Annotated in this window: 207 protein-coding genes, 1 tRNA gene, 6 pseudogenes and 1 riboswitch (1 of these 215 cut by a window edge); of the genes and pseudogenes, 101 read left to right on the top strand and 113 right to left on the bottom strand. The window is 61.1% G+C overall.

All coding sequences use genetic code 11. The features are described 5' to 3' along the window. The first annotated feature begins 24 nt into the window (after positions 1 to 24). Together uvrA and LXM96_RS06710 are read left to right on the top strand one after the other, a co-directional pair. Positions 25 to 2946 carry an excinuclease ABC subunit UvrA gene (uvrA, locus tag LXM96_RS06715; RefSeq protein WP_239997601.1) on the top strand — a complete coding sequence of 974 codons (2922 nt, stop codon included), beginning with the start codon at positions 25 to 27 and terminating at the stop codon, positions 2944 to 2946. 18 nt (positions 2947 to 2964) lie between these two features. Beyond that, positions 2965 to 3771: a DUF72 domain-containing protein gene (locus LXM96_RS06710; protein WP_239997600.1), complete on the top strand. Its 807-nt coding sequence runs from the start codon at positions 2965 to 2967 to the stop codon at positions 3769 to 3771. Here the strand turns inward: LXM96_RS06710 and LXM96_RS06705 are convergent, their stop codons facing one another. After that, entirely contained in the window at positions 3772 to 5250 is a 1479-nt protein-coding gene (locus LXM96_RS06705; RefSeq protein WP_394801908.1) for an NAD(P)H-hydrate dehydratase, read from the bottom strand. A gap of 322 nt (positions 5251 to 5572) precedes the next feature. On the opposite strand from LXM96_RS06705, the gene LXM96_RS06700 reads away from it, so the two are divergent. The 3 genes from LXM96_RS06700 (at position 5573) to hspQ (ending at position 7905) form a co-directional block, all read left to right on the top strand. Continuing rightward, positions 5573 to 5911, top strand: coding sequence for a P-II family nitrogen regulator (locus LXM96_RS06700; protein ID WP_239997598.1), 339 nt, complete (start codon positions 5573 to 5575; stop codon positions 5909 to 5911). Between the two features lie 57 nt (positions 5912 to 5968). Next, a complete protein-coding gene (glnA, locus tag LXM96_RS06695; RefSeq protein WP_239997597.1) occupies positions 5969 to 7378 on the top strand; it encodes a type I glutamate--ammonia ligase in 1410 nt (469 codons plus the stop codon). 197 nt (positions 7379 to 7575) lie between these two features. Beyond that, positions 7576 to 7905, top strand: a complete 330-nt coding sequence (hspQ, locus tag LXM96_RS06690) for a heat shock protein HspQ (protein WP_239997596.1) — start codon at positions 7576 to 7578, stop codon at positions 7903 to 7905. Between the two features lie 66 nt (positions 7906 to 7971). Here hspQ and LXM96_RS06685 read toward each other — a convergent pair whose 3' ends face one another. Both LXM96_RS06685 and LXM96_RS06680 read right to left on the bottom strand, forming a co-directional pair. Further along, positions 7972 to 8619, bottom strand: coding sequence for an invasion associated locus B family protein (locus LXM96_RS06685; RefSeq protein ID WP_239997595.1), 648 nt, complete (start codon positions 8617 to 8619; stop codon positions 7972 to 7974). 124 nt (positions 8620 to 8743) lie between these two features. Further along, entirely contained in the window at positions 8744 to 8902 is a 159-nt protein-coding gene (locus tag LXM96_RS06680; RefSeq protein ID WP_239997594.1) for a hypothetical protein, read from the bottom strand. On the opposite strand from LXM96_RS06680, the gene LXM96_RS06675 reads away from it, so the two are divergent. From LXM96_RS06675 to LXM96_RS06665, 3 genes are read left to right on the top strand one after another with little or no spacing between them, the layout of a single operon-like run. Next, positions 8901 to 10709, top strand: coding sequence for an extracellular solute-binding protein (locus LXM96_RS06675; protein WP_239997593.1), 1809 nt, complete (start codon positions 8901 to 8903; stop codon positions 10707 to 10709). The genes LXM96_RS06680 and LXM96_RS06675 overlap by 2 nt on opposite strands. A gap of 43 nt (positions 10710 to 10752) precedes the next feature. Continuing rightward, complete coding sequence (locus LXM96_RS06670; RefSeq protein ID WP_239997592.1) at positions 10753 to 11424, top strand: DsbA family oxidoreductase; 672 nt, start codon at positions 10753 to 10755, stop codon at positions 11422 to 11424. Positions 11425 to 11440: 16 nt separating this feature from the next. Further along, positions 11441 to 12379 (top strand): DMT family transporter, encoded by a 939-nt coding sequence (locus tag LXM96_RS06665; RefSeq protein WP_239997591.1) that lies wholly within the window; start codon positions 11441 to 11443, stop codon positions 12377 to 12379. On the opposite strand, the gene mfd is transcribed toward LXM96_RS06665, so the two are convergent. Further along, on the bottom strand, positions 12380 to 15892 hold the full coding sequence (gene mfd, locus LXM96_RS06660) for a transcription-repair coupling factor (RefSeq protein WP_239997590.1): 3513 nt from the start codon (positions 15890 to 15892) through the stop codon (positions 12380 to 12382). Beyond that, on the bottom strand, positions 15889 to 16218 hold the full coding sequence (locus tag LXM96_RS06655) for an FAD assembly factor SdhE (RefSeq protein ID WP_239997589.1): 330 nt from the start codon (positions 16216 to 16218) through the stop codon (positions 15889 to 15891). The genes mfd and LXM96_RS06655 overlap by 4 nt, the downstream gene beginning before the upstream one ends. Before the next feature lie 93 nt (positions 16219 to 16311). On the opposite strand from LXM96_RS06655, the gene recG reads away from it, so the two are divergent. Beyond that, entirely contained in the window at positions 16312 to 18417 is a 2106-nt protein-coding gene (gene recG / locus LXM96_RS06650) for an ATP-dependent DNA helicase RecG (protein ID WP_239997588.1), read from the top strand. On the opposite strand, the gene LXM96_RS06645 is transcribed toward recG, so the two are convergent. The 8 genes from LXM96_RS06645 to pcsA form a co-directional block, all read right to left on the bottom strand. Then, entirely contained in the window at positions 18395 to 19096 is a 702-nt protein-coding gene (locus LXM96_RS06645) for a DUF502 domain-containing protein (RefSeq protein ID WP_239997587.1), read from the bottom strand. The genes recG and LXM96_RS06645 overlap by 23 nt on opposite strands. A gap of 102 nt (positions 19097 to 19198) precedes the next feature. Beyond that, entirely contained in the window at positions 19199 to 21028 is a 1830-nt protein-coding gene (glmS, locus tag LXM96_RS06640) for a glutamine--fructose-6-phosphate transaminase (isomerizing) (protein WP_239997586.1), read from the bottom strand. Between the two features lie 108 nt (positions 21029 to 21136). After that, on the bottom strand, positions 21137 to 22498 hold the full coding sequence (gene glmU, locus LXM96_RS06635; protein ID WP_239997585.1) for a bifunctional UDP-N-acetylglucosamine diphosphorylase/glucosamine-1-phosphate N-acetyltransferase GlmU: 1362 nt from the start codon (positions 22496 to 22498) through the stop codon (positions 21137 to 21139). A 127-nt stretch (positions 22499 to 22625) separates the two neighbouring features. Next, entirely contained in the window at positions 22626 to 23699 is a 1074-nt protein-coding gene (locus LXM96_RS06630) for a BMP family ABC transporter substrate-binding protein (protein WP_239997584.1), read from the bottom strand. 42 nt (positions 23700 to 23741) lie between these two features. Next, complete coding sequence (locus LXM96_RS06625; RefSeq protein WP_239997583.1) at positions 23742 to 24656, bottom strand: ABC transporter permease; 915 nt, start codon at positions 24654 to 24656, stop codon at positions 23742 to 23744. Beyond that, the gene (locus tag LXM96_RS06620; protein WP_239997582.1) at positions 24649 to 25740 is read right to left on the bottom strand and encodes an ABC transporter permease; all 1092 of its coding nucleotides are present in this window, start codon (positions 25738 to 25740) and stop codon (positions 24649 to 24651) included. The genes LXM96_RS06625 and LXM96_RS06620 overlap by 8 nt, the downstream gene beginning before the upstream one ends. Beyond that, a complete protein-coding gene (locus LXM96_RS06615; protein ID WP_239997581.1) occupies positions 25730 to 27301 on the bottom strand; it encodes an ABC transporter ATP-binding protein in 1572 nt (523 codons plus the stop codon). The genes LXM96_RS06620 and LXM96_RS06615 overlap by 11 nt, the downstream gene beginning before the upstream one ends. A 153-nt stretch (positions 27302 to 27454) precedes the next feature. Continuing rightward, positions 27455 to 28189 (bottom strand): phosphatidylcholine synthase, encoded by a 735-nt coding sequence (gene pcsA, locus LXM96_RS06610; RefSeq protein ID WP_239997580.1) that lies wholly within the window; start codon positions 28187 to 28189, stop codon positions 27455 to 27457. 179 nt (positions 28190 to 28368) lie between these two features. Here pcsA and LXM96_RS06605 point away from each other — a divergent pair, with 179 nt between their 5' ends. Continuing rightward, a complete protein-coding gene (locus tag LXM96_RS06605; protein ID WP_239997579.1) occupies positions 28369 to 29571 on the top strand; it encodes a UbiH/UbiF family hydroxylase in 1203 nt (400 codons plus the stop codon). Here LXM96_RS06605 and LXM96_RS06600 read toward each other — a convergent pair. Both LXM96_RS06600 and LXM96_RS06595 read right to left on the bottom strand, forming a co-directional pair. After that, the gene (locus LXM96_RS06600) at positions 29548 to 30510 is read right to left on the bottom strand and encodes an AEC family transporter (RefSeq protein ID WP_239997578.1); all 963 of its coding nucleotides are present in this window, start codon (positions 30508 to 30510) and stop codon (positions 29548 to 29550) included. The two genes, LXM96_RS06605 and LXM96_RS06600, sit on opposite strands and share 24 nt — an antisense overlap. A gap of 41 nt (positions 30511 to 30551) precedes the next feature. After that, positions 30552 to 31301, bottom strand: a complete 750-nt coding sequence (locus tag LXM96_RS06595; protein WP_239997577.1) for a cytochrome c biogenesis CcdA family protein — start codon at positions 31299 to 31301, stop codon at positions 30552 to 30554. 196 nt (positions 31302 to 31497) lie between these two features. On the opposite strand from LXM96_RS06595, the gene LXM96_RS06590 reads away from it, so the two are divergent. Next, positions 31498 to 31573 (top strand) — tRNA-Lys (locus LXM96_RS06590). 213 nt (positions 31574 to 31786) lie between these two features. Here the strand turns inward: LXM96_RS06590 and phoB are convergent. The 12 genes and pseudogenes from phoB to LXM96_RS06530 form a co-directional block, all read right to left on the bottom strand. Further along, entirely contained in the window at positions 31787 to 32473 is a 687-nt protein-coding gene (gene phoB, locus LXM96_RS06585) for a phosphate regulon transcriptional regulator PhoB (RefSeq protein WP_239997576.1), read from the bottom strand. 20 nt (positions 32474 to 32493) lie between these two features. Next, positions 32494 to 33213, bottom strand: coding sequence for a phosphate signaling complex protein PhoU (gene phoU / locus LXM96_RS06580; protein ID WP_239997575.1), 720 nt, complete (start codon positions 33211 to 33213; stop codon positions 32494 to 32496). A 44-nt stretch (positions 33214 to 33257) separates the two neighbouring features. Then, a complete protein-coding gene (pstB, locus tag LXM96_RS06575) occupies positions 33258 to 34073 on the bottom strand; it encodes a phosphate ABC transporter ATP-binding protein PstB (protein ID WP_239997574.1) in 816 nt (271 codons plus the stop codon). 13 nt (positions 34074 to 34086) lie between these two features. Beyond that, positions 34087 to 35421: a phosphate ABC transporter permease PstA gene (pstA, locus tag LXM96_RS06570; protein ID WP_239997573.1), complete on the bottom strand. Its 1335-nt coding sequence runs from the start codon at positions 35419 to 35421 to the stop codon at positions 34087 to 34089. Further along, positions 35418 to 36878: a phosphate ABC transporter permease subunit PstC gene (pstC, locus tag LXM96_RS06565; protein WP_239997572.1), complete on the bottom strand. Its 1461-nt coding sequence runs from the start codon at positions 36876 to 36878 to the stop codon at positions 35418 to 35420. Before pstC ends, pstA begins: the two co-directional genes overlap by 4 nt. Before the next feature lie 70 nt (positions 36879 to 36948). Continuing rightward, positions 36949 to 37989, bottom strand: a complete 1041-nt coding sequence (locus LXM96_RS06560) for a substrate-binding domain-containing protein (RefSeq protein ID WP_239997571.1) — start codon at positions 37987 to 37989, stop codon at positions 36949 to 36951. Between the two features lie 1312 nt (positions 37990 to 39301). Continuing rightward, positions 39302 to 40921 (bottom strand): annotated as a pseudogene (locus LXM96_RS06555) (acyl-CoA synthetase); the annotation flags it as partial. A 20-nt stretch (positions 40922 to 40941) separates the two neighbouring features. Beyond that, positions 40942 to 42111: an acetyl-CoA acetyltransferase gene (locus tag LXM96_RS06550; protein ID WP_239997570.1), complete on the bottom strand. Its 1170-nt coding sequence runs from the start codon at positions 42109 to 42111 to the stop codon at positions 40942 to 40944. Then, positions 42108 to 43004, bottom strand: coding sequence for an IclR family transcriptional regulator (locus tag LXM96_RS06545; protein ID WP_239997569.1), 897 nt, complete (start codon positions 43002 to 43004; stop codon positions 42108 to 42110). Before LXM96_RS06545 ends, LXM96_RS06550 begins: the two co-directional genes overlap by 4 nt. A gap of 18 nt (positions 43005 to 43022) precedes the next feature. Further along, complete coding sequence (locus LXM96_RS06540) at positions 43023 to 44042, bottom strand: TRAP transporter substrate-binding protein (protein WP_239997568.1); 1020 nt, start codon at positions 44040 to 44042, stop codon at positions 43023 to 43025. Positions 44043 to 44087: 45 nt separating this feature from the next. Beyond that, positions 44088 to 45968 (bottom strand): TRAP transporter large permease subunit, encoded by a 1881-nt coding sequence (locus LXM96_RS06535; protein ID WP_394801896.1) that lies wholly within the window; start codon positions 45966 to 45968, stop codon positions 44088 to 44090. 270 nt (positions 45969 to 46238) lie between these two features. After that, positions 46239 to 47045 carry an SDR family NAD(P)-dependent oxidoreductase gene (locus LXM96_RS06530; RefSeq protein ID WP_239997567.1) on the bottom strand — a complete coding sequence of 269 codons (807 nt, stop codon included), beginning with the start codon at positions 47043 to 47045 and terminating at the stop codon, positions 46239 to 46241. Between the two features lie 250 nt (positions 47046 to 47295). On the opposite strand from LXM96_RS06530, the gene LXM96_RS06525 reads away from it, so the two are divergent. From LXM96_RS06525 to LXM96_RS06505, 5 genes and pseudogenes are all read left to right on the top strand, one after another. Further along, complete coding sequence (locus tag LXM96_RS06525) at positions 47296 to 47499, top strand: cold-shock protein (protein ID WP_239997566.1); 204 nt, start codon at positions 47296 to 47298, stop codon at positions 47497 to 47499. Between the two features lie 259 nt (positions 47500 to 47758). Next, a pseudogene (locus LXM96_RS06520) lies at positions 47759 to 47951 on the top strand ((R)-mandelonitrile lyase); the annotation flags it as partial. A 60-nt stretch (positions 47952 to 48011) separates the two neighbouring features. Then, positions 48012 to 48203: a hypothetical protein gene (locus LXM96_RS06515; RefSeq protein WP_239997565.1), complete on the top strand. Its 192-nt coding sequence runs from the start codon at positions 48012 to 48014 to the stop codon at positions 48201 to 48203. A 22-nt stretch (positions 48204 to 48225) separates the two neighbouring features. Then, positions 48226 to 48684, top strand: coding sequence for an AAC(3)-I family aminoglycoside N-acetyltransferase (locus tag LXM96_RS06510; RefSeq protein WP_239997564.1), 459 nt, complete (start codon positions 48226 to 48228; stop codon positions 48682 to 48684). Positions 48685 to 48969: 285 nt separating this feature from the next. Then, positions 48970 to 49281, top strand: coding sequence for a hypothetical protein (locus tag LXM96_RS06505; RefSeq protein ID WP_239997800.1), 312 nt, complete (start codon positions 48970 to 48972; stop codon positions 49279 to 49281). Positions 49282 to 49613: 332 nt separating this feature from the next. Here the strand turns inward: LXM96_RS06505 and LXM96_RS06500 are convergent, their stop codons facing one another. Then, complete coding sequence (locus tag LXM96_RS06500; RefSeq protein WP_239997563.1) at positions 49614 to 50006, bottom strand: DUF1236 domain-containing protein; 393 nt, start codon at positions 50004 to 50006, stop codon at positions 49614 to 49616. An 834-nt stretch (positions 50007 to 50840) separates the two neighbouring features. After that, on the bottom strand, positions 50841 to 51983 hold the full coding sequence (locus tag LXM96_RS06495) for a Gfo/Idh/MocA family protein (RefSeq protein WP_239997562.1): 1143 nt from the start codon (positions 51981 to 51983) through the stop codon (positions 50841 to 50843). 374 nt (positions 51984 to 52357) lie between these two features. On the opposite strand from LXM96_RS06495, the gene LXM96_RS06490 reads away from it, so the two are divergent. The 9 genes from LXM96_RS06490 to iolB all read left to right on the top strand — a co-directional run bounded on the left by LXM96_RS06490 (position 52358) and on the right by iolB (position 62760). Further along, positions 52358 to 53302 (top strand): sugar ABC transporter substrate-binding protein, encoded by a 945-nt coding sequence (locus LXM96_RS06490; RefSeq protein WP_239997561.1) that lies wholly within the window; start codon positions 52358 to 52360, stop codon positions 53300 to 53302. Between the two features lie 93 nt (positions 53303 to 53395). After that, the gene (locus LXM96_RS06485; RefSeq protein ID WP_239997560.1) at positions 53396 to 54472 is read left to right on the top strand and encodes an ABC transporter permease; all 1077 of its coding nucleotides are present in this window, start codon (positions 53396 to 53398) and stop codon (positions 54470 to 54472) included. A gap of 11 nt (positions 54473 to 54483) precedes the next feature. Further along, entirely contained in the window at positions 54484 to 55263 is a 780-nt protein-coding gene (locus tag LXM96_RS06480; RefSeq protein WP_239997559.1) for an ATP-binding cassette domain-containing protein, read from the top strand. 29 nt (positions 55264 to 55292) lie between these two features. Beyond that, positions 55293 to 56279, top strand: coding sequence for an inositol 2-dehydrogenase (gene iolG, locus LXM96_RS06475; protein WP_239997558.1), 987 nt, complete (start codon positions 55293 to 55295; stop codon positions 56277 to 56279). A 7-nt stretch (positions 56280 to 56286) separates the two neighbouring features. Beyond that, positions 56287 to 57114: a MurR/RpiR family transcriptional regulator gene (locus LXM96_RS06470; protein WP_239997557.1), complete on the top strand. Its 828-nt coding sequence runs from the start codon at positions 56287 to 56289 to the stop codon at positions 57112 to 57114. A gap of 23 nt (positions 57115 to 57137) precedes the next feature. Further along, a complete protein-coding gene (locus tag LXM96_RS06465; protein WP_239997556.1) occupies positions 57138 to 59093 on the top strand; it encodes a bifunctional 5-dehydro-2-deoxygluconokinase/5-dehydro-2-deoxyphosphogluconate aldolase in 1956 nt (651 codons plus the stop codon). Beyond that, positions 59090 to 60922: a 3D-(3,5/4)-trihydroxycyclohexane-1,2-dione acylhydrolase (decyclizing) gene (gene iolD / locus LXM96_RS06460; RefSeq protein ID WP_239997555.1), complete on the top strand. Its 1833-nt coding sequence runs from the start codon at positions 59090 to 59092 to the stop codon at positions 60920 to 60922. Before LXM96_RS06465 ends, iolD begins: the two co-directional genes overlap by 4 nt. A gap of 65 nt (positions 60923 to 60987) precedes the next feature. After that, entirely contained in the window at positions 60988 to 61893 is a 906-nt protein-coding gene (gene iolE, locus LXM96_RS06455) for a myo-inosose-2 dehydratase (protein ID WP_239997554.1), read from the top strand. Positions 61894 to 61941: 48 nt separating this feature from the next. Beyond that, positions 61942 to 62760 carry a 5-deoxy-glucuronate isomerase gene (gene iolB, locus LXM96_RS06450; RefSeq protein WP_239997553.1) on the top strand — a complete coding sequence of 273 codons (819 nt, stop codon included), beginning with the start codon at positions 61942 to 61944 and terminating at the stop codon, positions 62758 to 62760. A gap of 179 nt (positions 62761 to 62939) precedes the next feature. On the opposite strand, the gene LXM96_RS06445 is transcribed toward iolB, so the two are convergent. Further along, positions 62940 to 63482: a Pycsar system effector family protein gene (locus LXM96_RS06445; RefSeq protein ID WP_239997552.1), complete on the bottom strand. Its 543-nt coding sequence runs from the start codon at positions 63480 to 63482 to the stop codon at positions 62940 to 62942. A 134-nt stretch (positions 63483 to 63616) separates the two neighbouring features. On the opposite strand from LXM96_RS06445, the gene LXM96_RS06440 reads away from it, so the two are divergent. Further along, positions 63617 to 67252: a FecR domain-containing protein gene (locus tag LXM96_RS06440; RefSeq protein ID WP_239997551.1), complete on the top strand. Its 3636-nt coding sequence runs from the start codon at positions 63617 to 63619 to the stop codon at positions 67250 to 67252. 25 nt (positions 67253 to 67277) lie between these two features. Next, positions 67278 to 69068 (top strand): adenylate/guanylate cyclase domain-containing protein, encoded by a 1791-nt coding sequence (locus tag LXM96_RS06435; RefSeq protein WP_239997550.1) that lies wholly within the window; start codon positions 67278 to 67280, stop codon positions 69066 to 69068. A 114-nt stretch (positions 69069 to 69182) separates the two neighbouring features. Here LXM96_RS06435 and LXM96_RS06430 read toward each other — a convergent pair whose 3' ends face one another. Then, on the bottom strand, positions 69183 to 69356 hold the full coding sequence (locus LXM96_RS06430) for a hypothetical protein (RefSeq protein WP_239997549.1): 174 nt from the start codon (positions 69354 to 69356) through the stop codon (positions 69183 to 69185). Between the two features lie 274 nt (positions 69357 to 69630). Between LXM96_RS06430 and LXM96_RS06425 the strand changes: the two genes are divergently transcribed. Continuing rightward, a complete protein-coding gene (locus LXM96_RS06425; protein ID WP_239997548.1) occupies positions 69631 to 69804 on the top strand; it encodes a hypothetical protein in 174 nt (57 codons plus the stop codon). Between the two features lie 73 nt (positions 69805 to 69877). Here the strand turns inward: LXM96_RS06425 and LXM96_RS06420 are convergent, their stop codons facing one another. Continuing rightward, positions 69878 to 70663, bottom strand: coding sequence for a rhomboid family intramembrane serine protease (locus LXM96_RS06420; protein ID WP_394801907.1), 786 nt, complete (start codon positions 70661 to 70663; stop codon positions 69878 to 69880). Between the two features lie 197 nt (positions 70664 to 70860). Between LXM96_RS06420 and LXM96_RS06415 the strand changes: the two genes are divergently transcribed. The 4 genes from LXM96_RS06415 to LXM96_RS06400 all read left to right on the top strand — a co-directional run bounded on the left by LXM96_RS06415 (position 70861) and on the right by LXM96_RS06400 (position 74807). After that, entirely contained in the window at positions 70861 to 71472 is a 612-nt protein-coding gene (locus tag LXM96_RS06415) for a PilZ domain-containing protein (protein WP_239997547.1), read from the top strand. A gap of 555 nt (positions 71473 to 72027) precedes the next feature. Further along, positions 72028 to 72591 carry a transglutaminase-like cysteine peptidase gene (locus LXM96_RS06410; protein WP_239997798.1) on the top strand — a complete coding sequence of 188 codons (564 nt, stop codon included), beginning with the start codon at positions 72028 to 72030 and terminating at the stop codon, positions 72589 to 72591. 377 nt (positions 72592 to 72968) lie between these two features. Continuing rightward, on the top strand, positions 72969 to 74405 hold the full coding sequence (locus LXM96_RS06405) for an SPOR domain-containing protein (RefSeq protein WP_394801895.1): 1437 nt from the start codon (positions 72969 to 72971) through the stop codon (positions 74403 to 74405). Between the two features lie 126 nt (positions 74406 to 74531). Next, the gene (locus LXM96_RS06400) at positions 74532 to 74807 is read left to right on the top strand and encodes a hypothetical protein (RefSeq protein ID WP_239997546.1); all 276 of its coding nucleotides are present in this window, start codon (positions 74532 to 74534) and stop codon (positions 74805 to 74807) included. 7 nt (positions 74808 to 74814) lie between these two features. Here the strand turns inward: LXM96_RS06400 and LXM96_RS06395 are convergent, their stop codons facing one another. Together LXM96_RS06395 and LXM96_RS06390 are read right to left on the bottom strand one after the other, a co-directional pair. Further along, a complete protein-coding gene (locus tag LXM96_RS06395) occupies positions 74815 to 75252 on the bottom strand; it encodes a DUF1489 family protein (RefSeq protein ID WP_239997545.1) in 438 nt (145 codons plus the stop codon). Between the two features lie 65 nt (positions 75253 to 75317). Next, on the bottom strand, positions 75318 to 76721 hold the full coding sequence (locus LXM96_RS06390) for an L-serine ammonia-lyase (protein WP_239997544.1): 1404 nt from the start codon (positions 76719 to 76721) through the stop codon (positions 75318 to 75320). 558 nt (positions 76722 to 77279) lie between these two features. On the opposite strand from LXM96_RS06390, the gene LXM96_RS06385 reads away from it, so the two are divergent. Both LXM96_RS06385 and LXM96_RS06380 read left to right on the top strand, forming a co-directional pair. After that, positions 77280 to 77978, top strand: a complete 699-nt coding sequence (locus LXM96_RS06385; RefSeq protein ID WP_239997543.1) for a DUF599 domain-containing protein — start codon at positions 77280 to 77282, stop codon at positions 77976 to 77978. 25 nt (positions 77979 to 78003) lie between these two features. After that, a complete protein-coding gene (locus LXM96_RS06380) occupies positions 78004 to 78993 on the top strand; it encodes a heparan-alpha-glucosaminide N-acetyltransferase (RefSeq protein WP_239997542.1) in 990 nt (329 codons plus the stop codon). 8 nt (positions 78994 to 79001) lie between these two features. Here LXM96_RS06380 and LXM96_RS06375 read toward each other — a convergent pair whose 3' ends face one another. Both LXM96_RS06375 and mgtE read right to left on the bottom strand, forming a co-directional pair. Further along, positions 79002 to 79394, bottom strand: coding sequence for a MerR family transcriptional regulator (locus tag LXM96_RS06375; protein ID WP_239997541.1), 393 nt, complete (start codon positions 79392 to 79394; stop codon positions 79002 to 79004). Between the two features lie 60 nt (positions 79395 to 79454). Beyond that, a complete protein-coding gene (gene mgtE, locus LXM96_RS06370) occupies positions 79455 to 80870 on the bottom strand; it encodes a magnesium transporter (protein ID WP_239997540.1) in 1416 nt (471 codons plus the stop codon). Between the two features lie 206 nt (positions 80871 to 81076). Between mgtE and LXM96_RS06365 the strand changes: the two genes are divergently transcribed. After that, the gene (locus tag LXM96_RS06365) at positions 81077 to 81568 is read left to right on the top strand and encodes a peptide deformylase (RefSeq protein ID WP_239997539.1); all 492 of its coding nucleotides are present in this window, start codon (positions 81077 to 81079) and stop codon (positions 81566 to 81568) included. Between the two features lie 63 nt (positions 81569 to 81631). Next, positions 81632 to 82129, top strand: coding sequence for a BON domain-containing protein (locus LXM96_RS06360; protein WP_239997538.1), 498 nt, complete (start codon positions 81632 to 81634; stop codon positions 82127 to 82129). A 51-nt stretch (positions 82130 to 82180) separates the two neighbouring features. On the opposite strand, the gene LXM96_RS06355 is transcribed toward LXM96_RS06360, so the two are convergent. Genes LXM96_RS06355 through LXM96_RS06330 form a run of 6 tightly spaced genes read right to left on the bottom strand, consistent with a single transcriptional unit; the run spans position 82181 to position 87542 of the window. Next, a complete protein-coding gene (locus tag LXM96_RS06355; RefSeq protein WP_239997537.1) occupies positions 82181 to 83815 on the bottom strand; it encodes an NTP transferase domain-containing protein in 1635 nt (544 codons plus the stop codon). 2 nt (positions 83816 to 83817) lie between these two features. Then, positions 83818 to 84513 carry an XdhC family protein gene (locus LXM96_RS06350; protein WP_239997536.1) on the bottom strand — a complete coding sequence of 232 codons (696 nt, stop codon included), beginning with the start codon at positions 84511 to 84513 and terminating at the stop codon, positions 83818 to 83820. Next, positions 84513 to 84839 (bottom strand): XdhC family protein, encoded by a 327-nt coding sequence (locus tag LXM96_RS06345; RefSeq protein WP_239997535.1) that lies wholly within the window; start codon positions 84837 to 84839, stop codon positions 84513 to 84515. The genes LXM96_RS06350 and LXM96_RS06345 overlap by 1 nt, the downstream gene beginning before the upstream one ends. Further along, on the bottom strand, positions 84836 to 86095 hold the full coding sequence (locus LXM96_RS06340; RefSeq protein ID WP_239997534.1) for a vWA domain-containing protein: 1260 nt from the start codon (positions 86093 to 86095) through the stop codon (positions 84836 to 84838). The genes LXM96_RS06345 and LXM96_RS06340 overlap by 4 nt, the downstream gene beginning before the upstream one ends. Before the next feature lie 3 nt (positions 86096 to 86098). After that, entirely contained in the window at positions 86099 to 87028 is a 930-nt protein-coding gene (locus tag LXM96_RS06335; protein WP_239997533.1) for an AAA family ATPase, read from the bottom strand. A 19-nt stretch (positions 87029 to 87047) separates the two neighbouring features. Further along, positions 87048 to 87542, bottom strand: coding sequence for a flavin reductase (locus tag LXM96_RS06330; protein WP_239997532.1), 495 nt, complete (start codon positions 87540 to 87542; stop codon positions 87048 to 87050). 169 nt (positions 87543 to 87711) lie between these two features. Between LXM96_RS06330 and LXM96_RS06325 the strand changes: the two genes are divergently transcribed. The 3 genes from LXM96_RS06325 to purB all read left to right on the top strand — a co-directional run bounded on the left by LXM96_RS06325 (position 87712) and on the right by purB (position 90891). Further along, on the top strand, positions 87712 to 88785 hold the full coding sequence (locus LXM96_RS06325; RefSeq protein ID WP_239997531.1) for a branched-chain amino acid ABC transporter substrate-binding protein: 1074 nt from the start codon (positions 87712 to 87714) through the stop codon (positions 88783 to 88785). Between the two features lie 56 nt (positions 88786 to 88841). Beyond that, the gene (gene rpe, locus LXM96_RS06320) at positions 88842 to 89528 is read left to right on the top strand and encodes a ribulose-phosphate 3-epimerase (protein WP_239997530.1); all 687 of its coding nucleotides are present in this window, start codon (positions 88842 to 88844) and stop codon (positions 89526 to 89528) included. A gap of 61 nt (positions 89529 to 89589) precedes the next feature. Continuing rightward, positions 89590 to 90891: an adenylosuccinate lyase gene (purB, locus tag LXM96_RS06315; protein WP_239997529.1), complete on the top strand. Its 1302-nt coding sequence runs from the start codon at positions 89590 to 89592 to the stop codon at positions 90889 to 90891. Between the two features lie 70 nt (positions 90892 to 90961). Here the strand turns inward: purB and LXM96_RS06310 are convergent, their stop codons facing one another. Continuing rightward, positions 90962 to 91753 (bottom strand): DUF2189 domain-containing protein, encoded by a 792-nt coding sequence (locus LXM96_RS06310; RefSeq protein ID WP_239997528.1) that lies wholly within the window; start codon positions 91751 to 91753, stop codon positions 90962 to 90964. Between the two features lie 225 nt (positions 91754 to 91978). Here LXM96_RS06310 and LXM96_RS06305 point away from each other — a divergent pair, with 225 nt between their 5' ends. Continuing rightward, the gene (locus LXM96_RS06305; protein WP_239997527.1) at positions 91979 to 92533 is read left to right on the top strand and encodes an RBBP9/YdeN family alpha/beta hydrolase; all 555 of its coding nucleotides are present in this window, start codon (positions 91979 to 91981) and stop codon (positions 92531 to 92533) included. A 66-nt stretch (positions 92534 to 92599) separates the two neighbouring features. Here LXM96_RS06305 and LXM96_RS06300 read toward each other — a convergent pair whose 3' ends face one another. After that, the gene (locus LXM96_RS06300; RefSeq protein WP_239997796.1) at positions 92600 to 92911 is read right to left on the bottom strand and encodes a DUF1476 domain-containing protein; all 312 of its coding nucleotides are present in this window, start codon (positions 92909 to 92911) and stop codon (positions 92600 to 92602) included. A 330-nt stretch (positions 92912 to 93241) separates the two neighbouring features. On the opposite strand from LXM96_RS06300, the gene purC reads away from it, so the two are divergent. The 9 genes from purC (at position 93242) to LXM96_RS06255 (ending at position 100327) form a co-directional block, all read left to right on the top strand. After that, the gene (purC, locus tag LXM96_RS06295; RefSeq protein ID WP_239997526.1) at positions 93242 to 94006 is read left to right on the top strand and encodes a phosphoribosylaminoimidazolesuccinocarboxamide synthase; all 765 of its coding nucleotides are present in this window, start codon (positions 93242 to 93244) and stop codon (positions 94004 to 94006) included. A 16-nt stretch (positions 94007 to 94022) separates the two neighbouring features. Continuing rightward, positions 94023 to 94265, top strand: coding sequence for a phosphoribosylformylglycinamidine synthase subunit PurS (gene purS, locus LXM96_RS06290; protein ID WP_239997525.1), 243 nt, complete (start codon positions 94023 to 94025; stop codon positions 94263 to 94265). 18 nt (positions 94266 to 94283) lie between these two features. Next, entirely contained in the window at positions 94284 to 94541 is a 258-nt protein-coding gene (locus LXM96_RS06285) for a hypothetical protein (protein WP_239997524.1), read from the top strand. Continuing rightward, positions 94538 to 95209 carry a phosphoribosylformylglycinamidine synthase subunit PurQ gene (purQ, locus tag LXM96_RS06280; RefSeq protein WP_239997523.1) on the top strand — a complete coding sequence of 224 codons (672 nt, stop codon included), beginning with the start codon at positions 94538 to 94540 and terminating at the stop codon, positions 95207 to 95209. Before LXM96_RS06285 ends, purQ begins: the two co-directional genes overlap by 4 nt. A gap of 53 nt (positions 95210 to 95262) precedes the next feature. Then, positions 95263 to 95658 carry a hypothetical protein gene (locus LXM96_RS06275; protein ID WP_239997522.1) on the top strand — a complete coding sequence of 132 codons (396 nt, stop codon included), beginning with the start codon at positions 95263 to 95265 and terminating at the stop codon, positions 95656 to 95658. A 228-nt stretch (positions 95659 to 95886) separates the two neighbouring features. Beyond that, positions 95887 to 98094 (top strand): phosphoribosylformylglycinamidine synthase subunit PurL, encoded by a 2208-nt coding sequence (gene purL / locus LXM96_RS06270; protein ID WP_239997521.1) that lies wholly within the window; start codon positions 95887 to 95889, stop codon positions 98092 to 98094. Positions 98095 to 98279: 185 nt separating this feature from the next. Continuing rightward, positions 98280 to 98513, top strand: coding sequence for a BolA/IbaG family iron-sulfur metabolism protein (locus LXM96_RS06265; protein WP_239997520.1), 234 nt, complete (start codon positions 98280 to 98282; stop codon positions 98511 to 98513). Positions 98514 to 98663: 150 nt separating this feature from the next. Further along, positions 98664 to 98999, top strand: coding sequence for a Grx4 family monothiol glutaredoxin (gene grxD, locus LXM96_RS06260; RefSeq protein ID WP_239997519.1), 336 nt, complete (start codon positions 98664 to 98666; stop codon positions 98997 to 98999). An 80-nt stretch (positions 99000 to 99079) separates the two neighbouring features. Beyond that, on the top strand, positions 99080 to 100327 hold the full coding sequence (locus tag LXM96_RS06255; RefSeq protein WP_394801894.1) for a multidrug effflux MFS transporter: 1248 nt from the start codon (positions 99080 to 99082) through the stop codon (positions 100325 to 100327). A gap of 42 nt (positions 100328 to 100369) precedes the next feature. Here LXM96_RS06255 and LXM96_RS06250 read toward each other — a convergent pair whose 3' ends face one another. From LXM96_RS06250 to recA, 4 genes are all read right to left on the bottom strand, one after another. Next, a complete protein-coding gene (locus LXM96_RS06250; protein WP_239997518.1) occupies positions 100370 to 101194 on the bottom strand; it encodes an inositol monophosphatase family protein in 825 nt (274 codons plus the stop codon). Between the two features lie 22 nt (positions 101195 to 101216). Next, positions 101217 to 102089 (bottom strand): tRNA 2-thiocytidine(32) synthetase TtcA, encoded by an 873-nt coding sequence (ttcA, locus tag LXM96_RS06245; RefSeq protein WP_239997517.1) that lies wholly within the window; start codon positions 102087 to 102089, stop codon positions 101217 to 101219. Between the two features lie 33 nt (positions 102090 to 102122). Further along, complete coding sequence (gene alaS, locus LXM96_RS06240) at positions 102123 to 104783, bottom strand: alanine--tRNA ligase (protein ID WP_239997516.1); 2661 nt, start codon at positions 104781 to 104783, stop codon at positions 102123 to 102125. Positions 104784 to 104934: 151 nt separating this feature from the next. Beyond that, positions 104935 to 106020: a recombinase RecA gene (gene recA, locus LXM96_RS06235; protein ID WP_239997515.1), complete on the bottom strand. Its 1086-nt coding sequence runs from the start codon at positions 106018 to 106020 to the stop codon at positions 104935 to 104937. A 242-nt stretch (positions 106021 to 106262) separates the two neighbouring features. On the opposite strand from recA, the gene LXM96_RS06230 reads away from it, so the two are divergent. From LXM96_RS06230 to LXM96_RS06220, 3 genes are read left to right on the top strand one after another with little or no spacing between them, the layout of a single operon-like run. Continuing rightward, the gene (locus LXM96_RS06230; protein ID WP_239997514.1) at positions 106263 to 107207 is read left to right on the top strand and encodes a carbohydrate kinase family protein; all 945 of its coding nucleotides are present in this window, start codon (positions 106263 to 106265) and stop codon (positions 107205 to 107207) included. A 21-nt stretch (positions 107208 to 107228) separates the two neighbouring features. Next, positions 107229 to 108158 carry a pseudouridine-5'-phosphate glycosidase gene (locus LXM96_RS06225; RefSeq protein ID WP_239997513.1) on the top strand — a complete coding sequence of 310 codons (930 nt, stop codon included), beginning with the start codon at positions 107229 to 107231 and terminating at the stop codon, positions 108156 to 108158. Positions 108159 to 108193: 35 nt separating this feature from the next. Beyond that, positions 108194 to 109084: a DMT family transporter gene (locus LXM96_RS06220; protein ID WP_239997512.1), complete on the top strand. Its 891-nt coding sequence runs from the start codon at positions 108194 to 108196 to the stop codon at positions 109082 to 109084. Positions 109085 to 109126: 42 nt separating this feature from the next. On the opposite strand, the gene cckA is transcribed toward LXM96_RS06220, so the two are convergent. Further along, positions 109127 to 111730 carry a cell cycle histidine kinase CckA gene (cckA, locus tag LXM96_RS06215; protein ID WP_239997511.1) on the bottom strand — a complete coding sequence of 868 codons (2604 nt, stop codon included), beginning with the start codon at positions 111728 to 111730 and terminating at the stop codon, positions 109127 to 109129. Positions 111731 to 111963: 233 nt separating this feature from the next. Between cckA and LXM96_RS06210 the strand changes: the two genes are divergently transcribed. Then, positions 111964 to 112923, top strand: coding sequence for a flagellar biosynthetic protein FliO (locus LXM96_RS06210; RefSeq protein ID WP_239997510.1), 960 nt, complete (start codon positions 111964 to 111966; stop codon positions 112921 to 112923). Between the two features lie 53 nt (positions 112924 to 112976). Here the strand turns inward: LXM96_RS06210 and dksA are convergent, their stop codons facing one another. Then, positions 112977 to 113396: an RNA polymerase-binding protein DksA gene (gene dksA, locus LXM96_RS06205; protein WP_239997509.1), complete on the bottom strand. Its 420-nt coding sequence runs from the start codon at positions 113394 to 113396 to the stop codon at positions 112977 to 112979. A 264-nt stretch (positions 113397 to 113660) separates the two neighbouring features. Here dksA and LXM96_RS06200 point away from each other — a divergent pair, with 264 nt between their 5' ends. The 4 genes from LXM96_RS06200 to LXM96_RS06185 all read left to right on the top strand — a co-directional run bounded on the left by LXM96_RS06200 (position 113661) and on the right by LXM96_RS06185 (position 117438). Then, positions 113661 to 114158: a SixA phosphatase family protein gene (locus tag LXM96_RS06200; protein ID WP_394801893.1), complete on the top strand. Its 498-nt coding sequence runs from the start codon at positions 113661 to 113663 to the stop codon at positions 114156 to 114158. Positions 114159 to 114249: 91 nt separating this feature from the next. Then, on the top strand, positions 114250 to 115719 hold the full coding sequence (locus LXM96_RS06195; RefSeq protein WP_239997507.1) for a YcjX family GTP-binding protein: 1470 nt from the start codon (positions 114250 to 114252) through the stop codon (positions 115717 to 115719). After that, on the top strand, positions 115716 to 116801 hold the full coding sequence (locus LXM96_RS06190) for a YcjF family protein (protein WP_239997506.1): 1086 nt from the start codon (positions 115716 to 115718) through the stop codon (positions 116799 to 116801). Before LXM96_RS06195 ends, LXM96_RS06190 begins: the two co-directional genes overlap by 4 nt. Positions 116802 to 116895: 94 nt before the next feature. Continuing rightward, entirely contained in the window at positions 116896 to 117438 is a 543-nt protein-coding gene (locus LXM96_RS06185; protein WP_239997505.1) for a hypothetical protein, read from the top strand. Positions 117439 to 117450: 12 nt separating this feature from the next. Here the strand turns inward: LXM96_RS06185 and folK are convergent, their stop codons facing one another. The 3 genes from folK to folP are packed head-to-tail and all read right to left on the bottom strand — an operon-like array spanning position 117451 to position 119226. Continuing rightward, complete coding sequence (gene folK / locus LXM96_RS06180) at positions 117451 to 117957, bottom strand: 2-amino-4-hydroxy-6-hydroxymethyldihydropteridine diphosphokinase (protein ID WP_239997504.1); 507 nt, start codon at positions 117955 to 117957, stop codon at positions 117451 to 117453. A 1-nt stretch (position 117958) separates the two neighbouring features. Beyond that, positions 117959 to 118327 carry a dihydroneopterin aldolase gene (folB, locus tag LXM96_RS06175; RefSeq protein ID WP_239997503.1) on the bottom strand — a complete coding sequence of 123 codons (369 nt, stop codon included), beginning with the start codon at positions 118325 to 118327 and terminating at the stop codon, positions 117959 to 117961. Beyond that, a complete protein-coding gene (folP, locus tag LXM96_RS06170; protein ID WP_449619156.1) occupies positions 118324 to 119226 on the bottom strand; it encodes a dihydropteroate synthase in 903 nt (300 codons plus the stop codon). Before folP ends, folB begins: the two co-directional genes overlap by 4 nt. Before the next feature lie 77 nt (positions 119227 to 119303). Here folP and LXM96_RS06165 point away from each other — a divergent pair, with 77 nt between their 5' ends. Beyond that, positions 119304 to 119924 (top strand): DUF922 domain-containing Zn-dependent protease, encoded by a 621-nt coding sequence (locus tag LXM96_RS06165; protein ID WP_239997502.1) that lies wholly within the window; start codon positions 119304 to 119306, stop codon positions 119922 to 119924. A gap of 13 nt (positions 119925 to 119937) precedes the next feature. Here the strand turns inward: LXM96_RS06165 and LXM96_RS06160 are convergent, their stop codons facing one another. Continuing rightward, positions 119938 to 120258 carry a 2Fe-2S iron-sulfur cluster-binding protein gene (locus LXM96_RS06160; protein ID WP_239997501.1) on the bottom strand — a complete coding sequence of 107 codons (321 nt, stop codon included), beginning with the start codon at positions 120256 to 120258 and terminating at the stop codon, positions 119938 to 119940. Between the two features lie 106 nt (positions 120259 to 120364). Beyond that, positions 120365 to 120733, bottom strand: coding sequence for an Hpt domain-containing protein (locus tag LXM96_RS06155; protein WP_239997500.1), 369 nt, complete (start codon positions 120731 to 120733; stop codon positions 120365 to 120367). A gap of 456 nt (positions 120734 to 121189) precedes the next feature. Here LXM96_RS06155 and LXM96_RS06150 point away from each other — a divergent pair, with 456 nt between their 5' ends. After that, positions 121190 to 127501 carry an apolipoprotein A-IV repeat region-like domain-containing protein gene (locus LXM96_RS06150; protein ID WP_239997499.1) on the top strand — a complete coding sequence of 2104 codons (6312 nt, stop codon included), beginning with the start codon at positions 121190 to 121192 and terminating at the stop codon, positions 127499 to 127501. A gap of 92 nt (positions 127502 to 127593) precedes the next feature. Here LXM96_RS06150 and LXM96_RS06145 read toward each other — a convergent pair whose 3' ends face one another. The 4 genes from LXM96_RS06145 to LXM96_RS06130 are packed head-to-tail and all read right to left on the bottom strand — an operon-like array spanning position 127594 to position 131563. Continuing rightward, positions 127594 to 128199 carry an ABC-type transport auxiliary lipoprotein family protein gene (locus LXM96_RS06145; protein ID WP_239997498.1) on the bottom strand — a complete coding sequence of 202 codons (606 nt, stop codon included), beginning with the start codon at positions 128197 to 128199 and terminating at the stop codon, positions 127594 to 127596. Positions 128200 to 128221: 22 nt separating this feature from the next. Next, a complete protein-coding gene (locus LXM96_RS06140) occupies positions 128222 to 129592 on the bottom strand; it encodes an MlaD family protein (protein WP_239997497.1) in 1371 nt (456 codons plus the stop codon). A gap of 8 nt (positions 129593 to 129600) precedes the next feature. Next, positions 129601 to 130428, bottom strand: a complete 828-nt coding sequence (locus LXM96_RS06135; RefSeq protein WP_239997496.1) for an ABC transporter ATP-binding protein — start codon at positions 130426 to 130428, stop codon at positions 129601 to 129603. Positions 130429 to 130438: 10 nt separating this feature from the next. Continuing rightward, positions 130439 to 131563, bottom strand: coding sequence for an ABC transporter permease (locus LXM96_RS06130; protein ID WP_239997495.1), 1125 nt, complete (start codon positions 131561 to 131563; stop codon positions 130439 to 130441). Positions 131564 to 131710: 147 nt separating this feature from the next. Between LXM96_RS06130 and dgcA the strand changes: the two genes are divergently transcribed. Beyond that, positions 131711 to 132691: an N-acetyl-D-Glu racemase DgcA gene (dgcA, locus tag LXM96_RS06125; RefSeq protein WP_239997494.1), complete on the top strand. Its 981-nt coding sequence runs from the start codon at positions 131711 to 131713 to the stop codon at positions 132689 to 132691. Here dgcA and LXM96_RS06120 read toward each other — a convergent pair. Beyond that, positions 132643 to 133812 carry an MFS transporter gene (locus tag LXM96_RS06120; RefSeq protein WP_239997493.1) on the bottom strand — a complete coding sequence of 390 codons (1170 nt, stop codon included), beginning with the start codon at positions 133810 to 133812 and terminating at the stop codon, positions 132643 to 132645. The genes dgcA and LXM96_RS06120 overlap by 49 nt on opposite strands. Before the next feature lie 142 nt (positions 133813 to 133954). Next, a complete protein-coding gene (locus LXM96_RS06115; protein WP_239997492.1) occupies positions 133955 to 134758 on the bottom strand; it encodes a UDP-2,3-diacylglucosamine diphosphatase in 804 nt (267 codons plus the stop codon). 215 nt (positions 134759 to 134973) lie between these two features. Between LXM96_RS06115 and LXM96_RS06110 the strand changes: the two genes are divergently transcribed. Further along, complete coding sequence (locus LXM96_RS06110) at positions 134974 to 137277, top strand: NADP-dependent malic enzyme (RefSeq protein WP_239997491.1); 2304 nt, start codon at positions 134974 to 134976, stop codon at positions 137275 to 137277. Positions 137278 to 137349: 72 nt separating this feature from the next. Further along, the gene (locus LXM96_RS06105; protein ID WP_239997490.1) at positions 137350 to 138000 is read left to right on the top strand and encodes a hypothetical protein; all 651 of its coding nucleotides are present in this window, start codon (positions 137350 to 137352) and stop codon (positions 137998 to 138000) included. A gap of 14 nt (positions 138001 to 138014) precedes the next feature. Here LXM96_RS06105 and bluB read toward each other — a convergent pair whose 3' ends face one another. Both bluB and LXM96_RS06095 read right to left on the bottom strand, forming a co-directional pair. Then, positions 138015 to 138707: a 5,6-dimethylbenzimidazole synthase gene (gene bluB, locus LXM96_RS06100; protein WP_239997489.1), complete on the bottom strand. Its 693-nt coding sequence runs from the start codon at positions 138705 to 138707 to the stop codon at positions 138015 to 138017. A gap of 73 nt (positions 138708 to 138780) precedes the next feature. After that, a riboswitch (cobalamin riboswitch) is annotated at positions 138781 to 138965 on the bottom strand. A gap of 25 nt (positions 138966 to 138990) precedes the next feature. After that, positions 138991 to 139827: a TolB family protein gene (locus tag LXM96_RS06095; RefSeq protein ID WP_239997488.1), complete on the bottom strand. Its 837-nt coding sequence runs from the start codon at positions 139825 to 139827 to the stop codon at positions 138991 to 138993. A gap of 168 nt (positions 139828 to 139995) precedes the next feature. Here LXM96_RS06095 and LXM96_RS06090 point away from each other — a divergent pair, with 168 nt between their 5' ends. Next, positions 139996 to 141933: an LTA synthase family protein gene (locus LXM96_RS06090; RefSeq protein ID WP_239997487.1), complete on the top strand. Its 1938-nt coding sequence runs from the start codon at positions 139996 to 139998 to the stop codon at positions 141931 to 141933. Here the strand turns inward: LXM96_RS06090 and LXM96_RS06085 are convergent. Next, complete coding sequence (locus LXM96_RS06085; protein ID WP_239997486.1) at positions 141909 to 142313, bottom strand: GFA family protein; 405 nt, start codon at positions 142311 to 142313, stop codon at positions 141909 to 141911. The genes LXM96_RS06090 and LXM96_RS06085 overlap by 25 nt on opposite strands. A 144-nt stretch (positions 142314 to 142457) precedes the next feature. Then, complete coding sequence (locus tag LXM96_RS06080) at positions 142458 to 143831, bottom strand: class II 3-deoxy-7-phosphoheptulonate synthase (protein WP_239997485.1); 1374 nt, start codon at positions 143829 to 143831, stop codon at positions 142458 to 142460. Between the two features lie 268 nt (positions 143832 to 144099). Here LXM96_RS06080 and LXM96_RS06075 point away from each other — a divergent pair. Further along, positions 144100 to 145358 (top strand): annotated as a pseudogene (locus LXM96_RS06075) (TadE/TadG family type IV pilus assembly protein). 15 nt (positions 145359 to 145373) lie between these two features. Here LXM96_RS06075 and gor read toward each other — a convergent pair. The 3 genes from gor to rpiA all read right to left on the bottom strand — a co-directional run bounded on the left by gor (position 145374) and on the right by rpiA (position 148138). Beyond that, the gene (gene gor, locus LXM96_RS06070) at positions 145374 to 146762 is read right to left on the bottom strand and encodes a glutathione-disulfide reductase (RefSeq protein ID WP_239997484.1); all 1389 of its coding nucleotides are present in this window, start codon (positions 146760 to 146762) and stop codon (positions 145374 to 145376) included. Positions 146763 to 146865: 103 nt separating this feature from the next. Continuing rightward, complete coding sequence (locus tag LXM96_RS06065) at positions 146866 to 147423, bottom strand: DUF2059 domain-containing protein (RefSeq protein WP_239997483.1); 558 nt, start codon at positions 147421 to 147423, stop codon at positions 146866 to 146868. A gap of 19 nt (positions 147424 to 147442) precedes the next feature. Next, positions 147443 to 148138, bottom strand: a complete 696-nt coding sequence (gene rpiA / locus LXM96_RS06060) for a ribose-5-phosphate isomerase RpiA (protein WP_239997482.1) — start codon at positions 148136 to 148138, stop codon at positions 147443 to 147445. A 139-nt stretch (positions 148139 to 148277) separates the two neighbouring features. On the opposite strand from rpiA, the gene LXM96_RS06055 reads away from it, so the two are divergent. Further along, entirely contained in the window at positions 148278 to 148955 is a 678-nt protein-coding gene (locus tag LXM96_RS06055; RefSeq protein ID WP_239997481.1) for an HAD family hydrolase, read from the top strand. 70 nt (positions 148956 to 149025) lie between these two features. Here the strand turns inward: LXM96_RS06055 and LXM96_RS06050 are convergent, their stop codons facing one another. Next, on the bottom strand, positions 149026 to 150903 hold the full coding sequence (locus LXM96_RS06050) for a L,D-transpeptidase family protein (protein WP_394801892.1): 1878 nt from the start codon (positions 150901 to 150903) through the stop codon (positions 149026 to 149028). A 388-nt stretch (positions 150904 to 151291) separates the two neighbouring features. Between LXM96_RS06050 and fumC the strand changes: the two genes are divergently transcribed. Both fumC and LXM96_RS06040 read left to right on the top strand, forming a co-directional pair. After that, positions 151292 to 152683: a class II fumarate hydratase gene (gene fumC / locus LXM96_RS06045; protein WP_239997480.1), complete on the top strand. Its 1392-nt coding sequence runs from the start codon at positions 151292 to 151294 to the stop codon at positions 152681 to 152683. A 228-nt stretch (positions 152684 to 152911) separates the two neighbouring features. Then, entirely contained in the window at positions 152912 to 153982 is a 1071-nt protein-coding gene (locus tag LXM96_RS06040; RefSeq protein WP_239997479.1) for a GGDEF domain-containing protein, read from the top strand. 154 nt (positions 153983 to 154136) lie between these two features. Here LXM96_RS06040 and LXM96_RS06035 read toward each other — a convergent pair whose 3' ends face one another. Further along, on the bottom strand, positions 154137 to 154511 hold the full coding sequence (locus LXM96_RS06035) for a gamma-butyrobetaine hydroxylase-like domain-containing protein (protein WP_239997478.1): 375 nt from the start codon (positions 154509 to 154511) through the stop codon (positions 154137 to 154139). Positions 154512 to 154693: 182 nt separating this feature from the next. Between LXM96_RS06035 and moaA the strand changes: the two genes are divergently transcribed. Both moaA and LXM96_RS06025 read left to right on the top strand, forming a co-directional pair. Further along, complete coding sequence (moaA, locus tag LXM96_RS06030; RefSeq protein WP_239997792.1) at positions 154694 to 155683, top strand: GTP 3',8-cyclase MoaA; 990 nt, start codon at positions 154694 to 154696, stop codon at positions 155681 to 155683. 191 nt (positions 155684 to 155874) lie between these two features. Then, complete coding sequence (locus LXM96_RS06025; protein WP_239997477.1) at positions 155875 to 156153, top strand: hypothetical protein; 279 nt, start codon at positions 155875 to 155877, stop codon at positions 156151 to 156153. Between the two features lie 19 nt (positions 156154 to 156172). Here LXM96_RS06025 and LXM96_RS06020 read toward each other — a convergent pair whose 3' ends face one another. After that, positions 156173 to 158710: a methyl-accepting chemotaxis protein gene (locus LXM96_RS06020; protein ID WP_239997791.1), complete on the bottom strand. Its 2538-nt coding sequence runs from the start codon at positions 158708 to 158710 to the stop codon at positions 156173 to 156175. Positions 158711 to 158973: 263 nt separating this feature from the next. Here LXM96_RS06020 and LXM96_RS06015 point away from each other — a divergent pair, with 263 nt between their 5' ends. From LXM96_RS06015 to mobB, 4 genes are read left to right on the top strand one after another with little or no spacing between them, the layout of a single operon-like run. Then, positions 158974 to 159885 carry a DMT family transporter gene (locus tag LXM96_RS06015; protein ID WP_239997476.1) on the top strand — a complete coding sequence of 304 codons (912 nt, stop codon included), beginning with the start codon at positions 158974 to 158976 and terminating at the stop codon, positions 159883 to 159885. Continuing rightward, positions 159882 to 161138 carry a multidrug effflux MFS transporter gene (locus LXM96_RS06010; protein ID WP_239997475.1) on the top strand — a complete coding sequence of 419 codons (1257 nt, stop codon included), beginning with the start codon at positions 159882 to 159884 and terminating at the stop codon, positions 161136 to 161138. Before LXM96_RS06015 ends, LXM96_RS06010 begins: the two co-directional genes overlap by 4 nt. Further along, the gene (gene mobA / locus LXM96_RS06005; RefSeq protein ID WP_317208198.1) at positions 161135 to 161758 is read left to right on the top strand and encodes a molybdenum cofactor guanylyltransferase MobA; all 624 of its coding nucleotides are present in this window, start codon (positions 161135 to 161137) and stop codon (positions 161756 to 161758) included. Before LXM96_RS06010 ends, mobA begins: the two co-directional genes overlap by 4 nt. After that, entirely contained in the window at positions 161755 to 162270 is a 516-nt protein-coding gene (gene mobB / locus LXM96_RS06000; RefSeq protein ID WP_239997474.1) for a molybdopterin-guanine dinucleotide biosynthesis protein B, read from the top strand. Before mobA ends, mobB begins: the two co-directional genes overlap by 4 nt. A 50-nt stretch (positions 162271 to 162320) precedes the next feature. Here mobB and LXM96_RS05995 read toward each other — a convergent pair whose 3' ends face one another. Then, on the bottom strand, positions 162321 to 164411 hold the full coding sequence (locus LXM96_RS05995; RefSeq protein WP_239997473.1) for an OmpA family protein: 2091 nt from the start codon (positions 164409 to 164411) through the stop codon (positions 162321 to 162323). A gap of 324 nt (positions 164412 to 164735) precedes the next feature. Here LXM96_RS05995 and LXM96_RS05990 point away from each other — a divergent pair, with 324 nt between their 5' ends. From LXM96_RS05990 to LXM96_RS05975, 4 genes are all read left to right on the top strand, one after another. Further along, on the top strand, positions 164736 to 165506 hold the full coding sequence (locus LXM96_RS05990) for an ABC transporter substrate-binding protein (protein WP_239997472.1): 771 nt from the start codon (positions 164736 to 164738) through the stop codon (positions 165504 to 165506). A 111-nt stretch (positions 165507 to 165617) separates the two neighbouring features. Continuing rightward, the gene (locus LXM96_RS05985; protein ID WP_239997471.1) at positions 165618 to 166400 is read left to right on the top strand and encodes an ABC transporter permease; all 783 of its coding nucleotides are present in this window, start codon (positions 165618 to 165620) and stop codon (positions 166398 to 166400) included. After that, positions 166397 to 167227: an ABC transporter permease gene (locus LXM96_RS05980; RefSeq protein WP_239997470.1), complete on the top strand. Its 831-nt coding sequence runs from the start codon at positions 166397 to 166399 to the stop codon at positions 167225 to 167227. The genes LXM96_RS05985 and LXM96_RS05980 overlap by 4 nt, the downstream gene beginning before the upstream one ends. Before the next feature lie 123 nt (positions 167228 to 167350). Further along, on the top strand, positions 167351 to 167617 hold the full coding sequence (locus tag LXM96_RS05975) for an usg protein (RefSeq protein WP_239997469.1): 267 nt from the start codon (positions 167351 to 167353) through the stop codon (positions 167615 to 167617). A 10-nt stretch (positions 167618 to 167627) separates the two neighbouring features. Here LXM96_RS05975 and LXM96_RS05970 read toward each other — a convergent pair whose 3' ends face one another. Then, positions 167628 to 168350, bottom strand: coding sequence for a DUF2270 domain-containing protein (locus tag LXM96_RS05970; protein WP_394801891.1), 723 nt, complete (start codon positions 168348 to 168350; stop codon positions 167628 to 167630). Positions 168351 to 168479: 129 nt separating this feature from the next. Between LXM96_RS05970 and LXM96_RS05965 the strand changes: the two genes are divergently transcribed. From LXM96_RS05965 to LXM96_RS05950, 4 genes are all read left to right on the top strand, one after another. Beyond that, on the top strand, positions 168480 to 169289 hold the full coding sequence (locus LXM96_RS05965; RefSeq protein WP_239997468.1) for a methyltransferase domain-containing protein: 810 nt from the start codon (positions 168480 to 168482) through the stop codon (positions 169287 to 169289). Between the two features lie 22 nt (positions 169290 to 169311). Beyond that, a complete protein-coding gene (locus tag LXM96_RS05960; protein WP_239997467.1) occupies positions 169312 to 169872 on the top strand; it encodes a DinB family protein in 561 nt (186 codons plus the stop codon). 2 nt (positions 169873 to 169874) lie between these two features. Next, positions 169875 to 170285 carry a CopD family protein gene (locus LXM96_RS05955; protein ID WP_239997466.1) on the top strand — a complete coding sequence of 137 codons (411 nt, stop codon included), beginning with the start codon at positions 169875 to 169877 and terminating at the stop codon, positions 170283 to 170285. Between the two features lie 63 nt (positions 170286 to 170348). After that, positions 170349 to 171218, top strand: a complete 870-nt coding sequence (locus LXM96_RS05950) for an NAD(P)-dependent oxidoreductase (RefSeq protein WP_239997465.1) — start codon at positions 170349 to 170351, stop codon at positions 171216 to 171218. 40 nt (positions 171219 to 171258) lie between these two features. Here LXM96_RS05950 and LXM96_RS05945 read toward each other — a convergent pair whose 3' ends face one another. From LXM96_RS05945 to LXM96_RS05935, 3 genes are all read right to left on the bottom strand, one after another. Then, complete coding sequence (locus LXM96_RS05945; RefSeq protein ID WP_239997464.1) at positions 171259 to 171744, bottom strand: Lrp/AsnC family transcriptional regulator; 486 nt, start codon at positions 171742 to 171744, stop codon at positions 171259 to 171261. A 66-nt stretch (positions 171745 to 171810) separates the two neighbouring features. Next, positions 171811 to 172494, bottom strand: coding sequence for a uracil-DNA glycosylase family protein (locus LXM96_RS05940; RefSeq protein WP_239997463.1), 684 nt, complete (start codon positions 172492 to 172494; stop codon positions 171811 to 171813). Further along, on the bottom strand, positions 172467 to 173030 hold the full coding sequence (locus tag LXM96_RS05935) for a thermonuclease family protein (RefSeq protein WP_239997462.1): 564 nt from the start codon (positions 173028 to 173030) through the stop codon (positions 172467 to 172469). Before LXM96_RS05935 ends, LXM96_RS05940 begins: the two co-directional genes overlap by 28 nt. A 121-nt stretch (positions 173031 to 173151) precedes the next feature. Between LXM96_RS05935 and LXM96_RS05930 the strand changes: the two genes are divergently transcribed. Continuing rightward, complete coding sequence (locus tag LXM96_RS05930) at positions 173152 to 174690, top strand: sensor histidine kinase (RefSeq protein WP_239997788.1); 1539 nt, start codon at positions 173152 to 173154, stop codon at positions 174688 to 174690. Here the strand turns inward: LXM96_RS05930 and LXM96_RS05925 are convergent. Together LXM96_RS05925 and cobT are read right to left on the bottom strand one after the other, a co-directional pair. Further along, positions 174687 to 175082 (bottom strand): diacylglycerol kinase, encoded by a 396-nt coding sequence (locus LXM96_RS05925; protein WP_239997787.1) that lies wholly within the window; start codon positions 175080 to 175082, stop codon positions 174687 to 174689. The genes LXM96_RS05930 and LXM96_RS05925 overlap by 4 nt on opposite strands. Then, on the bottom strand, positions 175082 to 176098 hold the full coding sequence (gene cobT, locus LXM96_RS05920) for a nicotinate-nucleotide--dimethylbenzimidazole phosphoribosyltransferase (RefSeq protein ID WP_239997461.1): 1017 nt from the start codon (positions 176096 to 176098) through the stop codon (positions 175082 to 175084). Before cobT ends, LXM96_RS05925 begins: the two co-directional genes overlap by 1 nt. A gap of 92 nt (positions 176099 to 176190) precedes the next feature. On the opposite strand from cobT, the gene cobS reads away from it, so the two are divergent. Genes cobS through LXM96_RS05905 form a run of 3 tightly spaced genes read left to right on the top strand, consistent with a single transcriptional unit; the run spans position 176191 to position 177914 of the window. Continuing rightward, the gene (cobS, locus tag LXM96_RS05915; RefSeq protein WP_239997786.1) at positions 176191 to 176973 is read left to right on the top strand and encodes an adenosylcobinamide-GDP ribazoletransferase; all 783 of its coding nucleotides are present in this window, start codon (positions 176191 to 176193) and stop codon (positions 176971 to 176973) included. A gap of 18 nt (positions 176974 to 176991) precedes the next feature. Then, positions 176992 to 177213 carry a DUF1289 domain-containing protein gene (locus LXM96_RS05910; protein WP_239997785.1) on the top strand — a complete coding sequence of 74 codons (222 nt, stop codon included), beginning with the start codon at positions 176992 to 176994 and terminating at the stop codon, positions 177211 to 177213. Then, on the top strand, positions 177210 to 177914 hold the full coding sequence (locus LXM96_RS05905; RefSeq protein ID WP_239997460.1) for a retropepsin-like aspartic protease family protein: 705 nt from the start codon (positions 177210 to 177212) through the stop codon (positions 177912 to 177914). Before LXM96_RS05910 ends, LXM96_RS05905 begins: the two co-directional genes overlap by 4 nt. Here the strand turns inward: LXM96_RS05905 and LXM96_RS05900 are convergent. The 7 genes and pseudogenes from LXM96_RS05900 to LXM96_RS05870 all read right to left on the bottom strand — a co-directional run bounded on the left by LXM96_RS05900 (position 177904) and on the right by LXM96_RS05870 (position 185088). Continuing rightward, positions 177904 to 178137 carry a hypothetical protein gene (locus tag LXM96_RS05900; protein WP_239997459.1) on the bottom strand — a complete coding sequence of 78 codons (234 nt, stop codon included), beginning with the start codon at positions 178135 to 178137 and terminating at the stop codon, positions 177904 to 177906. The genes LXM96_RS05905 and LXM96_RS05900 overlap by 11 nt on opposite strands. Positions 178138 to 178375: 238 nt before the next feature. After that, entirely contained in the window at positions 178376 to 179137 is a 762-nt protein-coding gene (locus LXM96_RS05895; RefSeq protein WP_239997458.1) for an ABC transporter permease, read from the bottom strand. Next, positions 179134 to 180060 (bottom strand): ABC transporter ATP-binding protein, encoded by a 927-nt coding sequence (locus LXM96_RS05890; RefSeq protein WP_239997457.1) that lies wholly within the window; start codon positions 180058 to 180060, stop codon positions 179134 to 179136. The genes LXM96_RS05895 and LXM96_RS05890 overlap by 4 nt, the downstream gene beginning before the upstream one ends. 112 nt (positions 180061 to 180172) lie before the next feature. Continuing rightward, positions 180173 to 180994 (bottom strand): sulfite exporter TauE/SafE family protein, encoded by an 822-nt coding sequence (locus LXM96_RS05885; RefSeq protein WP_239997784.1) that lies wholly within the window; start codon positions 180992 to 180994, stop codon positions 180173 to 180175. 143 nt (positions 180995 to 181137) lie between these two features. Then, positions 181138 to 182436, bottom strand: a complete 1299-nt coding sequence (locus LXM96_RS05880; RefSeq protein WP_239997456.1) for an extensin-like domain-containing protein — start codon at positions 182434 to 182436, stop codon at positions 181138 to 181140. A gap of 122 nt (positions 182437 to 182558) precedes the next feature. Beyond that, a pseudogene (locus LXM96_RS05875) lies at positions 182559 to 183038 on the bottom strand (NAD(P)H-dependent oxidoreductase); the annotation flags it as partial. A gap of 217 nt (positions 183039 to 183255) precedes the next feature. Beyond that, positions 183256 to 185088, bottom strand: a complete 1833-nt coding sequence (locus LXM96_RS05870) for a methyl-accepting chemotaxis protein (protein ID WP_239997455.1) — start codon at positions 185086 to 185088, stop codon at positions 183256 to 183258. 197 nt (positions 185089 to 185285) lie between these two features. On the opposite strand from LXM96_RS05870, the gene LXM96_RS05865 reads away from it, so the two are divergent. Continuing rightward, positions 185286 to 185678 (top strand): acyl-CoA thioesterase, encoded by a 393-nt coding sequence (locus tag LXM96_RS05865; protein WP_239997454.1) that lies wholly within the window; start codon positions 185286 to 185288, stop codon positions 185676 to 185678. Between the two features lie 185 nt (positions 185679 to 185863). Here the strand turns inward: LXM96_RS05865 and LXM96_RS05860 are convergent. Continuing rightward, positions 185864 to 186166 (bottom strand): annotated as a pseudogene (locus LXM96_RS05860) (GntR family transcriptional regulator); the annotation flags it as partial. Positions 186167 to 186258: 92 nt separating this feature from the next. On the opposite strand from LXM96_RS05860, the pseudogene LXM96_RS05855 reads away from it, so the two are divergent. Beyond that, positions 186259 to 187121, top strand: a pseudogene (locus tag LXM96_RS05855) (DMT family transporter). Between the two features lie 8 nt (positions 187122 to 187129). On the opposite strand, the gene LXM96_RS05850 reads toward LXM96_RS05855, so the two are convergent. After that, on the bottom strand, positions 187130 to 188530 hold the full coding sequence (locus tag LXM96_RS05850; protein WP_239997453.1) for an aldehyde dehydrogenase family protein: 1401 nt from the start codon (positions 188528 to 188530) through the stop codon (positions 187130 to 187132). A gap of 225 nt (positions 188531 to 188755) precedes the next feature. On the opposite strand from LXM96_RS05850, the gene LXM96_RS05845 reads away from it, so the two are divergent. Both LXM96_RS05845 and LXM96_RS05840 read left to right on the top strand, forming a co-directional pair. Beyond that, on the top strand, positions 188756 to 189184 hold the full coding sequence (locus LXM96_RS05845) for an EF-hand domain-containing protein (RefSeq protein WP_239997452.1): 429 nt from the start codon (positions 188756 to 188758) through the stop codon (positions 189182 to 189184). Between the two features lie 110 nt (positions 189185 to 189294). Then, positions 189295 to 189678 carry a hypothetical protein gene (locus tag LXM96_RS05840; protein WP_239997451.1) on the top strand — a complete coding sequence of 128 codons (384 nt, stop codon included), beginning with the start codon at positions 189295 to 189297 and terminating at the stop codon, positions 189676 to 189678. Between the two features lie 259 nt (positions 189679 to 189937). Here LXM96_RS05840 and murI read toward each other — a convergent pair whose 3' ends face one another. The 4 genes from murI to LXM96_RS05820 all read right to left on the bottom strand — a co-directional run bounded on the left by murI (position 189938) and on the right by LXM96_RS05820 (position 193122). Next, the gene (murI, locus tag LXM96_RS05835) at positions 189938 to 190756 is read right to left on the bottom strand and encodes a glutamate racemase (protein ID WP_239997450.1); all 819 of its coding nucleotides are present in this window, start codon (positions 190754 to 190756) and stop codon (positions 189938 to 189940) included. Then, entirely contained in the window at positions 190743 to 191558 is an 816-nt protein-coding gene (locus tag LXM96_RS05830) for an RNA methyltransferase (protein WP_239997449.1), read from the bottom strand. The genes murI and LXM96_RS05830 overlap by 14 nt, the downstream gene beginning before the upstream one ends. A gap of 70 nt (positions 191559 to 191628) precedes the next feature. Next, the gene (locus tag LXM96_RS05825; protein ID WP_239997448.1) at positions 191629 to 192240 is read right to left on the bottom strand and encodes a LysE family translocator; all 612 of its coding nucleotides are present in this window, start codon (positions 192238 to 192240) and stop codon (positions 191629 to 191631) included. 36 nt (positions 192241 to 192276) lie between these two features. Continuing rightward, the gene (locus LXM96_RS05820) at positions 192277 to 193122 is read right to left on the bottom strand and encodes a cell envelope integrity EipB family protein (RefSeq protein WP_239997447.1); all 846 of its coding nucleotides are present in this window, start codon (positions 193120 to 193122) and stop codon (positions 192277 to 192279) included. A 114-nt stretch (positions 193123 to 193236) separates the two neighbouring features. Between LXM96_RS05820 and LXM96_RS05815 the strand changes: the two genes are divergently transcribed. The 4 genes from LXM96_RS05815 to LXM96_RS05800 are packed head-to-tail and all read left to right on the top strand — an operon-like array spanning position 193237 to position 196070. Beyond that, positions 193237 to 193707: a RidA family protein gene (locus LXM96_RS05815; RefSeq protein WP_239997446.1), complete on the top strand. Its 471-nt coding sequence runs from the start codon at positions 193237 to 193239 to the stop codon at positions 193705 to 193707. Beyond that, entirely contained in the window at positions 193704 to 194429 is a 726-nt protein-coding gene (locus LXM96_RS05810) for a glycerophosphodiester phosphodiesterase (protein WP_239997445.1), read from the top strand. Before LXM96_RS05815 ends, LXM96_RS05810 begins: the two co-directional genes overlap by 4 nt. A 1-nt stretch (position 194430) precedes the next feature. Further along, the gene (locus LXM96_RS05805; protein ID WP_239997444.1) at positions 194431 to 195648 is read left to right on the top strand and encodes a GNAT family N-acetyltransferase; all 1218 of its coding nucleotides are present in this window, start codon (positions 194431 to 194433) and stop codon (positions 195646 to 195648) included. After that, positions 195645 to 196070, top strand: a complete 426-nt coding sequence (locus LXM96_RS05800) for an HIT family protein (protein ID WP_239997443.1) — start codon at positions 195645 to 195647, stop codon at positions 196068 to 196070. Before LXM96_RS05805 ends, LXM96_RS05800 begins: the two co-directional genes overlap by 4 nt. Before the next feature lie 55 nt (positions 196071 to 196125). On the opposite strand, the gene LXM96_RS05795 is transcribed toward LXM96_RS05800, so the two are convergent. The 9 genes from LXM96_RS05795 to LXM96_RS05755 form a co-directional block, all read right to left on the bottom strand. Then, positions 196126 to 196983 (bottom strand): urea carboxylase-associated family protein, encoded by an 858-nt coding sequence (locus tag LXM96_RS05795; RefSeq protein ID WP_239997442.1) that lies wholly within the window; start codon positions 196981 to 196983, stop codon positions 196126 to 196128. A 50-nt stretch (positions 196984 to 197033) separates the two neighbouring features. Next, complete coding sequence (locus LXM96_RS05790) at positions 197034 to 197372, bottom strand: AzlD domain-containing protein (protein ID WP_239997441.1); 339 nt, start codon at positions 197370 to 197372, stop codon at positions 197034 to 197036. Continuing rightward, the gene (locus LXM96_RS05785; protein ID WP_239997440.1) at positions 197362 to 198123 is read right to left on the bottom strand and encodes an AzlC family ABC transporter permease; all 762 of its coding nucleotides are present in this window, start codon (positions 198121 to 198123) and stop codon (positions 197362 to 197364) included. Before LXM96_RS05785 ends, LXM96_RS05790 begins: the two co-directional genes overlap by 11 nt. Positions 198124 to 198207: 84 nt before the next feature. Then, positions 198208 to 200727, bottom strand: coding sequence for an ATP-dependent Clp protease ATP-binding subunit ClpA (clpA, locus tag LXM96_RS05780; RefSeq protein WP_239997439.1), 2520 nt, complete (start codon positions 200725 to 200727; stop codon positions 198208 to 198210). A 9-nt stretch (positions 200728 to 200736) separates the two neighbouring features. Further along, positions 200737 to 201090 (bottom strand): ATP-dependent Clp protease adapter ClpS, encoded by a 354-nt coding sequence (gene clpS / locus LXM96_RS05775; RefSeq protein ID WP_239997783.1) that lies wholly within the window; start codon positions 201088 to 201090, stop codon positions 200737 to 200739. Between the two features lie 229 nt (positions 201091 to 201319). Beyond that, positions 201320 to 201679, bottom strand: coding sequence for a phasin family protein (locus LXM96_RS05770; RefSeq protein WP_239997438.1), 360 nt, complete (start codon positions 201677 to 201679; stop codon positions 201320 to 201322). Positions 201680 to 201782: 103 nt separating this feature from the next. Continuing rightward, positions 201783 to 201986 (bottom strand): DUF3126 family protein, encoded by a 204-nt coding sequence (locus LXM96_RS05765; protein WP_239997437.1) that lies wholly within the window; start codon positions 201984 to 201986, stop codon positions 201783 to 201785. Positions 201987 to 202109: 123 nt separating this feature from the next. After that, a complete protein-coding gene (gene cysE, locus LXM96_RS05760; RefSeq protein ID WP_239997436.1) occupies positions 202110 to 202934 on the bottom strand; it encodes a serine O-acetyltransferase in 825 nt (274 codons plus the stop codon). Positions 202935 to 203045: 111 nt separating this feature from the next. Further along, complete coding sequence (locus LXM96_RS05755) at positions 203046 to 203822, bottom strand: alpha/beta fold hydrolase (protein WP_239997435.1); 777 nt, start codon at positions 203820 to 203822, stop codon at positions 203046 to 203048. A gap of 152 nt (positions 203823 to 203974) precedes the next feature. Between LXM96_RS05755 and LXM96_RS05750 the strand changes: the two genes are divergently transcribed. Both LXM96_RS05750 and LXM96_RS05745 read left to right on the top strand, forming a co-directional pair. Further along, positions 203975 to 204220, top strand: coding sequence for a zinc-finger domain-containing protein (locus tag LXM96_RS05750; RefSeq protein ID WP_239997434.1), 246 nt, complete (start codon positions 203975 to 203977; stop codon positions 204218 to 204220). A 20-nt stretch (positions 204221 to 204240) separates the two neighbouring features. Further along, the gene (locus tag LXM96_RS05745) at positions 204241 to 205398 is read left to right on the top strand and encodes an FAD-dependent monooxygenase (protein WP_239997433.1); all 1158 of its coding nucleotides are present in this window, start codon (positions 204241 to 204243) and stop codon (positions 205396 to 205398) included. On the opposite strand, the gene LXM96_RS05740 is transcribed toward LXM96_RS05745, so the two are convergent. Next, positions 205399 to 206589, bottom strand: coding sequence for a cystathionine beta-lyase (locus LXM96_RS05740; RefSeq protein ID WP_239997432.1), 1191 nt, complete (start codon positions 206587 to 206589; stop codon positions 205399 to 205401). It abuts the gene before it with no gap. Between the two features lie 346 nt (positions 206590 to 206935). On the opposite strand from LXM96_RS05740, the gene LXM96_RS05735 reads away from it, so the two are divergent. From LXM96_RS05735 to LXM96_RS05715, 5 genes are all read left to right on the top strand, one after another. Next, on the top strand, positions 206936 to 207958 hold the full coding sequence (locus LXM96_RS05735) for an amino acid ABC transporter substrate-binding protein (protein WP_239997431.1): 1023 nt from the start codon (positions 206936 to 206938) through the stop codon (positions 207956 to 207958). 101 nt (positions 207959 to 208059) lie between these two features. Beyond that, entirely contained in the window at positions 208060 to 209253 is a 1194-nt protein-coding gene (locus tag LXM96_RS05730) for an amino acid ABC transporter permease (RefSeq protein ID WP_239997430.1), read from the top strand. Positions 209254 to 209257: 4 nt separating this feature from the next. Next, positions 209258 to 210412: an amino acid ABC transporter permease gene (locus LXM96_RS05725; protein ID WP_239997429.1), complete on the top strand. Its 1155-nt coding sequence runs from the start codon at positions 209258 to 209260 to the stop codon at positions 210410 to 210412. 17 nt (positions 210413 to 210429) lie between these two features. Continuing rightward, the gene (locus LXM96_RS05720; protein ID WP_239997428.1) at positions 210430 to 211203 is read left to right on the top strand and encodes an amino acid ABC transporter ATP-binding protein; all 774 of its coding nucleotides are present in this window, start codon (positions 210430 to 210432) and stop codon (positions 211201 to 211203) included. A gap of 438 nt (positions 211204 to 211641) precedes the next feature. Next, complete coding sequence (locus tag LXM96_RS05715; RefSeq protein ID WP_239997427.1) at positions 211642 to 211848, top strand: hypothetical protein; 207 nt, start codon at positions 211642 to 211644, stop codon at positions 211846 to 211848. A gap of 203 nt (positions 211849 to 212051) precedes the next feature. Here LXM96_RS05715 and LXM96_RS05710 read toward each other — a convergent pair whose 3' ends face one another. The 8 genes from LXM96_RS05710 to LXM96_RS05675 all read right to left on the bottom strand — a co-directional run bounded on the left by LXM96_RS05710 (position 212052) and on the right by LXM96_RS05675 (position 220674). Beyond that, entirely contained in the window at positions 212052 to 212471 is a 420-nt protein-coding gene (locus tag LXM96_RS05710) for a BA14K family protein (RefSeq protein WP_394801906.1), read from the bottom strand. Between the two features lie 591 nt (positions 212472 to 213062). After that, positions 213063 to 213347, bottom strand: coding sequence for a hypothetical protein (locus LXM96_RS05705; RefSeq protein WP_239997425.1), 285 nt, complete (start codon positions 213345 to 213347; stop codon positions 213063 to 213065). Between the two features lie 31 nt (positions 213348 to 213378). Further along, complete coding sequence (locus LXM96_RS05700) at positions 213379 to 213747, bottom strand: hypothetical protein (RefSeq protein ID WP_239997424.1); 369 nt, start codon at positions 213745 to 213747, stop codon at positions 213379 to 213381. Positions 213748 to 213949: 202 nt separating this feature from the next. Then, complete coding sequence (locus tag LXM96_RS05695) at positions 213950 to 214210, bottom strand: hypothetical protein (protein WP_239997423.1); 261 nt, start codon at positions 214208 to 214210, stop codon at positions 213950 to 213952. Further along, complete coding sequence (locus LXM96_RS05690) at positions 214200 to 214484, bottom strand: hypothetical protein (protein WP_239997422.1); 285 nt, start codon at positions 214482 to 214484, stop codon at positions 214200 to 214202. Before LXM96_RS05690 ends, LXM96_RS05695 begins: the two co-directional genes overlap by 11 nt. Before the next feature lie 2 nt (positions 214485 to 214486). Beyond that, entirely contained in the window at positions 214487 to 215275 is a 789-nt protein-coding gene (locus LXM96_RS05685) for a hypothetical protein (RefSeq protein ID WP_239997421.1), read from the bottom strand. 144 nt (positions 215276 to 215419) lie between these two features. Then, positions 215420 to 218098, bottom strand: coding sequence for a hypothetical protein (locus LXM96_RS05680; RefSeq protein ID WP_239997420.1), 2679 nt, complete (start codon positions 218096 to 218098; stop codon positions 215420 to 215422). Positions 218099 to 218121: 23 nt separating this feature from the next. Beyond that, positions 218122 to 220674, bottom strand: a complete 2553-nt coding sequence (locus LXM96_RS05675) for a hypothetical protein (protein ID WP_239997419.1) — start codon at positions 220672 to 220674, stop codon at positions 218122 to 218124. 62 nt (positions 220675 to 220736) lie between these two features. On the opposite strand from LXM96_RS05675, the gene LXM96_RS05670 reads away from it, so the two are divergent. After that, complete coding sequence (locus LXM96_RS05670) at positions 220737 to 221156, top strand: hypothetical protein (RefSeq protein WP_239997418.1); 420 nt, start codon at positions 220737 to 220739, stop codon at positions 221154 to 221156. Here LXM96_RS05670 and LXM96_RS05665 read toward each other — a convergent pair. The 4 genes in view from LXM96_RS05665 to LXM96_RS05650 are tightly spaced (at most 3 nt apart) and all read right to left on the bottom strand, a layout consistent with a single transcriptional unit that may run on beyond the window. Further along, the gene (locus LXM96_RS05665; protein WP_239997417.1) at positions 221133 to 223109 is read right to left on the bottom strand and encodes a hypothetical protein; all 1977 of its coding nucleotides are present in this window, start codon (positions 223107 to 223109) and stop codon (positions 221133 to 221135) included. The genes LXM96_RS05670 and LXM96_RS05665 overlap by 24 nt on opposite strands. Next, on the bottom strand, positions 223106 to 225928 hold the full coding sequence (locus LXM96_RS05660) for a transglycosylase SLT domain-containing protein (RefSeq protein WP_239997416.1): 2823 nt from the start codon (positions 225926 to 225928) through the stop codon (positions 223106 to 223108). The genes LXM96_RS05665 and LXM96_RS05660 overlap by 4 nt, the downstream gene beginning before the upstream one ends. A gap of 3 nt (positions 225929 to 225931) precedes the next feature. After that, complete coding sequence (locus tag LXM96_RS05655; RefSeq protein WP_239997415.1) at positions 225932 to 226498, bottom strand: hypothetical protein; 567 nt, start codon at positions 226496 to 226498, stop codon at positions 225932 to 225934. Then, positions 226498 to 227835, bottom strand: the 3' portion of a protein-coding gene (locus LXM96_RS05650; protein WP_239997414.1) for a hypothetical protein. Its footprint extends 801 nt past the window's final position; 1338 of the gene's 2139 nt are visible here — the last part of the coding sequence; its start codon lies beyond the right edge, outside the window — the gene reads right to left on this strand; it ends in the stop codon at positions 226498 to 226500. Before LXM96_RS05650 ends, LXM96_RS05655 begins: the two co-directional genes overlap by 1 nt.

The following is a 227835-nucleotide window of genomic DNA, read 5'->3' as shown; positions in this document are numbered from 1 at the left end:
TCGTCCTCCCCATCGAGCAGATTTATGAGCGAACTTAAGACGATCTCCATCCGTGGTGCGCGCGAGCACAACTTGAAGGGTATTGATCTCGATTTGCCGCGCAACTCGCTGATCGTCATGACCGGCCTTTCCGGGTCCGGTAAGTCATCCCTCGCCTTCGATACGATTTACGCCGAGGGCCAGCGCCGCTACGTCGAAAGCCTTTCCGCCTATGCGCGCCAGTTCCTGGAGATGATGCAGAAGCCGGATGTCGACCAGATCGAGGGCCTGTCGCCGGCGATCTCGATCGAGCAAAAGACGACTTCGCGCAATCCGCGCTCGACGGTCGGAACGGTCACCGAAATCTACGACTACATGCGCCTCTTGTTTGCACGGGTGGGTGTGCCCTATTCGCCTGCGACCGGGCTGCCGATCGAAAGCCAGACGGTCAGCCAGATGGTCGATCGCATTCTGGCGTACGAGGAAGGGACGCGTCTCTACATCCTCGCGCCGATGATCCGCGGCCGCAAAGGCGAATATAAAAAAGAACTTGCCGAACTGATGAAGAAGGGCTTCCAGCGCGTCAAGGTGGACGGCCAGTTCTATGAGATCGCCGATGTGCCGGCGCTCGACAAGAAGTACAAGCACGACATCGACGTCGTGGTCGACCGGCTGGTCGTCCGCCCGGATATCGGCGCACGTCTCGCAGACAGCCTCGAGACGTCGCTGAAGCTGGCGGACGGACTGGCGGTGGCGGAGTTTGCCGACAAGCCCCTGCCCGCATCGGAGACTGCCGCCGGCGGCTCGGCCAACAAGTCACTGAACGAGACGCATGAGCGTGTTCTGTTCTCGGAGAAATTCGCCTGCCCGGTCTCCGGCTTTACGATTTCGGAGATCGAACCTCGGCTTTTCTCCTTCAACAATCCCTTCGGCGCCTGCCCGACCTGTGACGGCCTGGGCTTCCAGCAGAAGATCGACGCGGCACTGATCGTGCCGGAACCGAACCGGACGCTGCGGGACGGCGCCATTGCACCATGGGCGAAGTCGGCGTCTCCCTATTACAACCAGACGCTGGAAGGCCTCGGCAAGGTCTACGACTTCAAACTCTCCAGCCGCTGGTCCGAACTTTCGGGCGAAGCACAGGCCGCCATCCTGCACGGCACGGAAGAGAAGGTCGAGTTTCACTACGCCGACGGCGCCCGATCCTACAAGACGAGCAAGACCTTCGAAGGCATCGTGCCGAACCTCGAGCGCCGCTGGAAGGAAACCGACAGCGCCTGGGCCCGCGAGGAGATTGAACGCTACATGTCGGCTGCCCCCTGCCCGGCGTGCAATGGTTTCCGTTTGAAGCCGGAAGCCTTGGCGGTGAAGGTCAACAAGCTGCATATCGGCCAGGTCACCGACATGTCGATCAAGCTTGCCCGCGATTGGTTCGAGGCGCTGCCGGAACAGTTGAACACCAAGCAGAACGAGATCGCGGTGCGCATCCTCAAGGAAATCCGCGAACGGCTCCGCTTCCTCAATGACGTGGGCCTGGACTACCTGTCGCTGTCACGAAATTCCGGCACGCTGTCCGGCGGAGAAAGCCAGCGCATCCGCTTGGCCTCGCAGATCGGCTCGGGCCTTACTGGCGTTCTCTACGTGCTCGATGAACCGTCAATCGGCCTCCACCAGCGAGATAACGCCCGGCTGCTCGACACGCTGAAGCACCTGCGCGACATCGGCAATACGGTGATCGTCGTCGAGCACGACGAAGATGCAATCCTCACCGCCGATTATGTCGTCGATATTGGCCCTGCTGCGGGTATCCACGGCGGTGAAGTCGTCGCCGAAGGTAGCCCGCAGGAGGTCATGGCAAACCCGAGTTCGCTCACTGGGAAGTACCTTTCTGGCGAGTTGGGTGTGACCGTCCCCTCCGACCGGCGCAAGCCGAAAAAGGGCAAGGAGATCAAGGTCGTGGGTGCCCGTGGCAACAATCTGAAGAATGTGACCGCCTCGGTACCGCTTGGCGTCTTCACGGCTGTTACCGGTGTCTCCGGCGGCGGAAAGTCAACGTTCCTGATCGAGACCCTCTACAAGGCGGCTGCACGCCGGGTGATGGGTGCGCGTGAGATCCCGGCCGAGCATGACCGTATCGACGGCTTCGAGCACATCGACAAGGTGATCGACATCGATCAGTCGCCGATCGGTCGGACCCCGCGATCCAACCCGGCGACCTATACCGGCGCCTTCACGCCGATCCGTGACTGGTTTGCCGGCCTGCCGGAAGCCAAGGCGCGCGGATATGCGCCGGGGCGCTTCTCGTTCAACGTCAAGGGCGGCCGCTGCGAAGCCTGCCAAGGCGATGGCGTCATCAAGATCGAGATGCACTTCCTGCCGGACGTTTACGTCACCTGTGACGTCTGCCACGGCAAGCGCTACAACCGCGAAACGCTGGATGTGCAGTTTAAGGGCAAGTCGATCGCCGACGTACTCGATATGACCGTCGAGGAAGGCGTCGAGTTCTTCTCGGCCGTGCCGGCGGTGCGCGACAAGCTGCAGGCGCTGTTCAACGTGGGCCTCGGCTACATAAAGGTTGGCCAGCAGGCAAACACGCTGTCGGGCGGTGAGGCGCAGCGCGTGAAGCTGGCCAAGGAGCTTTCCAAGCGTTCGACAGGTCGAACCCTCTACATCCTCGATGAACCTACGACCGGACTACATTTTCACGATGTCTCCAAACTCCTGGAAATGCTTCATGAATTGGTGGAGCAAGGCAACTCGGTGGTGGTGATCGAGCACAATCTCGAGGTCATCAAGACCGCAGACTGGATCATCGACATCGGACCTGAAGGCGGCACCGGTGGCGGCGAGGTCGTCGCGGTCGGCCCGCCGGAGCAGATTGTCAAGGAGAAGCGCTCTTACACCGGGCAGTTCCTGAAGGAACTGTTGGAACGCCGGCCTGCGCGGACGGTGGAAGCGGCCGAATAGCGGCAATCGGAGGGGTGTATGACCAGTCGCGGCAACATTCGCACGGGGATCGGCGGCTGGACCTTCGAGCCTTGGGAGGGGAGCTTCTATCCGGAGAAGCTCGCGAAGAAGAGGCAGCTGGAATATGCCGCCAGCAAGCTGAAGGTCATCGAGGTCAACGGTACCTACTACGGCTCCCAGAAGCCAGAGACATTCGCCAAATGGGCTTCTGAGGTACCGGAAGGCTTCATCTTTTCGCTGAAGGCGAGCCGGTTCACCACCAACCGAAAGGTGTTAGCCGAAGCCGGCGAGTCGATCGAACGGTTCTTCGCACAGGGACTGACGGAGCTTGGGCCGCATCTCGGGCCTATCCTCTGGCAGTTCGCGCCGACGAAAAAATTCGAGCCGGACGATTTCGAAGCTTTCCTGAAACTTCTACCGAAGACGGTAGAAGGGCTGCCACTGAAGCACGTCGTCGAAGTGCGTCACGACAGCTTCAAGGTAGCGGAGTTCGTCCACTTGCTGGCAAAGCACAACGTCGCTCCGGTCTGCGCCGAACATCATGATTACCCCATGATCGCAGACGTCACGGCAGACTTCGTTTATGCGCGGCTGCAGAAGGGGTCCGACGACGTTGCCACCTGCTATCCCGAAAGTGAGCTACACGCCTGGAAAGGGCGGCTAGAGACCTGGGCCGACGGCGGTTTACCCGAGAACCTCCCGCTGATCGATCCTGACCGGCAGCCTAAGCGCCAGCCGCGCGACGTCTATGCCTTCTTTATCCATGAGGGCAAGGTGAATGCGCCGCAGGGCGCCATGGCCCTGCAGGCAATGATCGACGGCTGATTAGTGCCTGACGTGCGGCGCGATGTGTCGGACGAGCGTCTCCGCGGTCATACCCTCGCCTGCCCTCAATGCTGCTTCTCCGTGGACATATACGCCAGCCGCCGCAGCTTCGAAGGCTGGCGTACCATTGGCCAGGAGCGCGCCGATGATTCCGGCAAGCACGTCCCCGGAACCGGCCGTTGCCAGCCAGGGGGGGGCATTCTCGTTGATGAACGCACGCCCATCCGGAGCGGCAATCACCGTGTCGGCGCCCTTGTAGACAACCACGGCATTGGATGACCTGGCAGCCAAAAGCACCTTCTCCACCTTGCTGAGATCCTCATCCTCCGCAATCGCCGGAAATAGCCGGGCGAACTCGCCTTCATGCGGCGTCAGCACAAGGTGCACATCGCCGCGGTAGGCATCGAAGAGTTGCGGCTGGTGGTTCCTGAATGAAGTTATGCCGTCGGCGTCCAGAACCAGGGGCCGCCCTTCCAGGGCCAGCACGAATTCGCGTGCCTTCTCCCCCACTCCGAAGCCAGGCCCGAGAACGAATGCCGAGAGCTTGGCGTTTGAAAACCATTTCAAGACGTCTGCGCTTGTCTCCATCTCCCTCAGCATCACCGCCGTCAGGTGACCGGCATTGACAAGCATGGCCTCTTTCGGCGATGCGACCGTCACCAGGCCGGCACCCGCGGCAAGGCCTGCTGCGGCGGACAATCTTGCTGCGCCCGTGTGCGACGCTCCGCCGGAAAAGACGGCGAGATGGCCGCGGCGGTACTTGTGGGACTGGGCATCCGGGAGAGCAAGCTGATGCTGCCACAGGATGGGGTGGTTGACTTTGATCTTGCCTGCAGCGGCGCGGATGATGCGGGACGGTATCCCGATATCGACAACCTCGATGTCACCGCATAGTGACCGCCCCGGCATCAGGAGATGCCCCGGCTTTCGCGCCATGAACGTGACGGTGTGTGCGGCTTTGAATGCCTTGCTCAGCGGGATGCCGCGGCGACCGCACAGTCCTGACGGCAGATCAATGGCGATCACCGGCAGTCCTGCGACATCGCTCTGTTCCATCAGCTGCTGCAGTTCAACCGGAACCGACCTTGCCGGACCTGCGCCGAAGACGGCGTCGATGACGGTATCGCCCTCGCACAGCTCCAATTCCGCCAGGGGGTATGGACGAGACTTACCGAGATCGTAGGCAAGACGTGCGTCACCACTGAGCCGCGCCGGATCGCCAAGCGTGAAGATCGCCACGTCGGCGCCGGCCTCGGTTAGCGCCCGCGCTGCCACATACCCATCACCGCCATTGTTGCCTGGGCCGCAAAGCACCACGAAGCGCAGTGTCTTTGGGTAATGCCGAAGCGCAGCGGCTGCAACGGCCTGTCCCGCCTTCTCCATCAAGCCATAGGAATCGATGCCGGACTGAGCCGCGGCACGATCCGCAGCGGCCATCTCTTCAGGCGACAGCAGGAGGGTCTTCAGGTCCATCTTCATTCCGCTATTGAACCCAAAGCCGACGGAATAACAAGCTTCGGCTGCAGCAGCATTGGTGACCGCCAAATGTGCATCTGCATAACTAATTGGCACTTACGCGGGCATAGTCCCTCTTCAAAGCGTGTGCAATTGGATTCGATCAAAGAGAACGCTTAAAAGAATGGCTTTGCAGCCGCTTCCGGGGCACAGTTGATGCGGGCCTTTACGCGCTGGAGGCGAATTTCTGCCCATTATTTGTCAAAGCGGCTTTTCAGACTGGCACGATACCTGCATTAGTATGGCGAGCCGGTTCACGGCTGCGTCAGGGGAGAGATTGTTTCTCATGAAAAAGATCGAAGCCATTATCAAGCCGTTCAAGCTGGATGAGGTGAAGGAAGCCCTCCAGGAGGTTGGCTTGCAGGGCATCACTGTGACGGAGGCGAAGGGCTTCGGGCGCCAGAAGGGCCACACAGAGCTCTATCGTGGTGCGGAATACGTTGTCGACTTCCTGCCCAAAGTGAAGGTCGAAGTGGTTCTCGCCGACGAGAACGTCGACGCTGTCATCGACGCCATCCGCAACGCGGCCCAGACCGGCCGCATCGGTGACGGCAAGATCTTCGTATCGAACGTTGAAGAGGTCATCCGCATTCGTACCGGCGAAACCGGTGTGGACGCGATCTAACGTTACCCGCCGCTCCGCGGCAGGTTCAATTCGTCATCTCATTCAAGGAAGACCTATATGACGACCGCAAGTGAAATCATGAAGCAAATCAAGGAAAACGACGTCAAGTTCGTGGACCTGCGCTTTACGGATCCGAGGGGGAAGCTACAGCATGTGACGATGGACGTCGCAGCCGTCGATGAGGATATGTTCGCCGATGGCGTCATGTTCGACGGCTCCTCCATCGCCGGCTGGAAGGCCATCAATGAATCTGACATGGTTCTGATGCCTGATCCGGCGACCGTCCATATGGACCCTTTCTTTGCACAGTCCACCATGGTGGTCTTCTGCGACATCCTCGACCCGATCTCGGGCGAATCCTACAACCGCGACCCGCGTGGCACGGCCAAGAAGGCCGAAGCTTATCTGAAGGCGTCTGGCATCGGTGATACCGTCTACGTCGGTCCCGAGCCGGAATTTTTCGTCTTCGACGACGTCAAGTACAAGGCCGACCCTTACAATACTGGCTTCAAGCTCGACTCCTCGGAACTGCCGTCGAACGACGATACCGATTACGAGACGGGCAACCTCGGCCACCGTCCGCGCGTCAAGGGCGGCTATTTCCCAGTCCCGCCGGTCGACAGCCTCCAGGACATGCGCTCCGAGATGCTGACGGTGTTGACCGAGATGGGCCTCGTCGTCGAAAAGCACCACCACGAAGTAGCGGCAGCTCAGCACGAGCTTGGCGTCAAGTTCGACACGCTGGTGCGCAACGCCGACAAGATGCAGATCTACAAGTACGTCGTGCATCAGGTGGCCAACGCCTATGGCAAGACGGCGACCTTCATGCCGAAGCCCATCTTCGGCGACAATGGCTCGGGCATGCACGTGCACCAGTCGATCTGGAAGGATGGCAAGCCGACCTTTGCAGGTGACGAATACGCCGGCCTGTCCGAAAGCTGCCTGTTCTATATCGGCGGCATCATCAAACACGCCAAGGCAATCAACGCCTTCACCAACCCCTCGACGAACTCTTACAAGCGTCTCGTCCCCGGCTATGAAGCCCCGGTTCTGCTGGCCTATTCAGCCCGCAACCGCTCGGCTTCCTGCCGCATTCCATTCGGGTCGGGCCCGAAGTCCAAGCGGGTTGAAGTCCGCTTCCCGGATCCGACTGCCAATCCCTATCTCGGCTTCGCAGCCATGCTGATGGCTGGCCTCGACGGGATCAAGAACAAGATCCACCCGGGCAAAGCCATGGACAAGGACCTCTATGATCTTCCGCCGAAGGAACTGAAGAAGATCCCGACGGTCTGCGGATCGTTGCGCGAAGCGTTGGAGAGCCTCGACAAGGATCGCAAGTTCCTCACCGCCGGCGGCGTCTTCGACGACGATCAGATCGATGCCTACATCGAACTGAAGATGACCGAAGTGATGCGTTACGAAATGACGCCGCACCCGGTCGAGTTCGACATGTACTACTCCGCTTAACGGCAGCGGCACCAATCAAAGAAGACGGCGGCTACCTCGGTCCGCCGTTTTCGTTTCTGCGACGCAAAGGGTCGACGATCTCGATCAACACTCGTTCACAAGCGCGATGGCGCAGGAACCTGGTAGGCGCCATCGCATTATGCTCTTGATGTGTCGTGCATTTATTCCCACATCAGGATGCGAAAGGAAGTCGCACCATGAAGCAACGAAACGCAAAGTTCACCATCGGGGAAGTCGTCCGTCACAAGGTCTTCCCGTTCCGTGGAGTCGTGTTCGATGTGGATCCGGAGTTTGCGAACTCTGAGGAGTGGTGGAATGCCATCCCCGCCGAGATCCGTCCGAGCAAGGACCAACCGTTTTACCATCTGCTCGCCGAAAACGATGACACCGAATATGTCGCATACGTTTCAGAGCAGAACCTGGAGCATGACGGCAGCGAAATGCCATTACGCAATCCGCAGGTTTACCAGATCTTCGATACCGGTCCGTCAGGGCGACTGACGCCGAAGATGATCTTAGCCCACTGATACGAAAAAGCGCCGGTGATCACCACCGGCGCTTTTTTTGACGAAGCCGATCTTATCGGCGCGAGGTTACTGGCCCTGCTTGGCAGCGTTTTGCGCGTCTTCGAGCTTCTTGCGCGCTTCTTCGGCCTTCTTTTGCATGCCTTCCTGCAAGCTGCGCTGGCTTTCGGCCAACTGCGACTGCGAGATCGGCTCGCCGTCGAACGCGCCGGTGAAGCCGTTCAGCGAAATCTTGATCGGGTTAGGCGCGCGGCGGAAGTTGATCGATGTGAAGACGACCTCGCCGCCCTTCTTGAGGCTGGCGATCATCGCGTCCGTCAGAGGAGCTTCAGCCGTGCACTTGTCCGGCAGGCATACGGCGTAGTCCAGTTTCTCGCCCTTGCCACCATCGATCTGCATTGTGATGCCCGGCGGGATCAGACGTGCAGTCGGAACGGAGACCTGGAGGATCTTGCGGTTGACCTTGCCTTCGACGGTAATCAGGCCAACGGCGGTAATCAGCTGACCATTCTGTGCAAGGTTCACGTTCTGCACAACGCAGAGATCGCTGTCGTCCTGCTTGGTGCAGGTCTTGAACCAGCCGAGCGGAGGTGCGCCTGGACCGCCAGCTGCCGGAGCGCCCTGCGCAAAGGTTGCGGTCGGCGCAGACGCAGCCGCGAAAGATAGTGTCAGCGCGGACATTGCCGTCCGCAGAGCTTTGTTAGCCTTGAGTTTCATAACGAAATCCGTCTCCTGAAATCCGTTCGGGTACGGCTTCAACCGTCCTCCCTCGGGGTGTCCTACTGCGCTCCACCTGTTGGCGAATTGAGGCAATTGAATGACCCATGTCCTCGCCCACCTGTTACATCGGCAATGCTGCGATATCCAGTCCCGGTTTGACGATTTTTTGATCGAGGCTCAACGACAGCGGCGACTGTACGTAGCTACACCGGTTGGTCAGCGGTTGCGCTTGGGGTAACTTGCGGCGAATCACGTTGATCGAGCCCGAAGGACCGCTCATGCGACGCCTCCTCCCCCTTCTTCTCATGGCGGCTCTGTCGAGTCCCGCTCTCGCCGAACCGCACCACGGAATTGCCATGCACGGCGAGCCTGCGCTGCCGGCAGGCTACGCGCACTTCCCCTATGTGAAGCCGGATGTGAAGAAGGGCGGCAGCGTCCGCTATGGCGTGGTGGGCACCTTCGACAGCCTCAACCCCTTCATCTTGAAGAGCATGCGCACGACAGCCAGAGGTTTGTGGGACCCGCAGTTCGGCCACCTGGTTTTCGAGCCTCTGATGCAACGCTCGGCCGACGAGCCCTTTACGCTCTACGGATTGCTGGCTCAAACCGTGGAGATGGACGAGGAGCGACGCTTCATTCAGTTCAACCTTGATCCGGCGGCGAAGTGGTCGGACGGCATGCCGGTCACCCCTGAAGATGTGATCTTCACGATGGAGTTGCTGCGAGACAAGGGCCGCACACCCTTCAGCGGCCGGCTGACACCTGTCGAGAAGGTGGAGAAGGTGGGCGAGCGCAGCGTCAGGTTCACGTTCAACGAAAAGTCGGACCGCGAATTTCCGCTGATCCTGGCCACCGCCACGCCGATCTTGCCCAAGCACGCCATCGATCCACAGACATTCGACCATTCCTCACTGGCGGTCCCGATCGGATCCGGGCCTTACCTGGTGAAGTCCGTCAGGCCGGGAGAGCGCATCGTGTTCGAGCGTGATCCGAACTATTGGGGCAAGAACATCCCCGCCAAAGTCGGCTTCGACAACTACGACCAGATCTCGGTCGAATACTTCCTGCAAGACAACACCCTTTTCGAAGCCTTCAAAAAGGGCGTGGTAGATATCTACCCGGACGGCAGCCCCACGCATTGGGCAAGGGCCTATGATTTTCCGGATGTCCAGAATGGCGCGGTGGTGAAGGATACATTCCGGCCTGACTTGCCGACGGGCATGCTCGGCTTCGTCTTCAACACTCGACGTCCGATCTTTGAGAACCCGAAGGTGCGCGAGGCACTGGCCCTCGCCTTCGATTTCGAGTGGGCGAACAAGAACCTCTTTGAAGGCGCTTACACCCGGACAGAAAGCTTCTGGCAGGGCTCGTCGCTCTCCTCCCTGGGCAAGGCCGCCGAGGAACGGGAGCTGAAGATCCTCGGAACAGACGAGGATGCGATCGATCCGGCCATTCTCGACGGCAGCTACCATCTTCCGCGAACGGATGCCTCAGGTGGGGACCGAAAGATCCTGCGTCGCGTCGTCGAGCTGATGAAGGAGGGCGGCTATACGATCAGGAACGGCAGGATGTCGAACGAAAACGGCATCCCGCTGCGGTTCGAAATCATGACGCAGACACAGGATCAAGAGAAGCTCGCGATCGCCTATCAACGAACGCTCAGAATGATCGGCGTCGACGTTGCCATTCGCACCGTTGATGATGCGCAATACCAGTCGCGGTCCGGCACCTTCGATTATGACGTGATCGTCAAGTCTTACCCGTCGTCGCTTTCCCCCGGTATCGAGCAGGTCGGACGCTGGGGCTCGATCTCGCGCGACCGCGAAGGCAGCAACAACTTTGCGGGCGTTGCTGATCCAGCAATCGACCGCGCGATCGATGCCATGCTGGCCGCCCGCAGCCGGGAGGACTTCGAGGCGGCGGTGCGTGCTTACGACCGCCTGTTGATCTCGGGCCACTACCTCGTGCCCCTCTACCACGTGCCGGAACAATGGGTGGCGCGGCGCAGTTACATCGGCTATCCAGACAAGACACCTCTTTACGGCTACCAGCTGCCCGTTTGGTTCGACAAGCGGGCGCAGGACTGAACCAGCCAAACAGGCGATTGCCCATCTTAGAAAGGACGCGGCCATGGAGCGCGTAACAATTGACGTCGTGTCCGACGTCGTCTGCCCCTGGTGCTATCTCGGCAAGGCGCGCCTGGAGCTGGCGATTGCAGAGGTCCAGGACGAGGTGGGTGTGGACGTCAACTGGCGGCCCTATCAGCTTGACCCCGATGCAACCAGCGAAGGGAGCGACTACCGCACGCACCTCGTTGCCAAATTCGGGAGTGCCGAGCGGCTGGATCAGATGCAGGACAATTTGCGCGATCAGGGTCAGGAGATCGGGATCAACTATCGGTTCGAGGATATTAAGGTTCGCGCCAATACGCTCGATGCCCACCGCCTGCTGCATTGGGCCCGCATCGAAGGGCAGGACATCCAGGACCGCGTCGCCACCGCGTTGTTCAAGGCACACTTCGAAGAAGGGCTGAATGTTGCCGATCATCAGGTTCTGCTGGCAATTGCGGAGCGATGCGGGCTCGACCCCGCCCTGATCGGCAACCTCCTGGCAACCGACGCCGACAAGGATACTGTGCTGTCCGAGATCGACGCGGCCCAGAAGATGGGCGTCAACGGCGTCCCCTTCCTGATCTTTGACGGCCAACATGCCGTGAGTGGTGCGCAGACTCCGGATGTGCTTGCAAATGCCTTGCGCGACATTGCGCGGATGAAGGCCGAAGCCCGCAAGGGCATGATCTAGGCGGCCAACTCAGCAGATGTCGACCGATCAAACGCTCAAGGGCGTCCTCTTTGCCTTCGCCGCCTTTGCGGCGTTTTCCTTCAGCGACGCCAGCGTCAAGCTGATCGAAGGTGCCCTCAGCCCTTACGAGATGTCGTTCCTTGGCGCCCTTTTCGGCGTCACGGCCCTCCCCTTCGTGATGAAGCGCGGAGACAGCGTGCTGGACATGCTTCGCACCACGAACCGCCCGCTCTGGCTTCTGAGAGCCTTTGCCGCCGCCTTCGGCACGATCGCCAGCGTGACCGCGTTCACCCATCTTTCCATGGCGGAGGCGTTTGCGCTGATCTTCCTGCTTCCCTCATTCGTGACCATCATGTCGGTGGTCTTCCTCAAGGAGGAGGTCGGCATCCGACGCTGGAGTGCCGTCGTGATTGGCTTCATCGGTATCCTGGTTGTCCTGCGGCCGGGATTTCGCGAGCTGTCGATCGGTCATGTGGGTGCTGTCTTCGCAGGATTGAGCGGCGCGATCTCCATCGTCGTCTATCGTGCGGTTGGTCCTCGAGAGAAAAGTATCTCGCTCTACGGTGCCGGCATCATCGGGTCGCTCGTCCTGTGCGGGTTGCTGGCGATCCCTGGTTTCCAGTGGCCGAGCCTCCCGCACTGGCTGATGCTGGCTGGCTACGGGCTGTTGGCGGCGCTGGCAACGATCCTGCTGATGTATGCGACGAGCTATGCTCCGGCAGCCCTCGTCGGTCCGACGCAGTACAGCCAGATGCTGTGGGCCGTGCTCTTCGGCTACCTGATCTTTGGCGATGCGATCGATGTGCCAATGGTCATTGGCATCATCTTGATCATCGGGTCGGGACTGCTGACGCTCGCCCGCGAGCGGGTGCGCGGCGTTCCGCTGCCGCCGGCAGTCGCTGCCGACCCGCAGGCCGGCGCCATGGTGACCGCCGAGACTGATCCGGAACGCTGATTAGCTCGGCTGCTTTGCCAGTTCTGCAAACTGCTTCATCACCTGCGCAGCGACCGTCAACCGCTTTTCCGGCGTCGGGAGGTCGCGGGTCAGGAAGACGCTCTGGTCCGGCCGGATCTTGGCCATCGTGCCCTGCTTGGCAATGTACTGCACCAGCGCCGCCGGATTGGGGAACTGCTTGTCGCGGAAGGTGACAACAATGCCTTTCGGACCCGCATCCAGCTTCTCGACATTGGCGATGCGGCAGAGCGACTTGACGTAGACCACCTTCAGCAGGTTTTGCACCTCGACCGGCAGCGGACCAAAACGATCGATCATCTCGGCGCCCAAGCCGTCGATTTCCGACAGATCCTTGAGTTCGCCCAGACGGCGGTAGAGGCTCATGCGCAGGTGCAGGTCCGGGACATAATCCTCCGGAATCATCACGGTGATGCCGACGGAGATCTGCGGCGACCACCCGGTATCGATTATCTCGTCGTCGCCGCGCACCTCGGCCACCGCCTCCTCCAGCATCTGCTGGTAGAGCTCAAAGCCGACCTCTTTGATGTGCCCGGACTGCTCTTCGCCAAGCAGGTTGCCGGCGCCACGGATGTCGAGGTCGTGGCTCGCAAGCTGGAAGCCCGCGCCCAGCGTGTCGAGCGACTGCAGCACCTTCAGTCGGCGTTCAGCCGACTGCGTCAGCTGCTTGTTGACCGGCAGGGTGAAGAGCGCGAACGCCCGCACCTTGGAGCGTCCGACGCGGCCGCGCAGCTGGTAGAGCTGCGCCAGGCCGAACATGTCGGCCCTGTGCACGATCAGCGTGTTCGCCGTCGGCACGTCGAGGCCCGACTCCACAATGGTCGTCGACAGGAGCACATCATACTTGCCGTCGTAGAAGGCGTTCATGATGTCTTCGAGTTCGCCGGACGCCATCTGGCCGTGCGCGACGGCAACCTTGAGCTCCGGCACGTCCGACTGCAGGAACGCCTGCACATCGGGAAGATCGGCAAGCCGCGGGCAAACATAGAAGCTCTGGCCACCGCGATAGTGCTCGCGCATCAGCGTTTCGCGGATCACCAGCGGATCGAAGGGCGAGATGAAGGTGCGCACCGCCATGCGGTCGACGGGTGGCGTGGTGATCAACGACAGTTCCCGCACACCCGTCATTGCCAGCTGCAACGTCCGCGGGATGGGCGTCGCCGAAAGCGTCAGCACGTGGACGTCGGCCTTCAGCTCCTTGAGGCGCTCCTTGTGCTTCACCCCGAAATGCTGCTCCTCATCGATGATAAGCAGGCTAAGATTGGCAAAGTTGATGCCGCTGCCGAGCAAGGCGTGAGTGCCGACCACGATATCGACCTTGCCTTCGGATAGGTCCTTCTTGACCTGGTTCAGCTCCTTCGCCGGCACCAGACGGGAAGCCTGCGCCACCTTGATCGGCAAACCGCGGAAGCGGTCGCGGAAGGTCTTGAAATGCTGACGCGCAAGGAGGGTCGTCGGCACCACCACGGCGACCTGGCCGCCATTCATGGCCGCGAGAAAGGCCGCGCGGAGGGCCACCTCGGTCTTGCCGAAGCCGACATCGCCACAAACGAGCCGATCCATCGGCTTACCGGCGGAAAGATCGTCGCGCACGGAATCGATCGCATTGGCCTGATCTTCCGTCTCATCATAGGGGAAGCGGGCAGCGAACTCGTCGTACAGGCCGTCGGGTGCGGCCAGAACTGGGGCTCGGCGGGTGATACGGCTCGCGGCGACGCGGATTAAACCCTCGGCCATATCGAGGAGCCGCTTCTTGAGCTTCGCCTTCCGCGCCTGCCAGGCACCACCGCCCAGCTTGTCGAGCGTTGCCTCCGCAGCATCCGACCCGTAGCGCGACAGGAGGTCAATGTTTTCCACCGGCAGGAAGAGCTTTGCCTCGTCGGCATAATGCAGCTCTAGACAAGCCCGCGGCGCACCTGCGGCCTCGATCGTGACGAGGCCCACGAAGCGACCGATGCCGTGCTCGGCGTGGACGACTAGCGAGCCTTCGTCGAGCCCGGAGATCTCCGAAATGAAGTCTGCGCCGCGCTTACGGCGCTTGCCCCGGCGCACCATCCGGTCGCCAAGGATATCCTGTTCACCGATGACGACGATGCCATCGGTCTCAAACCCGCCCTCCAGACTGAGCACGGCCGCCGCCGCCTCACCCTTCTTCAGCTTGTCGAGTTCTGCAAAGTTCTCGATCTGCTTGACGCGTTCGAGCCCTCGCTCCTCGAGCACCTGTAGGAGGCGGTCGAGTGAACCTGCGGACCAGCCGGTAACCAGAACCTTGGCGCCGGAGGCCCGCTTGTCGGCAATATGCTTCACGGCGAGATCAAAAACGTTGACCCGCTCGTCGCGCTCATCCTTTTCCGCTTGCGACTTCGCCCAGCGAGGCCCGATCCGCGCATCCAGTTCAATGACCCGGCGGCTTTCCGTGTCGTGCTCGTTGAAAGGGGTGAGCCGGATGGCTATCGCAGCATCCAGCGCAGAGGCGAAACCCTTCCCGTCAAGATAAAGCTGCCCGGGCGGAACCGGCTTGTAAGGGGCGGCCTGTGCCGAGGCGCCCTTGCCCGTGCTGCCATTGTCGCGCCGGGATTCATAATAGTCGGTGACAAGCTTGGAGCGTTCGGTGGCCGCTTCCCGCGCGGTATGGTCGGTGACGATCCGGAAGCCCTCAAGGTAATCGAAGGCGGTTTCCAGCCGTTCGTAGAAGAGCGGCAGCCAGTGTTCCATACCCGCGTAGCGGCGCCCTTCGGAGACGGCCTGATAAAGCGCATCGTCGCGATTGGCGGCACCGAAAAGCGAAAGATAGTTCTTGCGGAAACGGCTGATCGTGTCTGGCGTCAGCGACACTTCGCTCATCGGATTGAGGTCGAGAGAGCGCGCCTGCCCCGTGGTACGCTGGCTGGCGGGGTCGAAGGTACGAATCGTCTCCAGCGTGTCCCCGAAGAAGTCGAGCCGCACTGGCTCCTCCGTGCCGGGCACGAAGACATCGAGTATGCCGCCCCGGACCGCGAATTCGCCGACTTCACGGACCGTCGGCACGCGCTCGAAGCCGTTGCGTTCCAGACGCGCCGCAATATCGTCCATACGGATCGTCGCACCCGGTCTTGCCGAGAAAGCCAGGCTCTCGATCACCTCGGAGGGCGCGATCTTTTGCAGCATCGCGTTGACGGTGACCAGCACGATGGCCGCATGCGGCTTACGCGCATGGGCAATCAGACCCGACAGCGCGGCAAGTCTCCGCGCAGAGACATCGGCGCTCGGCGAAACGCGGTCGTACGGGAGACAGTCCCAGGCCGGCAATGTCAGTACCGGAATGTCGGGCGCAACGAACCCGAGCATCTGCTCGAGGTCTGTCATTCGTTGTCCGTCGGACATGACATAGGCGACCGGCTGCCCCACCCGTGCCATCTCCGCCAGCAGCAGCGCTTCCATGCCTGGCGGCACATTGCCGATGGTCAGCGGAGCGGTCGCCGCTGCTATTCTCTTTGCATCAAACCCTGGGATCATTCTGACTGCTCTGCCTTCGCCTTCAGGCTCGCCGTGGTGACAGGGCCGAAATCCGGCCGGTAGGCGGAAATGCGAGCGAACAGCTCGGTCTGGAGATGATCGGGGAGCGGCTTTCCCCCGGTGATCCAGGCATGCAGATCGTGGTCGTCCTCTCCCATGATCGCCTCGAACTCGTCGAGCTCGCTATCCGAAAGGCGACTGATTTCATCTTCGGCGAACTGTCCGAAGACGAGGTCCATTTCTCGGATGCCGCGATGCCAGCAGCGGTACAGGATACGGCGGCGGCGAGGTGAAAGATCCGCGCTGGAGCGCGAGAGTCCGGTCATGAAAGAAGTCCTTGTGTAGCGAGGCTCATATAGGACGCAATTTCCGCTTCGTCACCTTGCAAAGCCCGCAATTTCCGTCGCATTTTGCCGGCCATGCGTCCTGCCATTCTCGATCCCCTATTCTCGCCCGTTGCCACCCTTCCGGGCGTCGGTCCGAAACTCGCGGATCTGATTGCCCGCGTGACGGGACGGGAGGATGCTGATGACTGCCGGGTGGTAGACCTGCTCTTCCAGGCGCCGGCGTCCATCATAGATCGCCGCAACCGGCCCGGAATAGCGCTTGCACCTCAGGGCGCCATTGTCACCATCGAGGGACGCGTCGATCGCCATCAACCGCCGCCACGCGGCAAGCCGAACATGCCCTACCGTGTCTTCCTGCACGACGACACCGGCGAACTGGCGCTCACCTTCTTCCGCGTGAAGGGAAATTGGCTGGAAAAAGCTCTGCCGTTGGACGAGACAATCATGGTGAGCGGCAAAGTCGACTGGTTCAACGGCCGCCCTTCCATGGTCCATCCGGATTTCATGGTCAAAGCGTCCGAGGCCGCCGACCTCCCGCTGGTCGAGCCCGTCTATCCCCTCACCTCAGGACTCTCGCCGAAAGTTTTGAGGAAAGCGATTGAGGGCGCTGTTTCCCGACTACAAGAACTGCCGGAATGGGTTGGTCCGACGCTAACGCAGCGGCAGGGATTTGCGTCCGCGGCAGAAAGTTTCCGCAGCCTGCACGATCCGCGCGACGCCGCCGATGTCGATGCGAGGTCACCCGCCCGTCGCCGCTTGGCCTATGATGAATTTCTTGCGGGCCAAGTCTCGTTGGCGCTCGTGCGCCAGCGCCTGCGCAAAGTGCCCGGCCGCCCGGTTCGCCCCACAGGCGAACTTGCGGATCGCATCCGCAGCGCCCTGCCCTTCTCCCTGACCGGTAGCCAACAAGCGGCGATCGCAGACATCCTAAAGGACATGGCTGGTGAAGACCGGATGCTGCGGCTGTTGCAGGGAGATGTCGGCGCCGGCAAGACCTTGGTCGCCCTGATGGCCATGGCGGCGGCGATAGAAGGCGGCGGTCAGGCGGTGCTGATGGCGCCGACGGAAATCCTGGCACGGCAGCATCATGCAACGATATCGAAGCTCGCTGGCGCCGCCGGCATCAGCGTGGAAGTGCTGACCGGCCGCACAAAAGGACGAGAGCGGGACGGCATCCTGGAGCGGATCACAAGCGGCGAGGCGCAGATTATCATCGGCACCCATGCCCTCTTTCAGGATGCGGTCAACTACCGCAACCTCGTGCTGGCCGTGGTCGACGAGCAGCACCGGTTCGGCGTCCACCAGCGCTTGCGCCTCACGGCCAAGGGAATCTCGCCGCATATGCTGGTGATGACCGCGACACCTATACCGCGCACGTTGGTACTGGCTGCCTTCGGCGATATGGATGTTTCAAAGCTGACGGAAAAGCCGGCTGGTCGCAAGCCGATCCAAACGGTGACGATCCCGACCGAGCGCACCGGCGATATCGTATCGCGGCTGCGAACGGCGCTCGCCGAGGGCAAGAAGGCCTACTGGATCTGCCCGCTCGTCGAGGAATCGGACGTCTCCGACCTGATGTCGGCAGAGGAACGTTACGCTGTGCTGGCAAAAGAGTTCGGCCCCGACGTTGGTCTCGTACACGGCCGGATGGCGGGAGCAGAGAAAGACGCGGTGATGGCTGCGTTCAAGGCGGGCGACATCCGCCTGCTGGTTGCGACAACGGTGGTGGAGGTCGGCGTGGATGTACCAGACGCCACCATCATGGTCATCGAACATGCCGAACGCTTCGGCCTGGCGCAGTTGCATCAGTTGCGCGGCCGCGTCGGGCGCGGTGCCGAGGCCTCGACCTGCATCCTGCTTTACAAGGGGCCGCTCAGCGAGACCGGACACGCTCGCCTGTCGATCCTGCGCGACAGCGAAGACGGCTTCCTGATCGCGGAGGAAGACCTGAAGCTGCGTGGCGAAGGAGAGCTGCTAGGGACCCGCCAGTCCGGCACCCCCGGTTTTCGCATCGCAAACCTGGAGGCGCATTCTGACCTGCTGGAGATCGCGCGCAAGGATGCGTCTTATCTGCTGGACAAGGACCCGGATCTGACCAGCGAACGCGGACGGAATGTTCGCGTGCTCCTTTATCTGCATCGGCGCGACGAGGCGGTCAGGTTCCTGGGAGCGGGTTGACCGCCTTCGGCACAACGGTTGGCTGCACCACTTTCGGCTTGTAGTCGGGCGCAAGCAGACCGCCGGAGATCAACAGGCGTGCGCCCTCCTCGGGCGTCATGTCCAGCATGATGATCTTGCTGCGCGGTACGAACATCAGGAAACCCGCAGTCGGTACCGGAGTAGGCGCGAGGAAGACCGACACGAGCTCTTCCCCGTTGTCGTTCAGACGCGCGGCAATCTCGCCCTTGGCATCCCCGGAAATAAAGACCAGCGCCCAGCTCCCGGGGCTTGGAAACTCGATCAGCCCGCACTTCTTGAAGGAGGTGGACTGCTCCTTCAGCACCGTCTCGAAGATCTGCTTCAGACTCTTGTAGAGGGTACGGACCAGAGGCATCCGGTGCAGGACCGATTCGCCAAAGCTGACGATCGACCGTCCGATCAGGTTCTTGCCGAGAAACCCGATGACGGTGATCAGCAGGATCGCGATCACCATGCCCAGCCCAGGCATGGCGATGTTGAGGTAGTTTTCCGGGTTATAACGCGCGGGGATATACGGCTTCACCCAGCTATCGGCCCAGCGGATGAAGCTGAATGTCAGCCAGATCGTGATTGCCAGCGGCGCACAGATGATCAGGCCGGTCAGGAAGTTGTTCCGGAGACGGCCCGCCATCGAAATTCGTTCGGGAATGTCAGTCATGAGAAGCGGGTCGTCGTGTTGCACCGCGGAAAGCGGCATTGGCCCGCAGCATGCCGGATGCACCCTTACGATGCAAGGCGCCGCCTGCTGCAGGCGATAAACTCACTCGACCGTGACCGATTTGGCCAGATTGCGCGGCTGATCGACGTCCGTCCCCATGAACACCGCCGTGTGATAAGCAAGCAACTGGATTGGAAGCGAATAGACCATCGGCGCAACAATTTCAGCAACGTGCGGAAGCGTGATCGTCGCCATCGTCGGAAGCTTGGATGCGGCTGCGCCCTTCTCGTCCGTAATGAAGATGATCTTGCCCCCGCGAGCTGCAACTTCCTGCATGTTCGAAATGGTTTTCTCGAAGAATCGGTCGAATGGCGCGATGACGATCACCGGCATGTTTTCATCGATAAGAGCGATTGGACCGTGCTTAAGCTCTCCCGCCGCGTAGCCTTCGGCGTGGATATAAGAGATTTCCTTAAGCTTCAGCGCGCCTTCCAGAGCCAACGGATAGCTCGTGCCGCGGCCAAGATAGAGCACGTCCTGGTATCTCGACAGTTCCCGTGCAAGCGCTTCGATCTGAGATTCAACGGCGTTCAGGACGCTGCTCATCAGACGTGGCATCTCGGTCAGACTTTTGACCAACTGCCGCTCCTCGTCGGGCGCTATCGTTCCTCGCAGCTTGCCCGCAGCGATGGCGAGAGACGCCAGCACCGTCAGCTGGCACGTGAAAGCCTTTGTCGACGCCACACCGATCTCTGGGCCGGCTAGGATCGGGAAGATCGCGTCCGATTCGCGCGCAATCGTGGACTCCTTGACGTTGACGACCGCACCGATCTTGAGGCCTACTTCCTGGCAGTAGCGCAGCGATGCAAGCGTGTCGGCCGTTTCTCCAGATTGCGAAATGAAGAGCGCAGCCTGATCCTTGGCAAGCGGGATCTCGCGGTAGCGGAACTCCGATGCGACGTCGATCTCGACCGGAAGCCGCGCATAACGCTCAAACCAGTATTTGCCGATTAGTCCTGAGAGATAGGCAGTTCCGCAGGCGGAAATGGCGAGGCTGCGCAAGGAGGCGAAGTCGATCGCGCCGCAGATCGAGGTATCGACCGTGTGGTCGCCGAGGTCGACGTATTGGGCGAGCGCGTGGGAGATGACTTCCGGCTGCTCGTAGATCTCCTTTTCCATGAAATGCCGGTGATTGCCCTTGTCGACCATATAGGCGGCCGACTGGCTGATCTGGCGCGGGCGCTCAACGCGGTTGCCGTCATGGTCGAAGATGAATGCACCATCGCGACCAAGGATCGCCCAGTCGCCGTCCACGAGGTAAGTGATCTCGTTGGTGAAGGGTGCAAGTGCGATTGCATCCGAGCCGAGATACATCTCGCCGCGGCCATGGCCGATCGCGAGCGGCGGACCGGAGCGGGCCGCCATGATCGTGGAAGGATCATCGGCGAAGATGACGGCCAGCGCGTAAGCACCCGTGACCTGCTTCAGCATGGCCTGCATCGCCTCGCGGCGCCCCATGCCGTTGCGGAGACTGCGCGCGATCAGCTGGCCGACAACTTCAGTGTCCGTCTGCGTCTCGAACGTCACACCTTCGCCGATCAGCTCTTCCTTGAGCTCGGAGAAGTTTTCGATGATGCCGTTGTGAACCACTGCGACACCGTCGACGAAGTGCGGGTGAGCGTTCGTCTCGTTCGGCACGCCGTGCGTAGCCCATCGGGTATGAGCAATGCCGATTGTGCCGGGAAGTGGATCTTCGGCGAGCTTCTTTTCGAGGTTGAACAGCTTGCCCTCCGCCCGCCGGCGCGCAAGCACACCGCTGTCGATCGTTGCAACGCCTGCGGAATCATAGCCACGATATTCGAGCCGCCTCAGCGCGTCGACCAGACGCTCTGCCACCGGCTCCCTACCGACGATCCCAACGATCCCGCACATTCAAATACCCCTCTGTTCCCGACGATGTGGCGGGATTTCTAGCCGATCCCGGCGTTGCTGCAATTCCATGGCTGGTCACTTTCCATATCGGATCGTAACCGGCTGCTGTCACCCCTTCGCCTTCTTGGCGGCCTTCAAAGCCAGCGCACGCTCGCGAACCACCGCTGCGCGGCCTGGCTTGTTCTCCTGACGCGCCCGGCCGAGCCCCAGTGCATCCGCGGGTACATCCTCCGTGATGACGCTGCCTGACCCGACATAGGCACCGTCGCCGATTGATACCGGCGCCACCAGGGCGGAATTGGATCCGATGAAGGCATCGGCACCGATCTCCGTGACGTGCTTGTTAACGCCGTCATAGTTGCAGGTGATCGTTCCGGCACCGATATTGGTGCGCGCCCCGATTACCGCGTCGCCGATATAGGTCAGGTGGTTGATCTTGGCGCCCTCGCCGACAGCCGCATTCTTGACCTCGCAGAAGTTGCCGACCTTGGCCTTGGCAGCCAGTTTGGCGCCCGGACGCAGCCGCGCGAAGGGCCCGATCGCGGCGCCACTGCTGACATGTGCCCCCTCCAGGTGTGAGAAGGCGTGAATGACGGCACCACTCTCGATGGTCACGCCTGGCCCGAAAACGACATTCGGTTCAATGACCGCATCCTGTCCCACTTCGGTGTCAAAGGCGAGGAACACCGTCTCGGGTGCGATCATGGTGACCCCCGATACCATCAGCTCGTGCCGGCGGCGCTCCTGCCAGAGACGTTCGAGCACCGCGAGCTCGGCGCGGTTGTTGCAGCCCGCCATTTCGGCCTCCGGCGCATCGACGGCCACGGCGCGACCACCTGCAGCGCGGACGATCTCAACAAGGTCGGTCAAGTAGTATTCGCCCTTCACGTTCTGGTTGTCGATGCGCTCCAGGAGAGCCAGTGCCTTGCCGCCGTTGATCGCCATGATCCCACTGTTGCACCAGGTGATCTTCCGCTCTTCGTCAGTTGCATCCTTCTCCTCGCGGATCGCGACAAGCTCCCCGTTCTCAACGAGAAGGCGTCCATAACCCGTCGGCCGATCCGTGTGAAAGCCGATCACAGCTACGTCGGCGCCGTTGGCGATTTGAGCACGCGCCGCGGCGAAAGGGCCTGCCGTGACAAGCGGGGCATCGCCATAGGTAACAAGGATTTCGTCGAACCCTTCTGCGATTGCGTCACGAGCAGCGAGCACCGCATGGCCGGTACCGAGGCGCTCCGTCTGCAGGAAGGTGCGGACCTTAACCGCGCTAACCCTCGCAGCGTCCGCCACGGCCTCGGCGTCCCGGCCCACGACCAAAGCCACGTCGGCGATGTCAGCGGAAGAAACGGCGCCCATGACATGACCTATCATCGGCAGCCCCGCGATCGGGTGCAGGACCTTCGACATCGACGATTTCATCCGCGTGCTGTCACCCGCGGCAAGGATGACGGCAAGACAGGTGCGGCCCATGGATCTCTCCTCTGACGTTTTGCCGCTTCTTAGCAACAACACGATTGACAGGCGATAAACGCCTTGTGACGCCCTGCAACAAGAAAGGCGCCCCTATAGGGGCGCCTTTACCAGATTTTTGGGCGGTTTACTGCGGCAGTTGATCGTCAACGCCCTGGACGTAGAAGTTCATGCCGAGCAGCACTCCATCTTCGGCCTTTTCACCTTCAGCAAGCCAATCGCTGCCGTCCTGTTTCTTCACCGGCCCGGTGAACGGATGCAGTTCTCCGGACTTGATCTTGGCTTCGGTTTCCTCAGCCATGGCCTTCACATCATCCGGCATGTTCGTGTAGGGCGCCATGGTCAGGATGCCGTCCTTCAAGCCATCCCAGATCTGCTCCGACTTCCAGTTGCCGTCGAGAAGGGCCTGGACGCGCTTGATATAGTAGTTGCCCCAGGTGTCGACGATTGCGGTCAACTGCGTGTTCGGGCCGGCCGCGATCATGTCGGAGGCCTGGCCGAACGCCATGATGCCGCGCTCGGCAGCAACCTGCATCGGCGCGGTCGTATCAGTGTGCTGCGTCAGGATATCTACGCCTTGATCGATCAGCGCCTTGGCCGCATCGGCTTCCTTCCCAGGATCGAACCAGGTATTGGCCCATACGACCTTCAGCTCGAAATCCGGATTTACGGACTGCGCACCGAGAAGGAAGGCGTTGATGCCCATCACCACTTCCGGGATCGGGAAGGATGCAATGTAGCCGGCGACGCCCTTCTTAGACATCCTTGCGGCAATCTGGCCCTGGATGTAGCGACCTTCGTAGAAGCGAGCATTGTAGGTCGCCACGTTTTCTGCGGCTTTAAACCCTGTCGCATGCTCGAACTTCACGTCGGGGAACCTCTGCGCCACTTTCGCCGTCGCATCCATGAATCCGAACGAGGTGGTGAAAACAAGTGCGCAGCCCGAACGAGCCATGCGTTCGATGGCGCGCTCTGCGTCCGGACCTTCTGGCACGTTCTCCAGGAACGGCGTCTCGATCTTCTCCCCAAAGTGTTCCTGCAACGCCTGGCGGCCGATGTCATGTGCCTGCGTCCAGCCCCCGTCGGTCTTTGAGCCGACATAGATGAAGCAGACCTTCGTTTTGTCCTGCGCCTGGGCGCCGCCGTTGAACCCGCCCAGAAGGGCGGCGGTAGCAGCCAGTGCGATGATAAGTTTCTTCATTTCCTGTAACCTCTGTTGGCTTACACTTCGATGCAGGTCTCGTCATCTCTCTGGAACGAAGGGTTTTCCGAGAGATGCCGGGGTGTTGATCATCGTCGTGCGGCGATTATGCGAGATGATGATGAGCACGACAATAGTGGCGGCGTAAGGCAATGCCGAAAGGAACTGGGATGGTATCCCAATCCCAAATGCCTGAGCATGCAATTGGCCAATGCTGACAGCGCCGAAAAGATATCCCCCCGCCAGCACCCGTAGCGGGCGCCAGGAGGCGAAGACCACGAGCGCTAACGCGATCCAGCCGCGGCCGGCAGCCATGTTCTCCACCCATTGCGGGGTATAGACGAGCGAAAGCTGGGCGCCGGCGAGGCCCGCACAAGCGCCACCGAACATGACGGCGAGGTAGCGAGTGCGGATCACATTGATGCCGAGCGCATGTGCCGAGGCATGGTTGTCGCCGATCGCCCTCATCTTCAAGCCGGTTCTGCTCCTGAACAGGAACCAGTGAATGCCGATCACCAAGGCGATGGACAGGTAGAAGATCAGGTCCTGTCGGAAGAGCAGCGGCCCCAGCAAGGGGATGTCGGCCAAAAGCGGAATTTCGATAGGCTGCAGCTTGATGCCGGGCTGGCCAACATAGCTTTCGCCGATCTGTCCCGACAAACCGAGGCCGAGGATGGTCAGCGCGAGCCCCGTCGCGACCTGGTTGGCGACCAGCGTCAGGGTCAGGAAGCCGAAGAGCAGAGAGAAGGCCGCGCCGGCCGCAATACCCGCAAGAACGCCTATATAGGGTGTTCCGGTAATCTGAGTCGCGGCGAACGCGACCACCGCACCCATGATCATCATGCCTTCTACGCCGAGATTGAGGACGCCCGATCGCTCCGTCACAAGTTCGCCCAGCGCGGCAATGACGAGCGGGGTTGCCGCCGTAATGACGGTGAGGAGGATTGCCTCAAGCATGATGTGCAGCCCCTCCCCGCAGCTTTTGCGTCACGATCTTGATGCGGTAGTGGATCAGCGTATCGCAGGACAGGACGAAGAAGAGCAGCAACCCCTGGAACACCCTGCTGACCTTTTCCGAGATGCCGATGGAAAGCTGAGCCGCCTCGCCGCCTAGATATGTCAATGCCAGAACGAATCCGGACGCGATGATGCCGAGAGGATTGAGCCGCCCAAGGAAAGCGACGATGATCGCGGTAAATCCATAGCCCGGCGAGATCGTCGGCTGCACATGACCGATGGAGCCGGAGACTTCGGAGATGCCCGCAAGTCCCGCGAGCGCCCCCGAAAGCAGCATTGAAAACCAGACCATCCGCTTTGCGGAAAAGCCGGCAAACCTCCCCGCCCGCTCGGATTGCCCGAGCACCGTCACCTCGAAGCCCTTGAGCATGAAGCGCATCATGAACCAGAGCGCCACCGCGGCGACCAGCGCGAAGACGATCGCCAGATGCGCGCGCCCAGAATCCAGGATCTCTGGTAGCACGGCCTCGGGGACAAAGGATTTGGTCTGCGGGAAGTTGTAGCCTTGCGGGTCCCGCCATGGCCCGCGGACGAGCCAGTCGAGGTAGAGCTGCGCAATATACACCAGCATCAGGCTGGTGAGGATTTCGTTGGTGTTGAAGCGCGTCTTGAGAAGTGCAGGGATGCCAGCATAAAGGGCGCCGCCGATCATCCCCATGACGAGCATCAGCGGCAGGATCATCAGGGAGTGCCATTCCGGGTAGAGAACTGGCAGGATCGAGCCGGTTATAGCGCCGATCGTGAACTGCCCCTCGGCACCGATATTCCAGTTGTTGGAGCGATAACAGATCGACAGCCCGACGCCGATGAGGATCAGCGGCGCTGCTTTGACGGCAAGCTCGTGCAGCGACCATACTTCCAGAAGAGGCTCTACAAAGAAGCTGTAGAGGGCGTCTACCGGCTGTTTGCCCAGCATCCAGAACATGATGCCGCCGAAGAACAAGGTCAGCACCAGCGCCAGCAGCGGCGACACGAACGAAAACAGTGGGGAAGGCTGCGCCCGCTTTTGCAGTTCAATGCGCATGGCTCGCCTCCGAATGCGTGGAGTCGTGAATGCCGCCCATCATCAAGCCGATCTGCTCCAGGCTGAGTTCGTGGGCTGCAAAGGAGGGGGACAACCGGCCCTCGGAAATCACGGAGACCTTGGTTGCTACCTCGAAAATTTCATCCAGATCCTGGCTGATCACCACCACCGCCGAGCCGGAACGGGCGAGGTCCACAAGCGCCTGTCTGATGCGGCTCGCCGCTCCCGCGTCGACGCCCCAGGTGGGCTGATTCACCACGAGCACGGCGGGCTGACGGTCGAGCTCCCGACCGACGATGAACTTCTGAAGGTTGCCTCCTGAGAGCGAGCCCGCCGAGGGATCATCCCCGCTCTTGCGCACGTCCATGTCCTCACAGATGCGCTTGGCGGCCGAGCGGACCGAGCTATGGCGGACGATGGACAATACACCGCCGGAGAGAAAGGAGCGCCGGTCCGGCTGGCTACGCGCAAGGAGAAGATTGTCCGAAAGGGACATCTCCGAAACCGCCGCATGGCCGTGGCGCTCTTCCGGAACAAAGCCTGCACCAAGCATCCGTCGCGCGTTGATGCCGACCGTACCTACAGCCTTGCCGCGGATGCGGATCGCATCATTCTCCGGCACCGTGTACTCGCCCGAGAGGACATCGAAAAGCTCTCCCTGGCCGTTGCCCGCAACGCCTGCAATTGCCAGCACTTCGCCGGCCCGCACCTGCATGTCGATGGCGCGAAGAGAAACAGCGAACGGCGTTCGCGCTGGAACCGACAGGTCCGTCACCTCGATCAGGACGTCTCCGAGCTCGCTACTCGTGCCGCGCGACACGCCGGCGACGTCGGCTCCCACCATCATCCGTGCCAGCGAGGCGGGCGTTTCCTGCCGCGGATCACATCGACCAGTAACCTTTCCGTGCCGGAGGACAGTTGCCCGGTCGCAGATGCGGCGGACCTCCTCCAGCCGATGGCTGATGTAAAGGACCGAGCGGCCCTCCGTCTTCAACTTCAGGAGCGTCTCGAACAATCTATCCGCTTCCTGCGGCGTGAGGACCGAGGTCGGTTCGTCCAGGATGATCAGTTTCGGGTTCTGCAGGAGGGCACGCACGATCTCGATGCGCTGCCGCTCTCCGACGGAGAGATCCGCAACATGGGCCTTCGGATCAAGCGGGAGACCATACTTATGCGAGAGCCTGGCCGCTTCGTCTGAGATCCTTGGCAGCGAAAACTTCGGGTCGAGTGACAGAGCGATGTTTTCACCGACCGTCAGCGCCTCGAATAAAGAAAAGTGCTGAAAGACCATGCCGATCCCGAACGATCGCGCTTCGCTTGGAGATCGTATTACCACGGCCTGCCCACTCGAGAGGATTTCGCCTCCACTCGGCTCCAGGATACCGAAGAGCATCTTCACCAGCGTAGACTTGCCGGCACCGTTTTCGCCGAGCAGCGCGTGGATTTCTCCCGGAGCGATGTCAAGGTCGATGCCGGAACAGGCTGCGAAGTTGCCGAAATATTTTGTCAGCCCTCGGACCGACAAGAGCGGACTAACCGCCGGTCCCTCCGAAACAGTCACTGAACCCCCTATTCACGCCGCCCGCCTTCTTTCGAGGCTTGAGTCAGGGTCCGGCGTGTCCTGCTGCGCAGACGCCAAGTGGCAACGTCCGCTCGCCATCATTGATATCGAATTTATTGCTCCGCACAACAGGAAACATAGCGCACCAACAGCCTAGCCGCGGTGGCCGAGGTTGGGAAACATCTGCATGACGGCGCCGACGAAATAGAGGTACAGGCCCGACGCCACAACGCCGTAGACGAGCCAATCGGGCGAATTGAAGTGCAACAGAAGCGAATAGCCGCTTAGCACGCACCAGATCAGGAAGACGGCAAGATTGAGCGGACGTAGCCGCTTCACCCGCACAGGATGAAGGAAGTTGATCGGGAGGAATGTCAAGATGACGGACACGATGATGACGATGAAGGCGGTGGTCTCGCTCGCCTGAATGACGAAGAGCGTGAAGATCACCATGTTCCAGACGACGGGAAAGCCGGAGAAAAAATACTCATCGGTCTTCATGCCCATGTCGGCGTAGTAGATCGCACTCGACACCACGATAAGACCGGCGGCAAGGAAGGACCAAGGCTCTCCGATCATGCCGCTCTGGTAGAGCGCAAACGCCGGCAGCAGGACGTAGGTCACGTAGTCGATGATGTTATCTAGCGTGTCGCCTGACCAATTGGGCAGAACCTCCCGTACCTTTACCTTTCGTGCGATCGGACCGTCGATTCCGTCAACGAACAGCGCCAGGCCCAACCACCAGAACATGTCGACAAAGCGGTTCTCACCCGCCGCCACCACGCCCAAAAAGGCCAGGAAAGAACCTGAAGCGGTCAGCAGATGAACCGAGAAAGCGCGGATTTCCGCGTAGGGCACTTTTCGGTAGTTGAAGATTCGTCTGATCACGCGCTGTTCCGTACTTGTACTGTAGTCGAGCTATGCGGCCAAACGGGCGCCATTGCAACCGCTTCACCGCCGCCCCTCCCGTCTCGCACAGGATTTGCCCCTGCGCTGCCTCGTCCCATGGATAAGCGTGGGAGAAGGCTCTACATAGCGCCGGAAGGGCTGCCGACGAGGATGATAACATGCACGACTTTGAAATCGCAGTGGTGGGTGGCGGTCTTGCCGGTTCGGTGGCGGCCCTGGCACTGGGACGTGTTGGACGCAAGGTGGTTTTCGTGGCACCTGAGGCACAAGGCTCCGATGAGCGCACGACCGCATTGATGGACCACTCCATCCAATTCATCGAGCGCCTCGGCGTTTGGGCGGAGATCATGCCCAAGGCGGCGCCGCTGTCGATCATGCAAATCATCGACGGCACGAACAGACTGCTTCGGGCGCCGACAGCGCAGTTCAGAGCGGCCGACGTCGGGCTCTACGCCTTTGGCTATAACATCCCGAATCGGGTTTTGCGCGATACCCTGTCCGATGCGATTGCGGCGGAACCAAACGTCGCCCGAGTGACCGGCACGGTGGAGGCGGTATCGTTTTCCAGAGAGCAGGCGGTGCTTTGTCTCGGAAATGGCGAGACAATATCGGCCGGCTTCGTCATCGCGGCCGATGGCCGCGCCTCCAAAACACGCCAGAGCGCGGGGATCGGAATTCGCCGGTGGGCCTATCCCCAGACAGCGGTCGTTCTCAACTTCCAACACTCGATCCCACACGGAAACGTCTCGACGGAGATCCACACTGAAACAGGTCCATTTACGCAGGTGCCCCTCCCCGGTGAGCGCTCCAGCCTCGTCTGGGTGGTCAAGCCACATGAGGCCGAACGGCTCCTCACGTTGCCGCTCGATCGTCTTTCGCGGGAGGTCGAGGGGCGCATGCAGTCGATGCTGGGCAAGGTTATGGTTGAACCCGGGCCGCAGTCGTGGCCGCTTTCGAGCCTGATGGCCGACCGCTTTGGCAAAGGTCGCCTAGCCCTCGTGGGAGAAACGGCACACGCCTTCCCGCCCATCGGTGCTCAGGGGCTGAATCTGTCGCTGCGCGATACCATCGACTTGGTTGGGGTCCTTTCAGCTAACCCGGATCGTCCTGTACCGACCGATGCCGGTGAACGCTTCAATCGCAGGCGTCGCCCGGACATCATGAGCCGGACTTTTGGCGTCGACCTCCTGAACCGTTCGCTGCTCTCCGATTTTCTTCCCGTCCAACTGTCCCGCTCTGCGGGACTCCATCTGCTGTCGGCCCTACCGCCGTTACGTAATCTTGTGATGCGTGAAGGGGTCGAGCCCGGGCGAGGCTTGCGAGCCTTTGTCGACAGCCTAAGGGAAGAGGTCCGGCGGTAGGATGCCCGCGCTCATGACGTAGAGCAGTATCGGCAGCGTCAGCACCGACAGCGCTGTCGTGATCAGCACCGTTGCCGACGCTCTCTCCTGCCAGATCCCATACTGCTGGCTGATGACGAAGACGTTGGTGGCCGTCGGCAGGCCGGCGAGCAGCACGGCCGAATAGACCCAGATGGGGTCGAAGTCTCCAGCCAGAGACAGGACGATGTAGACAGTAGCGGGGAGCAGAACGAGCTTCGCAAGCGCCAGATAGCCGATCTCTATCGGAACCCTTGTCAGCGGCCGCAGTGCAAGGGTGACGCCCATAGCGAAAAGAGCGCAAGGAGCGGCGGCCTGGGCAAGGTAGTCTACCAGTCGCTGGCCGGCGAGCGGCACCTCGACCCCACTCGCCGCGACGGCAAATCCAAGGGCGGTGGAAAGGATAAAGGGATGAAGCGTCACTTTGCGCAGGACATCCGCCGCCAGTTGCGTTGGTGGCCGTTGATCGCCTCCGGCGATCGCCATCATCGCCGGAGCGACGATGAAATGCATTGCGTTCTCAAAGCAGACGATCAATGCCACCGGCACAGCTGCAGCCTCACCGAATGCTAGGAGCGCAAGTCCCGGCCCCATATAGCCGATATTGCCGTATGAGCCTGCAAAAGCCTGGATGGTGGAACTGGCGAATGTTGCGCGCCGAGTGAGGTAGGTGACAGCGAAGAGTGCGCTATAGATTAGATAGGTTGCCGCGATATCGGAAAGAATGAAGTCTATGCGGGCAAGATCCTCGATAGGCGTGCGGGAAACCAGCTTGAAAAACAAAGCCGGAAGCGCAGCATAGATGATGAATGTGTTCATCCAGCCGAGCGCCTCTGCCGGCTGCTTCGTCAGGCGGGCGGCTGAATAACCGATCAGGATCAGCCCGAAGAAGGGCAAAAGCAGTGCGATGATATCGGCCATGGATTCCCATCATCCGGCGTTGGGGCGGGCGAGTGTCCGCCTTAGCCGATTTGCGTCAGGATTGGGAAGGTCTGCTGAAACCAGATGGCAACATCGCTCACAAGGCCCATCATGAACGCAAGGCCGGTCAGCACGAGCAGCGAGCCCATCACCTTCTCGACCGCACCGAGATGGCGCCGGAAGCGGCCGAGAAAGCGCATAAAGGCGCCGGAGAAGCCTGCTGCAATCCAGAACGGGACAGCAAGCCCGAGCGAATAGACTGCGAGCAGGGCGGCGCCGTCGCCGACGGTTTCCCTGGACGCAGCCACGCCAAGGATGGCGCCGAGAACGGGACCGATGCAGGGGGTCCAGCCGAAGGCGAAGGCGAGCCCCATGACATAAGCGCCCGATAGGGTCGCTGGCTTGCCACCACCTTGGAAACGCGCCTCGCGCGACAGAATGCCGATGCGGAAAAGGCCGAGGAAGTTCAGGCCCATGAGAATGATGATCAGTCCGCCGATCTTCGACAGAAGATCGAGATGCTGACGCAGAATCACCCCGATCGTGGAGGCGCCTGCCCCAAGGGCGACGAATACGGTGGCGAACCCCAGCGTGAAGAGGAAAGCGGGACCGAGCACCGCCCGTCTCGTGTTGACCGCGGCCACCGCAGCGCCCTTCCCCCGGAATTGATCCACAGAGATGCCGGCCATGTAGCACAGATATGGCGGCACCAGCGGCAGAACGCACGGGGAGAGAAAGGACAACGCACCCGCAAGCAGAGCGCTCAACAACGAAATCTCAGCTATGGACAACAACCGTCTCCAGCAGCGGGCCTGCAAGCCCAAACCTCGCCTGCCTAAAGCACGTGCGACCGCTTGTGCCAATCACCTTTTCGCGCGGAATACCGTTGGCGTCGATCCGCCGCAACTTTCGCTGTTTTTGCGGTTGACCCGGAAAGGGCCTCTGAATATGTTCCGCGCACTTCCAAGGGCTTCGCGCCCGCCAAGGGAGAGCGTAGCTCAGCCGGTAGAGCAACTGACTTTTAATCAGTAGGTCCAGGGTTCGAACCCCTGCGCTCTCACCACAAAATACTACAATGCATAAGTTTCGATGTCCCGGACGCATGAGCATTGATGATCAGGGAGGTCTGGAACGACCTTTTCACGCCGTTCGCTTAGCGATCGTCCGTCGTCAACGCGCGTGCCGATGAAGCTTTACAGCTCCCAGGCCCTTCTGCATTGCGACCAACAGCGCTCTGGTCGCAATGCAGCATGCGGTCCTCGTGCGCACGGTCTGCTCAGCTGCCTTCCATTGAGTATCCGGCGCCACGAACTGTGCGGATGACATCCTGCATGTTGGAGAAGTTGAGCGCCTTTCGCAGCCGCCCCACATGGACGTCAACGGTCCGTTCGTCGACATAGATGTCATGTCCCCAGACGCCGTCGAGAAGCTGCGCGCGAGAATAGACGCGGCCGGGCGACGACATCAGGAATTCCAGGAGCCGGAATTCCGTCGGGCCAAGGCGCACCTCGCGGCTCTTGCGGTGGACGCGATGGGTTTCGCGGTCGAGCTCGATGTCGCCACATTTAAGGACGGTCGACAGCACCTCCGGCTTCGCGCGCCGCAGCATCGCCTTGACACGCGCCATCAGTTCGGGCGTCGAAAACGGCTTTACCACGTAGTCGTCCGCACCCGTCGAAAGTCCGCGAACCCGCTCACTTTCCTCCCCACGAGCCGTCAGCATGATGATCGGCAGGCGCTCGGTCTCGCGGCGCTGGCGCAGGCGCCGGCAAAGCTCGATCCCCGAAACTCCCGGCAGCATCCAGTCGAGGATAAGGAGATCGGGAACCCGCTCCTGAAGCCTAAGCTCAGCCTCGTCTCCCTTGACGATCGTCTCCACCTCGTAACCCTCGGCTTCGAGATTGTAGCGAAGAAGCACGCTCAGCGCTTCTTCGTCTTCCACGACAGTAATTTTTGGTTGCATCGCGACGCGCTCCGCCCCCTTTACTCGTCGCTCAGGATCGCGCTGAGCGTATTTGACCTGTCATCCTTAGGGCGCTCGCCTTCCGGCTGCATACCCGTTGCCATGTAGTAAATCGTCTCGGCAATGTTGGTCGCGTGGTCGCCGATGCGCTCGATGTTCTTGGCGCAGAACAGCAGGTGCGTACAACTCGTGATGTTGCGCGGATCCTCCATCATATAGGTCAGCAGTTCGCGAAAGAGGGAGGTGTACATCGCGTCGATCTCCTCGTCACGCTGCCGAATAGCTTCCGCCTTCTCCGCCGAGCGTGTTACGTAGACGTCGAGCACGTCCTTCAATTGAAAGAGCGCAAGCTCCGACAGGTGCTCCAGTCCGCGCGCGAGGTTCCTGGGTATCCCCGTCTCCTGCACGGCGATCACGCGCTTGGCGGTATTCTTGCCGAGATCCCCTACCCGCTCGAGGTCGGCGGCGATGCGAAGGGAGCCGATGATCTCGCGCAGGTCCGCTGCCATGGGCTGGCGCTTGGCGATCGTCACAATCGCCTTCTCGCCAATTTCACGCTCTGCAGAGTCGAGGATGACGTCGTCGGAGATGACCTTCTGGGCGAGTGCCGTGTCGGAATTGACGAGAGCGCGAACCGCATCTGCGCACATCTGCTCCGCCAGGCCGCCCATCTCCGAGATGCGGCGGGTGAGATACTTCAGTTCCTCGTCGTAGGCCGACATGATATGGCTGGATGGCATAGTTCGGATCCTCAATGTCTTCGAAACAGGGCGGCGGCTACGGATCAGCCGAACCGGCCCATGATGTAATCCTGCGTCCGCTGGTCGTTGGGATTGGTGAACATCTTGTCGGTGTCGTCCTCTTCCACGAGATGGCCGAGATGGAACATCGCCGTGCGCTGCGATACGCGCGCCGCCTGCTGCATGGAATGGGTGACGATAACGATCGAGTAATTTGCGCGGAGCTCGTGGATCAGTTCCTCCACGCGCGCCGTAGCAATCGGATCAAGCGCCGAACAGGGCTCGTCCATGAGGATGACTTCTGGAGAAACGGCGACTGCACGGGCAATGCAAAGACGCTGCTGTTGTCCCCCAGACAGACCGGTGCCGGCTTCGTTCAGGCGGTCTTTCACTTCATTCCAGAGACCCGCCTTCTGCAGGCTGCTTTCGACGATCTGGTCCATGTCGGGCTTTGAGCGCGCCAGACCATGGATGCGTGGTCCGTAGGCAACGTTCTCGTAAATGGACTTGGGGAACGGGTTGGGCTTTTGGAAGACCATGCCGACGCGGGCGCGAAGTTCGACCACGTCGATCGACGGATCGTGGATATCTTGACCATCCAGGGTGATGCGGCCGGTAACCTTGGCGCTCTGAATGGTGTCGTTCATGCGGTTTAGGCACCGCAGGAAGGTAGACTTGCCGCACCCGGAAGGACCGATCAGTGCCGTTACGGTGTTGTCGCGGACGCCGAGATTGACGTCGAACAGGGCTCGCTTGTCTCCGTAGTAGACGGAAACGTCCTGCCCAACCATCTTGTAATTGATTTCGTTCATCTTCTTTACCAGTGCCTTTTCAGTGGCAGCTTCCGTCAAAACGTTCATCTCGCTTCTCCCCTTACCACCGACGCTCGAAACGGCGGCGGAGAATCACTGCGACAAGGTTCATCACCAGAAGGAACACCAGCAACACAATAATGGCTCCGGAGGCACGTTCGACGAAGGCAGGATCACCACGCTGCGTCCAGTTGTAAACCTGAACCGGCAGCGCTGAAGCCGGGTCGAAAAATCCTTCGGGGGGGGCCGCAGGATAGTCACGAACGAACGCGACCATCCCGATGAGAAGCAGCGGAGCTGTTTCTCCCAATGCCTGCGCAAGTCCAATAATCGTGCCGGTCAATATCCCTGGCATGGCGAGCGGCAGGACATGATGGAAGACCGACTGCATTCTCGATGCCCCAACACCCAGAGCGGCATCGCGGATGGAGGGCGGAACAGCTTTGAGCGCAGCACGCGTCGCAATGATGATTGTCGGCAGCGTCATGAGCGTCAAGACCAGTCCGCCAACGACGGGCGCCGATTGCGGCAGCCCCACGATGTTGATGAAGACGGCCAGGCCAAGGATGCCGAAGACGATCGAAGGAACGGCCGCGAGGTTTGCGATGTTTACCTCGATTAAGTCGGTGAACCGATTTCGCGGCGCAAATTCTTCCAGATAGATGGAGGCTGCAACCCCGATCGGCAACGACAGCACCAGCACGATCAACATCATATAGGCCGAGCCGAGAATGGCGACGCCGAGGCCGGCCGCCTCCGGTCGCGTGTCGGAAGCGTCGGGCGCCGTGAAGAAGTCCCAGTTGAAGCGCGTAACGAGGATGCCTGCTTCCTTCAACTCATCCGCAAATCTCAACTGTTCGGGCGACGTGTTGCGATCGAGTTCCGCACTCGCCATACTCACGCGGCCTTTGTAGTAACCGTCGATACGCCCGGACGCTAGAAGGTTGAACTCTACAGTCTCGCCAATCTGCGAGGGATCGGCCAGCACGTAATTGCGCAGAATTGCTGGAGCCTCCTTTGAGATCAGCGCAACTGCCATGTCGGCATCCGCTTCGCCGCCCACGCCGCGATCCTGCATCACCTTGACCAACGATCCCTTGATCAGCGGCGCATAGCCAAATGTCGTGATCTTGGCGATGTCGGCGGGATCCCGCGTACCCTGCTTGTCCAGCACGCCCGGGTCCAGATAGATCTCGAGCGTGATGTAGGTCTGCCGGAACGATGAAAGCCCGTTTGAAAGAATGGAGGCGAGCAAGCCTAGGAGAGCCAATACGCCAATCGCTACCGCCAACTGACCCATCAGCCTGAACCTGCGCTCGGCTGCGTGGCGTTTTCTGGTGCGTGCGTCGCCGGCCATCGTCGCCTTGCCTGTAGTTTCAACGGCCATATCGGTCATTCGTACTGCTCCCGGTATCTGCGCACGACGTAAAGGGCCAGCACGTTGAGCCCGAGCGTGATGACGAAGAGGGTCAGCCCAAGGGCGAACGCGACCAGCGTTTCGGGACTGGCGAATTCGGTGTCGCCGGTCAACTGGCTGACGATCTTGACGGTCACCGTGGTCATTGCCTCGAAAGGATTGAGGTCGAGCCGTGCAGCAGCGCCAGCGCCCAGAACGACAATCATGGTTTCACCGATTGCGCGGCTGGCCGCAAGCAAGATCGCGCCAACGATACCCGGCAGCGCGGCTGGCAGAATTACCCGCTTGATCGTTTCCGATTGGGTTGCCCCCATCGCATAGGAACCGTCGCGCATGGCCTGCGGGACCGCATTGATGATATCATCGGAAAGCGAGCTGACGAAGGGGATGATCATCACGCCCATTACCAAGCCTGCAGTGAGGACCGAAGATGACGAATTGCCGAGACCTAGTGGCTGCGCGATCCAGTCACGAAGGAAGGGGCCGACGGTGATCAGCGCAAACAGACCGTAAACGATCGTGGGAATGCCGGCGAGGATCTCGATCGCAGGCTTTGCAAGACTTCGAAGTGACTGGCTTGCATAGTCCGCAAGATAGATGGCGATCATCAGCCCGATTGGCACCGCGACAAGGAGCGCAACCAAGGAGATATAAAGGGTTCCCCACAGCAGCGGCCAGATGCCGAGTTCAGAGCCACCGCGAAACTGAGGGTTCCATACGGTGGAGAAGAAGAACTCCGACGCCGGATACATCTTGAAGAAGTTGACGGTTTCAAAAACGAGCGAGGCAACAATCCCCGCGGTCGTCAGAATCGCGATGGTCGACGAGCCAATCAGCAGCGCCAGAACGAAGTTCTCGCTGACGTTGCGGGCCCGCATCTTCGGGCTGATCCGCATCAACGCCCAGACGCCCAAACCCAGTGCCGTTCCAATGACGGCAATTGCCATGAGCAGGTCGCCGGTGTCAGCACTTCGGCGATAGGTCTTTGCGGCCTCGTAGACCTCTGTCGGCACGTCACTGCCCAACGCGACACCAACCTCGGCAAGTCTTGCCCTGACGTTGGAGACGTCTAGCCTCCCATCATCCAGGGCCTCTTCAGTCAGCCCCGTTCGGTTTAGGACGGCATCAAGTCCGCCCGCGATCTGACGGACATCCGCCATGACCAGGCTGCGTGCCCCACCCTCGGGTATGACGCTGTCCGGCAGCATCTCGTTGACACGGCTTTCGATCAAAACGGGTTGGATGAAGAGCCAGACGATCAGCAGGAGAAACGCGGGGACCGCTACGAACAGAGCGACGGTCTGTCCGTAGTAGCCGGGAAGAGAATGAAGCTTGACGTGATCGCGTTTGGCCGCAGACAGAGAGCGCCCTCTGCCGAGGAAATAGCCGATCACGGCGAGCACGAGTAGAACAAGAACAATGCTGCCAACGCTCATCTGGCGTATATCCTTCAACGAGGAAATCCTGGCGGCGCAACCCAGTGCGCCGCCAGGACAAAGACTGGTCTTAGTTCAGCGGACCCATCGGGGTGCGGTTCTTAACGGCTTCTTGCGTCTTGGCAAGCTCCGGATCCGACACAAGGCCGTACTGGGCCAGCGGGCCGTCCGGACCAGCCATTTCGTCGGACACGAAGAACTCGACGTATTCCTGCAGACCCGGAATAACGTCAAGGTGCGCGTTCTTCACGTAGAAGTACAGCGGACGCGACACAGGGTACTCACCAGACGCGATGGTATCGACGGACGGTTCTACGTCGCTCATCGTGGCGACCTGCAGCTTGTCGGTGTTGTTCTGGTAGAAGGACAGACCGAAAACACCAATGGCGTTCTTGTTGGCGTCGATGCGAGACAGCGTCTCGGTGTAGTCGCCGTCGATGTCAACGGAAACGCCATCCGTGCGCAGATCCATGCAGGCTTCTTCAGCGGCATCTTCATCGCCGTTGTTGGCAGCCTTCAGAGCTTCCATCGTCCCGTTTTCTTCGCAGCCGGCGAGAAGAACCTTCTCGTCGAAAACTTCGCGGGTGCCATGCTTTGTTCCTGGAATGAAGGCAAGGATTGGCTGCTCGGGAAGATCCGAACGGACGTCGCTCCAGTTCTTGTTCGGATTGTCGACAAGCTGACCGTCCTTGACGACCTTGGCAGCAAGAGCTGCATGCCAATCGGCAGGCGTGAACTTGAACGCAGGGCCATTGATGTCCGAAGCGAAGACGATACCGTCGTAGCCGATGCGGACTTCTTGGATCTCGTTAACGCCATTGGCCTTGCAGTTATCGATGTCCGACTGCTTGATGCGCGAAGAAGAATTCGCGATGTCGATGGTGTTTTCGCCAACACCTTCGCAGAGCTTCTTGCGGCCGGCGCCAGAGCCACCGGATTCGACGACAGGAGTCGGATGTTCGAAGTTCTCGCCGAAGGCTTCGGCAACGATTGAGGCGTACGGCAGGACGGTCGAGGAGCCGGCGATCTGGATCTGATCGCGAGCCGCGGCAGTGCCCGTCGTAGCCAGCATGAGTGCGACGACCGCGCAGCTTCCAAGGTACTTCTTCATGATTTTCTCCCCTGAGAATTCGGTTTGACGCTTCGGCGTCGGCACCCCTCTATCGCGCCCGCATAACAGTTTTGTGACGGATCCATGTCGAACCGTTGCCATCCACCTGTACTCTTCATCCCCCGGCGAGCTTGCCCCTCTTGTCGGGGCAGCGACCGCGTGGCCAAACGGTGAGATGAAGTGAACGCCACGCGGTATCATCCGCATTGTATTCGGATTGCACGGCTTCAATTGCCTGCCGTTTTTGATGAACGCCAAGGCATGCTGCCATGGGCGTGAGCGGATGGTTGGAGGGAATGAACGCCGCGAAGAGGCGTTGCCCGCCGCCTGTCATCCTCTAAGTGCCGTGCCTCATTCACCCGACAATCGTTTATACCATCGAGCCGCAGAGCTCTCAGCCCAGGGCTGCAGTGGACGACCATTTGTTTTTTTATGGCTCGACCCTTGAGGAGGCGTGTGTGTCGTCAAGACTTACCACCAGGAGTTCGAATGTCACGCCGACTGGATTTCGTCCTCTCCGTAAGCGGCCCTTGTCGACATTCCCATCCACATCAACCACGCCGACGTCGATCTGCGCTCGCACGCCGTCGGAACCATGTTCCAGCGCCCCATCATCGACGAAAACCTCGGTAGCAACGCAACCTATTTGTCGTCCGTCGTCGAAGACAGGCATGTAGATGCTACCAAGCCCAAAGATGCGCGCCCTTGTGATACCGCGCTCGGCGCAAACCTCTTCGACGGCGGTGCAGACGTCTTCATTCGGACGCAGGCGAAGAAATATTCCGTTTCCTTCGCCGCTTGGGCCTTGCGCCGAGAATAGAGTGAAGTTGGTCTCGAGGTCCGGAACCGAAGTAAAGACGGGAAGGCCGCTCCCATAGCCGCGAACTGCTACCGGTTCGCTGACAATGCTGTCGAAAGGCAGCACATGGCCCATCCGGGGAGAGTCCTCGCCAGTATCCCAGAGCCCGTGGCAGTGAAGAAAGGGGGCAGCATCCTTCTCGCCAAAAGTGGCGGTTGCCGAGATGAACCGAGCGCCAGCCTTTGGAGCAATCGGGTCGCTATACCACGCTGCATGTTCGTTGCTATGGGCAAGCGCTGGGAGAACATAGCAAAAAGGATCACAGGCGCCGCCCTCGACGGACACCATACCCGCACGGCAGCCGGCCTCGGCGAAAACGCGGGCAACACCCGCCATGAATGTTTCCCCCCGCTGCAACTGGCCTGTCACGGGCATCAGCGCAGTTTGAACGGCTTCTCGACGGACCGTGCCCGGTGGCCCTGGGTGCGCGAGCGCGCCAGATAAGGAAGGCCTCTTTGAAGTCTGCATATCCATCACGTCTGTACGGCGGTACAATTCCTCGCGGATCATCTTCTTGGTGATCTTGCCGTAAGCTGATTTAGGCAAGGCGTCCCAAAACATCACATGTTTTGGCAGCTTGTATCGCGCCATCTTGCCGTTGAGGAAATCGAGGACCTCTTGCTCAGTGACCGGGACATTCGCCACGCAAATGGCAACCCCCACCTCGCCCCAGAGCGGATCGGGAACCCCCACGACCGCTACCTCGCTTATCGGGGGGTAGCTGAGGATCTTCTCTTCAATCTCCCGCGGATAAACATTCGAACCTCCCGAGATGTACATGTCCGAGGCCCGACCGGTGATGTAGAGAAAGCCTTCATCGTCCATGTGGCCAAGATCGCCTGTGCGAAACCAGCCATTGCGAAAAGACTTCTCGTTCGCCTCCTGATTTTGGTAATAACCCGCAAAAACGGCGGGTCCAACGCAGCAGATCTCACCGGTCTGATTTGGACCAACTTCCTCGCCGGCCTCGTTCTGGATCGACACCTGCATGCCGGTGCGCTCGATACCACACGTTCCGATCCTGGCGTGCTCATTGTCTTCGGTTGAATGCAGGGCTGGGGGCAAGACCGAGATTGCGCCGGTCACCTCACCCAGTCCGAAGTACTGGACGAGGACAGGGCCCAGCACCCGAAGGGCTCGTTTCTGATCCTCCCGATACATGGGGGCACCGGCGTAGATCACATAACGCAGCGACGAGTGATCATAAGTCTCGACGGCCGGGTGCTCCACAAGCAGTTTGAGAATGGTGGGCACGGTGAACATCGTTGAAACCCGCCATTGTTCAACAAGGGCCCAGGCAGCCTCTACGTCGAATTTTTCGGTGGGCAGCAGAACAGTGGTGACGCCTCGGGCCACCTGGGTCAACTGATGCACCCCCGCTCCATGTGACAGGGGTGCCACGACAAGCGACGCTTCACGCGCGGTTAGCCCAGGCATCAGGTCACACAGATGGTTGTTGACCACAAAAGCCATCTGCCCGTGCGTGAGGACCGCAGCTTTTGGTCGCCCCGTGGTTCCCGATGTAAAGAAGAACCAGCAAGGGTCATCCCGATCGACGGCAGCCTCCTGTGGCTTGGTGCCACTGTACTGCTCCACGAGTTGTTCGTAATCCGGCCCAAACTCCGCGTCCCCGATGGCGATCACGAAGCTTATCTGCGGATTTGCCTCCTTCACTGCGGCCGCATGATCTGCGAAGGAAGCGTTGACTATCATGCCGATGGCACCGCTTGCCTGAGCAAGGTAGGCAACTTCGTCGGGAGTTTGGCGAAAGTTGGTTGGAACCCAGACAGCGCCGATCCTGAAGCAGGCAAACATGGATTCGAACATTTGGTTGCAGTTCTGCGACTGAACCAGAATGCGGTCGCCCTTCTTGACGTCGTAACGCTGTTGCAGAGCAGCGGCCATCGCATCAACCCGGGCGTCCAATTGCGCCCAGGTCCAGCGATGGGGCCCCCACACAAGGGCAACGCCCTCAGGATCACGCCCCATCGCCTGCGTTAGAAACCGTGCAAGGTTCATGACGCGTGTCGAGCGCGGGCTAAGCCCGCCCGCCGGAGCCGTAGCAACCACCATGTCCGCTGAGCCGTCTTGATTCATTTGGCGCGCTCTAGAATGGACACATAATTGGCGACAGCCGCGCCACCCATGTTGAAAACTCCGGCTGTCGAGGCGTGTTGCACTTGCATGTCGCCAGCCTCTCCGCAAAGCTGCATCGCCGCCATGACGTGCATCGAAACCCCTGTCGCACCGACGGGATGTCCCTTTGATTTCAGACCGCCTGAGGGATTGACCGGGAGCTTGCCGCCCATCGTCGTGACGCCCTCGCGGATGACCCTGTGACCTTCACCAGGCTTTGCCAGACCCATAGCCTCGTACTCGATCAGTTCGGCGATGGTGAAACAGTCATGGGTTTCAACGAAATCGAGATCTTCAAGTGTCAAGCCTGCTGCTTCCAATGACTTCTCCCAAGCCAGCCTCGCTCCATCGAACGCGAGAGGATCGCGACGTGACAACGCGAGGATATCGTTGACGTGAGAGCGAGCCCGAAAACTGACCGCGCGTATCAGGTTGGCAGCAACATCTGGATGGGCGATCACCAGTGCGGCCGCCCCATCGGAAACCAGGGAACAGTCGGTGCGTCGCAAAGGCCCGGCGACATAGGGGTTTTTGTCAGAAACGGTGTTGCAGAACTCAAAGGAAAAATTGCGCTGCATATGCGCGTAGGGGTTGGCCATCCCGTTGGCGTGGTTCTTGGCGGCAATCATCGCCAACTCCTCAGAACGGTCACCATAGCGCTGGAAGTAAGTGCTGGCGATCCGTCCGAAAAGTCCGGCGAAACCGCCTTCGACGTCAGCCTCTTCTTCCCGGAAGGACGCTGAGAGAAGAACATCTCCGGTCTCCTTGCCCGGCAAGGATGTCATCTTCTCGGCGCCGACCACGAGCGCGATCTTACCGCGGCCAGATGCGATGAAGTCGAGCGCCGAGTATATCGCCGCCGATCCTGTCGCGCAGGCATTTTCCAGTCTGACTGCAGGCGTGTGGTCGAACCCGTCTGCCGCCATTGCCACCAACGCACCTTGGAAATCCTGTTTGGTGAAGCCGTTGTTGAACACGCCAACGAAGATGCCGTCCACGTCGCGTGGCTCGATTCCGGCATGCGCAAGCGCGGGATGAATGACTTGCGCCATGAGTTCTCGCGTGGCGGGTGCATCGGACTTGCCGAACTTGGAATGGGCCCATCCGACGATCTGTGCTGTGGTCACTGCTGCTCTCCTCTTGCCGATGCTGGCACTGCCGCTTTCAATGCCAGGGCTTGGGTCGCGGTTTGGGCCTGCGCCGAATGAACCTGAAAGACTTCGTTGAGCTTCAGTTGGACGCGCCTCACTTCTTCGGCCAAAAGCGCGGCAAGTTCCAACTGACGCGCCTCCGTCATGCGGCTGTCGATTGCCGCGATGGAGAGCGCACCCGCAAGGCGTCCATCCGGCGACATGACTGCCATTGCGATTCCCCAGGAGCTCGCGATGACCCGGCCGGGATTGACGGCATAACCTCGTAATCTCGTTTGGCGCACATCCTGCTCGATGACTTCGCGGGTGTAGCCAGGATACTGGGCAGCGATCACTCCCTCGGTGCGTCGCAAGATCGCGGCGATTTCCTCGTCGGGAAGTGTCGCAAGCATGGCAAGCGAACCGGCGCCAACGCCAAGCGGATTTTGGTCTCCTGCAAGAAGCGCGTGGGTTTTCACAGGATGCGTTCCCTCTTGGCGGTGCAAGCAGACAGCGTAATCGCCCCGCCGCATGGAAACGAAGCTGGTGTCTTTCGTGACCATCGACAAGCGATGCAGACTGTCAGCCGCCATCTCCAATAGCCCATACCGGGTCGAGGCCAGCATCCCGAGGACGTAAAGCTCAGGCCCCAGAAAATACCGGCGGGTTGTCTGGTCCTGCTCAACAAGGCGAGCCCCGATCAAAGCAATCAGCAATCGCCGCGCAGTGGGTTTGTTGAGGCCGCTCTGGCGAACGACGTCTGCCAAAGAGACGCCCACCTGCGCGCCCTTTCCAACAACCGACAGGAGACTCAGCGCACGCTCGACCGCCCGTGCGCCGGACGCGGAAGCGACCTGCTCAAGATCGATGCTCGGTAGGATCTCGCCCATAGCCGCTTCCGCAGTTGCCTAGCTTAACTGCTTTCCAACCGCCTTCTCGAGGATTGCCCAAGCCTCCTCCCCGTACTTGCTTTTCCAGTCGGCATAGAAACCGGCGCTTCTAAGTTTCTCCTGAAACAGCTTGGCGTCGGGGGTGTTGAACGTCATCCCCTTGCTTTCAAGTTCATCTTGAACCGTCGCATTCAGGTCCATTACATCCTTGCGCTGCAATTCGGCTGCAGCGTTGAAATTCTTTGATACGATCTCTTGAAGATCTTCCGGCAGCGCTTGCCACGCCCGTCGATTCAGCAGGATCCAGAAGCCGTCCCACATGTGGTTCGTCATCGACACATACTGCTGCACCTCAAAGAGCTTTGCGGTGGAGATGATAGCCAATGGGTTCTCCTGACCATCAACCACGCCAGTTTGCAAAGCGGTGTAGGTTTCAGCAAAATTGATGCTGGCCGGTGACGACCCGAACGCAGTGAACATCGATGTCCAAAGCGGGCTAACCGGCACTCGAATTTTGAAGCCTTCCAGGTCTTCTGGCGTCTGGATCGGTCCCTTTGACGAAGTGATCTGCCGAAAACCGTTGTCCCAGATCTTGTCCAGCGTCAGCAGGCCCTTGTCCTCGATCTGGCCGCGCACATAGGTGCCCAGCTCCCCGTCCATCGCCGGCCAGACCTCGTCATAGCTGTTGAACGCGAAGCCAACGCCATTCAGGGAGGAGTTCGGCACCAGTGTCGAAAGGATGATCGGCGAAAGGCTGAACATCTCGACACCGCCGGATCGAACCTGGCTCAACATGTCGGTATCGGCGCCGAGCTGGCTGGAAGGAAAGATATTGATGGCCATCCGGCCGCCCGATTCCTCCTGGATCTTGTTGACGGCCTCCTGCGCACGGACATTCATCGGGTGTGTGAGCGTCTGGTTATTGGCAAACTTGTAGGTGAATTCCGCCGCGTTTGCCGGTCTTGTTCGGATAGAGAATGTTGTTGCGATACCGGTTGCTGCAGCTCCCAGCATCAATGTTCTGCGCTTTACATTCATGAAACCCTCCTCCTGTGGTTCACTCGTGATGCGGTCTCGGCGCCTTCAAAGCAAAGCGGTCGAGAAAAATGGTACGGCGGCGATTAGTAGTAGGCCGACAAGCAGTGCACCGATGTAAGGCCAGATGGCGCGCATCGCCTCATCAGGCGCCACGTTGCCGATCTTACAGGCGATGTAGAAGCCTATGCCGATCGGCGGCGTCATCAAACCAATATTCATGGCTGTCACGACCACCATCGAATAGTGCACGTCGTTGATCCCCAGAGAGCGCGCGACGGGAAACATGATGGGTGCCATGAGGACGATGGCGGGCAGACCTTCCAGTACGCAGCCAAGCACGAGAAAGATCAGAACGGTCACCCCCATGAACGTCAGCCAGCCTCCCGGGAGCGCCTGGACCCCTGCGACCAATTGGGCAGCAAATCCGGTCTGAGTGAGGGCCCACGCCATGGCCGAAGCAGCGCCAAGGATCATCAGGATCGCGCCCGATAGGGCTGCGGTCTCCACAAGCATTGCATAAAGCCGGCTGCGACTGATCCCTCCGTATAAAACAGCACCGATGACCAATGCGTAGAGGACCGCAATCGTTGAGACTTCCGTCGCAGTTGCGACACCTTCGCCAACAGCGGCTCGAATGAGAAACGGCAGCACAAGCGCAGGTGCAGCAACCAGCAAGGTCGCCTTGATGATCGAAAAGGGCGCGCGCCGGACGCCGTCCGACACCTCATGGCGGGCCTTCCAGCGTGCCAGTATCGCCAGGACCAAAAGCAGCACCATTGCGATTGCGAAGCCAGCGGTAAACAGGCCGGCGATCGAGACGCCAGCCGCCGATCCGAGGACAATCAGGACAATCGACGGCGGCACAGTCTCGGCCATGGCCGCACCGGTCGCGAGCAGAGCGATCATCTCCGGGGGCTTGTGCCCGCGCCGCTTCATTTCCGGGAACAAGGCCGGAGCGACGGTCGCCATATCCGAGACCTTCGAGCCGGATATACCCGATACGAGAAATAGCGAGCCCAGCAGAACGTAGGACATTCCTGCGCGCACGTGTCCCAGGAGGGAGGCGAGAAAATCGACAATTGCCCGTCCCATGCCAGTGGCGTCCAGAATGCAACCAAGCAGGACGAAGATTGGCACCGACAAGAGGACAATGCTCGACATGCCTTCGTCGATACGGCCAATCATGACGAAGATCGGCACGGATGTACTGAACGTCAGAAAGGCGAGCGTCCCGAGGCCAAAGCAGAAAGCAATAGGGACTCCAGCAACAAGGAAGAGGGCAACGAAACCAACGAGGAAGATCGGGATGTTCCAGTTGCCTATCATCTTAAGGCCGGGCGTCAGCCACCAGAGAACGACTGTCGCGCCGGCAACCACCATCACACAGGCCAGTACCGTCATGGGGTTTGCCCCCCGAAGGGCACGGTATAGCGCCAAGGCCAGCATCAAGGCGATCCCGACCGGGAGCGCTGACGCTCGCCAGCTCATCGGAATGTTGAGCGCTGCAGAGGTGATGAACACCTCCTCCATTGCATATTCCACAGCGGGACGCAGCATCACCGCCAGAAACAGGGCCACCAGCAACAAAGCGGCAGTGTCTGTCTGCTGGCGCAGACGTTCAGGAAGAAAGTTCACAAACAACGTCAGCCGCAGGTGCTCGTTGCGATCAATGGCAAGAGCCGAGCCGAGCATGGCCAACCAGAGAAAGGACAGCGAAGCGACCTCGTCCACCCAGATGATGGGAAGCGAAAAGAGATAGCGAGACACCACGCCGGTAAAGAGCAGTGCGATGATCACCACGAGCAGCAAAGCAGCCACGGCTTCGACCGGCCGCATCCAGCGCGATGACGACCGAGGCGGGTCTAACGATCCCAGTCCCGCGAGCGAAAAGTCGCCGACATCGTCTGCTGCTGTCTTCTCAGCCACTCCCAAGCATGCACCTCCTCTTTTGCACGCGGCGCGGGACAAGCAAACATCGGTGAAGTCGGGCGCTCCCAAACACCCGCGGCTTGTACAACCGGCTCCTCCGATGGTTCCTCCTGCTGGTCGATCCACGATATGGATCGACGCCCTTCCCTCTAGCATACGAGTTTGGCGAGGATGGAGCGGGGTGGCAAGAGAATAATGATCATCAGGTCACATGTTCAGTGTCTATCGCTCCATCTTGTGGAACGCGTTGATGGATCGCCCTACCATTTAAGACGGAAGGCTTCCGGCAACGGTGACATGCATGCCACCGTCGATGGGCAATTCAACCCCGTTGATGAACTTCGCTTCATCCGACGCCAGAAAGACAGACGCCCAGGCGACATCCCAGCCATCCCCTTGCCGCTTCATCGGTGACAACGCATCCCGCTTTGCCTTCATCTCCGCGGGCGAGCCATGGTACCCACTGATCTGTTTTTGAACGTGCGGCGTGTCCATCAGCCCGGGCAAGATACTATTGGCGCGGATGCCTTTGCCGGCAAACTCGATAGCAATTGCTCGTGTAAAGTGTGTAAGTGCCGCTTTTGACGCGTAATAGGAAACATAGGGATAGCCGGTCCACCTGATGGCGGCGAGGGAGGAGATATTGATGATTGCTCCCTTTCCCTGTTTTTCCATCACGGGAAGAACCGTCTTGCATGTCAGGAAGGCACTGGTCAGGTTCACGTCCATGACCCGCTTGAAACTATCCTCCGTTGCGTCGGCGGCGCCTCCTGGAAGATTGATGCCAACATTGTTGTGGAGCACGTCGATCCGGTGAAAGTCCTCCAGAGTCCGATCAACAACTGCGGTGATCTCTGCCGCCTTGGTCACGTCTGCGGCAAGAGCAAGTCCTTTACCGCCTTCGGCAAGAATGATCGCTAGCGTAGCTTGCGCGGCGTCAAGGTTGACGTCGACACAAACCACCGTTGCCCCTTCCCTAGCATAGGCAACCGCCGTTGCGTTCCCATTTCCCCATCCAGGCCCCACCGATCCGGCACCGAAAACCAAGGCGATCTTGTCCTTCATTCGCAACATGAGCAGTCCTCCCAAAGCCCATGTTACTGATGGCGTTGCTATACGTCCACAAGGCGTCGTCTAGCTATCAGGGTGCACCGCCCCCACCCCTTGATCCTTGCGAGGTGAGCCCAGAAATTTCTACCGCTGGATGCGGGAGAGTGCTCCCTGGTGGCTCAGGCGCAAAAAGGTTACGTCCTTAAACCACTTGATGCGAGCGTTCGCAAAGACTAGTTCTCTCTGATATCTTAGAGAGCCAACGAGGATGATCATGGCAACTGGTACCGTCAAATTTTTCGCTCAGGACAAGGGCTTCGGCTTCATCACGCCGGATAACGGGGGACCTGACGTGTTCGTCCATATCTCCGCCATCGCATCGGGCGGCTCTCTGCAAGATGGACAGAAGGTCAGCTACGACGTTGGACAGGATCGCAAGACCGGAAAGTCAAAAGCCGAAAACGTAACCCTTATCTAAGCCAAAGATTGCCCGTGCGGCGAAGGGCATGACCTTCCAAGACGCTTTCGGTAGTCTGCTTCACCTTGAAGCTCGGCCGTTCTTCGCCCCAATGCCTGGTGCGTCCTGTGATCGACGCCCGTACAGCGAATTGCGCGGGCGCCTATTGCCTGACCTGCGGACGCAATCCATCAGGTTTGAAGTCGCCCATCCCCCGCAGGATGGGCGGCACAACGGCTTGGCTACAAATTCCGGGCAATGATTATCCGCTGAATGTCACCATCCACTTGGACAAACGCTGCACGTTATCTCCGGCTCCGGGCTCATTCAAAAGAATGGGTGAGCCGATCCAGACAATCAATCCAAGTGACTCCATCGGGATCGCCCCCGGCGAAAAGCACTGGCACGGAGCCACGTCTCGTATAGCGATGACGCGCATCGCCATTCATGAGGCGCTGCACGGAAGGACATGAAAAAGCCGCCTAAGGCGGAAGAAGGGTATGCGGGCAGACCAGACGATTCAGGAGCCGAAGATGCCCGACGACCTATACTCACTCATCATCACGGGCGTGATTGCGGTCGTAGTACTGTGGCTTGTGGTCTTTGTGGTACGCAAGCTGATCGGCATCGCGTTGCTGACGGCTTTGGCAATCGGCGTTTGGATGGTCTGGAATGATCCGGACTTACTGAACTGGACGGCCGACTCAATGTTAGGTTTCTTCTAGTCGACGAAGAGGAACTCACCTGATGCAGGCACCGACCATTCGCCGCCTAGGTTCGAATGACGAAGCTGATCTCCGAAGGCTGAATGACTTGTTCGGCAAAACCTTCAACGACCCCGTAAGCTACGAGCTGGAACCACCGAGCGCAGGCTACGTCGCCGGCTTACTCTCAATGGATCACGTTATCGCTCTGATCGCACTCCAAAATGATAACGTGGTGGGGGGGCTGGTCGCATATGAGCTTCCAAAGTTCGAACGCGAGCGTCGCGAGATCTACATCTATGATCTAGCGGTCGATGAAAAGCATCGCCGTAAGGGCACCGCAACGGCTCTCATCAACCATCTTCGTGGCATCGCACGCGAACGCGGCGGTTGGGTAATCTACGTTCAGGCCGACTATGGAGACGATCCGGCCGTGGCTCTCTACACCAAGCTTGGACGCCGAGAGGATGTCATGCACTTCGACATCCCGGTTAATGACTAACCGCCCATTGCAGCCTGCGTGGGCCGTGGCCGCTGCAGGATGGGGCGTCCTAAGCATGCGATTACAGAACACCGAGGACGGCCAGCACAATCAGTGTCAACACCGCCGAAATGACCAGCGATCCGAGACAACCCAGGCGGTTCGAAAAGAAGAAGAACATGGCACTTCCTGCTAATGGCTATCAACCGATAATGTGCCGGGTAGTGGTCTGTTGCATCCTCTTATGCTTCTGCCTATTTCCAGGCCACTTTTGTCCGCTAGGAAACCAGGGTTCCATCTAAAATGATGAGCAACAAAATCGTAGACACGCTGACCGGGACGTACTTCACCTTCGACAACCCCGATGGAAGCTATGCCAGTGGTCAGGTCGTTCGTCTCGCCGCCGAGGGCATCTATCTCGTGCGGTTCGATGGCAATGAGGTCACACTGCCTTTAGAGCTCGTGACGGTTGGTGAGATGCTGGAAACTACCGAGGAAGAGTACAAGCTTTGGCGGTTCTTCGACACCATCGAGGAAAGGGATAACTGGATCGAGTGGCTAGATGCTCCCTCGAAGCCTCGCGTCATCTCCCTTGTCAGACCGACAAAGCCAGACTGATTCACTCAACCCCTCGCCTACTCCTGAGAGAAGATGCCCTATGGCTCAAGGTATCGCGCTAGTCCTTCTGGGCCGTCCACTCGCGACAGCGCGCTCTGTTCACCCGGCCGGCGCCTGCGAGAGCACGGAAAGCTCGATCTCGGCAACGAAAGGATTGGCGGTTTCGGGCCGACCTTGACCATCAAGGCAGACGGCAGGTTTTTTAGCTTTAAGAAGGACCCTGCGCCACCTGCGGCGAAACGCACCAGGTGCATCTGGCTCTAGCGATCCACCTCGGCGACGTTAGGCCCGACGCGTAATGCGCCGGGCCCGGATGCCAATGTATGGTCGGATCAATCCAGTACCTGGACCACCGTGTAGGTCTGCGGGTCGACGATCACGCGGCGTTCGTTGACATAGGTGTAGGCGTAGGCAGGCGCTTCCGGAACCGGGGTCAGCACAACTGTCTGCGGTAGTGGCTGTCCAACGACGACTTCCGTCTGCACCATGACAGGCTCTGCCGGCACCGGCTGCTCGCGGACGTAAGTGACAACACGCTCCGGTGGCGGATCGATCGCCGTGCCAAGAACTGCACCTGCGATGCCGCCGACAGCGGCACCGACTGGGCCGCCGACGATGGCGCCCGTTACTGCACCGCCTGCTGCTCCGCTGGCGGTGCCTTCCTGTGCGATAGCTGCGGTGCCTGCGAGAACAAGCGACGCGGTTGCAATGATAAACTTCTTCATGGCCATCTCCTTGGGTTGTGGCTGCCCCTCAACGCACACTCGTCGTCCGCGTTCCCCCGCAAGACCTCTGGCGCGGCTTGATCAGACTTTGGTCCAGTGAACTGGCTTCCTGGGTTCATCTACCGTTCATGTAGGCTTCACAAAATTGACAGCATGACACAGCACTCGCCAGATCTAAGGCCTCTCAATCCTTCTGACTTGGATACCCTCGAACGCGTCCTCGACGCGATCTGCAAGCGACGAGGTATCGGCAAGAGCGATTTGGATGCTGAGTACATCGCCGCTGAACTTGTTCAGTATTACACGCAAGGCGTGAGGCAGGAGGTAGAACTCAGCGCGCTCGTTAGCTAGTCCCTTGGCCCTAACGCAAGTTGCGGGTTGCCATCGGGCAGCGGAGCCCCATGTCCCATGCAACAAGGAGGAAGCCTCATGAAACTCGTCACTGCGTCGGCTCTTGGCTTGGTCTGCCTCATGGCGACCGGTTGCGTCAGCGAGGGAGGCTCTTACGTCGCCTATGATTCTGGACCGCGATATGATCGCGTTGACAGGAGGGACAGAGACTCGCGGAGGTGGGACCAGGAGCGCAGGGACGGAGACTACCGACGCGACGAACGCAGTGATGACGCATGGCGAGAGAGAGGCGACAGGTGGGACGGTGGTCGCGATAGCAATGATAGCAGACGTTACGACCGGCGCGATGGCGACAGGTACTCCCACCGCGACCGCGAGCGGGACGGCCGGTGGATAATGCGCGACGGGCGCCGAATCTGGGTGCCCGAGCGCAGTTAGCGGGAGGGAGAGCAGCCATGGGAGATCGGTTCTCGCGGCTCTGCTCTATCTGTCGTCAACAGGGGCTCGGTTGACAGAAACCAGCCGCTTCAATGCTGCGGAACGATCGATTGCATGGATGACGCGCTCCAATTCGAGCGCCGTTTTGAAATCGGGATGAGCTCGGTGGCCTCCGGCGATCGCCTGAAGGAAGTTCCGGACCTCGATGGTCTTCAGGTCGTTGAATCCAAGCTGGTGACCCGGTGCGGGGCAGAAGTTGCCATAAGGCGGGTGCGCCGGTCCCGCAAGGATTGTGCGAAAGCCGTCTAACCCTTTGTTGCCGGTGTTCTGGTAGATCTGCAGTTCGTTCATCCGCTCCTGCTCGAAGCAGATCATGCCTGTGGTGCCGTGGACCTCCCAGCCGATCCGGCTCTTTCTGCCCCAGGCAGTGCGCGACGTGGAGAACAGGCCGGTGGTGCCATTCTCAAAGCGGACCAAGGCGTTAGCGATATCCTCGTTCTCCACCGGCCTCCGTTCCGCTGACCCTTCTACCGGCCGCATCTTGTGCACCGTGTCCACATCCGCGACAACGGTTGCAACAGCACCCATCAGACCCTGCATCAGCGAGACAAGATGGCATCCTAGGTCGCCCAGAGCGCCAAGCCCGGCTTCTGCCCGGATCGCGCGCCAGGTCCAGGCCGTCTCCGGATCCGCCTGATAATCCTCGTCCACAAAGCCACGGAAATGCACAGGGACACCGATGGCACCTTCGCGAACGAGCTTGCGGGCGTGCTGGTAGATGGGGTTGGCAAGGTAGTTGTAGCCGACGATGGTCTTGCAGCCGGAGCCCTCCGCCGCAGCTTCCATTCGCATCGCCTCATCCAGCGTCAGACCCATCGGCTTTTCGCAGTGAACGTGCTTGCCGCATTCGAGAGCCGCGATGGCCATCTGCGCATGCATCTTGTTCGGCGTGGTGATGCAGACGATTTGGACGGCAGGATCGCTCACGAGTTCCCGCCAGTCTCCCGTCGCCCGTGAGAAACCGAACTGCCTCGCCATGTCGCCAGCCTTGTCAGCAGGCTGGTCACAAAGCAGCTCAAGCCGGACGTCCGGTACATCGCCGAAGACAGCGTTCACCGAGCGGTAGGCAAGCGCGTGCGCCTTGCCCATGAAACCGGTCCCGATTAGGCCAATGCCCAGCGATGTCATGCCACAACCTCCCCCGAGCTTCAGCCCGACCGATATCCTGGAACGCCGCCACACGACGAAACGGTCATGTCTAGGCTGACCGGCGACCTCCAAACATCATTGATGAACTCGCAGAACGGCGCAACATGCTCCGTCCGCAGAGGATATGTCCACCCAAGGGACATACGAGGTGTGCTTGCCTGATGGACGACCCCCGATGATATGCGAAGGCAGCTCGACTAGCGGCTTGACATGATCGAGTTTGGAACAAATATTTCATTTGCTAGACGACAAAGATCAAACGTTCCCACGAGGAGGTGGGGCCGTTGATCCTATCAGAAACTGACGCATCCGGCGAACACGGGTGAACCGGCACCCGAAGTGGAGGAGAAATCATGAAGAAGCTCATCCTGGGCGCCCTCACGGCTGCCCTCATGTCGACTGCCGCCCACGCTGAGAACATCGGCGTCTCGATGGCATTGTTCGACGACAACTTCCTGACCGTGCTGCGCAACGGCATGAGCGAATATGCAAAGACGCAGGATGGGGTCACCCTGCAGATCGAGGATGCGCAAAATGATGTGGCGAAGCAGCTCGACCAGATCAACAACTTCGTGGCTTCCGGCGTGGACGCGATCATCGTCAACCCCGTCGACACGTCTGCCACGGAAGCCATGACAAAGGCGGCCGAAGCCGCTGGTGTCCCGCTTGTCTATGTCAACCGCGAGCCGATCAACGTCGACCTGCTGCCGGACAACCAGGCTTTCGTTGCCTCCAACGAACAGGAATCGGGCACACTCGAGACAAAGGAAGTGTGCCGCTTGCTCAGCGAGAAGGGAAAGAACCCTGCCCGCATCTACATCATGATGGGCGAGCTCTCCAATCAGGCGGCAGTGATGCGGACCCAGGACATCAAGGATGTCATGGCGTCAGGCGAGTGCCAGGTGGAACTGCAGATCATCGACGAACAGACTGCGAACTGGTCGCGCGACGAGGCGCAGGACCTGATGACCAACTGGCTTTCTACGGGCGAGAAATTCGATGCCGTCATCTCCAACAACGACGAGATGGCGATCGGAGCCATCCAGGCGATGAAGGCCGCCAACATATCCATGGACGACGTCGTCGTCGGCGGTGTGGACGCAACCCAGGACGCACTGGCCGCAATGGAGGCCGGCGATCTGGACGTCACAGTCTTCCAGGATGCGGCAGGCCAAGGCAAGGGTGCGGTTGATGCGGCCCTGAAGCTCGCAGCTGGCGAGACCGTCGAGCAGAAGGTCTACATTCCGTTCCAGTTGGTCACCTCCGACAACATGGGCGACTACAAGTCGAAGAACTGATCTGCTTCCAAATCTGCAAGGGAGGTCGAATGACCACCCTTGCTTGAACCACCGGCGGCGTGACTGCTGCTGCCGAATCCGGGATCATGAGCGATGGCGACTTCTAACTTGCATGGCATCGGCGGCCTTGCCTTCGACAGTTCCAAGCGCCGTTGGCCGAACGAGATGAACGTGCTGCTCGCGCTCATTCTCATCATCGGCATATTCGAACTGCTTGGCCACCTGATGATGGGCCAGAGCTTCCTCTTCGACACGTCCGACCGAAGTGCCTCGATCTTCAACGAGCAGCGCCTGCGCATCATCATCCTGCAGGTGTCGATCGTCGGCATCATCGCCATCGGCGTGACGCAGGTCATCATCGCCGGGGGGATCGACCTTTCATCCGGTTCCGTGGTGGGCGCGGCCGCGATGATTGCCATGAGCTTCGCTCAGGTGGCGGAAGTCAACGGGAACGCCAACCCGACGCTGGCGCTGGGCCCTTGGGCTGCGGATCTTCCCGTCCTTGTTCCGGTCGCAGTTGCGCTCCTGTTTGGCCTGTTGGCGGGGATCATCAATGGGGCACTTGTTGCCTATACCGGCATCCCTCCCTTCATCGCGACCTTGGGGATGATGGTAACGGCTCGCGGCGTTGCGAAGTGGTGGACCGCCGGCCGGCCCATATCGTTTCCTACCGAAGGCTACCGCACCGTGGGTGATGGTCTTATGCCCGTCATCATATTCGGAGCGCTTGCAATCCTCTTCCATCTGGTGTTGCGCCACACCGTTTACGGGAAACACACCTACGCGATCGGGTCGAACGAAGATGCTGCTCGTATGTCTGGGATAAAAGTTGGCCGGCACAAGGTCCTCGTCTACATGATCGCGGGGTTGCTCGCCGGCGTGGCGGCGATCGTCCTTTCCTCCAAGAACCTCACGGCTCAGGCCGGGATGGGGGTGATGTACGAGCTGGACGCCATTGCCATGGCCGTCATTGGCGGCGTGTCGCTCTCCGGCGGCCGCGGCTCGATCGTCGGCACCGTACTCGGTGCACTTATCTTCGGCGTTATCATCTCCGGCTTCACCTTCCTGAGGCTCGATGCCTATTATCAGGAGATGGTTAAGGGCGGGATCATCGTCGCCGCAGTGGTGCTGGACCAGTGGCGCCAGCGCCGGGCCGCTTGGGGTCCATGAGGGAGGACGTCATGACCAGCAGCAACACCATCCTGGAAACGGTCGGCCTGACGAAGCATTATGGCGGCGTCCATGCGCTCGAGGGCGCCAACTTCAGGATCCACGCGGGCGAACATGTCGCCATCATGGGCGATAATGGTGCCGGCAAATCTACCTTCGTCCGGCAGATCACCGGCGTCGAGAAGCCGACGCGGGGACAGATCATCTTCAACGGCGCTCCCGTGGCTTTCGAGAATCCGATGGAGGCGCGCGAGGCGGGCATTGAAACCGTTTTCCAGTCGCTTGCGCTTGCGGACGAATTGGACGTTCCCGACAACCTCTTCCTTGGCCGCGAACTGGTCCGTTTCCGTTTCGGGCCTTTCTCCATCCTTGATTACAAGGCCATGCGGCAGCGCACCTTGGAGGCGCTGGAGAAGACGGCGGTGAAAATTCCCAATCTGAGGAACACGATCCGAAACATGTCGGGCGGCCAACGGCAATGCGTGGCCATCGCACGCACGGCGACCTTTCATTCCAAGTTGACGATTATGGACGAGCCGACGGCAGCATTGGGCGTTCAGGAAACCACCCAGGTGGAGAACATCATCCGCACCCTCAAGCAGCAGGGAGAACCCTTGATCCTCATCAGCCACAACATGCGGCAGGTCTTTGATCTCGTCGATCGTATCGTCGTCTTCCGGCGGGGGCGCATCGTTGCCGACCTGAAGAAGGACGAGACCAACGGTCAGGATGTCGTGGCATACATCACGGGCGCCAAGACCGGCGCCGAATTTCAGGATACCGCGGCGTGAACCGCTCATCTCCCAAACAAGAGGACAACATGACACTAAAGTTCGCCCTACTCGGCGCTGGTCGCATCGGCAAGGTTCATGCGCGGGCCATTTCCGGCAATCCCGATGCCGAACTTGCCCTCGTCGCCGATGCGGTTGCTGATGCCGCCAATGCAATCTCGGAGCAATACGGTTGCAGGGTATCGACCATTGATGAGATCGCGGCCGATCCGACAGTCGATGCCGTCATCATCTGCACGCCCACCAACACCCATGCCGACCTGATCGAAAAGTTCGCGCGCGCCGGGAAGGCGATCTTCTGTGAAAAGCCAGTGGATCTCGATGTCACTCGTGCCGAATCCTGCCTCAAGGTCGTTCGCGACACTGGCGCAAAGCTCATGCTCGGCTTCCAGCGCCGCTACGACCCGCACTTCGCGGCGGTCAAGAAGGCCATCTCCGACGGGCGCATTGGTGAAGTCGAGATGATCCAGATCATCTCTCGAGACCCGGGCGCCCCGCCGATGGACTACATCAAGACCTCCGGCGGCATCTTTCGCGACATGACCATCCACGACTTCGACATGGCCCGCTTCCTCCTGGGCGAGGAACCCGCGACGGTCTACGCCACCGGTTCGGTCCTGACCGACATGACGATCGAGGGCATCGATTACGACAGCGCCTCCGTCACCATGACCACGGCGTCGGGCAAGCATTGCACGATCTCGAACTCGCGACGCGCCACCTATGGCTATGACCAACGGGTGGAGGTACACGGCTCGAAGGGCAGCATTTCGGTGGAGAACCAGCGGCCTTTCACGATCGAACTTGCGACCGGCGACGGCTACACCCGCCCGCCGCTGCACGACTTCTTCATGACTCGCTACGTGGAAGCCTACGCGGCGGAGATTGCCGCCTTCGTCTCCGTGGTCAAGGACGGGGCATCCCCCTCCCCCAGTGGAGAAGACGGCTTGCGCGCACTCCTGCTCGCGGGCGCAGCCTTGCGCTCGGCAAAGCAGGGCGTCGTGGTCACGCTTTGAGGATCTGATGGTCGAGGGCAAGAATAGTTTTGAGATCCTGCGCAGCCGTATCGTCAGTGCGCAGGACACACTGCCCAAACGACTGGCGGAGGCGGCAGGCTATGTCCTGGCCAATCCCGACGAGATTGCGCTCGGCACAACAGCCTCCATTGCCAAGGCGGCGCAGGTACAACCGTCGACGCTGGTGCGGCTGGCGCATCACCTCGGCTACGAAGGCTTCTCCGACCTGCAGCAGGTCTTCCGAGAGCGGTTGATGGCGCGAGCATCGAGCTACGAGGAACGCCTGACGCGGCTCGAAGCGAAGGCTCGCCCCGGGACGTTCGACGGCACCGTCATGCACGGGTTCATCGATGCCGCACGCAACTCGGTGGACAAGCTCGCAGCTCAGGTGAGCGATGCGGAATTTGCCAAGGTCGTGACGGTGCTGGCACGCGCCCGCACCATCTACCTCATCGCCCGCCGGCGCTCCTATCCACTCGCCGCACATCTTGCCTATACGTTCGGCAAGCTTGGCATCCGCGCCATCATGGTCGGCTCCACGAACGGGATAGATGAGGAGATCGCCGACATGGCGCAAACTGACGACGCGGCCTTTGTCTGCTCGTTCGCGCCCTATGCCTCAGACACGGTGGACCTGGCGGTCCGCCTGCACGACCGTGGCGTGCCGATCGTATCCCTGACGGACTCTCCGCTCTCGCCACTCGCTCCGCTGTCCAAGGTCTGGCTCGAGATCGCCGAGAACGACTATGCGGGCTTCCGCTCCATCGCCGCGTCCATGGCGATCGTTTCCGCTCTGCCGGTGGCGATCGCCGAGCGGCGGCGGCACATGCAATGAGAACCGAGGGAGAAGGTTGCGTCATGCTGAAGGACAACAGCAAGCCTCTCGACCTGATCACCATCGGCCGTTCTTCGGTCGATCTCTATGGTGAGCAGGTCGGAGGGCGGCTCGAGGACATGCGCTCCTTCTCCAAGTATATCGGCGGCAGCCCCACCAACATCGCCGCGGGCTCGGCGCGGCTGGGCCTGAAGTCGGCAGTGATCACCCGCGTCGGCGACGAGCACATGGGGCGTTTCATCCGCGAACAATTGATCACGGAAGGCGTCGACGTGACGGGGGTGAAGACAGATCCGGAGCGGCTGACGGCACTGGTGCTCCTGGGTATCCGGGACGAGCACAGTTTTCCGCTCATTTTCTACCGCGAGAACTGCGCCGACATGGCGCTCTGCGAAGACGATATCGATGAGGACTTCATCGCCTCAGCGGCTTGTGTCTGCGCCACCGGAACGCACCTCTCGAATCCGCTCACGGAAGCTGCGGTCCTGAAGGCCCTCGACCTCGCCCGTAAGCATGGCGCCAGAACCGCGCTCGACATCGATTACCGCCCCAACCTGTGGGGCCTAGCCGGCCATGGCGCGGGCGAAAGCCGTTTCATCGAATCCGGTGCGGTGACCGCCAAACTGCAATCTACGCTCCACCTCTTCGACCTCATCGTCGGAACGGAGGAGGAGTTCCACATCGCCGGAGGCTCGACCGATACCATCGAAGCACTACGAGATGTCCGAAAAGTCTCCTCCGCGACCCTCGTCTGCAAGCGCGGTCCCATGGGCGCCGTCGCGTTCGAGGCCGAGATCGGCAGCAGGCTGGACGAGGGCCGCTCAGGCCCCGGCTTCCCGATCGAGGTCTTCAACGTGCTGGGCGCCGGCGATGGCTTCATGTCCGGCCTGCTGCGCGGCTGGTTGAGAGACAAACCGTGGGAGACAGCACTCACCTATGCCAATGCCTGCGGCGCGTTTGCCGTTTCCCGCCATGGCTGCACGCCCGCCTATCCTTCATGGGAGGAGCTGCAGTTCTTCCTGAAGCGAGGCCTCAAGCGCCCGGACCTGCGCAACGATGCGGCACTGGAGCAGGTCCACTGGTCGACCAACCGCAAGGGCGACTGGCCCGAGATGCGCATTTTTGCCTTCGATCACCGCATGCAACTCGAAACCCTTGCAGAGGAGGCGGGGTCGGAGCCGAGTCGGATCGGTCAGTTCAAGACGTTATGCCTGCAATCCGCCTTAAACGTTGCCGACGGCCGCCGCGGCTACGGAATCCTTTGCGACGACAGGATCGGCCGCAAAGCGCTGCATGCTTCGGCAGGCACCGGGCTCTGGATCGGTCGGCCGACCGAATGGCCGGGATCCCGACCGCTGACGCTGGAACCGGATCTCGGGCCGGACTGCGGCGAACTGGACAACTGGCCAAAGGACCACGTGGTGAAGGTCCTGTGTTTCTGCCATCCCGGCGACAGCCTCGAACTGCGCCAGGAGCAGGAGGCGACACTGCTTCGCCTCTTCGCCGCCGCCCGACGCAACGACCTCGAGTTCCTGCTGGAGATCATCCCCTCCAAGGCCGGTCCGGTAGACGATCGGACAACCGCCGATCTCATTCGCCGCTTCTATGAGATCGGGATTTACCCCGACTGGTGGAAGCTGGAGCCAATGCATTCGCCCGCGGCATGGAAAGCCGCCTGCCAGGCGATCGAAGAGAATGACCCGCATGTCCGCGGCATCGTGATCCTGGGCCTTGATGCACCGGAGGCGGACCTACAGCAAAGCTTCCGGGCGGCTGCACAGTTCGACCTCGTCAAGGGCTTTGCCGTCGGGCGCACGATCTTCGCCGATGCTGCGCGATGGTGGCTGAAGGGCGAGATCAGCGACGCCGAAGCAATTGCCATGATGCAGGAGCGCTACGGCCGCCTCTGCCGGATCTGGGACGAGGCCCGGGCCGCAGCAACGGAAACAGGCGCCACATACGCCGGAGAGACAGCATGAAGACGATCCGACTGACCGCGGCACAGGCCGCCATCCGCTATATCGCCAACCAGCTGAACGAGGACGGCGTGCCCTTCATTGCCGGCTGCTGGGCGATCTTCGGACACGGCAACGTGGCCGGCATCGGCGAGGCGCTGCACAGTGAGCGGGAACGCCTCCAGACCTGGCGCGGCCACAACGAGCAGACCATGGCGCATGCTGCAATCGCCTACGCCAAGCAACTTGGACGACGTCGGGCGATGATGGTTACGTCCTCCATCGGCCCCGGTGCCACGAACATGGTGACTGCGGCGGCACTGGCGCATGTCAATCGGCTACCCATTCTTCTCATGCCAGGCGATGTCTTTGCCGGGCGCGGACCGGATCCCGTTCTGCAGCAGGTTGAGGATTTCGGTGACGGCACCGTCTCAGCCAATGACTGCTTCCGCCCTGTGAGCCGCTACTTCGACCGGATCGTGCGGCCGGAGCAGTTGCTGACGGCCCTGCCCCGGGCCTTCCGGACGATGACAGATCCCGCCGACTGCGGACCAGTCACCCTCGCCTTTTGTCAGGACGTGCAGGCCGAGGCATACGACTGGCCGGAGGACTTCTTCGCGCAGAAGACATGGCGCATCCGACGCCCTCAGCCGGATCCCATCGAAATCCGGCGGGTTGCCGCCATCCTCAGGGCGGCCCGGAACCCTGTCATCCTTGCTGGCGGCGGCGTGCACTACGGACAGGCACATGCCGACCTTCAGGCATTTGCCGAACGCTTCGACATTCCGGTCGTGGAAACGCAGGCGGGTAAGTCGTCACTTCCCTGGGATCACCGGCTCAACTTCGGCCCCGTCGGCGTGACCGGCGCATCCAGCGCGAACGCCGTCTGCGCTGACGCTGACGTCGTTCTGGGCGTCGGGACGCGCTTCCAGGACTTCACCACCGGCTCCTGGACTCTGTTCAACAATCCCGGCCGAAAGCTGATCAGCCTCAACGTCCAGGCCTATGATGCGGCAAAGCACGGTGCCGAGCCACTGTGCGCAGACGCAGCGGCGGGGCTTTCTGCCCTTGCGGAGGCTCTCGGTGACGCTCGTTTTGCTGCACCCGATCCTGCGCTCAAGGCGGACTGGTTCGTGGCGGCGGACAGCGTCACCGACGCGCCGGACCCCGAGGAGAACGCGCTGCCGACCGACATGCAGGTTATCGGCGCCGTGCAGCGGTCGGCAGGTCCAGATACCGTCGTGATGTGCGCGGCCGGCACCATGCCCGGCGAACTGCACAAGCTCTGGAAAGCCGGCCGGCCGATGTCCTACCACATGGAATATGGCTACTCCTGCATGGGCTACGAGATCGCCGGGGCAATCGGGATAAAGATGGCGGAACCGGATCGGGATGTCGTCTGCATGATCGGCGACGGGTCCTACATGATGGCGAACTCCGAACTGGCGACCGCCGCCATGATAGGCGTCAAGATCACCCTCGTCCTGACCGACAATCGCGGCTTTGGATGCATCAACCGGCTGCAGATGAGCACCGGCGGCGCTGAGTTCAACAACCTTCTCGACCACGCCCAGCACGTCAATCCCTCTCGCATCGACTTCGCCGCCCATGCCGCCTCCATGGGTGCCGAGACGCGCAAGGTCGCTACAATCGCGGAACTCGAGGCCGCGCTCGTCGAAGCACGTGAGGCGCCCGGACCCTTCGTGGTCGTCATCGACACCGATCCCTATCCCTCGACGGAAGCAGGCGGCAGTTGGTGGGACGTCGCAGTCCCGGAGGTCTCGGCCCGCGAACCCGTACGAAAGGCGCGGGAGCGCTACCTGGAAAACCTCAGGCGACAGCGGGTCAACTGAGGCTCGATCTCCCATAAACATGAAGCACAACAACATGGCCGCCCCGCGCAGCAAAGGATAAGCAGATGAGTGTCAAGATCGGCATCTCCCCCATCGCCTGGCAGAACGATGACCTGCCGGATCTCACCGCCGCCTACACGATGGAACAGGCGCTCAAGGAGGCGCGCGAGATCGGCTATACCGGTGTCGAGCGTGGCCGCCGCATGCCGCAGGACACGGAAGGCTTGAGGCTGTTCCTCGAACGGTTCGACATCGCCCTTTGCGGCGGCTGGTGTTCCGGCAATCTCCTCGCCTCCGATGTCGCCACGGAACAGGCGGCAATCGCCCAGCAGGTCGAGCAGTTCGCGACGCTGCAGGCGCCGTGCATCGTCTATGCCGAATGCTCCAATACGGTGCAGGGGCAGATCGGCGTGCCCGTCAACGACCGGCCCAAGCTCTCCCGCGATGAGGTGCATGCCTATGGTCGAAAGCTGACGGAACTTGCCAAATGGACGGCCGGCCGGGGCGTCCCCCTCTCCTATCACCACCACATGGGCGCCTTCGTCGAGGACCAAGAGGACATCGACTGGCTGATGGAATCCTCCGGGCCGGAAGTGACCCTCTGCTTCGATACCGGACATCTCGTCTTTGGCGGCGGCGACATTGCCAAGACGATGGACCGCTGGGGCGACCGCATCCATCACGTCCACTTCAAGGATATCCGCCCCGACATCGTCCGGGATGTCAGGGAGAACAACCGGAGCTTCCTCGACGCCGTCGTCGCCGGCGCCTTCACAGTGCCTGGCGATGGAGCGATCGACTTTCTCGACGTCGCACAGCGGCTGAAGGACATGGACTATCACGGCTGGATCGTCGTGGAGGCGGAGCAGGATCCGGCCAAGGCTCCGCCTTACGACTATTCGAAGATGGGCTACGAGCACATCCTAATGGTCTGCGCCAAGGCAGGCCTTGCGGTTGCCGATCATAGTTGAGCAGAGCAGCATGAAGCCCGCTGCATCGCCAGATAAAAGGAAGAACGAATGTCGGAACTCTTGATCAAGCCACGCGGCGCTACCGGAAAGCTGCACGACATCACGGTGGAGAAGGCCAGGACGGCAAAGTCGCCGGACTGGTCCTACGTCGGCTTCGGGCTCTACCGCCTGAAGGCGGGGGAACGTGCCGAGGAAACGACGGGTGACAGGGAGGTGATCCTCGTGCTCGTCGAAGGCAAGGCAGAGATCGCGGCAGCGGATGCAGGCTTCGGAACGCTTGGGGAGCGGATGAACGTGTTCGAGCGCAAGAAGCCTGCCTGTGCCTACATACCGAATGGCAGCAGCTGGACCGCGATTGCCGTGAGCGACTGCACGCTCGCCGTCTGCACCGCACCTGGAAGGGGGAACCACCAGGCTCGGGTGTTAGATGTGCCCGATCTCGTGATGCGCGGCAAGGGCGCCAATACGCGCTACATCTTCCCGATCGCCATGGAAGAGGCCGACGTGGCGGACAGCCTCCTCGTCACCGAGGTCTTCACGCCCGCCGGCAACTGGTCATCCTACCCCCCGCACCGCCATGACGAGGACCGATATCCGGAGATGACCTATCTGGAGGAGACCTACTATCACCGCCTGCACCCCGCGCAAGGCTACGGCCTCCAGCGAGTATTCACCGAAGATGGGACGTTGGACGAGACGATGAGCGTCTCCAACCACGACTTGGTTCTGGTCCCGAAAGGCCACCACCCTTGCGCTGCTCCTTACGGCTACGACATGTACTATCTCAACGTCATGGCCGGCCCGCTCCGCAAGTGGCGATTCCGGAACCATCCCGACCATGACTGGATTGCGAAGCGGGACGCATGAATTCGTCCACGCCAGGTCACGGGAACGAGCGTGGAGGGCTTTGCAGCTTTCGCTGGGAAAAAATGCCTCCCGACATCAGGCCAGGGGCCAGGGGCCATCCGCTGCTGCTGTTTGCAACCTTCCCGAGCACGGCTGCGGGCCCTGCTCGCAAATCCTGATCTCGTCGTACTGCCGTTCTTCTATTTCGTCGCCAAAACCAAGACATAGGCTAGTAGCGTCACCACCAAGGTCTTGAAGGACAACGAGACAAAGCGATATTTGCGCCGCGCGATCAGCGACAAGATGTCAGCATTTTCCAGGTACTGGTTGAACAGATAGTTCGCATCGGAAGCTTTGACCGCCTGGAGAAGGGAAGGCCGGTGAAGCGGCCAAGCACCCCAGAACAAGCTTGTGGATCGCGCGATATTTCGAGGAAGCACTACCAGAATCGCGCAAAGCAGTGAACCCACGGAGGCAAGTGCAAGCAACCCTGCCGCGAGGTTTGATGCCAGATCCCCCTCCAGATATCGAGCGAGCGCAAACACCTCACGACCATCACTGGACGATACGAGGAACGCTAGCAGGAACGTGAATATATAGGCGGCTTTTTGGTCTGATATCTTGATCTGGTCATAGAAGATATCGTTCACCTTTTTTACGTGCGCAAAATATTCCTTCTCTACATCATCTATTACATGGGCATCCTCAATCGTCTCGGTCGTGTTGCTACTAAATTCGCTCATCTGCGCACTCCGAATCCGAGCTTCATGTTTCCTTGGTAATACACCCTCTAGCAAAATCAAGGTAGCGGTACGAAGCCGACTTGACTTCTATTTCCAGGTTAATCAATGGAGAAAGAGAGGTCGGGGAAAACGTCTTGAATAAGCTTGTATTGCTGGTTCTGCCACTGCTGGTTGGCAGCGCGGTTACGGAGGCCTTGGCAGAGCCTCGGCCAAGGCCTGCCGCCGCTGCGGGCGCCGTGATTGCGCGCAAAGCGGGCGAAGAGATCCGCTTCATCGACATCTCAGCCTGGGCAACTGTTGATCTGCAACAGGACCTGTTGGCCGGCGATGTCCTCAGAACAAACGCCACCGGACAACTCGCAATCCTTTTCAGGGATCGGACGCAGGTCCGACTAGGCCGCAATTCCTCCTTGCTGGTGCGAGACGTTTCACCCGGGTCCGACGCACAGTTGGAACTTCAGTCTGGCACGATTTGGGCTCGCGCGGAGCGTGGGGGGCCAGGGGTATCCGTACAGACGCCCGCGGCGACGGCCGCCATCAGGGGCACGGACTGGACGATGACGGTGGAGGGCGAACGCACGACCTTGACGGTTCTCGAAGGACGCGTCGAACTCAGCAACCCGCAAGGCAGTCTGCAGTTGGTTCAGGGCGAAGCAGCCGTTGCCTCCATAGGGCAGGCACCGCGGAAAATCGTCATTGTCGAGTCGGACGACCGGGAGCAGATGCTTTTCTACCTGCCGCCCCGCGAAGCCTTCGAGCGAATGCCCCCGTCGGCGCTGCCGGTGGCGGAGATGAGGCAGCAGGCGGATCGCGTTCGACAGATTCCGGAAAAGCAACGGACGCCGGAAGATTGGGTCTTGCTTACGGAGACCGCATTGTCCTTGGAAGGGCGCGCCAAGGCGAAGGAGACCCTAGCCGCTGCAAGGCATCTTGCGCTCACACCCTCTCTTCGCGCCCGCATCAAGCTGATAGATGCCGTCATGGCCGCCTCTGAAGGACGATACGCGGAAGCGGCTGCGCTCTTCCAGGAAGCAGCACCCGTTCTGGACCAGCAACGCAAGGCGATCGCGCTGTACGGGGGCTATTACGCACGTGCACTTGCCCATCCCGAAAGGACGGAGCCTCTCCCGCCACAGGGCGGCGGCTCAGACGCAGCCTTCCTCAGAGCCTACGCGATGGGTTTCCTGAAGGATATTCCCTCTGCGATCGAGGTGCTCAAGCATGCTGAAGCCGAATTTCCGGGTGATCCCGAACTGCCGGCTTATCGGGCCTGGCTCGCTCTTCTCCTGAATGACAGAACGCAGATTGAGGAAGCGATGCGGCGGTCGCTGTCGCTTGATCCCAACGAGCCAACGGCGCTGGAGGTCCGAGCCCACTTCCGCTCTGGCTTCCAAGGGGACCTGGAAGGGGCGCTGTCCGATCTTTTGACTGCCGTCTCCATCACACCGGGTTCTTCCACCACCTGGAATGAAATTGGTAACGTCCAATCTGCCAGAGGGGCCGTTCGCGAAGCAGAGGCCGCGTTTCTTAAGGCGATAGCGCTCGATCCGCAGGATCCGGTCAGTCACGCGAATCTTGCGATCTTCTATCTCGACAATTCGCGCATCGAGGAGGCGCGCAAGCATATCGACCTCGCGCTATCTGCCGATCCGTCCTTCGACATCGCCCTGGTCGCGCGAGGGCGGTATCATCTCCAGACGGGCGAACTGGACAAGGCCGTTGACGATCTTCTGGCGGGTACCGTTGCGAACCCGGCCTATTCGCAGGGGCAACTGCTCTTGGCGGCTGCGCATTACGAGAAGGGCGACCGGGTGCCGGCGGAACAGGCGTTGGACAATGCCCAGCGCCTGGACGAGAACGACCCGGTAATCTACTCCTTCCGGACCGCAGCGGCCATCGACGACTACGACTCTGTCTCTGCCATTCGAAACGCACAGGAGTTCGTACGCCGGTCCCGCGCCCAGGGAGGGGACTTCGCCTCGCTGGGCGCAAATCAGGATGCCGGCTCAACACTCAACAATGCCTTCCGCCTGAAAGGAATGAACGCGTGGGGCGAGTACTACGGCGACGCGGTCTTTGATCCGTTCGTCGGAGCCTCCTATGTCGACCAGAGCCTTCGCGGCAGCGCCGATCCGTTTGCCACCGACGGATCATTCGGGAACGACATCATCAACAACGTCCCTAACGGGGAAGCTTTCTCCTCCCTGCTGCAGGGACTGATGCTCGACCCGCACATGATCTCAGGCCGCTCCCGCTCCGCCAACCTGCTGCGGCGACCGTTCCTCGAAGGCGCCATCGGCGGCGGTTTCGTCCACAGCGGAGATGAGACCGGCTATGTTGGCGAGGGCGAGATTCAGGGCTACACGAACCTGCCGATCCCGATCAGCGTCTACGGCAACTTCCAGTGGAACGAGACCCCCGATTCGCGAGACCTGGCCGCCTATGACGCGTTCGGCAGCGAATTGGAGATCCTGGGAGGCAACGGGTACATCACCGCAAGCCCGACGCTGAGTGATCGCGTGGTGATTTATGCAAACCACGGACGAAATGAGCTTGAGCGGGACTTTCAGGACGTAGAGACGCTCGCTCCGTTCATCATCACGACGGGGCAAGAGATCAGCACGCAAGCCACCACTGCAGGAATCGGGTGGAGCCATACCTTGGGATACCGAAACGTCCTGAACACCGCACTTCTTTTCAGTGAAATTGAGCGAGAAGATGCAGTTCGTCAGCAGACTGATCTCTTCGGCTTTCCGCTTCTCGACCTGAGCACCCGCAACGTCATTCGCGAAAAAACCTTCACAGCCGCCATAAACCACACGGTGGGCTACGGAGATTTGACTTGGAGGTACGGTATTGAAGGAAGCCGGTTGGATGCATTCAACTCAATGGCTGCCGCCGACCTCCTCAGTCCCCCGCCCCCGCCGCCAGTGATTGAAGAGGAAACCAGCACGGTCGCACGGGTCTATGTCGACCTGCTCCATGAAATCAGCGACGATCTTCGGGCGGAGTACGCCCTCTTCGGCAGCTATGTCGACAGTGACGGTGAGGATCTGCAGCGGCTGGAGCCGCGTGCGGGTCTCGCCTGGTCGCCTTCCGACGGCCATTGGTTGCGAGCCGCGTTCATGCGGTCCAGCCTCGACGTCGACACGCCGACTCTGTCTCCGATCGGGGTGCTCGGACTTCAGGCGAACCAGGTTTCCGTCGCCACCACCGGCTATGTGGATACCTACGCCCTGCGCTGGGACGCTGAGTGGACGCCGGATTTCTTTACGACGCTTGAATATCAGCACCAGGAGCTGGATGACTTGCGGGTTCCCCTGCCGCTTGAGGCAACGAATTTTGCAACATCCGAAGGCCGGATCGACCGCGCCAGCCTGACCGGCAACCTCCTGCTCGGCCATGGCTTGGGATTGTCCTCAACCATCGCCTTTGCCGATTCGGAGGATCAGGATGCGCGCTCACCAACCTACGGGGAGGCCCTGCCCTTCCTCCCGCAGTGGTCAGGCCAGGTGGCGCTCACCTGGGTGAACCAAGCCAATGTCAAGGCAACCATCGCCGCCAACTACGTCGGGCACCGCAACAATGAGGGAGGCATCGAACTTGACGATTATTGGACGCTCGATGCGGCGCTCACCTGGGAGCCGGTCGGAAAGCGGTTTGAGCTTGATCTTGCGGCCTACAACCTGCTTGACGAAGAGATTGAACTCAACGCCGGCGTGCCCGGCTGGGGCCGTTCGGTCAAAGGCACCTTCAAAGTGCGATTCTGATGCTGAGAACTTCGCTGAGCAAGTTATGGCAGCATCCCCTTGCCGCAGCCGCCACGTCCAAGTAATCGCACTTGTGGCGGCTATTCTCGTCTGCGTGATCGGCGCACAGCGGATACCGGCCTGGTCGTTGATCGACTACCGAACGTTCGACTACCTGTCTACGATCCGACCGCCGCCCTTGCCGGAGAAGGGCCCTATCATCGTCGCCATCGATGAGCCCTCTCTGGCCGAACTGAACCTTCAATGGCCATGGCCCCGAAGTCTTCATGCCCGCTTGGTGTCCGAATTGCGTGCGGCTGGCGCTCGTGTAGTCGCCCTGGACATCATTTTTTCCGAGCCTTCCACCGCCGAGGCAGATCAAGCGCTCGCGGCTGCACTGGGTCCTGACGTCGTTCTTGCTGCCGACGAATCCGTCATTTCGTCGCCTCAGGCCGATCAACTCATCACGACGATGCCGCTTCCGATGTTCACGGACACCGGAGCGGTGGCGGGGATTGCGTCGGTTGCTCTGCACGAAGACGGGGTGCTTCGTGCGGTGCCCGGTGGCGCCGACAGTTTTGCCGCAACCATCCTGCAAGCAGCCGATCTCGCGGTTCCGGCACTGCCAGAACCCTTGCTGCTGCAGTCCTATGGCGGACCTCGGACCTATCCCACAGTCTCCTATTACCAGGCGCTTCAGCCGGACGTATTCCTCCCTGAGGGACTATTTTCCGATCGCCTCGTCATTGTCGGCCTCAGCCTCCAGAACGCGCCTTCCATCAGCAGCGGCGGGGCCGACGCCTTCGCAACTCCTGCGACCATTCACAACGGCCGGTTGACCGCCGGTGCCGAAGTGCAGGCAACAATTGTTGACAATCTGCGCATGAACGACGGTATTGTGCGAGCGGGACCTGCCTTGGCAACGACCGTTCTTTTGGCCGCCGTGGCTGCTGCAGTTTTGCTCGTCTGGCGCGGCACGAACTGGCTGACCTGGTGCGGTGCAGGTCTCGCCATCGCTTTGTCTGTGGCCGGAAGCTTTGTTCTGCTGCGCGCGGCAAATATCTTCATCGCGCCCGCCTCACCCTCCGCGTTGGTCGCTGCTGTCGTGCTGATACAGAGCAGCGTCGACTACGCAAGCGAGCGAAGAAGCCGGCGCCAGATCACGAAGGCATTTTCGCAATATCTTTCTCCAAATCTTGTAGAGAAGCTCGCAAAGGATCCGGAGCAGTTGAAGCTTGGCGGAGAGAAGCGGGAGTTGACTATCCTTTTCTGCGATGTTCGCGGCTTCTCGGCGATCGCCGAAAAGCTCAAGGATGATCCGGAACTCCTAACCCAGCTTGTGAACCGGCTGCTGACGCCGTTGTCGAACGTAATCCTTGAGCATCGGGGCACGATCGACAAGTATATCGGCGACTGCATCATGGCCTTCTGGAATGCACCGCTCCCGGATCCGGATCATGCCCGGAACGCCGTTTCAGCTGCGCAGGCGATGCTTCAGGCAGTCGCGAATTTGAACGCAGATCTTCGCTCTGAAGCGGAACAGACTGATCAGGTCCACCTGGAGCTGAAAGTCGGGATCGGCATCAATACGGGCGATTGCGTTGTCGGGAACATGGGGTCAGATAGCCGTTTTGACTATTCCGCCCTGGGTGATGCGGTGAATCTGGCAGCAAGACTGGAAGCGGCCTCTAAAGATTACGGAGTTCCTGTTCTGCTGGGCGAGACAACCGCCGAACAGGTTCGTGAAAGCGTTGAGCTTCGTGAATTGCAAAGCACAACCGTGAAAGGTAGGAGCGAGCTTTCGCGAGTGTTCACGTTGGCATCAATTGCCACTTAGGGAACGCGATCCACAAAATCGCCGCCCTCTTCCTTCCGTTACAACCTGTAATGACACTTCATTTGCAGCGCCGGATGTAGCCCGTTAAAGGTTCGGTCACCAAATGCCCTGGCATCACCGTGCTCCGGCAGTGGAGAGCCGGATATGACTGACGTCGCAAAAGACCAAGATCGTAAAGACAATACAGGCCGACAGGTCGACGAGGTCGAGCTTTTCGACGCTTGGGATCACCAGTTTCGTGCTGATGTCGAGCGTCGCAACGCAGACTTCGACTTCTAACGTCCGCATTCGCTGCTGGAGAACCCCCTCCTCTGCACGCAAAAGCGGTGCCTGCGAAATAGTCGGTGATCTCTATACCCAGACGTGAGATCGGAAGCCTCGAACGCCTCCGTACCGAATGTGTCGCGCATCCTCGCGCTCCAGAGGTCATCCCGCCGACGCCGGCGCCCTCAGTGCAATCCGCCGCATCGCGACCGGCCGACCCCTCATGCCTCAGGGCGCCTTGCTTCCCCTTGACTTTTCCGCGCAAGAGAACATATAGAGAACACATGGAGGGTGCGGAATGGATCGCGCTGAAGAAGTCATTGAACGTGCCATGGCCGCCGTTGCGGCATCTCGAGCTCGCCGCGAGCGGCAGGAGCGTGAACGCAAGCAGGCGTTCGAACGCATCCAAGTTGCCATGTTGAAGCGTCCAACCCTGCCGAAGGGCATACAGTTTCCCCTCAACCTCCAGTGACGGGCTAGCAGAGCTTCTTCCCCCGGTCTCGTCATCGGGATTTCGCCTGACCGGCACATGGACGCCGACCAACCTATTGGAAAGGCGGTTCCCGCCTGTTCAGGTCGCCAGGCAGCGGATCGAAAAGGCCGAACATCAGGTAGCCGAACAGGAAGCCTCCGATGTGGGCATCCCAGGCAATAGCGCCATCCCCTCCTCCCACGAGCGGCAGGCCAAGGGCTATCAGAAAATTACCGGCGAACCAGAGCCCCGTAAAGACGGCCACGGTGCGGTTGCGCAGGGAGCCAATGATTGTTTGTCGCGGGTAGAGATGACCATAGAGGCGGTTGAGCCCCCCACGGGCAGGGAAAGCAAAGCGGCACGCCCCTCCCATGAAAGCCGAGACAACGCCCGAGGCTCCGATCAAGATGGTGGAATCCCCCCAATGCAGCCCCGCATGGAAAAAAGCTGCTGCGGCCGCCGCAAGCGCCCAAAAGAGAGCATAGCGGAATGCGCCGATCCGTCTTGCCACCGGCGTGCCAAAGGCCAGGAGCCATAGAATGTTGAACAACATGTGCTCGATGCTGCCGTGGAAGAAGGAATAGGTGACGGGCGTCCAAAGCCATTCCAGTCCCTGCTCGGCGAGGGGATAGACGTAGCGGAGTGGCGTGAAGGCGAGATGGAAAAGCAACGCACTTTGGCCGTCTGGCTCCAGCATCCAGGTCTCGATAGCATACAGAACAGCGAGGAGCGCCACTGTCAAAACAAGAGGTCTGGGCAGATTGAAGATCGGCTGGCGCGGCGACATGGGTCCGTCGCCTCCAGAACCTGTCGAGGCGCTTGTCGACCCATCTCCGTCCGGCTCCTGCTGCTGCTCCATTCCTGCTCCTTCGTCCAATTCGCCACGCATATAGATCGGCCTCCCCTATGAAAAGACCTGCCGCGTCTCATAAGGACCTGGCGAGATTCGAAACTTCCAGAATCTTCCGCAGCAGCGAGAATCCGCAGGCTTTGTAACACCGAATCTTAACTTGGCTCCTTTAAAGGTCGGGGACTAGCGGACAGGACATGCAAACCATGTATTCATTCCAGTCTCCACAAGGCGCTGGCGGGGCCCTCGCAGCCACTGCTCGTGGGTTTCAACGAGTCTCGGTGAGCCTGAGCGGTCGTCTGATGTTGACGAACTATGAGGAATACCCTTGTACCGCACTGGAAATGTCGCCGGGCGAGGTCGAGTTTGCCTGCCTGGCGCAGCCGCAGATAAACGAGCGCGTCATCGCCTATATGAATAATCTTGGACGTCTTGAGGGGACGGTCACGGAGATTTCGCCTTCCGGCTTCACCATGATCCTTCAGGCGACGGAGCGTAAGCGGGAAAAGCTTGCCGCGCAGCTTACATGGCTGGCAAACAAGCACGAGCTCGGTCTACCTGAAGATCGACGTCATGACCGGCTGACACCTCGCAAGATCAGCACCGAAATTGTCCTGGAAGATGGGCGACGGTACGCGTGCCGTCTGATGGACCTTTCGCTGTCCGGAGCAGCCATCGATATCGACATCCGCCCTCCGCTCGGTACGATCGCGCGCCTCGGCAACATGCGCGGCAAAATCGTGCGCCACTTCATGGAAGGTGTGGCGCTGGAATTCGACACCGTGCAGTCTCGCGAGACACTCAAAGAATTTCTCTGACTAAACTTCAGCGTACCAGATGAGGTAAATGGGCGGCGAAAGGCCGCCCATTTTTGCGTCGTATCGTTCTCTATCCGAGATCCGGCTCCCTCGCGCCCCTGTTTCGGATCGATACAACCGTACTACGATCCGCCCGTGGTTGTTGCGTAAATTTTTTGTACGAATGTTGTTGTGCTGTCCTGAAACGGGGCATTGAAGCGTTGCGAAACGTGTAAGGAAGAGCTTCCACTGCGCCTTCGCGAGGCGTTCAAGGATCGAGGATCACCCCGCTCTTGTTTACCTTCGCTTTTCACCGCCCCCTGAACATAAGGCTTTTGGATCCCGCCGAGCTTCCATATCCCTTAGCGCCCCGGCAGATTTCGCGACAAATTTATCTCAACTTTTAGTCAATTTTGAATCGCTGTTTATGAAAAGTTAGATCAATTAAGCCGCTGTTTTTACTCCGTATTTTCGCGTCATCTCAAATTCTGCCTGTCATCTTGTCCCCACCAAAGAGGAGACAAGATCATGACCTTTCGCAAGGGATCGACCTTAGCCATCGCAGCCGCCTTCTTCATGTTGCTTGCCCCGCAACCATCGCTCGCAGCGCCTGGTGCCATGCAGGTGGTGGGCAAGGCTAACCCCCCGATCGGTCACTACGAGCTTTGCAGGATCTACGCGAGCGAATGCCAGCCCATCTCGAACTCCCAGGGCCCAGCCGTACTAACGGAAGACCGCTGGCGGACGATCCTTGACATCAACTACACCGTCAACACGTCGGTCACTCCGATGACCGATCAAGAGGTCTATGGTGTCGAGGAGCGCTGGGCCTATCCCAGCAGCGTGGGCGACTGCGAAGACTTTGTCTTGCTGAAGCGCAAGATGCTCGAGGCCAAAGGTTTCGATCCGTCGAACCTGCTGATCACGGTCGTGCTGCAGCCTAACGGCGAAGGCCATGCTGTCCTGACCGTTCGCACTGACCACGGCGATTTCATCCTCGACAACATGCGCAACAAGGTGCTGCTGTGGTCGGACACGGAGTACACATTCCTGAAGCGCCAAGCGAGCGATCATGCGGGTCGGTGGGTAAAGCTTCAGGATGGACGTCCGACTGTCGCGGTCGGCAGCGTCGGCCAGTAAGCAATCACCAATCTTCCTATGCCGGCCGTGCGGTCGGCATATCCTGCGTACGCCTTCGCGCCGCTCCCGTCACCGAAGCAGACCTAGCTCCCCACACATCTGACGTAGCCAGCGCGACCCCTGCCCTCCCCTGCAGAGAAAGACATCGTCTTTTGTGCGGCGCCCCATATTTTCAACGTTCATCATATTGATGCCGCCTTTCGCGCCTTTGACAGGCGATACCGGTCAGCGGTCGTTTCGGGGATGGCAGTGCGATTTGTTTCGATTGCGGCACAGCTCGTAAACCCAATTTACATCATAAACCTCTTGGTAACGCTGTTGCCCTACGTTGAGGGCCAACGGACGTGGCGGGGGCGCGCCCGGAAGGTAGTTCAGTCATGCAAACGATGAGTGCGGCAGTGTTGAAAGCAAGTTTCCCCACCTCCTTGCCCGTAGGGGCCGGCAAAATCCCGGGGCTTGCCCTCGGATTCCTTTTGGCTCTCATCATGGTGATCGGAACTGCGGTATCGCCCGCGCAGGCTGCTCCCAAGTATGCGGGAATCGTTGTCGACGCCAACACCGGCAAGGTCCTTTATGGCGATGATCCCGATGGCCTTCGGTACCCGGCATCGCTCACGAAGATGATGACCCTCTATCTCACGTTCGAAGCCTTGGAGGCCGGCCGCATCCGTCTCGACTCCAAGGTGCCTGTATCTGCCAACGCGGCAAAGGAGCCACCGTCCAAGCTTGGCGTGCCGGCGGGCGGCTCCCTGACCGTCGAACAGGCGATCAAGGCGCTCGTGACGCGATCTGCCAACGACGTTGCCACCGCGCTGGGAGAGTTTCTCGGCGGTTCGGAGCCTCGCTTCGCGCAGATCATGACTAACAAGGCGCGCGCGCTGGGCATGACCCGCACCACCTACCGGAATGCCCACGGGCTTCCCAACACGGCCCAGATGACCACGGCGCGCGACCAGGCACGCCTCGGCATGGCTCTGCGTCAGCACTTCCCCCAGTACTACGGCTATTTCTCGACCCGCAGCTTCAAGTTCGGCAAGCAGACCATCGGCAATCACAACAGGCTGCTTGGTTCCGTGGAAGGCGTGGACGGCATCAAGACAGGTTATATCCGGGCATCGGGCTTTAATCTCGTAACGTCCATGCAGCGGGGCGACCGCTCGATCGTCGCCGTCGTCATTGGCGGACGCACAGGTGCAAGCCGCGATGCGCACATGCGCAAGCTCGTCGCGGAATATTTCCCTAAGGCTTCGCGTGGCGGAAAGTCTGCTCTGATCGCACAAACCCCGTCTGCACCGGTTGGTAACGCGCTGGCTGCTGCCGATCGGCTTGCCGCCTTCGATCTGCCAAGCAGCGGACCCGTGCCGCAGGTTCGTTACGAGGAGCAGCAGGTTGCCTCAGCTTATGCTCCAGCGGAAAAGCGGTCCGGTGACGCGCTGAAGGCTTTGGCCGATGTCGCGGTACCCACACCCCCATCCGAGTATGTTCCCGCCGAGCAGGGTGATGCAGGAGTGGAGGACACGGACAGCGTGACCACCGCCTCCACGAGCAGCATCCCGGCGTCAGCCGTCTCCGGCTGGGTGATCCAGGTGGGCGTCTCGCCCAACCAGAAGCTGGCCAACCAGCTTCTGCAGAAGGCGCAGGACAAGGGCGGCAAGGTATTGCGTTCCGCCAAGCCCTTCACCATTGCCGTCAATGCGAATGGCGAACAGCTCTACCGCGCCCGCTTCGGCGGCTTCGACGGCCAGAAGGCTGCAGTCAACACCTGCAATGCTCTGAAGAAGCAGGGAGTCAACTGCTGGGCATCCCAGCAGTAGCAAAGACGACCTAGTTTACGGACCAGGTCCAAAAAAGACACGTGGCGCCGTCGACCGGCGCCACAGTAGGGACGAGTATAAGTCCCGCATCATCCTCGAATTGTATTGCGTTTAACGAGGTCATCGATGACGGTTTACGAGAATACGGCGAATAGTTCATTCGCGCCAGGTAACACGCGTCCTGCCAGGGGCATCGCCCTGCACCCTGTTCACGAGGCGGCGATGAGGCTTGCAGGCGCTGGGCTTTCAAAGTCCCGTGGCCGGACCCGCGATCTGGTCGCCCTGCTCCTCAGCCATGGTGCAAGAGCGTGGCGACAGTCGCAGCCGGAGGTGCAGATCCACCTGCACGTGACAGCCTATATGGGTCGCAGGCCCGTCCGGCTAAGAATCGGCGAAAAGTAACGCTAGATCAAAGCAGCCCCAGTTCGGCCAATTCGCGCCGCAGATCCTCTGGCATGGCCGCCACACTTTCGCCCATGCCGATCAGATCCCGCGGCGCCTCTTCCGCCGTCAGATAGCGCCACCCCTGGAACGGCCGCTTCGGCTGTGGCGCCGTCTCAATGATCTCGGGACCAAGCACCAGTTCACATCGTTGGATGCCCTCGGCGTCAATCACACAACGTATATCGAGGAGCCGCTGGCGTGCCAGAACCTGCCCCTTGATCACCCAGTAGAGGGAGCCTTCATCCAGAAGTTCATTCGCACGCTTGGGCACCATACGCGTCGTGTGAATGGTATGAGGGTCGAGCCCGGCAGAGATCGCCGTCATGGCGCGTTTGCTCACCCATTCGCGGAGATCCTCCAGCGAATCCGCGCCGACGCAGAGTTTGATGAGATGTAGAGCCATGGCGCGCTTGAAGCCTTAAACCCTATGTCAGGTCAAGCTCTCTCCAGAAACTCAGTCGATATGTCTCAGCATTCCACGACGTTGACGGCAAGACCACCTGTCGACGTTTCCTTGTACTTCTCGCTCATGTCGTTGCCGGTCTGCCGCATCGTCTCGATGCAGGCGTCAAGCGGGACGAAATGACTGCCGTCTCCCTTGATCGCTAGCGAGGCTGCAGTGACAGCCTTGACCGCACCGAGCGCGTTGCGCTCGATACATGGAACCTGAACGAGGCCCGCAACGGGATCGCAGGTCATGCCCAGGTGATGCTCCAGCGCAATCTCAGCTGCATTCTCGATCTGCTCCGGTGACCCGCCCATAACGGCTGCGAGGCCCGCCGCCGCCATGGCTGCGGCAGAGCCCACTTCGCCCTGACAGCCCACCTCGGCCCCGGAAATGGAAGCATTGTGCTTGATGATTCCCCCGACCGCCGAGGCCGTCAGAAGAAAGGTCCTAACGTCTTCAGGGGTCGCATCCTCATGAAAGTGCAGGTAGTAGCGCACAGTAGCCGGGATAACACCGGCCGCGCCGTTGGTGGGCGCGGTGACGACGCGGCCGCCTGCCGCATTCTCTTCGTTGACGGCCATCGCATAGACGCTCAGCCAGTCATTGGCGAGCAGCGGGTTCAGACGGTTGCTGCGCCACTCTTCTGTCAGCTTTTCGTGGATTGCTCTCGCCCGTCGACGCACGTTGAGACCGCCTGGCATGATGCCGTCGACGCGCAATCCCCGGTCGATACAGCCACTCATCGCTCCCCAGATTTCGTCGAGGCCTTGATCAAGCGCGGCGCGCGTCATCCTGGTTTCCTCGTTCGCCCGCTTCATCTGCGCGATGGTAAGCCCGGAGCTTGCGGCCATCTCAAGCATCTCCCGAGCGCTGGCGAAGGGATAGGGTACGCGCGATGCACCGCCCGTCTGCTTCTTCGACGTCCGCGCCGCTTCCAACTCCGTATCCGTCACCACGAAGCCACCACCAATGGAGTAATATACGCGCTTGAGAAGCAACCCGCCATCGGTATCGAAAGCGGAAAAGCTCATGCCGTTCGCATGTCCCGGCAGCGGCTGCTTTCGGTCGAAGACGAGGTCTTCCTTCGGCCGAAACGCGTAGACAGGATGACCGGGTGGCATCACACTGCCCGCAACCTCCACTGCGGCGATAGTGGCATCCATTTGATCCGGATCCACCGTATGCGGCTCCTCGCCCGTCAACCCTAGGATGACCGCGCGCCCGGTACCGTGGCCGATGCCGGTATAGGCAAGCGAGCCGTGCAGGCTCACCTTCAGTTGAGCCACGCGAGCCCCGCTCGGCCGGGGCCACTCATCCGTCAGAATAAGATCGAGGAAGCGTTTCGCCGCCGACATAGGCCCCATAGTATGGGAACTCGACGGTCCGACCCCGATCTTGAAGACGTCGAAGACGGAGAGAAACATACAGAGAACTCCTTGAAACGGTCACCCGAAGCTAAGTCAGCGCGGGAGACGGGCATGGCGGTCGCCCGACATCCGGTTTGGCTGGTGCGACATTGGGGGCCCTGAAGCAGAAACAGCGCGGCTGGGAAGCCGCGCTGTTTCTGAAGTTCTACTATATTGGGTAGAGAATCAAATGGTGCCGAAGAGATAGGCCACGGCCAAGATCCCGCCAAACCCCGCGAGCGCCTTGAAGGTCACTGCCCAGCAGGATTTCTGAATGGTTTCTTCCATGATGACTCCGATTGGATTGGTCTGCGGTTCGCATTAGATGCGACCATGGTGAACGATATATTAAAATCGACCGCCGTTCGCAATTGCAAAAAATGGCGGAAGCAAGGCAAACCCACAGGGCAGATATTCGCCTCACGCATGACAATGCCTGACGGGCGGGCCCTATAGGACCTTTCAGCCGCCCCGGCCAGCTCCAATTTCGACGAAGCTGTTAACGGAGAGAGGCCTTGCCGCTGAACTGCAGGTCGGCGATAGGTTCTGCGCAGCGCTCGCGCAATGGGGATTCGCATGACTGTCGCGGATTACGTCGCCCTCCTTCTCTTCGCCCTCTTATGGAGCGGCTACTCGTGGATTACCGCGGGGGGCGGATCGCGTTTCTTCCGCCGCGCGAGCCTTAACCGAGCGATGGCAGAGCGCCGGCAACATTGGATCTACAACTCCCTCCATCGCGACTTGAAGATGATCGACACCCAGATCATGGCAGGTCTGCAGAACGGCACGGCCTTCTTCGCCTCCACCTCGATCTTCGCGATCGGCGGCTGCTTCGCTCTTCTCGGGGCGACCGATCAGGTGGATGCCGTATTCCGCGACATGCCCTTCGTCTCCTATGGCGGTCGCACGCTGTTCGAGCTCAAGGTCATCGGCCTGACGGGTCTCTTCGGCTATTCCTTCTTCAAGTTCGGCTGGTCGTATCGGCTCTTCAACTACTGCACGATCCTCTTCGGGGCACTGCCGATGGAGGAAGAAGCCCGCGCCGACATGGAGCGCGCAAGAAGGGCTGCCGATCAGGTGGTGAAGATGAACACGATTGCCGCCAAACACTTCAACGACGGCCTGCGCTCGATTTTTTTGTCGATCGGCTATCTCGGCTGGTTCGTCGGACCCTATATCTTCATGCTCACGACGGTCATCGTGATCTTCGTCTTGACCCGCCGGCAGTACTTTTCGGAGGCCCGCAAGGCGATCATGGACGCGCAGACGCACTGAACCTACACCCATCGAAAGGTCTCGCTTGACACTCGCTGAAAGTGGACATCCCTCGCCCGTCCTCCCCCGCATCCGCCTGATCGACACCCTGCGGGGCATCGCGCTCCTCGCAATGGCTTCCTACCACTTCACCTGGGATTTGGAATTCTTTGGATACATAGAGCCCGGCACCGCATCGTATGGCTGGTGGAAGATCTATGCGCGCACGATTGCAAGTTCCTTTCTTTTCCTGGCTGGCGTCAGTCTCGTGTTGGCGCACTACCCTAGGATCCGCTGGCATGCCTTTTGGAAACGCTTCGCCATCGTCGTAGGCGCTGCCGCCGCGATCAGCCTAGCCACCTTTTTCATCTTTCCCAACGAATGGATCTTCTTCGGCATTCTGCACAGTATCGCTGTCGCCAGCCTCATCGGTCTTCCCTTCGTGCGCCTTTCGCCGCTCGTCTCTGGAGGGGCTGTCGCGCTGGTGCTCCTGCTGATGATGATCGACACGACGGTTTCCCCCGGCAGCTTACGCTCCGCAACCTTCGATCCGCGATACCTGAGTTGGACCGGCTTGTTTGAGCTTGCGCCGAGATCGAACGATTTCGTGCCGCTCTTCCCGTGGCTCGCTGCCCTCCTTGCTGGCGTCGCGGTCACCCGGCTTGCCATGCAGAAGAACTGGCTCGTCCCGCTCAGCCGGGTACAGACGCAGCCAAACATCTTCTCCAGAGCCGGGCGCCACAGCCTGATCATCTACCTGTTCCACCAGCCGGTGCTGATCGCGGTCGTCTATCTAATGTCGCTGGTCATCCCGCCCCCGCAGCCGGATCCGATGGAGAGCTATGGGCGCGCGTGTGAGAGCGGCTGTACCGCATCTGGCAACGGCGAAGCGCTTTGCCGCAGCTTCTGCAGCTGCACGGCCGATGCATTACAGGCGCAGTCGCTGCTTGTTCCGCTGCAGCAAGGCAAGATTAACGCCCAGACCGACGAGCGCGTCCTCGGGATCGCTCAGCAGTGCTCCATCAGCGGGCACTAGGAGAAGAATCAGGTGCTGACGCCGATTTCAGCGAGCCGGGTCAGGCACGCCTCTTCCGCATTATCGAGCTCTTCAAGCGTTTCTTCAATGTCCTTGCGCTTCTGGCGAAGCTCGCTGCGCTTTTCGTCGATGCGGTTCATCATCAGCTTTAGCTGTCCGAGCTCGCCCGGCGGTTCCTTGTAGACGTTGATGATTTCGCGTATCTCGGCGATGGTAAAGCCGATGCGGCGGCCGCGCAGGATCTCCTGAAGGAGGCGCCGGTCCGCGGAGCGAAACAGGCGGGTGCGCCCTCGCCGTTCCGGATGGATCAGACCCTCGTCCTCGTAGAACCGCAACGTACGGGTCGAGACGCCAAACTCCCGCGTCAGCTCGGTGATAGTGTAATACTTGTTCACGGCCATTCCCTGCTCTGGCCGAGTAGAATATTTGACTTTTACGTAACAGTCAATTTTCTGCACCCGCTACTGCAGCAGCCACAGGGTCGCCAATCCCAAGAACGCGAAAAAGCCAGTGATGTCGGTAATCGCCGTTACAAACACTGCCGACGAGACCGCCGGATCTGCACCGACCTTGTCCAGCAGCAACGGGATCATGATCCCTGCAAGCGCCGCCGCCAGCATGTTGATCAGCATGGCTGTCGCAATGATTCCCCCGATGTTTGGATCCGCGAACCAGAGGCCGGCGGCGAGCCCGATCAGGAGTCCAAAGATCGCGCCGTTCAAGAGACCGACGCTTGCCTCGCGTCGCACGACCCGCCATGCGTTGTGAATGTCCAGATTGCGCGTCGCAAGCGCGCGTACGGTGACAGTCATCGTCTGCGAGCCGGCATTGCCGCCCATTCCAGCCACGATCGGCATCAACACGGCGAGAGCAACGATCTGCTCGATCGTGGCCTCGAAGAGCGAGATCACTGAGGCGGCAAGGATTGCGGTCAACAGGTTGACGAGGAGCCAGGGCACGCGCGACCGCGAGGTCTCCAAGGCGGTATCGGAAAGCTCTTCGTCACCGACGCCGCCGATGCGCATGAAGTCCTCCTCCGCCTCCTCCTGGATCACGTCGACCACGTCGTCGATCGTCAGCACGCCGACCAGGCGGCCGTTCTCGTCCACGACGGCGGCTGAGAGCAGGTCGTACTGTTCGAAGATCTGCGCCGCCTCTTCCTGGTCCATCTCGGCCGGGATCGGATAGTTCGTCTCGCGCATGATAGTCTCGATCCGAACCTGGCGCTTGGTGCGCAGGATCCGGTCGAGGTCGACGATGCCGAGCAGCTTGAAGGTTGGATCGATGACGAAGATTTGGGTGAAGGATTCCGGCAGTTCTTCCTCTTCGCGCATGTAGTCGATCGTCTGGCCGACCGTCCAAAACGGCGGCACGGCGACGAACTCCGTCTGCATGCGGCGACCGGCGGAGCTTTCCGGATAATCCAGCGCCCGGCGCAGGCGGACCCGTTCGGTGAACGGCAGCTGCGCCAGGATCTCTTCCCGGTCCTCCTTGTCGAGGTCCTCAAGAATGTAGACGGCGTCGTCAGAGTCTAGTTCGCCGATGGCCGCCGCGATTTGCGCGTTCGGCATCTGCTCGACGATCTCGAGACGAATCGCCTCATCGACCTCGGTCAGCGCCGTCAGGTCGAAATCGGCCCCGAGCAGCCGCACGAGCGCCAGACGCTGCTCCGGCTGGATGGTCTCGAGAAGGTCGCCAAGTTCGGACTCATGCAGGCGCGCGACGTGCTGGCGCAGGAAAAGAACGTCACGATCGGCAATCGCTGCACCCACCATGGCAAGGAAGTCGGCGCGTACAGAGCCGTCTTCGGCATAGATGTCGTGGATCGCCTCTTCGTTCCGGATCCGGGCGAGCTCTTGTTCGTCGATGTCGCTCATCTGTCGCCCCCGCCTGGCACGTGCACGCCATGGAGAATGGCGGGCAGAACCACAATGTCAACAACCGGATAGAAGGTGCGGCGGCCACCGCATGCCATACCTGCTAGACGAAACCACGACGCGGGTCCAGCGCTAGCCGCCATCATGGTTGAGCCTGGTCGTGGCAAGCGGTAGTGAGGGAATAACCCCCCTTGAGACGAGCTTAAATGGCACGACTGACCATCCTCCGCTATCCCGACCCAAGGCTGTCGCAGGTCTGCCAGCCGGTGCAGGTTTTCGACGCGGCTCTCCGGCAGCTCGCCCATGACCTGCTGGAGACGATGCGGGCAGCGCCGGGTGTCGGCATGACGGCCGCGCACGTCGGGATTCTGCAGCGGCTCTTCGTGCTGGAGCTTACGCCCGGCGATCCGCTGTTCTACGTGAACCCCGAAATCCTCTCCTTCGGCCCGGAGACCGTGCGCCATCAGGAAGGCAGCGTCTCCATGCCTGGTTATATCGAGGATGTGGAGCGGCGTGCCTCCCTCCGCGTTCGCTTCCAAGACTTCGAAGGCAGGCCGCATGAGGAGGATGCGCAAGGCTTCCATGCCGTGTGCATCCAGCACGAGATTGATCAGTTGGATGGGATCTTCTGGCTGAAGCGCCTGTCGCGCCTGAAGCGCGAGCGGCTGATCCGCAAATGGCAGAAGCAGAGCGGTTGATCCTCGCGAACTAATCGCCCTTACGGACGTTAGAGACAACGAAAAGTCCGAAAGGAGATCCCGATGGCGATCAAGCGCGATGCGAACAACACCACCCGCGAGGAAGACTACCGCGACTACGATACCCGCAACATCGATGACGGCTGGCCCTATGCTGATGCTGCCGGGGGCGCAACGAAGCCGGTAGGCAATGCCGCCTATGGTGATCCCAACGCCAATTTCGACCGCGACCGCAACCGGGGCTACCACGTCGAGGGCGTCGACGAGGAGGGGCTTGAGGAGCGAACCCCGGACAGCGTACTGCCGGCCACAGATGGATTCGAAGAGTCTGATGATGTCGAGGAACGAGTAACCGAGGCTTTGGACAACCTGGGCGACGTCCCGATGGCCAGCATTGATGTTCATGCTGAACGAGGAACGGTGACAATCGAGGGTGTTGTCGACGACAGCGAGACCTCATCCCGCGTCATGCGGACTGCTCAATCCATCAGCGGCGTGCTGCGCGTCGTGAACAACCTTCGGCTCGCCGGTGTCGATACCCATATTCCACAGGACGATTAAAGGCTTGGCTGCTTTGCGCTTTTAGCTCCTGGACAACCTTTTCCCAGCTAGTCAGCGCGTGAGCGTACCCCCCGCGGCCGCCACGTCTTGGGGGGTATCGACGTCAAGGTGCGCGGCCTCTCCGATATCGACGTCCACGAGCGGCAAGCCGGACGTTTCAACGATGAAGCGGGCGCCGACATCGCCTTCCAGCTTAAGTGCCTGCGGAAATGTGGCTTTTGGCAGGATGACAGGATTCCCGCGCTTGCCGTGATGGCAGGCGCGGACAATAGCATGCCCCTTAGCCTCTTCGAATGCGGCTATCAACTGATCAACGTGCTCCACTTGAACGCCCGGCATGTCTGCCAGCATCACCAGCACGCCATCACAGTTACTCAGGAGTGGCAGAGACAACGCGCGGACAATGGATGTACTGATACCATCGCGGTAGTTCGGGTTGAACACGAGGCATAGGTCCAATCCAAGAAGTGCGGATTCGACATCGTCTTTTCGATGCCCGGTTACAACAACCACTGGCATGCCCTGCGATGCAATCAGCGTCTCGGCGCTTCGCCGCACAAGCGGAACGCCATCGAATTCAGCCAGCAGTTTGTGCTGTCCCCCTTCGCCCATCCGCCGAGCCTGACCTGCCGCAAGCAGAAGCGCCCCCACCTTTAGGGGCGTCTTGTCCGGAGCGGCGACTACCTCGCGCGGCTGCGGGCGGCTGGCGATCTCCATCAGCAGTCCTCCTACCCCCATACCGGTGATGTCATGAGCAGTCGGCATCTCTCCCGCAAGGATGCGGTTTAGCACCCAATCGAAACCGTTCTCTTTCGGCGAGCGAGCGCATCCCGGTGCACCGATGACCGGTACGCCTTCAAGGCGTCCCAGAACGAGAAGGTTGCCGGGATCCACCGGCATCCCGACGTGCTCCACGTGACCGCCCGAAGCCCGAATGGCTGCAGGGATGACATCCTGCGAATCGGCAACGGCAGAAGCACCAAAGACGACAACCAGATCCGGGCGCTCTTCCACTGCTAGTCCGTTACGCAGCGCCTCGGTAAGTTCCTGCCGGCCATGTGGGACCCGGACCTCCCCCACCAATCGGCTGCCCGAGACATCCAGCCGGCGTTGCAGAAGCTTCCCCGTTCGGTCCATGACGGAGTGCTTCAGCGAGGGGAGTTGCGTCGCAACCAGCAGAACACGGTGAGGCCGGTAGGGCTTGACCTGGAACGGTTCCCGCTCGCTCAGAAGTTCCACGGCATCGTCAACGGCGGCCGCCGAAACGGCGAGCGGGATGATCTTGATCGTTGCAACCATGTCGCCGGATCGCACCGAGGCATGATCGGCAAGAGTCGCTATCGTGATTGCGGGATCCAGGCGGTTCAACGCATCAATCAGGCTGCGGTCGACGACGAACAGGCCGTCAGCAGTGGCATGGAGGTTCACCCTGCCCGTGGCCGCTTCAGTGGTGCGAATATTGATCTGCAGAACTGCGGCTGCGATCGCCGCGGCGGCCTGATCCTCCAGCAGGTCGTCTTCCGCAGGCCTCACGACTGTAACGACGGCGACACCGTCTGCGGCCAACGCCGCAATATGCCTCTCCGTCAGCAAGGTACCCTTCGCAAGCCGTCCGCCCGAGAAGCGCAGACTGTGGACCAGGACGCATCCGGTTGCTTCATGAACGTCGACCTCGCCAAAAAACATTGTCACGCCGCAGTGACAATGTCGCGCCGGCGGAAGGCCTGCACGATCTGGGCGAGGATGGCTAAGGCAATCTCCTGGGGCGTCGCCGCTCCGATGTCGAGACCGATCGGTGCTGCGATGCGCATGATCGCTTGCTGGTCCAGACCCTGCCCCGACAGCCGTTCAACGCGTTTGGCGTGTGTCTTGCGGCTGCCGAGCGCCCCCACGTAAAAACAGTTCTTGCGCAGCGCATCCGTCAGCGGGAAGTCATCGATCTTCGGGTCGTGCGTGACGGCGACCAGCGCGGTGTAGGCATCGAGCGGTCGCCGCCCGAGCACATCCTCCGGCCAATCGGCGACAAGATCCACATCGGCGAATCGTTCGGGCGTGGCGAAGGCCGTTCGAGGATCGATGATGGTGAGGTCGTAGCCCACGAGTGGCGCCATGCGCGCGAGCGCCTGGCTGATGTGAACTGCGCCGATGACGACGATCCGCGGCGGAGGCAGGTAGACGTTGAGGAAGAGATGGCATCCCGCGACATCGACGGCAGCCGCCTTGCCGGAGCGAAAAGCTTCAGCAACATGATCGCCGAGATTTCCGGCCACCGTCTCCCCTTCTAGGATGACGCGCTCGCCCCCGGCATCGAGATCGGTGACGACCACTGCGGCGTGCCGCCCTTTTCGTGCAATGTTCAGAGCGTGCAGCGACGTAAGATCCATCAGCCGAGCCTTTCGAGATAGACGCGGATGGTCCCGCCACAGGAGAGACCAACGCGCCAGGCGGTCTCGTCTGCAACACCGAACTCCAGCATCTTTGATTGGCCGGTCAAAATGACGTCCTGCGCCTCGGCGATGACCGCGCCTTCGACACATCCGCCGGAGACGGAACCTTCGAAGTTGCCGTCCTGGTCGACAACCAGATGCGATCCCGCAGCACGCGGCGCAGAGCCCCAGGTTGCGATGACCGTTGCGATCGCGACGGAACGCCCATGGGAGCGCCAGTCTTCCGCGATCAGCAGAGGGTCCAGCGGATCGAGATCGCTCATGCGGCAAAACTCCTTGAAAGAAAGCGGCGAGGATCGCCTTCCAAAGAAGTATGATCGGAGAGCGCCGAAGCAAGGTCCGCCACCGATTGGAGATTGTGGACCGAACGAAGTTCGTCGACGTGCGGCAGCATGGCTCTCACACCTCGGGCACGCGGCTCAAAGCCCTCGAAGCGCAAAAGAGGATTGAGCCAGACCAGCCGACGGCACGACCGATGCAGGCGATCCATCTCCTTTTCCAGTTCTTCCACCCCTTCCCGCTCCAGACCGTCAGTGATCAGCAGGACGATCGCGCCTTGTCCAAGCACGCGCCGCCCCCATAGGCGGTTGAAGTCCGCCAGCGCGGCACCGATCCGTGTCCCCCCCGACCAATCGGCGACCGCGTCGGAACAGGCAGCGATCGCCTCGTCCGGATCGCGTCGCCGCATCTGCCGCGTCACGTTGGTCAGTCGTGTGCCGAACAGGAAGGTCTGCACCCGCGTCCGTTTCTCGGTCAGTGCATGGAGGAAGTGAAGGAAGACGCGCGAATACTGGCTCATCGAAGCGGAAATGTCGGCAAGCACCACCAAGGGCGGCGGTGTGTGGCGCCGCTTGCGAAAGCGCGGCAGCATCAGGTCGCCACCGCTGCGCATCGCTTCGCGCATGGTTGCCCTCGGATCGATGCGGCCGGGAGCAGCGGCAGGACGCCAGCGCCGCGTCAGCGTCTCGTCGAGTGGCAGCGCGAGGCGCGCGATCTCGCGCCGAGCAAGCGCAAGCTCCGCCGCACTCATCTGGGCAAAGTCCAGGCGCTTGAACAGCTCCCGCTGCGAGGCCGTGAGCGTCGCGTCCACATCCACCGTCGGCGGCTCCTGCTTCCGTTCCGGAATCTGCCTGTCGGCCGTCAGAGCCTCGGCAACCCGGTTATGGCCGGCGCGCGGCTTCTCGGGCTTGCGGTGATCGGCAGCCTTGGGCGACATCAGCGCGATCATCTTGCCGACGAGGTCGCGAGAGCGCCAAAAAAGGTCGAAGGCTTCGTCGAAGACCGGCTGGTCCTCGTGCCGCTGCAGGAAAACCGCCGAAAGCGCGGCATGGAACTCGGCACGCGATCCGATGCCAATCGCCTCGATCGCCTTGATGGCATCGGCAGTGGCACCGGGACCGGTCCGGATGCCGGCGCGGCGAAGGACGCGTGAGAAGTGCACGACATTATCCGCCAACCGCCCATCAACCTCACGTGATAACTGGGTTGCGGATCCTTCTTGATGATCAGATATCTGCATCGCCTACCCCGCGGCCAGCAGTTCCGCCTTCACCTCGGTAAGCAAGCGCTCTCCCTCGCCGCCCTGAACACGCGCGATGTCGTCCTGGTACTTGAGCAGGGTGCCCAGCGTATCCGCGATCGTTTCGGGGTCCAGCGCGATCCGATCCAGCTCCGTCAGAGCCGTCGCCCAGTCGATCGTTTCGGCCACACCCGGGTTCTTGAAGAGGTCGAGGCCGCGCAGCCTCTGGACGTAGGAAACCACCTGCGCCGCAAGCCGTTCGCTGCATCCCGGCACCTTGCGGCGGACAATGTCCAGTTCCTGCTCGGCGTTTGGATAATCCACCCAGTGGTAGAGACAGCGCCGCTTCAGCGCATCATGGATCTCGCGCGTCCGGTTGGTGGTGATGATGACGATCGGTGGCTCGGCCGCCTTGATTGTCCCCAGTTCTGGGATCGTCACCTGGAAGTCTGATAGAACCTCCAGCAGGAAGGCTTCAAAGGCTTCATCGGCCCGGTCGAGCTCGTCGATGAGGAAGACCGGAGCAGCCATCCCCGCTTGGCCGAGCGCCTGCAGAACCGGGCGGCGGATCAGGTGTCGTTCCGCAAAAATATCCGTTTCCACCCTCTCCCGGTCGCGCACCCCGCTCGCTTCCAGGAGCCTGATCTCCAGCATCTGTGCCGGATAATTCCATTCGTATACGGCAGAGGAGACATCGAGGCCCTCGTAACACTGGAGCCGTATCAAAGGCCGGTTCAAGGCCTTCGCTAGCGTCTTGGCCACTTCCGTCTTGCCGACGCCGGCTTCCCCCTCGAGAAACAGCGGCCGCTTCATCTTCAAGGCGAGGAACACCACCGTCGCCAGCCGCCGATCGGCAAGATAGTCCTCGCGCTCCAGAAGAGCGGCGGTTTCGTCGATCGACGAGGGAACCACTGTTGCGCTGTCATCCGTCATGACGCCTCCTGCGGCCACTCTAGAGCGCGCGGAACGTGCGGTCCAGATAGATGAGAGCTTCGCTCTGTGGTCCGAAGTGGAGCCCAACCACCTCACCGAACACTACGAAGTGGGTGGAGACGGGTTTGATGTCCGTAATCCGGCAGTCGAACGAGACCAGGGCATCCGAGAGGACCGGTGCGCCGGTGGACAAGCTTGTCCAGGCGGCGCGGGAAAAGCGCTCCGCGCCCGTAACCTCTCCAAAGCCGGCGAAGTCACCCGCCAGTGACTGGTGTCCGGCAGCCAGCGAATTCAGCGCAAAGCAGCCGCTCTTCAGGAAGATCTCGTTGTTGGGGTTACTCCGGTTCAGGCAGACGAGCAGGCTCGGCGGGTCGTCGGAGACCGAGCAGGCAGCCGTTACGGTCACCCCTCGCCTGATCCCCTCATGCTCCGTTGTCACCACCTGCACGTGACCTGCGTAACGCGCCATCCCGTTGCGATATGCGACGGGGTCGACCTGCTGCTCTTGCGTCAAATGCATCTCCGTGGGACGCCGGTTCCTTGCCTCACCTCGGCATATGGAGAGGCCGGCTTGGCTTGTCTACGCCCCGGAGCCGTTTTCGGATCGGCGAGAATGGGGCCGTTTTTCTTTGACGCCCGTAGAGAGCAGGCTAAATGTGGACCACGGCATAAAGGCGGAGAAGATGATGCGACCCTGGCTCCTTGCAACGATGCTTGCCCTCCCCGGTCCGGCCGCCGGTCCCGCAATGTCGGCAACCATTGGCGTCGTCGCCCCGACATCCGGTTCCTACGCCCTTCTCGGCGCGCAGGTTGTCGCCGGCGCCCGCGCTGCGGCTGAAGAGACCGGCGATACTCTGGTCGAGATCGACGAAGTCTGCGACGACGAAGCAAGCACTTCGGTCGCCGACCAACTGATCGAAGCGCAGGCGGTTGCCGCTATCGGCTTCCTCTGCAGCGAGACGCTGTCCAAGGCGCTCCCACAGCTTGCGACTGCCGCTATCCCTGCCATCACCCTCTCGGTCCGCTCCGAAATCCTGATGGAAGACGCGCTGCGGGAAGACTGGCCACTTTTCCGCCTGGCGCCGAACGAGGACGACGAGGCAGAGCGGATCAGCGACGTCATTCTGCAGCGATGGAAGGCAGAGCCGGTTGCCCTGATCGAGGACGGAACGATCTACGGGCGCGAACTGGTCAGCGCCGTTCGCCGCCAGATCGAGGAGAACGGGCTGACACCGGTGTTCGTCGACACCTACCGGCCGGGGCAGGAACAGCAGCTGACGCTCGTCCGTCGCCTGGCCAAGGCCGGCGCGACGCGCGTCTTCCTCGGCGGGGACCGCAACGACGTGTCGGTCATCGCCCGTGACGCTGCCAGTGAAAACGTCGCGCTCCAGATCATGGGGGGCGATACCTTGCGCGCCGCCGATCGGCCGGTCCCGCTTCAGGAAGGCGTGATGGCCGTCGCCATCCCTGATTATGCCGACCTTCCGTCGGCCTCGGCAGCCGCGGCCGAGTTCCGTTCGAACAATGTGGAGCCGGAGGGCTACACCATTCCGGCCTATGCCGCGGTTCAGGTGGTAAGTCAGGCGGCCGCCGCCAGCGCATCGCAGCCGTTGTCGGAGGAGTTTCGATCGATGACGTTCGAAACGGTCATCGGTCCTCTCTCCTTCGGTGACGACCACGAACTGGCGCAGAACCCGCTGAGGCTGCAGGAGTGGCAGGCCGGGCGCTTTGTCCCGGTGGAAGTTCCCACCGACTGATTGTTCCGGTGGCCCCAGGGTGCTACAGGCGCCGATAACGCCGGAGAAGAACCATCATGACGCTGCCTATCCGTATTGCCCCGTCCATCCTTGCCGCAGATTTCGCCAAGCTCGGGCAGGAGGTGAAAGACGTGACGGAGGCCGGTGCGGACTGGATCCACCTGGATGTCATGGACGGGCATTTCGTTCCCAACATCTCCTATGGTCCGGACGTCATCAAGGCGTTGCGTCCGCACACCGCCGCCTTCTTTGATTGCCATCTGATGATAACGCCGGCCGACCCCTATCTCGAAGCCTTCGCCAAGGCCGGCTGCGACGGCATTACGGTCCACGCAGAGTCGGGCCCTCATCTGCATCGCTCGCTGCAGACGATCCGCAACCTCGGCAAGAAGGTGGGTGTCACGCTCAATCCCGCCACGCCGCTATCCGTGATAGAGAATGTGCTCGACGACATCGACCTGATCCTGATCATGAGCGTCAACCCCGGTTTCGGCGGCCAGAAGTTCATTCCGGCGATGGTCGAGAAGATCCGAGCCGCCAAGGCCATGATCGGCACGCGGCCGATCGAGCTTGAGGTCGACGGCGGCATCACGCCCGACACGATCGGCGCGGCCACCGCGGCGGGAGCGAACGTGTTCGTCGCGGGCTCCGCCGTCTTCCAGGGCAACAGCGTCGAAAGCTATCGCGGGCGCATCGACAGACTTCGCACCGCCGCGACCCGCTCCGCGGGTAGCCGTGATTGAGCTTTTTGCCGCTTCTTGTTAAAGCGGCCCCAACTCCTTGTATTGATGGAAGGCTCCGCCCATGATCCCCCGTTATTCGCGGCCAGAGATGGTTTCAATCTGGTCGCCGGAAACCAAGTACCGAATCTGGTTCGAGATCGAGGCGCATGCCTGCGATGCGCTTGCCGCCATCGGCGTGATCCCGAAAACGGCTGCAGAGACGATCTGGGAAAAGGGTGGCTCAGCAGAATTCAACGTCGAGCGCATCGACGAGATCGAAGCCGTCACCAAGCATGACGTCATCGCCTTCCTCACCCACCTGGCAGAATTCGTGGGCCCCGACAGCCGCTTCATCCACCAGGGCATGACGTCATCGGATGTGCTCGATACCTGCTTCAACGTGCAGCTCGTTCGGGCAACCGACCTCCTGCTTGCCGATATGGACAAGCTCCTCGAGGCCCTGAAGCGCCGTGCCTTCGAGCACAAGGACACGGTCACCATCGGCCGCAGCCATGGCATCCATGCCGAGCCGACGACCTTCGGCGTCAAGCTCGCCCAGGCCTATGCGGAGTTCGACCGCAACAAGACGCGTCTGATGGCTGCGCGCGAGGAAATCGCCACCTGCGCCATTTCCGGAGCGGTCGGCACGTTCGCGAACATCGATCCGCGCGTCGAAGAGCATGTCGCGGCAGCGATGGGCCTGAAGCCGGAGCCGGTGTCGACGCAGGTGATCCCGCGTGACCGGCACGCCATGTATTTCGCGACGCTTGCCGTCATCGCCTCGTCGATCGAGCGCCTGGCGACGGAAATTCGCCACCTGCAGCGGACGGAGGTGCTGGAAGCGGAAGAATACTTCTCGCCCGGCCAGAAGGGCTCCTCGGCCATGCCGCACAAGCGCAATCCAGTGCTGACCGAAAACCTGACGGGTCTTGCGCGCATGGTGCGCTCTTTCGCGATGCCGGCCATGGAGAACGTGGCGCTGTGGCACGAGCGGGACATTTCCCACTCGTCGGTGGAACGCATGATCGGTCCGGACGCGACGGTGACGCTCGACTTTGCGCTCGCCCGCCTCACCAGCGTTATCGATAAGCTGCTGGTCTACCCGGACAACATGATGAATAACATGAACAAGTTCCGCGGTCTTGTGCACAGCCAGCGCGTCCTTCTGGCGCTAACTCAGGCTGGCGTGTCACGCGAGGACGCGTACCGTCTCGTCCAGCGCAACGCGATGAAGGTCTGGGAACAGGGCAAGGACTTTCTCGAGGAACTGCTGGCGGACGAAGAGGTGCGTGCGGCGCTCTCGGAGGAAGAGATCCGGGAGAAGTTCGACCTCGGCTACCATACCAAGCACGTAGACACGATCTTCAAGCGCGTCTTCGGCTGAACTGGGAAGCCATGATAGAGCAGGCGCCGCCGGACAAGCGGCGGCGCTTCTTATACCGCGACACGATCCGCTAGCGGACAAGCTTCCGATACAGGTGCCAGGTGGCGTGGCCGAGGATCGGCATCACCACCACGAGCCCCGCAAAAAGCGGTACGCTGGCAATGAAAAGCAGCGCCGCGACAATCGCGCCCCACAGCCCCACAGGTATGGGATTGGCGAGCGTTGCCCGAATGCTGGCATCCACCGCGGCCGCAGCGCCGAGGTCTCGGTCAAGCAGCAGCGGGAATGTCACGACCGACGTCGCTAGCACCACCACGGCGAAAACAAAGCCCACCAGATTGCCCCACAGAATGACCTGCCCCCCGCCTTCCGTCGTCACGAGGTTCGTCAGGAAGGACGAAATAGAAGCCGGCTCGGCTTCTCCGAAGTGGTAGACGTAGATGGCTTGGGCCGCGAGAAGCCATGCGATGAAAAGGGCAAACAACAGCGCCCCGGCAGCCATGATCGAGGGCAGCGCCGGCGAACGGAAGACGGTCAGGGCATGACGCCAAGACGAATCCTCTCCCCGCTCCTGCCTGCGACTGATCTCGTAGAGCCCCAGCGCTGCCAGTGGGCCAATAAGCGCAAAACCAGACGCAAGTGGATAGAGCAGCGGCAACAGGTTGGCGCCCGTGCTCCATAGGGTCAGGATCACCCCGACCAGCGGGTAGATCAGCCCCAGGAAAGCGTAGTGTGACGGTTTTCGGTTGAAGTCCGAAAGGCCAAGTTGCAGCGCCTCGAATACGTCTGCAACGCGAATCTTACGGATAGCGGGGCGGACGAGAACACCTTCTCCTCCAGCCATGACATGAAATCCTGCCATTGCACTCTCTCCTCATCGGGCAGGCTGCAATGCATCAATGCGAAAGAAACAGAACCGGCATTGCAGCGGCGGCAAAAGCCGCTTGGCACATGGTTTCGTCTGTCTGAGGCGGTGGGCACGGTGCTGGCACAGAGGCCCTGCCGACCTGGCTGGAAGTCTATCAAATTACGCACTCCCTGTCGCCTTATCCTTGACTTCGCAGGCTCGATTTCCGAAATCGCGGCTATGAAAGCATCCGAAGCCGATATTCTCATCATCCCAGGGTACACCAACTCGGGACCGGACCACTGGCAGAGCCGGTGGGAGGCAAAGCTCTCTTCCGCACGCCGCGTCGAGCAGGCCGAATGGTCCAAGCCGGTGCGCGAAGACTGGGTGGCGCGCGTGGCAGAAGAGGTCAATGCTTCGACGCGGCCGGTCGTGCTGGTCGCTCACTCGCTCGGCATACCTTCGGCAATCCACGCTATCCCGCTTTTCGAGAAAAAGGTCGCAGGCGCCTTCTTCGTCGCGCCTCCGGAGGTGGACAATCCCGCGATCCGCCCTCGCCATCTGATGAGTTTCGGGCCCTATCCCCGAGACCCCCTGCCCTTCCCGACGCTGACCATTGCAAGCCGCAACGACCCTTTCGGCTCGTTCGAACATGCGGACGAGATTGCCAATACTTGGGGATCTCCGCTGATCGACGCCGGCGAAGCGGGACATATCAATGCCGAAGCGGGATTCGGGCCTTGGCCGGAGGGTACGATGGTCTTCGCGCAGTTCCTGGCGCGCCTTCAGCCGTGAGGCCCGTCTTATAGCAGGAAAGCCCGTGCCAACGGGACGGGCTTTCCTTCTGTCGTACATCTGAAGTTAGCGGGCCAGTTCCGCTACCGCGTCCTGCAAGTACGCAAACATCTTCTGACGGATTTCCTCATCGGAAACAGAGACGCCGCCTGCATCTAGATCTGCACGCAGTTTCCGGAACACATCCTCGTCCCCGGCCTCCTGGAAATCCGCCTCGACCACTTCCGCGGCATAGGCTTCCGGCTCACGCCCGAGCAGTTCTGCAGCCCAACGGCCCAGTGCCTTGTTGCGGCGTACGATCGCCTTGAACTTCTGCTCTTCGTCAAGCGCGTACCTGTTCTCAAAGGCGCGCTCGCGATCGTTCATGCTGGTCATTATCTGATCTCCCGCTATCGGTTGTGGAAGCGATCATAAACCAAAATGGGCTGGAAGATGCAATGCGCTACATCAAGTACCGGTCGCATCGTCGACCGTCGAAATGGTGACGCAATCGCCGTCCATTACCGGGTTCGGCGGCAGCGGCAGGCAGATGCTTTCTCCCACTGCCTATCCCGAACCCCTACGTGTTCGCCATGATCCAAATCCAGCGACGAACACGCGTGAAGGAGGAGAGGCGCCGTCATTGTGAATTTAGTTCTTTTCCGTTAAGGGACCGCACAAGCGATATTCCACTGCGCCAATGAGGCGCCAACAACGAGACATTTTGACATGAACCGTCGCCGCCGTATTTACGAGGGCAAGGCAAAGATCCTGTATGAAGGTCCCGAGCCCGGCACGCTTATCCAGTTCTTCAAGGATGATGCCACCGCCTTCAACAAGAAGAAGCACGACATCATCGACGGCAAGGGCGTGTTGAACAATCGTATTTCCGAATACGTCTTCACGCACCTCAACAAGATCGGCATCCCGACGCATTTCATCCGTCGCCTCAACATGCGCGAGCAACTGATCAAGGAAGTGGAGATGATCCCGCTTGAGGTTGTCGTCCGCAATGTCGCCGCCGGCTCGCTGTCGACCCGTCTGGGGATTGAGGAGGGCACCGTTCTCCCGCGATCCATCATCGAGTTCTACTACAAGTCCGACCAGCTTAACGATCCGATGGTCTCCGAAGAGCACATCACGGCCTTCGGGTGGGCCAACCCGGCCGAGCTAGACGACATCATGGCCCTCGCCATCCGCGTCAATGACTTCCTCTCGGGGCTCTTCCTTGGCGTCGGCATCCAACTCGTCGACTTCAAGATCGAATGCGGTCGCCTTTATGAGGGTGACATGATGCGCATTATATTGGCCGACGAGATCTCACCGGACAGCTGCCGCCTCTGGGACATCGAAACCAACGAAAAGATGGACAAGGACCGCTTCCGCCGTGACATGGGGGGGCTGGTCGAGGCCTATTCCGAGGTCGCGCGCCGGCTCGGGATCATCAACGAAAACGAACCGATCCGCGGCACGGGCCCGGTGCTGGTGAAGTAACAAACAGGGGACTTAAGTGATGAAGGCACGGGTTACGGTGACGCTGAAGAACGGCGTTCTGGATCCTCAAGGGAAGGCCATCGAAGGGGCGCTCTCCAGCCTCGGCTTCGACGGGGTCGGCCACGTCCGCCAAGGCAAAGTCTTCGACCTTGAGATCGAAGGAAGCGACCGCACCAAGGCGGAAGCCGACATCAAGGCGATGTGCGAGAAGCTTCTGGCGAACACGGTGATTGAGAATTATAGTATTGCCCTCGACTGAGGGTCTTGGAGAGTTGCAGTGACCGAAGTCACGAACGAACTGATGTACGAGCTTCTGAAAAAGATGCAGAGCGACATCGGCTCACTGAAGTTTGACGTGACGAGCACCAAGACCGAACTGAGCAGCCTTCGCGGCAGCGTCGCTGCGATGCAGATGGACACCCACCGGATCTATATGCGACTTGATCGCGTGGATCAGCGTCTTGACCGAATCGAAACCCGTCTTGAACTCCGAGAGCTTCAGGAAGCGCAAGCAAGGTTTGAACCACACCCATGAAATCCGCAGTCGTTCAGCTTCCCGGCCTCAATCGTGACCGCGACATGGTCGATGCCCTTACCAAGATATCCGGCCACGCCCCGGTGACCGTCTGGCAAACGCAAACCGAAATCCCGGATGTCGACTTGATCGTCATCCCAGGCGGTTTCTCCTACGGCGATTATCTCCGCTGCGGCGCCATTGCCGCGCGGATGCCGGTGATGGATGCCATCCGTCGCAAGGCTGAACAGGGCGTCAAGGTGCTCGGCGTCTGCAACGGCTTTCAGATCCTTGTGGAGGCTGGACTTCTTCCTGGTGCGCTGATGCGCAACACATCGCTGCGCTTCGTCTGCAAGGAAGTTCTGCTAGAGGTCGTGAATGCCGATACCGCCTTCACCCGCACCTATACCGAAAGGGAAGTCATCCGTTGCCCGGTCGCCCATCACGACGGCAATTATTTCGTCGACGAAGAGACGTTCAAGTCGATGGAAGACAACCGGCAGATCGTCTTCCGCTACGCCGCCGGCACCAATCCAAACGGCTCGCTGAGCGACATAGCCGGAGTCATCAACGCCAGGGGCAACGTGCTCGGCATGATGCCGCATCCGGAAAACCTCATCGAGGCTGCCCATGGCGGAACCGACGGGCGCGGAATCTTCGCATCGGCTCTAGACGCTGTGGCCGCCTGACTGGATCTCAGGATCAGGCCGCCGCAAACCGGCTCGCACATTGGATTTTCGCCATGACGTCACCCTTCCTTCGCGGCTGGTTCGCAGTCGTTGCGGCACCGCTCGTTGTCGCCGGATGCCAGGCGGGCAAGCACGCAGCTCCTACCTTGAACAGTGACGCGCTTCCCACAATGGAACGGGTTGCACTCAACGCCAATACCTGCTGGTTCAAGTCCGGCGATCGCACATTCTCCGACTATCGCCTGGCCCCGGAGCTCAATTCCTTTTCCGGTCGTCCTCGAATCCTCGCGGTCCCGCGGCATAGGCCAGAGGCTCTCCCGGCTCTCGTGGTGCAGGCGGAGGGGAATCCGGCAAAGCTTGATGCCTTCGGTCCTCTGATGGAGGGCGGCGCTGGAGAACGCATCAGGCGAGACGTCCTGAAGTGGGCAGCAGGAAACGCTGGCTGCTGACGCGGCTCGCCGTCGCGGCTTGCTCTCATTTGTCTCCAGAACAACCCTTCGCCGCTCCCCGAATCGACGGGTGGTGGCTGATCACTGACGACTGTTTCGTCTAAGGGAGCCTCATCGGGACCTTGCACGGCGGAGATTGTCGCACGCCTAGCAGGAATTTTCCTGTCGCGCCTTTTGCCCCCTTGGGGTAAAGAGACGGCCACACGCCGACCTCAGCCAGAGAAGATCATGAACATTCCAAACAGTATCGCGATCACGCCGGAACTCGTTGCCGCTCACGGCCTGAAGCCGGACGAGTATCAACGGATCCTGGGCCTGATCGGGCGGGAGCCGACCTTCACGGAACTGGGCATCTTCTCCGCAATGTGGAACGAGCATTGCTCCTATAAGTCGTCGAAGCGTTGGCTGCGGACGCTGCCGACCCAGGGTCCGCGGGTTATCCAGGGACCAGGCGAGAACGCAGGCGTTGTCGATATCGATGATGGCGACGTTGTCGTCTTCAAGATGGAGAGTCACAACCACCCGTCCTACATCGAACCATATCAGGGTGCAGCGACCGGCGTGGGCGGGATCCTGCGCGATGTCTTCACCATGGGCGCAAGGCCGATTGCAGCCATGAACGCCCTGCGGTTCGGCGCACCCGATCATCCGAAAACGAAGCACCTCGTATCAGGGGTGGTGGCCGGCGTTGGCGGTTACGGAAATTCATTTGGCGTGCCAACCGTCGGCGGCGAGGTAGAGTTCGACGAGCGTTACAATGGCAACATCCTTGTCAACGCCTTCGCGGCGGGCCTGGCAAAGGCGGACGGAATCTTCCTGTCACAAGCGAAGGGCGTCGGCCTCCCTGTCGTCTATCTTGGCGCCAAGACAGGACGTGACGGCGTCGGTGGCGCGACTATGGCTTCGGCCGAGTTCGACGAATCGATCGAGGAGAAGCGTCCCACGGTTCAGGTCGGCGACCCCTTCACCGAAAAATGCTTACTTGAAGCCTGCCTGGAACTCATGAAGACCGGCGCGGTAATCGCGATCCAGGACATGGGCGCCGCCGGCCTCACCTGCTCAGCCGTGGAGATGGGTGCCAAGGGCGATCTTGGCATTGAGCTCGATCTCGACAAGGTGCCGGTCCGCGAAGAACGCATGACGGCCTATGAGATGATGCTCTCGGAAAGCCAGGAGCGCATGCTCATGGTGCTGCGGCCGGAGAAGGAAGACGAAGCGAAGGCCATTTTTGTGAAGTGGGGCCTCGACTTCGCAATTGTCGGCAAGACCACCGACGACCTCAGGTTCCGTGTTTTGCATCAGGGCGAGGAGGTTGCAAACCTGCCGATCAAAGAACTCGGCGACGAAGCTCCCGAGTACGACCGTCCATGGATGGAAAGCAAGAAGCACCCTGCCCTTCTCGCAAGCGAAGTGGCAGAACCCGACGATTACAACGCTGCTTTGCTGCGACTCGTCGGATCCCCCAACCAGGCGAGCCGTCGGTGGGTGTGGGAGCAGTATGACACTATCATTCAGGGCAACTCGTTACAGCGGCCGGGCGGGGACGCGGGTGTCGTTCGCGTGGACGGTCATCCGACCAAGGCCCTCGCCTTCTCCTCCGACGTCACGCCGAGATACGTTGAAGCCGATCCATTCGAAGGCGGAAAGCAGGCGGTTGCGGAATGCTGGCGCAACATCACTGCAACGGGTGCAGAGCCTTTGGCAGCAACCGACAACCTCAATTTCGGCAATCCGGAAAAGCCCGAGATTATGGGGCAGTTCGTGGGGGCGATCCAGGGCATCGGTGAGGCCTGCAAGGCGCTCGACTTCCCGATCGTGTCCGGAAATGTTTCTCTCTATAACGAAACCAACGGCGTCGCAATTCTACCGACCCCAACGATCGCCGGCGTCGGGCTTATACCGGACTGGTCGAAGATGGCTCGCATCGGCGACATGAACGACGGCGATGAGTTGATCCTTATCGGCATGGATGGCAGCCACCTCGGCTCTTCGATCTATCTGCGTGAGGTGCTCGGCTCGACGGAAGGAGCGCCGCCACCCGTCGACCTGCAGGCCGAGCGCCGTCATGGCGATTTCATTCGCGGGCTTATCCGGGGTGGCCAGGTTAGCGCCTGCCACGACGTCTCCTCGGGCGGCCTTGTCCTAGCGCTTGCCGAGATGACTATGGCCGCAGGAAAGGGTGCGTCGATCACGCTGTCGGAACAGCGCGGACCGACGCATGCCCTGTTGTTCGGCGAGGATCAGGCACGCTACGTCGTGGCCATTCCACGGGACCTCGCCAACTTCGTGGGCGCAAGTGCGGAATCCTCACGCATCCCCTTCCGTCGTCTGGGGACGGTGGGAGGCGACCGACTTGTGGTGGATGACCTCCTCGATGTCGCGGTCGTCGACCTCGTCAATGCGAACGAAAGTTGGTTCCCGGCGTTCATGGCCTGACCTGCCGCAAGGCATCGGACAGCGGTGCAAGACCTCCGCCCCGCGCGGCTTGCGGTGGCGGCGTCTGACCGGTAGCCGTCGACCAATGACATGATTCAGCCCTTTGACCCGGCCTCTCCTTTGAGGCACTCTCCACATGACGCGGCCTCGTATTCGCGTCGGGACGAGAAAGAGGAAGACAGACGATGCCTATGAACCCCGGCGACATTGAAGACCTGATCAAAACCGGCATACCCGGCGCCAGGGTGACAATCCGCGACCTTGCCGGCGATGGAGACCACTATGCTGCCGAAGTGGTTGCAGAAGCCTTCCGTGGCAAAACGCGGGTGCAGCAGCATCAAATGGTATACGAGGCGCTTAAGGGAAATATGGGAGGAGTGCTGCACGCACTTGCCCTGCAGACCTCGGCACCAGATTGACTGGAACCGGCCATCCGTCAACCGGCCCGCGGCATCCATCAGCGAATTTGATTGGCAACATGAGCGGCAGCGGGTGGATATCTGCATTTCACGTTGCTATTTAACGCGAACCAGTCTGGACCTTGAACCCAGATCGATAAGGATAGTGACATGAGCGGAATAAACGAATTCATCGACAACGAGGTGAAGACGAACGATGTGGTCGTCTTCATGAAAGGCACGCCTCAGTTCCCGCAATGCGGGTTCTCCGGGCAGGTGGTGCAGATCCTCGATTACCTCGGGCTCGACTACAAGGGCGTCAACGTCCTGGCCGACCAGGAGATTCGCCAGGGCATCAAGGACTACTCCAACTGGCCGACCATCCCGCAACTCTACGTCAAGGGCGAGTTTGTCGGCGGATGCGATATCGTCCGCGAGATGTTCCAGTCCGGCGAGTTGCAGAGCCACCTCTCTGAGAAAGGCATCACCGTTCGCGGCGCCGCCTGATCTAGACCTGTCATTTGACGTTTCTATCTTAAAGGCGCCGCGTTCCGGCGCCTTCTCTTTCTTTTTCAGGATTTTTTGCCGTGACCATACATTCACAAGCCACCGTCGATCGTCTCGGCGGGATGGGCAAGGTTGAGTTCATTGCGCTGATGGCAGCGTTGATGGCGCTGAACGCACTAGCCATCGATATTATGCTCCCCGGCCTACAGCAGATCGGCGCCGCCCTGGGCGTAGAGAACGAGAATCACCGCCAGTACGTGGTTTCCGCCTACCTGTTTGGCTTCGGTATATCTCAACTCGCCTATGGACCGATATCTGATCGTTTCGGGCGCCGGCGCCCAATGCTTTTCGGGCTGGTCGTCTATGTACTTGCCTCCTTGGCCGCAGTAGCCGTCCCATCCTTCGGGGGCCTGCTCGCGCTGCGCTTCCTGCAGGGGGTGGGCTCCGCTGCAATGCGCGTCATCACGATCTCGATTGTCCGCGACATCTACGGCGGACGCGCGATGGCCGAGGTGATGTCGTTGATCATGATGGTCTTCATGGTGGTGCCGGTTATTGCGCCGGGCACTGGCCAGGTGATTCTCTTCTTTGGCGATTGGCACCTGATCTTCCTGTTCATGGCGGTTGTTGCGACCGCAATCGGCATCTGGATGTATGTCCGTATCCCGGAAACACTCTCCCCAACAGATGTTCGACCATTGACGGTTGGCGGTGTGCTGACCGGCTTCCGCATCGTGCTGACGAACCGGCTTGCGCTCTGCTACGCCATTGCCAGCATGTTTATCTTCGGCGCCCTGTTCGGCTTCATTAATTCCGCCCAGCAGGTCTATGTCGGCATCTACGACCTCGGCGCCTGGTTTGCGCTGGCTTTTGCGGCAATAGGCGCACTCATGGCCTTGTCATCCTTCGTCAACGCGACACTGGTGGGACGTTTCGGGATGCGGCGATTGTCGCACGCGTCCTTGCTCGGATTCATCGCCATCAATTTCGTCTGGTTGTGCGTGCAGGCTCTCGGCCCGCAGCCGATGCCATTCTTTCTTTTCTTGTCATTCTTCGCGCTTTCGATGTTTCAGTTCGGCTGGATCGGCTCGAACTTCAATTCCCTTGCGATGGAACCGTTGGGACACGTTGCTGGGACCGCCTCTTCGGTTCTCGGCTTCATGGGAACCTTTGGAGGTGCAGCAATTGGGGCAATGATTGGCCAGGCCTACGACGGGACCGCTTTGCCGATGGTGGCGGGCTTTTTCGCGGTGTCGATCATCGGTCTCGTCTTCGTGCTGATCGGTGAGCGAGGCAAGCTGTTCCGGTCGCAGAATCCACCCGTTTGATAATGCAACACTGACGAAGAAGGGCCCCACGGGGCCCTTCTTTTACATCTCCAGGATTTCCCGCCTCAGCATCTGCCAGCTATCTTTGTCAGTGGAAACCAGTAACCCGCCCTCGACATGGCTTGGAAGATACGGAGCATCATCGAAGCGCGCGACATAGCCACCCGCCTCCTGCACCAGAAGCGCGCCCGCAAGATGATCCCAAGGCATGAGCTTGTTGTACATGATGAAGTGCACGTGCCCGCTGGCGAAGGTGCGGTATTCATGAGCGGCACAGCGGTAATTCGCGACCATCCTCACCTTCGCAAGGTTGCACATGACACGTTCCCGCATCTCGCCGAAGAAGTAGCCCGCCGAGGCCATCCCGACCATCGCCTCCAGCGGTGCCGGCGCGGCCACGCGAAGCCGCACCGCCTCCCCGTTCGGCCGCCGCAGGAAAGCACCCGCGCCCTTTTCGGCGATTAGCCAGTCATCTCCCATAGGGTCATAGATGATGCCAGCGACCGTCTCGCCTCTCCAAACGACAGAGGCCATCACGCCGAAGGCCGGAATGCCGGAAGCGAAGTTGAAGGTGCCGTCGACCGGATCCACGACCACGGCGAGTTCTGAGTCCGCCAGCCGTCCCAACAGGGCAGGATCGGCGGCAGCCGACTCTTCGCCGACGAACAGCGCCTGCGGCAGCAAGGTGCTGAGTTCGTTGCGGATGTACCGTTCCGCCGCGACATCTGCTTCCGTTACGAGATCGGTCGGCTCGCTCTTCGATCGAACGTCGCCATTGCCGAGCTTACGGAAACGCGGAAGGATTTCGGCTTTGGCAGCGCCGCGCAGGCAGTCGGCGATCTTGGAAACGTCGAGTTGGAAAGACATCGAAGATACCTGAATTGGTCAATTAGGAATTGGGTCCGGCCGCGAGCGCGGCGAAGTCGAAGAGCCTAGTATCGAGAAGATGTGACGGATTGACGTGGCCAAGCGCGCGCAGCATCGCATCCTTGCGTCCCGGCATCCGCGTCTCGATTTCGGCCAGCATCGCCTTCATCGCATTGCGCTGGAGGCCGTCCTGCGAGCCGCAAAGGTCGCAGGGGATGATCGGAAACTCCATGGCGGCCGCGAAGCGCGCCAGATCGTCTTCCGCGCAGTAGGCGAGAGGACGCAGCACGAAAAGATCGCCCTCGTCGTTCAGCAGCTTCGCCGGCATGCCCGCCAGACGCCCGCCGTGAAAGAAGTTCATGAAGAAGGTTTCGAGGATGTCCTCGCGATGGTGGCCGAGCACCAGCGCATCACAGCCTTCCTCCCGCGCAATGCGGTAGAGGTTGCCGCGGCGAAGCCTGGAACAGAGCGAGCAATAGGTCGCGCCTTCCGGCACCTTCTCCTTCACGATCGAATAGGTGTCGCGATATTCGATGCGATGCTCGACGCCGATCGAGCGCAGGTAATCCGGCAGCACGTGCTTGGGAAAATTTGGCTGTCCCTGGTCCAGGTTGCAGGCGATCAGTTCGACGGGCAGCAGGCCGCGCCACTTGAGATCCATCAGGATCGCCAGCAGCGAGTAGGAATCCTTGCCGCCGGAGACGCCGATCAGCCAGCGCTTCTGGCCCTTCAGCATTTGGAAGTCGTCAAGCGCCTGGCGCACCTGCCGCAGCAGGCGCTTCCTCAGCTTGTTGAACCCGACGGACTGAGGCGCATGCGAAAAGAGCGAGGGAAGCTGCCCCTCGCCTTCAAGGTCGACCGCGTCGTCGACTTTCGCTGGACCGTTCAGTCCCATACCGTCTCCAAGCTCCTGGACGAGCCGCCCGTGTCAGGCTCCGAGCGCCTCGGCCACGGCCTCGACCGCTTCCTTCGCCTTCGACCCATCCGGGCCGCCGGCTTGCGCCATGTCCGGACGTCCGCCGCCGCCCTTGCCGCCAAGCGCAGCCGAGGCGACACGAACAAGCTCAACCGCGCTGAACCGCTCGGTGAGATCCGGCGTCACCGCAACCACGGCACTCGCCTTGCCGTCAGCGGAAACGCCGATCAGGCTGACGACGCCGGAGCCGAGGCTGGACTTGCCTTCGTCGGCCAGTCCCTTCAGGTCCTTGGCGTCGATGCCTTCCAGCACCTTGCCGAGGTATTTGATGCCGGCCACTTCTCGAACTTCGCTGGCACCGCCGCCCTGGCTGCCGCCCATGGCAAGGCGCCGCTTGGTCTCAGCCAGTTCGCGCTCCAGCTTCCGGCGCTCTTCCACCAGGGCTTCGACGCGCGAGACGACATCGCCCGGCTGCACCTTCAGGGCCGATGCAAGCGTCTTCACCCGCTCGTCCTGCTCGGCAAGATAAGCAAGCGCAGCAGCACCCGTAACAGCTTCCACGCGGCGAACGCCGGCGCCCACCGCACTTTCACCGAGTATCCGCACAAGACCAATTTCGCCCGTGGCGTTCACATGCGTGCCGCCGCAGAGCTCGATCGAGTAAGCCTTGCCAGCCTTCTCGTCCGTGATTGCGGTGCCCATGGAAACCACGCGAACCTCGTCGCCATATTTCTCGCCGAAGAGCGCCATGGCACCCTCGGCAATCGCATCGTCGACGCTCATAAGACGAGTCGTTACCGGAGCGTTCTGCAGCACGACGGCGTTCGCCATCTCCTCGACCTTCTGCAGTTCGTCTGTCGACATCGGCTTCGGATGCGAAATGTCAAAGCGTAGCCGCTCCGGCGCGACCAGCGAACCCTTCTGGGCCACATGCGTGCCCAGCACCTCGCGCAGCGCCTCGTGCAGAAGGTGCGTCGCCGAATGGTTGGAACGCAGCCGCGAGCGACGCGCGTGATCTACCGCAAGGGCCACAGCCTCACCAGCCTTCAGCGTGCCGGAAACGACCTTGGCGCTGTGCACGAAAAGCCCCTCGCCCTTCTTCTGAGTGTCGGTCACCTCCAGGCGGGCGTGATCCGTGCTGATCACGCCGGTGTCGCCCATCTGGCCGCCCGATTCGCCGTAGAACGGCGTCTGGTTGACGACGACCTGCACGCTCTCGCCTGCCGTTACCGTGTCGACGCTTGCGCCATCGCGCACCAGAGCCTGTACTACGCCTTCAGCCGTCTCGGTGTCGTAGCCGAGGAACTCGGTTGCCCCGTGTTTTTCCTTGAGCTCGAACCAGATCGTTTCGGTCGCCTTGTCGCCCGACCCTGCCCAGCTGGCGCGAGCCTCGGCCTTCTGGCGCTGCATGGCGTCGTTGAAGCCGGTGATGTCGACGCCGATGCCGCGGGCGCGCAGCGCATCCTGCGTCAGGTCGAGGGGGAAGCCATAGGTGTCATAGAGCTTGAACGCCGTTTCGCCGTCCAGGCTGTCGCCCTTGTCAAGTTCCTGCGTTGCATCGGACAGCAGCGTCAGGCCCCGGTCGAGCGTTTTGCGGAAGCGCGTTTCCTCAAGCTTCAGCGTTTCCGACGTCAGCGCCTCGGCGCGGACAAGCTCCGGATAGGCACGGCCCATTTCCTGAACCAACGTCGGCAGCAGCCTGTACATCAGCGGTTCACGCGCGCCGAGCAGCTGCATATGGCGCATGGCACGGCGCATGATGCGGCGCAGGACATATCCGCGGCCCTCGTTAGATGGCAGTACGCCATCGGCAATCAGGAACGCTGACGACCGCAGATGGTCGGCGATGACGCGGAAACTTGCCGCCTGATCACCCTCGGCCTTGGCGCCCAGCACATCTTCCGTTGCCTCGGTCAGGTTGCGGAAGAGGTCCGTGTCGAACACGCTCTGCACGCCCTGCAGGATGCAGGCCATGCGCTCAAGGCCCATGCCGGTGTCGATCGACGGGCTCGGCAGCGGCGTCCGCTCGCCCGGCGCCGTCTGGTCGAACTGCATGAACACGAGGTTCCAGAACTCAAGGAACCGGTCGCCATCTTCTTCCGGCGAGCCGGGAGGGCCACCCCAGACATGCTCGCCCTGGTCGATGAAGATTTCCGAGCACGGGCCGCAGGGGCCGGTATCGCCCATCTGCCAGAAGTTGTCGGAAGTGGGGATGCGGATGATCTTGTCGTCGGAGAAGCCGGCGATCTTCTTCCACAGCGTCGCCGCTTCTTCATCCTCGGAATAGACGGTGACCAGCAAGCGATGCTTCGGCAGGTCGAAGCCTTCCGTCACCAACTTCCAGGCAAGCTCGATCGCCTGCTCCTTGAAGTAGTCGCCGAAGGAGAAGTTGCCGAGCATCTCGAAGAAGGTCAGGTGCCGCGCGGTATAGCCGACATTGTCCAGATCGTTGTGCTTGCCGCCGGCGCGCACGCATTTCTGCGAGGTCGTCGCCGTTGAGTACGGTCGGCTTTCCAGACCGGTAAAGACGTTCTTGAACTGCACCATGCCGGCATTGGTGAACATCAGCGTCGGGTCGTTGCGCGGCACCAGCGGGCTGGACGACACCACCTCATGGCCGTTCTTCTTGAAATAGTCGAGGAAGGTCGACCGGATGTCATTCACGCCGCTCATGCTACGCCCTTTGTTCCGCTGATGCGGTTCCGTCATTTGAAAACCAGTGGCTTTTATCGCCCGCACCGGAGACTGTCCAGCCAAACGCAGAACCGGCCGCGCATCTTTGCAGATGGCGGCCGGTCAAGAACTGACGATAGCGATATCAGGACTACAGGTCGTCGTCCCCGCCTTCCTGCGCTTCGGGCCCGCCGTTTTCCAACAGGCGGTCGGCGATGAGCCCGGCGTTCTGCCGCAGCGCCATTTCGATCTCGCGTGCAACTTCTGGGTTTTCGCGAAGAAACGTCTTGGCGTTCTCGCGACCCTGGCCGAGACGCTGACTGTTGTAGGAGAACCAGGCCCCAGACTTCTCGACGATCCCGGCCTTCACGCCCAGGTCCACCAGTTCGCCCGTCTTCGACACGCCTTCGCCGTACATGATGTCGAATTCCACCTGCTTGAAGGGCGGCGCCATCTTGTTCTTGACGACCTTGACGCGGGTCTGGTTGCCGACAACCTCCTCGCGCTCCTTGACGGAGCCGATGCGGCGAATGTCGAGGCGGACAGAGGCGTAGAACTTGAGCGCATTGCCCCCGGTCGTGGTTTCCGGCGAACCGAACATCACGCCGATCTTCATGCGGATCTGGTTGATGAAGATCACCATCGTCTTCGACTTGGAAATCGACGCGGTCAGCTTGCGCAGCGCCTGGCTCATCAGGCGGGCCTGGAGGCCCGGCAGGCTGTCGCCCATCTCGCCCTCGATTTCGGCCCGCGGCGTCAGCGCGGCGACCGAGTCGACCACGAGCACGTCGATTGCGCCGGAACGGACCAAGGTGTCCGTGATTTCCAGCGCCTGTTCGCCCGTGTCAGGCTGCGAGATCAGCAGGTTTTCCAGATCCACGCCGAGCTTGCGGGCATAGACGGGATCCAGTGCATGCTCGGCGTCCACGAAGGCGCAGATGCCGCCATTCTTCTGAGCTTCTGCAATCGTCTGCAGCGCCAGCGTCGTCTTGCCCGAGCTTTCGGGACCATAGATCTCGATAATACGGCCCTTTGGAAGGCCGCCGATGCCAAGCGCGATGTCGAGGCTGAGAGATCCGGTTGAAACGGTTTCGATCTCGACCACGTTGTCCTTCGAGCCGAGCTTCATGATCGATCCCTTGCCGAAGGACCGTTCGATCTGCGACAGTGCCGCATCCAGCGCTTTGCTCTTATCCACTGTGTTTTCCTCTACAAGCCGCAAAGAATTCTGTGCCATCTGACCCACCTTTAGGTTATTGACGCCGCGCAGGCAACGAAGCGACCGATAAAGATCGTGTACATGTTTTGTTCTCATTATTCAAGATGTCCCTCGAAGATTGATTATATTCATCAATCCTACCTTCGTTCGCTTTCTGTTTTCATTCGCAAAACTGGCGGCGTGCGGCCGCTGCAGGGGCAGTCAACGGGCAAAGTTTTGGCTCGAATCACAGCCTCTTCGTCCATCGCTGGTGCTGGCCGATGAGAAAGCAGATCCTCGTCCTCGGTGGCGCCCATCTTGATCGGCGGGGCCGCATCTCTGGCGACACCGCCATGGGCGCAAGCAACCCCGGACACTGGATCGAGGAGATCGGCGGCGGCGGCTTCAACGTCGCTCGCAATCTCGCCCGCCTTGGTCATGATGTCACCATGGTTTCTCCGCGGGGCGGCGATGCAACGGCAGAGGCGGTTGCGCGGGCCGCGGAGGCTGCTGGCGTCGTTGACCGACCATTCGTCTTTCTCGACCGTGCTACCCCGAGCTACACCGCTATCCTGGAGCGCGACGGCAATCTGGTGATCGCTCTGGCGGACATGGATCTCTACCGCTTCTTCAGCCCGCGCCGGCTGCGCGTGCGCACCCTGCGGCAAGCGATTGCCACGGCCGACATGATCGTCTGCGACGCCAACTTGCCCGCCGAGACGCTGACCGCGCTGGCTGCGCAGGCGAAACAGGCGGGCGTGCCTGTCGCTGGTATCGCCATATCCCCCGCGAAGGTCGTGCGCTTCCGTGAGGCCCTGCCCGACCTCGCCTGTCTTTTCATGAATGCCGCCGAAGCGGCAGCGCTGTCCGGCGAGCGCGTTGCCGCGATCGAGGAGTGGCCGAGCATCTTACGGGAGCGCAAACTGCAGGCCGCCGTCGTCACCAATGGCGGGCGCCCACTGGCGGCATACTCTCATGGCGAAACCTGCACGTTTAGGCCGCCACCGCTCACCGAGGTCGCCGATGTGACCGGCGCCGGGGATGCTCTAGCCGCCGGGACCCTCGACGCCCTTTTGCGTAGCCTCCCGTTGGAAAACGCCGTTGCTCGCGGCATTGCAGCCTCCCGCATCACCCTGCGCTCGCCGCATGCGGTCGCTCCGGACCTCTCGCTGGAGGCCCTGGAGCAGGAAGCAGCCCTTGTGGGGACGTCCGAAAAGGTGTTGTGAAAGACGCGAACGGAGACAGACATGACGAACAGCCCTCCCCTCCCCATCATCTACTCGCGCGAAGTCGAGGCTGCCCGGACGAAGGGCGCGCCGATCGTCGCGCTCGAATCCACCATCATCACCCATGGCATGCCCTATCCGGGCAATATCGAGATGGCGCACAGCGTGGAGACGATCATCCGCAACGGCGGCGCGGTTCCAGCCACCATCGCGGTCATCGAAGGCACGCTGCATGTGGGGCTGGAGTCGGAGCAGCTCGAAAAGCTCGCCCAGGCGAAAGACGTCATGAAGCTCTCGCGCGCCGACTTCGCCTTTGCGCTCGCCAACGGCCGTACAGGCGCAACAACCGTCGCGGCAACGATGATCGCGGCAGCACTTGCAGGCATCCGCGTCTTTGCCACCGGCGGCATCGGCGGCGTCCATCGCGGTGCCGAACAGAGCTTCGACATCTCCGCCGATCTCGAGGAACTGGCGAAGACGGATGTCATCGTCGTCTGCGCCGGCGCCAAGGCGATCCTTGACATTCCAAAGACGCTCGAGGTGCTGGAAACCCGCGGCGTGCCTGTCGTCACCTACGGCTCCACCGACTTCCCGGCCTTCTGGTCGCGCGTTTCCGGCTTGCCGAGTCCGCTGACGGTTGAGACAGCGTCGGAGATTGCGGATTTCGAGGCGGCACGCCTGGCGGCAGGCATCCGCGGCGGCATCCTGGTGGCCAATCCGGTCCCGGCGCCGGACGAAATCGCCCGCGACGAGATGGAAGGCTTCATCAAGGTGGCGTTGAAGGCCGCCGAGGAACAGAAGATCGCAGCGAAGGCGGTCACACCCTTCCTGCTCGACCACATCTTCCATCAGACCGGCGGGCGAAGCCTGAAGACGAACATCGCGCTCGTCGAGAACAATGCGCGGCTTGCGGCTGAAATTGCCGTCGCCTTAACGTCCCAACGCCTGTAGTAGGCCTGCCTCTTCTAGTCTCCGGAGACCTCACCTTGACTGCACTTTCCAACACGGTCCGGGTGCCGGAGCAGAGGTCGGCGCTTGTGGCGCTCATCGCCGGGGGCATCGCCATTGGCGCCTCGCCCATCTTCGTTCGTCTGTCCGAAGTCGGACCCGTCTCGACCGGCTTCTGGCGGCTGGCGCTTGCGCTCATTCCTCTATCCTTGTGGGCGCTCCTCAAGCCCGCGCTGGTAGAAAGGCAAAGCCTCACTCTCCGGGATTGCCTGCTCCTCATTCTTCCAGGGCTCGCCCTCGCGATCGATCTGGTCGCCTGGCATCTCTCGCTCCACATGACCTCGGTTGCCAATGCAACGCTGCTCGCCAATCTGGCACCTGTCTTCGTGACCCTGATCGGATTTCTACTCTTCCGGACGGTGGTAACGCGCATCTTCCTCCTCGGTCTCGCTCTGGCAATCATCGGGGTTGTCACGCTGAAGGGCGGACCTGCTGCCCTGGCGGACGGCCATCTTGCGGGCGATTCGGTCGCGGCCCTCGCAGCCGTTTTCTACGCCTCCTATATCCTGGCTATCGGGCGGCTGCGCAGCCGGTTCGACACGGTTCGGATCATGATCTGGAGCTCCGCCTCGGCAGCCCTCGCCATCCTTCCGTTTGCGCTCTACTTCGAAGGCAACATCCTGCCGCCGACGCTGTATGGCTGGGCAATCCTCTTCGGCCTTGCCTTCATCAGCCATGCGGGTGGCCAGGTGGCGATTACCTATGCGCTCGCCTTCCTTCCCGCCGCCTTCTCGTCGCTCACCTTGCTTTTGCAGCCGGTCGTAGCGGCGATCCTCGCCTGGATCATCCTGGCGGAAGCGGTCGGTCCGCTCCAGGCTCTCGGCGGCGCGATCGTGCTGGCCGGCATCCTCGTCGCCCGCCGCGGCTGAGGGCCGGCAGAAAGGCACCAGACCGTGTCAGCGGCTCCGGTCCTAGTTGTCCAGCATCTCCCGCACCGCGACTGCAAGCTGCTTCAGTGAGAAGGGTTTCGGCAGGAAGCCGAACTTGGCGTCGGCCGGCAGGTTGCGTGCGAAGGCGTCTTCCGCATAGCCGGAGACGAAGATGAACTTCAGGTCCGGGTAGTTCTTGCGCAGTTCGCCGAGAAGCGTCGGCCCGTCCATCTCCGGCATCACGACGTCGGACACGACGATATCGACCTTGCCCTCCAGCTCTTCCATGATGTCGAGCGCCTCGACGCCGGACCCCGCTTCGTGGACGGTATAGCCGCGCGTCTCCAGCATCCGCTTACCACCCCGGCGCACGGCTTCCTCGTCCTCGACCAGCAGCACCACAGCAGAATTGCCAGTCAGATCCACCGGTTCTTCCGACTTCGCCGTCTGGGCCACTTCGGCTGGCGCAACGGCATCCGGTGTCGGCTGCATTTCCTGTAGCACCGGCGCTTCGGGAATGTGGCGCGGAAGGAAGAGGCGGAAGGTCGTGCCGCGGCCGACTTCCGACTCCGGGTAGATATAGCCACCCGACTGCTTGACGATGCCGTAAACCATCGAAAGGCCGAGGCCGGTCCCCTTGCCCACTTCCTTGGTCGTGAAGAAGGGCTCGAAGATCTTGTCCATGATCTCCGTCGGAATGCCAGTGCCGCTGTCGGACACCTCGACCATGACAAAATCCTCTGCCGGAAGGTCGGCCTGCGGGAAGTTGGAGGTTTCGTCGGCTGCGACGTTGCGGGTCTTGATCACCAGCGTCCCGCCTTCCGGCATTGCGTCGCGAGCGTTGACGCACAGGTTGATCAGCACCTGCTCGAACTGGGAAAGATCGGTGCGCACGGTCCACAGGTCGCGGCCATAATCCACCTCCAGCTTCACATTGGTGCCGGAAATCAGCCTGTCGACCAGCATGCGCAGGTCGCCCACGACATCGGTCAGGTTGAGGACCACAGGCCGCATCGTCTGCTTGCGCGAAAAAGCGAGCAGCTGGCGGACGAGCACCGCGGCGCGGTTGGCGTTCCGCTTGATCTCCATCAGATCGGCGAAGCTCGCATCCGACGGACGCGCCTGTAGCAGCAGATGGTCGGAGGAGAGCAGGATAGCAGTCAGCACGTTGTTGAAGTCGTGGGCGATCCCGCCCGCCAGCGTCCCGACGGCATTCATCTTCTGGGTCTGCGCCATCTGCGTCTCGAGCGCCTTCTGCTCGGTCGTTTCGACAGCATAGACGATCGCCACTTCCTCCGGTGCCTCATCGCTCTCATCGATGACGGCATTGACGTAGAAGCGCACGTAGCGGCTCTCGTCGCCGGGGTGGCGACAGTCGATCGGGGTTATGTCGCCCTGCCTGTCCTTGGCAGCGGCGAGCGCGTGCATCAGTTGCGGGCGTGCGGTCTCATGCACGATCGCCTCAAGATGTGCACCCGCCTCCTCCACCTGGTCGCGTGACACCACACCGGCGAACAGCCGCAGGAACGGCGCGTTGATGCGCAGGATCTTGCCGTCGCCGTCGACAGAGGCGATCGCCATCGGCGTGTTGTTGAAGAAGCGGGTGAAGCGCATGGCAGAAGCCGACTGGTCGCCCTCCGCGCCTTTCGGCCGGTTCAGCACGATCGTCCGACTCTCGCCCGGCGCCCCGTCACGCATCGAGGTCACCGAATGGACGAGACGCGCCGGCAGGCTCTGGCCGTTGGTGCGGCGCAGGTCAAGATCGAGCGTCTCCGTCCGCTGCAACCCGGGCGCGGCTTGTACTGACTGGATCAGTGCCATGCCCTCGCCTGCGACGAGGTCGCTGATCGTCATCGACCGCGGCACGAACGTTGTCAGATCCAGCCCTAACCACTCCGCAAGGGTCGCGTTGATATAAAAGATTTCTCCCTTGCGGCCTGCGGAAAAGAAGCCGGCCGGCGCGTGATCGAGGTAGTCGATGGCGTTCTGCAGCTCGCGGAAGAACCGCTCCTGGTCGTCGCGCTCGGAAGTGATATCGGTCAGCTGCCATATGTCAAATCGGCCGCTCTTGCGCTCGCCTGGATGCAGGTGACGCGCCTTCAGGCGATACCAGTGGGCGCCGGAGCCATTGGTGCCGCTGCGACCAAGTGGCTGCGGCAGGCGGAATTCCTCATGGCCCTCGCGCCCTTCACGCAAGCCATTCGTCAACCGGTACAGCGCCTCGTTGGACTCGCGATTGCGCGAAAGCAGTGGCTCCAGCGGCTGCACGTTGCTGCTCTTGTTCGCTCCAATCAGCCGTCCATACGCCGCGTTGGCGTAGATGATCCGGCCGCGGCTATCGGTCACGAGGATGCCGTCAGGATGGCTTGCCAGAAAGCTGCGCGCCAGTTCATCTGATTGAGACTGCGGCATGACTTCGACAAAGCCGATCGCCGAAGACACGAGGAAGAAAATCCCTACCATCGCGAGCACGCCGAGCAGGCCCAGCACAAGCTCGTTGTCCAACACGTGTTGGAAGAACACGAAGGCTACGGCGACGCCGATAAGCACCAAAGCGAGGAGGAGTATACGAAGGACGGTTCCGCCTCGCGCTCCGCGATCGACGAGCGGCGCCTCGTAGTTGCCCCCCTGCTGCAACTTGGTCATCAAGTCCTCACTGTTCGCTTGCCCCACGAGGCGCAACGCATGAAACCGGCGGTAAACGCACGATTCTCTCTTAGCAAGTTGCGGATGATGCCAAAAGCGGCGCTCCGCAGAAAAGCTGGGATAGTGCATACCGATGCACCGCTACGAAACCTCCAGACCTTGCCTCCAGTGAAAAAAGAAGCACCTTAATATCAGGCGTCAATCGGGAGCGACGAGCGATGGTGGAGCAACTGATGAGCGACTATGGCGGTCGGCTGCTGGTTGCAATTCTTGGAGTCGGGGTGGGCTTCCTCTGCCTCATTGGCGTTCTTTGGCTGTTGCGCGAACGGAGGGCGCCGTCTCCCTTCATTCGCGGGGGGCGAAACCGTCAACCGCGACTGCAGGTTCTCGATGCCGCTGCTGTTGATACCCGGCGGCGCCTCGTCCTCGTACGTCGCGACGATGTGGAACACCTGATCATGATTGGCGGGCCAACCGACATCGTCATTGAGGCTGGCATTCCCGGCTTGGTGAAGACAGAAACCGCAGCGCCTCGCGAGGCGACCGAGTCACCGCGTCCTGAAAGGAACCGTCCACAGGAACACAGAAGTCCACGGCCTCAAGCCAGAACCGATGTAGCTTCCTCTGCCACTCGGGCAGCACCTGCACGTCCGCAGCCGGATCGTGATGAAGCACCGCCTATCCCAGCTCTATCGGCTGAGGGCTTCAGCCGACGAAGCGAGGGCGCGTCGCCACTGCCCTTCCCTGTTGTCCCCCCATCGGCGATAAATGCGGGACCTGGTCCGGCGACCATGCCGCCCCCTACGGCGCCGATGCCCATATCTCCACACGAACAGGAGATCCGTCGTGAACCCATTCTCGAGGGTGCCGCCGATATCCTGGATGCCGCGCGAAGCCGGGTCTTTCAGGGACCATCGGAACCGGTTCCATCCGCTCCTCCTGCAGCGGTGGCAGAGAGAGGATCTAGACCTCTCGGCAGCGAGTTCGAACGGGTTCTTGAAGAGGAGATGGCGCACAATCTCGCTTCGCGAGAACCGACGAGCCGCTCCGTAAGTCGGGAGCTGGACCCAGAAGGCTCCTCGCCACAGCGGGATCCGGAGCGGTCGCGGCTCACAGGCGCTACGCCGGACCCCTCACTCCAGAACGAGATGGCGAGGATCTTTGGAGAAATGTCGGTCACGCGCGACAGGTGAACCAACTGCTCGGCATAAGAAAAAGGCGCGGAAACTCCCACGCCTCAGACTACCTATTCGTCCCGATACACCTTTTCACGCCGCTCGTGGCGCTCCTGCGCCTCGATCGACAAAGTTGCGATCGGGCGGGCGTCCAGACGCTTTAAACCAATCGGTTCGCCAGTCTCTTCACAGTAACCATAGGTACCTTCGTCGATCCGCTGCAGGGCCGCGTCGATCTTTGAGATCAACTTTCGCTGCCGGTCCCGAGCACGCAGCTCAATGGCCCTGTCGGTTTCCGAGGAAGCCCTATCAGCAAGATCGGGATGATTGGCGCTTTCTTCGGCCAGATGGTCCAAAGTCTCGCGCGCTTCTCTCAAAATGTCATTCTTCCAGGCGACCAACTTCGCGCGGAAATAAGCCTTCTGGTTTGCATTCATGAACTCATCGTCTTCCGAGAGCACATAATTGCTAAGATCGATCTTCTCACTCAACGCGATTCTCCCGAAGAACATCTCAAGGCCGGCTCTATATCCCAATCGCGCGCCCGCCTTCAAGTCTATTGGACGCAGCAGCTCAATTTTAAAACTGTCACATTATTAGGCTAAGGGGCTATAATTAATCTCTATTCTGTTTCAGTGGATTCGAGGGGTATTGGCTTACCCCTTCGAGAGATGACAACCCTAACCATGGTTGTAGTTGACGCAGCTGCGGTGAACCCGCTACCGATCCGCTCTAGCTAACCCTCCGGCAGCAGGTTGATGGTCCCCAGTGCTTCTCCCCGCATCTATCTGCTGCGCCACGCCAGATCGGCCTGGGCGCAGCCTGGTGAGCGGGATTTCGGCCGTCCTCTCGACGCCGAGGGCTTCATGGAAGCCGATGCCGTGGCACGACGGGCTGCGGGTCGGGGCTACCGCCCAGAACGGATGATAAGTTCGACTGCCCTACGCTGCCGGCAAACCGCAGAAATCGTCCAGAGAGCGTTCGATGAGGCGCTTCCGCTGATGTTCGTCGACGAACTATACAACGCGCCTGTAGAAACCTACCTCGACATCGTCGCCGAGAACTCAGGCCTAGCTTCGCTAATGCTGGTCGGTCACAACCCATCGATCGAAGAAGTCCTGGAGAAGCTGATTGGCGCCGACGAGAGCGCCAGCACTATACCCACGGGCTACCCCACGGCAGGTCTAGCAATCCTCGACCGGCCTGACGATGACTCTCCATTCTGGTACCTGGCGGATTTCCTCACCGGCTGACACGGGACAGTCATCGCCAGCCTGCTCCCCCTCCCACTGTTTGCACCAACGCGAGCCTATCCTATATGGGAGCGAAAAGAAGGAACTCGCCTTGCCGCCCTCCCTCACCAGTTTGACCGACGACGCGCGAATTGCGCTGGATAATCTGAGCGATCGTGCGGCGGGACTGGTCCATCCGAGTGTGCGGCTAGGCGTTACCGGCCTGTCGCGCGCTGGCAAGACCGTGTTCATATCCTCTCTGGTGCACAACCTCTTGAACGGTGGCCGGCTGCCCCTCTTCGAGCCGGTGCGCTCGGGACGCGTGTCGTCTATCCGGCTTGAACCCCAGCCAGATGATGCTATTCCCCGCTTCCAGTACGAGGATCACATCCAGGCGCTCGTCCGTGACCGCGTGTGGCCCGAGTCCACTCGCGCCATCTCGCAGCTCAGGATCACGCTCGATTACGAGAGCGCGAGCGGTTGGAGTCGGCTGTTTACCCCTGGGCGCCTTTCGATCGACATCGTGGATTATCCCGGCGAATGGCTGCTGGACCTGCCTTTGCTCGGCCAGAACTATCGCACCTTCAGCGAGTCCACCGTCGCCCTCGCCCGCACCGGTATCAGGGCTGAACTTTCGAAGGAATGGCTGGGCCTTTGCGCCAGCATAGACCCTGATGCACCGGCAGAAGAGACAACCGCTCGGCGACTGGCGGAAGCTTTCGCGGGATATCTAAAGGCCTGCAAGGCGGACGAACGTTCGTTGTCAACCCTGCCACCAGGACGGTTTCTAATGCCCGGCGACCTGGACGGGTCACCGGCGCTCACCTTCGCGCCCCTTCCCGATCTTCCCGATCAGCACGCACCGAAGGGTTCTCTGCGCGCGATGATGGAGCGCCGCTACGAGGCTTACAAGTCGGTGGTGGTCAAACCATTTTTCCGAGAGCATTTCGCCAGACTTGACCGCCAGATCGTTCTGATCGATGCCCTGCAGGCAGTTAACCGCGGCCAAGAAGCCATCGAGGATCTTGAGCGCGCTTTGGCCGATGTGCTGGCCTGCTTCCGGCCTGGCAGCAACAGCCTGTTCTCCGCACTGATCGGCCGCCGCATCGACAAGGTGCTCGTCGCGGCGACCAAAGCGGATCACCTGCACCATGAGAGTCATGGAAGACTGGAGAGGCTGACGGCGCGACTCGTGGATCGCGCCATCAGTCGCATCGGCATGGCCGGAGCTGGCATAGACGTCATGGCGCTTGCGTCCGTACGTGCAACGCGCGAGGCAACGGTGAACCAGGGCGGAGAAGCGTTGCCGGTTATCGTCGGAACGCCCATGCCGGGGGAACGCATCGGCGCCGAAAATTTTGACGGAGACCGCAAAACGGCGGTGTTCCCCGGCGACCTGCCAGAAAATCCCGAGATCTTCTTCCACGCGCTTGATGGCAACGCCAAGGGCCTGCCCGAAATCAACTTCGTCCGTTTCCGTCCGCCTGCCCTGGAGGACAACCCCAGCGGCATCACGATGACGGTGCCTCATATCCGCCTCGACCGCGCCCTGCAGTTCCTCCTTGGAGATCGCCTCGCATGACGCCATCCGATAAGGGAGACAACCACATCGCGCGCCGCCCGGGCGCCTACGATCTGGCCGGTGACAACAGGAGTAAACCGGCGGTAGGTCCTCGTGCTCCACGTAGCTTCGAGAGTGGAATCGTCTTGACGCCTGAGGCGCAGGATCCGTTCCTATCCCAGCCAGACCTGGCCTCGGATGCGATCCCTGTTGCCGCTCCTAAGCCCCGCAGGCACTTCTCCTTCGCCAATCTGGCTCTCGCTGCCTTTGGTATCTTCCTGTCGCTCGCGTTCAGCCTTTGGGCGGACCGCGTTGTACGCGATCTCTTCGTTCGCGCCGACTGGCTCGGCTACGCTGCGTTGTCGGCACTTGGCGTAGGCGTACTGGCAGTGGCCATCATGGTCGCCCGAGAGGTGGCAGGTCTGCTACGCCTTTCAGCTGTGCAGTCTGTTAAGGCAGAAGCGGAGGCCGCTGCCGCTGCCCCTCTCCCGGCAAAAGCAAGAATTGTCGTGGCGAGCCTGATCCGGATACTTTCCCACAGAGCCGAAACCGCCAAGGGCCGGGCCGTGCTTGATGCCACGGACGACGAAATCATCGACGGCCCGCAACTCATCGAACTTGCGGAACGTGAATTGCTTACGCCACTGGACCGCCAAGCCCGTGCCTTGATTCTCAATGCCTCCAAACGTGTCTCCATTGTCACGGCGGTAAGTCCACGCGCTATTGTCGATCTTGCCTACGTGGCGTTCGAAGTCTCCCGACTGATCCGTTCGATGGCCGAACTCTACGGTGGGCGGCCGGGCAAGCTTGGCCTCTGGCGCCTGATGCGGGATGTAATAGGACACCTTGCAGTCACCGGCTCCATCGCCGTCGGCGATGGTCTGGCGCAGCAGGTGCTCGGACATGGGCTTGCTGCCCGCTTGTCCAAACGACTAGGCGAAGGCGTCATCAACGGCCTTCTCACGGCTCGTATCGGAATCGCGGCAATGGACCTCTGCCGCCCGCTCCCATTCCGAGCACTGAAGCGCCCCGGGATCGGCGATTTCATCGCCGATGTTGCCGCAGTCGGGAATACGAGGACGGACCCGCCGCCCGCCGAGTGACACACGAGATGCTCGTGAAGGATACGAGTTGTTAACCATCGTTGCGATAGTTTGGCACCTCGAAACGGCTCATGGTTTGGCCAAGGAATCCCCCATGTATCTGCGCATCTTCTCCCTGCTGGGCGCCGTCGCATTCGGCGCCGCGTCCGTGACGACCCCGGCGGCTTCCGCCGCCTCCACAGACAAGGCATTCTTCCGGAATGCAGCCGGAACCTGGAAAGGGCCTGGCGAAATCGTGGCTGGCAAATACAAGGGCACGAAGTTTAACTGCCAGTTGACCGGCGAACCGGCACCCGATGGCGAGACGGGCATAAAGCTGGACGGCACATGCCGCGTAGGCGTCTTCAAGCAGCCGATGTCTGCGGTGATCACGGAAAGCGGCAAGGGCTACACCGGCAAATTCCTCGATGGCGCCCAGGGCAAGGGACTGGACATCGTTTCGGGAGCGGTCAAAGGTGACAAAGTCGTGGTCGGCATCAATAGGGCGCAGCTGAACGGTGCCATGGTTGCAAGCTTACGTGGCAACAACGTCATGAATATCACGATTTCGGTGAAGGTGGAGGAGCAGATGGTCCCCGTCATAGGCCTGACCCTGGATCGGGACCTTGATTCTATCGCCGTCGGAGCGATCGATTGATCGGAGGCAGGCTTAAGCTTGCCTCCACCACTCCGTATCCTCACACGCCACGCGTATATCAGCTCGATCGCTTAGCGCGAGCCAGTCAGCGACTGTCCGGCCAGCGACCTGCAGCGTCGAGGCGACATCATTCAGCGGCATCAGCACGAACGCCCGCTCTGTCATGTGTGGATGCGGGAGTTGCAGTCGCTCCGTTCGGACCTCGATGTCGTCATAGACGAGGACATCGATGTCGATCGTGCGCGGCCCCCAGCGCTCGATTCTCACCCGCTTCATATTTCGCTCAACACCAAGGCAAAGCTCCAGCAGATCCTCTGGCCCCAGTTCTGTCTCGACCAGCGCGCAGCAGTTGAAGAAATCAGCCTGGTCGGTCTTGCCCCAAGGAGGTGTTTTGTAAAGGCGTGAAACTGCCGTGATCTTGCAGCCGCAATGCTGATCCAATTGCCGGAGTGCATTGCCCATTGCCGCAGGAGGATCCCCCACATTACCTCCCAGTCCGAGTGCTGCTTTAAAGGTCATGTCAGGACGGCCGGTAGTCGATGCGCACCTCTGCATAGTCGAGGATGCCCGGGATGGGCGCGCTCGGCTTACGGATCGCGATTTCAGCGCGGCGGATTTGCTGGAAGCGTCCGCACAGTGCTTTGGCCACGTCCATGGCAAGCGTCTCTATGAGTTTACGCTGCTGCCCCGTCACTACCTCCTCAATCAGCAGAAATGCCTCACCGTAATGAACGGTGTCTTCTATTTGGTCGGAATGCAGCGCATCTCCGCCCTGCACATCAAGAGTGGCATCAACAAAGAAGCGCTGCCCCAGCACATTTTCCTGCTCCAGAACACCGTGACGCGCAAAGAAGGCGCAGTTCTTTAGTGTGATCGTATAAAAGGTCACTCGGCATCTCCATCGGCATGACGCCGCGCCGCAAGTACGGCATCCGCGACAGCAAGCGCTTCCCAATTGGCGGCTACATTGTGAACGCGGAAGATCGCTGCGCCCGCCAGTCGCAGGAGCACGGTCGTTGCTGCCGTTCCAACGTCGCGATCAGCGGCCAGTTCACGGCCGGTCACCCCGCCTATGAAGCGTTTTCGGGAGGTCCCAGCCAATAGCGGCAGGCCCAAGCCACGCAATTCCTCGAATCGGGCCATCAGCTCAAGGTCATGGTGAGAGTTCTTGGCAAAGCCGAATCCCGGATCAAGCACGATCCCCTCGCGATGGAGGCCGGCGGCGTCGGCGATCGCAAGCGCCGTCCGCATGAACTTCATCTGGTCCGCAATAACGTCCGGCAGGATTTCGGCCTCTCGACCGCGCCCCGTATGCATGATGCACAAGCCGGCACCTGCCTTCGCTGCGATGCTTGCGATGTCCGGCTCCCGGTGGAGCCCATGCACATCGTTGATGATATGGGCGCCTGCCGCCAACGCCAGCCGAGCTGTCTCGGCCCGGTAGGTGTCTATCGATATGAGCGCCTCGGTTCTTTTGGCAAGTTGCTCGATCACTGGCAGTACGCGATCTTGCTCTTCCGATGCAGTCACTTCCGTGGCGCCCGGACGCGTGGATTCGCCGCCTATGTCGAGGATGGCAGCGCCAGCCTCAACGCATGCCAAACCATGATCAACTGCACGCCCTTCATCGACGAACCGGCCACCATCAGAAAAGGAGTCGGGCGTGACGTTGACGATCGCCATGATGTGGCCACGGCCACGGAGGTCGAGCGAACGACCATGCCCAACCTTCCATATGATGTTGCAGTCCCGCCCCAGGTCCGCAGTCGTTGCTTGTGAGTAACGCAAATTTATAGGCCTTCTTGTTGCGCTGCCCACGGCTATGCCGCAAGCTTCCCTGGAGTTCAACGTCCGCAGGCTTTCGAATGTGCTTGAGTTTCAGTTTCCGTCACGTGTTGGGCGGCACCGCGCTTGCCTGTATGATAGCGACGGCGGCGCAGAGCGATCCTCTTGTCACCAAAACCTACGGCTATTTCAATATCGGCGGCAAGACCGCGGAGGAACTGGATCAACAACTGGAGCGTAATGGCCCCCTCACCCAGACCACCGGTCACCGGCATCCGGGTGCAACGGAGATAAAATTCGGCGGCGAGGTGACTTATGTGGAACGCGCCGGCCGTTGCTCGGTGGGCTCCGCCCAAGTGACGCTCAAGACACACCTCATACTGCCCCGCTGGAGCAACCGCCGCAGGGCCACCAAGAACCTGCGCTTCATATGGGACACCCTGTCGTCCGACATAAAGCGGCACGAAGAGCGACATGCAGAGATTGCTCGAGGCTATGCCCGTACACTGGAGAAGGAGCTTCTCGGCCTTCGTGCCGCCTCAGATTGCAATGAACTCGAGAAGAAGGTGGGCGAGACGACGCAGCGCGTTCTCGAGGCTCACGACCAAGACCAGCTTCGTTTCGACAAGATTGAATCGAAGAATTTTGATGATCGGATGATGCGGCTTCTGACCTATCGATCAAAGCAGCAAGACGGCTAAGGCTCCGCGACCCTTACGCCTGCCGCTCCGGCACATTGACAACAAGCCCGTCCAGTTGGTCCGTCACCTTGATCTGACAGGAAAGCCTCGACGTCGGCTTCATCTCATAGGCAAAGTCCAGCATGTCCTCCTCCATCGGCGAAGGGGGCCCGACCCTTTCGGACCACGCATCATCGACATAGACATGACAGGTTGCACAGGCGCAGGCGCCGCCGCACTCGGCCTCGATTCCCGGCACAGAATTGCGCACCGCATTCTCCATGACTGTAGAGCCATTGGTAGCGTCCAGGTCGTAGCGCGTTCCGTCGAAGGCGACGATCGTCAGTTTGGTCATGGTTGGGAATCCGGTCAGTCTTGCGCGGGTGAAGGCTTGTCTTTCAACAAATCGGCTCTCGCGTCAACATAGGCAGCGAGCCCGGGGGGCACAATGCCATGGCTTGTCAGCGGCACAGCTTCAGGATGAAATTTTCCGCCTCCAGCAACTCAGCACCGAGCTTGGCAAGTCCACCCGCGTCAACCGCATTCGCCTCTACACAACCGGCAGTCTCTGCAACCTGGAACGCACCGACTGCGGATGCGGCCTGACGCAAACGGCGCGCGGCGGCGGCAGTCAGAGCGGGATCGCCCTTGCCCATCTCACGCAGAGCATTACGGGCCTGCCGGACAAACATCTGCAACGCTTCGGCTTCAAGGTTCGCATCGCCTAGGCTGCGCCCGGCGAGATGCACAAGATCAACAGGACGCGCTCGGGCAGCGAAAAGCGAGCGCTCGGTGACCGGGGCTTCGAAAGCGATGGTGGACGCAACCATGAGATTTGTTATTTCCTTAGGACAAGCATTGGCCGAACGTGCCGGACAAGTGGCTCTATCCCGTTAAATCGAGGCGCAAACAGGGCTGAAATCTTCGGCTATGGTTAATTTCGCCTAAGAGCGCTGATTTACAGGTCTTTCGCCGAGTTCTATGGTTTATCTCCTGTTAACAAGGCGCCGCCACTGCCGCTGCCGCACGTGCGCCGAATTGTGAAGACAGGGCAGATGTGCCACTACAGTACAGGTGGTATGGCGGGAGTTCGTTCTCGTCGATGCGGATGGCGCGTTGGTAAGTTTTCCTTATCATCCGTTTGCAAGAACGCCATCCGATATAAAAGTAACAGGATCCTAAGGTCATGACGACACGGGGATCCGGCAGGCATGATCTCCGGCTGGTCGATTGGCGGCACGACCAGCGGAAGATGGCCGGGCGAGTATGTAGCGAGGCGTAACCGCATGGCAAAAAACACCACGACTGAGTCGATCGACGAGACCGCATTCCAAGCACTGGAGGACGCCCTCAAGATCGACTTCAATGACGAGCAGGACGCTCGTCGAAAGTCGGCGCCCCACGCCTCGGAGGCCAGATTGTCCGATACGCCAAAGCAGCGCGCCATCCCCAAGCGCCGTGAAAATCCCGCAGAGCCGCCCCGCACCCAAGCGGCAGAGCCCGTAGCACGCGCCCCCGCCTTTGAACCGGCCAATGACGGCGGCCGCCGCAGCACGCTCAACATGCTGAAGTCTTTCGAAGGGGGCAACATGCGCTCGTCGCTCCGCAACGCAGGGATCGTCTCCCTGTTTTGGGCGATCGGCGGCTTCGGGCTGGCTCAGATGGTATATGGCACGGACCTGTGGGGAGCAGGGTCGGTCGCCGGACTGGTGTCGTCGCCCGCCTTGTTAGGCGTCGTCGTCGGGATCTTTGTCCCGATCCTGCTTTTCTTCGCCTTCGCCATCATGATGGCTCGCGCGCAGGACCTGCGCAATGCTGCCCGTTCCATGGCCGAGGTCGCTCTGCGTCTCTCCGAGCCAGAAACCATCGCTGCAGATCGAATCATGACGGTTGGCCAGGCCGTGCGCCGCGAAGTTTCCGCCATGAACGAAGGCATCGAACGCACGATCGCCCGTGCGACGGAACTCGAGACCCTCGTCCACTCCGAAGTAAACGCTCTTGAACGCAGCTATGCCGACAACGAGCTGCGAGTGCGTGGCCTTGTCCACGAACTGGGCAGCGAGCGTGACGCCATCGTCAATCATGCAGAGCGCATTCGTTCCTCCATTGTGGGCGCTCACGAGCAGCTCAAGGAAGAACTGTCTCTCGCGACGGAGGAAATTTCGATCCGCCTGGCAACGTCCGGCGAAGCTTTTGCCTCCATGATCGACACTCGGGCTGCTGCCCTCACGGAAAAGACCAATGCCGCCGGCGAAGCTCTTGGATCGCTTATTGCAGCGAAGGCACAGGATCTGGTCGAAACCTTGAGCTCCTCCGGCTTCGCGCTGGCGAACGAATTCGATGAGCGCCTTCAGACGCTCACATCGACGCTCTCCGAGCGCGGCCAGGAGCTCCTCGGCGAGTTCGAGACCCGCGCTTCCACACTGGATGCAAACACCGAACGCCTCAATGCGGCGCTTGCCGATCGCACGCGCCAGTTGAACGAGACGCTCGTCGCCCGGACCCGGGAGATCACCGAAGGACTTACCGAAGGCGAGCGCAGTATCACCACCTCGCTCGACGCCGTACTCGGATCGCTCAACAAGTCGCTGGATGAGAAGGGCACGACCTTCCGTCAGAACCTGCAAAATGCAGCCGATGATGCGGTCATGGATCTGGATCTTCGCACCGGCTTGTTTGAAGAACGCTTCCAGGCGACAGTCGGGCAGCTTAGCACGACATTCGACGAAGGGTTGACGCAGTTCACGTCCGCCTTCGACCAACGCGCCGGTAGCCTCGACAGCAAGCTGATGGATAGCCTCGCGCGCATCAACGAGACAGTTGCGGGCGGAACCGACTCGATCGAAGGCATCCTCAACGGCAGTATCGAGCGGATCGGCAGCACGCTTACCGAACAGGCTCTCAGCCTGGCCACCACCCTTGGCACCGGGCAGGAGATCCTAGATTCGGCACTTGAGGAACGGACCAAGGATCTCAGTGATGCACTGGCTGCCCGCAGCAATGAGATCACGAGCGCCTTTGGCAATACCCACGAAGCTATCGATGCCGTGCTTGCTGCACGCAGCGAAGCGCTGCTCGGTGCACTCACCGACAGTCAAAAGCAGTTCGACAGGACCCTGACGGAAGGCTCGGAGGCTGTTGTCGAAGCGTTGGAAGGCGGTCAGCAGCGCTTCACCGAGACCATCGACCAACGCACTGCAGCCATCCGGGCCACCGTTGCCGACGCTCCGGAACGCCTCGCCAACCTTCTTGATGAACGCGCATCTGCTATCGCTCGTCATCTTGAAGAAGGAGAGCAACGGATCGCTGAAGGATTGGAACGCCGCACCGCCGATCTTAGTCAAACTCTGTCGGCCAACGGAGACCGCCTCACCGAGTTGCTCGACGACAAGACGATGGAGATCAGCACCGCGTTTGCGCTGGGAGAAGACCGCGTCGCCGGCATTCTGACCAATCTTGCGGATACGCCCGAGCGTCTTTCCACTGTTCTTGGTGAGCGTGCAGCAGCCATAGCCCGCAGTCTCGAGGAGGGCGAACAACGGATGGGAGAGGGCTTCGACCGCAGGCTCGCCGATCTTGCGCAGACGCTTTCCGTCAATGGCGAGCGCTTTGGGGAGCTTCTTGACGACAAGACGCTTGAGATCAGCACCGCTTTCGCTCTCGGCGAGGACAGGATCACAGAGGTTCTGACGAACTTGGCCGACACGCCGGAGCGCCTCTCAGGCATTCTGGACGAACGGACAGCTGCCATAGCCCGGCACATCGATGAAGGTGAACAACGTCTGGGCGACAGCCTTGATCGGCGTGTGGAGGGTCTGGCACAGGCCATCGCAATGAACGGCGACAAGATCGGCGAGATCCTGGATGACAAGACGCTTGAACTGAATACCGCCTTCACACTCGCCGAAGATCGGATCGCGGGCGTCCTCAGCAGCGTTGCCGACACGCCGGAGCGGCTTTCACATGTTCTCGATGAGCGTGCAGCCGCCATTTCACGACATCTCGAGGAAGGCGAGCAGCGTCTTGGCGACAGCCTTGATCATCATCTCGCCGGCTTCGCCCAGGTCCTCGCCACCAATGGAGACAAGATCGGCGAGATGCTGGACGACAAGGCGATGGAACTGAATACCGCCTTTGCCATCGGCGAAGATCGGATCGCCGGCGTCATCGCAAGCGTGGCCGAAACACCGGAGCGGCTGTCACAGGTTCTTGACGAGCGCGCAGCCGCCATCGCACGCCACCTTGAGGATGGTGGGCACCGACTTGGGGAAATGCTGGACGATAAGACGTTTGGACTCAGCACGGCCTTTGCGTTGGGCGAAGACCGACTCACAGGCGCTCTGGACGAGCGAGCCGACAAACTCATTACCATTGCTTCCGACGCAAGCGCTCGGATCGAGGGCTCGGTGGGGCAGGTCTCGCAACGCCTTGAGTCGGTGTTGGACGATGGTGCAAACCGGTTCGAGGGCAGTTTCGCAAGCGGAGCAGAACGTCTGGAAGGCACGATCGGCGCTGGTCATGAACAAGTGGCCACCACGCTTTCGGCGATGAACGAGCAGCTTGCAGCCACAGTCACGTCTGGACACCAGCAACTTGAGGAGACGCTCGTCACCAATTACGAGCGCCTGCGCGCCACCTTGGAAGAGCGCAGCGAGATAATGTCGGGCGTCCTTACCCAGGCCCGGGAGCAGATCAACGAGCTGATGTCCGATCAGACAACTTCGATCGGCACCACGATCGCAACCAGTGCTGGGCTTTTGGAGATGTCGCTCGAACTTCAGCAGGACGAGTTCCGCGCGGCAATTGACGGCGTGGGTTCCAATCTGGAGCAGCGTCTCAACGCAACTGCAGGCGAAATCGCCGAGAAGCTCAACAAGGCTGCCGAGGAGATCAACCGCTCGGCTGACGATCTATCCGGGCGCATTGAAAGCACCGTCGGGACCGTTACAAGTCTCGTCGACGGTGCTGGACGCGACATCGGCCACGCCCACGAACGCATCGCCGAGACCTTCGAAACCGGAACGGCACGCCTCGACGAGCGGCTGTCGACGATGGACCGCGCCCTTAACATCGGGCTGGACAACGTCACGAAGACGATCGAAGGGAAAGCTGCCGGCCTAGCGGCGACCCTTCGGGAAGCCGTGGCTTCTGCCGCCGAAGGCATGGATGGCGAAGCCATCCGCTCAGCAGACGTTCTCAGCCGGGCGGGCGCAGAGTTCGCTGACCAGCTCTCCAACCGCAATGCGGAGTTCACACGCTCCGTGGAAGAACGCTCAAACGACATCGTCGCACGGATATCAGAAACCCAGAACCGCCTTGCAGGACAGGCCGCCACTGTAGCCCAGGCCTTTTCAGAGGCTGGAAGCGCGATCGTCCACAAGGTTGCCGAGGCCGATTCGCTGGTCAAGCGGCAAGTCACAGCCATCTCTGAAGCGCTCGGCGAGGCCGAACAGGCACTTGAGGCACGGGGGGGGTCGCTGCGGAGCACGCTGTCGGAAACCGCCGGGGAGTTGCACGCTGCCATGGACGCAGTCGACAAGGCTCTAGCTGCACGCGGCGATGCAGTTCGTGCCGCTCTCGACAGCCGCGCACGGGATCTGAATTCAATGCTGGCCAGCCGGACAACTGAGCTTTCGCGCCTGATCGAGGAGCAGGCAAAGCCGGTGGTGAACCAGTACGCTGAAGTGAGCCGTTCAGCTGCGGAACAGATTGCCATTGCCGCCCAGGAGAGCACCGATCGTATTGCGGCCGTCGCGAGCGAAAGCACCGGACGCATCCGCAACGAGAACAGCTCCTTGGTCAGCGCCATTGCCTCACGGACAGATGAAGCACTTGCGGCCCTGACCCAGCGGGCAGAAAGCACTGCCGGTGCACTCTTGGCCGTCGAAAGGGGTCTCACGGGCAACGTCAACGCGCTGATTGAGCGGTTGGAAGAAAGCAACTCCGGCATCGCCCACACCATCCAGCGCGCCGCGCAGAACATCACTTCGGCCACCGACGAAGCATCGGCCCGACTTGCCGGCGTGGACGAGCAACTAGACGCCACCGCAAACAGATTCCAGCAATCAGCGAGCCAGGCAATCGACATGGTTTCCGGATCCAGCAGGCTCCTGGAAAACAACATCGACCGGCTTGCGAATATCTCGAACCAGACACTCGGTCAGGTGGGCGGCATCGTCGGGCGGTTCGACGAACATTCGAAGGTGCTTGCGCAGGCTTCGGAACTGCTGGGCGCTGCACAGTCGAATCTTGCCAACACGCTCGGTGAGCGTCAGACCGCTTTGCGTGACCTTTCGATCGGGCTCGTGAAGCAATCGGAGCAGATCGAGGAGACGATGCGTAACCTCTCGTCACTCGTAGATGGGGCCTTCGACCGCGCAAGCGAGCGCTCCTCGCAGGTTGCTGCCCATCTACGCGAAAGCCTCCACGGTGCGTTCGCCGAGGTTGGGCGCACTCTTGGCGAAACCCAGCAGCGTGCAGATCTTACGGCACAATCGATGCGCGAGGCCTTCTTGGGCGCAGGACAGGAAGCCAACCGCGTCGTCGACGAAACCATGGCCAACGCCGAAAACCGCGCCAAGGGTTTGGCAGAACGTATTCGGGCGAGCGTGGATGGATCGCTTGGAGACGTTGAGCGGGTGCTCAACGATGCCACGAGCCGCTCCGACAGTGCCGCCGTTCAGCTGCGTGAGACCTTGCGTCAATCGATCGAAGAAGCCGCTGGACGCTTCGCTGGCGCAACAGACGAGATACGACGCTCCGCAAACGAGATCCGCGAAGAGCTTGATAGCACCCGTTCCGAACTGAAGCGTGGCGCCTTCGACCTTCCCGAGGAAGCGAAGGAAAGCGCCGCAGCCATGCGCCGTGCGGTCACAGAGCAGATCAAGGCTCTGCAGGATCTTTCCCAACTGGTCGGCCGTTCCTCTCAGCAACTGGAGGTTTCGCAACCCGCCCAGCCGCGCGCGCCGGCTCCGGCCCCACGGCCGCAGCAGGCGACCGCCCTGCCGCAGCCGCCGATCTCCGCACCGCATTCCGACATCCTTTCCTCTGGCCTTCGCGGCTCGCTGAACGTGGCACCAGCCGCTCAGCAGCAGCGTCCGGCAGAGCCTGCCCCCCGCCCTGGCGAAGGCGGCTGGATCAGCGACCTGCTGCGTGGCGCGTCCCGCGAGCCGGCAGCAGAAAGTCGCCAGGCACCGCGTCAGCCGGAGCAAGCTGCTCCCCGTGGAAATGGTGACAACCGCAACCCCCGGCACATGGTCGAATCGCTGAACTCACTGTCGGTGGATATTGCACGTGCCATCGACCACGATGCATCGGTCGATCTCTGGCGGCGTTATCAGCGCGGTGAGCGCGACGTCTTCACCCGTAGGCTCTATACGCTGAAGGGGCAGCAGACGTTTGACGAAATCAAGCGAAAGTATGAGCGCGAGCCGGAATTCCGGACAGCCGTCGACCGCTATATTGCCGACTTCGAAAAACTGCTGAATGACGTTGCCCGCACCGACCGCGACAAAAGCGTCACCCAGAGCTACCTCACCTCGGACACCGGCAAGGTCTATACCATGCTCGCCCACGCCGCCGGCCGGTTCAACGGCTAGCGTGCGGGCAAGGGACCAGGCTAGCAGTCCACAAAAAAAGAGCCGCCTCGTGGGCGGCCCTTTCTTTTGGTCGGGCTTGTCTGGAACAAGAGCTACATCACTTGCAGCGACCACTCGACGATCTCTGCGCCCGCCACAGCGAACGCAGCATTGAGGGCTTGAACGAAATCACGGTTGTCGGAGCCTGAGACGGGAACGCTGGTCTGGAATGCCCGCTGTGCACGCACGGTCCCATTGCGGTCGTTCAGGATCTTCACGAAGATCTCGACATTGGCAGCATCTGCACCGACCGTATTGACTTCGAAGGCGCGGATTTCGGCAACGATCTGGTAATCGATAGCCAGCCCCTGCCCCGGCTTGCCGACCCCGCCGAGGCGGCCGCTGTTTTCAAACGCCGCGACCAGCTTGGATTGAACCATGCGCGGCAGCGTGTCGCTCCATTGAGAATTCGCCAGGTACTGGATTTCCGACGGCGACACCCGCACGACAACCTGGTTGCTGTCGATCGCCTTCAAGGCCGTCGGCTCTGGCACGAGGATTTGCCGGCCTCGGGCGGCAGGTCCCGTACTCGCCGGTGTGACCGAAAGGTCGAAGGTGTCGTTGTTGGCCTTGGAGCCGCAGCCCGCGACAATCAATGCCACAAGCGGCAGTACCGCCAGAGCAGTCGGGCGTAAGGAGCCTCTCTTGTTCAAGGTCATTCCGGTCATCGATACTGCGCCCCTACCGTCGCGTTCTGCCGTCATACTGCTTAACATTCTCGCCGCCGAATATCAGCCGCTGTGGGTTTTCGTCAAAGTTCGTAATCGTGTCGCCAAGGCTATTGACCGTGCGGCGCGTATCCTCGACGAGCGACTGGATGTCCCTGAGCCCGGTAGAGGAGAATCGCTGCAGGCTGTCGGCGATTGGTCCCACCCGCGCATTTATGTTGTCTGCCACCGTTCGGAACGACTCAAGCGTCCGCCTGGCTTCTGCAAAGAGAGACTCAGAATCACCGCCGGACAGCATCGTGTCCACCTTGGCGAGGATGCCGTCGACTCGATTTGAAGCGTTGTTGAGCTTCTGCGCGAGATCCGTGAAATCACCGATAGCTTGATCGATGTCACCACGACGTTCGGCAACACTGTCAACCACCTCACGCGCGGATGACAAAGCGCTGCGTGCATCCTCGCTTGCTGCGGTGATGTTGTTGACGGCCGTGCCGATATTGGTGGGGCTTATGGCGGCCATCAGCGTGTCGGCGCGTCGGATCACCGACTGGGCATCCGTGGTCACCCGCTCGAAACCGGCCGCAGCCTCACGGATGTTCTGCGCGATCTCGTCCAAATTCTCCGACGCGTCCGCGACGTTGCGCGTGACCCGCTCGGTGTTGGATACAACTGCGTTGATCTTGGCTGCATCGACCGCCCGGACGAGTTGATCCGCCGCAGCAAGGGTCGAATCCAACCGCGCCGAAACGCCATTGAAGGTAACCGCGAGTGTCGACATGCTTTCCAGGAACTGGTCGATCGCGTCGGAGTTGCTGGCGAGCGCGCCGGTAAAGGCCTCTGCATTGCGAATCGTCTGCGTCAGAGGCCCCCGTGCATCGGCAACGAACCCCTGGAGGTCGCCGATCGCCTGGTTGGCGCGGTCGAGGATCTTGTCCGCCGTCGCCAGCAGATTGGTGACGCTTGACTGGTCGGCAATCAGCACCGCCGGACGTTCTGTCTCGATCGCCTTCTGCAAGATGTTTTCTTCACCTTTATTGCCACCCGAGAGCTCGATATAGGCCGCGCCCGTAAGTCCCTGCACCTCCAGAACAGCCCTCGTTGAAGGATAGACCGGCGCATCCGCACGGACCTCGGTGAAGGCGATGGAGTATTGGGGATCGTCCGGATCGATGGACAGGCTGCGCACGGAACCGACTGGGATGCCGTTGAAGCGGACGGGCGAGCCAACTGAAAGACCGTTGGCCGATCCCGGAATGCGGATGGCAAGCTCCGCCGTCGGCCCACCGCGGCCAGACTGAGCCATCCAGTAGACGAAACCGAATGCGGCAGCGATCACCAACAGGGTGAAAAACCCGACGATTGCGTAATTGGCTTTGGTTTCCATGGCCTCAGTCACTTTTCTGCAGGTTGCGCAGCGTCCTCGTCCGTGGTCACCACGGAACGGGCCCGCTTGCCGCGGAAGTAGGCCTGAACCCACGGGTCGTCGAAGGAAAGCATATCGTTCAGCGTGCCTTCGACCAATACCCGCTTCTGGCCCAGAACGGCAATACGGTCGCAGACGGAAAAAAGGCTGTCGAGATCGTGGGTTACCATGTAGACCGTCAGCCCCAGCGTGTCGCGCAGCCTGGCGATCAACATGTCAAATTCTGCAGCTCCGATGGGGTCGAGACCGGATGTCGGCTCGTCGAGGAACACGAGGTCCGGATCGAGCGCAAGCGCGCGTGCCAGCGCGGCGCGCTTGATCATTCCGCCCGAGAGCTCGGACGGGTATTTGTCAGCAGCATCCGGCGCGAGCCCGACCATCTCGATCTTCAGAAAGGCTAGCTCATCCATCAGCGACTGCGGCAGATCGAGATACTCGCGCATCGGCAGCTGGATGTTTTCCTTTACCGTCAACGACGAAAACAGCGCGCCATGCTGGAAAAGCACGCCGAGACGCGTGTCGAGCTCCATCCGCTGCATTTCATCCGCTTCATCGTAATCGGTGCCGAGGATCTCGATCCGACCCGATCGCCGTGGCAGCAGCCGCAGCACGGTACGCATCAGCACCGATTTACCGGTGCCGGACGCACCGACGAAACCGAGAATTTCGCCGCGATAGATATCGAGGTTCAGATGGTCGAGCACAATATTGGAGCCAAACCCCACCGTCACGTCGCGCACCGACAGCACCACCTGCCTGTCTTCCCGCTCAGAAGCTTTCTCAGCCGTTTGTTGCAATCTGCAGCTCCTAAAAATCGATCGCCGAATAGAAGATCGCAAAGAAGGAATCCATGACGATAACAGCGAAGATCGACTTCACCACCGATGCGGTAACGTGCTTGCCGAGCGATTCGGCGCTGCCCCCGACCTTCATGCCCTCGACAGCGGCGACGATGCCGATCGCGAGCGCCATGAATGGTGCCTTGATCATTCCCGAGGCAATCGATGTGTGGTCGATCGCCTCGTGCAGACGCGACAGGAAGGTGTCGAACGTAATGCCGGAATAGGTGTAGGTTACAACCGCGGCGCCATAAAGCGCTGCAAAGTTAGCAATGATGGTGAGGAGTGGCAGAACAATTGTCAGCGCCACCAGCCTCGGGAAGATCAGCACGCCAACGGGGTTAAGCCCGATGACGGTCAGCGCATCGATCTCCTCGCGCATCTTCATCGATCCGATTTCCGCCGTGATCGCGCTGCCGGAGCGGCCCGCGATCATGATCGCGGTCAGCAGCACACCGACCTCGCGCAATTGTAGGATCCCGACGAGATCGACAACGAAAATCTCGGCGCCGAAGTAACGCAGTTGGAAGGCTCCCTGCTGCGCGATGATGGCGCCGATCAGGAAGGACATTAGAGCGATGATGGGAACCGCCCGCACGCCCATATGGTCAATCTGATTAACGACGGACGCAGGGGAAACGCCGCCGCCGCGACCGAACTTCATCTGGGCCCCGCGAACCGCCGATCCAAGGATGTGCATGGCTGCCACCATGTCTCCGGCGAGTTCGGTCACTATTCGGCCAGGTGGTGCGAAGGCGCGCTCAAAAAACGACGCACGCGATCCTGAAGGCGCAGTTGGCGCGGGCGCCTTTTCAGGAAGCACAGAGATCAACTCGTCGACATTTGCCGTTGCACCGACAAGTGCCACCTCCCGGCCCTGCGACTGCTTGGCGGTGATGACCCTGCGGATCAGCCAGGCTCCTGCCGTGTCGATTGCATGGACGCCCGACACGTCGATTTCAACGCGCCCCTGCCCGGATCTCTTCTTCAGCTCCTCGAGCGTCGGCAGAACCTTCGCAATGCTGTGGTTGCGCCAGTCACCATGGGCGACCAGCCGCTCGCCATCGCCCCCAGGCAGCTGTTCTGACGCCATTGCGGCGGCCTGGGTTTCAGTGTTGGGTGACGGCACTGGCATCTTTCGTGGTTTTAGTATCGGGCGCAGCCGTTATCATTGATGCAAGACGGCAACCGGCAATATAAACAGCTGCCGAAGAATTACCACGACGGGAAGTTCAAAAGCATGCGACGTAACCTCGAAGCCACAATCGACACCTTCCCGATCGCTGGGCTTTTCACCATCTCTCGTGGCTCCAAGACCGAAGCGGAGGTAGTCACCTGCACCATATCTGCCGGCGACGTTTCCGGCCGCGGCGAATGCGTTCCCTACCGGCGCTACGGCGAATCGATCGAAGGGGTCCTCAAGGACATCCGCTCAGTCTCGGACGCTGTGGCCGAGGGTGCGGGCCGTGCCGAGCTCCTGCGACTGTTGAAGCCGGGCGCCGCCCGAAATGCTGTCGATTGTGCCCTCTGGGATCTCGAAGCGAAACAGGGCAAGATGGCAGTCTCGGATGCCCTCAACCTCTCACCGCGCCCGATCACCACCGCCTTCACCCTTTCACTCGGCGATGCTGAAACAATGGCGGCGGAAGCGGCACGACATTCCCAGCGCCCGCTCCTTAAGGTCAAGCTCGGGACCACAGATGACGAGGCGCGGATGCGAGCGGTGCGTCGGGCCGCGCCAGCGTCTCGCATCATCGTCGACGCCAACGAGGGCTGGACCGAGGAAAACATTGAGCGCCATCTTCGGGTAGCGGCGGAACTGCAGATTTCTCTGATCGAACAGCCCCTCCCTGCGGGGAAGGATGCAAAGCTCGCCCAGATTCAACGTCACGTCCCGATCTGCGCTGACGAGAGCGTGCACGCGATCGAGGACCTGGAAGCACTGCGCGACCGCTACGACGCCGTCAACATCAAGCTCGACAAGACCGGCGGCCTCACCGAAGCGCTCCGCATGAAGGCAGAAGCAACGCGTCTAGGTTTCAGCATCATGGTCGGCTGCATGGTTGGCACCTCTTTGGGTATGGCACCTGCAGTCCTACTAGCGCAGGATGTGGACTACGCCGATCTGGACGGGCCGCTGCTGCTTGCCCACGACCGTAACCCCAGTCTGCGCTACGAAGGATCCACCGTATTTCCGCCCCCGCCAGATCTCTGGGGCTGAAGCCGCGCGGCGAGTGCAATGGTGAGAAGACCCGCCACGGCCGCGAGCGCCATCACGGCGAAGCTTGCGGCACCATATTGGCGGTAGAGGATGCCGGAGCCGAAGGTCGCCAGCGCGAGAAAGGCGCCGTTGTAGAAGAAGTATGCCCCCTGCATGGAGGACTCCTGATCCTCCTGGACCATTTCCACCAGCTTGTGCTGCACTCCGATGTGCAGAAAGGTGAAGGTAAAGGCATGCATGGATTGCAGCAGGAAGTAGCCCCAGAAGCCAAGCGGAATGGGGAAGAGCACCCAGCGCAGCACGGCGACCGCGCAGCCGAACCGCATCAGGGTCCAGGGTGAAAGGCGCCGCGCGATGATGCCGGAAGCGAAGAATACAAGAATCTCGGCAATGACCGCCGTGCTCCACAGGATGCCGATCTGCGTTCCGCCGAAGCCCTCATCCTGCCAATGGATGGCGCCAAAGGCGTAGAACATCGCGTGGCTTGCCTGGGCGATCGAAGCGCCGATCATAATCAGGTGAAGGTCGATCCTGCCCCAAGCGCCCAGCCCCTTGAAGCGCCCGACACCGCCCAGGGACGTGTTGCGACGCGCCGGACCAAGACGCGGCGCCACGTAGGCCGCAAGCAGCGTGGTGGCGAAGGCAATGATGGCAACCGCCGGAAGGACCCTGCCGCCCCAGAGGCCGATCAACTGCCCCATCAGCAGGCTCATCACCACGAAGCCGACCGAGCCCCAGACGCGCAGTGAACCGTACTCAAAGCCCCAGCGCCGGACGCCGCTCACCGCGATCGAATCGACCACCGGTACATAAGCGGCAAAGACCGCCGCCTGCAGGCAGTAGATCAGCAGCACCGGCCAGAATTCCGTTGCAGAATATAGTGCGACTGCGGTCAGGAGGGAGAGACCACCCGACCAGAACAGCACCCTGGAGCGCTCCTGCAACCGGTCGGCAATCGCGCCGACAACGGGTGCGGCGATAATCCGAACGATCAGGGGAATGGCAAGAACTATCCCGATCTCGAATTCGCTGAAATGAAGCGAATTCAGCCAGACCGGGAAATAGGGCAGCATGATCCCATTGACGCCGATCGGTGCTGCATAGGCGAGCGCGCAACGCATTCGAAATCGCCGCGGCGGCGGCTCGGTCACAATGGGTGTTGTCACGGGAGCAACTAAATCGGACAGGATCTTGCACGGTCTAGCACGCGCCCTGCGCGGCTCCTATGGCAGATTTGCCATCACCGGCGGGAAACGCCCATCTTCAGGCAGCCTTCATGCCCTCGACAGAATCCGGCGTCAGCGGCTGCAGCGTCGCGACTGCCGCCGGCTTCTGCCAAGTGATCATTTCCATGGTGCCGTCTTGGCGCTCGACAACGGCCGTGCAGCTTTCGACCCAGTCACCCGTGTTGATGTATTGGATGCCGTTGATATCTTCCATCACCGCGTGATGAATATGACCGCAGATGACCCCATCGACATCAATCTTGCGCGCTTCGTCTGCAACGACATTCTGAAACTCGCCGATGAAGTTGACGGCTTGCTTCACCTGAAGCTTCGCCCAGGCGGAGAATGACCAATAAGGCATCCCAAGCCGCCGCCGAACCGCGGCCAGCACGACATTGAGAGCGATTGCTGCGTCATACGCCCAGTCGCCGAGATAGGCCAACAGGCGCGCATTTCTGACAACCACGTCGAATTCGTCGCCGTGCAGCACCAGATATCTCTTCCCGTCCGCCGCCTCGTGAACGATCCGCTCGGCCACTTCTATTCCGCCGAAGTGGGTACCGGGGAAGTCGCGGAGAAATTCGTCGTGATTGCCGGGTATGTAAATGATGCGGCATCCCTTGCGCGCCTTGCGCAGCAGTTTCTGAACCACATCGTTGCAGCCTTGCGGCCAGTGCCAGCTGCGCTTCAGGCGCCAGCCATCTACGATGTCTCCGACGAGAATAATCGTGTCGGCCTCATTGTGCCGCAGGAAGTCGAGCAGAAGGTCGGTCTGTGCTGCCTTCGAGCCGAGGTGAACGTCGGAGATGAAGATCGTCCGGAAGTGCCTGCTGCTTGCCATCTCGGTCACGTTCTCCTCTCGCCTGCACGCCTTTGGGGCCATTCCAAAACCAGAGTCGTGTATCAGGAGCATGACAACCGCGGCCAATGTGCGGCGACGAGAGGGCGCACCGAGCAAGGTTTCGAGGAAATAAAGCTGTTCCCAACGTCGGTTTGTTGTAAGGAGGGCACAACCGACCATTCGACGAAAGACGTATCACCGGAGGCGCCAAGGGCATGCAGGACGACGCGAACGCAAACGGCACGAAGAAGTCCGGCGATCTCGATGAACAGGCCCTGTTCTTCCACCGGTACCCGCGCCCCGGCAAGCTCGAGATCCAGCCCACGAAACCGCTTGGCAACCAGCGCGACTTGGCGTTGGCATATTCACCTGGCGTCGCAGCACCCTGCCTCGCAATCCGCGACGATCCCAATACCGCGGCCGATTACACAGGGCGCGCAAATCTCGTGGCGGTGATCTCGAACGGCACCGCCGTGCTTGGATTAGGCAATATCGGCCCGCTTGCCTCCAAGCCAGTGATGGAGGGCAAGGCGGTTCTCTTCAAGAAGTTTGCCGCCATCGACGTCTTCGACATCGAGATCGACGCGCAAAGCATCGAATCGATGGTCTCGACCATCTCGGCACTGGAGCCTACCTTTGGCGGCATCAACCTTGAGGACATCAAGGCGCCGGAATGCTTTGAAGTCGAGCGCCAGTTGCGCCAGAAAATGAACATCCCGGTCTTCCACGACGACCAGCACGGCACCGCCATCATCGTCGCCGCCGCCATCCTTAATGGGCTGGAGCTCGCTGGCAAGGATCTCTCCTCCGTCAAGATCGTCACCTCCGGCGCAGGTGCCGCGGCGCTTGCCTGCCTCAACCTGCTGGTTGAACTTGGGGCGCAGCGGGAGAATATCTGGGTCCACGACATCGAAGGCCTGGTCTATGAGGGCCGCACGGAGCTGATGGATGAATGGAAGGCTGTCTATGCCCAAACGAGCAAGACACGGACGCTCGCCGAGAACATCGACGGTGCAGACGTCTTCCTCGGCCTTTCCGCTGCCGGCGTCCTGAAGCCCGACCTCCTGGCGAAGATGGCCGACAATCCTCTGATCATGGCGCTCGCCAACCCGACGCCCGAGATCATGCCGGAGCTGGCGCGGGCCGCCCGCCCTGACGCGATGATCTGCACCGGCCGCTCCGACTTCCCCAATCAGGTAAACAACGTCCTCTGTTTCCCCTATATTTTCAGGGGTGCTTTGGACTGCGGCGCACGCACCATCAACGAAGAGATGAAGATGGCGGCGGTGCGCGCCATCGCGGCCCTCGCCCGTGAAGAAGTCTCCGACGTCGCTGCCCGCGCCTATTCCGGCGAGACGCCGATCTTCGGGCCGGACTACCTCATCCCCTCGCCATTCGACCCGCGGCTGATCCTGCGCATCGCTCCGGCGGTCGCGCGCGCTGCCGCCGAGACGGGCGTTGCCGGTCGTCCAATTCAGGATTTCGATGCCTATCTGGACGAGCTCAACCGGTTTGTCTGGCGCTCGGGCTTTGTCATGAAGCCGATCTTCAATTCCGCCAAGAAGGCGGAGAAGAACCGCGTCATCTTTGCCGAAGGCGAGGATGAGCGTGTCCTGCGCGCAGCCCAGGTCCTGCTGGAGGAAAAGACCGCTCGTCCGATCCTGATCGGCCGCCCGAGCGTTATCGAGGCACGCCTGAAGCGTTTCGGCATCCGCATTCGCCCGAATGTCGATTTCGAGGTGGTGAACCCCGAGGACGACCCGCGCTACCGCGACTATGTGGACGACTACTTTGCACTCGTGGGTCGTGCCGGCGTCAATCCGGAGGCTGCGCGTACGATCGTGCGCACCAACACCACCGTCATCGGTGCGCTATCAGTCAAGCGCGGCGAGGCCGACGCGCTGATCTGCGGCGTCGAAGGGCGCTACGACCGCCATCTGCGAGACGTCAACCAGATCATCGGCAAGCGCGATGGTGTCTGCGCCTTCTCCGGCATGAGCCTGCTGATCTCGCAGCGCGGTGCGATCTTCTTCACCGACACCTTCGTCACTCACGACCCCACGGCCGCGGAAATCGCCGAGATGACCATCCTGGCCGCTGAAGCGATCCAGCGTTTTGGCATCGTGCCCAAGGCTGCCTTGGTCAGCCATTCCAACTTCGGTTCGCGCAATTCCGGAAGCGCACAGAAGATGCGGGATGCGCTCTCGCTGGTACGCCAGCGTGCCCCGGAGCTTGAGGTCGATGGCGAGATGCAGGCCGGTTCGGCACTGTCCGAGCCGCTGCGCAAGCGGGCGATGCCAAATAGTACGCTGACCGGTGAAGCGAATCTTCTCGTCTTCCCGAGCCTTGACGCCGCCAACATCTCGCTCGGCATCGTCCGCAACATGATGGACGCGCTGCATGTCGGACCAATCCTGCTCGGCACGGCGCTTCCGGCACACGTCCTGTCGCCTTCGGTGACTTCGCGTGGCGTGGTCAACATGGCGGCACTCGCTGTCGTCGAGGCATCAAACGCCTGAGCAGCTAGCGATTATGATAATCTCAACCGGCGGACCCGATGATGTCGGGACAAGAGACGCCCGGAGACGATCATGAAGAAGAGCCTTTCTGCCGTCACCATGCTCCTGCTGCTGCAGAGCCCGGCGCCGGCGGATCAGTCCATGCTCTGCCAGTCCCTCAATCGGCGCCTTGTCGCGATCCCGGAAGTGATCGGCAGCACCGCCGAGGTGCGCCGTCATGCCGAGGCGCTGCGTAACCAGGAAGACGAGATCCGCTTCCTGCGATCTGAGAGGCGCCGCGCCGGCTGCGACGCCGGAAGCATCGTCTCGTTTGGTAGCTCAGGCGATGTCTGCAGCGAGATCACCCAGGCGCTGCGCCAGGCGGAGGCGGACCGCGATGCCATTCGTTCTCGGCGAGCCGCCTCGCTCTCCATCGTCCGCCCGAACGGCGAACGCAACGCGATCCTCTCCGCCATGCAGCAGAATGGATGCGATGAGGTCGTCGCGCTGCCGAACATTCCCACCGCACAGCCTCAGCTGCTGCCTCAGCCGAGCCTTCCTTCCCGTTCCGGCTCCAGCATCACGGATGTAACGACGAGCAAGCCGAGGGAAACCGCCGAGGCCCCTCCGCCACCACCGGAGCGACCCTACGACCCGTCGCAGAAGGTCCGCACCGTCGGCCCCGTCTTCCTCCCCGACGACAGCTCGATCGATCTCGCCAATCCGGCTTCCGATGGTGCCTAGTCTCGGCAATAGGATCAGCGCTCGCCCCAGCGGTCGTGGAAGACGAGCTCTTCGAGCGGCAGGCGCTGGCGCCACCCCTTCACCGCAAGCTCGGGTTGCTCGTAAAGCTCGCTGACATAGCCGAGGCACAGCCAGGCGACGATCTCGACCCGCTCCGGAATGCCGAGGAGGGTGCGGATGTCTGCCTCGTGGAAGATGCTCACCCAGCCGACACCTACCCCTTCGGCGCGGGCTGCCAGCCAGAGGTTCTGGACGGCGCATACGGTGGAATAGACATCCATGCGAGGATTGTGCGTGCGCCCCAGCACCACAGGTCCTGCCCGGTCCGGATCGCAGGTGACGCAGATGCTGAGCGGCGCCTTGCGAATGCCTTCGAGCTTCAGACTACGGTAGAGCGCCTGCTTCTCGTCGGAGAACATTTCAGCCGCTTCCTCGTTCGCCCGCTGAAACGCCTGATGCGCCCGTTCCAGGAGATCCCGATCACGGATCAGCAGGAAGTTCCACGGCTGCATGAAGCCGACTGAAGGCGCCGCATGGGCAGCACCGAGCAGCCGCCGCACAAGATCGTCCGAGAGTGGAACGGGCAGGAACTGGTCGCGCACATCGCGCCGCGTTTCGATGGCCTTGTAGATGGCCAAGCGCTCGTCGTCGGAAAACGCGGCAGCGGTCACCAGGCCGCATCCGTACCCGTCTCTTTCAGGTCGCATCGTTCATCCCCAACAATGCTGACGCCGGAGCTGAGCCTCCAGGCGTCACAAAACCCAGCCGCCGTCCGTGCGGTAGGGTCTATCGCGTCAGGCCGGTCTTCTGACTCGACTTCATCCGCCTGCCGCAGCCTTCCCGGAAAAACCAGTGGCTCGTCTTCTGCAGCAGCCGTCCGCCTCACAGCGCTGGGCACGTGCCGGATCTGCACCGGCTTCCCGATTCTCCAGCACGTGGCTGGCACCTGACGTGTTATGCATGCCTTGCCAGCGGCTTGACTTCAAGCCTTCATGCCACCGGAAAATAGCGGACATAAGCGAACTGCCGCCCGTCCGGCGCCCAGTTCGGCGAGTTCATCGTTCCCTGCCCGCCGAACAGCTCGAACAGCGTTTCAACGTTCGATCCATCCATGTCCATCATCCGAATCCTGACATCGAGGTCGCGCGGATGATCGAACACGTCGCCGTCATAGGACAGGAAGACGATCTTGTCGCCAACCGGTGACGGATGCGGAAACCAGTCGACATAGGGGCTGTCCGTTATCCGCTCCGCTGGCCCGCCCTCTGCAGGGACTCGCCAGATCTGCATGCGCCCGCTGCGGCTCGAGTTGAAGTAGATCCATTTGCCATCGCGCGAATAGTCCGGGCCATCATTGCGCCCCTCGCCAAAGGTTAGCCGCTGTTCCTCTCCACCCTCGATACCGATCGTATAGATATCGAAGAGATCGTCCCGGATGCCGCAATAGGCGAATCTCCGGCCGTCGGGCGACCAGCCGTGCCAATAGGATGGACGCCTTTTCGTTACCAGGCGCGGCTCTCCCCCAGTGGCGGGCAGAATGTAAACTGTGGACGCGCCGAAGGCCGTTTTGTCGGAGATGGCCATCCATTCGCCATCGGGTGAAATCCCGTGGTCGTTATTGCATTCGACCGAAAACCCTGTGTCGACCATCTCCAGTGAGCGTGCCCCGTTCAGCATCAGCCGATACATCCTGCCGTCGCTGTTCAGCAGCAGGTAGCGCCCACAAGGCGACCAATTGGGCGCTTCCAACAGAACCTCTGCTTGCCACAATATGCGGATCGTCTTGCTTTCCAGGTCGAAGGCCTCGATCGAACTTCTGGCTGTCACCTGCGTACGTCTCCCCTTCTACAGCCACTCCCTGCCACGGCCAGCAAGGCTGAGCCGGTCCCTCAGGTCGAGCGCGACGAACTAGCACAGTTCCCCGGCTCAGGTGGTTCACCTCCGGTTCATGACGGTTATATGACACTTCAATGACAGTGTTGATAGGAGCAAAGCGTGAGCCGGGTTGCCAAACAAGAATCAGTCCCGGCGTCTCCGGTTACCGGGTCGGCTTCCCTTCTGCATCACATCCTCGCTGCGCTAGTGCTGGTCGCGGCCTGCACAGCGCTTGTTGGTGCAGTCGAGGCTGTTGCCGGTCGGCCGCACGGGGATGTGATTGCCTTCGTGCTGTCGCGCCCCGGTCTCACCACCGTCGCGATCATGTTCCTCGTCGCGCTGGGCATGGATATGCTGCTGGGTCGCGCCTTCCGATCGATTGTGCTGCTGGTCCCTGCGGTACTCCTCCTGGCCTTCATCTCGTACGAAAAGCAGCAGTACCTTTCAGATCCCCTTTATCCCTCGGACCTGCTTTTCGCGCGCCAGATCACAGAGCTTCTGCCGGTGATGGTCAAGGCAAATCCGGTGGAAGCTTTGGCGCTGGGCAGCCTTGCAACTGTCGGCATAGCCACGATGATCTATATCGCGCTCGTAGCCTGGCACCACTTTCCGGCCCTGTCCTCGCGCGCCAGACTATCGCGCCTTGTCTTCCTGCTCCCGTTCCTCCTGAGCTTCACCCCGATGATGAATGTTCAAGGCTCCACCTGGCTCAGGGACCGAATGGGGATTCTCCCGATGATGTGGGACCAGAAGGCCAATTACCGGCACAACGGGTTCCTCCTTGCCTTCGCCCTCAACGTACCGATGTCCCGCGTTGCTGCGCCGCAAGGCTACGGTCCCGAAGCAATCGCCGACATCCCCCTGGATCCCGCGGCTTTCAAGGTTGCACGCAAGCCTGCGCCCGATGTGATCATGATCATGAGTGAATCGCTGTGGGACCCGACGAAGCTGGAGAACGTCGGTTTCAATCCCGACCCAATGCCGACGATACGGGACTTGCAAACGGGGCAGATCTTTTCGCCTGAGTTCGGGGGAATGACAGCGAATGTAGAATTTGAGGCGCTTACCGGCTTCTCCAACGCTTTTCTTCCCTATGGGGGAATTCCTTACCAGCAGTATATCCGCCGTCCCCTTCCCTCCCTCGCCGGCCTCTTTCGCGACAAAGGCTATACGTCAGTCGCCGTTCACCCCTTCGAAGGATGGTTCTGGAATCGCGAGAATGTCTACCGTCATCTTGGCTTTGACCGGTTCCTCGCGCAGGAGCAGCTTCCAAGCCTTGAGAAAAGAGGGATGTTTGCTTCCGACACGGCACTGACAGAACAGATCATTCAGATTGCCGAGGGCGCCGATCTGCCGCTCTTCCTGTTTGCGGTTACCCTCCAAGGCCACGGCCCCTATGAAGCCGGGCGCTACATGGACAACAGTATCTCCATCGAGAGCGAGTTGAGTCTGGAAGCGGAGCAGCAGCTTGCGACGTATTCAAATGGGGTGAAGGAGGCAGACGAAAGCCTCGCGATGCTGATGGAGTGGGCAAAGTCACGCCAGCGCGAGACCATCATTGTACTCTTTGGAGATCATCTACCCCCGCTCGGGAAAGTCTTCATGGAAAGCGGCTATATGGAAGATGCCGTCGCGACGCGGCGCGGAAGCCTGGATGTTATGAAGCGTGAGCATGAGACGCCCCTGGTCATCTGGTCTTCGAAGACCGGCGCGCGGAAGGGCCTTAACACGATCAGTCCATCGGTGCTTCCTTACCACGTTGTCAGCGCCGCGGGCTTTTCAGATCCTTTTTATACCGGCCTCCTGGGAGAGGTGGCAGGCAAGTATGCGGTAATTGATCGATATATGCTTGTCGACAAGGAAGGCCGTCCTCTTGCGGGCTGGAACGAGAAGGGCGGAATGGTGAACCAGTCGCTCCAGAACTACCGGCTGCTGCAGTACGACATGATGTTTGGGGACCAGAATGCTCGCGGCCGCTTCTTCCCCTTTTCAGCGCTTCCACCCTTCGATGATGGCGGTATGGCAGGCCTATCTCAAGTGGAGCGGCTGCGCGGATGACGCGGCAGCCCATCCTCCGGCAGGTCGTAGAAATCCGCTTTGTCCTCACAGAAGATATGACAGCCCATCTTGAGATGGTTCGGCCGATCAAAGGCTCCAGCAAGGATTGACATCTGTTCGCTGCCGTTGGCCTGCCAGAATAGCGCCGAACCGCACCGCGAGCAGAAACCGCGGCGGGCAGTTTCGCTGGCGCGAAACCAGGTCAATGTGGATTCAGAAACGAGTTTGAGACGATCCACCGCGACATCGGTTGCCGCATAGTAAAGACCAGTCTGGCGCCGGCACTGGGAACAATGGCAGGCGATGACCTCCCGCAACTTCCCGGTCGTCTCGAACCTGACGCCTCCACAGAGACATCCACCGCGGTTTTGCTCTTCCATTGTCCTCTCCTGCTCCCTACGGACGATAGAGGAGCCGGCAGGACCGTCAAATGCATTCGTCTGAAGCTTTGCTTCAGCGCGCATTATCGGCAGAAAGACGAAAGGGCCGGCAATCGCCGGCCCCTTCTGTACGCATCGGTCGGATCAGCCGTTGACGACCATCCGCTTCTCGTCCCGACCGCTCTTCATCCGCTCGGCCAGCAAGAATGCAAGTTCCAAGGCCTGATCGGCGTTGAGACGCGGGTCGCAGTGGGTGTGGTAGCGGTCCTGAAGATCGCCGGCCGAAACGGCGCGGGCGCCGCCGGTGCATTCCGTCACGTCCTTGCCGGTCATCTCGATGTGGATGCCGCCCGGATGCGTGCCTTCGGCGCGGTGGATCTGGAAGAAGCTTTCGACCTCCGACAGGATCCGGTCAAAGGGCCGGGTCTTGTAGTTGTTGAGCGTGATCGTATTGCCATGCATCGGATCGCAGGACCAGACGACCTTGCGGCCCTCCCGCTCGACGGCGCGGATCAGCTTCGGCAGATGGTCTGCGACCTTCTCGTGGCCGAAACGGCAGATCAGCGTCAGGCGGCCGGCTTCGTTTGCCGGGTTCAGCGTATCGATCAACTCGATCAGGTTGTCGGGCTGCAGCGACGGCCCGCACTTCAGCCCAATCGGGTTCTTGATACCGCGGCAGTATTCAACATGGGCGTGGTCCACCTGGCGCGTCCGGTCGCCGATCCAGATCATGTGGCCGGATGTCGCGTACCAGTCGCCGGACGTGGAATCGACGCGGGTCAACGCTTCTTCATAGCCGAGAAGCAGTGCTTCGTGGCTGGTGAAGAAGTCTGTCTCGCGCAGGCTCGGATTGTTGTCCGCCGTGATGCCGACGGCTTTCATGAAATCCATCGTTTCGCTGATGCGATCGGCAAGCTTCTTGTAGCGCTCGCCCTGCGGGCTATCCTTGACGAAGCCCAGCATCCACTGGTGCACGTTCTCGAGGTTGGCATAGCCACCCATCGCAAAGGCGCGCAGCAGGTTCAGCGTTGCGGCGGACTGGCGATAGGCCATCAGCTGCCGCTCCGGGTTCGGAATGCGGGCGTCCGAATGGAATTCGATGCCGTTGATGATGTCGCCGCGGTAGCTCGGCAGCTCGACGTCGCCCTGCTTCTCGATGTTCGACGAACGCGGCTTGGCGAACTGGCCGGCGATGCGGCCGACCTTCACCACCGGCTGCTGTGCACCGAAGGTCAACACGACGGCCATCTGAAGGAAGGCGCGGAAGAAGTCGCGGATCGTGTCGGCGCCATGCTCCATGAAGCTTTCGGCGCAATCACCGCCCTGCAGCAGAAAGCCGTTGCCTTCGGCCACATTGGCGAGATGCTTCTTCAGGCGACGCGCCTCACCGGCAAAAACGAGTGGCGGGAAGGTGGCAAGCTGTGCCTCGGTCGCGGCCAGAGCTGCAGCATCCGGATAATCCGGAACCTGCTGGATCGGTTTTTGCCGCCACGTGTTCGGGGTCCAATTCTGTGCCATCTCGCTCACCTGCCTTCGCCCGGGACTTCCTGTCCGGCTGTCGTTCTGGAATTTGGCGCGGCTTATACCGTCTCCGGCACGGCTTGCCTAGCATTTTAGCGGCATCTGCCGCGCGCCCTTCTACTCTACCCGATCGGCTGAGCGATTGTTAACCATCTTCGTTTGCCGTTTACAGACCAGCAGAGGTTAGTTTTCGCCCGGGCCATGATTGTCGCCTGCCTCGCTGCATGACGCCGCACGCTCAGATCCACGTCTTGAGGGAGCCGTCATGCTTGCTGCTTTCAATCAGCTATGGGCTGACAGATCAGGAAATTTTGGCATCATGACCGCACTTCTCGCGGTCCCCCTGACCGGAGCAGCTGGTCTTGCCATTGATCTTAGCCACGCGCTTTCCTTGCGGACCCAGCTATATGCCGCAGCAGACGCGGCGGCCGTGGGAGCCATTGCTCCCAATTCGCCGACAGTCGTCCAGGCGATGGCGATGAACGGCGACGGCACGATCACAGTGGGTTCTCCGGATGGGCAAGGCCTCTTCTTCAGCCAGATGGCGGGAGAACTTGGGCAACTTCCGGTTGAAGCTCAAGTCACCGTCACGAAGAGCGGCGGGCTGATAGAGTCCCATGTTTCCTTCAGTGCGATCATGCCAACGACCTTTATGAAGGTACTGGGACGCGAGAGAGTAACCATCAGCGGCGCAGCCAAGGCCCGTTACCAGACGCCGGCGTTCATGGACTTCTACATGCTGCTTGATAACACGCCTTCGATGGGTGTCGCGGCGACGCGGACGATATCGCGGATCTAAAGCACGAAACGCGCCTCGGCTACCAAGGGCCAGATCCCGAAAGGAACGGGAAAGACCGGAACTGTGCGTTCGCATGCCATATCGTCTCGCAGGACGGCGTGGAAGATCCATACAGCTACTACAACGTCGCCCTCAACAAGGGTATTCCGATCCGGATCGAGGTCGTTGCGGAGGCGACCAAGGCCCTTATGGAAACGGCAAAACAGACGCAGACGGTCAACAGCCAGTTTCGTATGGCAGCCTACACCTTTGGCAAGACAGCCCAGGATGCCCAGCTCTTCAAGGTGGCTCATATCGACGGCGACCTCGACACCGTGGCCTCGGCAACCGACAAGATCAAGCTGATGAGCATCCCCTACCAGAACTACAACAATGACCAGCAAACTAGCTTTGATGACGCCCTGACGAGGATCGGAGATGAGATCCATGAACCGGGCGGAAAGGTGAACTCCACGCGATGCATCGAACCGATCGACACGAAGTACTGCGACGAGATCAAGAACAGAAACATCAAGATCGCCGTGCTTTACACCACTTATCTACCCCTGGACGACAACAACTTCTGGAGAGACTGGGTCAAACCGTTCAACGATCAGATCGGTTCAAAGATGCAGGAATGTGCCAGCCCCGGCTACTACTTTGAGGTCTCTCTCGAAGAAGGGATTGAGGACGCGATGAAGACCCTCTTCCACAAGATCGTCAGCACTCCGAGGATCACGAGCTGAACCGGATTGCGCCGCTCAGACGCGCTCGCCGTTGCTGACCCGATAACTCGGCTGGTACATGGTCACAAGCTCCTCCGATGCTGTCGGATGCACGGCCATGGTCCTGTCGAAGTCATCCTTGGTGCAGCCGGCCTTCAGCGAGATGGCGAGGAGCTGTACCATTTCGCCGGCATCGTGGCCGAGAATATGCGCGCCCAGCACCTTTCGCGTGGCCGCATCGACCACAAGCTTCATGATCATCTTTTCGGAGCGTCCCGAGAGGGTCGCCTTCATGGGGCGGAACTCGGCGCGGTAAACCTCGATCTCCGGATAGCGCTTGCAGGCCTCCTCCTCGGAAAGCCCTATCGTTCCAATCTCGGGTTGTGAGAAGACAGCAGTTGCGATCAGGTCGTAGTCGGGCTTCGTCGGGTTGCTCTTGAACTCGGTCTCGATGAAGCACATCGCCTCGTGGATCGCGACTGGCGTCAGTTGCACCCGATCGGTGACATCACCCAGCGCGTAGATATGGGCAACGCTGGAGCGCGAGTAGTCATCGACGACGATCGCTCCTTTGGCGTCGGTCTCAACGCCCGCGGCCTCCAGCCCAAGCCCCTTGGTATCCGGATCTCGACCGAGCGCGAGCATGACGGTGTCAACCGCAAGCGTCTGCCCATCCAGGGTGCGGGCGATCAGTCCGCCCGCTGGCGCCTTGGTGACCTCCTCGATGACATCCGTGCAGACGATGCGGATTCCCTTCTCCTCCATCGCCCTGTGCAAGCCTTGCCGCACGTCGAGGTCGAAGCGCGACAGGATTTCCTTGCCGCGGTAGATCAGGGTCGTATCGACCCCCAGGCCATGAAAGATGTTGGCAAACTCTACGGCGATATAGCCGCCGCCGGCGATCAGGATCGAGCGCGGCAGTTCCGGCAAATCAAACGCCTCGTTGGACGTGATGCACAGCTCATGCCCGGGAAGAGCCGCGTGGGGATTGGCCGAACCGCCGGTGGCGACCACAATTCGCTCGGCCGTCACCGTATGCCCTGTCTTCACCAGGCGGATGGTGTGGGAATCGAGAAACTCGGCTCTCGACTCCAGGATCTCGACCCCCGCATTCTCGAGCCCCCTCCGGTAGAGCCCCTCAAGCCGGGTGACCTCCTTGTCCTTGGCGGCGACCAGCTTTTTCCAGTCAAAGCTAGCACCCTCAACTTGCCATCCGAATCCGGCGGAATCCTCAAAGTGCTCGGAAAACTGCGAAGCATACACAAAAAGCTTCTTCGGGACGCAACCGCGGATAACGCAGGTGCCGCCCAGACGATATTCTTCGGCTATAGCGACTCGTTTCCCAAGCGTCCCGGCAACCCGAGCTGCACGAACGCCACCTGAGCCTCCCCCAATGACGAAAAGGTCGTAGTCGAAGACAGTCATGCGAGGCTCCTGCGCGGGGATGGGACCCTGCCCATATAAAACTGCGGCCAGAAAAGCAAAAGCCCGGATCGCTCCGGGCCTTCATGTGTCGATGGTGCCGCCGCTACTGCTGCGGCTGTGCCGGGGCACCGCCATCGGCAGCCGGAGCCTGAATGGCATCCGCGTCGAGGATGTCGCGCAGTTCCTCCGTGCTCTGGTTCGTAAGGTCACGCGAGATGCCGTTGGCCCAGATCTCGGCGGCACGGGTCAGTTCGCGTGCTACAAGCGGGCCTGTGGAAAGAAGCTTCTTACCGGCATCCGTGGCATAGAACGCAGAGATAGACTGCAGTTCCTCCTGGGTGAATGCCTTGGCGTAGATCGTCGCCGCTTCCCGCTCCAAATCGGCACGACGCGAAGCAAGAGCTAGCGCCTGCTCATCGACCACCTGACTGATCTGCTCCTGGAAATTTGGCGTCGCCTGGATGAACTGTGCCTTCAGACGCTCGGCCAGCCCAGGCAGGATGTTGTCGTACCGGTCGGTCGCATTGATGGCGGCGACCGCGTCACGCGCCGCGTCCAGATGCGCCTCGGAGATCTCCTGTGCGCGAACCGGCAGCGCGGTGCTGGCGGCGATCATGACGGCAAGAGCGGTGGCGCGCCCGAGAACCGCGAAGTTGGTCATGGAAAATTGCTCCTGTCTTTCATTGTGCCTTGATCGTCCGAGCGCCAGTGTCACCGGCGATGATCGCGAACGACGCGAGATTTATGAACAGCCCGTGCTCAACCACGCCCGGTATGAGGTAAAGTTTGCCCGCGAGCGCCTCTGCATCAGGAATACGGCCAAAAGATGCGTCCAGAATGTGATGGCCGCCGTCAGTCGTGAAGACATCTTCCCCCGACTGGCGGAGGGTGATTTGACCACTAAGACCCAGTCGGGAAGCAACGCGCTCGACGGCGATGCGGGTTGCCGTCAACCCGAACGGGTTGACCTCGATGGGCAGTGGGAAAGAACCCAGCGTCTCAACAACTTTTGTCTCGTCGGCAATGACGATCATCCTTGCGGATGCAGCGGCAACGATCTTCTCGCGAAGCAGCGCCCCTCCACCACCCTTGATCAGGCGCAATTGGGGATCCACCTCGTCCGCGCCGTCGATCGTCAGGTCGAGCTCAGGCAATTCGCCAAGTGAGCGGAGCGGGATACCGAGCTCGAGGCAGAGCCGCGCCGTGCGCTCTGACGTCGGCACCCCTTGCACCTGCAAGCCGTCAGCAACCCTTTCAGCGAGCAACCGCACGAATTCTTCCGCCGTGGACCCCGTTCCGATCCCGAGCCTCATCCCGTCTTCGACGTGCGACAGCGCTGCCTCCGCTGCCTTCTTCTTCATTTCCCGGGCGTCCATGCGCCTGAAACTCCCCGCTATTTGCGATGCTGTTTACACGTCTGCCTCGGAGAGGGAAAGTCCCTTCGCCGCGCCCGATTTGCATTTGCCGCTCCACCCATCTACTGCCGCCCGAGGCATCCACCTCCCGGAGACTCCTATGACGCCCCCCTTGGTGATATTTGACCTCGACGGCACGTTGATCGACACCGCTCCCGATCTTGTCAGCAGTCTCAATCATGCGATCGCCGCCGCCGACCTCGAACCGGTGACCTATGGTGACCTGACCCATTTAGTTGGTCAGGGCGCAAGGGTCATGATCCGCCGGGCTTTCGATCTCCGCGGACGCAGGATTGGGGAGGACGAGGTCGAACCCTTGCTGGATCGATTCCTCGCTCACTACAAGGCAGGAATGCCGGGCGCGAGCCGCCCCTACCCTGGCCTGATTGAGGCACTGGACAGATTGGAGCATGCGGGATTTACGGCCGCGGTGTGCACCAACAAGCTGGAGGAACTGGCAATCCCGCTGATCGCGAAGCTGGGGCTTACCGAACGGTTCCGTGTCGTCACCGGCGGCGACACCTTCCCCGTCCGCAAACCGGATGCAGGCCACATATTTGGAACCATAGAACGGGCGGGCGGCGATCCGCAACGCAGTCTGATGGTCGGCGACAGCATCAACGACATCCTTGCGGCGCGCAATGCTCGGATCCCTTCTATTGCCGTCACCTTCGGTTATTCCGATGTTCCGGTTGAAGACCTAGGGGCAGACCACATCATCGGCGACTTCGCCGATCTGAGGCCCGAGTTGGTCGCGCACCTGATGAGGAAATCCTAGGCGGCATCCGCTCCTTGGCCACGAGAAAGGCAGCCGCGAGCTGTATTCTCATGGCCAGGGCCTGTAGCCGCTAAGTGGCTCTGGCTGCGCTGGTCGCCTTCAGCGCCTTCAAGGTTGCAGCATCCCTGTCGTAGACATCGTCAAAATATTCCACGACGCCATCCTTGTTCGGCCAAGCGGTGAAATAGGCGACATAGACAGGAATCTTCGCGGTTATTTTCTCGCCGAGGTTCTTACCCTGCGAGATCCTCTTCGCAATGTCCTCCTCGGTGACGCCAAGCACCGCCGCCGCCATCTTGCGCGGCTCAGCAAGACGAACGCAGCCATGGCTCAGAGCGCGCATGTCGCGCTTGAAAAAGCTCTTGGACGGCGTGTCGTGCATGTAGATCGCGTGCTCGTTGGGGAACAGGATCTTCAGCTCACCCAGCGCATTATCGCTGGACGGCGGCTGTCGCACCGAGATGGACTGCGTGGAACCGTACCAGTTGACGCTCGAGGAGGGAACCGCTCGGCCATTTACGGCCACTTCGTAGCCCATACGATCCAGGTAGCTCGGATCCGCCCTCAGCTTCGGCAGCATCTCGTTGATGATAATCGACTGCGGCACGCCCCAGTAAGGGTTGAACTCCACAGTCTCAAGCTCATCCTGGAAGAAATAGGTCTGGTTCGCCTTTGATCCCACGACGGTGCGCATGGAGAATTGCTCGACACCATTCTCGTGATAGTAGGCGGTGTAGGCTGGCTGGTTGATAAACACATGGCGATCGCCCAGTTCCGCCGGCAGCCACCGCGCCTGCTCCATTGCCACAACAAGCTTGTTGATTTTGGCTTCCTGCGTATCCCCAACCATGGCCCGAACCGTCGCCGGACCGACCACACCGTCCGATTTCAACCCGACCTCTTCCTGGAAGGCTTTCACGAGATCGACAATCTCCGGCGTATAGTCGCTTCCTTTCTGATAGCTGGCAAAGGTGGCGGAATGGCTTTCCTTTAACGCGTCCGAGCCGTTCCTGCGAATGGCCGCGACGACGCTGGCCAGCTCGGGACTGCTCTTGCCGGGCTTCAGCAAAAGGTTGCTTGAGAGTGCGATAGGATCGCCCTGCTGCGTCTCTTCCGTCCGCAATGTCTGGAGTTCGGACTTCAGCGCAAGGAACTGCTTGCTCCGCGGCGCCAGTCCTTCGAGATAGCCGGCAGCGCTCTCGTCCAACTTGATGAATGGCAGTACGAAGGAGAGCTTGACCTCCTTGCGCTTGAAGTCGTGGTAGCCAGAAATCCGGTTCGGATCGAGGCGCCCGCGAACCATGTCCTGGGCAAACATCAGCGCCTTGGCAGACAGTGCCAGCTCAAACTGCATCAATGCTCCGGCATGGCTGTCGAGCGCCACATCGGCTTCCGTCTCGGCCCCCAGAGAAACGTTCTGGACGCTTGCCGTTACAAGCTCCGGCTCCTCGACGCGGTAGTCGGCGGGATCGAGGCCATAGTCGTCAGCACGTTGGAACAGCTCCAACACGCCCCTCGCTCTATCGTTGATCTCTCCATCGGAGACCCAAAGCGGCTTAGCGTTCTTGCCATAGAAGTTTTCCAGCGCGGCAGCGATATCGGATGGTCCGGAGACCTTGGCGGCGACGAGGTACCGCTCTATTCCGGTTGCGGTGGCTGCGACGAAGCCGGCGGTTTTCACCCCGCGCGTCGGATCAACACGATAGGTATGGTACTTCGGTCCCGACACCTTCGGTAGCGGCTGAGGATCCACGTCCTGCTCCACCCGCCGCTCCCTGGAAACGACGCCAGGCAGCCCATTGTCTGCAACGGGAGGGCGTTTTCCGGGGCCACCTCTAATGATATCCATCAAGGTGATTGCCTGCGCCGGAGCAATCCCGGCGCCAAGTGTGGAAGCTGCTGAAACGAACGCAAGTGCGATCGAAGCTCGTTTAGATGTGGTCAGCAAATTTATCCCCGTCGGCTGGTTCGGCGATTGGAGGTTTAGCTCCACGCTGTAACCGAAGGCGTAGAGCAAGGAAAGGAAGCGGTTCGCCGATCCCCGGCTGCTCCTGTCCTCAGGAGCACCGGCAAATCAGCGGCAACAAGGTTAAGAAACTATTGGTTAATTTTTACTTCACCCGCCCTGTCAGGAACGCATGCTGCATCATCGCTCAGCCATATTAGCCCGCTCCCGTGTCATAAATGGCACGGGCCGCCGCATCCCGTCTTTGGCAGGAGCATCCCTGGGTGACGTGCGACATTGGTCTAGACATCCGGTCACGAGCTTGCGTCGTCGGCCTTTGTCGACTAACTCCGCCACAATGAGTTGCGCAGCTAACGCAAAGGCAGAGACGATGGCACCGACCCGCACCGAAACCGATACCTTTGGACCCATCGAAGTGGCGGCCGACCGCTATTGGGGGGCACAGGCACAGCGCTCGCTCGGGAACTTCAAGATTGGTTGGGAAAAGCAGCCGGCGTCGGTCATTCGCGCGCTTGGCATCGTCAAGCAGGCAGCCGCCCGTGCAAATATGGAACTTGCCGATCTCGACAAGAACCTCGGAAAGGCCATCATCGAGGCCGCGCAGGAGGTCATCGACGGCAAGCTGAACGACCACTTCCCGCTGGTCGTCTGGCAGACAGGATCCGGCACCCAGTCCAACATGAATGCCAATGAGGTCATCTCCAACCGCGCAATCGAAATGCTCGGCGGCACGATGGGCTCGAAAAAGCCGGTACACCCAAACGACCACGTTAACATGAGCCAGTCGTCGAACGACACCTACCCGACGGCTATGCATATCGCCTGCGCAGAACAGATTGTCCGTCACCTTCTTCCAAGCCTCAGGCACCTGCATGCCGCGCTCGATGCGAAGGCGAAGGCTTTCGCCCACATCATCAAGATCGGCCGTACTCATACGCAGGATGCAACGCCGTTGACGCTCGGTCAGGAGTTCGGCGGCTACGCCGCTCAGGTTGCCTCCGCCATCAAGCGTCTTGAAGTCACCCTGCCCGGCCTGTACGAGCTTGCACAGGGCGGCACCGCCGTCGGGACAGGATTGAACGCGCCTGTGGGATTTGCGGAAAAAGTCGCAGAAGAGATCGCCAAGATCACCGACCTCCCCTTCGTCACGGCCGCGAACAAGTTTGAAGCTCTGGCAGCACACGACGCAATGGTGTTCGCGCACGGCGCGATCAATGCGGCCGCGGCTGCTCTCTTCAAGATCGCCAATGACATCCGCTTTCTTGGTTCAGGTCCCCGCGCTGGTCTCGGCGAGCTGGCGCTTCCCGAGAACGAGCCGGGCTCCTCCATCATGCCGGGCAAGGTCAACCCCACGCAGTCGGAAGCCCTCACCCAGGTCTGCGCCCACATCTTCGGCAACCATGCCGCCATCACCTTCGCCGGCAGCCAGGGCCACTTCGAGCTTAACGTCTACAACCCGATGATGGCCTACAACTTCCTCCAGTCCGTTCAACTGCTGGCGGATGCCGCGGTTTCCTTCACCGACAATTGCGTCGTGGGCATCGAGGCCCGGGAAGACAACATCAAGCGTGGCGTTGAGAATTCCCTCATGCTGGTGACCGCGCTCAATTCGAAGCTGGGCTACGATACCTGCGCCAAGATCGCCAAGACCGCCCACAAGAACGGCACAACCTTGCGAGAGGAAGCGGTCGGCGGCGGCTATCTCACGCACGAGGAGTTCGATCAGTATGTACGTCCTGAGAACATGATCGGTCCCCGCTGAGGGTCATGCGGGGCGCGTAGCAACATGGAACCAGCAGTCAGACGCCGCTGGCTCCACGGGATGTGACGCCGTAGCGTAGACTTGCGGGACGGATCGATCCACGGAGCTCGATCCGCTCCCGGTTGGTCCCGGGAGCCAGCGTCTGCGTGGCAAATATTCTCTTTAAATCTTTTCCAATCTTTCTCATACATTATGTTCTAAAGCACACAATGGGGCCAGGGGGGCTTGATGACGGCGACCAATGCGCCAAAGGCGCAGTCGACTGACGTGGTCGGTCAGATTGTTTTCGCTTTGCGCACGATGGGGATAGCTCCCCTTCCGCGAAACTATCAGCTGTTTTACGAAGCCTACATCGGATCCAATGGCCCGCTGACGCAGAAGCTGGCAGCTCTCGGCAGCCAGGCGACACAGGAGGAGCTGGATTCGCTCGCGGCGGAATTCCTCGGCACCGCGCAGGTTGAAGTCATCGAGCGCGTCCACGACAAGCTCCTCGTTGAACTCGAGAGCCTGCTGAAGCTGCTGCGCCAGGAGCAGCAGTCCATGGAAAGCTATACGAAGTTGCTCGGCGAGACTGCCAGCCGGATCAACTCCAAAGCCAACTTCTCCACCGACATCATCCGCAACGCTATCCATCTGCTAACCGAGGCTACTGGCGACAAGCTGACAGAAGGAGAACGCACCGTCGACAGCATGGCGGAACACTCGCAGGAGATGGATCAGGTCCGGCGGGAGTTGGATGAATACAAGCGTATCGCCAATACCGACTCCCTGACGCGGCTAGCCAACCGCCGTGCGTTCGATGAGCGGCTTGCGGGGCTTTACGATGCTGCACCTACTCTTCCGGTCGCAGCACTCGTGCTTGCCGACATCGACAATTTCAAGAAGATCAATGATAGTTTCGGCCATCCGGTTGGCGACAAAATTCTTGCGAGCGTAGCGTCGATCATCCGCGCCAATGTCCGCAAGGACGTGTTTGTCGCACGCACCGGCGGCGAGGAATTCGCAATTGTCATCGAAGGCAATACCGCCGATGAGGTCATGCTGATCTGCGAACGTATCCGCTGTGCGCTGGAAACGCGCAGCTTCCGGAATTCTCGCTCGGGGATACAATACGGACCGGTCACAATATCGCTTGGCTATTCGATGGGCTCTCAGGCAGATGGGCCGGGGACCCTTTATGCGAATGCAGACGTTGCGCTCTATCACGCTAAACGCAGCGGCAGAAACCGCACCGTCTTCTTCGACGAATCTATCCGCGGTGATTATGCTGGCAAGAACTGGCTGATCTATCAGGGCTGATCCTCACCACATCCGTTGGCGTTGCACATTCCGGCCCACTCCCGAAGGGATCTTCGGGTACTGAACGCGCACGCAACTGCCCGCGTCTTCCCGAGCCCCGCGTATGTGCTACACCAGGATGACAGCCTGAAACCCTTGAGGCGCTCTGGTATGCTCAACGGGTCCGCTGTGTCGGCTCCCGGCTCAGGCCCCTTTGCTCGAGTTCCTTCTCGTAGTCCGCAAATAGCCGCTCACCGTCTTCTCCCAACTCTCGCAGATGGATCCAGGTATAGATGCCGCTATTGTGTCCGTCATCGAAGCCGATCCGCACAGCATAGTTTCCTGCAGGCGTCAGACTGCCGATCGCGACGTTGCGCTTGCCTGGGACGGTCACCTTCTGCCCCGGCCCGTGCCCCTGCACCTCCGCAGAGGGCGAAAGGACGCGGAGCATCTCTGCGGGCAGTGGGAAGACACGTCCGTCGTTGAAGGTCACGTTCAGGACCCGCCGGTCCTTGGAGACCCGCAATTCCGTTGGCCATACTTCGCTCATACCGTTTTCGCCCTATCTTCGCCTGACAGAGAGGATTAGTAGCTTGGTATGAGCGTCGCAACCAGTCGCCGCCCTTGACGAGCCCTAAGATGGCGACCACTTTTGGTTCAGGAGGATCATCCTTGAACACTTTGGCAGGCCCCTTGAGAGAGGTGCAGCCGCTCGATAGCGGCAAGACACCGATGATCGACCGCTTTGGCAGGTCCGTTACCTATCTGCGCGTCTCCGTCACCGACCGTTGCGACTTCCGCTGTACCTATTGCATGGCAGAGAACATGACCTTCCTGCCGAAGAAGGATCTTCTGACACTGGAGGAACTGGATCGTCTCTGTTCCGCCTTCATCGCCAAGGGCGTGCGCAAGCTGCGCCTCACCGGCGGCGAACCCATGGTGCGCAAGAACATCATGCACCTGGTGCGGGCGCTTGGCCGCCACATTGATGCGGGCGATCTGGACGAACTGACGCTGACCACCAACGGCTCCCAGCTCGCCCGCTATGCTTCCGAGCTCTATGAATGCGGCGTGCGCCGCATCAACGTCTCGCTCGACACGCTCGACCCGGACAAGTTCAAGGCGATCACCCGCTGGGGCGATTTTGCTCGTGTGATGGAAGGCATCGAGGCCGCACGCAAGGCCGGGCTGCAGATCAAGCTCAATGCCGTCGCACTGAAGCACTTCAACGAAACCGAGATCCCGGAGATGATGCGCTGGGCGCACGACCGGGGGATGGATTTAACCGTCATCGAAACGATGCCCATGGGTGAGATTGAAGAAGATCGCACGGACCGTTATCTGCCGCTTTCCAAACTTCGCACTGATCTCGAACAGCAGTTCACGCTGACCGATATCCCCTTCAAGACCGGCGGTCCGGCCCGCTATGTTCAAGTCGCCGAGACCGGAGGCCGCCTCGGCTTCATCACGCCGATGACGCACAACTTCTGCGAGGGCTGCAATCGCGTTCGGCTGACCTGCACCGGAACGCTCTACATGTGCCTCGGCCAGAACGACGCTGCCGACCTGCGCACGGCCTTGCGCGCCTCTGATGATGATTCCTTCCTGTCTGCGGCGATCGATGAAGCGATCCAGCGCAAACCGAAGGGCCACGACTTCATCATCGACCGCACCCATCAGCGCCCTGCTGTCGCCCGCCACATGAGCGTGACCGGCGGCTGATCCAGAACGTGCAGACGACTCCCGGCCCGAAAGACCGCAACTGCGGAACCTGCACCCTGTGCTGCCGGCTTCCCGATATCGACGCCCTGGAGAAGCCGGCCAACGCCTGGTGCGGGCACTGCGTTGCGTCCGAGGGTTGCACAATTTATGCCGACAGACCGGAGCTTTGTCGCGACTTCCTCTGCAGCTGGATGAAGTCGAACGAGCTGGGCCCAGAATGGGACCCGACGATCGCTCACATGATGATCTACGAGCAAGGACCACAGACCACCGTGCTGGCGGATCCGGATTTCCCGGATGTTTGGCGGCAAGCTCCTTACGCAGACGCCCTTGCGAACATGGCGGCCAACGCGGAAATGTCAGGCGGCTATGTCATCGTCTTTGTCGGCGATGACGTCTTCAAGATCGATCCCGCAGCGGCTGGTCCTGCGGCACCCGACCACCGCGCGCCTGAGCCCGCGGCGGCCTGAGCGGAACAACGAGCGAGCCTTAGGCCGCTCGCCCTGCGTGAGTCGAATAGCCGGAGAACTGCTCACCGGTCTTGAACCGCTCGATCTTGTCGGTAAGGGTCTCCACCCGGCGGCGTAGCCCATGGATCTCGGCGTTGTTCTCCTCGACCATCGCAGCGTTTTGTTGCGTGATCAGCTCCACCTCGTGAACCGCATGCGTCACCTCGTGGATGCCGGTCGACTGCTCGCTCGTGGCAGACGAGATCGCCGCCACCAGTTTGCGCACATCGGTCACATGCGTGATGATCTGGTTGAGCGCCTCGCCGGTCTGCTCAACCAGATGAACGCCGTTGCTGACCTGCGTCGAGCTTGCGGAGATCAACTCCTTGATCTCGCGCGCCGCACCGGCGCAACGCTGCGCCAACTCCCGAACTTCCTGCGCAACCACAGCAAAGCCGCGACCGGCTTCCCCAGCGCGTGCCGCCTCCACGCCCGCATTGAGCGCCAGAAGGTTCGTCTGGAAGGCGATCTCGTCGATCACGCCGATGATGGTGGCGATCTTTTCCGACGAGCGGCTGATCTCGCCCATGGCGCCCACGGCACGCGATACCACCTCGCCCGAGCGTACCGCAAACTCTTCGGTTTCGTTCACAGAGGCCGCCGTCTGCTGTGCGCTCGTGGCCGTGGAGCGAACGAGGTCGCTCAGATGGCGCAGCGCTCGCGAACTCTGCTCCAGTGCCGCCGCCTGCTGTTCGGTCCGCCGCGCCAGGTCGTCGGCCGATGCCGCGAGTTTGCCGGTACCGCCGTTGATCTCTTCCGTGGTCGCCCGCACATCGGCGAGCGTCGCCCGTAGCGCCTCCACAGCGGTGTTGTAGGTCTTTGCCATCGGCACGAAGTCGCTCGCGAGGTTTTCGCTCATAGTCCGCTGCAGGTCGCCTTCGGCAAGCTGTGTCAGCGCATCGGCGAGCGCCGTCAGGGCCGCATGCTGCTCTGCGGCGATCCGCGCACGCTCCTCTGCCCGACGTGCGGCCTCGGCGTTGGATTGGTCGCGGGCCGTGGCGGCCTCCTGCTCGAGCCGGATGTTCTCCAGCGCTGCATCGCGGAATACCGTCACCGAACGCACCATGTCGCCGATCTCGTCGCCGCGCTCGCGCCCTTCGATGCTGACGTCAAGGTCGCCTTCCGCCAGCCGCTTCATGACGTCGGTCACGCGACGCAGCGGGCCGCGCAGCGTCTCGACCAGCATCAGCCCGCCAGCGATCGCCAGCAACGTTCCGACGACCATGGCGATAACCGAAAGGTTGGCGGAGCGCTCACTGTCTTCCTTGCCGACTTCCTGGGCCTGCGCGATGAAGGCCTGCAGCCCGGCCATGCCGGCGGAAAGCGTTTGCGAGGCTGCCTCACGCGCCTCGTTCCACGCCGTCTCGATCGCCAGCATTTCCGCGGAAGCCTCTTCGAGCGCACCAAGCGGCACCTCGAGCTCGCCCGCGAAGGCGCTCATGGCGCTGTTGCTGTTGCCGAGATCAGAAACCTTCACGCTCGATGCGCGCAATGCCGCAATATCGTCGAGCACCACCTGGCGCGCCTCATCCGTCAGTTGTCCACGCAGCCGCTCCATGTGAAGCTGGAGTGCGTCGCTAAGCGTCAGCGACGTTTCCACCTGCACCAGCAGGTTCTTCAGCATGGTGACATCGCCTTCCAGGGTTGCAAATCGTTCGGCTGCGTCGCCGGACTTTCTCAGGACGTTCTCCTGCAGCTCGCGCTGGAACCGCATGAAACCGCTTGCGGCCACACGCAGGGTCTGTGCCTTCTCGGCAGCGGCGGCATCGCTTGCAGCAACTACTAGCAGTGCGTCTGTCGCGTCGCGGATCGGCGCCATTGCCTCTATGATCTTGTCACTGACAACGGCCTCGACGGATTCAAAGCCTTCCAGCAATGCCTTGGCCTGCGCCTCTGCGGCTTTGGCCGTACCCTCGTCCGAATTGGCGTTCCGCACGGCATTGCGCAGGGTCTCGATCCGCTCGGCGATAGTCTTGTACGCAAAGGATTCAAACAGCGCACTCTTGGCGAATCGCTCCTGCCCCTCGAACTTCTTGCGCAGGTTGCCGAGACGCTGGTCGATGGCCGCAGAAAGGTCCCTCACGGCGGTGAGTTGTGTCGCGATCTCTGCCCGATTTTCGTCTCGCTGCTGCTTGACCGCCCACAGCGCCTCGGTCCGCTCGCGCATGGCAGCAGCAAGCTTCGTCACCGGCTCGATCCGCTCGCGGTCCTCGCCGGTTGCGAGCAGACCCTCCAGCACGTCCACACCCTTCTCCTGCCGGACGATTCCCTCCTGCAGCGCAGCGAGGGTCGCGTCGTCAGGCCGCTCGGCGAAATCCTGCAGCACGGATTGCAGATTGTCGAAATCGGCGATGTTTTCGATCGTTGCGCGCGTGACCGTCATGTGGCCGTTCAACATGTTCGCCGTGTAATAGCCTGCCAGTCCAACGCCGGCGATCAGCAGCACGAGAGGGACGACGAAAAGCAGGACCTTGGTGACAATCCGGCGGCTCTGGAGAAGACGATCGATGAAAGACATGCGGGCTCCGGTATAACGTCCGCCGAGCTTGCCAAACATCTGCAAGTGGCCGGGTGGAGACTCCTGCGTCATGCCGGAACGCCCGCACAGTCAGGCATATCCGTTGAACATCGGTTAATTTCGCAGCTGCGAAATGGCCTGCCGGGATTTTGATCAGTCACACCCCGCTGCGCCTGCCAAACGTACCGGGCACGCCGCAACTGGTCTGGCCGCATCTCCGGCATTGGAGTAGAAGATTCCGCTGCAGTGGCAAGGAATCACGCATGGCATCCTCCGACAATTCCCGCGGCGCGCTCTTCATGTCGCTCGCCATGGCCTCCTTCACCTGCAACGATGCCCTGGTAAAATCCGTCACATCGTCGCTCAGCGTCGCGCAGATCATCACCGTGCGCGGCATCATGACGACGGTGCTGGTGTTCTTCGTCGCTCGCCATCTCGGGGCATTGCGTCCGCTGCGCGTCGTCATGCAGCCGCTCATTCTGCTGCGCACCTTCTTCGAGATCGGTGCAACGCTCACCTTCATCAGCGCGCTCGGCCGCATCGACTTCGCCAATGTGTCCTCGATCATGCAGTCTCTGCCGCTGGCGGTGACCCTCGGGGCGGCGCTGTTTCTGCAAGAACCTGTGGGTTGGCGGCGCTGGACCGCCATCATCGTCGGCTTCCTCGGCGTGCTAATCATCCTGAGACCAACGGCTGACGGATTTGCCCCGGCATCCCTCCTCCTTCTGGCGGCCGTCTTCTTCACCTCGGGGCGCGACCTCGTTACCCGCCGCATCGTGGCGGATGTTCCCTCGCTCACCATCACCCTCTTTACCGCCGCCGCCAACACCGTCGTCGGCGTAATCCTCATCGTCCCGATGGGCGGTTGGCAGCCGATGGAGCTCTCAACCTTCCTGCCGCTGGTCATCGCGGCCTTGCTCGTCTTCTCCGGCTACCAGGCGGTGATCATGTCGATGCGCACCGGCGAGATCTCCTTTGTCGCCCCCTTCCGCTATACCGGCCTGATCTGGGGCCTGATCATCGGCGTCCTCTTCTTCGGCGAGCGGCCGGACGTCTTCGTCTTCCTCGGTGCAGCCATCATCATCGGCTCCGGCCTTTACAGCTTCTACCGCGAAAGCCAGCGCCGGCGCCGCATTGCCGCAGAGGCCGGCCCGGTCCGTCCGGTGACGGAATGACGACGCTTAACGGAAGAGAACAGTCCGCCGGCACGCGCCGCTTCCTTAACCGCGGGACACCGCCGCACATCGCGACACTCGTGCTTGCGGCCGGGCTTGCGGCAATGTCCATGAACATCTTCCTGCCGTCGCTGGCCGCGATGGCAGATCACTTCGGCACGAGCTATGCGGTGATGCAGTTCGCCGTCTCCGGCTATCTCGCCGGTACCGCCGCGATCCAGATCGCCATCGGCCCGCTGTCCGATCGTTTCGGGCGGCGCCCAGTAATGATCGGCGGTATCGTGCTTCTGCTCCTCGGCACGCTGATCTGCACCTTTGCGTCCAACATCGCCGTCTTCATGACCGGCCGCATGCTACAGACCGGTGTGGTCGCGGGCATCGTCCTGTCGCGCACCATCGTCCGGGACATGGTGCCGATGGACGAGGCCGCCTCCATGATCGGATACGTCACCATGGGCATGTCGGTCGTTCCAATGATCGCGCCGACGCTGGGCGGCCTATTGAACGACCTGTTCGGTTGGCAGGCGAGCTTTATCGCCCTCCTGATATCTGGTCTCCTCGTCCTGGCCCTTGTCTGGCGGGACCTCGGCGAAACGAACACCGCGCAATCGGCAAGCTTCGGCGACCAGTTCCGCAGCTGGCCGCAGTTGCTGACATCCCGCCGGTTCTGGGGCTACACGCTGACAGCCACATTCTCGTCCGGGGTCTTCTTCAGCTTCCTGGGCGGCGCCCCCTTCGTCGGCACCGTTCTGTTCAAGCTCTCTCCGGCGGCGCTCGGGCTGTACTTCTTCGGCATGGCCGCAGGCTACATGCTGGGCAATTATCTCTCGGGCCGCTATGCCCGCCGCTTCGGTATTGGCCCGATGATGGTGTCCGGCAACATCGTCAACGTCATCGGCCTCGCGCTGGCCTTCCTGCTCTCCGTCCTGGACGCCGCACATCCCCTCGCCTTCTTCGGGCCCCTGTCGCTGATCGGCGTCGGCAACGGGCTGACGCTGCCAAGCGCCAATGCCGGCATGGTCAGCGTACGGCCGCATCTCGCCGGCTCCGCCTCCGGCCTCGGCGGCGCGATCATGCTGGGTGGGGGCGCGGCACTGTCTGTTGTCGCAGGCGCCGTATTGCACGCAGACGGCGGAACCTCGCCATTGCTGGTGGTGATGACCGTGACTGCGCTCTTCGCGCTCCTTGCTACCGAATACGTACGGTGGATCGATCGCCGCGAAGGGATGTTGGCTCAGGAGAGCTCGGAGTGACAGCGGCCCCTCCCCCTGCCCTCGTCCTCGCCGGCGGCCGGTCCAGCCGGATGGGAACCGACAAGCTCCTGCTGCCCTTCGGCCGAGGCACGCTCCTGTCGCACATTGCGCAGCGACTGGCGCCGCAGGTGTCTGAAGTCGCGGTCAACGCACCCTCTTCGATGCCTCTGCCACCGAGCTTCCGGCGTGTTCCTGACACGCTGCGCGGCCAGCCCGGGCCGCTCGGTGGCGTGCTGGCAGGCCTGCGTGATCTGGCTTTCAGACAGCCGGAGGCGAGCCATCTCCTGACGGTACCATCAGATGCACCCTTCTTCCCCGATGATCTCGCCGCACGCCTGCAAGCCGCGGCATCAGTACCCGACATGATTGCCATCGCAAGTTCGGAGGGACGTACCCACCCTGTTTTCGGACTCTGGCCGATTCCTGCCGCGGACGATCTCGAAAGCTGGCTCGCCGAGCCGGAGAACCGCCGTCTCTCCGCCTTCCTGGCCCGCCATCCAAGTGTGGCGGTGCATTGGGAGAGCGTCGAGACACCAATCGGCCGGCTGGATCCATTCATGAACCTCAACACCCCCGCCGATCTGGAGTCAGCACGGCGCTATCTGGAGGCCATGGAATGACCTCGCCCCGCGTCTTCGGCATCGCTGGATGGAAGAACTCTGGCAAGACCGGGCTTGCAGTGCGGCTCGTTGAGGAATTCACCCGCCGCGGCTACCGCATCTCCACCATCAAGCACGCCCACCACGACTTCGACATCGACAAGGTCGGCGCCGACAGCTACCGCCACCGTCAGGCTGGCGCACACGAAGTGGCGTTGGTATCCGGAACGCGCTTCGCCATCATGCATGAGCTGCGGGGAGAACCGGAGCCGCCGTTCGAGGAGATTCTCGCCCGCCTCGCCCCGTGCGACCTCGTCCTGATCGAGGGCTACAAGCGCGAGCTCGTGCCGAAGATCGAGGCACGGCGGCTTGAGGCGAGCAAGCGGGAGCCGCTCGCGCCCTCCGACCCGCACATCGTGGCGATCGCAGCAGACCATCCGGTGACGGACACCGCCCTCCCGGTCTTCGATCTGGACGATTCAGTTGCTATCGCGGATTTCATCGCGTCGCTGACGAACCTCCCGCCCAAATGACGAAGGCCGCCGGATCGCTCCGGCGGCCTCTGTTTCACGTCTAACGACGATTACTGGTTGGATGCGACCGGCTTCACCAGCGGCGTGATGCGGCGGATGGTGACGCGGCGGTTTTCCTGTTGCGGCCCCTCCGTCTTGATCTTCAGGTACCGCTCGCCATAGCCCTGGGTCGCGAGGTTTTCCGGCGGAATGCCGAAGGCTTCCGTCAGGACCACGGCCACGGATTCCGCACGCTCGTCAGAGAGAACAAGGTTGCTCTCGTCCGAACCGACGGCGTCGGTATGGCCCTCGATCAGGAAGGTTTCAGCCGGGTTCTCCTCGAGGATCTTGTTCATCGCCTCGGCCACCTTGCGCAGCGAGCTTGCCTGGTTCATCGGGATTTCGGCACTGCCGGTGGCGAACTTGACGGTATCAAGATCGATGCGGCGAGCCTTGTCACGGATACGGGCCGAATAACGGACCTCGTCCAGCGAGTAGACGCGCTCCACCCGTTCAACAGGCGGCTGCTCCAGGAACTCGTAATAATCGCGATCCGGATCGCTTGACGTGTCTATGATATACTGGTCAAGCGGCACGTTCAGCCGCATAGGCGGCAGGTCGAGCGCTGGGTCACGCCAAACGTAGTCGTCTTCTTCGTACATCTCAGGGGCATAATAGAGGACATACTCCTCGCCATCCACGATACGGGAACGCTGAACTACCATTCCGGCGCTGTTGCGGATCGTCACGACCTGCACGCCGTCGCGACGTTCCACGACCTCACGATAACGATCGCCCCGCAGGCGCTCGTAGTAAACGTCCCCGCCGTCGCGGTAGAAACGCGGCGTATCGTCATGGTACACCACCGGCCTTTCGCCGATCGAGATGATGATACGGGCCTCGCCGTCGCGACCGTCCCGGTCATCCCGCCGTCCGTCACGTCGATCGCGACCACGACGGTCACGGTCGCCGTCACGGTAATTCCACCCTTCCATACGGCGGTAATCCGGGCGGCCTTCGATACGCTCGCCTTCCTCGGCGGTGACGGCACGTAGCTCGGTACGCGACGCTGCCTGTCCCTGTAGCGGTGCTTGGGCCTCGGCATCCGAAGTAGGGGGAGCAGACGGTGCAGCGGCTTCTGCCGGGGCCGTCGCAGGAGCCGCTCCATCGGTCGAGGTGGCCGCTGTGTCCGCCGGCGCAGCTTCCTTCTGGCTGTCGAGAATGGCAGCGCCATTTTCGACTGGCAGAACGGCAGTCTCGCCTTCCTGAGCAGCACTCGGATCCTCGGCAATCACGCGCGCGCGCTCCACCTCTTCCGGCGTGGTTGCGACCGCAGGCTCCTCGGCCAGTGCGGGCGCGTCCGTTCCTGCTGCAGCGCCGTCCTGGGTAACAGCACCCTCAGTCGTCCCCTCGACGGGTGCGGCTTCGGTAGCGCCTTCGGTCTCAGCAGTGGGGGCCTCGGCGTCTGGTGCACCAGCTGCAGGTGCTTCTTCCCCGGCAGCAGGTTCATTCGGCTCTTCCGTCGCTTCGGCTGCCGGAGGTGTTTCCCCGTCCGGCGCGGTCTCTTCGGAAGACTGCTCTTCGCTGGCAGCAGGGGCCTCTTCTTCCACAGGCGCCGCGTCGTCGGCTTCAGGCGCTGCTTCCGCAGCTGGAGCCTCTTCGGCAGGCGCTTCCTCTGCAGGGGCCTGTTCAGCAGCCGGCTCTTCAGCCGCAGGAGTTTCCTCAGCCGGGGCTTCTTCGGCTGGTGCTTCTTCTGCCGGCGCTTCAGGGGCCGCTTCAGGCTCTGGTGCAGCCTCCGGTTCAGGGGCAGCCTCCGGCTCGGGCTCGGGCTCCGGCGCTGTTTCGGGCTCCGGTGCCGGAGCCTCCGGCTGCACCTCGGCTGGTGCCTCCTGCTGCGCTTCCGGAGCAGGCTCAGGCGCAGGTTCTGCGGGCGCTTCTTCGGCCGGCGGCTCTTCCGCAGGCGCTTCCTCGGCCGGCGGCTGTTCGCCCTCCGGAGCATCCTCCGGCGGCAGGATCAACTCCTCCTGGACGCGGATCACGTTGCCTTCGCCGGTGCTCTGGAAAATCGCCTTCGGCGGCATGGCAATCGCTGGCTGAACGATCAGCGGCAGCGACACGAGCGGCGCAGCGACGCTGGCGAACAGTCTGAATTTCGTTGACATCGATATCTCCTCGACTTGGGATGTCGTCCCTTCTTCACGCGTCCTTGTCACCGGACGTCGGCGCGGTAGCGCGCCGGCTCAACGACATGCTCCCGCTTTTGTTCCGGATGAGACTGCGCTGAGGCGCCTGAACGTCTGCTGAACACCTAAGCGGTGACTGCAAGCACCAGAGAGCACCGACCTGCCTCCGCAGTGGACGTAAAATGCCGTTGCATTCTCAAACGTCCCGGTATTTAAAAAGACACGGTCGGAGCAGGCTCCGTGCCCGCCGAGCGTGGAAAACAAGATCAACAGCCGCGCTGGCAGCCAACAGAGAGGATCATCATGCGTATTGCCACTCATTTCTTTGCCGCCGCGTCGATCGCCGCGGCCGCCATGTTCGCCGGCACCGCCGCGGCCCAAGAGAAGATCGTCATCGCCTCCGAGGGCGCTTATCCCCCCTTCAACAGTCTTGAGACGGACGGCACCCTGACCGGCTTCGACATCGACGTTGCGCGGGCTCTTTGTGAGGAGATGAAAGTTGAATGCGAACTGGTCACAAATGACTGGGATGGCATGATCCCTGCCCTCCAGGCAAAGAAGTTCGACGCCATCATTGCTTCCATGTCGATCACGCCAGAGCGGCTCGAGCAGGTGGATTTTTCCAAGAAGTACTACAACACCGGTCCCGCCATTGCGGTCCCGAAGGATAGTGAGATTACTGACGTTGAAGGTCTCAAGGGCAAGACGCTCGGCGCACAGACCTCCACGACCCATGCTAACTACGCCGAAAAGCACATGCCTGAGTCCGAACTCAAGCTCTACCCGACCGCCGACGAATATAAGCTCGACATCCAGAACGGGCGGATCGATGGGGTCATTGACGATGTGGTCGTTCTGTCGGAGTGGGTAAAATCCGAAGAGGGCGCTTGCTGCAAGATCCTCACACCGCTGCCAATCGACGTGGAGATCAATGGCGAGGGCGCCGGTATTGCCGTACGGAAGGGTGATCCCCTGGCCGACAAGTTTACGGCAGCGATCGCAGCCATCCGCGAGAACGGCAAGTACAAGGAAATCAACGACAAGTACTTCGACTTCGACGTCTACGGGGAATAACTGTCCAAAGCGGCCTGCAAAATCGGCGGAAGGCTTGCCCTTCCGCCGATTTTCTTTTTAAACAAGGCGCATGAAAACAAGCGGCGAAGCCGCAAGGGGAAAGCTTCTTTTATGAGCGGATTGTTCTCCGCCATCGCCACAGCGCTCGATCCGCTTTGTGGGCCGGTCGGCATTTTCACGCTTCTCGGCGGTGGTGGTATGCTCAGCTGCGGCGCCAACGGCTGGGGCGACGAGATCGCGTTCGGCGTAAAAGTCACCATCACCCTCGCCCTTGCGACCCTCCCTATCGGCTTGCTGCTTGGCTTTCTGATCGCGCTTGCCGCGCAATCGGAAGACAAGCTGCTGCGGGCAGCCGTCGGGATCTACACGACAATCTTCCGTGGTCTGCCGGAGCTGCTGACGCTCTTCATTGTCTACTACGGGCTGCAACTGCTCATCCAAGCCCTCTTGGCCTGGCTCGGGATCGAGCAGCGAATCGAGATCAATGCCTTCCTCGCCGGCATGATCGCTCTTGCTGTCGTTTTCTCGTCCTACTCCTCCGAAGTCCTGCTTTCCGCCTTCCGCGCCATTCCAAAGGGACAGTACGAAGCCGGCGATGCGCTCGGGATGCGCCGCTCCCGAACGATGCTGCTGGTGGTTCTGCCGCAACTAATCCGGATCGCACTGCCAGGGCTGGGGAACCTCTGGATGATTCTGCTGAAGGACACTTCCTACGTCTCCATCATCGGGCTTTCGGATATCGTGAGGCAAACCAGTGTCGCTGCACGCGTCAGCAAGGAAGCGTTCTTTTTCTACTTCCTCGCGTGCCTTCTCTATCTGGCGCTCGCTGTTCTTTCCTCTGTCGGGTTGGGCTTCATCGAGCGCTGGTCCCGTCGTGGGGAGGCGCGCCGATGAGCTATGCCCGCGAACTCATCGCCCCCAGACCCGCTCCGGTCGAGTACCAAAAACCCCTCACCGGCTCCCGCGTTGCGGCCCTCTTCATTCTCGCCATCTGGGGGCTTCTCGGCATCGCCATCGTTTGGCTGATCGTCAGCGGATGGGACGTTGCCAAGTTCGAGCGGTATGGGCCGCGCTATCTTTCCGGCCTGTGGACGACGATTTCGCTCGTCGGCATCTCGGTCATCCTCGGTGCGGTCTTATCGCTGCCGCTTGCCTTCGCCCGCATGTCGACCAACCGGGTCGTCGGCGCCATCGCCTATTCTTATGTCTACGTATTCCGAGGGACACCGCTACTCGCCCAGCTCTTCCTCATCTACTACGGGCTTGGTAGTTTCCGGCCTGAACTGCAGTCCGTCGGCCTCTGGTGGTTCTTCCGAGAGGCGTGGTATTGTGGGCTGTTGTCCCTTACCCTGAACACGGCGGCCTATCAGGCAGAAATCCTCCGCGGGGCGATCGAAAGCGTGCCGCGCGGACAGCTAGAAGGTGCCGCAGCGCTCGGCATCCCCAAATCCGTTGCCCTGCGCAAGATTGTCCTGCCCCAGGCACTCATTGTCGCGCTGCGACCCTATGGCAACGAGATCATCCTGCTGATCAAGGGATCTGCCGTGGTCGCCATCGTGACCGTCTATGACCTGATGGGCGAAACCCGCTACGCCTTCTCTCGGACCTTCGACTACCAGACCTATCTCTGGGCTGCGATCTTCTATCTCGCCATCGTCGAAACGCTGCGGCAGGTGTGGAACCTGCTGGAGACGCGCCTCACGCGACACCTGAAGCGCTAGGCTAGCCGCTAGAACGGGGGCAGAGCTTCTAGCGGCTAGGCCATTGAGATATCGTTAACCCCGGGATGATCTCCTGTGGAAGGCGCAACTGCGTCGCCCGGAAGAACCAGAGCGGGAACGACCATGAACAGCGAAATGGAAATGATGCTGAGGGGCTACGGTCTCACCACGGCCCAGATCTTTTACCGGCTGCCAGACCACCCCACCTTGCTGCAGAGCTACGTTTGGCAGGAATACGATTTGGCACCGGACTTTCCTGAGATGAAAGGCTTCCTGAAGTTCTGGGAAGAGAAGCTCGAGGGGCCACTGCATTCTGTTCGTTACGTGCATCGCAAGATGATTTCTGCCAGCGAATGGAGGGCGCTCCAGGGCGAAATCATTCTGCACTAGGAGGCGTGCCTCAAACATGCACCTCGCCGTGGGCAAGCTCCCCCTCGTCGCTTGCGTGATGCAAGGACGCGTAGAATACAAGCGCGTAGATGATCGCGACACCGACCATGATGCTCCACCCTGGCAGGGGGCCGAAGGCCGCGTTTTCCACAGCCTCCCTCCAGGAGAATACGACATCCGCTGGCCTCTCGTCTGGCAATAGCTTTGGGGTGGTAATCTTGAGACCCCAGGCCAGGAGCAGGATTAGATACATCCAGCAGTAGTTGCGCCGGACGCGGCGGAACAAGGCTTCCCTGTAGCTGATCAGGAAGCATGGGTTGCGCAAGCTCTTGGCAATTGCCTCCGCCCAATCCGGCTTCAGATCTGCCTGCGGATAAAGCGCTTGGGCAAAGTAGTGGCGCTCCAGTTTCCTGACCCGAGCCCGGTAGACATCGAAGAAGCGGTAGCGCCTGGCCTCGATGAGAAGCAGAAGCGAAATAAGCAACACTCCAAACAGAACGACGCCATGATGGGAAGTCGGTGTCGACAAGGAAACCGACAACAGCGCCGCCACCACCGTGATGGCCCAGTTTGTCGTCCGATCTATGCGATCACGCCAACTCGTCATCCGCCCCATCTCACCGCGATAGTAATGGATGATCATATTGGCCTTCTCTGCCGAGGTGATCGGCAGAGAAGGCGCACGACGTTCGATATTCTCCTCGAAAGCTGTCTGCGTAGGGGCTGCGGACACAATGATCCTCCCGCTCATTGAGATGCGGCGAAACTTTTTGCTTCAACGGCCTCTAACCCTTCGCCGTTCCATCTCCAACATTGCCAAACCTGTGTCGGCAGCCTAAAGCCTGCGCAAACGGAGCGAAGCATGAAGAAGATCGACGAGGAAGCGCTGGCCGAGGCCTACAACCGCGCGCTTGCGCTGGAAAAGGCGGGCGATATTGACGCCGCTGTCGCCGCCTATCGTCAAGTGCTGGACATCGATCCGGACGATCACGGCGGCGCCGCGGTGCGCATCGCGGCCCTCGGTCGCGGCGAAGCTCCACCAAGGGCCCCAGACGCCTATGTGGAGACACTGTTCGACCAACACGCCGATAGCTTTGAAGACATCCTCGTCGAGCAACTGAGCTATTCGGTCCCTGTGATGGTGCGCCAGCGGCTGCAAGAACTCGAGCTCGGTCCATTCAAGCGAATGCTCGATCTGGGCTGCGGCACCGGCCTGACCGGTGGCGCGCTTCGGGACATGGTGGAGGATGTCACCGGCATCGACATTTCCGAAAACATGGTGGAGATCGCTCATGAAAAGGACCTCTACGAGACGCTCTACGTCGCAGAAGTAGAGGATTTTCTGGAAGACAACGACGAAGAGCCTTTTGATATAGTCACTGCGACGGACGTCCTTCCCTATCTTGGCGCGCTTGAGCCGCTCTTTTTCGGCGCAGCTGAGAACATGTTGCCCGGAGGAATTTTCATTTTCTCGTCGGAGGCCTTGCCCGCCTCAGACGACCGCTCCTACATCGTCGGTCCGCACCAGCGATACCTCCATTCGGAGGCCTATATTCGCGTCCGCTTGGCTGAAACCGGCTTCGAATTGATCGAGCTCCGCGAGATCAACGTACGCATGCAGGACGGCCAGCCAAGCCCTGGCCATCTGGTCATTGCGAAGTTGAGAGGCTAGGGTTCCAGGGGGAGGAACCGATATGACACCGCAGCGCTATTTTCTCGCTCAGGCTTACAACAACGCCTGGTCGAATCACCGCCTGCTGACAGCCTGCCGGAACCTCTCGCCCGAGGAACTCGCTGCACCGCGCACGAATTTCTTCCCATCGATCATCCATACATTGAACCATATCCTCACGGTCGACTGGCTCTATATCAGCGCACTGGAAGGCAACTGCATTGGCAGCGCCGCCTTTGATCCGGAAATCCCGTTTCGCCGCATCGTCGACCTAGAGCGCGAACAGCGGGCGGCCGACCGCCGGCTGATTGACCACTGTCGCCAGCTCGACACCGAAATGCTGTCCTCCCACGTCGAGATCCCTCGCGCCACGCACGTCCAGAGAGAACCCACGGATCGCATCTTGCTGCACCTGTATCAGCACCAGGTCCACCATCGGGGGCAGGTCCATGCCATGCTGTCGGGCACCACGGTATCACCGCCGCAGCTGGACGAGTTTTTTCCCGCCGATCCGGCTGAGCAGGCGCTACGCCGGCCGGACTTTGCCGAACTGGGCTTCACGGAAGCCCTTATCTGGAGCTGAGAATGCTGTATCTGACCCTGAAGTCCCTGCACATCGTGGCCGACATCGTCTGGATCGGCGGCATGCTGGTGAATGCCTTTGTAATCGCCATGGTACCGCCAACGATCCGCCCTGGCGTAATCAGCGCGCTGCGCCCCTACGACCGCCGGGTGACGACCGTCGCTCTCGGTGGCGCGTGGCTGTTCGGCATCATTCTCGCCGTATGGTACGGCTGGTATTCGACCGGCTGGTTCGGCTTCAAGTTCCTGATCGTGGTTATGCTTTCGGCGCTGCACGGCATGCAGAGCGCGTGGCTGCGTCGCATGGACGCCGACCCGCATCTTGATCCGCCGGCCTTTGTCCGCGTTGCAATGCCGGTAGTGATGATATCGACGGTCGTCGTGGTGTTGCTGGCCGTGGTCAAACCGTTCTAGCCATTGAGGCGGCGGCTCCTATCCGCTAGGTCTACTGGATAGGAGAACAACGTGGAGGACGGCATGGCCAAGGTGGCATTCATCGGTCTGGGCGTAATGGGGTTTCCCATGGCAGGACACCTCAAGCAGAAAGGCGGACACGACCTCACTGTCTACAATCGAACGTCAGCGAAGGCCGAGGAGTGGGTGACGAAGTTCGGTGGCGCTCATGCTCAAACGCCTGCCGAAGCAGCTCGCGATGCCGATTTCGTCTTTACCTGCGTCGGCAATGACGACGACCTCCGCTCCGTCACCCTCGGCGAAACCGGCGCCCTCGCCGGCATGAAGCCTGGCGCAGTCTTGGTCGACAATACGACCGCCAGCGCGGAGGTTGCACGCGAGCTGCACGAAGCGGCGAAGGAAAAGGGCGTGGAGTTCATCGATGCACCCGTTTCTGGTGGCCAGGCGGGTGCGGAGAATGGTGTCCTGACTGTCATGTGCGGCGGCGATCAGGCGGTTTTCGATCGCGTCAAAGCCGTGATCGATGCCTATGCCCGCATGGTCGGCCTGATGGGGCCGGTTGGCGCCGGTCAACTGACCAAGATGATCAACCAGATCTGCATCGCGGGCCTGGTGCAGGGTCTCGCCGAAGGGATTCACTTTGGCAAGAAGGCCGGCTTAGACATTGAAAAGGTTGTCGAAGTCATATCCAAGGGCGCAGCCGGATCCTGGCAGATGGAAAATCGCCACAAGACCATGAACGAGGGCAAATACGAGTTCGGATTTGCCGTGGACTGGATGCGAAAGGACTTGGGGATTGTGTTGGCTGAGGCCCGGCGTAACGGCGCAAAACTTCCCGTAACCGCCCTCGTCGACCAGTTCTATGGCGATGTCCAATCCATGGGCGGCAAGCGCTGGGACACCTCTTCGCTGCTTGCGCGCCTGGAGAAATAATGGAAGGGCCGGCGGGGGTGTTCGCGCCGGCCGGATTGTCTCAGTCTTCCCCGGACTTCTGGTCCAGAAGCATGTAGTCCAGCGGAAGTTCCGTCGTATACTTGATCTGCTCCATGGCAAACGCCGAAGAGACATCACGAATCTCTATCCGGGCAATCAGCCGCTTGTAGAAGGCGTCGTAAGCGGCGATGTCCGGAACCACCACGCGCAGAAGATAGTCGACATCACCGCTCATCCGGTAGAATTCGACCACTTCCGGAAAATCCACAACGACTTCGGAAAAGCGCTTCAGCCATTCCACGGAGTGACTTGCTGTGCGAACCGAAACGAAAACAGTAACCTTCGTGTTGACCTTGACCGGGTCGAGCAGTGCCACACGGCGGCGTATCACCCCCTCTTCCTCCATCCGCTGGATGCGTCGCCAGCAGGGCGTAGTCGATAGCCCTACCTTCTTGGCGAGATCAGCGACGGCAAGCGTCGAATCTTCCTGGAGGATACGGAGGATCTTGCGGTCGAGACGGTCCATTGTACGGTCCTTGGAAATGATTTTCTCCTGCATAGCTCCTTTTACCATAAGTTGACGCATTTTCTTTCAGCGCGTCAAGCTATCCACATGCTCCTTTAGGCGAGGCAGGACCTCCTCTTCAAACCAGGGATTGCGCTTCAACCAGCCGGTATTTCGCCAGCTCGGATGGGGCAGCGGCAGGACGCGAGGCCCATGATTGACGTGAAAATACGCCCGCCAGTTCCGCACCGTTTCCGTCATGCCCTTCTGGCGGCGCGCACCGAGGTGCCAAGCCTGTGCGTACTGACCGATGGCGAGCACAAGTTCAATCTGCGGCATCGCCCTCAAGACCGCCGAGCGCCACAGTGGCGCGCATTCCGCTCGTGGCGGCAAGTCGCTGCCCTTGAGGTCATAGCCTGGAAAGCAAAAGCCCATCGGCACGATGGCAAATCGGTCGGCATCATAGAACTCGTCACGGCTGACACCCAGCCAATTGCGCAGCCGATCGCCGGAAGCATCGTTGAAAGGTAGCCCGCTTTCGTGCACGCGAAGCCCCGGTGCCTGCCCCGCGATCAGGATCCGTGCTTTCGCGGAGATCACCGCGACCGGGCGCGGTTCATGCGGCAAGCGATCTTGAGGCCCCCTTGCCGGCACATCACGACAGATACGGCAGGCTGCGATCGCGGCCCGCAGATTGCCCAGAGGGCCGCCTGCGCCCGGCGTCGCTTGATCCTCTGGCGCCCTCACTCGGCGGACAGCCCTTTCAGCCATGCCAGAAATCCTTCCGTCATACTTGGATCATCCATCATCCCGTGTTGAACGCGCCAGTCGCGGGGCCGATCGAACGTACCTGCCCAAAGGCCTTGCCCGGCATCACGCGCCGCACTCTCCTCCGTCCGGTAGTCACCGGAAGCGACAGCGAGCCCCTGCCTTACCAGCTCCGCATTGAGATCGCGTGTGCCATCGCGACAGCGGACGAGCAGGCGGTTGTAGCGGTCTCGACTCGAGCCGCTGCACACGACGGCAGCGGCAGAGGTAAGGTGCTCCAGTGCCACGCGCGCCTCCTCGCCGCAGGCCCACTCCCGGCCGCGGGCATCCTTGCAGACCTGCTCCGATTCGGGCGCATCCAGTCCCTCCAGCCGCAACCGCTCGGCTCCCGCTGCCAGCGTATCACCGTCGACGGCAACGAAGGGCCCATCAAGTCGCACCGACGCCACGTCCTCGAGCTTGACGGCGATGAGCGCGCCGAGAAAGAGGAAGGCGAGAAGCAGGCCGGAATTGCGCAGTCTTCGGAAAACTGGAGTCACGATCCGGCCTTAATCAAGAACAGAAGCTTCAGGAAAATGGCAAACAAATCCTTGCTTGGCAGCATCTTCTTAAGGTTTCGACACTAGGGTCACAACCATTGGGGACAGTGATCCAGTGGTTATGAGTAACGGCGTCAGCACCTCGACCGACAAGAACATCGTTGATCTGTCGCGAAACAACCGCAACCGGGCCGTTTCCAAGACGGTACGCGCCACCCGTGAGCGCCTCCAATCAACCGGCCGCAACACCAAGGTCTTCGAACGCGATGTACTGGCGCTCCACGCCAATGCAGTGCTGCAGAGCGCGCTCGTTACGCCGCTCTTCGTCGCAACAGTTACTGCGGTGGGTCTCTACCTGAATCCGGCCGCCAATCTTCTCGGCTGGGCACTTCTGGCGCTCATCATTCACGCAGTCAACGTGCTGATCGCGCGCCGCGCAAGCCGCATAGAGATTGGTGCGCTCGAAACGGTCCGCTGGCGCCGCCGCTTGCTCGCGGGACAAGTGCTGGTGGGCATCGGCTGGGCTCTATTCTCGCTGCAGCACTGCGCGACCTGTTCCGGCGACAGCTTCTATCTGTTCTACAAGACGGCCGTCATTTTGGTTGCCATATCCATCAGCGCCATGAACAGCGTGATGTTGCGCCAGGGCGTTTTGTTCGGCTTCCTGCCGCTCATCCTGACATTGCTTGTTTCGGCCGTCATGTCCGGCCAGATGATGGACATCGGTCTCACGGCCATGTCGGCGTTCGCGGTCGTCTTTTTTCACTACATCGCTGACCGGCAGTACCGTTCCACTCTAACGCTGATGTCATACCAGTCGGAAAAAGATGAGCTGATCGCCGAGCTGGAAGTGGCGAAGTCGATGTCGGACGAAGCTCGGCGCCGCGCGGAGGAAGCCAATCTGGCAAAATCCCGTTTCCTTGCCTCCATGTCGCACGAACTGCGTACACCGCTCAATGCAATCCTCGGCTTCTCGGAGGTGATGAACTCCGAGGTTCTGGGGCCCATGGCCAATGCGACATACCAGGAATATGCGGGCGACATCCACCGCTCCGGCCAGCATCTCCTCGATCTCATCAATGAAATCCTGGACCTGTCCCGCATCGAGGCCGGCCGGTATGAGCTGAACGAGGATGCACTGTCGCTTCTGGAAATTGCGGAGGACTGCATCGGCATGGTCCAGTTGCGGGCCAGCGGCAAGAGCATCACCATCCACCAGCAGTTCGAGCCGACGCTGCCGCAGATTTGGGCGGACGAGAAAGCGATCCGCCAGGTGGTCCTCAACCTCCTCTCAAACGCGGTCAAATTCACGCCGCAGGGTGGTGAGGTCACCGTCAAGGTGGGTTGGACAGCAAGCGGCGGCCAGTATGTCGCCATCAAGGACAACGGGCCCGGTATTCCGGAGGAGGAAATCCCGATCGTGCTCTCCGCCTTCGGCCAGGGCTCCATCGCCATTAAGAGCGCCGAACAGGGCACCGGGCTCGGTCTTCCGATCGTGCAGGCCATTCTTGCCAAGCATGACGGCCAGTTCGTGCTGCGCTCCAAATTGCGTGAAGGCACTGAGGCAATCGCAATCCTGCCGGCCACGCGCGTCCTGCAAAGCCTGCCGGCCGTGGAGGATGCCGCCCCAGTCGAGCGGCGGCGGCGGACCTTCGCTTAGCCGATCAGCCGCGTATACACGCACCACATCACAAATAGCCCGTTGGCACAGAGCAGGCAGAACACCGCGAACGAGCCTAGATCCTTCGCATGCCGGCCGACGGTCGAGATCTCGGGCGATATCCTGTCGACCAGTTCCTCAATGGCCGTGTTCAGAGCTTCGACACAAAAGAGAACCAGCATCAGGATGACGAAGATGAGGTAGTCAGCCGCGCTCGCATTGATCAGCGCGAAAAGGAGAAGCCCCAGGATGAACGCCACCGCCTCCGTCCGAAAAGCCTCCTCCTGCCACAGCCTCACCAGGCCCTGCAGGGAGTACCGTGTGGCGGCAAGAACGCGCCGCGGGCCACTTGCCTTCCGCACCGCGCTTTCCTGAGGCGCCTTCTCCACCATCATGCTCCCGAACTCACGCCGGCTTGCTGGAACGTTGCCATGCCAGAATGGCAGGCGGCAGCCGCCTTGACGATGCCCGCGGCAAGTGCTGCACCGGTTCCTTCACCGAGCCGCATGCCGAGCGCCAGAAGCGGCGTCTTGCCAAGCTTCTCGATTGCCTTCAGATGTCCCGGCTCCGCCGAGACATGTCCGATCAGGCAATGATCCAGCGCCGCCGGATTGGCCGCCTTGAGGATGGAGGCAGCAGCGGTTGCTACATAGCCGTCGATAAGCACCGGGATCTTTTCCACGCGCGCCGCGAGTATCGCACCGGCCATCGCCGCCACTTCGCGACCCCCCAACCGCCGCAGCACTTCCAGCGGATCCTTGAGATGGTCCTTGTGGAATGCGACTGCAGTCTTCACGGCCTGGATCTTGCGCTCCAGAAGCTCACCGTGCGAGCCAGTCCCGGGCCCCACCCAGTCCTCCGCCTCGCCGCCATAGAGCGCCAGGTTGATCGCCGCAGCAATCGTTGTGTTGCCAATGCCCATTTCGCCGATGCACAGAAGATCGGTGCCGCCGGCGATAGCCTCCATACCGAAGGCCATGGTTGCTGCGCAATCCCGCTCGGAAAGGGCCGCTTCGCACGTGATGTCGCCGGTTGGATAGTCGAGCGCGAGGTCGAAGATCTTCAGGCCAAGGTCATGGGTCACGCAGATCTGGTTGATCGCAGCTCCTCCGGCGGCAAAATTCTCCACCATCTGCTGCGTTACGGACGGCGGAAACGGGGTGATGCCATGCTTAGTGACTCCGTGATTGCCTGCAAAGATCGCGACCAGCGGCCGTGTCACCGCCGGGGGACGGCCGGTCCAGGCGGCAAGCCACATGGCAATCTCCTCAAGACGCCCGAGCGAGCCCGCCGGCTTCGTCAATTGCCCATCTCGCTCACGCGCTGCCACCAGCGCGCGGGAATCCGGCCCCGGCAGGTTCTGCAGCAGGGTGCGGAAATCGTCGAAAGGCAGGCCGCTCATGCTCATGGGATCTTCTCTCTCGTCCGTGGCCGGGCGCTTGTGTTTGCCGGCAAATCAGGCTTTGGTGCTCTCATAGTCGGGCCGGCACGGAGGGACAACTGCCAAACGTTAGCGATCTTTTCGGCGACCTCGCACGCTCCCTCGGATTCCTGAGCCGGTTTCCAATCTCCAGCCGCTTTTTCGAAGGCCATGACGGCTCCGTCAGCCGAGCGGTTCGGGTCTTCCCGCTCGCGGGGCTCGTGATCGCCCTGCCGGCGGCCTTACTGCTCTGGCTGCTGCTCGAATGGAAGGCGGATCCCCTGCTTGCAGCGCTCATTGCGCTTGGGGCGGTGACGCTGTCAACGGGCGCGCTGCACGAGGACGGCCTTGCCGATACCGCGGACGGACTAGGAGGCGGACGCGACAGGGAGCACATCCTCTCAGTCATGAAAGACAGCCGGACGGGCAGCTATGGCGTGATTGCGCTTATTCTTTCCTATGGCTTACGTGCAACGGCCTTGGCCTCGCTGGCCGGTCCCTCCGCGGCCCTTCCCGCGCTCGCACTCCTCTCTGCCGCTGGTGGGAGCCGCGCGCTGATGGTAGGCCACTGGCGCGCACTGCCGCCTGCTCGCCACGGAGGAATCGCGGTGGCTGCGGGCCGACCGGAAGCAGACGCAAGCACCTTCGCCCTTGCCAGTGCCGCTCTCATCTGCCTGCTGCTTCTGGTTTCGGTCGCCGGGCTCCTACCTCTGCTTTTTGCGACGGCGCTGGCCGCCCTCGGGGTCTTCGGCCTTACGCGCCATGCCGCGCAGCGGATCGGCGGCCATACCGGCGATACCATCGGCGCCTCACAACAGGTTGGCGAGATCGTGTTTCTCCTTGCCCTTGCGCTCGCCGTCTGAGCCGCCGATATGTCAGCGATGATCTCGCCCTGCATCCTCCTCTGTGCCATTAATGACGTTACCGGCTACTGCTTTGGCTGCGGTCGCACCCGCGCCGAGATTGCCGGCTGGATGAGCTTCACGGAAGCGGAGCGGAATGATCTGATGAAAATCCTGCCGTCTCGCCTCGAAAACGTGGAGCGCCGGCCCCGCCGGGAGACCAAGCGACAGCGCCTGGCACGGGAGCGTACTCACTCATGAATGGTCTCACCTTCGTCCTGCTGATACTTGGCGGCGGCCTCGTCCTCTTGGTCTTCAACCACGACAGCGGGCAGACCTTTGGCATGCCTAATGAAGACTTCGGCCGCATGATCTATCTCCTTCCCATTGCCGGCCTCCTGTCCGTTGGCATCCTGGCAGGCAGACGCGGCAACATGGATCAGATCCTCCGCTACGTCGCCATCTGGCTGTTGATCATCATGGCGCTGGTGACCGCTTACCTCTACCGTCACGACCTGCAAGGCGTTGGTGCGCGCATGTCGGCTGGGCTGATGCCAGGAAGTGCAGTCGAGGTGACGACCCGCAATGGCGATAGCGAGGTGATCGTTCATCGCAATATGAGCGGCCACTATGAGGCTCCGGTCAGCATCGACGGTCAGTCCGTTTCGATGTTGGTCGATACCGGCGCAAGCACTGTTGTCCTCTCCTTCGAGGACGCCGAGCGTATTGGGTTGAACCCGGACCGCCTCGCGTACACCGTCACGGTGCAGACGGCCAATGGCCGTGCCACGGCCGCACCGGTGCCGCTCGATGAGATTTCCATCGGGCCGATCCGGAGGCGCAACGTCCACGCCATGGTTGCAGAGGAAGGGCGCCTAAACCAGAGTTTGCTTGGCATGAGCTTTCTATCGACCCTGAGCTCCCTGCAGATTCAGACGGACGAACTGCGGCTCAGGGACTAGACGACTCTTGTTCGGGCTTCTGGTCAGGCCGATGCGCCCAGCGCGCGCGGGTGAATTCAAGGTAGCGAGCCCGAAGCTCCTGCATATCGATAGCGCCTTCAACCCAGGCTTCCACATGCACGAGAAACAGCGGATCGCGCTCGAAGCTTGCGCCGCGTGCCTCCAGCCGCGCAATCACACGTTCCACGATGCCACGGCGGACTTCCGGCAAAGTCGGCCGCATTGGTTCTTCTGATGCTTGCGGTTCAGAGTTCGCGCTGCTGATCTCGTCCATTTCGCGCATTTAGCCGCCACCTGTTTGTGTCGCACACATCGGGACATCATCCCGCCGCCCGATGGCGCGTTGTTCGGCTTCCGCGGGAGCCGAACGAGTCACCTTCGCATAAGACGACAAATGTTAGCAGATAGAAAACAAGCGGTCCTGCACAAACAGCCAGGAACACCCTTCAGTCAATCGGGTCCTAGCTGCGCAGCCGGTAACCCGTGCGGAAGATCCACGCCACCAGCGTCAGGCACAGCAGGAGGAACAGGCCGATCATGCCGAGGCTGATCACGGGATTGACGTCAGCGATCTCATAGAAGCTCCAGCGGAAGCCGCTGACGAGATAGAGCACCGGATTGAAGTGGCTCACTGTCTGCCAGAAAGGCGGCAGCATATCGATGGAGTAGAAACTGCCGCCAAGGAAGGTCAGCGGCGGCACGACCAGCATCGGCATGATGTTGAGCTGCTCGAAATTTTTCGCCCAGATGCCAATGATGAAGCCCGCCAGGCTGAAGGTGATGGCGGTGAGCACCAGGAAGACCAGCATCATGAAAGGATGAGCGACCGAGATGTCGACAAAGAAGGTTGCCGTCGCCAGGATGATCAGCCCAATGATCAGTCCCTTGCTGGCCGCGGCGCCCACATATCCGAGCAGAATCTCGCTCATGGCGATCGGTGCGGAGAGGATCTCGTAGATGGTGCCTGTGAATTTGGGAAAATAGATGCCGATCGAGCCGTTGGCGATGCACTGCGTCAGAAGCGACAGCATGATGAGGCCCGGTGTAATAAAGGCGCCATAGGAGACGCCCTCGATCTGCTCGATCCGCGAACCGATCGCCGTCCCGAAGACGATGAAATAGAGCGAGGTCGTCAGCACTGGCGACACCACGCTCTGCAGCAGGGTACGGCGCATCCGAGCCATCTCGAACAGGTAGATGGATTTGACCGCTTCGAAGTTCATGCTCTCTGTCCCACCAATTCAACGAAAATGTCCTCAAGCGAACTCTGCCGCGTCGAGAGGTCCCGGTACTCGATGTCGTGCGCGGCAAGCGTCCCGAGCAGCGTGGCGATCCGCCCCTGCTCCGTCTCGCCCTGGAATTCATAGATCAGCGCGCTGCCGTTCTCTGCAATGGAGACACTGTAGGAGCCCAATGCTTCCGGTAGCGTCTCCATCGGTTCGATGAGCTCGAGCCGGAGTTCCTTGCGCCCCAATTTCTGCATCAGGGCCGTCTTCGCCTCCACCAGCAGAAGCTCGCCGCCATTGATCACGCCGACGCGGTCGGCAATCTCTTCCGCCTCTTCGATATAATGGGTGGTGAGAATGATGGTGACGCCGTTCTCTCGCAGCCGCTCGACCACCTGCCACATCTCTCGGCGAAGATTGACGTCGACGCCGGCGGTCGGCTCGTCGAGAAACAGGATGCGCGGCTCGTAGGACAACGCCTTGGCAATCAGCACACGGCGCTTCATGCCGCCGGAAAGCTCACGCAACATGTTGTCGCGCTTCTCCCAGAGCGAAAGGTCCTTGAGGATCTGCTCGATGAGCGCCGGGTTTGGCTTCTTGCCGTGAACTCCACGGGAAAAGGTGACGGTGTTCCATACGGTCTCGAACTGGTCCGTCGTCAATTCCTGTGGCACCAGTCCGATCATCGCCCGCGTCTGGCGGAAGTCCTTCACCACGTCGTACCCACCGACCAGGACCTGCCCGTCACTGGGGTTGATGAGGCCGCAGACGATGGAGATCAAGGTCGTCTTGCCGGCACCGTTCGGGCCCAGCAGCGCGAGGATCTCGCCTTCCTCTATGTTTAGGTCGACGCCCTTCAGCGCCTCGAAGCCGTTACCGTAAGTTTTCTTGAGGTTGCGGATGGAAACGATGGAGGCCATGGGAAAGGGATCTCGGGAAGGTTCGGAGCTGGAAGTGGCGCCGAATATAGGTGCGGCAGACACCGAGACCATAGCTGTAATCAAAACACAGTGTTTCGCCGCCCACCTGGCTTTAGGCGAAGACCGTCAGGAAGAACTGCAGCGAAACCGTGATCAGGAACAATCCGAAGCCGATCTCCAACTGCCGCTTCGTCATCGCATGAGCTAGCCGTGCGCCCAAGGGTGCTACCGACAGCGTGATCGGGATAAGCAACGCGACGGCCAGCCAGTTGATGTAGCCGGTAGAAAAGGGCGGCAGACCCGGCTCGCCCCAGCCGGCGAGCAGATAACCAAAAAGTCCCGGCAGCGAAATCAGCACACCGACGCCCGCAGAGGTTGCCACGGCTTGATGGATCGAGCGTCCGTAAAGCGTCATGAACGTGTTGTTGAGAACACCGCCGCCGATCCCCATCAGACCTGAAAGCACACCAATCGCCATCCCGACGGCGAATTTGATAGGGTTGCCCGGCAGGTCGGATCCCAGCTGCCAACTGGCGCGGTTGAAGATCATCCTCAGGGCAAGGCCAAGGGCGATCAGCGCGAAGATCAGTTGCAGCTCTGTGCTCGACGCCACTGCCGCAATGCCTGCAGCGAGCAATGTGCCGAGAGGCACGGCTACGATCCAGCCCTTCAGCGATTGCGTATCCACCGCTCCGCGTTGGCGATGCGCCATGAAGGAGCGGATCGACGTGGGAACGATAATGGCAAGCGATGTACCCAGTGCCAGATGCATGCACACCTCCTCCGGAACGTGGAGAATCCCGAAGACATGGAAGAAGATCGGCACCAGAATTGCGCCCCCGCCGATGCCGAACATGCCTGCAAGAACGCCAGCCAGCATGCCAGCTGCAGCCAACGCGATGACATAGGGGATGATTTCGGTGAAGGGAGGCATGGAGAACCGGGCATGGGAAAAGAGAGGGACATGCAAAGAAGCTGTGTCTTCTCGCACCGAATTACTTGTCAGACAAGTCGCGGCCTAGGCATCTGAAAGACCGTGTGTGGCGTGCAGCCTCGTTGGTCGTTCGCCGTCCGATCCTAGTCGCAGAATTTGGAACCGGACTTGCGCGAGCGCAGGTCGAAGTGGAAGTGGTTCCAGTGCTCCTTGTTGCTTCCCGGTCCCAACACCGTGTGGAAATACTTGCAGCTGTCGTCCCGCACCGTGTTCAGAAGGCCCTTCTCGCGGAAGGCAAAGAAGCCCTTCTTGCGCACATCGATCTTCTTGCCGTTCTTCAGCACGAATTTGCCGAGATCGATCGCATTGCCGCGCGCATGCTCCGACATCGGATTGCGCTTCTGGCGGCTGTTGTTCATCCGGCGGCAGGAATAGCCACCCATGGACTCAATCGTCTTGACGCCTGACAGATAGCGGTAGCGCGATGACGGTGCGAGCTCGAATTTCACCCACTTTGCCAAGGCCAACGTCGTTTGACAGTTCAACTTCGTCGCCGGCTTCAGCTGAACTCCCCCAGAGAAGCCGCTGAGCAAGACTGGATACTCGATGCCGCAGCTCGGTCCATCGGCGATACGCTTGATGTCACGGAAGTCGACGCCGAGCCGGCGCAATTCTGCGCGGCAGCTCACCTCCGATGCCGGCATGACCGAGCGGGGCCGGATCGGCTCGCGCTCCGTTGCCGGATTATCCGGCGCCAGCATCGCCACCTGCTGCGGCTCGTCCGGCAGACGCGTCGGCGCCACAACGGGAGACTGGTCTCCCCAGACAAGCGCCTGGTTCTGAAGACCGGGCTGGAGCCCCTCTCCCTGCCGCTTCGGCGGAATGGTGATCATTTGATCGTCTGGCGCCGTGGCCCCGCTTGCCGCGGCGCTCACCATCGTCGGACTGTCGGTGCCGATCCCAGCCACCACCGGCTGAGCCGTGGCGCCTTCGGCAATCATCTGGTCCTGTTCCTGTGCAAGACCGATCACCCTCTCGCCTCCGTCCGGCTGCGCAAAGCCGAACTGCGCATCCATATTCACGCCTTCGTCGGGAACGCGCAGAACGTGCTGTGGCTGTCCCTGAAGTTGCATGGCCTCGGGGCTGTCGATCATCGGCAGGGGAGCGCTTCGCACGTTCTGCGGTGCTGCCTGCGTCGGCTGCCCCGCCGAAGCGACGGGATAAGGCTCGCTGTAACTGCCACCAACCTGCGACATCGGTGAGGGTGGCGCTTGATAGCTGCGCGCTGTCATGTCAGACTGCGACATCGGCGAAATCGCGCTGACGCGCGTCTCACTGTCGATGCCGGCGGGCGGCACCAGCCCTTCGGCGGAGCAACTCACCAGCATCGTCGTGATCATCAGCGAAGCCAGGGCCCGCCGCGAAAGGGAAGCATACGCCATACCAGTTGCCGCTCTCGGTGCCGAAATGGCACATGCGGTGATCATGCGCGATCGAGGTAAATGAAGACTTTCGGAAAGATGACCAGATCAAGGTTTCTGGGCGGCGAACCTGCCACAGCCCGCTAGGCCGCTGCCGCGCCAAGGCGCTCCATCGTCTCCAACCATGGCTCGCCTTTGAACCCTCCGGCAGCAACGCTGCCAATGAGCGTTGAGCGCACCGGACGGATGCCAACGAAGTGGAGAATCCCAACCTTCATCGCCTTCAGGCTGTGGCTGCCGTAGGCGAACCGATAGAACCAGGCGGGCATGCCCATGGTGATGACAACACGGGCAGATTTGCCGGACAGAAGTCCGTTACGAAACGGGGGCTTCTTGATGTCATAGGCAAACCCCGGCCGGGCCACCTGCTCCAGGAAAGCCTTCACCAGGGCGGGCATCTCGCCTAACCACAGCGGGTGAACGAGAACGATGTGGTCTGCAGCTTTGATCACCGCCTGCGCCGCCGCAATTGCCGGCACCACCGCGCCCTCTTCTTGCTCGCGCTGCGAGGTGAGGAGCGGAACGTCCATCTGGCTAAGCTCGATCCGATCCACGTGGTGGCCTGCCCCCTGCGCTCCCGAGGCATAGGCGTCCGCGAGCGCATGGCAGAAATGACGCTCTGCCCCATCGGATGCCCTTGTACGATCACAATCCTAGCCATTGCGCGCCTCTCGTGGTTTCGGAAAGGAGCATAACAGCGGCCACGTTTCGATTATTGCGCGGCATCAAAAAGCCCGCCGGCACTGCTGCCGGCGGGCCAGAAAGGGAGCGGGACCTGCCTCAGGCGGCGCGTGTGGTGCCGACCGCCTGATATGAAGACGAGGCAGCCTTGCCGTCCACACGGAAGGCTGAAAGCAGGTGCTGCAACTGCATGCTTTGGTCTGCAAGCGTCTGGCTGGCTGCCGTCGTCTCTTCCACCATGGCCGCGTTCTGCTGCGTCATCTGATCCATCTGGTTGACCGAGGCATTGATCTCCTGCAGCGCAGTTGCCTGCTCGCGGGAAGCCGTTGCAATGGTCTCCACATGGCTGTTGACCCGCTCGACCAGTTGCGCGATCTCCAGCAGCGCATCGCCGGTGGAGCGAACAAGAGATACACCGCTCTCGACCTCGCGGCCCGAGTTGCTGATCAGCGTCTTGATCTCCTTGGCAGCATTGGCGGACCGTTGCGCCAGTTCCCGCACTTCCTGCGCGACAACCGCGAAGCCGCGTCCCGCCTCACCTGCCCGTGCCGCTTCCACGCCCGCGTTCAGCGCAAGCAGGTTGGTCTGGAACGCGATCTCATCGATCACCGAGATGATCTGGTTGATGCGGCTGGAGGAGTCTTCGATCCGACCCATAGCATCGACTGCGCTGCGGACGATCTCGCCCGAGCGTCCCGCGCTTTCCTTGGTTTCCGCCACCATGGTTCTTGCTTCATCAGCCCGGGCGGATGCGGTCTTCACCGTAGCAGTAATCTCGTCGAGAGCCGCAGCCGTCTCTTCAAGGGAAGCCGCCTGCTGTTCTGTCCGACGCGAAAGGTTCGCGGTCGCGCCGCTGATATCCGAAGCACTGTCGCGAACGACATGGCTGGTCTCAGTGATCGCGGAGATCGTCTGGCGCAGCGACGACACTGCCTGGTTGAAGTCGTCGCGCAAGGTCGCATAGTCGCTTCCAAGTTCCGAGACCTGAGCGGAGAGATCGCCCTGTGCGAGCGCCGAAAGCGCACGTCCGAGTTCGCGGATGGCATGGGATTGACGTTCGGATGCCGATTTCAATGCCTGCTCATTCGCAGAACGCTCTTCGGAAATCGCCCGCTGCTGCGCACCCTCGCGCTCCTGCAACGTTAGCCGCTCCTCGACGGCATCGCGCAAAACAACGAGCGCACGAGCCATCTTGCCCATCTCGTTGTGCTGGTCCGTATGCGGAACAGTGACGTTCGCCTCTCCCTCGGCGATCTTTTCCAACACGCTCTTGACGTTGCCGAGCGGTCCGGTGACGCTGCGGATGACGAAGAAGGCGCCGGAAAGCAATGCGGCTGCGCCGGCGGCAAACATGGTTGCGTAGTTGATCAGGCTCTCGCGGAACATGGCATGCAGGTCGTCGGCATAAACGCCGGTGCCGACGATCCAGCCCCAGGGCTGGAAGCCGATTACGTGCGAATACTTCTCCACGGGCTCTTCCAGGCCCGGCTTCGGCCAGTAGTAGTCGACAAAGCCCTGGCCGTTGGCCTGCACGGTCTTGACGAACTCGACGAACAGGTGCTTGCCGTTCGGATCCTTGTTCTGCGACAGGTCAGTGCCGTCCAGCGCCGGCTTGATCGGATGCATCACCATGAAGGGGCGCATGTCGTTGATCCAGAAATAACCGCTGCCCCCGTCATAGCGGATATCCCCGATCGCCTTCATCGCCTCGGCCTGCGCCTGCTCACGGGTCATGGCACCAGAAGTCTCCATCCCGTGATATTTGTTCAGGATGCTCATGGCGATGTCGTCCATGTATGCAAGTCCCGCCTTTCGCTCCTTTTCGGATGACGCATAGGTCTGGAACAAGCTGAATGTCATCGCACCGGCCAAGATGACCAGAGCGAACACAACCAGCGTATACATTCTCGCAGAAATCGTTAGTCGCTGCACAAGGACTCCCCCCTTTGTAACAATATGGAGCAATATCTAGCCCATGGAAGTTACTGGGTAGTGAAGAGCCGCAACCTCCCTCCACACGCGAGTTAGGCGACACTAAAGTTCAGTGCGAGCCTCCAGGGCTGGCATTTGCACGGCAGGCTGGCATCGAGGCGGGGAATCGGTTCATCTGCAATCAAAGGAGCCGCGCCATGATGAATGCCGACCAACCCACGGGTGAACTCACGCTGCGCACCCTCGCCATGCCTACCGACGCCAATCCTGCGGGTGACATCTTCGGCGGCTGGGTTATGTCACAGATGGATCTTGCAAGCGGCATTCGAGCCGCCGAACGCGCCCGTGGACGCGTCGTCACCGCAGCCGTGAAGGAGATGGCGTTTCAACTGCCGGTCAAGATTGGTGACACACTCAACGTTTACACAGAGATTATTCGCGTTGGTCGCACTTCCATTACGCTACAGGTGGAAGCCTGGGCGCACCGGGCCCGGCATCGCGCACTGGAGAAGGTAACCGCCGGCACCTTCATCATGGTGGCGCTCGACGAAAATGGCGTGTCTACACCAGTACCTCCCGAGGAGCCTTGATACGCCTTCATCCACCTTGGAGACTGTTCGATCGGATCGTCGTATTCCTGTTAAGTCTAAATTATCAGCAGTTCAGTAGCCTTCCACAAGGCCCGGTTGTGGCATTGGAGATGAAGCATGCCAAGTCTGGGAGGCAGGAGCGCTAGCGGAAAGACGATTGCTCTGGAGATCCGTACCGCCCAGGCCACCGCGCGCTCCAGCCGCGGACCGATCTCGGTCAGCGCAAGCGGCTGCGGCACCCGCGCAACATAGAATCCTGAACCCGGCCGCGACTGAATGAGCCCCTCGGCCACCAGCCGCTCATAGGCCTCCACGACCGTAGAGGTGGAAACGACCATGGTCCGTGCGAAGCTGCGGATCGACGGCAACCTTGCGCCCGGAGACAGCGCACGCGCCGAAACGCGCTGGCGGATCGCCGCGACCACCCGCGCGGTCTGCCCCCCGTTTTCCGTCGAGGAAACATCCATCCGTACTGCCTCTTGCACCATTACAGTTTGCGCAAACTGTAATGCACTGTCGCTTCAAAAGCTATCCGCAACCGCCTAGCCTCCATCCTCACGAAAACGGAAGGAACAACAGCATGGACAGGACGACGAGCGGCTGGATCAACGGGTTCCTCGGCGTCGTGATCTTCAGCGGCTCGCTACCGGCAACGCGGCTCGCGGTCGCGGATTTCCACCCGCTCTTCCTCACCGGTGCCCGCGCCGCCATTGCCGGCCTCCTGGCGGTCCTCTTGCTGGCGGCCTTCCGTCAAAAGCGGCCGGTGCGGGGCGACCTCCTGCCGCTGGCGGTCGTGGCGCTCGGCGTCGTCGTCGGATTTCCGCTGCTGACGGCCCTGGCGCTGGAGCACGTTACCGCCGCCCACTCGATCGTCTTCGTCGGCCTCCTGCCCCTGGCTACCGCGCTCTTCGGCGTGTTGCGCGGCGGCGAGCGGCCGAAGCCGGCCTTCTGGCTGTTCTCCTGCCTCGGCAGCGCGCTGGTCGCGGGCTTTGCGCTGAAGGATGGCCCGACCACGTCACCGACCGGCGACATGCTGATGCTGGCGGCCATCCTCGCCTGCGGGCTGGGCTATGCCGAAGGCGCCCGCCTCTCCCGCCGGCTCGGCGGCTGGCAGGTGATCTCCTGGGCGCTCGTCCTGTCGCTGCCGGTGATGGTGGTGCTGGCGCTCGTCACCCTGCCGCCGACGCTCGAAACGGCCGGCGGCCCCGCCTGGCTCGGCCTCGCCTATGTGTCCGTCTTCAGCATGCTGGTCGGCTTCGTGTTCTGGTATCGCGGTCTTGCACTCGGCGGCATCGCCGGGGTCGGACAGCTGCAACTGCTGCAGCCCTTCTTTGGGTTGGCGCTTGCGGCCACCCTGCTCGGCGAAGCCGTCACCCCGGCAATGCTGGCGGTAACGCTCGCCGTATCCTCTGCGTGGCCGGCGCGAAACGATTTGCCCGCTGAACAGGCCGTTATCCGAGGAAGCGCTTCGCCATCCGGATCAGCCGCTCGACACGCGGCCGATAGGGCGGGAAGAGCATCGGCACCGCCGACCAGCGCTCCTTGAGGATCGGCTTGTCGTGGCTGAAGGCCTGGAAGCCGAAATGCCCGTGTGCCGCGCCGATGCCGGAATTGTTGACGCCGCCGAACGGCAGACCCGCATGGCTGTAGTGCATGGTGGTGAGGTTGACGCCAACGCCGCCGGAAGAGGTGCGGGCGACGATCTCCTCGGCAAAAGCCGCATCCTTCTCGAAGACGTAGAGAGCCAGCGGCTTCGGCCGCGCGTTGATGCGGTCAATCACCTCGTCCAGCCCATCATAGGCCATGATCGGCAGAACCGGGCCAAAGATCTCCTCGCGGTCGATGTTCATCTGCGGCGTGATCGCCTCGATCAGCGTCGGCGCAAGATAGGTACCCTCCGCCTCGCCGCCGAAGCTGATCCGGGCACCCTTCTTCGTTGCATCCTGCAGCAGGCCGCGAAGGCGCTCGGCGTGGTGGGCGTTGACGATGCGGGCATAATCGCGGCTCGACTGCGGATCCGCGCCATAGGCATGGCGGATCGCTGCCCGCAGCGCCTCTGAAAAGCGTGCCTCGATGCTGCGATGGACGAAGACGTGGTCGGGGGCGATGCAGGTCTGGCCGGCATTGACGAACTTGCCGAAGGCGATCCAGCGCGCTGCCTTGTCGAGATCGGCACCCGGTCCGACGATGGTCGGCGACTTGCCGCCGAGCTCCAGCGTCACCGAGGACAGATGCCGCGCCGCCGCCGCCATGACGATCCTGCCGACATGTGGACTGCCGGTGAAGAAGATATGGTCGAAGGGCTGATCGAGAAGCTGCTGCGAGACCTCCCGGCCGCCCTGGACGACAGCGACGAGATCGGGCGGAAAGGTCTCCTCGATGATGTCGGCGATCACCTGCGAGGTCGCGGGCGTCATCTCCGACGGTTTGACCACCACACTGTTGCCTGCCGCCAGCGCCGACACGAGCGGCCCGAGCGCCAGGTTGAACGGATAGTTCCAAGGCGCGATGATCAGACAAACGCCGCGTGGCTCCGGGCGGATACGTGCCGAGGTCCCGACTGTTGCCAGCGTCGGCGCCACCCGGCGCTCCTGCATCCAGCGTTTCAAGTGCCGGCTCGTGTGGCGAATTTCCTGCAGCACCGGCAGGATCTCGGTTAGGATTACCTCCGGCTCCGGTTTGCCGAAATCCTTGTGCAGCGCTGCCACGGTATCGCTCTCGCGTCGCTCGATCGTTTGCCTCAGATGGGCAAGCGCTCCTTTCCGCTCCTCCAACCCGAACATCTGCCGGCGCTCGGCCACCCCCGCACTCTGCCGCGCGAAGAAGCCTTCGATCTCATCACGTCCCGCCAACTGCCGCCCCCTTTGCTTGTAAGCCGGCACCTTATGCGCCGCGACCTGCCTTCCTCAACTCTTCTGCTCGGAAGAATGAGAATGATGATGCTCGCAAACACGTGAGCGCATCGTGACGATCTCCTCCTGCTGCTCACGAAACATTTCCATGTGTCACAGGTTAGCCCCGTGAGTGTCATCGAAGACGCTCGATCAAGCAAAGAGAAACCAAGAGAGGAGACAACCATGCTGAACAAGGTTGCGACCAAGCTTGCTGCTTCTACGTTTGCACTGTCGCTGGTAGCAGCGCCCGTCATGGCGGCGAACTACAGCGACTGGGACACGGATGGCAATGCGGGAATCAACGAGAGCGAATTCCGCGCCGGCTTTGAACAGAACAAGGCTTTTGATACCTGGGACGCCGACGACAGCGGCACGCTGACCCAGTCGGAAATCGAGACCGGCGTCGGCGATAACCAGCAGGCCTTCAACGAGCGCTACGGCGACGGCTGGTTTGGCGAATGGGACGCCAATGATGACGATGCTATCAGTGAGGACGAATACTATAGCGGCCTCTACACCAGCTACGACGCTGACAACAACAACGTGATCGAAGAGCCTGAATTCGGCGATGTCGGCGACGACATGGGCGACGGCGGCTGGTTCGACGTCTAAGCCCCCTCGGAGCGTAAATGGACAGGATGGCCGGCATCGCCGGTCGTTCATCACCCTACATCCAATCACCAGGACGATTCTAGGATCGCTTCTCAAAGAGGAGACACACCATGAAACTTGCGGTAGCAACAATCGCGTCCACCCTTCTCGCCGCGTCCGCCATGGCGCAGACCAGCAACGACAGCAGCAGCTCAGGCAACGCCTCGACCTCCGGCACCTCGACCGAAGCAACCGCCGGCTCCAGCCAGTCGGGCTCCGGCTCCGCGATGGCACAGGACAAGGTTCGCCAGCAGCTGACTGATGCCGGCTTCAAGCAGGTCGAGATTCTCGACGCCTCCTACCTGGTGCGGGCTCAGACCGAAGACGGCAACACCGTGCTGATGGTCATTGATCCGCCGATCGGCAGCACCGGCTCGAGCTCCGGAACCGGCACGACCAGCGGCAGCGGCACCAATGCCGGCTCGTCCAACTCGAATGCTGAGTCCAACGACTGATGGCGCAGGGCCACCGGAAACTCCGGTGGCCCGCCCTGATGCCCAAACGAGGCGGCCGGCTCCTCGGCCGCCTTTTCGCGTTTAGTGCCCGCGAACCGCGAGCCACGCAGAAAAAGCGACATGATCCAACCCTTCGACGAAAGCGCCGACGTCGAACCCGGTTACCGCGGAAAAGCGCCGGCTGCTCAAGCGCCGGGTGAAAATGTCAGAAGCAGCGCCTTCCCCCGCAGGGCCGCCACTCGGCGACACGCAACCATTTTCAATGAGAACGTCCGCTGACGGCCGTCAGGCCGAACCCCTGCATGAGACGGACCATGGCAGGATCGATTTTCCCCGAGGTGCAGACGGCGATGTCTGGCTCGGACGGATTTGGTTCATTGGATAGGTGTCTTTGAGACAGCAACGACAATGCCCTTCGGGCAATCGCTTCGGCGGGGTCAATCCAGTCGACCGGCCACGGCGCCGTCTTGCGCATTCGGTTGACGAGAAAGGGGTAATGCGTACATGCCAGAACGACAATATCGGTCCGACGCCCTTCCTGCTCGATGAAGCAGGAGGCGATCTCTTCACGCACGAGGGCCTCTTCGACATAGCCCTCCCGCATGTAGGTTTCCGCCAGCCCGGCAAGACGCTCGCTACCGACAAGGCGGACGTGCACCTTCGACGCCCATTCACCGATCAAGTTGCGCGTATATTGTCGCTTCACGGTCCCCGGTGTCGCCAGCACCGAAATCAAGCCGGAGCGCGTGCGTTCCGCAGCAGGTTTGATCGCCGGCACGGTCCCCACGAATGGAGTTTCGGGAAAAGTCGCCCTCAGGTCCTCGAGCACCAGCGTGGAGGCGGTATTGCAGGCGATGACGGCAATCTCCGGATCGTGCTGCTCGATCAGGGTCTTGAACAGTGTGACAATCCGCTGACGGAGTTGGCCCTCTTCCCACCCCCCATAGGGAAAGCCGGCGTCATCGGCGACATACACGAAGCGCCGCTCGGGCATCAGCACTCGCGCCTCCCGCAGCACTGTAAGGCCGCCGATGCCGGAATCGAATACCAGCACGGGCTTCAGCTCAGATGTCGCCATTCTCCGGCGTCTCCCTCCCAGGTGCTGCCTCCACCGGCCGCCGTCGCGGGAACCGGTCGAGTGAACGGATGACACCACGGAACACGCTGATCTCCTGCTCAGTGAAGCCGCGCCGTGATATCACCGCACGGAGGTTGTCCACCATCTTCGGCTTTTTGGCGGGCGGGTGGAAGTAGCCGCGCGCATCGAGAGCCTCTTCCAGGTGCTCGAAGAGGCCGAGCACCTGCTCCTTGGTCGACGGCCGCTGCTCGACCGGCAGGAAAGCTGTCGCCGCCACGTCATCAAGCCCGGTTTTCATCCACTCGTAGGACATCAGCAGCACCGCCTGCGCAATGTTCAGCGAAGCGAAAGCGGGATTGACCGGAAAGGTTACAATCTCGTCAGCCAGTGCGACCTCTTCGTTGGTGAGCCCCCAGCGCTCTCGACCGAAGAGAATGCCAGTCTTCTCGCCTGCCCTAAACTTGTCCCGCAGGGTGGTGGCTGCCACCACTGGTGATCGCACCGGTTTGAAGCCGTAGCGCTCACGGGCAGTGGTCGCATAAACAAAATTCAGGTCCTTGATCGCTTCTTCCAGCGTGCCGAAAACCTGTGTTCCGTCGATCACATGATCGGCCTTGGAGGCAGCCGAACGCGCCTTTTGGTTCGGCCAGCCGTCGCGGGGACTGACGAGCCGCAACTCGGCGAGGCCAAAATTTGCCATGGCACGGGCCACCATGCCGATATTCTCGCCGAGTTGCGGCTCAACCAGAATAATGGCCGGCCCCTCGGCTATGAGTTGGCGCTCGCTGTTCGTTCCTGACATTCTTCCATCCGATCGTTCGGGCGCCGCAATAGCGGCCCCTGCCGTGATCGGCAAGACCTCTTGCTCCTAATCAGCGCTCCGTGAGCGCCAGCTTGGCACCCATCGCAAGGAAAGCCGCCGCAAATGTGCGACGCATCCAGTTCACGACCACCGGTCGAGAGATGACATGCCGACGCATGGAAGCGGCAAATACGCCATAGCCGACGAAAACGACGAAGGTGATTGCCATGAAGGCGCCGCTGAGCACCAGCATCTCAGGCAAAACATTGACCTGCGTTGGGCTGACAAACTGCGGAAGGAAGGCAAAGAAGAAGATCGAGAGCTTTGGATTGAGGATGTTGAGGAGGATGCCGTCGACGATGGTCTGACGCACCGTACGCGGCGCACGCTGCTCATCCACGCTGAGCACTTCGCGGTCCATGATCGTCCGCCAGGCCATGTAGAGAAGGTAGGCGACGCCGAGATACTTGATGATCTCGAAGGCGAGCGCACTGGCATGCAGGACTGCGGCGAGACCGGTCAACGCCGCGGCAATGTGCGGAAGGATGCCGAGGGTGCAGGCGAAGGCGGCAAAAACACTTGCGCGGACGCCGCTGGAGAGGCCGGCGGCGAGGGTGTAAAGCACGCCGGTACCGGGCGAGGCTACAATGGCGAGCGAGGTCAGAAGGAACTCGATGCTCATGCGTATTCCTTTCGGATCGAGCGCTCCTGATGCGTATCAGGGCCGCGGCTGGTTCTGATTGCAGTTCGGCTGGTCCAGGACTTCGAGGTTTGAAAGGCTTCCGCTGAGGACGAAGTCGCCATAGTCCATGGTCAGATCGCGGGTGATCCCGTTCTCGTAAAGCTTGAAGGACATGGAATAGACCGGTGTCGCGTCGCCCGATCCGCCGTCGTTGAAATAGGCGATTGTGACGGGCCAGTAGCCGGTCGTTGAGAACTTCCCTGCCCTTTCAGCATCGTCCTCCTCGTCGCCAGGATCCTGCTGAGGGCCGATTACGGTATTGGTGATCATGCTTTGGTCCCCGTTCTCGGACCCGTCGAAGATCCGCGTCTCGAAGAAACGCTTGCCGGCCTTCGCGTGCTTGATCACCTCGAGCATGTGCTCGGTCGGAAAGGCGCTGGCGACGAGTTCGACTTGCCGTGGGTCCGGACGTTCGATCTCCACCGTGACCCTTGAATCGTCTTCCCTCGCCTCCCCGGCAACCTCCTTGTCCATCTGCTCGTCGGTGAAGGACTTGGTCTTGAAGCGAAACTCCCCCTTCTCCGTATCCTCGAAGGTCGTCGTCTGCTGATCCGTCAGTCGGGTGTCTTCGCCCGTGTTGATACGGGTGACGAAACGGAAATTGGTCGTGAAGCCGGTACAGGCCGAGCCGGTGAACTCATAGACCATCCGCCCCGCCATGCCTTCGATCCCGGAGCGTTCTGAAGCGTCCTTCAGCTTCAGGTCGTAGACCGCACGATGCGGGAGCAGCCCCGCAGCACCTTCAACACCGGCCAGTGCCGGAACGGACGCTCCCGCGGCCAGTCCGAAGGCAAGGATCGCTGCGCGTCCATGGTCGATCATGCATTATCTCCTGTTGGACTCACCGAGGGTGTTATATGAACGCCATTCAGCAAGGCTATGCCTCTTTGAATGCCGGATTTTCGAGAGGTTTACAACAAACAGTGGGAGTCGATCATGTCTGAAGCCATTGAAAACCGCCTGAAGGAGAAGGGTATCGTCCTGCCGGCAGCGGCCGCGCCCGCTGCAAACTATGTCCCCTATGCGATCAGCGGCAACACGCTCTATCTCTCCGGGCAGTTGCCGATCGAAAACGGCAAAGTTGCGGTCACGGGGCTGGTGGGGCGTGACGTCGATGTCGCGGCTGCCCAGCGCGCCGCCGAACTCTGCGCCATCAACATCCTCGCGCAGGCCAAGGCGGCGCTTGGTGGAGATCTCGGCCGCATCCGCCGCATCCTCAAGCTCAACGGCTTTGTCGCCTCCATGCCCGACTTTACGGAGCAGCACCTCGTCATCAACGGAGCGTCCAATCTGATCGCCGACATCCTTGGCGACGCCGGCAAGCACGCCCGTGCTGCCGTCGGCATGGCGGCTCTGCCGCTCAATGCATCGGTGGAGATAGACGCCATCATCGAGATCGAAGCATGACCACTGCCGCATGGATCAAGGACGTGCCGGTCGCCCACCGCGGCTATCACGACATGAACAAGACCGTCTGGGAGAACACGCTTTCCGCTTTCTCCCGTGCCGTTGAGGCGGGATTTGCGATTGAATGCGATCTACAGCTTGCCGCAGACAGCGTACCGGTCGTCTTTCACGATCACGATCTTGAACGCCTTTGCGGCATCAAGGGCGACGTACGCGAACGCACCTCGGCAGAACTCGCCATGCTTGCCGTCGGCGGCACCTCGGACAAGATCCCCACGCTCAGGCAGATGCTGAAGCTGGTCGCAGGTCGCGTTGCGCTAGTCATCGAGATCAAGGGACGTCCCGGCGAGGATGACGGCTTCGCCGAAGCCGTGCTGGAGGCCCTGGAAGGCTATGAGGGCAAGGTGGCGCTGATGAGCTTCGACCACCATATCCTCGAGGACCTCAAGAAAGCGGGTTCACCCCATCCTGTCGGACTGACCGCCGAGGGCGTGAAGCCGGAAGACCTGTTCGCCCATGACGACGCGATGCATCTCGGGCTGGATTTCATTTCCTACTTCCACGGTCACCTCCCGAACAGCTTTGTCACCGCACAGAGACAGGCCGGCATCCCGGTGATTACCTGGACCGTCAGGGATGAAAACGCCCGAGCCCATACCTATACTCATGCAGATCAGATGACGTTCGAGGGCTTCGACCCATGGGAGACAGCCTCCGCATAGAATGACAGAACCTCTCTCCATCCGCATCGAGAAGAGCTTCGCCGCGATCACGTCGGAACGCTGGTCGCGGCTCGCCGGCACATCGAGGTCCGGCCACGGCGTCTACAATCCGTTCCTGTCGCACGCCTACCTGTCGGCCATGGAGGAATCCGGATCGGCAACGGCGAAGACTGGCTGGCTTGGACACCACACACTGTTGGAAGACGCCACCGGCACGCTGCTTGGCGCCATCCCGGGCTACCTCAAGAGCCACAGCCAAGGCGAATATGTCTTCGACCATGGCTGGGCCGACGCCTTTGAACGGGCGGGCGGGCAATACTATCCCAAGATTCAGTGCAGCATCCCCTTCACGCCGGCGACCGGGCCGCGCCTGCTCGTTTCGGAGGGGCAAAATCAAGAGACCGTTCGAGCCACCCTCGCCGCAGGTCTCCAGCAGGTGACACGGCAGCTTGGCGTCTCATCCACCCACGTAACATTCCTGCCGGAAGAGGAATTTTCCTTCTTCGAGGAGGCCGGCTACCTGCACCGCACCGACCAGCAGTTCCACTTCATCAATGCCGGCTATGCCAACCACGACGCCTTCCTCGACACGCTCGCGTCGCGCAAGCGCAAAGCCCTGAAGAAGGAACGCCGGGCGGCGGTGGAAGACGGCATCAGCATCGACTGGCTGACCGGCAGCGATCTGACCGAAGACATCTGGGACCAGTTTTTCGCCTTCTACATGGACACCGGCAGCCGCAAGTGGGGCCGTCCCTACCTCACCCGCAGTTTCTACTCGCTGATCGGCGAGCGCATGGCGGACGACATCCTGCTGGTGATGGCGAAGCGCGCCGGCCGCTACATTGCCGGCGCGATCAACTTCATCGGCGGCGAAGCGCTCTACGGCCGTCACTGGGGCTGCATCGAGGATCACCCCTTCCTGCATTTCGAAGTCTGCTATCATCAGGCGATCGATTTCGCTCTCGCCAAGGGGCTGAAACGGGTCGAGGCCGGCGCGCAGGGCGAGCACAAACTGGCGCGCGGATACCTGCCGGTGACGACGCATTCGGCGCACTACATTGCCCATCCGGGGTTGAGGCGGGCGGTGGCCGACTATCTCGAGCGGGAGCGCCGTGACGTGGAGCACGTCGGCGAATACCTCGAGGCGCACAGCCCATTCCGAAAGGGAGAACGACAGCAGCAAGGACCATCAAGAGACGAAGGAGAGAATTGCCAATGAGCGGCCAGATCTATGACGACAACAATATCTTCGCGAAGATCCTGCGCGGCGAGATCCCGTGCCACAAGGTCTACGAGGACGACGACACGCTGGCTTTCATGGATGTGATGCCGCAGGCGCCCGGCCACCTGCTGGTGGTGCCCAAGTCGCCGTCTCGCAACCTCCTCGACGCAGACCCGGCGGCATTGTCGAAGACCATCCCGGTCGTCCAGAAGCTCGCGAAGGCGGCAAAGGAAGCCTTTGACGCCGACGGTATCTTCATCGCCCAGTTCAACGAGCCAGCCGCCGGGCAGACGGTCTATCACCTGCACTTCCACGTCATCCCACGCCGCGAAGGCGAGCCGCTGAAGCCGCATTCAGGCAAGATGGAAGACGGTGACATCCTGAAGGCCAATGCCGAGAAGATCAGGGGCGCCCTGTAAGCATGATCGTAACAAAGAGGGAGGCTCGTCAGCCTCCCTTTCCAATGCAGGTATGTCAGACTGGGCTCACATAGCCGTTCCGGTCCGGAAACGGCCAGTCTGACAAGAGGCCCATGTCCGGCCGGAACACTTCCACCTTCAAGGGATAGCAGGCCGCCACATCGCTGGAATGCGAGCTTCCGCAGTCTCCTCCCGGACAGGCGGAGAGAGCACCCAGCAGGTCGATCTCGGCGAAGAACTCCAGGTAGTCCCCCGGCCGCACTGGGCTCGCCTTCATGAAGTACTGGTGCGTGTCCTTCGTGAAGCCGGTGCACATGAAGACGTTCAGGACGTCATGGACATGCGGCTCCGCCTCCTTGAACGACATTCCCCGGGCAGAAGACAGCGCGCGGCAAAGATTGGAATGGCAGCAGTTGTGATAGTCGCCGCAGCTCAGCAGCCGGTTGGTATAGGGGTCGCAGCGCGTGCCGATGACATCGTGCACCCCTGCCCCGTCGTCGTCCCAACCATACCAGCCGAGTGTGTCGTGGGTGATGGTCGCCATCGGTCGCAGCGACGGCAGCGTGCTCCAGAGCCGATCACCGACAGACACGTGTGTCGCGTGCAGCGCCCTGGTCTTGCCGCTGAAGAACCGTTCGTTGAGGTCATTGGCGTTCCACAGGTTGAGATCGCCGACCTGCGGCCCCTCGATGCCGACAACGCGGAAGAAATGCCCCTTCGGCACCGTGAAGGCACGGCCGTCGCGCGGCGGGACGATCACCTCGTCGAACTTCTCGAGCGTTTCCCGGGCTTTTCTCAGCCGATCCAGGTCCGGCGCCACCAAGGTCCCGTTCGGATAAACCACCACGGGCTTTTTCGACCGGCGCTCGGCCGCGTCGGCGGGTTCTGCTGCGAGAGGGGCTCTGTCTGTCATGGGGATTCCGTATCGGTGGGGCATGGTGTGGATTGGCAGACTGGGTAGCGCTAGAAGCCAAGCCAGTAAAGGCCAAGGCCCAGGAGTAGGGTCGAGGTGACGACTGCAACGCCGATCCGCTGCCCCGCGATCAGGAACGCGCCAAACCCTATGCCGGCAGCGCCGAGTCGTAGCCACAGCGGCGCATCGGCCAGCGTTCCGGTGGGGAAGACGATGAGCTTCGCGGTCACAGCCATTACCAGCGCCGTTGCAACCGCCCTCACCCAGTACAAGGCCTCGGAGTCCTCATTCAGCCTGTTGCCGGCCAGGACCCCAAGCCACCGCCAGATGTCGGTTGCCAGCCAGCCCGCGACGGCAATCACGATATAGGGCCACCAATCATCGCCCATGCAGCTTCTCCGCCTGAACCGTCCGCTTCCGCCCCCGAATCCAGAAGCGATCGATGAGATAGGCCAGCGTCCCGCCGCCGATTCCCGCGTAGAGTACGTCGAATCCCGGTGACACCAGTGCCAGAAGCGGACCGGAAGTCACCCCGATGACAAAGGCAAGCCGGACCACCGCCTGCCGGGCCGTCGCCCAGATGGACGCCAGGAAATAGACCGGCGTCAGCATGAACAATGCGCCTGAAACAACCGGCGGGAACGCTTCGACCACTCCATAGCAGACGGCGACGATCACTGTGTTGGTCAGCGTTAGCGTAATACCGAATCCGGCAAAGAAGGTCGCCCGATGCTCCCGCGGCACATCCCGGAGACGCTGCGTCGCAAAAACCCAGGCAGTGATGGCGACGAAGTGCGACAACAACAGGAGCAGCCAAGTAGAGGTGCGCTCCGTCCGCATCTCCGGGACCAGAGACGCCACCATCGGCATCATGCGGATGGAAGAGAGCGTCACCGCGACGAAGCACGCGGCAATGTGAGCGCCGCTCGCCATCATGCCGACGAGGATCATCTTCGCCGGCAGCGCCCAGATCGAGATGGTCATGAAGATGGCTTCGCCTCGGGAGATTCCCGATTCGAATGCAAAGGCGCTGAATCCGACGAAGGAGGTCATCAGGATGATGGCGGGCAGTGAAGTGATGCCCCGCATCCCGGTCAGGAACCAGAAGGAAGCGGACTGCGTATCACTGCTTGGCGACATAAGGGAACCGAAGGCAAGGCGGACTGGCCGGATGAAAAGGCAATGCCGGGTAAGATACCCGGCATTGCCATTGTAGTGATACCGTTACTTCGACTTCGGAACGCGCGGGACGATGCTGCCCTTGCGAGGCGGCGTCTTCGGTGCCTCCTCGGAAGCCGTCACGTCGGCTTCAGCCATCGGCCTCGCCGGTTCGCCGTCATCCTTGCCTTTGGTCCTCTTCGCCGGACGCGACTTCTTCGCCTTCGCGCCAGCCTCTTCCGAAGCTTCTTCGACTTCGGCTTCCGGCTTCGGCTTCACCGGCAGGGCTTCCGGGATGCACTCCAGGATTAGCCCGTCTGTGCCGTCTTCCTGCTTGCCGACCGTTACGTGAACGACCCCACCCTTGCGCAGCTTGCCAAAGAGAATCTCGTTGGCGAGCGGCTTCTTGATGTGCTCCTGGATGACTCGCGCCAGCGGACGCGCGCCCATGCGCTCGTCATAGCCCTTGTCCGCCAGCCAGGCGATCGCATCCGGCTGCAGGTCGAAGGTGACGTTGCGTTCGGAAAGCTGCGTCTCCAGTTGCATAACGAACTTCTGCACGACCTGATGGATGACCTCCGTCGGCAGCGGCGCAAATGGGATCGTCGCGTCGAGACGGTTGCGGAATTCCGGCGTGAACAGGCGATTGAGCGCCTCTTCATCCTCGCCCGTACGCTTTGACGACCCGAAGCCGATCGCGGCCCTGGCCATTTCCGAAGCACCCGCATTGGTCGTCATGATCAGGATGACGTTGCGGAAGTCGATCTTCTTGCCGTTGTGGTCGGTGAGCGAACCGTGGTCCATGACCTGCAACAGGATGTTGAAGATATCCGGATGCGCCTTCTCGATCTCGTCGAGCAAGACCACGGAATGCGGGTGCTGGTCGACGCTGTCGGTTAGCAGACCACCCTGGTCGAAGCCGACATATCCGGGAGGTGCGCCGAGCAGGCGCGAGACCGTGTGCCGCTCCATGTATTCCGACATGTCGAAGCGCAGCAGTTCCACGCCGAGCGACGACGCCAACTGCTTTGCAACCTCCGTCTTGCCGACGCCGGTCGGGCCGGAGAAGACGTAGGCGCCGATTGGCTTGTTCGGTTCGCGAAGGCCGGCACGGGCGAGCTTGATCGATGTCGAAAGGGCTTCGATCGCCTTGTCCTGGCCGTAGACGACTGAACGGAGTTCCTTCTCCAGGTTGGCGAGAACCATCTCGTCGTCCTTGGAAACCGTCTTCGGTGGGATTCGGGCCATGGTGGCGATCGTCGCCTCGATCTCCTTCTCGGTGATCAGCTTGCGCCGCTTCGAGGCGGGCAGCAGCATCTGTGCCGCACCGGTTTCGTCGATCACGTCGATCGCCTTGTCCGGCAGCTTACGGTCGGAAATGTAGCGCGCCGAGAGCTCGACCGCAGACTTGATTGCCTCGCTCGTGTACCGGAGCTTGTGATACTCCTCGAAATAGGGCTTGAGCCCCTTCATGATCTCGATCGCATCATCGACAGACGGTTCATTGACGTCGATCTTCTGGAAGCGCCGCACGAGAGCCCGGTCCTTCTCGAAGAACTGACGGTACTCCTTGTACGTCGTGGAGCCGATGCAGCGAATGGCGCCTGACGAGAGCGCAGGCTTCAACAAATTGGAAGCGTCCATAGCGCCACCCGAGGTCGCGCCGGCTCCGATGACGGTATGGATCTCGTCGATGAAAAGCACTGCCCCCGGATACTCTTCGAGCTCCTTCACCACCTGCTTCAGGCGCTCCTCGAAGTCGCCTCGATAACGGGTGCCGGCAAGCAAGGTGCCCATGTCGAGCGAGAAGATCGTGGCATCCGCCAGCGCCTCGGGCACCTTGCCCTCGACGATACGCTTAGCGAGACCTTCGGCGATCGCCGTCTTTCCCACGCCCGGATCCCCGACATAGAGCGGATTGTTCTTCGATCGGCGGCAAAGGACCTGGATCGTCCGGTTCACTTCGGAATGGCGGCCGATCAGTGGATCGATCCGACCGTTCTTGGCTTTTTCGTTCAAATTGACACAGTATGCCTTCAAGGCCTCTGCAGGCTTTTTGCCTGGGCCGTCCTCCTGGTCCCGCATCGGCTTGGGATCGGCATCGCTCTCTTCCGCACCGCGCGGCGGGCGGGCAGTGGACGAACCGGGCCGCTTGCCGATCCCGTGAGAGATGTAGTTGACGGCGTCGTAGCGGGTCATTTCCTGCTCCTGCAGGAAAAAGGCCGCATGGCTTTCCCGTTCCGCAAAAATCGCGACGAGAACATTGGCTCCCGTAACCTCTTCGCGGCCAGACGACTGGACATGGATAACCGCGCGCTGGATCACGCGCTGGAAGCCGGAGGTCGGCTTCGAATCCTCATCGTAACCGGTAATGAGATTGGCGAGCTCATTATCTACGTAGTCCGTCACGGTTTTGCGCAACGCATCCAGGTTGACGCTACAAGCACCCATGACCGCGGCGGCATCGGCATCATCGATGAGAGCCAGCAGCAAATGCTCGAGCGTAGCATATTCGTGATGCCGCTCGTTCGCATAGGTCAGTGCCTGGTGTAGCGCCTTTTCAAGATTAGGCGAAAATGTTGGCACGTGGGTTCCTCACTTCTTTTCCATCACGCACTGGAGCGGGTGTTGGTGCTGCCGGGCAAAATCCATGACCTGACTGACCTTCGTCTCCGCCACTTCATACGTGAAAATTCCACACTCCCCCACGCCGTGGTTGTGCACGTGGAGCATGATCCGCGTTGCCGCCTCAAGATCCTTCTGGAAGAACCGCTCCAGGATGTGAATGACGAACTCCATCGGAGTGTAGTCATCATTCAGCAGAAGTACGCGATACAGGTTCGGTTTCTTCGTCTTCGGCTTGGTGCGGGTTATGACGGACGTTCCGCGATTTGCGTTGTCTCCGTCGCCGTTCTTTTCGTCTTGCATCAAGATCGGCCGTGCGATCATTTCATTCATTCCCCAATTATCCGGGCCGGTCTTGGGTAACTCGGGTGCCGGACATCAGTTCGCTATTAACTTAGTGCATTCGGTGCTGATTTTAAGCCCCTCATGCCGGGGCGCAATCACTATTCCGCGCAGCGGCGGCGTCGGCAGCAAAAAGAAGCATGTGTCGAATCACGAAGACCGGCAGGAGTACCCGCCGGTCATCGTTGAACGCGCGATTTTTTGCAGAACGTCAGGCCGCATCCGCGGCTACCACTGCCGTCGAGGACGGAATGGGCGCGAGTTTCCTGTCGTAGGGTTTGCAGGCGGCCTTCGCCAGATCGGCATAAAGGTCGCTCATCTTCGTCGCCTCACTCACAAAGCCGTCGAAGGAAGACTTCATGAAGCTCGTCTGCAACTGGTAGGCCTCTTCCAGACTGCGCACCGAAGTCAACTGTTCCATGAACGATGCGACGTCCTGGAAGGACCGGCGGGAGAACTCCCTCGCCTCCGCGGCGATGGACTGGTAGCCGTTCGCAACCTCAGCATAGCTGTTCAGCATTGCTTCCATCGCTTCTCTGCTTTTCAGACTGGCATCATCGAAATTGAACATAGCAGCGTCCCCTGTTCATTCGGATGTGCTTATAGAAGTTTAGAGAGTCTCGAGAGTCAAGCGTTATTGTGCGGCGCACAAACCGCGCCGCAGCTCCACACACTCAGAGATCGACGTCGAGGATTGCCATCGAGAAGTTGTAGGAGCGGTCGCCGTCCTCGTCGTCCACATAGACAACCCCGAGGAATTCCTCGCCCAGATAAACCTCAGCAGAGTCGTTCTTCCGCGGGCGCGCCTTGACCGTCATCTGCGGGTTGAACATCCGCTTGAAATAGCCGTCCAGCTTCTTGATTTCTTCTGGTTTCACTTCTTCTTCTCCGTCAGCGGTTCGGTTTCGGCGCTTGTGCCACGCCATTGCGACCAAAGTAAAGGCGAGGCTGCCCGTCCGGCCATTTTCATGCCGGCGAGAGCCGCGTCTGTTGAAAAGATCTTAGTGATCGGCACCGAGCATCTGGTCCATCAGGCGCGCTGGCTCGGAGCAGCCTGCCTCGCCCACGACCTTTGCCGGTACGCCCGCAACCGTGGTCTTCGGCGGCACCGGCTTCAGCACGACGGAGCCTGCGGCGATACGTGAGCAGGAACCAATCTCGATATTGCCGAGGATCTTTGCGCCGGCCCCGATGAGCACCCCGTTGCCGATCTTCGGATGACGATCTGCCCCCTCCTTGCCCGTGCCGCCAAGCGTAACTCCATGGAGAATGGACACATTGTCGCCAATCACCGCGGTCTCGCCGACAACAAGGCCGGTCGCGTGGTCAAGGAAGATACCCTTTCCAATCCGTGCCGCGGGGTTGATGTCCGTCTGGAAGACGCTGGACGCGCGGCTTTGCAAGTAGAGGGCCAGATCCCGCCGACCCCGCGCCAAAAGCCAATGCGCCAGCCGGTGGGTCTGGATGGCGTGAAAGCCCTTGAAGTAGAGAACCGGCTCCAGGAAGCGCAAACATGCCGGGTCGCGATCATAGAAGGCCTGAATGTCGACCCTCAGCACCGACCCCCATTCCGGCCAGTCGACCATCATCTCGGCGAAAGTCTGCCGGAGCAGCACCGCCTGCATGTCCGCATGATCCAGCCGCTCGCAGATGCGATGAATGACGCTGTCCTCGAGCGAGGTTTGGTTGAGCACCGTCGAATAAAGGAAGGCCGCAAGCAGCCGATCGCTCTCGGCGGCTGCACGGGCCTCCTGCCGCATCGTATCCCAGATCGGATCAACGCTCGCTACCGGCTCTTGGGGGCGGATATCGGTTCTTGCGGCCATGGCCGTCTCCTCGGTTTCGCAGAGGCATTATATAAAGAACATTACAGGAAGACCAACGCCGGCAACATCGCATTTCGTTGATGGTTAGCTTCACAGGCTGGACAACAACCCTCAAGCCCCTTCGAGAAACTCCAGAACCGCCTTCTTGAACACCCTGTCGCCAACCGCGAGCATATGGTCGCGACCTGGAATGTCGAGAGGCGTCGCATGCTGCATCACGGCTGCCAGTTCTTGCGGCGAACCGGCGATGTCGTCCTTGGTTCCAACGCCAATCAGCGCGGGTGCTTCGATGCGGCCCATGTCCTGCTTGGTGACGAGATCCCGCGATCCGCGAATGCAGGCGGCAAGCGCTTCCCGATCGCTCTTCGTCTGCTCCGCGAAGGCGCGGAACATCCGGCCCCTTTCATGCGAGACATCCTCAAGCGACGGAGCGACCAGCGCATCGGCGATCGGGTCCCACTCCCCAACCCCATCGGTCATACCGCTTCCAAGCCCGCCGAGTACCAGCGAGCGCACCCGGTCCGGATGCTTCAACGCGAGGAAGACGGAGATGCGCGCCCCCATGGAATACCCCATGACATGAGCCTCCGGGATCCGCAGATGATCGAGGAGCGCCGCAGCATCCTCCGCCATCACCCAGGGTCGATAGGCCTCGGGATCACGCGGCTTATCGCTACGGCCATGACCGCGGTTGTCGATGGCAATGACCCGATAGCCCGCGTCGCCAAGCGTCTTCAACCACCCGGGATGCACCCAATTGACCAGCGCGCTGGAAGCAAATCCGTGGATAAGGAGCACAGGCTCCCCGCTAGGATTTCCCTCGTCAAAGTAAAAGAGTTCAAGGTCATCATGGACGAACGAGGAGAATGCGGGAGCATTGAGGTTCATGAACTGGGGCTTTCTTCTGCGCCTTGGAGGGTCCTGCTGGATGTAAACGGGGGGCCGCTCGGTTTCCATCCCCGGTGCGGCGGTTTTTCCCACTACACATTCGCCCTGCGGGGCGATAATGTCCGGCGCGAAGAGAAACATTGGAGACAATCATGGCTGGGCACGGCATCCCGCACTTCCAGAACGACGGCGGCCATCGCATGATCCAGATCGGCGTGAGGGAATTCATGTGCACCGGCGCCTCCGTTCCTTACGACCACCCGCACATCTATATCGACATGGGCGATGACGTCGAAAAGGTCTGCTCCTACTGCTCCACCCTTTACCGCTACAATCCGGCGCTGAAGCCGGAGCAGACGGATCCTCCGGGCTGCGTCTTCCACGCCCAGGCAGCCTGACCCAGCGCCTCGAATCCCCGATGCAAGCGCGCCCCATCGCCATCGTCGGAGCGGGGATTGCCGGACTGACAGCTGCCCTCGCCTTCGCGCGCAAGGGGATTTGCACCGAGATCTTCGAACAGGCCCCTGCTCTCACCGAAGTGGGGGCGGGCTTGCAGGTATCCCCGAATGCTTCGCAGATCCTGGATGAATTCGGCATTCTGGCTGCGCTTGAACCGCATTGGTGCGAGCCTTCTCGCATCAACCTCGTTTCCGGGGCAAACCTGCGACCGATCAGCCATGTTCCGGCGGGACATGGTGCCCGTGAGCGTTGGGGCGCACCCTATGGGGTGCTACATCGCGCGACGCTTCAGGCAGCACTGCTGGAGGCTGTAAAGGCGCAACCGCTTTGCAGCTTGAAATTGGGCAGCCGCATGTCGGCAGGCGACTTCGAGGGCGGTACGGCTGGTCGCTTCCGGCTGATCGTGGGCGCTGACGGCGTTTGGTCAGAACTTCGTCACCGCGTCCCCAAAGGACCAGAGCCGCGCTTCTCAGGCAATATAGCATGGCGCTTCACCATCTCGCGAGCTCATGCGCCGCCGTTTCTCTCTCGCGATGCCGTTTCCGCCTTCCTCGGCCCTTCAGCCCACCTCGTCTGCTACCCCCTAAACGAGGTAAACGGCTTCAATCTTGTCGCCATCGCCTCCGGCGTGCCGTCCGGCCAGAGCTGGGAAACGAGTTCGACGGAGGTTCAGCGAGACATGCTGTTGAGCCAGTTCAGCGGCTGGCATGAGCGGATCGTGGATCTTTTGCAAAGCGCGCCGCCGCCCACGTTCTGGCCGCTCTATGAGATGCTGCCCGGGCGCTGGCACAACGGCAGCGACACGGTGCTGATCGGCGACGCCGCGCACGCGATGATGCCCTTCGCGGCGCAAGGTGCGGCCATGGCGATCGAGGATGCCTTCGTCTTGGCACATCACATGTCGTCCCAGGACGCAACGCCGCAAGCGCTTGAAGCGTTCGAAACCGAACGTGGTCCCCGCATCGCGCGGACACGTGCTCGCGGCACTTTCAACCGCTTCGCCTATCATGCCCGCGGCCCGATCCGCCTTGGACGGGATCTGGTGCTCTCGCTACGTCCGCCGCAATCGCTCGCGGCGGATCTCGACTGGCTCTACGGCTACCGCAAAATCGGCTGATCACATGGCCGCAGCGGAGGCGAAGCCCGCCTCAAGGTCCTTCCGCAGATCCGCCACGTCCTCCAGCCCGATCTGCAGCCGGATGACCGGTCCGTCGGGGGGTGCCTTGCGGATCGTACGGTCGGAGAGGCTAACCGGGACGGCGAGGCTCTCGTAGCCGCCCCAAGAGTAGCCGAGTCCGAACAGCGACAGCGTGTCGAGAAACGCATGCGCCTTTGCCTTGAACTGCCGTTCGTCCTCTACCTTCAGAATAAAGGAGAAGACGCCGCTCGCGCCCTTGAAGTCGCGCTTCCAGATTTCGTGCCCGGAAAACGACGGCAGCGCCGGATGGAGAACACGCGCGACATCATCCCGACTTTCGAGCCATCGGGCTATATCGAGGGCGCTCCTCTGGTGGTGCTCCAGGCGAACCCCCATGGACCGTAGCCCGCGCAGGATCTGGTAAGCATCGTCGGGTGCGCCACAGATACCCATGGTGATGGCAGCATCATGCAGTTGCGGCCAGTACTTTGCGTTGGCCGACACGGACCCCATGACGATATCCGAGTGCCCCGAAGGATATTTGGTGGTGGCATGGATCGAGACATCGACGCCGAAATCGAGCGGGCGAAAGTAGAGGGGCGTTGCCCAGGTATTGTCCATCGTCACCACGCAGCCATGCCGGTGCGCAGCGTCAGCAATGGCGCGAATATCCTGCATCTCCATGGTGTTGGAGCCTGGCGCTTCCGTATGAACGAGCTTTGTGTTCGACTTGATCAGGCCTTCTATACCGGCACCGATCTCAGGATCATAATATTCGATATCGACGCCGAGCCGCCTCAGCATCGTGTTACAGAACTGACGGCACGGCGCGTATACCGAATCGACGATCAACGCATGATCGCCCGCCGACAGAAAGGCGAGAAAGGGCACGGAAATCGCCGCAAGTCCAGACGGGACGAGTACGGTGCCGGCCGAACCTTCCAGCTCATCCAGCGCCTCGCACAGCGCGTCGGTAGTTGGCGTTCCGCGTGTTCCATAGGTGTACTTCTGGTCGCGCTTCTCCATTGTCCGGCAATCAGGAAAAAGCACAGTCGAGGCATGCACGACGGGCGGATTGACGAAACCGTGATAGGCGTGCGGATCGTGCCCGATGTGGGCGAGCCGCGTGTTTACGCCGGCGCCGGCGGAGGGGAATGCCTTGTTGTTCATCTGCGGGAGGGCTCTCATTGTCGGAAGGAAGGGATGTTGCTACCTCCCCTGGCCCCGGTCAACCCTTTGAACCGACAGATCATCTCGCTGACACGGATGCCCGAGCATCTGCATTGCCGACGAAACTCGCATTGCCTCGCCTAAAATATAGAACATTGCCGGACTGGCGCGCAAATTAATCATGCTGGACTCTTTTCGGACACATTCTGGCAGGCGCAGGCTTGACCATGGCGCCGTTTGCGACTGTGATAGCGCTTCCCGCGCCGGGAGGTCAGCGGGACGTTGCGCTGTTCGACCTGAACAGCAGGCGACGAAACGAAAAAACACAAAGATAAAGGTTGGGAAAATGAAAAAGACGCTTCTGTCAGCCACGATTGGCGCAGCAGTCCTCGGCTTGGGCTCCGCTGCCTCGGCTGCCACTCTCGATGACGTCAAGGCGAAAGGTTTCGTTCAATGCGTGGTCAACACCGGCCTTGCAGGCTTCTCTGCTCCGGACGCCTCCGGCAACTGGACCGGTTTCGACGTTGATTACTGCCGCGCTCTCGCCGCCGCCATCTTCAATGACCCGTCCAAGGTGAAGTTCACCCCCACCACGGCACAAACGCGCTTCACGGCTCTGCAGTCGGGTGAAGGCGACGTGATGTTCCGCAACACGACGTGGACCATCAACCGTGACACGGCGCTAGGGCTGAACTTCCGCACCGTCAACTACTACGACGGCCAGGGCTTCATGGTCCCGAAGTCGCTCGATGTAAGTTCTGCTCTGGAACTATCCGGTGCTGCCGTCTGCGTTCAGTCTGGCACGACGACCGAGCTCAATCTCGCAGACTACTTCAAGGCAAATAACCTCGAATACAATCCGGTCGTCTTCGAGAAGCTTCCGGAAGTGAATGCCGCCTACCAGGAAGGCCGCTGCGACGTCTATACGACGGACCAGTCCGGCCTCTACTCGATCCGCCTGTCGCTCTCCAATCCCGACGAGCATATCGTTCTCCCGGAGATCATCTCCAAGGAGCCGCTCGGCCCGGCCGTCCGCCAGGGTGACGATCAGTGGTTCGATATCGTCTCCTGGACGCACTTCGCGTTGGTGCAGGCCGAGGAATTCGGCATCACTCAGGCAAATGTCGATGAGATGAAGAACTCGGAAAATCCGGAAATCCGCCGCCTTCTCGGCGTTGAGGCTGACTCCAAGATCGGTACCGACCTCGGTCTGGACAACGATTGGGCGTACAACATCATCAAGCACGTCGGCAACTACGGTGAAGTTTTCGAGCGCAACATCGGCATGAGCACGCCGTTGAAGATCGAACGCGGCCTCAATGCACTGTGGACGAAAGGCGGCCTGCAGTACGCTATGCCGATCCGCTGATATAACTCGAACATGTTGAATCCGGATGAGGCGGCTCCGCCTCATCCTTTACTGCACAAAAGAAAAGAAGACCGAAAAGGTCACAAGGGGAAAAGGCCGGCATGACCGATCACGCTGAAGCCGCGCCGCCCGACGGGCGATCGCTGGCATCCTATATCTACAATCCGAAGTTTCGGGGCCTGTTCTTTCAGGTCCTCACTCTGGCCATCACGCTCTTCGTGGGATGGTGGATATTTGACAACACCACTGAAAACCTCGCACGCTCCAATACGGCCTCTGGCTACCAGTTCTTGAATGGGCGGGCCGGATTCGACATCGGTCAGTCCCTGATCCCCTATACGAGCGACTCTACCTACGGCCGGGCCATATTTGTCGGCTTTCTCAACACGCTGCTCGTCGCATCGGTCGGGATCGTTACCGCTACTGTCATCGGCTTCATCATCGGACTTGGTCGACTCTCACGAAATTGGCTGATTGCCAAGCTTTGCACCGTCTACGTGGAAGTGTTTCGCAACATCCCCGTCCTGCTGGTCATATTCTTCTTCTACAAAGGCGTGCTTGGAGCCTTGCCGCAGGTGCGTGACTCGCTGGAGCTTCCGTTCAGCATGTTCCTGAACAACCGCGGACTTGCGTTCCCGAAGCCGGTATGGGGTGACGGTGCGATCCTTGTCCCGATCGCGCTGCTGCTCGCTGTTATCGCCGCGCTTGCGGTAGCCCAATGGGCAAAAGCGCGACAAGCCGCAACAGGGCGGCAGTTCCGTACCGCCAGGACGGCTTTCGCCCTCCTCATCGGTCTTCCCATCCTCGGCTTTCTGATCGCAGGCATGCCGCTGACATTCGATTATCCCGTCGCAGGTCGTTTCAATCTGACCGGCGGATCGGTGGTAGCACCCGAGTTTGTCGCGCTATACCTCGCTCTCTCCTTCTACACGGCATCCTTCATCGCGGAAACGATCAGGGCCGGCATCAAGGGGGTGCCGAAAGGCCAAACCGAAGCTGCATCGGCACTCGGACTTCAGCCCTCCAACACGACGCGTCTTGTCGTGGTGCCGCAGGCGCTGCGCATCATCATCCCGCCCCTGACCAGTCAGTATCTCAACCTGACAAAAAACTCCTCCCTCGGCATCGCCATTGGCTTTCCAGAACTCGTAGCGACAGGCGGCACAACGATGAACCAGACCGGACAGGCAATTGAGGTCGTCTCTATCTGGCTGGCCGTGTACCTGAGCATAAGCATTGCCACGTCGCTGTTCATGAACTGGTTCAATGCCAAGATGGCCCTGGTAGAGAGATGAGCTCATGACTTCGATTACAACGGGCTTTGTGCGAACTGATCTCCTGCCGCCACAGCCGGCGCCGCGCGAGAATGCGAGCATCCTCGGCTGGGTCCGCGCCAACCTCCTCGCAACACCCAAAGATGCACTTTTGACGGTTCTGGCAGTTGCCCTACTGCTTTGGACCGTGCCGGGCATGTTGAACTGGCTGTTCTTTGATGCGGTTTGGACGGGAGCGGATCGTACCGCATGCCTTACCGGCGCTCAGGGAGGAGTTCAGCCCAATGGCTGGACCGGCGCCTGCTGGGCCTTTGTCGGAGAGCGCTTCGAGCAGTTCATGTTCGGGCGATACCCGATCGACGAGCGTTGGCGGCCAATGCTGGTCGCAGCCTTGTTCTCGCTTCTTCTGATCCCGATCCTCATCCCCAAGGTGCCCTACAAGGGATGGAACGCCTTGGCCCTGTTCGTGGTCTTCCCGATCCTAGCCTTCTTCATTTTGCACGGCGGCTTCTTTGTTTTTCAGGAGGTGGAGACTCCGCTGTGGGGCGGCCTGATGGTTACCCTCATCCTGTCCTTCGTCGGCATCGCAGTTTCTCTGCCCGTAGGAATCCTGCTGGCCTTGGGGCGACGCTCGCAGATGCCAGTGATACGGACCCTCTGCGTTGTCTTCATCGAGGTGATCCGCGGGGTACCCCTCATCACGGTTTTGTTCATGGCCAACGTGATGCTGCCACTCTTCCTCCCCACCGGCTGGACGATCGACAACTTCCTGCGGGCCTTGATTGGCGTGGCCCTGTTTGCCTCCGCCTACATGGCAGAAGTGGTGCGAGGTGGCTTACAGGCCATCCCGAAGGGACAGTATGAAGGCGCCGACTCGCTTGGCCTGAGCTATTGGCAAAAGACGCGGCTGATCATCATGCCGCAGGCGCTCAAACTCGTGATTCCCGGCATCGTGAATACTTTCATAGGTCTGTTTAAGGACACATCGCTTGTGTCGATCATCGGGATGTTCGACCTGCTGGGCATCGTCCAGTTGAACTTCACCGACATCAACTGGATCACTCCCGTCACTCCAAGTACCGGCCTGATCTTCGCAGGCTTCGTGTTCTGGCTGTTCTGCTTTGGGATGTCGCGCTATTCCGCCTTTATGGAACGCCATCTCGATACCGGCCACAAATAATAACCAAGGGGAAAACAATGGCTGACGCCCAACCCAAAACGCTGACAGTCTCCGCCACCGATGTCGCGATCGACATCGTCGCCATGAACAAGTGGTATGGCGACTTCCACGTCCTGCGCGACATCAACCTGCGCGTCATGGCGGGCGAACGTATCGTCGTCGCCGGACCGTCCGGTTCCGGCAAGTCGACGATGATCCGCTGCATCAATCGGCTGGAAGAGCACCAATCCGGCCGCATCGTCGTGGACGGCATCGAGCTCAGCAACGACATTAAGAAGATCGACGAAGTGCGCCGCGAGGTCGGCATGGTTTTCCAGCACTTCAACCTCTTCCCGCATCTGACGATCCTCGAAAACTGCACGCTGGCGCCGATCTGGGTGCGCAAGATGCCAAAGAAAAAGGCTGAGGAGATCGCCATGCACTACCTGGAACGGGTGAAAATTCCCGAACAGGCGCACAAATATCCGGGCCAGCTTTCGGGCGGTCAGCAGCAGCGCGTGGCCATCGCGCGTTCGCTATGCATGAGCCCGAAGATCATGCTCTTCGACGAGCCGACCTCTGCGCTCGATCCAGAGATGATCAAGGAAGTCTTGGACACGATGGTGAGCCTTGCCGAGGAAGGCATGACCATGATCTGCGTAACCCACGAGATGGGGTTTGCGCGCCAAGTCGCCAATCGTGTCATTTTCATGGACCAGGGACAGATCGTCGAGCAGAACGAGCCGGCGGAATTCTTCGACAACCCGCAGCACGAGCGTACCAAGCTCTTCCTCAGCCAGATCCTGCACTAGCGTCGAAAGAACAACCGAGATCAGGGGCCGTAGCGAGCGAAGCTGCGGCCCTTTCCGAATCGAAACGTTCGCGGCCTTTCATAGCGTTGGAAAGCCTTGTAGCGCAAAGGGATCGGGTGCGGATAACGCACGGCTGCGAACGGTGGTGAAACGAGGGAATCGCTGACTCTTAATCAGCGGGTCGTAGGTCGAACCCTGCATCACTCACCAACGTCTGAAAATTCAGCGCATGGTAGCTGTTTGCTGTACTCTTTGTTCAGGTGCCTGAGCTTAATCGCCAGCGCCCGCTGAAGAGGTCGCCGAGCACTCATGACGTCTTCGTTTCAGCAACCGGTAACATTCGGCCGACGGTCCTCTTTGTGGCGTGCGTCATCATTCCCGGGGCTTGTGCGGAGCCAAAAGCCCTTTTGCGCGTTGCCGGGTAAAGGGAGAAGCACGATGAATGACCCGAAAACGCCAGGCGCCGCCGACGGGCCGAAGGACGAAGCCATTGCTCCAGTAGGAGTGGCGCAACCCTCCAAAGTAGAACGGCCAGATTCGGAGGAGCAGAACAAAACCGAAGAGCATGCGGCAGAGATCGAGAAGGCGAAGCAGACTCCGGACCGGGAAGTGCCGCTTTCGACGATCCGCATGCCCCCGGACTGAACTCTGGAAAACACAGCCAACGCCACCGGGTCAGGATCTCTGAGAAAATCTTTCATTGAAGACAGCCAACTCGGGCGCGGCTGCATCTGCCTTACCTTCGATGTAAGAGCGAGATGCAGCTATCTTACGATAACGCCTCGCAAATGCTTAGCAACGACCCCGCCGCCATCGCTGGCGAGGTCCTGAAGCCGGAAGGCTCCGCCTCAGTAGTAGGGCGACGTGCACTCAGCCCGGATCCCTACCCGCGGCACATACGTGTTGTCCGAAGCGCGATATGTCCGATAGCGGTTAGCACACCATTCGTAGTGCTTCGGGTTGATGCCGGCAGCTCGCGGCTGGTTCGAACTTGCAGCACCACCGATCAGTGCACCGGCACCAAAGGCCGCAAGCGGGTACCACCAGCCATCATTGTGGCGACGGTAGCCGCGGCGGTGCTCACGGTAGCCGCGATGACCGCGATAATAGCCCCGCCGATGGTCACGATCACGGTCCCAGCGACGGTGGTCGCGATCGCGATGTCGGTATTGTACCTGCTCGACAGCAGATGCTTGCGACGCCTTCACGGAAGGCATCACGACAGCGCCAGCTGGCGCCATTGAGGTTGCAAAGATAAGGGCGCTCATTGCCCCAGCGGTCAAGGTCTTTCCTAAAGCGATCAAAGCAGGACTCCTTCGTTGAGTATGAACGAAACCTAATTCGACCGTATTCGGTTCCCGCCAGTGAACCCGGCGTCGATGGCACACCTGCCTATGCCGTCCGCCTCAGAACGGGATGTTCATCAAGTGCCGTCGGCGTCAACTTCCCATGCTTCTTTGGCCGACTGCTCGACACCGCAAACGACATAACAGGAGAAATGGCGTTCGGACCAATCGATGATCGGAGCATCCCTCTTGAGCGCGTTTATGCACTTTCGAAGAGCGCACACCGGATCTTGGAGGAGCTATCCGGGAGCTGGAAAAAATGCCGGGATGAACAGCAAGGAGTGATGAAGGAGAGCCCGCCCACCATGGCAGGTTTTCTGTCTTGGTCACCCCCAATGATACCCCTGAAGGGATTGCAAGGGCGGGCATACAAGCTAAGTTATCGATTTGATGGTGGGTGATGTAGGGCTCGAACCTACGACCCGCTGATTAAGAGTTTGCCGTGAATTGCGGTCTTTCAGATGGTTAACAAAACCCGTTCGAACCTGTTTTTCCGCTGATAGCACATCCTTGTCAGGCGAGGAAAGACCCCCTCGCCGCGATCGCGCCGGCGTTGCGTTTGTCTGGCGGGGTGAAGGCGAGCATGACGCGGCGGGATCCGCAGCGGGGACAGCGCAGCCTGGTCGAAAGCATCGCCAGGGGAAAATCGCGGCCGCGCGTGGCGACCAGCGTCATCATGTCCAGCTCGTATTTCCACAGGCATTCGCGCACGCTCTTCAGGCCGTCGCGCCGGCCCCAGCCGCAGCGGGCGGAGATCTTCCATCCATCGGTATAGGCTTCGCCCAGCGTCTCGACCATGCGCGAGACCTAGCGGAACAGAATGGGAACATCAAGGGCGCCGAGGTACAGGGCCGCGATCGCCCTCGATGCGCTGCAGGATCTCCCGCACGACTCGGATGTCGGATCCTAATGTGTTGAGCGTCGTCTCGAGCGAGCGCATGGAAACGGCCGCATCGCTCGCTTGCTTCTCGACGGCCGAAAGACGAAGTTCTTGGGTGTCAAGCGAGCGGATCCCAACCTCGACGGCAGTCAATCGCTTGTCGATGCGCTCGATGTCGGCCCGGTTGGACGAGGTCCCGCTGTTAATCCTCTCCCATAGCATGCCGCCGCCGACCAGGAGGCCGCAGAGCGTCACCATCTGCAGCACCGTGTTGAGGTTCCATTCCCATTTCCAGGCGGGCGCTGCGACGGTAACCATGTGTGGGTCCTTGTCGGTCAATAGTCCGGCCCTTCTAGAATGCGGCTGCGGTCGGATGGTTCATTTGCGGCACATAGGATCCTTGCTGCACTGTTCGTTGTGGCTGCCGACCTGCTTCGTGAAATCCGGATCGTTCCGGAAGATGTAGGAGCGCGTGCCGCTGCTTGGCGTCAGCCTGGCATAGCCGGCGCCATCGCCCTCGCTACTGGCAGTCACCGTTGACGAGCACCCCGCCAATAGCCCCGCAAAGCTCAGCAGGAGACATTTTCTCAACAGATGCATCGGTACCCCCTCGCTCTTTCAGTTGATCGAAGATCGCATCCTTGGCGTCCGCCTCCGCCAGCTTCCGTTCCTCCTCACGCGCCGCAGGAACGGCAACGAGGCTCATGAAAGCGAAGACGGCGAGCGCCGCCCCTATCGCGCCCAGCACCGCCGCTGCGGCCGCCTGTGCCTTAGCCAGCATGGCGAGCTTCCTTCTTCGCCTTGACCTCCGGATCGCCCGGCAGCACCGCCGGTCGTGGCCGCATCCAGATGTTAATGACGAAGCCCAATGCGACTACCCAACGCTGGTATTCCTCGGGGATGAGCGCCATTATCTCCGGCGAATGGATCAGCTCCGGCAAAACCACCAACAAGATCAGAATGCCGTTGACCACATAGGTGCGCCAGCGCGCCAGCATCTTGGTGAAGCGGTTCCAGAAAGTGGCCTTCAGCGTTGTCTTGAGGATCGCCGTCATCGTCAGCCCCCGCAGAAGAGGCCCAGCCACTGGCAGGGCAGGTTTTCGAGGAAGCCCCAGGCGGCCGCCGTCAGCGCCACCACGGCCGCGATCGCTGCCTTCAGGCCGGGACCACCCGGCGCGGCGATCGGAACCTGTGCCTGCGGGATCTGAACCGGCACGTCCTTCTCCGGCTTCGGTGCCGGCACCGGCCGCGGTGCGCCATAGCCGGCCGAACGCAAGGCATGCTCGAATTCGATCGCGTGGTGCGCGATCTTCGACGCCTTGTCGGTGCCGTTGACCACCCGGCGGGCATTGATGAATTCCCGCAGGTCCTCGGCATCGTCCTCGTCCTCGCCGTCCAGGTAGTCGAGCAGGTCCTTGCCGGTCCACCAGCCCTCCTTGTTGCCGAGAAACAGCGAATGTGCCGAGATGACGGGATCGCCGCGCTTGCTCGGATCCTTCACCAGGTCGACGCCGAGGCCAAAGACCTCGTTGAGCCGCTTGCTGGCAAAGGCGGCGTTGCGCCGGCCGGTGTTCTGGACATGGCCTTCGCCTCGGAAGCGGTAGCCGTCGCCCTTCATGGTGTTGCCGAGGACCTTGCCGATCTTCGTGCCGGGCTCGTACTTGTCGAAGTAGCGCACCGGCCCACGCTCCTTGATCGGCTGCATCGTGCCGGCGGTTTCGTGGAACGCCGTCGCGAGGTTGTAGGCCAGGAGGTCGACCGGATCTTGCGCGTAGCACTGGTCCCAGACGTTCAGCAGGTTCTCCAGGCCGTCGACCTGCTGCTGGGTGAAGCCATGCGCGAACATCGTTCCGCCCCGGAGGGAGGAATACAGCTTCGATCGGGAAACTTGCTTCTCTGACATGGCATCGGCCCCAGTGCTTCAAACTGGAGCTGAGTGTAAGGGCCTGCAGGTGCGGTCAATTGCGGCGCGTGGGCCAAGCACAGACGACTAAACGAAGCCGTAAGCCTTAGCTGCCAGCACGCACCGGACCTGCGCATCCTGAAAGTTGGCCCCGTCGCTGATGTAAATGTCGAAGGTCGTGTTGGTCTCGTTGTCCACATAGGCGAAGCGCGAAGCGTTGGCGTCCCTTTCGACAGTGACGCTCACGGCATAGTTCGCGTGGCCGAGATTATGCGTGACCCGGTACTGGCCGGCGGCGATCGCCGCCACGCTGAGGGCAACGGAGTTGCTGTAGCTGATGATGACCGTTCCGTTGGTGCGGACGGTGAAGGGTATGACCTGGGCGCCCGACCGACGGAACAACGGCTTGTGGTCGGCACCCCGCAGATCGAAAGTGGCGGCGGTGAGCTTGCCGTTGGTGATCGCATCGAGATCGAAGTCTGCTGTCACCCCCGAAGGATGCGTGACGCCGTTGTTCGATACGAAAGCCGCCAGTTTCAGGTCGATCGCGTTGGTGCAATGGATGTTCTTCACCTTGATGCCGCCGCGCCGGCTGAACAGTGCGGGCGACGAGATATCCTCCTCGCGGGCGCGATACAGATAGCCGCCCATCTGGTCGAGGATGTAAAGGTTTTCGATGATCACCCAGCAATCGACGCCGCCATGGTTGACGAACCAGTCGTTGGAGCGCACCGCGCTCGCGGTGATGTAGAGATCGCGGATGACGATCGTGCATTGCGAGCAGACGTTCTGCAGCCCCTTCCGGAAACGCGCCACGAAGGCGATATCGGAAGTGACGTACATGCGGTCGACATTGATGGTGACGCCGCTGCAGGCCCATAGGTTGAGAGCAGCTCGCTGGCCGTCGAGAGAGCCGTTGAAGGCTCCGGAGATCACCGGGAAATTGAACACCGTGTCCTGCACCTGCTCGATGTCCAGATGCCGGAAGAATTCGTAGGTGGCGCCCGCCTCCACGACGAGACCACGCACATTCCTGGCCTTGTAGTTTGAGGAATACTTGTTGTCGCCGGAAAGCACGCCCACCCGGCCTTTCTGGGTGACCGCCAGGGTCGACCGATCGGTCACGTAGAGGACGTGCGGATCCTTGTAGATCGGGGCCTGGCCCAGCACGAGACCTGTGTCGGTCTGCGTTTCGGAAACCTTCCCGCCGATGATCTGGTCGACTTCCCAGTTGAAGGCCTCGGAGAGCAGCACGAAATCGCAGTTGTCAAAGGTAATATCCCTGATCACGGGACTGTAGCTGTGCGCGTCCGCAAGCTGCGATGTCCAGTCCCCGAAATACGCGACCTGGGCGACAAAACCTTCAACGTGCAATCGCTCCGCCCGGAAGTCATCCCCACCGCCATGGAAGATGAGGGCGCTTTCCGCCGCCTTGCCTTGCCCCCAGATAGCCGGCTGTCCATGAAGGTCCCTCTTGTTGGTGACCTTGATGAGGATCATCTGCCCCGCGAGTTGCGGGCTCGAAAGCGTGATCGTGACTTCATCGGTACCAAGCCCGCTGATGGACGCCGGCTCTTCAAGTACGCCATTGCGCAGGAGAAAGATTTCTGCCGCCGTCGTTGTGGGATGCGCTTCGCAGCGGTAGACCCCCAGGTCGACGGGATAGAAGCTGTCGTAGAAATAGCATTTGACGCCATCGCACCACGCCTCCCCCCCAAGGTCATAGAACTTGACGCCGCGAGGCCTCACGGCGGGATTGTCAGGATCTGCCGTCGAAAATACCGGGAGCCCCCAGGTGAGCTGCCTGATCGTGATGGCGTGTCGGCCTGACGGGCAACGGCTGATCACGTTTTCGCCATACACGCCGATGTAGTCCGTCAGGCTATAGGACCCCGGAGACCAGTTCACTTCCGCGTGGGCGAGGCTGGCATAGAGGGCCTTTGCAGGTGCCGTGACGTCATGGCCGGGAACGATCCCGAACTGGGCGGCATAGATGATGCGCCGACCGCCGGCAGTGACACTTTCCACCTCCCACCAGGCGCCGTCCGCGCTCTGTTTGTGCCACGGCATGACAGGATCGGGTGCGGGGATCCGTCTCTTCTGGTGGCCTCCGCCATCGCCGGGAGCGTAATAGCCCGCGGTCTCGATGAAGGTGAGAACCAAGGGAATGTTCGCCGCTTCGAAGTCCGCCTCCGTACCGAACTTGAAGCCCGCATTGGCCGCGGCAAGAGCTGCGGCCGCAGCCGCCTGTGCTTCCAGCAGCGAGATCCCGTCAGTCTTGCGGTTGACGAGTTTCCCCCCGCTGTCCCAGCCAAGCACGCTTATCCCATCCGGTGAAGGCAGCGTCTGTTCCGCGTCTCCGAAATCGGTGGACACGATGCGGGTGCTCAGCTCCCGACGAATTTCCTGAAGCACGACCCCCTGCTTCGAAAGCTCTTTTTCGAGAGCGGTCAGATCGACCCGCGTACCGCTGGTGACGCCAGCCGTTCTTTCGTGCAATCGGGCCGACCGCACCACGTAGTGGGTGGTTGCGGGAAGCCCGCCAGGCACGTTGATCGTGAAGAAGTCGAACGGGAGATCCGAGACCTTAGCGACAATGGCCGCAACCAGGCTAAACCGATCTGCCCCCTGCGGCTTCGTCCAAACTTCCACATCCGCGACATCGAAGATCTGGAACCCGGCGAACGGCCCATAAGTGCTGCCGCCGTCGCCGACCAGGATCTCGGTTTGCCGGATGGAGCGCGGAAGCGGATAAGGGTTCGTCATCGTCGCCAGCCCTGATTGTCGGATCAGAGCAGGCTAGTCGCGCGCGAAAGCCGTTCAGTGCGTTGGGGCTCCGGCCCCAGCGCCGCCTCCGGCGCCGGCAGCCGGCGGAACGTCAGCTCGCCGGGCTCCCACCAGAAGCTCACCTTGCCTTTCTGCGCCCGAAAACTCTTGTCGGCGTCCGGATCCGTCAGCCACTGCAGCTGATCGACGAAGGCGCGGCGGTAGGCGGCCCGGGTTGCCGGGTGTGAGGAGAGGATCGGCGTATAACGGCCGACGTATTTGGAGACATTGCGGCCGAGCTTGATCTCTTCCCTGCCCTCCTCGTCGGCCACGATCGACTGGATTGAGCGCAGCGAGAGATCCAGCGTGTCGCCGATGAAAGCCGCACCTGGTCCCGGCAGCGTTTCGGCAAAACTCTGTCCGTAGCGGTTTTCCGCCCGGTTGACGAAGTCTGCGAACAACCCGCCGCCACCGCCCTTGACGAAGGCCTTGCCCCAGAAGCTGGCTTCCGTCATGTCCTCCGGATCCTTGCCGTTCAGCACGTTCAGCACCTGCGTATAGAAGGCCGCGCCGATCGTCAGCGGCACCGCCATCGAGGCGAAGAACCAGGCACCCCGAGTAATCCGCCCGCCGCGCGATTTCGACAGCATCGAATAGACATAGATCGCCTCGAGCTGGCGCGCCGTGAAGCTCATGCCGAAACTCAGGAACTGCGAACCGAACTCCGCCAGCTCGCCGAGAATGGTGCCGCGCGGTGTGCCACCGGTCAGCACGCTCTTGATGCGCGGATCTCCGGAGGGAACAGAGCGTTCCGACCACTGGTGGATCAGCTCGGCATATTTTTCCGCAAGCGCGCGATCGCCGGTCTTATCGAAGACGCCGCCCGGGTCGAGGAAGCCCATGTCGTCGATGCCGGCGCGCATCCTGTGCCAGTCGTCGGGCGTGAAGCCAAAACCCTCCAGCGTCTTCTGCAGGAGCGGCGGCAGATCCAGCCAGTCGGTACCCTTCTCGGCATAGCCGCCCAGCGTCTCGTGCCAGGCGGTAGCCTCGAGGCGACGGCGCGCGTCCGTCAGCGGGATCAGCGCGTTCCAGGTCAGCGCCCGGTCGGTCAGGTAGCGGCTCCAGTCGTGGCCGAACATCTGGTCGACGAACCGGGCCTGTTCGTTCATCGTGTGCAGGTAATCGTCCCACATGAAGGCGCGGCGGGCCATGGCCCGGCGATCGCCGTCGCTGGCAAACCGCTTGATGATGCCGCCGAGGCTGCGCGCCACCGGCAGCCCAGCAAGCCGCCTCGAGGCGGCCGCCACGAAGGGATCCGTCGAGGCCGCGAGGATCCCGGTGGATCCAAGCATGGCCGAGGTCGCCAGATTGCGAATGTCGCCGGAAATCTTCGCCGGCGCATCGAGCACCGTTTCCCGGCCGCGCAGAGCCCGCCAGAGGCCGTCCAGGCGATAGCCGGCCCATTTGGTCGCCGACATGCCCGGCGGCATCCCTGCGACGTCCAGGGCGCCCGCCTGCTGCCGACCGATGCTCACCTGCACGGCCTGCTTGATCCATTCGATCGAAGCATCCGGGTTCGGCCCGAACCGCTCCATCGCAGCGATGTCGCGAGCGACGCTGTTGATCTGGTTGAAGATCGCGCCGATCGGGTCCTGGTCGCCGAACTTCTCGTTATAGGCCAGCCAGCTTTCCGCATCCCGGAAGATCAGGAACCGGCCGTCCTGGTAGCGGCTCGCGACCTTGCCCTTGCCGAACCGGCGCGCTTCCGGCCGGCGATGCGCCCAGCCGTCCGACGTGATGGTTTCGAACACATAGTCGAGCGAGGCGTCGAGTCCGTCGGCGCCGACCGTTTCCCCCGTGTTCGGATTGGTCATCTGGTCGGGATCGAGCAGCGGCCGGATGAAGGCCTTCCATTTCTCGCGGGCTTCCGCCGGCGTCCGGCCAAGCTTGCGGATGGCGCGCCTGTTGTGGGTATGCGTGATGCCCCAGTCCTGGCGTTTCGGGATGTTGCCGCCAGCGGCATTGAAGCGCAGCCGCAGGTCCTCGAGCACACCAGACAAGGCGCCGGCTAGCGCCTTTGCCGTAGGGTTGCTCACCGCTTCGCCATGCAGAGCCCGGATGAGGTCCGGCAGGTCCGCCTTGTTGTGGCGCTTGCCGAGCCCCTTTGACCGGCGGAAATGGTACATGACCTCGGAAAGGTCGCGGTGCGCCATGGCGATGATCGCATTTGCCTTGCCGGCCATGGACTGAGTGCCCTTGAAGCCGTTGTGGATCATCAGCGACAGCGCTGCGTCCAGCTGGTCTGGGTCCCCTTTGCGGTTGCGGTAGCCCTCCAGGAAGGCCGCGATCTCCTTGCGGCGCGCTTCTGTCAGCAGCGTCTGCCGGCGCTGCTCCTTGGCCTCCGCACGCAGGGCCTGCGCCACCTCGTCGCGCGCGGCCGCCGCGGCCTCGCGTTCCGTCATGCCGGGGCGCTTGCGGCGGAACCGGGCTTCCCAATAGCGGTGCAATTCGTCGGCCTGGCGCGAATTGATCTCCCTTTGGGAGACGGCGGAATTCAGGCAGTCGCGAAGAGTCATCTTGTCATCTCCTTTGAAGGAGAGCTTATTATTCTCCAACAACTGTTGAATGAGGTCAGCGAATGAGGGATCTGCTACCTGTATTCCTACCGGTCATATGGTTGCTAGTCGCAACCATAGTGGCTCTAATCCTGTACCGAACCAGCGAGACCTTGTTCGAAGAGCGGGCTGCAAAGAGCACACAGGGAAGACGTGTCCGGCTGACAGGATCCGTCGTCATCGCGGCGCTAGCCTTCTATGGCCTCAAGACATCGACGTCGACTGCCGCTCTCGATGTCCGCACGGGTTATCTTCCGGTCAACGAGGTTAGAGCAAATCTACTTGCACAAAAGCTCGCTACGGCCGCGAGCCAGCTCCACATCGCTAATGAATGCGCTGGACATCCTGCGGTAGTGCGCGACTGTCGCAGGGAGATAGGCATAGCTCATATGGAACTGCTGCAGGTCCAGAAACAGTACCTAGAGCTTACAGGCCTCCAGTAGATCGGCGAGAAGTTCGCCCTCATCGGCTTCCTCGAGCGCTTCGCGCGTCGTCATCAGCCGAACGTTGCCGTCGCCGTCTTCAACGGGAATGAAGTCCAGCAGGCTTTCCGGATTGCCGTTGGCGTCGATGACGGGATCGACGATCTCGCCCGCCTGCTCCTCGGCCGCGCGCATGGCGGCATCGTCCAGCGGCTCCGCCGGACGCGCCGGCGCAATCGTCTGACCTTCGACGGGATCCGGAGCGCGTTCGGTGACGGACACGATCCGATTGCCAGCGTGCATGCGGGAGAACGCCTCAAATCCGGGAACGTCCGCCGCAGCATTCCAAAGCTCCAGCGGGTAGCGTCCGAACGCCGGCTCGAGGTGGTAAGGGATATCGCGGGATCCTTCCGAAGCACCCCAGCCACTCTGCTTTTTGTTCCAAGTGACGAGCGTCGCCCGCCCATCCCTCAATGCGACGCGCGCACCTTTTTCGCCGAGACCATTAAGTCCAGCCGCAGAAAGCGCTCCCGCGTTCTCGTCGACGTAGATGGTCAGCGCCGATGCCGGCTTGTCGCCGAAGTCGCCTTCGTGTCCAGGATCGTCGCGAGCCGCCTTGTTCCGCTTCGTCGATCGTCCGTCAACGGAATAGGTCGAGCCTTTCTCCGTCTGGAATGCCGAAATCCGCTGCTCGATCGCTTCAGAGACCGCGTCAAGCTGATCCGCCGCCCGCTCCACCCTGGCCGCCGCCGTCTGGATCCGCGCCGCCGCATCATCGATCGTCTCGGCAAAGAACGTATCAGCGATGTCGTCGATCGCGTTCGGATCGCCGGAGAACATCCGCTCGTATTGGTCGGCGGAGAACTGCGTCCGGCCGGCCTCCTCTTCCGCCAGCATCCGTTCCACCAGCTCCGGTGGCGGAAAATTGTCGGGATCCTCGGCATAGCGTTGCGCCGCCTCGAGCACGCGCAGCTGCGCCGGCGTCGCATCGGCCGGCACCGTCACCTCGTCGAGAACGCGCTCCTCGAAAGAACGGGCGATGAGATCGAGCTTTTCCGGCCCCAGCTCGACATTCATCGCCTTCGCCAGCGTCTCGACGTCGCCCGGCTCCGGCCGCCCCTCCAGCACGCGCGCTGCGCGTTCAGCACCGCCCTCTCCGAGCTTGAAGACGCGTGCCAGTTCCGCCCCGCCCTGCACCGTGCCGCCGAAGATCGCGCCGAAGGCCGCGGCAATGCCGGCATTGGCGAGCATGTCCTTCATGCCGTGCTCGAGGCCGGCCTCGCGCTTGCGCTCCTGGCTGATCCCCTGCAGCACCAGCTCGGAACCGCCATTGATCAGCGCTTCCGTCAGCATCGTCTGCCCGATGCGGCCGGCAACAGTCTTTGCGGCGGATCCCGTCGCGCCGAGAAAAGCCATGCCCCATTGCACCGGATCGCGTGCAGCGCCCGTCAGGCCGCCGACGAGCTGCGCCGAAAGCCGGCCGGCCATCCCCAGCTCCGGCGATTGAGCGGCGATCGCCGCCCCCCTCTCCGCTTCCTGCATCATCCGGTTGCGCGCCTTGACGATCGGCGTCGACAGGACCTGGTCGATGTCCTGCCGGTACCGGCCGGACAAAGCGCGTGCCCGGGTGTTGAAATCCTCCTCCTGGCGCCGGCGGAATTCCGGATCCATCTCGCCGATCGACGGCATGAAGCCGCCGCCGGCCGCCCCCGATGCCAGAACCTGCGCATAGTCGCGATCGACGCCGGAGCCGACGCGGATCGGGTTCGGCAGCTCCTGCCCCGTGATCTCGCGGATCGCCGCGATCCGGTCGTCATAGGCCTTTTCCATCGCGGCAATATCGGCCGTGGTGTTTTCCACCAGGCGCATCGTCTCGTCGGTGGTCTCGGCCGCCTTCGACCACGCCTCCGTCCAGCTTTCCGGCCCGTCCGAAACGCTGCCGCGCAGCGACGATGGATCCAGCAGGTTGATCATCGGTAAGCCCCCGGAACGCGCGGCTCGAGCGCCGGCCGCAGGGTCTCAAGATCGAGGACGATCGGATCGCCCTTTTCGTCGGCGATGAACATCGGCGAGGATCCGGAGACGTCGCCGAGCGCGAAGACGAAGCCGCCATTGACGGCCACTGGCATGGCGCGCTGGAAATCGCGCGCCGTCCAGGGCTTCCCGTTCTTCGCCGTGATGCCGCCGAGATCCGCGTCGGTCAGCGCCTCCATCAGGTCCGGAAACTTGTCGGCGCGAACCGTCGGCGGCAGAAGCACCTTCTGCGGACTGTAGCGCCAGCCGCGATCATAGTCGGCAAAACCGCCGTATTGCGCGCCGTTGGCGAACGTCGCGCCGGCGGCCTCCTGGTAGGCGCGCTCGTAGATCTCCGCCGCATCCTCTTTCTTCGGATCGATGCCGGTATCATGAAGCCGCTTGCGCGCGATCGAGGCCGCCGCCTGGTCGAGCCGGTTGATCTCGCCCGGCGTGTAGGCCAGCGCATCGCCGGAGATCTCGCGCGCCGCCGGCAGCCGCTTGGTGTTCGGGATATCGGCATAATCCTTGCCGTCCGGCGTCTTGCCGTAGCCGGAGATCAGGTCTGCCGCCGCCTGGCGGTTTCCGCCAGCAGCGATCAACGATCCGGAAAGCGAAACGGCCGGCGCCACGTCCCCCAGCTCGCGCAGCACGCGGTCGGCGTCGCGGCCGGCGGCGTCCACTAGGCCGGCGGCAATGTCGAGCCCGCGCTGCGGATCCGCTTTCACCGCAGCCTCGATCTGCTCGGCCTCGCCCGGCCGGAAGAATTTCGGCGCGGTGCCGAGATGTTCGGCCGCCACTTTCGCCGCGTTGATCCGTTCGGAGAAGGCGGCGGACGCGCTCGCGGGATCGATTTCGCCATCGAGCGGCAGGCCTTCCGAGACCGGCAGCACGCCGAAGCGCTCGGCAACGCCCAGCGGATCCGTCGCGATGTCCTTGCGGTGCTGCGCGATCGTCGTGCGGGCGAAGTCGATATCCTCCGCCGTGGCGTCCTCCCCGAGCAGCTGCTTGATGTTCTTTTCCACCTGCGCGATCGGCATGGTCCGGATCGCTTCGGAAACGCGCATGCGCGTCAGCGTCGAGGCGACGATCACCTTGCCTTTCGGCGCGGTCCCGGCGTCGAGCTGGAACCGCGCCAGTTCTTCCGGCGTCACCGGCAGGCCGCGCGCGATCCGCTTCGCCAGGTCCTCGCCGCGCTTGGTCAAGTCCGCATCGGCCTTGGCGTCCTGCGTCCGCCGCGCACTTTCGGCCGCCGACAGCCCCTGATCGATCTTCGCCCAGTCGTCGGCCGTCACGCCCTCGAGGCTGCCGGCGGCGTAATCCTTCGTCATCTGCGCCCGCATCGCCTTGATGTCGTCGGCGCCCATCTTCGACGCCTGGCGCACATAGAAGCCGACCGTCGTATCGGATCGGCTGGAGCGCTTGAACTTTTCTGCATCGTCGAGATCGACGATCCCGCGCGCTACCGCACTGTCCCAATGCGCTTCGATCGAGGCCTGCAGGTTCGCAAGATCGGAAGCCGCCGCCTCGTCGTTCGGGTCGAGGCCGGCGATCCGCTGGCTCTTGCTGTTTTCCAGCTCCTCGACGCGCCCGAGGAAGTCCACCCGGTTCTGCTGCTGCAGCCGTTCCTGATGCTCGGCGCGTGCCTTGGAAAGCAGGCTCGACGCGCGCTTCCTGTAGGCGACGGTAAATTCCGGCGCGATCTCGTCGAGCACATTGTCGCGCAGCTCCGCCTCGAGCCCTTCGCCGAGCGCCTGTTCGAGCTTGACCGGATCGTCTTTGTACTCCTCGTAGATCGCCTGTTGGTTTTCCACCATGGCGAGATCGGCCATCTCGAGATAGGTCCGCGTCCCGGCGACGTCATAGGCGCGGCCCCGGATGGTATTGCGGCCGCTCGGCCGCCAGGTGCCCGCCTGTCCCGGCGTCACCTCGACCGGTTCCTCGACCATCGTCACGCTGACTGGCCCGACCGAGGCCGGCGCCGGCAGCTTCGCATAGCCGCCGACCTTGGATGTCCACCGGGACGCAAACTGCGCCGCCGTCATGCTGGCATCGCCCGCGTTAAGGCGCACGGCATCCGCACCCACGACGTCAACGGCACGCGCATCAGGGTTTGAAAGCAGCTTCACCGCGCCGCCGGCGCCCTGCTGGTGCGCCAGGTAAAGCTCACCCGGCGTCGGCTCCCGACCAAGCTTGTTGCGCAGATAGTTTCGGTTGGTTTTCTGCAGCCGGGCGGCAGCATCCGAGGAGGCAGCAGCGTCGAACTTGTCGCGCAGCCCGAACTGGGCCGCCGTGCTGTCAATGAACTGGAACAGCCCGCCGGCCGAGGAATTCGGGTTCTTCGCGAAAGGGTTGAACGAGCTTTCGATGCCTGCGATTTCGACCAGAGTGTCGGGATCCTCGCCGTTGCGGATTGCAGCATCGACGATGATCTTACGGATCTCCGCCGGCGGCACGCGCACCCGCACGCCCCCACCTTGGGCCGGTCTAACAGGGCCGGATTGTCCGCCGCCGCTCGTGGTGGTGACCGCACCGCCGCCCGTCACGCGCGCGCCGGTTGGCGCTCCGGCCAGGGCGTCACGAGCGCCGGCGAGCTTGCCGGCGCGTTCGGCCTCCGCATCGGCGCGGCGCCCCATCTCGTCGGCAAGACGGGCAAGACCCATGGCGACTTTCCGCTCCAGGTCGCCGCCCTGGCGCTCGACGGCAAGAAGCCCTTCGGAAAGCAGCGGCTGCGGCTGGAACCGGCGATAGGAGACGGGCGAAAGCTGACGGTTCGACATGGCTCACCCCCTGTCCGCGAAGGAGGCCGCGCCCTTGAGGCCGATGCCGATCGCATCGAGCCTGCCGGCGGCGCGCGCCCGCTTCGCCCGCTTGCGATAGTTCGCCGCCCGTTCGTCCAGCCGCGCCACCCGCGTCTGCTCTGTCCCGACATCCGACGCCAGCTCCAGATCCGCATTCCGGAACGCATCCTGCCGCGCCGCGGTGGGCGTGCCGAACGAAAGGTCGACACCCGATGCCGCATAGGCGACGTCCTGCTCGCCGATCTGCTCCATCATCTTCTGCTTGATGCCGGCGCGCCGGTTGATCCCCTGCAGCGTCTCGAGCGGCTTTTCCCGCTCCGCATCCTGCGCCGCCAGCTCCGCAGCCTCTGCATCGGCCTCGCCGGCGCCGAGCGCGGAAAACATGCTGAAGACGGTGGCGGTCCCTTGCAGGAGGGAGGCCAGCGAAAGCCCGCCGCCGGCAGCTGCCGCACCGCCTGCAGCGGCAGCACCCGAGGCCGCCGCGCCCGCCCCTGCGGCCGCGCCACCGCCCCCGAACAACGCGCCTAGTGCTGCTGCTGCCGCTTCCATTACAGTTTCACCCCCGGAATATAATCGCGCACATTGAGACGGCCCGGCCGCACCTGGCTGATGACCAGCGTTGGATCCATGCAGGCGCCGATCAGCCCCGCGATGTTGACGTGCCCCGTGAAATTCAGCTTCGGCTGCGAGAGATCGTCGCTCGAGCGATTGAGCGGCAGGTCGCGCGGCGGTCGTCCGTTGGCGCCGATCGCAATGCTCGCCGTGTCGCGGAGATACAGCCTGGCGGATCCAACCTTGCCCGGGCGGCGCACGATGTCGTCGTTCGGCAGCACGCGCACATAGGGCATGCTCTCGTACCAGGGCGGCGACCAGAGGCCGATCTTTGCGGACTTGGAGGCAACGCCGGTCTCGATGGTGCCGCCGGCGACGGTAAACGGGCCATAAACGTCGTTCTCGATCAGCGCCCAGACCGTCTTTCCGTCCAGCATCGCAAGCCCGGAGGCCTGTCCTGCCAGATCCGTCGTGACGGTCATGGCCTGCTGGAACAGATTGTCGCTTTCCTCCTCGAGGATCTCTTCGGAGACGACGCCGCCCCGCTCGACCGTCAGCCAGACCTGACCCTGCCCGTCGATCGCCATCGCATGCACGAACCCGCCGCCATGGACCGGCCATTCCACCGCAGCCATGATTTCCTGCGTCCGGTTGATGACGCAGCACACCAGCCGCCCGTCCTCACGCAACAGCCAGAGGCGGTCGGAGATCATACCCGCCGTCTTCTGCTGTACGGACATCGATCGGATGTTCGTCACCAGATCTTCAGGCCCGCCGTTGAGGTCGTTTTCCGGCGTCGGCTGGAACATCTCAGAGACGGCATCATAGGCGGCAGAGTAAAGGCGGCCGCCATCGGCCGAGACGAAATAGACGCGAGCTTCCAGTGTGACCGGCTTGCAACTCGCCTTGGATCCGATCTCGATCGCGCGAACCCAGTTCATCGGCTCGTTGCGCTTCACCGTCCGGTTGCTGGCGAAGTACATCGCCCGGTCGGTGAAGGCGATCAGATAGGTCGCATCGAGCACGTGAAGGATGGTTTCAGAAGTCTCTGTGCGAAGTGCCTCCAGTCTGGCGGCCGCGTCGTCGGTCGCATCGATGTTCAGGTCAAAGTATTCGCCGGTGCGCGACATTGCCAGCGCGGTCGCCCGGGCCGAGGGTGCAAAATAGACCTGCCGATCCTGATAGTTTGCCGCGCCCCTGAAACCTCCCTGATCAGCAGAGACGAGCGGTTCGCCGTCGGTCTTTCCAATGGTGGTATGCGAGGCGAGTGAAGAGGCCTCGGACGTGTTCAGCACCTGGGCATCCAGCTGATATTCCTTCCCGGACAGATCACC

It is taken from the genome of Rhizobium halophilum (assembly GCF_021648825.1).
Lineage (GTDB): Bacteria > Pseudomonadota > Alphaproteobacteria > Rhizobiales > Rhizobiaceae > Neorhizobium > Neorhizobium halophilum.
Note: the sequence above shows the minus strand (reverse complement) of the source record. Positions and strands in the feature narration are given on the sequence as shown.

What these genes read in the sequence shown, in the direction of transcription:
- uvrA (WP_239997601.1), top strand. Translation starts at nt 25, where the DNA reads ATGAGCGAACTTAAGACGATCTCCATCCGTGGTGCGCGCGAGCACAAC.
- LXM96_RS06710 (WP_239997600.1), top strand. Translation starts at nt 2,965, where the DNA reads ATGACCAGTCGCGGCAACATTCGCACGGGGATCGGCGGCTGGACCTTC.
- LXM96_RS06705 (WP_394801908.1), bottom strand. Translation starts at nt 5,250, where the DNA reads ATGAAGATGGACCTGAAGACCCTCCTGCTGTCGCCTGAAGAGATGGCC.
- LXM96_RS06700 (WP_239997598.1), top strand. Translation starts at nt 5,573, where the DNA reads ATGAAAAAGATCGAAGCCATTATCAAGCCGTTCAAGCTGGATGAGGTG.
- glnA (WP_239997597.1), top strand. Translation starts at nt 5,969, where the DNA reads ATGACGACCGCAAGTGAAATCATGAAGCAAATCAAGGAAAACGACGTC.
- hspQ (WP_239997596.1), top strand. Translation starts at nt 7,576, where the DNA reads ATGAAGCAACGAAACGCAAAGTTCACCATCGGGGAAGTCGTCCGTCAC.
- LXM96_RS06685 (WP_239997595.1), bottom strand. Translation starts at nt 8,619, where the DNA reads ATGAAACTCAAGGCTAACAAAGCTCTGCGGACGGCAATGTCCGCGCTG.
- LXM96_RS06675 (WP_239997593.1), top strand. Translation starts at nt 8,901, where the DNA reads ATGCGACGCCTCCTCCCCCTTCTTCTCATGGCGGCTCTGTCGAGTCCC.
- LXM96_RS06680 (WP_239997594.1), bottom strand. Translation starts at nt 8,902, where the DNA reads ATGAGCGGTCCTTCGGGCTCGATCAACGTGATTCGCCGCAAGTTACCC.
- LXM96_RS06670 (WP_239997592.1), top strand. Translation starts at nt 10,753, where the DNA reads ATGGAGCGCGTAACAATTGACGTCGTGTCCGACGTCGTCTGCCCCTGG.
- LXM96_RS06665 (WP_239997591.1), top strand. Translation starts at nt 11,441, where the DNA reads ATGTCGACCGATCAAACGCTCAAGGGCGTCCTCTTTGCCTTCGCCGCC.
- mfd (WP_239997590.1), bottom strand. Translation starts at nt 15,892, where the DNA reads ATGATCCCAGGGTTTGATGCAAAGAGAATAGCAGCGGCGACCGCTCCG.
- LXM96_RS06655 (WP_239997589.1), bottom strand. Translation starts at nt 16,218, where the DNA reads ATGACCGGACTCTCGCGCTCCAGCGCGGATCTTTCACCTCGCCGCCGC.
- recG (WP_239997588.1), top strand. Translation starts at nt 16,312, where the DNA reads ATGCGTCCTGCCATTCTCGATCCCCTATTCTCGCCCGTTGCCACCCTT.
- LXM96_RS06645 (WP_239997587.1), bottom strand. Translation starts at nt 19,096, where the DNA reads ATGACTGACATTCCCGAACGAATTTCGATGGCGGGCCGTCTCCGGAAC.
- glmS (WP_239997586.1), bottom strand. Translation starts at nt 21,028, where the DNA reads ATGTGCGGGATCGTTGGGATCGTCGGTAGGGAGCCGGTGGCAGAGCGT.
- glmU (WP_239997585.1), bottom strand. Translation starts at nt 22,498, where the DNA reads ATGGGCCGCACCTGTCTTGCCGTCATCCTTGCCGCGGGTGACAGCACG.
- LXM96_RS06630 (WP_239997584.1), bottom strand. Translation starts at nt 23,699, where the DNA reads ATGAAGAAACTTATCATCGCACTGGCTGCTACCGCCGCCCTTCTGGGC.
- LXM96_RS06625 (WP_239997583.1), bottom strand. Translation starts at nt 24,656, where the DNA reads ATGCTTGAGGCAATCCTCCTCACCGTCATTACGGCGGCAACCCCGCTC.
- LXM96_RS06620 (WP_239997582.1), bottom strand. Translation starts at nt 25,740, where the DNA reads ATGCGCATTGAACTGCAAAAGCGGGCGCAGCCTTCCCCACTGTTTTCG.
- LXM96_RS06605 (WP_239997579.1), top strand. Translation starts at nt 28,369, where the DNA reads ATGCACGACTTTGAAATCGCAGTGGTGGGTGGCGGTCTTGCCGGTTCG.
- LXM96_RS06600 (WP_239997578.1), bottom strand. Translation starts at nt 30,510, where the DNA reads ATGGCCGATATCATCGCACTGCTTTTGCCCTTCTTCGGGCTGATCCTG.
- phoB (WP_239997576.1), bottom strand. Translation starts at nt 32,473, where the DNA reads ATGCAACCAAAAATTACTGTCGTGGAAGACGAAGAAGCGCTGAGCGTG.
- phoU (WP_239997575.1), bottom strand. Translation starts at nt 33,213, where the DNA reads ATGCCATCCAGCCATATCATGTCGGCCTACGACGAGGAACTGAAGTAT.
- pstB (WP_239997574.1), bottom strand. Translation starts at nt 34,073, where the DNA reads ATGAACGTTTTGACGGAAGCTGCCACTGAAAAGGCACTGGTAAAGAAG.
- pstA (WP_239997573.1), bottom strand. Translation starts at nt 35,421, where the DNA reads ATGACCGATATGGCCGTTGAAACTACAGGCAAGGCGACGATGGCCGGC.
- pstC (WP_239997572.1), bottom strand. Translation starts at nt 36,878, where the DNA reads ATGAGCGTTGGCAGCATTGTTCTTGTTCTACTCGTGCTCGCCGTGATC.
- LXM96_RS06560 (WP_239997571.1), bottom strand. Translation starts at nt 37,989, where the DNA reads ATGAAGAAGTACCTTGGAAGCTGCGCGGTCGTCGCACTCATGCTGGCT.
- LXM96_RS06545 (WP_239997569.1), bottom strand. Translation starts at nt 43,004, where the DNA reads ATGGGCGAGATCCTACCGAGCATCGATCTTGAGCAGGTCGCTTCCGCG.
- LXM96_RS06540 (WP_239997568.1), bottom strand. Translation starts at nt 44,042, where the DNA reads ATGAATGTAAAGCGCAGAACATTGATGCTGGGAGCTGCAGCAACCGGT.
- LXM96_RS06530 (WP_239997567.1), bottom strand. Translation starts at nt 47,045, where the DNA reads ATGTTGCGAATGAAGGACAAGATCGCCTTGGTTTTCGGTGCCGGATCG.
- LXM96_RS06525 (WP_239997566.1), top strand. Translation starts at nt 47,296, where the DNA reads ATGGCAACTGGTACCGTCAAATTTTTCGCTCAGGACAAGGGCTTCGGC.
- LXM96_RS06515 (WP_239997565.1), top strand. Translation starts at nt 48,012, where the DNA reads ATGCCCGACGACCTATACTCACTCATCATCACGGGCGTGATTGCGGTC.
- LXM96_RS06510 (WP_239997564.1), top strand. Translation starts at nt 48,226, where the DNA reads ATGCAGGCACCGACCATTCGCCGCCTAGGTTCGAATGACGAAGCTGAT.
- LXM96_RS06505 (WP_239997800.1), top strand. Translation starts at nt 48,970, where the DNA reads ATGAGCAACAAAATCGTAGACACGCTGACCGGGACGTACTTCACCTTC.
- LXM96_RS06500 (WP_239997563.1), bottom strand. Translation starts at nt 50,006, where the DNA reads ATGAAGAAGTTTATCATTGCAACCGCGTCGCTTGTTCTCGCAGGCACC.
- LXM96_RS06495 (WP_239997562.1), bottom strand. Translation starts at nt 51,983, where the DNA reads ATGACATCGCTGGGCATTGGCCTAATCGGGACCGGTTTCATGGGCAAG.
- LXM96_RS06490 (WP_239997561.1), top strand. Translation starts at nt 52,358, where the DNA reads ATGAAGAAGCTCATCCTGGGCGCCCTCACGGCTGCCCTCATGTCGACT.
- LXM96_RS06485 (WP_239997560.1), top strand. Translation starts at nt 53,396, where the DNA reads ATGGCGACTTCTAACTTGCATGGCATCGGCGGCCTTGCCTTCGACAGT.
- LXM96_RS06480 (WP_239997559.1), top strand. Translation starts at nt 54,484, where the DNA reads ATGACCAGCAGCAACACCATCCTGGAAACGGTCGGCCTGACGAAGCAT.
- iolG (WP_239997558.1), top strand. Translation starts at nt 55,293, where the DNA reads ATGACACTAAAGTTCGCCCTACTCGGCGCTGGTCGCATCGGCAAGGTT.
- LXM96_RS06470 (WP_239997557.1), top strand. Translation starts at nt 56,287, where the DNA reads ATGGTCGAGGGCAAGAATAGTTTTGAGATCCTGCGCAGCCGTATCGTC.
- LXM96_RS06465 (WP_239997556.1), top strand. Translation starts at nt 57,138, where the DNA reads ATGCTGAAGGACAACAGCAAGCCTCTCGACCTGATCACCATCGGCCGT.
- iolD (WP_239997555.1), top strand. Translation starts at nt 59,090, where the DNA reads ATGAAGACGATCCGACTGACCGCGGCACAGGCCGCCATCCGCTATATC.
- iolE (WP_239997554.1), top strand. Translation starts at nt 60,988, where the DNA reads ATGAGTGTCAAGATCGGCATCTCCCCCATCGCCTGGCAGAACGATGAC.
- iolB (WP_239997553.1), top strand. Translation starts at nt 61,942, where the DNA reads ATGTCGGAACTCTTGATCAAGCCACGCGGCGCTACCGGAAAGCTGCAC.
- LXM96_RS06445 (WP_239997552.1), bottom strand. Translation starts at nt 63,482, where the DNA reads ATGAGCGAATTTAGTAGCAACACGACCGAGACGATTGAGGATGCCCAT.
- LXM96_RS06435 (WP_239997550.1), top strand. Translation starts at nt 67,278, where the DNA reads ATGGCAGCATCCCCTTGCCGCAGCCGCCACGTCCAAGTAATCGCACTT.
- LXM96_RS06430 (WP_239997549.1), bottom strand. Translation starts at nt 69,356, where the DNA reads ATGCGGACGTTAGAAGTCGAAGTCTGCGTTGCGACGCTCGACATCAGC.
- LXM96_RS06425 (WP_239997548.1), top strand. Translation starts at nt 69,631, where the DNA reads ATGGATCGCGCTGAAGAAGTCATTGAACGTGCCATGGCCGCCGTTGCG.
- LXM96_RS06420 (WP_394801907.1), bottom strand. Translation starts at nt 70,663, where the DNA reads ATGGAGCAGCAGCAGGAGCCGGACGGAGATGGGTCGACAAGCGCCTCG.
- LXM96_RS06415 (WP_239997547.1), top strand. Translation starts at nt 70,861, where the DNA reads ATGTATTCATTCCAGTCTCCACAAGGCGCTGGCGGGGCCCTCGCAGCC.
- LXM96_RS06410 (WP_239997798.1), top strand. Translation starts at nt 72,028, where the DNA reads ATGTTGCTTGCCCCGCAACCATCGCTCGCAGCGCCTGGTGCCATGCAG.
- LXM96_RS06405 (WP_394801895.1), top strand. Translation starts at nt 72,969, where the DNA reads ATGCAAACGATGAGTGCGGCAGTGTTGAAAGCAAGTTTCCCCACCTCC.
- LXM96_RS06400 (WP_239997546.1), top strand. Translation starts at nt 74,532, where the DNA reads ATGACGGTTTACGAGAATACGGCGAATAGTTCATTCGCGCCAGGTAAC.
- LXM96_RS06395 (WP_239997545.1), bottom strand. Translation starts at nt 75,252, where the DNA reads ATGGCTCTACATCTCATCAAACTCTGCGTCGGCGCGGATTCGCTGGAG.
- LXM96_RS06390 (WP_239997544.1), bottom strand. Translation starts at nt 76,721, where the DNA reads ATGTTTCTCTCCGTCTTCGACGTCTTCAAGATCGGGGTCGGACCGTCG.
- LXM96_RS06385 (WP_239997543.1), top strand. Translation starts at nt 77,280, where the DNA reads ATGACTGTCGCGGATTACGTCGCCCTCCTTCTCTTCGCCCTCTTATGG.
- LXM96_RS06375 (WP_239997541.1), bottom strand. Translation starts at nt 79,394, where the DNA reads ATGGCCGTGAACAAGTATTACACTATCACCGAGCTGACGCGGGAGTTT.
- mgtE (WP_239997540.1), bottom strand. Translation starts at nt 80,870, where the DNA reads ATGAGCGACATCGACGAACAAGAGCTCGCCCGGATCCGGAACGAAGAG.
- LXM96_RS06365 (WP_239997539.1), top strand. Translation starts at nt 81,077, where the DNA reads ATGGCACGACTGACCATCCTCCGCTATCCCGACCCAAGGCTGTCGCAG.
- LXM96_RS06360 (WP_239997538.1), top strand. Translation starts at nt 81,632, where the DNA reads ATGGCGATCAAGCGCGATGCGAACAACACCACCCGCGAGGAAGACTAC.
- LXM96_RS06355 (WP_239997537.1), bottom strand. Translation starts at nt 83,815, where the DNA reads ATGTTTTTTGGCGAGGTCGACGTTCATGAAGCAACCGGATGCGTCCTG.
- LXM96_RS06350 (WP_239997536.1), bottom strand. Translation starts at nt 84,513, where the DNA reads ATGGATCTTACGTCGCTGCACGCTCTGAACATTGCACGAAAAGGGCGG.
- LXM96_RS06345 (WP_239997535.1), bottom strand. Translation starts at nt 84,839, where the DNA reads ATGAGCGATCTCGATCCGCTGGACCCTCTGCTGATCGCGGAAGACTGG.
- LXM96_RS06340 (WP_239997534.1), bottom strand. Translation starts at nt 86,095, where the DNA reads ATGCAGATATCTGATCATCAAGAAGGATCCGCAACCCAGTTATCACGT.
- LXM96_RS06335 (WP_239997533.1), bottom strand. Translation starts at nt 87,028, where the DNA reads ATGACGGATGACAGCGCAACAGTGGTTCCCTCGTCGATCGACGAAACC.
- LXM96_RS06325 (WP_239997531.1), top strand. Translation starts at nt 87,712, where the DNA reads ATGATGCGACCCTGGCTCCTTGCAACGATGCTTGCCCTCCCCGGTCCG.
- rpe (WP_239997530.1), top strand. Translation starts at nt 88,842, where the DNA reads ATGACGCTGCCTATCCGTATTGCCCCGTCCATCCTTGCCGCAGATTTC.
- purB (WP_239997529.1), top strand. Translation starts at nt 89,590, where the DNA reads ATGATCCCCCGTTATTCGCGGCCAGAGATGGTTTCAATCTGGTCGCCG.
- LXM96_RS06310 (WP_239997528.1), bottom strand. Translation starts at nt 91,753, where the DNA reads ATGGCAGGATTTCATGTCATGGCTGGAGGAGAAGGTGTTCTCGTCCGC.
- LXM96_RS06305 (WP_239997527.1), top strand. Translation starts at nt 91,979, where the DNA reads ATGAAAGCATCCGAAGCCGATATTCTCATCATCCCAGGGTACACCAAC.
- purC (WP_239997526.1), top strand. Translation starts at nt 93,242, where the DNA reads ATGAACCGTCGCCGCCGTATTTACGAGGGCAAGGCAAAGATCCTGTAT.
- purQ (WP_239997523.1), top strand. Translation starts at nt 94,538, where the DNA reads ATGAAATCCGCAGTCGTTCAGCTTCCCGGCCTCAATCGTGACCGCGAC.
- LXM96_RS06275 (WP_239997522.1), top strand. Translation starts at nt 95,263, where the DNA reads ATGACGTCACCCTTCCTTCGCGGCTGGTTCGCAGTCGTTGCGGCACCG.
- purL (WP_239997521.1), top strand. Translation starts at nt 95,887, where the DNA reads ATGAACATTCCAAACAGTATCGCGATCACGCCGGAACTCGTTGCCGCT.
- LXM96_RS06265 (WP_239997520.1), top strand. Translation starts at nt 98,280, where the DNA reads ATGCCTATGAACCCCGGCGACATTGAAGACCTGATCAAAACCGGCATA.
- grxD (WP_239997519.1), top strand. Translation starts at nt 98,664, where the DNA reads ATGAGCGGAATAAACGAATTCATCGACAACGAGGTGAAGACGAACGAT.
- LXM96_RS06250 (WP_239997518.1), bottom strand. Translation starts at nt 101,194, where the DNA reads ATGTCTTTCCAACTCGACGTTTCCAAGATCGCCGACTGCCTGCGCGGC.
- ttcA (WP_239997517.1), bottom strand. Translation starts at nt 102,089, where the DNA reads ATGGGACTGAACGGTCCAGCGAAAGTCGACGACGCGGTCGACCTTGAA.
- alaS (WP_239997516.1), bottom strand. Translation starts at nt 104,783, where the DNA reads ATGAGCGGCGTGAATGACATCCGGTCGACCTTCCTCGACTATTTCAAG.
- recA (WP_239997515.1), bottom strand. Translation starts at nt 106,020, where the DNA reads ATGGCACAGAATTCTTTGCGGCTTGTAGAGGAAAACACAGTGGATAAG.
- LXM96_RS06230 (WP_239997514.1), top strand. Translation starts at nt 106,263, where the DNA reads ATGAGAAAGCAGATCCTCGTCCTCGGTGGCGCCCATCTTGATCGGCGG.
- LXM96_RS06225 (WP_239997513.1), top strand. Translation starts at nt 107,229, where the DNA reads ATGACGAACAGCCCTCCCCTCCCCATCATCTACTCGCGCGAAGTCGAG.
- cckA (WP_239997511.1), bottom strand. Translation starts at nt 111,730, where the DNA reads ATGACCAAGTTGCAGCAGGGGGGCAACTACGAGGCGCCGCTCGTCGAT.
- LXM96_RS06210 (WP_239997510.1), top strand. Translation starts at nt 111,964, where the DNA reads ATGAGCGACTATGGCGGTCGGCTGCTGGTTGCAATTCTTGGAGTCGGG.
- LXM96_RS06190 (WP_239997506.1), top strand. Translation starts at nt 115,716, where the DNA reads ATGACGCCATCCGATAAGGGAGACAACCACATCGCGCGCCGCCCGGGC.
- LXM96_RS06185 (WP_239997505.1), top strand. Translation starts at nt 116,896, where the DNA reads ATGTATCTGCGCATCTTCTCCCTGCTGGGCGCCGTCGCATTCGGCGCC.
- folK (WP_239997504.1), bottom strand. Translation starts at nt 117,957, where the DNA reads ATGACCTTTAAAGCAGCACTCGGACTGGGAGGTAATGTGGGGGATCCT.
- LXM96_RS06165 (WP_239997502.1), top strand. Translation starts at nt 119,304, where the DNA reads ATGTGCTTGAGTTTCAGTTTCCGTCACGTGTTGGGCGGCACCGCGCTT.
- LXM96_RS06160 (WP_239997501.1), bottom strand. Translation starts at nt 120,258, where the DNA reads ATGACCAAACTGACGATCGTCGCCTTCGACGGAACGCGCTACGACCTG.
- LXM96_RS06155 (WP_239997500.1), bottom strand. Translation starts at nt 120,733, where the DNA reads ATGGTTGCGTCCACCATCGCTTTCGAAGCCCCGGTCACCGAGCGCTCG.
- LXM96_RS06150 (WP_239997499.1), top strand. Translation starts at nt 121,190, where the DNA reads ATGGCAAAAAACACCACGACTGAGTCGATCGACGAGACCGCATTCCAA.
- LXM96_RS06145 (WP_239997498.1), bottom strand. Translation starts at nt 128,199, where the DNA reads ATGACCTTGAACAAGAGAGGCTCCTTACGCCCGACTGCTCTGGCGGTA.
- LXM96_RS06140 (WP_239997497.1), bottom strand. Translation starts at nt 129,592, where the DNA reads ATGGAAACCAAAGCCAATTACGCAATCGTCGGGTTTTTCACCCTGTTG.
- LXM96_RS06130 (WP_239997495.1), bottom strand. Translation starts at nt 131,563, where the DNA reads ATGGCGTCAGAACAGCTGCCTGGGGGCGATGGCGAGCGGCTGGTCGCC.
- dgcA (WP_239997494.1), top strand. Translation starts at nt 131,711, where the DNA reads ATGCGACGTAACCTCGAAGCCACAATCGACACCTTCCCGATCGCTGGG.
- LXM96_RS06120 (WP_239997493.1), bottom strand. Translation starts at nt 133,812, where the DNA reads ATGCGTTGCGCGCTCGCCTATGCAGCACCGATCGGCGTCAATGGGATC.
- LXM96_RS06115 (WP_239997492.1), bottom strand. Translation starts at nt 134,758, where the DNA reads ATGGCAAGCAGCAGGCACTTCCGGACGATCTTCATCTCCGACGTTCAC.
- LXM96_RS06110 (WP_239997491.1), top strand. Translation starts at nt 134,974, where the DNA reads ATGCAGGACGACGCGAACGCAAACGGCACGAAGAAGTCCGGCGATCTC.
- LXM96_RS06105 (WP_239997490.1), top strand. Translation starts at nt 137,350, where the DNA reads ATGAAGAAGAGCCTTTCTGCCGTCACCATGCTCCTGCTGCTGCAGAGC.
- bluB (WP_239997489.1), bottom strand. Translation starts at nt 138,707, where the DNA reads ATGCGACCTGAAAGAGACGGGTACGGATGCGGCCTGGTGACCGCTGCC.
- LXM96_RS06085 (WP_239997486.1), bottom strand. Translation starts at nt 142,313, where the DNA reads ATGGAAGAGCAAAACCGCGGTGGATGTCTCTGTGGAGGCGTCAGGTTC.
- LXM96_RS06080 (WP_239997485.1), bottom strand. Translation starts at nt 143,831, where the DNA reads ATGGCACAGAATTGGACCCCGAACACGTGGCGGCAAAAACCGATCCAG.
- gor (WP_239997484.1), bottom strand. Translation starts at nt 146,762, where the DNA reads ATGACTGTCTTCGACTACGACCTTTTCGTCATTGGGGGAGGCTCAGGT.
- LXM96_RS06065 (WP_239997483.1), bottom strand. Translation starts at nt 147,423, where the DNA reads ATGACCAACTTCGCGGTTCTCGGGCGCGCCACCGCTCTTGCCGTCATG.
- rpiA (WP_239997482.1), bottom strand. Translation starts at nt 148,138, where the DNA reads ATGGACGCCCGGGAAATGAAGAAGAAGGCAGCGGAGGCAGCGCTGTCG.
- LXM96_RS06055 (WP_239997481.1), top strand. Translation starts at nt 148,278, where the DNA reads ATGACGCCCCCCTTGGTGATATTTGACCTCGACGGCACGTTGATCGAC.
- fumC (WP_239997480.1), top strand. Translation starts at nt 151,292, where the DNA reads ATGGCACCGACCCGCACCGAAACCGATACCTTTGGACCCATCGAAGTG.
- LXM96_RS06040 (WP_239997479.1), top strand. Translation starts at nt 152,912, where the DNA reads ATGACGGCGACCAATGCGCCAAAGGCGCAGTCGACTGACGTGGTCGGT.
- LXM96_RS06035 (WP_239997478.1), bottom strand. Translation starts at nt 154,511, where the DNA reads ATGAGCGAAGTATGGCCAACGGAATTGCGGGTCTCCAAGGACCGGCGG.
- moaA (WP_239997792.1), top strand. Translation starts at nt 154,694, where the DNA reads ATGATCGACCGCTTTGGCAGGTCCGTTACCTATCTGCGCGTCTCCGTC.
- LXM96_RS06025 (WP_239997477.1), top strand. Translation starts at nt 155,875, where the DNA reads ATGAAGTCGAACGAGCTGGGCCCAGAATGGGACCCGACGATCGCTCAC.
- LXM96_RS06020 (WP_239997791.1), bottom strand. Translation starts at nt 158,710, where the DNA reads ATGTCTTTCATCGATCGTCTTCTCCAGAGCCGCCGGATTGTCACCAAG.
- LXM96_RS06015 (WP_239997476.1), top strand. Translation starts at nt 158,974, where the DNA reads ATGGCATCCTCCGACAATTCCCGCGGCGCGCTCTTCATGTCGCTCGCC.
- LXM96_RS06010 (WP_239997475.1), top strand. Translation starts at nt 159,882, where the DNA reads ATGACGACGCTTAACGGAAGAGAACAGTCCGCCGGCACGCGCCGCTTC.
- mobB (WP_239997474.1), top strand. Translation starts at nt 161,755, where the DNA reads ATGACCTCGCCCCGCGTCTTCGGCATCGCTGGATGGAAGAACTCTGGC.
- LXM96_RS05995 (WP_239997473.1), bottom strand. Translation starts at nt 164,411, where the DNA reads ATGTCAACGAAATTCAGACTGTTCGCCAGCGTCGCTGCGCCGCTCGTG.
- LXM96_RS05990 (WP_239997472.1), top strand. Translation starts at nt 164,736, where the DNA reads ATGCGTATTGCCACTCATTTCTTTGCCGCCGCGTCGATCGCCGCGGCC.
- LXM96_RS05985 (WP_239997471.1), top strand. Translation starts at nt 165,618, where the DNA reads ATGAGCGGATTGTTCTCCGCCATCGCCACAGCGCTCGATCCGCTTTGT.
- LXM96_RS05980 (WP_239997470.1), top strand. Translation starts at nt 166,397, where the DNA reads ATGAGCTATGCCCGCGAACTCATCGCCCCCAGACCCGCTCCGGTCGAG.
- LXM96_RS05975 (WP_239997469.1), top strand. Translation starts at nt 167,351, where the DNA reads ATGAACAGCGAAATGGAAATGATGCTGAGGGGCTACGGTCTCACCACG.
- LXM96_RS05965 (WP_239997468.1), top strand. Translation starts at nt 168,480, where the DNA reads ATGAAGAAGATCGACGAGGAAGCGCTGGCCGAGGCCTACAACCGCGCG.
- LXM96_RS05960 (WP_239997467.1), top strand. Translation starts at nt 169,312, where the DNA reads ATGACACCGCAGCGCTATTTTCTCGCTCAGGCTTACAACAACGCCTGG.
- LXM96_RS05955 (WP_239997466.1), top strand. Translation starts at nt 169,875, where the DNA reads ATGCTGTATCTGACCCTGAAGTCCCTGCACATCGTGGCCGACATCGTC.
- LXM96_RS05950 (WP_239997465.1), top strand. Translation starts at nt 170,349, where the DNA reads ATGGCCAAGGTGGCATTCATCGGTCTGGGCGTAATGGGGTTTCCCATG.
- LXM96_RS05945 (WP_239997464.1), bottom strand. Translation starts at nt 171,744, where the DNA reads ATGGACCGTCTCGACCGCAAGATCCTCCGTATCCTCCAGGAAGATTCG.
- LXM96_RS05940 (WP_239997463.1), bottom strand. Translation starts at nt 172,494, where the DNA reads ATGGCTGAAAGGGCTGTCCGCCGAGTGAGGGCGCCAGAGGATCAAGCG.
- LXM96_RS05930 (WP_239997788.1), top strand. Translation starts at nt 173,152, where the DNA reads ATGAGTAACGGCGTCAGCACCTCGACCGACAAGAACATCGTTGATCTG.
- LXM96_RS05925 (WP_239997787.1), bottom strand. Translation starts at nt 175,082, where the DNA reads ATGGTGGAGAAGGCGCCTCAGGAAAGCGCGGTGCGGAAGGCAAGTGGC.
- cobT (WP_239997461.1), bottom strand. Translation starts at nt 176,098, where the DNA reads ATGAGCATGAGCGGCCTGCCTTTCGACGATTTCCGCACCCTGCTGCAG.
- LXM96_RS05910 (WP_239997785.1), top strand. Translation starts at nt 176,992, where the DNA reads ATGATCTCGCCCTGCATCCTCCTCTGTGCCATTAATGACGTTACCGGC.
- LXM96_RS05905 (WP_239997460.1), top strand. Translation starts at nt 177,210, where the DNA reads ATGAATGGTCTCACCTTCGTCCTGCTGATACTTGGCGGCGGCCTCGTC.
- LXM96_RS05900 (WP_239997459.1), bottom strand. Translation starts at nt 178,137, where the DNA reads ATGCGGCCGACTTTGCCGGAAGTCCGCCGTGGCATCGTGGAACGTGTG.
- LXM96_RS05895 (WP_239997458.1), bottom strand. Translation starts at nt 179,137, where the DNA reads ATGAACTTCGAAGCGGTCAAATCCATCTACCTGTTCGAGATGGCTCGG.
- LXM96_RS05890 (WP_239997457.1), bottom strand. Translation starts at nt 180,060, where the DNA reads ATGGCCTCCATCGTTTCCATCCGCAACCTCAAGAAAACTTACGGTAAC.
- LXM96_RS05885 (WP_239997784.1), bottom strand. Translation starts at nt 180,994, where the DNA reads ATGCCTCCCTTCACCGAAATCATCCCCTATGTCATCGCGTTGGCTGCA.
- LXM96_RS05880 (WP_239997456.1), bottom strand. Translation starts at nt 182,436, where the DNA reads ATGGCGTATGCTTCCCTTTCGCGGCGGGCCCTGGCTTCGCTGATGATC.
- LXM96_RS05865 (WP_239997454.1), top strand. Translation starts at nt 185,286, where the DNA reads ATGATGAATGCCGACCAACCCACGGGTGAACTCACGCTGCGCACCCTC.
- LXM96_RS05845 (WP_239997452.1), top strand. Translation starts at nt 188,756, where the DNA reads ATGCTGAACAAGGTTGCGACCAAGCTTGCTGCTTCTACGTTTGCACTG.
- LXM96_RS05840 (WP_239997451.1), top strand. Translation starts at nt 189,295, where the DNA reads ATGAAACTTGCGGTAGCAACAATCGCGTCCACCCTTCTCGCCGCGTCC.
- murI (WP_239997450.1), bottom strand. Translation starts at nt 190,756, where the DNA reads ATGGCGACATCTGAGCTGAAGCCCGTGCTGGTATTCGATTCCGGCATC.
- LXM96_RS05830 (WP_239997449.1), bottom strand. Translation starts at nt 191,558, where the DNA reads ATGTCAGGAACGAACAGCGAGCGCCAACTCATAGCCGAGGGGCCGGCC.
- LXM96_RS05825 (WP_239997448.1), bottom strand. Translation starts at nt 192,240, where the DNA reads ATGAGCATCGAGTTCCTTCTGACCTCGCTCGCCATTGTAGCCTCGCCC.
- LXM96_RS05820 (WP_239997447.1), bottom strand. Translation starts at nt 193,122, where the DNA reads ATGATCGACCATGGACGCGCAGCGATCCTTGCCTTCGGACTGGCCGCG.
- LXM96_RS05815 (WP_239997446.1), top strand. Translation starts at nt 193,237, where the DNA reads ATGTCTGAAGCCATTGAAAACCGCCTGAAGGAGAAGGGTATCGTCCTG.
- LXM96_RS05810 (WP_239997445.1), top strand. Translation starts at nt 193,704, where the DNA reads ATGACCACTGCCGCATGGATCAAGGACGTGCCGGTCGCCCACCGCGGC.
- LXM96_RS05805 (WP_239997444.1), top strand. Translation starts at nt 194,431, where the DNA reads ATGACAGAACCTCTCTCCATCCGCATCGAGAAGAGCTTCGCCGCGATC.
- LXM96_RS05800 (WP_239997443.1), top strand. Translation starts at nt 195,645, where the DNA reads ATGAGCGGCCAGATCTATGACGACAACAATATCTTCGCGAAGATCCTG.
- LXM96_RS05795 (WP_239997442.1), bottom strand. Translation starts at nt 196,983, where the DNA reads ATGACAGACAGAGCCCCTCTCGCAGCAGAACCCGCCGACGCGGCCGAG.
- LXM96_RS05790 (WP_239997441.1), bottom strand. Translation starts at nt 197,372, where the DNA reads ATGGGCGATGATTGGTGGCCCTATATCGTGATTGCCGTCGCGGGCTGG.
- LXM96_RS05785 (WP_239997440.1), bottom strand. Translation starts at nt 198,123, where the DNA reads ATGTCGCCAAGCAGTGATACGCAGTCCGCTTCCTTCTGGTTCCTGACC.
- clpS (WP_239997783.1), bottom strand. Translation starts at nt 201,090, where the DNA reads ATGATCGCACGGCCGATCTTGATGCAAGACGAAAAGAACGGCGACGGA.
- LXM96_RS05770 (WP_239997438.1), bottom strand. Translation starts at nt 201,679, where the DNA reads ATGTTCAATTTCGATGATGCCAGTCTGAAAAGCAGAGAAGCGATGGAA.
- cysE (WP_239997436.1), bottom strand. Translation starts at nt 202,934, where the DNA reads ATGGCCGCAAGAACCGATATCCGCCCCCAAGAGCCGGTAGCGAGCGTT.
- LXM96_RS05755 (WP_239997435.1), bottom strand. Translation starts at nt 203,822, where the DNA reads ATGAACCTCAATGCTCCCGCATTCTCCTCGTTCGTCCATGATGACCTT.
- LXM96_RS05750 (WP_239997434.1), top strand. Translation starts at nt 203,975, where the DNA reads ATGGCTGGGCACGGCATCCCGCACTTCCAGAACGACGGCGGCCATCGC.
- LXM96_RS05745 (WP_239997433.1), top strand. Translation starts at nt 204,241, where the DNA reads ATGCAAGCGCGCCCCATCGCCATCGTCGGAGCGGGGATTGCCGGACTG.
- LXM96_RS05740 (WP_239997432.1), bottom strand. Translation starts at nt 206,589, where the DNA reads ATGAACAACAAGGCATTCCCCTCCGCCGGCGCCGGCGTAAACACGCGG.
- LXM96_RS05735 (WP_239997431.1), top strand. Translation starts at nt 206,936, where the DNA reads ATGAAAAAGACGCTTCTGTCAGCCACGATTGGCGCAGCAGTCCTCGGC.
- LXM96_RS05730 (WP_239997430.1), top strand. Translation starts at nt 208,060, where the DNA reads ATGACCGATCACGCTGAAGCCGCGCCGCCCGACGGGCGATCGCTGGCA.
- LXM96_RS05725 (WP_239997429.1), top strand. Translation starts at nt 209,258, where the DNA reads ATGACTTCGATTACAACGGGCTTTGTGCGAACTGATCTCCTGCCGCCA.
- LXM96_RS05720 (WP_239997428.1), top strand. Translation starts at nt 210,430, where the DNA reads ATGGCTGACGCCCAACCCAAAACGCTGACAGTCTCCGCCACCGATGTC.
- LXM96_RS05715 (WP_239997427.1), top strand. Translation starts at nt 211,642, where the DNA reads ATGAATGACCCGAAAACGCCAGGCGCCGCCGACGGGCCGAAGGACGAA.
- LXM96_RS05710 (WP_394801906.1), bottom strand. Translation starts at nt 212,471, where the DNA reads ATGAGCGCCCTTATCTTTGCAACCTCAATGGCGCCAGCTGGCGCTGTC.
- LXM96_RS05705 (WP_239997425.1), bottom strand. Translation starts at nt 213,347, where the DNA reads ATGGTCGAGACGCTGGGCGAAGCCTATACCGATGGATGGAAGATCTCC.
- LXM96_RS05700 (WP_239997424.1), bottom strand. Translation starts at nt 213,747, where the DNA reads ATGGTTACCGTCGCAGCGCCCGCCTGGAAATGGGAATGGAACCTCAAC.
- LXM96_RS05695 (WP_239997423.1), bottom strand. Translation starts at nt 214,210, where the DNA reads ATGCTGGCTAAGGCACAGGCGGCCGCAGCGGCGGTGCTGGGCGCGATA.
- LXM96_RS05690 (WP_239997422.1), bottom strand. Translation starts at nt 214,484, where the DNA reads ATGACGGCGATCCTCAAGACAACGCTGAAGGCCACTTTCTGGAACCGC.
- LXM96_RS05685 (WP_239997421.1), bottom strand. Translation starts at nt 215,275, where the DNA reads ATGTTCGCGCATGGCTTCACCCAGCAGCAGGTCGACGGCCTGGAGAAC.
- LXM96_RS05680 (WP_239997420.1), bottom strand. Translation starts at nt 218,098, where the DNA reads ATGACGAACCCTTATCCGCTTCCGCGCTCCATCCGGCAAACCGAGATC.
- LXM96_RS05675 (WP_239997419.1), bottom strand. Translation starts at nt 220,674, where the DNA reads ATGACTCTTCGCGACTGCCTGAATTCCGCCGTCTCCCAAAGGGAGATC.
- LXM96_RS05670 (WP_239997418.1), top strand. Translation starts at nt 220,737, where the DNA reads ATGAGGGATCTGCTACCTGTATTCCTACCGGTCATATGGTTGCTAGTC.
- LXM96_RS05665 (WP_239997417.1), bottom strand. Translation starts at nt 223,109, where the DNA reads ATGATCAACCTGCTGGATCCATCGTCGCTGCGCGGCAGCGTTTCGGAC.
- LXM96_RS05660 (WP_239997416.1), bottom strand. Translation starts at nt 225,928, where the DNA reads ATGTCGAACCGTCAGCTTTCGCCCGTCTCCTATCGCCGGTTCCAGCCG.
- LXM96_RS05655 (WP_239997415.1), bottom strand. Translation starts at nt 226,498, where the DNA reads ATGGAAGCGGCAGCAGCAGCACTAGGCGCGTTGTTCGGGGGCGGTGGC.